General features: G+C 68.9%; 212 protein-coding genes, 4 pseudogenes and 1 riboswitch (2 of these 217 only partly in view). Of the genes and pseudogenes, 83 read left to right on the top strand and 133 right to left on the bottom strand.

The window, feature by feature from the left end; genetic code table 11:
* Positions 1-1,317: the 5' portion of an HNH endonuclease signature motif containing protein gene (locus FOH10_RS14710; RefSeq protein ID WP_143981138.1), read on the bottom strand. The gene continues 495 nt to the left of window position 1, outside the view; 1,317 of the gene's 1,812 nt are visible here — the first part of the coding sequence; its start codon is at positions 1,315-1,317; its stop codon lies beyond the left edge, outside the window.
* A gap of 931 nt (positions 1,318-2,248) precedes the next feature.
* Here FOH10_RS14710 and FOH10_RS14705 point away from each other — a divergent pair.
* Together FOH10_RS14705 and FOH10_RS14700 are read left to right on the top strand one after the other, a co-directional pair.
* Positions 2,249-2,740, top strand: coding sequence for a hypothetical protein (locus FOH10_RS14705; protein WP_143981137.1), 492 nt, complete (start codon positions 2,249-2,251; stop codon positions 2,738-2,740).
* A 75-nt stretch (positions 2,741-2,815) separates the two neighbouring features.
* Positions 2,816-3,055, top strand: a complete 240-nt coding sequence (locus FOH10_RS14700) for a hypothetical protein (protein ID WP_143981136.1) — start codon at positions 2,816-2,818, stop codon at positions 3,053-3,055.
* Positions 3,056-3,206: 151 nt separating this feature from the next.
* Here the strand turns inward: FOH10_RS14700 and FOH10_RS14695 are convergent, their stop codons facing one another.
* Positions 3,207-4,358 (bottom strand): TDT family transporter, encoded by a 1,152-nt coding sequence (locus FOH10_RS14695; RefSeq protein ID WP_143981135.1) that lies wholly within the window; start codon positions 4,356-4,358, stop codon positions 3,207-3,209.
* A 71-nt stretch (positions 4,359-4,429) separates the two neighbouring features.
* Here FOH10_RS14695 and FOH10_RS14690 point away from each other — a divergent pair, with 71 nt between their 5' ends.
* The 3 genes from FOH10_RS14690 (at position 4,430) to FOH10_RS14675 (ending at position 6,415) form a co-directional block, all read left to right on the top strand.
* Positions 4,430-5,332, top strand: a complete 903-nt coding sequence (locus tag FOH10_RS14690) for a LysR family transcriptional regulator (protein WP_143981134.1) — start codon at positions 4,430-4,432, stop codon at positions 5,330-5,332.
* A gap of 223 nt (positions 5,333-5,555) precedes the next feature.
* Entirely contained in the window at positions 5,556-5,918 is a 363-nt protein-coding gene (locus tag FOH10_RS14680) for a metalloregulator ArsR/SmtB family transcription factor (RefSeq protein WP_039814658.1), read from the top strand.
* Complete coding sequence (locus FOH10_RS14675; RefSeq protein WP_143981133.1) at positions 5,915-6,415, top strand: SRPBCC family protein; 501 nt, start codon at positions 5,915-5,917, stop codon at positions 6,413-6,415. The genes FOH10_RS14680 and FOH10_RS14675 overlap by 4 nt, the downstream gene beginning before the upstream one ends.
* 60 nt (positions 6,416-6,475) lie before the next feature.
* Here FOH10_RS14675 and FOH10_RS14670 read toward each other — a convergent pair whose 3' ends face one another.
* The 5 genes from FOH10_RS14670 to FOH10_RS14650 all read right to left on the bottom strand — a co-directional run bounded on the left by FOH10_RS14670 (position 6,476) and on the right by FOH10_RS14650 (position 10,280).
* Complete coding sequence (locus tag FOH10_RS14670) at positions 6,476-7,351, bottom strand: cyclopropane mycolic acid synthase family methyltransferase (protein ID WP_143981132.1); 876 nt, start codon at positions 7,349-7,351, stop codon at positions 6,476-6,478.
* 210 nt (positions 7,352-7,561) lie between these two features.
* Positions 7,562-8,110 carry a hypothetical protein gene (locus FOH10_RS14665; RefSeq protein WP_143981131.1) on the bottom strand — a complete coding sequence of 183 codons (549 nt, stop codon included), beginning with the start codon at positions 8,108-8,110 and terminating at the stop codon, positions 7,562-7,564.
* A 41-nt stretch (positions 8,111-8,151) separates the two neighbouring features.
* Positions 8,152-8,460: a hypothetical protein gene (locus FOH10_RS14660; protein WP_029928655.1), complete on the bottom strand. Its 309-nt coding sequence runs from the start codon at positions 8,458-8,460 to the stop codon at positions 8,152-8,154.
* Between the two features lie 34 nt (positions 8,461-8,494).
* Positions 8,495-9,307: a hypothetical protein gene (locus tag FOH10_RS14655; RefSeq protein ID WP_143981130.1), complete on the bottom strand. Its 813-nt coding sequence runs from the start codon at positions 9,305-9,307 to the stop codon at positions 8,495-8,497.
* A 160-nt stretch (positions 9,308-9,467) separates the two neighbouring features.
* Complete coding sequence (locus FOH10_RS14650) at positions 9,468-10,280, bottom strand: DUF3097 domain-containing protein (protein WP_143984095.1); 813 nt, start codon at positions 10,278-10,280, stop codon at positions 9,468-9,470.
* Positions 10,281-10,494: 214 nt separating this feature from the next.
* Between FOH10_RS14650 and FOH10_RS14645 the strand changes: the two genes are divergently transcribed.
* The 3 genes from FOH10_RS14645 (at position 10,495) to FOH10_RS14635 (ending at position 13,828) form a co-directional block, all read left to right on the top strand.
* Positions 10,495-10,926, top strand: a complete 432-nt coding sequence (locus FOH10_RS14645; protein ID WP_029928649.1) for an NfeD family protein — start codon at positions 10,495-10,497, stop codon at positions 10,924-10,926.
* Between the two features lie 3 nt (positions 10,927-10,929).
* Positions 10,930-12,189: an SPFH domain-containing protein gene (locus FOH10_RS14640; protein ID WP_228814685.1), complete on the top strand. Its 1,260-nt coding sequence runs from the start codon at positions 10,930-10,932 to the stop codon at positions 12,187-12,189.
* 241 nt (positions 12,190-12,430) lie between these two features.
* Positions 12,431-13,828: an ABC1 kinase family protein gene (locus tag FOH10_RS14635; RefSeq protein ID WP_143981129.1), complete on the top strand. Its 1,398-nt coding sequence runs from the start codon at positions 12,431-12,433 to the stop codon at positions 13,826-13,828.
* Between the two features lie 13 nt (positions 13,829-13,841).
* On the opposite strand, the gene FOH10_RS14630 is transcribed toward FOH10_RS14635, so the two are convergent.
* On the bottom strand, positions 13,842-14,528 hold the full coding sequence (locus tag FOH10_RS14630; protein ID WP_143981128.1) for a GAP family protein: 687 nt from the start codon (positions 14,526-14,528) through the stop codon (positions 13,842-13,844).
* A 59-nt stretch (positions 14,529-14,587) separates the two neighbouring features.
* Positions 14,588-15,784 carry an alpha/beta hydrolase family protein gene (locus tag FOH10_RS14625; protein WP_244961986.1) on the bottom strand — a complete coding sequence of 399 codons (1,197 nt, stop codon included), beginning with the start codon at positions 15,782-15,784 and terminating at the stop codon, positions 14,588-14,590.
* A gap of 199 nt (positions 15,785-15,983) precedes the next feature.
* Between FOH10_RS14625 and FOH10_RS14620 the strand changes: the two genes are divergently transcribed.
* Both FOH10_RS14620 and FOH10_RS14615 read left to right on the top strand, forming a co-directional pair.
* Entirely contained in the window at positions 15,984-17,783 is a 1,800-nt protein-coding gene (locus FOH10_RS14620) for a CocE/NonD family hydrolase (RefSeq protein ID WP_143981126.1), read from the top strand.
* A gap of 57 nt (positions 17,784-17,840) precedes the next feature.
* A complete protein-coding gene (locus FOH10_RS14615) occupies positions 17,841-18,584 on the top strand; it encodes a TetR/AcrR family transcriptional regulator (RefSeq protein ID WP_051037359.1) in 744 nt (247 codons plus the stop codon).
* A 10-nt stretch (positions 18,585-18,594) separates the two neighbouring features.
* Here FOH10_RS14615 and FOH10_RS14610 read toward each other — a convergent pair whose 3' ends face one another.
* From FOH10_RS14610 to FOH10_RS14590, 5 genes are read right to left on the bottom strand one after another with little or no spacing between them, the layout of a single operon-like run.
* A complete protein-coding gene (locus tag FOH10_RS14610; RefSeq protein WP_143981125.1) occupies positions 18,595-19,662 on the bottom strand; it encodes a ferredoxin--NADP reductase in 1,068 nt (355 codons plus the stop codon).
* On the bottom strand, positions 19,659-20,597 hold the full coding sequence (locus FOH10_RS14605) for an SDR family NAD(P)-dependent oxidoreductase (protein WP_143981124.1): 939 nt from the start codon (positions 20,595-20,597) through the stop codon (positions 19,659-19,661). The genes FOH10_RS14610 and FOH10_RS14605 overlap by 4 nt, the downstream gene beginning before the upstream one ends.
* Positions 20,594-22,144, bottom strand: a complete 1,551-nt coding sequence (locus tag FOH10_RS14600) for a flavin-containing monooxygenase (RefSeq protein WP_143981123.1) — start codon at positions 22,142-22,144, stop codon at positions 20,594-20,596. Before FOH10_RS14600 ends, FOH10_RS14605 begins: the two co-directional genes overlap by 4 nt.
* A gap of 27 nt (positions 22,145-22,171) precedes the next feature.
* Positions 22,172-23,053, bottom strand: coding sequence for a metal-dependent hydrolase (locus FOH10_RS14595; RefSeq protein WP_143981122.1), 882 nt, complete (start codon positions 23,051-23,053; stop codon positions 22,172-22,174).
* Positions 23,054-23,103: 50 nt separating this feature from the next.
* On the bottom strand, positions 23,104-23,949 hold the full coding sequence (locus tag FOH10_RS14590) for a metal-dependent hydrolase (protein WP_143981121.1): 846 nt from the start codon (positions 23,947-23,949) through the stop codon (positions 23,104-23,106).
* Positions 23,950-24,371: 422 nt separating this feature from the next.
* Here FOH10_RS14590 and FOH10_RS14585 point away from each other — a divergent pair, with 422 nt between their 5' ends.
* The 4 genes from FOH10_RS14585 to FOH10_RS14570 all read left to right on the top strand — a co-directional run bounded on the left by FOH10_RS14585 (position 24,372) and on the right by FOH10_RS14570 (position 28,292).
* Positions 24,372-24,704: a transglycosylase family protein gene (locus tag FOH10_RS14585; protein ID WP_029928628.1), complete on the top strand. Its 333-nt coding sequence runs from the start codon at positions 24,372-24,374 to the stop codon at positions 24,702-24,704.
* Positions 24,705-24,879: 175 nt separating this feature from the next.
* Positions 24,880-26,586, top strand: coding sequence for a dihydroxy-acid dehydratase (ilvD, locus tag FOH10_RS14580; protein WP_143981120.1), 1,707 nt, complete (start codon positions 24,880-24,882; stop codon positions 26,584-26,586).
* A 391-nt stretch (positions 26,587-26,977) separates the two neighbouring features.
* On the top strand, positions 26,978-27,433 hold the full coding sequence (locus FOH10_RS14575; protein ID WP_143981119.1) for an SDR family NAD(P)-dependent oxidoreductase: 456 nt from the start codon (positions 26,978-26,980) through the stop codon (positions 27,431-27,433).
* Between the two features lie 31 nt (positions 27,434-27,464).
* Entirely contained in the window at positions 27,465-28,292 is an 828-nt protein-coding gene (locus FOH10_RS14570; protein WP_143981118.1) for a glycerophosphodiester phosphodiesterase, read from the top strand.
* Positions 28,293-28,352: 60 nt separating this feature from the next.
* On the opposite strand, the gene FOH10_RS14565 is transcribed toward FOH10_RS14570, so the two are convergent.
* From FOH10_RS14565 to FOH10_RS14545, 5 genes are all read right to left on the bottom strand, one after another.
* The gene (locus FOH10_RS14565) at positions 28,353-29,330 is read right to left on the bottom strand and encodes an SMP-30/gluconolactonase/LRE family protein (RefSeq protein ID WP_143981117.1); all 978 of its coding nucleotides are present in this window, start codon (positions 29,328-29,330) and stop codon (positions 28,353-28,355) included.
* Positions 29,331-29,524: 194 nt separating this feature from the next.
* Entirely contained in the window at positions 29,525-30,706 is a 1,182-nt protein-coding gene (locus FOH10_RS14560; protein ID WP_186000835.1) for an FAD-dependent oxidoreductase, read from the bottom strand.
* Positions 30,707-30,824: 118 nt separating this feature from the next.
* Positions 30,825-31,379, bottom strand: a complete 555-nt coding sequence (locus FOH10_RS14555; protein ID WP_186000834.1) for a DUF4328 domain-containing protein — start codon at positions 31,377-31,379, stop codon at positions 30,825-30,827.
* A 170-nt stretch (positions 31,380-31,549) separates the two neighbouring features.
* Positions 31,550-32,011, bottom strand: coding sequence for a M23 family metallopeptidase (locus FOH10_RS14550; protein WP_143981114.1), 462 nt, complete (start codon positions 32,009-32,011; stop codon positions 31,550-31,552).
* Positions 32,012-32,095: 84 nt separating this feature from the next.
* On the bottom strand, positions 32,096-32,749 hold the full coding sequence (locus FOH10_RS14545) for a TVP38/TMEM64 family protein (RefSeq protein ID WP_143981113.1): 654 nt from the start codon (positions 32,747-32,749) through the stop codon (positions 32,096-32,098).
* A 232-nt stretch (positions 32,750-32,981) separates the two neighbouring features.
* Between FOH10_RS14545 and FOH10_RS14540 the strand changes: the two genes are divergently transcribed.
* From FOH10_RS14540 to meaB, 3 genes are read left to right on the top strand one after another with little or no spacing between them, the layout of a single operon-like run.
* Positions 32,982-34,841: a methylmalonyl-CoA mutase family protein gene (locus tag FOH10_RS14540; RefSeq protein WP_143981112.1), complete on the top strand. Its 1,860-nt coding sequence runs from the start codon at positions 32,982-32,984 to the stop codon at positions 34,839-34,841.
* A gap of 2 nt (positions 34,842-34,843) precedes the next feature.
* The gene (gene scpA, locus FOH10_RS14535) at positions 34,844-37,096 is read left to right on the top strand and encodes a methylmalonyl-CoA mutase (protein ID WP_029928610.1); all 2,253 of its coding nucleotides are present in this window, start codon (positions 34,844-34,846) and stop codon (positions 37,094-37,096) included.
* Positions 37,093-38,199: a methylmalonyl Co-A mutase-associated GTPase MeaB gene (gene meaB, locus FOH10_RS14530; protein WP_081592501.1), complete on the top strand. Its 1,107-nt coding sequence runs from the start codon at positions 37,093-37,095 to the stop codon at positions 38,197-38,199. The genes scpA and meaB overlap by 4 nt, the downstream gene beginning before the upstream one ends.
* A 19-nt stretch (positions 38,200-38,218) precedes the next feature.
* On the opposite strand, the gene FOH10_RS14525 is transcribed toward meaB, so the two are convergent.
* Positions 38,219-38,662: a pyridoxamine 5'-phosphate oxidase family protein gene (locus tag FOH10_RS14525; RefSeq protein ID WP_051037355.1), complete on the bottom strand. Its 444-nt coding sequence runs from the start codon at positions 38,660-38,662 to the stop codon at positions 38,219-38,221.
* Between the two features lie 249 nt (positions 38,663-38,911).
* Between FOH10_RS14525 and FOH10_RS14520 the strand changes: the two genes are divergently transcribed.
* From FOH10_RS14520 to FOH10_RS14510, 3 genes are all read left to right on the top strand, one after another.
* Positions 38,912-39,235 (top strand): hypothetical protein, encoded by a 324-nt coding sequence (locus FOH10_RS14520; protein ID WP_143981111.1) that lies wholly within the window; start codon positions 38,912-38,914, stop codon positions 39,233-39,235.
* A 90-nt stretch (positions 39,236-39,325) separates the two neighbouring features.
* Positions 39,326-41,044 (top strand): SulP family inorganic anion transporter, encoded by a 1,719-nt coding sequence (locus FOH10_RS14515; protein ID WP_143981110.1) that lies wholly within the window; start codon positions 39,326-39,328, stop codon positions 41,042-41,044.
* Positions 41,045-41,112: 68 nt separating this feature from the next.
* The gene (locus FOH10_RS14510; protein ID WP_143981109.1) at positions 41,113-42,009 is read left to right on the top strand and encodes a universal stress protein; all 897 of its coding nucleotides are present in this window, start codon (positions 41,113-41,115) and stop codon (positions 42,007-42,009) included.
* Positions 42,010-42,273: 264 nt separating this feature from the next.
* Here the strand turns inward: FOH10_RS14510 and FOH10_RS14505 are convergent, their stop codons facing one another.
* The 3 genes from FOH10_RS14505 to FOH10_RS14495 form a co-directional block, all read right to left on the bottom strand.
* Positions 42,274-43,989 carry a GAF domain-containing sensor histidine kinase gene (locus tag FOH10_RS14505; protein WP_143981108.1) on the bottom strand — a complete coding sequence of 572 codons (1,716 nt, stop codon included), beginning with the start codon at positions 43,987-43,989 and terminating at the stop codon, positions 42,274-42,276.
* Positions 43,982-44,638 (bottom strand): response regulator transcription factor, encoded by a 657-nt coding sequence (locus FOH10_RS14500; protein WP_039814624.1) that lies wholly within the window; start codon positions 44,636-44,638, stop codon positions 43,982-43,984. The genes FOH10_RS14505 and FOH10_RS14500 overlap by 8 nt, the downstream gene beginning before the upstream one ends.
* Before the next feature lie 128 nt (positions 44,639-44,766).
* Positions 44,767-44,985 carry a hypothetical protein gene (locus tag FOH10_RS14495; RefSeq protein WP_143981107.1) on the bottom strand — a complete coding sequence of 73 codons (219 nt, stop codon included), beginning with the start codon at positions 44,983-44,985 and terminating at the stop codon, positions 44,767-44,769.
* A 235-nt stretch (positions 44,986-45,220) separates the two neighbouring features.
* Here FOH10_RS14495 and FOH10_RS14490 point away from each other — a divergent pair, with 235 nt between their 5' ends.
* A complete protein-coding gene (locus FOH10_RS14490) occupies positions 45,221-46,147 on the top strand; it encodes a universal stress protein (RefSeq protein WP_143981106.1) in 927 nt (308 codons plus the stop codon).
* 8 nt (positions 46,148-46,155) lie between these two features.
* Complete coding sequence (locus FOH10_RS14485; RefSeq protein WP_143981105.1) at positions 46,156-48,540, top strand: phosphoketolase family protein; 2,385 nt, start codon at positions 46,156-46,158, stop codon at positions 48,538-48,540.
* Between the two features lie 241 nt (positions 48,541-48,781).
* Here FOH10_RS14485 and FOH10_RS14480 read toward each other — a convergent pair whose 3' ends face one another.
* The 6 genes from FOH10_RS14480 to FOH10_RS14455 all read right to left on the bottom strand — a co-directional run bounded on the left by FOH10_RS14480 (position 48,782) and on the right by FOH10_RS14455 (position 54,353).
* The gene (locus FOH10_RS14480) at positions 48,782-49,255 is read right to left on the bottom strand and encodes a pyridoxamine 5'-phosphate oxidase family protein (RefSeq protein ID WP_143981104.1); all 474 of its coding nucleotides are present in this window, start codon (positions 49,253-49,255) and stop codon (positions 48,782-48,784) included.
* Between the two features lie 144 nt (positions 49,256-49,399).
* A complete protein-coding gene (locus FOH10_RS14475) occupies positions 49,400-50,395 on the bottom strand; it encodes an Acg family FMN-binding oxidoreductase (protein ID WP_143981103.1) in 996 nt (331 codons plus the stop codon).
* A complete protein-coding gene (locus tag FOH10_RS14470; protein ID WP_244961985.1) occupies positions 50,392-51,099 on the bottom strand; it encodes an SRPBCC family protein in 708 nt (235 codons plus the stop codon). The genes FOH10_RS14475 and FOH10_RS14470 overlap by 4 nt, the downstream gene beginning before the upstream one ends.
* Before the next feature lie 107 nt (positions 51,100-51,206).
* Positions 51,207-52,004: an amidohydrolase family protein gene (locus tag FOH10_RS14465; protein ID WP_244962079.1), complete on the bottom strand. Its 798-nt coding sequence runs from the start codon at positions 52,002-52,004 to the stop codon at positions 51,207-51,209.
* A gap of 68 nt (positions 52,005-52,072) precedes the next feature.
* On the bottom strand, positions 52,073-53,107 hold the full coding sequence (locus tag FOH10_RS14460; RefSeq protein WP_143984094.1) for a nucleoside hydrolase: 1,035 nt from the start codon (positions 53,105-53,107) through the stop codon (positions 52,073-52,075).
* A gap of 37 nt (positions 53,108-53,144) precedes the next feature.
* Positions 53,145-54,353 carry an FAD-dependent monooxygenase gene (locus tag FOH10_RS14455; protein WP_143981101.1) on the bottom strand — a complete coding sequence of 403 codons (1,209 nt, stop codon included), beginning with the start codon at positions 54,351-54,353 and terminating at the stop codon, positions 53,145-53,147.
* 103 nt (positions 54,354-54,456) lie between these two features.
* Here FOH10_RS14455 and FOH10_RS14450 point away from each other — a divergent pair, with 103 nt between their 5' ends.
* On the top strand, positions 54,457-55,029 hold the full coding sequence (locus FOH10_RS14450; RefSeq protein ID WP_143981100.1) for a TetR/AcrR family transcriptional regulator: 573 nt from the start codon (positions 54,457-54,459) through the stop codon (positions 55,027-55,029).
* A gap of 4 nt (positions 55,030-55,033) precedes the next feature.
* On the opposite strand, the gene FOH10_RS14445 is transcribed toward FOH10_RS14450, so the two are convergent.
* Both FOH10_RS14445 and FOH10_RS14440 read right to left on the bottom strand, forming a co-directional pair.
* Positions 55,034-56,560, bottom strand: coding sequence for an MFS transporter (locus tag FOH10_RS14445; protein ID WP_303627832.1), 1,527 nt, complete (start codon positions 56,558-56,560; stop codon positions 55,034-55,036).
* A 313-nt stretch (positions 56,561-56,873) separates the two neighbouring features.
* Positions 56,874-58,247: a CoA transferase gene (locus FOH10_RS14440; protein WP_425326143.1), complete on the bottom strand. Its 1,374-nt coding sequence runs from the start codon at positions 58,245-58,247 to the stop codon at positions 56,874-56,876.
* A gap of 36 nt (positions 58,248-58,283) precedes the next feature.
* On the opposite strand from FOH10_RS14440, the gene FOH10_RS14435 reads away from it, so the two are divergent.
* Positions 58,284-59,042 carry a thioesterase II family protein gene (locus FOH10_RS14435; protein ID WP_244962078.1) on the top strand — a complete coding sequence of 253 codons (759 nt, stop codon included), beginning with the start codon at positions 58,284-58,286 and terminating at the stop codon, positions 59,040-59,042.
* A 270-nt stretch (positions 59,043-59,312) separates the two neighbouring features.
* Here FOH10_RS14435 and FOH10_RS14430 read toward each other — a convergent pair whose 3' ends face one another.
* Positions 59,313-59,501, bottom strand: coding sequence for a DUF397 domain-containing protein (locus FOH10_RS14430; protein WP_143981098.1), 189 nt, complete (start codon positions 59,499-59,501; stop codon positions 59,313-59,315).
* Entirely contained in the window at positions 59,498-60,256 is a 759-nt protein-coding gene (locus FOH10_RS14425; RefSeq protein WP_143981097.1) for a DUF5753 domain-containing protein, read from the bottom strand. Before FOH10_RS14425 ends, FOH10_RS14430 begins: the two co-directional genes overlap by 4 nt.
* Positions 60,257-60,869: 613 nt before the next feature.
* Between FOH10_RS14425 and FOH10_RS14420 the strand changes: the two genes are divergently transcribed.
* On the top strand, positions 60,870-61,112 hold the full coding sequence (locus FOH10_RS14420; protein ID WP_143981096.1) for a hypothetical protein: 243 nt from the start codon (positions 60,870-60,872) through the stop codon (positions 61,110-61,112).
* Here FOH10_RS14420 and FOH10_RS14415 read toward each other — a convergent pair.
* On the bottom strand, positions 61,109-61,777 hold the full coding sequence (locus tag FOH10_RS14415) for a TetR/AcrR family transcriptional regulator (RefSeq protein ID WP_143981095.1): 669 nt from the start codon (positions 61,775-61,777) through the stop codon (positions 61,109-61,111). The genes FOH10_RS14420 and FOH10_RS14415 overlap by 4 nt on opposite strands.
* A gap of 85 nt (positions 61,778-61,862) precedes the next feature.
* On the opposite strand from FOH10_RS14415, the gene FOH10_RS14410 reads away from it, so the two are divergent.
* Positions 61,863-62,819 (top strand): quinone oxidoreductase family protein, encoded by a 957-nt coding sequence (locus FOH10_RS14410; protein WP_143981094.1) that lies wholly within the window; start codon positions 61,863-61,865, stop codon positions 62,817-62,819.
* 359 nt (positions 62,820-63,178) lie between these two features.
* Here FOH10_RS14410 and FOH10_RS14405 read toward each other — a convergent pair whose 3' ends face one another.
* The 3 genes from FOH10_RS14405 to FOH10_RS14395 all read right to left on the bottom strand — a co-directional run bounded on the left by FOH10_RS14405 (position 63,179) and on the right by FOH10_RS14395 (position 66,055).
* Positions 63,179-64,636 (bottom strand): SDR family NAD(P)-dependent oxidoreductase, encoded by a 1,458-nt coding sequence (locus FOH10_RS14405; RefSeq protein WP_143981093.1) that lies wholly within the window; start codon positions 64,634-64,636, stop codon positions 63,179-63,181.
* A gap of 138 nt (positions 64,637-64,774) precedes the next feature.
* The gene (locus FOH10_RS14400) at positions 64,775-65,521 is read right to left on the bottom strand and encodes a DUF3658 domain-containing protein (protein WP_143981092.1); all 747 of its coding nucleotides are present in this window, start codon (positions 65,519-65,521) and stop codon (positions 64,775-64,777) included.
* 153 nt (positions 65,522-65,674) lie between these two features.
* The gene (locus tag FOH10_RS14395) at positions 65,675-66,055 is read right to left on the bottom strand and encodes a nuclear transport factor 2 family protein (RefSeq protein ID WP_143981091.1); all 381 of its coding nucleotides are present in this window, start codon (positions 66,053-66,055) and stop codon (positions 65,675-65,677) included.
* Between the two features lie 86 nt (positions 66,056-66,141).
* Here FOH10_RS14395 and FOH10_RS14390 point away from each other — a divergent pair, with 86 nt between their 5' ends.
* The gene (locus FOH10_RS14390) at positions 66,142-66,918 is read left to right on the top strand and encodes an MmyB family transcriptional regulator (RefSeq protein WP_039813571.1); all 777 of its coding nucleotides are present in this window, start codon (positions 66,142-66,144) and stop codon (positions 66,916-66,918) included.
* On the opposite strand, the gene FOH10_RS14385 is transcribed toward FOH10_RS14390, so the two are convergent.
* The 3 genes from FOH10_RS14385 to FOH10_RS14375 all read right to left on the bottom strand — a co-directional run bounded on the left by FOH10_RS14385 (position 66,891) and on the right by FOH10_RS14375 (position 68,417).
* Complete coding sequence (locus FOH10_RS14385) at positions 66,891-67,205, bottom strand: maleylpyruvate isomerase mycothiol-dependent enzyme family protein (protein WP_143981090.1); 315 nt, start codon at positions 67,203-67,205, stop codon at positions 66,891-66,893. The two genes, FOH10_RS14390 and FOH10_RS14385, sit on opposite strands and share 28 nt — an antisense overlap.
* A gap of 123 nt (positions 67,206-67,328) precedes the next feature.
* Entirely contained in the window at positions 67,329-67,682 is a 354-nt protein-coding gene (locus FOH10_RS14380; protein ID WP_143981089.1) for an Imm8 family immunity protein, read from the bottom strand.
* A gap of 189 nt (positions 67,683-67,871) precedes the next feature.
* A complete protein-coding gene (locus tag FOH10_RS14375; RefSeq protein WP_143981088.1) occupies positions 67,872-68,417 on the bottom strand; it encodes a hypothetical protein in 546 nt (181 codons plus the stop codon).
* A 120-nt stretch (positions 68,418-68,537) separates the two neighbouring features.
* Between FOH10_RS14375 and FOH10_RS14370 the strand changes: the two genes are divergently transcribed.
* Both FOH10_RS14370 and FOH10_RS14365 read left to right on the top strand, forming a co-directional pair.
* Complete coding sequence (locus FOH10_RS14370) at positions 68,538-68,945, top strand: DUF3224 domain-containing protein (RefSeq protein WP_143981087.1); 408 nt, start codon at positions 68,538-68,540, stop codon at positions 68,943-68,945.
* A gap of 72 nt (positions 68,946-69,017) precedes the next feature.
* Positions 69,018-69,308: a putative quinol monooxygenase gene (locus tag FOH10_RS14365; RefSeq protein WP_143981086.1), complete on the top strand. Its 291-nt coding sequence runs from the start codon at positions 69,018-69,020 to the stop codon at positions 69,306-69,308.
* Positions 69,309-69,311: 3 nt separating this feature from the next.
* On the opposite strand, the gene FOH10_RS14360 is transcribed toward FOH10_RS14365, so the two are convergent.
* Complete coding sequence (locus FOH10_RS14360; RefSeq protein ID WP_143981085.1) at positions 69,312-70,844, bottom strand: hypothetical protein; 1,533 nt, start codon at positions 70,842-70,844, stop codon at positions 69,312-69,314.
* Complete coding sequence (locus tag FOH10_RS14355) at positions 70,841-71,056, bottom strand: hypothetical protein (RefSeq protein ID WP_039813580.1); 216 nt, start codon at positions 71,054-71,056, stop codon at positions 70,841-70,843. The genes FOH10_RS14360 and FOH10_RS14355 overlap by 4 nt, the downstream gene beginning before the upstream one ends.
* A gap of 244 nt (positions 71,057-71,300) precedes the next feature.
* Here FOH10_RS14355 and FOH10_RS14350 point away from each other — a divergent pair, with 244 nt between their 5' ends.
* The 3 genes from FOH10_RS14350 to FOH10_RS14340 all read left to right on the top strand — a co-directional run bounded on the left by FOH10_RS14350 (position 71,301) and on the right by FOH10_RS14340 (position 73,990).
* On the top strand, positions 71,301-71,999 hold the full coding sequence (locus tag FOH10_RS14350; RefSeq protein WP_143981084.1) for a TetR/AcrR family transcriptional regulator: 699 nt from the start codon (positions 71,301-71,303) through the stop codon (positions 71,997-71,999).
* 106 nt (positions 72,000-72,105) lie between these two features.
* The gene (locus tag FOH10_RS14345) at positions 72,106-73,251 is read left to right on the top strand and encodes an acyl-CoA dehydrogenase family protein (RefSeq protein ID WP_143981083.1); all 1,146 of its coding nucleotides are present in this window, start codon (positions 72,106-72,108) and stop codon (positions 73,249-73,251) included.
* 97 nt (positions 73,252-73,348) lie between these two features.
* Positions 73,349-73,990 carry a TetR/AcrR family transcriptional regulator gene (locus FOH10_RS14340; protein ID WP_143984091.1) on the top strand — a complete coding sequence of 214 codons (642 nt, stop codon included), beginning with the start codon at positions 73,349-73,351 and terminating at the stop codon, positions 73,988-73,990.
* Positions 73,991-74,132: 142 nt separating this feature from the next.
* Here FOH10_RS14340 and FOH10_RS14335 read toward each other — a convergent pair whose 3' ends face one another.
* The 3 genes from FOH10_RS14335 to FOH10_RS14325 all read right to left on the bottom strand — a co-directional run bounded on the left by FOH10_RS14335 (position 74,133) and on the right by FOH10_RS14325 (position 79,954).
* Complete coding sequence (locus FOH10_RS14335; RefSeq protein ID WP_221937972.1) at positions 74,133-74,813, bottom strand: methyltransferase domain-containing protein; 681 nt, start codon at positions 74,811-74,813, stop codon at positions 74,133-74,135.
* An 83-nt stretch (positions 74,814-74,896) separates the two neighbouring features.
* Positions 74,897-76,312, bottom strand: a complete 1,416-nt coding sequence (locus FOH10_RS14330; RefSeq protein ID WP_221938033.1) for an FAD-dependent monooxygenase — start codon at positions 76,310-76,312, stop codon at positions 74,897-74,899.
* A 342-nt stretch (positions 76,313-76,654) separates the two neighbouring features.
* Positions 76,655-79,954, bottom strand: a complete 3,300-nt coding sequence (locus FOH10_RS14325; protein WP_143981080.1) for an ATP-binding protein — start codon at positions 79,952-79,954, stop codon at positions 76,655-76,657.
* A gap of 117 nt (positions 79,955-80,071) precedes the next feature.
* On the opposite strand from FOH10_RS14325, the gene FOH10_RS14320 reads away from it, so the two are divergent.
* A complete protein-coding gene (locus FOH10_RS14320; RefSeq protein WP_143981079.1) occupies positions 80,072-80,713 on the top strand; it encodes a hemerythrin domain-containing protein in 642 nt (213 codons plus the stop codon).
* A gap of 23 nt (positions 80,714-80,736) precedes the next feature.
* Complete coding sequence (locus tag FOH10_RS14315) at positions 80,737-81,177, top strand: DUF4267 domain-containing protein (protein WP_143981078.1); 441 nt, start codon at positions 80,737-80,739, stop codon at positions 81,175-81,177.
* A gap of 177 nt (positions 81,178-81,354) precedes the next feature.
* Here the strand turns inward: FOH10_RS14315 and FOH10_RS14310 are convergent, their stop codons facing one another.
* Entirely contained in the window at positions 81,355-83,112 is a 1,758-nt protein-coding gene (locus FOH10_RS14310) for a penicillin-binding transpeptidase domain-containing protein (protein ID WP_425326142.1), read from the bottom strand.
* Between the two features lie 179 nt (positions 83,113-83,291).
* Here FOH10_RS14310 and FOH10_RS14305 point away from each other — a divergent pair, with 179 nt between their 5' ends.
* Positions 83,292-84,194, top strand: coding sequence for a hypothetical protein (locus FOH10_RS14305; RefSeq protein WP_143981077.1), 903 nt, complete (start codon positions 83,292-83,294; stop codon positions 84,192-84,194).
* An 8-nt stretch (positions 84,195-84,202) separates the two neighbouring features.
* Here the strand turns inward: FOH10_RS14305 and FOH10_RS14300 are convergent, their stop codons facing one another.
* On the bottom strand, positions 84,203-84,973 hold the full coding sequence (locus FOH10_RS14300; RefSeq protein WP_143981076.1) for a helix-turn-helix domain-containing protein: 771 nt from the start codon (positions 84,971-84,973) through the stop codon (positions 84,203-84,205).
* A 46-nt stretch (positions 84,974-85,019) separates the two neighbouring features.
* Between FOH10_RS14300 and FOH10_RS14295 the strand changes: the two genes are divergently transcribed.
* Positions 85,020-85,388 carry a DUF4345 family protein gene (locus FOH10_RS14295; RefSeq protein WP_143981075.1) on the top strand — a complete coding sequence of 123 codons (369 nt, stop codon included), beginning with the start codon at positions 85,020-85,022 and terminating at the stop codon, positions 85,386-85,388.
* A 5-nt stretch (positions 85,389-85,393) separates the two neighbouring features.
* Here FOH10_RS14295 and FOH10_RS14290 read toward each other — a convergent pair whose 3' ends face one another.
* The 3 genes from FOH10_RS14290 to FOH10_RS14280 all read right to left on the bottom strand — a co-directional run bounded on the left by FOH10_RS14290 (position 85,394) and on the right by FOH10_RS14280 (position 88,077).
* Positions 85,394-86,455 (bottom strand): DNA polymerase domain-containing protein, encoded by a 1,062-nt coding sequence (locus tag FOH10_RS14290; protein WP_143981074.1) that lies wholly within the window; start codon positions 86,453-86,455, stop codon positions 85,394-85,396.
* A complete protein-coding gene (locus FOH10_RS14285; protein WP_186000832.1) occupies positions 86,452-87,552 on the bottom strand; it encodes an ATP-dependent DNA ligase in 1,101 nt (366 codons plus the stop codon). Before FOH10_RS14285 ends, FOH10_RS14290 begins: the two co-directional genes overlap by 4 nt.
* 123 nt (positions 87,553-87,675) lie before the next feature.
* Positions 87,676-88,077, bottom strand: coding sequence for a cold-shock protein (locus FOH10_RS14280; RefSeq protein ID WP_029928527.1), 402 nt, complete (start codon positions 88,075-88,077; stop codon positions 87,676-87,678).
* A 381-nt stretch (positions 88,078-88,458) separates the two neighbouring features.
* Here FOH10_RS14280 and FOH10_RS14275 point away from each other — a divergent pair, with 381 nt between their 5' ends.
* The gene (locus FOH10_RS14275; RefSeq protein WP_143981073.1) at positions 88,459-89,994 is read left to right on the top strand and encodes a DHA2 family efflux MFS transporter permease subunit; all 1,536 of its coding nucleotides are present in this window, start codon (positions 88,459-88,461) and stop codon (positions 89,992-89,994) included.
* On the opposite strand, the gene FOH10_RS14270 is transcribed toward FOH10_RS14275, so the two are convergent.
* Positions 89,981-90,685, bottom strand: coding sequence for an MgtC/SapB family protein (locus tag FOH10_RS14270; protein WP_143981072.1), 705 nt, complete (start codon positions 90,683-90,685; stop codon positions 89,981-89,983). The genes FOH10_RS14275 and FOH10_RS14270 overlap by 14 nt on opposite strands.
* Positions 90,686-90,828: 143 nt before the next feature.
* A riboswitch (M-box (ykoK) riboswitch) is annotated at positions 90,829-90,997 on the bottom strand.
* An 88-nt stretch (positions 90,998-91,085) separates the two neighbouring features.
* Here FOH10_RS14270 and FOH10_RS14265 point away from each other — a divergent pair.
* Positions 91,086-91,442 carry an SRPBCC family protein gene (locus FOH10_RS14265; protein WP_143981071.1) on the top strand — a complete coding sequence of 119 codons (357 nt, stop codon included), beginning with the start codon at positions 91,086-91,088 and terminating at the stop codon, positions 91,440-91,442.
* A 13-nt stretch (positions 91,443-91,455) separates the two neighbouring features.
* Here FOH10_RS14265 and FOH10_RS14260 read toward each other — a convergent pair whose 3' ends face one another.
* The 4 genes from FOH10_RS14260 to FOH10_RS14245 form a co-directional block, all read right to left on the bottom strand.
* Complete coding sequence (locus tag FOH10_RS14260) at positions 91,456-91,884, bottom strand: excalibur calcium-binding domain-containing protein (protein WP_221937970.1); 429 nt, start codon at positions 91,882-91,884, stop codon at positions 91,456-91,458.
* Positions 91,885-92,120: 236 nt separating this feature from the next.
* Positions 92,121-92,528, bottom strand: coding sequence for a YybH family protein (locus tag FOH10_RS14255; protein WP_186000831.1), 408 nt, complete (start codon positions 92,526-92,528; stop codon positions 92,121-92,123).
* Between the two features lie 41 nt (positions 92,529-92,569).
* Complete coding sequence (locus FOH10_RS14250; protein WP_143981069.1) at positions 92,570-93,196, bottom strand: TetR/AcrR family transcriptional regulator; 627 nt, start codon at positions 93,194-93,196, stop codon at positions 92,570-92,572.
* Positions 93,197-93,275: 79 nt separating this feature from the next.
* Positions 93,276-95,144, bottom strand: a complete 1,869-nt coding sequence (locus tag FOH10_RS14245) for a Na+/H+ antiporter (protein WP_244961983.1) — start codon at positions 95,142-95,144, stop codon at positions 93,276-93,278.
* A gap of 275 nt (positions 95,145-95,419) precedes the next feature.
* Here FOH10_RS14245 and FOH10_RS14240 point away from each other — a divergent pair, with 275 nt between their 5' ends.
* Together FOH10_RS14240 and FOH10_RS14235 are read left to right on the top strand one after the other, a co-directional pair.
* Complete coding sequence (locus FOH10_RS14240) at positions 95,420-96,574, top strand: alpha/beta hydrolase (RefSeq protein ID WP_143981067.1); 1,155 nt, start codon at positions 95,420-95,422, stop codon at positions 96,572-96,574.
* Positions 96,575-96,629: 55 nt separating this feature from the next.
* Positions 96,630-97,793 carry a DUF6777 domain-containing protein gene (locus FOH10_RS14235; RefSeq protein WP_143981066.1) on the top strand — a complete coding sequence of 388 codons (1,164 nt, stop codon included), beginning with the start codon at positions 96,630-96,632 and terminating at the stop codon, positions 97,791-97,793.
* Between the two features lie 23 nt (positions 97,794-97,816).
* Here FOH10_RS14235 and FOH10_RS14230 read toward each other — a convergent pair whose 3' ends face one another.
* The 5 genes from FOH10_RS14230 to FOH10_RS14210 all read right to left on the bottom strand — a co-directional run bounded on the left by FOH10_RS14230 (position 97,817) and on the right by FOH10_RS14210 (position 103,814).
* Positions 97,817-99,148, bottom strand: coding sequence for a pyridoxal-phosphate dependent enzyme (locus FOH10_RS14230; RefSeq protein ID WP_143981065.1), 1,332 nt, complete (start codon positions 99,146-99,148; stop codon positions 97,817-97,819).
* Entirely contained in the window at positions 99,148-100,596 is a 1,449-nt protein-coding gene (locus FOH10_RS14225) for a type III PLP-dependent enzyme domain-containing protein (RefSeq protein ID WP_143981064.1), read from the bottom strand. The genes FOH10_RS14230 and FOH10_RS14225 overlap by 1 nt, the downstream gene beginning before the upstream one ends.
* On the bottom strand, positions 100,593-101,855 hold the full coding sequence (locus FOH10_RS14220; protein WP_143981063.1) for a heavy-metal-associated domain-containing protein: 1,263 nt from the start codon (positions 101,853-101,855) through the stop codon (positions 100,593-100,595). The genes FOH10_RS14225 and FOH10_RS14220 overlap by 4 nt, the downstream gene beginning before the upstream one ends.
* Positions 101,852-103,156 (bottom strand): aminotransferase class V-fold PLP-dependent enzyme, encoded by a 1,305-nt coding sequence (locus tag FOH10_RS14215; protein ID WP_244961982.1) that lies wholly within the window; start codon positions 103,154-103,156, stop codon positions 101,852-101,854. Before FOH10_RS14215 ends, FOH10_RS14220 begins: the two co-directional genes overlap by 4 nt.
* 130 nt (positions 103,157-103,286) lie before the next feature.
* On the bottom strand, positions 103,287-103,814 hold the full coding sequence (locus FOH10_RS14210; protein ID WP_143981062.1) for a DUF2599 domain-containing protein: 528 nt from the start codon (positions 103,812-103,814) through the stop codon (positions 103,287-103,289).
* A 251-nt stretch (positions 103,815-104,065) separates the two neighbouring features.
* On the opposite strand from FOH10_RS14210, the gene FOH10_RS14205 reads away from it, so the two are divergent.
* Positions 104,066-104,509, top strand: coding sequence for an HAD family hydrolase (locus FOH10_RS14205; protein ID WP_081592426.1), 444 nt, complete (start codon positions 104,066-104,068; stop codon positions 104,507-104,509).
* Between the two features lie 142 nt (positions 104,510-104,651).
* Here the strand turns inward: FOH10_RS14205 and FOH10_RS14200 are convergent, their stop codons facing one another.
* Positions 104,652-106,385 carry a GMC oxidoreductase gene (locus tag FOH10_RS14200; RefSeq protein ID WP_143981061.1) on the bottom strand — a complete coding sequence of 578 codons (1,734 nt, stop codon included), beginning with the start codon at positions 106,383-106,385 and terminating at the stop codon, positions 104,652-104,654.
* A gap of 93 nt (positions 106,386-106,478) precedes the next feature.
* Between FOH10_RS14200 and FOH10_RS14195 the strand changes: the two genes are divergently transcribed.
* The gene (locus tag FOH10_RS14195) at positions 106,479-107,165 is read left to right on the top strand and encodes a MerR family transcriptional regulator (protein ID WP_039813629.1); all 687 of its coding nucleotides are present in this window, start codon (positions 106,479-106,481) and stop codon (positions 107,163-107,165) included.
* Positions 107,166-107,201: 36 nt separating this feature from the next.
* Here FOH10_RS14195 and FOH10_RS14190 read toward each other — a convergent pair whose 3' ends face one another.
* A complete protein-coding gene (locus FOH10_RS14190; protein WP_143981060.1) occupies positions 107,202-108,041 on the bottom strand; it encodes a class I SAM-dependent methyltransferase in 840 nt (279 codons plus the stop codon).
* Between the two features lie 132 nt (positions 108,042-108,173).
* Here FOH10_RS14190 and FOH10_RS14185 point away from each other — a divergent pair, with 132 nt between their 5' ends.
* Entirely contained in the window at positions 108,174-109,400 is a 1,227-nt protein-coding gene (locus tag FOH10_RS14185) for a cytochrome P450 (protein ID WP_143981059.1), read from the top strand.
* A gap of 492 nt (positions 109,401-109,892) precedes the next feature.
* Here the strand turns inward: FOH10_RS14185 and FOH10_RS14180 are convergent, their stop codons facing one another.
* Complete coding sequence (locus tag FOH10_RS14180) at positions 109,893-110,642, bottom strand: IclR family transcriptional regulator (protein ID WP_143981058.1); 750 nt, start codon at positions 110,640-110,642, stop codon at positions 109,893-109,895.
* Between the two features lie 102 nt (positions 110,643-110,744).
* Here FOH10_RS14180 and FOH10_RS14175 point away from each other — a divergent pair, with 102 nt between their 5' ends.
* The 5 genes from FOH10_RS14175 to FOH10_RS14155 all read left to right on the top strand — a co-directional run bounded on the left by FOH10_RS14175 (position 110,745) and on the right by FOH10_RS14155 (position 117,211).
* Positions 110,745-111,497 (top strand): MIP/aquaporin family protein, encoded by a 753-nt coding sequence (locus FOH10_RS14175; protein ID WP_143981057.1) that lies wholly within the window; start codon positions 110,745-110,747, stop codon positions 111,495-111,497.
* A gap of 8 nt (positions 111,498-111,505) precedes the next feature.
* Positions 111,506-112,507 carry a dihydroxyacetone kinase subunit DhaK gene (dhaK, locus tag FOH10_RS14170; protein WP_039813647.1) on the top strand — a complete coding sequence of 334 codons (1,002 nt, stop codon included), beginning with the start codon at positions 111,506-111,508 and terminating at the stop codon, positions 112,505-112,507.
* Between the two features lie 31 nt (positions 112,508-112,538).
* Positions 112,539-113,129, top strand: a complete 591-nt coding sequence (gene dhaL, locus FOH10_RS14165; RefSeq protein WP_143984087.1) for a dihydroxyacetone kinase subunit DhaL — start codon at positions 112,539-112,541, stop codon at positions 113,127-113,129.
* Positions 113,126-115,807, top strand: a complete 2,682-nt coding sequence (ptsP, locus tag FOH10_RS14160) for a phosphoenolpyruvate--protein phosphotransferase (protein ID WP_143981056.1) — start codon at positions 113,126-113,128, stop codon at positions 115,805-115,807. Before dhaL ends, ptsP begins: the two co-directional genes overlap by 4 nt.
* A gap of 108 nt (positions 115,808-115,915) precedes the next feature.
* Positions 115,916-117,211 carry an LCP family protein gene (locus FOH10_RS14155; RefSeq protein ID WP_143981055.1) on the top strand — a complete coding sequence of 432 codons (1,296 nt, stop codon included), beginning with the start codon at positions 115,916-115,918 and terminating at the stop codon, positions 117,209-117,211.
* A 6-nt stretch (positions 117,212-117,217) separates the two neighbouring features.
* On the opposite strand, the gene FOH10_RS14150 is transcribed toward FOH10_RS14155, so the two are convergent.
* Both FOH10_RS14150 and FOH10_RS14145 read right to left on the bottom strand, forming a co-directional pair.
* Positions 117,218-117,700 carry a hypothetical protein gene (locus FOH10_RS14150; protein WP_143981054.1) on the bottom strand — a complete coding sequence of 161 codons (483 nt, stop codon included), beginning with the start codon at positions 117,698-117,700 and terminating at the stop codon, positions 117,218-117,220.
* Between the two features lie 69 nt (positions 117,701-117,769).
* Positions 117,770-120,511, bottom strand: coding sequence for a cation-transporting P-type ATPase (locus FOH10_RS14145; RefSeq protein ID WP_425326155.1), 2,742 nt, complete (start codon positions 120,509-120,511; stop codon positions 117,770-117,772).
* 223 nt (positions 120,512-120,734) lie between these two features.
* Between FOH10_RS14145 and FOH10_RS14140 the strand changes: the two genes are divergently transcribed.
* From FOH10_RS14140 to FOH10_RS14125, 3 genes and pseudogenes are all read left to right on the top strand, one after another.
* On the top strand, positions 120,735-121,448 hold the full coding sequence (locus FOH10_RS14140) for a dienelactone hydrolase family protein (protein WP_143981052.1): 714 nt from the start codon (positions 120,735-120,737) through the stop codon (positions 121,446-121,448).
* 32 nt (positions 121,449-121,480) lie between these two features.
* A pseudogene (locus FOH10_RS14130) lies at positions 121,481-121,908 on the top strand (lipocalin-like domain-containing protein).
* A gap of 221 nt (positions 121,909-122,129) precedes the next feature.
* Positions 122,130-122,726, top strand: coding sequence for a dihydrofolate reductase family protein (locus FOH10_RS14125; RefSeq protein WP_143981049.1), 597 nt, complete (start codon positions 122,130-122,132; stop codon positions 122,724-122,726).
* Here FOH10_RS14125 and FOH10_RS14120 read toward each other — a convergent pair.
* Together FOH10_RS14120 and FOH10_RS14115 are read right to left on the bottom strand one after the other, a co-directional pair.
* The gene (locus FOH10_RS14120; protein ID WP_244961979.1) at positions 122,708-123,310 is read right to left on the bottom strand and encodes a TetR/AcrR family transcriptional regulator; all 603 of its coding nucleotides are present in this window, start codon (positions 123,308-123,310) and stop codon (positions 122,708-122,710) included. The genes FOH10_RS14125 and FOH10_RS14120 overlap by 19 nt on opposite strands.
* Positions 123,307-123,780, bottom strand: a complete 474-nt coding sequence (locus FOH10_RS14115; protein ID WP_308212878.1) for an SRPBCC family protein — start codon at positions 123,778-123,780, stop codon at positions 123,307-123,309. Before FOH10_RS14115 ends, FOH10_RS14120 begins: the two co-directional genes overlap by 4 nt.
* Before the next feature lie 83 nt (positions 123,781-123,863).
* Between FOH10_RS14115 and FOH10_RS14110 the strand changes: the two genes are divergently transcribed.
* Positions 123,864-124,940 (top strand): LLM class flavin-dependent oxidoreductase, encoded by a 1,077-nt coding sequence (locus FOH10_RS14110; RefSeq protein ID WP_143981047.1) that lies wholly within the window; start codon positions 123,864-123,866, stop codon positions 124,938-124,940.
* A gap of 110 nt (positions 124,941-125,050) precedes the next feature.
* Positions 125,051-125,902 carry an NAD(P)H-binding protein gene (locus tag FOH10_RS14105; RefSeq protein ID WP_143981046.1) on the top strand — a complete coding sequence of 284 codons (852 nt, stop codon included), beginning with the start codon at positions 125,051-125,053 and terminating at the stop codon, positions 125,900-125,902.
* 22 nt (positions 125,903-125,924) lie between these two features.
* On the opposite strand, the pseudogene FOH10_RS35655 reads toward FOH10_RS14105, so the two are convergent.
* The 9 genes and pseudogenes from FOH10_RS35655 to FOH10_RS14065 form a co-directional block, all read right to left on the bottom strand.
* Positions 125,925-126,971 (bottom strand): annotated as a pseudogene (locus tag FOH10_RS35655) (Mrp/NBP35 family ATP-binding protein); the annotation flags it as partial.
* Positions 126,972-127,061: 90 nt separating this feature from the next.
* Positions 127,062-128,438 (bottom strand): annotated as a pseudogene (locus tag FOH10_RS35645) (FAD-dependent oxidoreductase); the annotation flags it as partial.
* Positions 128,435-128,770, bottom strand: a complete 336-nt coding sequence (gene fdxA, locus FOH10_RS14095) for a ferredoxin (RefSeq protein WP_039813710.1) — start codon at positions 128,768-128,770, stop codon at positions 128,435-128,437. The gene fdxA and the pseudogene FOH10_RS35645, both read right to left, overlap by 4 nt.
* Entirely contained in the window at positions 128,767-129,561 is a 795-nt protein-coding gene (locus FOH10_RS14090; protein ID WP_143981044.1) for an ABC transporter ATP-binding protein, read from the bottom strand. Before FOH10_RS14090 ends, fdxA begins: the two co-directional genes overlap by 4 nt.
* Positions 129,558-130,418, bottom strand: coding sequence for an ABC transporter permease (locus tag FOH10_RS14085; protein WP_143981043.1), 861 nt, complete (start codon positions 130,416-130,418; stop codon positions 129,558-129,560). The genes FOH10_RS14090 and FOH10_RS14085 overlap by 4 nt, the downstream gene beginning before the upstream one ends.
* A gap of 11 nt (positions 130,419-130,429) precedes the next feature.
* Positions 130,430-131,857: an ABC transporter substrate-binding protein gene (locus FOH10_RS14080; protein WP_143981042.1), complete on the bottom strand. Its 1,428-nt coding sequence runs from the start codon at positions 131,855-131,857 to the stop codon at positions 130,430-130,432.
* 19 nt (positions 131,858-131,876) lie between these two features.
* The gene (locus tag FOH10_RS14075) at positions 131,877-132,104 is read right to left on the bottom strand and encodes a 4Fe-4S dicluster domain-containing protein (protein ID WP_029927417.1); all 228 of its coding nucleotides are present in this window, start codon (positions 132,102-132,104) and stop codon (positions 131,877-131,879) included.
* Positions 132,104-134,778, bottom strand: a pseudogene (locus tag FOH10_RS14070) (fumarate reductase/succinate dehydrogenase flavoprotein subunit). Before FOH10_RS14070 ends, FOH10_RS14075 begins: the two are co-directional and overlap by 1 nt.
* Position 134,779: 1 nt before the next feature.
* Positions 134,780-135,598 (bottom strand): GntR family transcriptional regulator, encoded by an 819-nt coding sequence (locus tag FOH10_RS14065; protein ID WP_081592431.1) that lies wholly within the window; start codon positions 135,596-135,598, stop codon positions 134,780-134,782.
* A gap of 260 nt (positions 135,599-135,858) precedes the next feature.
* Between FOH10_RS14065 and FOH10_RS14060 the strand changes: the two genes are divergently transcribed.
* Complete coding sequence (locus FOH10_RS14060; protein WP_143981041.1) at positions 135,859-136,851, top strand: YeiH family protein; 993 nt, start codon at positions 135,859-135,861, stop codon at positions 136,849-136,851.
* A gap of 25 nt (positions 136,852-136,876) precedes the next feature.
* On the top strand, positions 136,877-137,578 hold the full coding sequence (locus tag FOH10_RS14055; RefSeq protein ID WP_143981040.1) for a cupin domain-containing protein: 702 nt from the start codon (positions 136,877-136,879) through the stop codon (positions 137,576-137,578).
* A gap of 115 nt (positions 137,579-137,693) precedes the next feature.
* Here FOH10_RS14055 and pdxR read toward each other — a convergent pair whose 3' ends face one another.
* The gene (gene pdxR, locus FOH10_RS14050; RefSeq protein ID WP_244961978.1) at positions 137,694-139,097 is read right to left on the bottom strand and encodes a MocR-like pyridoxine biosynthesis transcription factor PdxR; all 1,404 of its coding nucleotides are present in this window, start codon (positions 139,095-139,097) and stop codon (positions 137,694-137,696) included.
* Positions 139,098-139,193: 96 nt separating this feature from the next.
* Between pdxR and FOH10_RS14045 the strand changes: the two genes are divergently transcribed.
* The gene (locus FOH10_RS14045; RefSeq protein ID WP_143981039.1) at positions 139,194-140,399 is read left to right on the top strand and encodes an MFS transporter; all 1,206 of its coding nucleotides are present in this window, start codon (positions 139,194-139,196) and stop codon (positions 140,397-140,399) included.
* On the opposite strand, the gene FOH10_RS14040 is transcribed toward FOH10_RS14045, so the two are convergent.
* The 5 genes from FOH10_RS14040 to FOH10_RS14020 all read right to left on the bottom strand — a co-directional run bounded on the left by FOH10_RS14040 (position 140,381) and on the right by FOH10_RS14020 (position 145,885).
* Positions 140,381-141,205, bottom strand: a complete 825-nt coding sequence (locus FOH10_RS14040) for a ParA family protein (protein WP_143981038.1) — start codon at positions 141,203-141,205, stop codon at positions 140,381-140,383. The two genes, FOH10_RS14045 and FOH10_RS14040, sit on opposite strands and share 19 nt — an antisense overlap.
* A 142-nt stretch (positions 141,206-141,347) precedes the next feature.
* Positions 141,348-142,262 carry an oxidoreductase gene (locus FOH10_RS14035; protein ID WP_143981037.1) on the bottom strand — a complete coding sequence of 305 codons (915 nt, stop codon included), beginning with the start codon at positions 142,260-142,262 and terminating at the stop codon, positions 141,348-141,350.
* 202 nt (positions 142,263-142,464) lie between these two features.
* Positions 142,465-143,802: a family 1 glycosylhydrolase gene (locus tag FOH10_RS14030; RefSeq protein WP_143981036.1), complete on the bottom strand. Its 1,338-nt coding sequence runs from the start codon at positions 143,800-143,802 to the stop codon at positions 142,465-142,467.
* A gap of 60 nt (positions 143,803-143,862) precedes the next feature.
* Positions 143,863-145,182: a family 1 glycosylhydrolase gene (locus tag FOH10_RS14025; protein ID WP_143981035.1), complete on the bottom strand. Its 1,320-nt coding sequence runs from the start codon at positions 145,180-145,182 to the stop codon at positions 143,863-143,865.
* 58 nt (positions 145,183-145,240) lie between these two features.
* The gene (locus FOH10_RS14020) at positions 145,241-145,885 is read right to left on the bottom strand and encodes a TetR/AcrR family transcriptional regulator (protein ID WP_143981034.1); all 645 of its coding nucleotides are present in this window, start codon (positions 145,883-145,885) and stop codon (positions 145,241-145,243) included.
* Between the two features lie 79 nt (positions 145,886-145,964).
* Between FOH10_RS14020 and FOH10_RS14015 the strand changes: the two genes are divergently transcribed.
* Positions 145,965-147,353 carry an MFS transporter gene (locus tag FOH10_RS14015; protein ID WP_143981033.1) on the top strand — a complete coding sequence of 463 codons (1,389 nt, stop codon included), beginning with the start codon at positions 145,965-145,967 and terminating at the stop codon, positions 147,351-147,353.
* Between the two features lie 15 nt (positions 147,354-147,368).
* Here the strand turns inward: FOH10_RS14015 and FOH10_RS14010 are convergent, their stop codons facing one another.
* The 3 genes from FOH10_RS14010 to FOH10_RS14000 are packed head-to-tail and all read right to left on the bottom strand — an operon-like array spanning position 147,369 to position 149,066.
* Positions 147,369-147,755 (bottom strand): VOC family protein, encoded by a 387-nt coding sequence (locus tag FOH10_RS14010; protein WP_143981032.1) that lies wholly within the window; start codon positions 147,753-147,755, stop codon positions 147,369-147,371.
* A 10-nt stretch (positions 147,756-147,765) separates the two neighbouring features.
* Positions 147,766-148,566, bottom strand: a complete 801-nt coding sequence (locus FOH10_RS14005) for a helix-turn-helix domain-containing protein (protein WP_143981031.1) — start codon at positions 148,564-148,566, stop codon at positions 147,766-147,768.
* Positions 148,567-148,607: 41 nt separating this feature from the next.
* Positions 148,608-149,066, bottom strand: coding sequence for a hypothetical protein (locus FOH10_RS14000; RefSeq protein ID WP_143981030.1), 459 nt, complete (start codon positions 149,064-149,066; stop codon positions 148,608-148,610).
* A 96-nt stretch (positions 149,067-149,162) separates the two neighbouring features.
* On the opposite strand from FOH10_RS14000, the gene FOH10_RS13995 reads away from it, so the two are divergent.
* Positions 149,163-149,843, top strand: a complete 681-nt coding sequence (locus FOH10_RS13995; protein ID WP_244961977.1) for a PAS and ANTAR domain-containing protein — start codon at positions 149,163-149,165, stop codon at positions 149,841-149,843.
* 3 nt (positions 149,844-149,846) lie between these two features.
* Here the strand turns inward: FOH10_RS13995 and FOH10_RS13990 are convergent, their stop codons facing one another.
* The 3 genes from FOH10_RS13990 to FOH10_RS13980 form a co-directional block, all read right to left on the bottom strand.
* Entirely contained in the window at positions 149,847-151,106 is a 1,260-nt protein-coding gene (locus tag FOH10_RS13990; protein WP_244961976.1) for a site-specific integrase, read from the bottom strand.
* A 97-nt stretch (positions 151,107-151,203) separates the two neighbouring features.
* Complete coding sequence (locus FOH10_RS13985) at positions 151,204-152,658, bottom strand: aminotransferase class I/II-fold pyridoxal phosphate-dependent enzyme (protein WP_143981027.1); 1,455 nt, start codon at positions 152,656-152,658, stop codon at positions 151,204-151,206.
* A 53-nt stretch (positions 152,659-152,711) separates the two neighbouring features.
* Positions 152,712-152,987, bottom strand: coding sequence for a hypothetical protein (locus FOH10_RS13980; protein ID WP_143981026.1), 276 nt, complete (start codon positions 152,985-152,987; stop codon positions 152,712-152,714).
* A gap of 148 nt (positions 152,988-153,135) precedes the next feature.
* Here FOH10_RS13980 and FOH10_RS13975 point away from each other — a divergent pair, with 148 nt between their 5' ends.
* Entirely contained in the window at positions 153,136-154,029 is an 894-nt protein-coding gene (locus FOH10_RS13975; protein WP_143981025.1) for a hypothetical protein, read from the top strand.
* Positions 154,030-154,048: 19 nt separating this feature from the next.
* Complete coding sequence (locus FOH10_RS13970) at positions 154,049-155,269, top strand: serine hydrolase (RefSeq protein ID WP_143981024.1); 1,221 nt, start codon at positions 154,049-154,051, stop codon at positions 155,267-155,269.
* Here the strand turns inward: FOH10_RS13970 and FOH10_RS13965 are convergent, their stop codons facing one another.
* On the bottom strand, positions 155,270-156,112 hold the full coding sequence (locus tag FOH10_RS13965) for a CPBP family intramembrane glutamic endopeptidase (RefSeq protein WP_143981023.1): 843 nt from the start codon (positions 156,110-156,112) through the stop codon (positions 155,270-155,272).
* Positions 156,113-156,229: 117 nt separating this feature from the next.
* On the opposite strand from FOH10_RS13965, the gene FOH10_RS13960 reads away from it, so the two are divergent.
* On the top strand, positions 156,230-157,129 hold the full coding sequence (locus FOH10_RS13960) for an SDR family NAD(P)-dependent oxidoreductase (protein WP_143981022.1): 900 nt from the start codon (positions 156,230-156,232) through the stop codon (positions 157,127-157,129).
* Here the strand turns inward: FOH10_RS13960 and FOH10_RS13955 are convergent.
* Both FOH10_RS13955 and dinB read right to left on the bottom strand, forming a co-directional pair.
* Entirely contained in the window at positions 157,118-158,365 is a 1,248-nt protein-coding gene (locus FOH10_RS13955) for a lipase family protein (protein WP_143981021.1), read from the bottom strand. The two genes, FOH10_RS13960 and FOH10_RS13955, sit on opposite strands and share 12 nt — an antisense overlap.
* Positions 158,366-158,443: 78 nt before the next feature.
* Positions 158,444-159,667: a DNA polymerase IV gene (dinB, locus tag FOH10_RS13950; protein WP_143981020.1), complete on the bottom strand. Its 1,224-nt coding sequence runs from the start codon at positions 159,665-159,667 to the stop codon at positions 158,444-158,446.
* A gap of 160 nt (positions 159,668-159,827) precedes the next feature.
* Between dinB and FOH10_RS13945 the strand changes: the two genes are divergently transcribed.
* Positions 159,828-160,220: a DoxX family protein gene (locus FOH10_RS13945; RefSeq protein ID WP_143981019.1), complete on the top strand. Its 393-nt coding sequence runs from the start codon at positions 159,828-159,830 to the stop codon at positions 160,218-160,220.
* A 66-nt stretch (positions 160,221-160,286) separates the two neighbouring features.
* Positions 160,287-161,285, top strand: a complete 999-nt coding sequence (locus FOH10_RS13940; RefSeq protein WP_143981018.1) for a DUF1353 domain-containing protein — start codon at positions 160,287-160,289, stop codon at positions 161,283-161,285.
* A gap of 6 nt (positions 161,286-161,291) precedes the next feature.
* Here FOH10_RS13940 and FOH10_RS13935 read toward each other — a convergent pair whose 3' ends face one another.
* The gene (locus tag FOH10_RS13935; protein ID WP_244961975.1) at positions 161,292-161,924 is read right to left on the bottom strand and encodes a class I SAM-dependent methyltransferase; all 633 of its coding nucleotides are present in this window, start codon (positions 161,922-161,924) and stop codon (positions 161,292-161,294) included.
* Positions 161,925-162,361: 437 nt separating this feature from the next.
* Here FOH10_RS13935 and FOH10_RS13930 point away from each other — a divergent pair, with 437 nt between their 5' ends.
* Positions 162,362-163,492 (top strand): coiled-coil domain-containing protein, encoded by a 1,131-nt coding sequence (locus tag FOH10_RS13930; RefSeq protein ID WP_244961974.1) that lies wholly within the window; start codon positions 162,362-162,364, stop codon positions 163,490-163,492.
* A 126-nt stretch (positions 163,493-163,618) separates the two neighbouring features.
* Here the strand turns inward: FOH10_RS13930 and FOH10_RS13925 are convergent, their stop codons facing one another.
* Positions 163,619-164,032 carry an SMI1/KNR4 family protein gene (locus tag FOH10_RS13925; protein WP_143981016.1) on the bottom strand — a complete coding sequence of 138 codons (414 nt, stop codon included), beginning with the start codon at positions 164,030-164,032 and terminating at the stop codon, positions 163,619-163,621.
* The gene (locus FOH10_RS13920; RefSeq protein ID WP_143981015.1) at positions 164,029-164,691 is read right to left on the bottom strand and encodes a hypothetical protein; all 663 of its coding nucleotides are present in this window, start codon (positions 164,689-164,691) and stop codon (positions 164,029-164,031) included. Before FOH10_RS13920 ends, FOH10_RS13925 begins: the two co-directional genes overlap by 4 nt.
* 336 nt (positions 164,692-165,027) lie before the next feature.
* Here FOH10_RS13920 and FOH10_RS34805 point away from each other — a divergent pair, with 336 nt between their 5' ends.
* Positions 165,028-165,204 (top strand): hypothetical protein, encoded by a 177-nt coding sequence (locus tag FOH10_RS34805; protein ID WP_186000830.1) that lies wholly within the window; start codon positions 165,028-165,030, stop codon positions 165,202-165,204.
* A gap of 8 nt (positions 165,205-165,212) precedes the next feature.
* Here FOH10_RS34805 and FOH10_RS13915 read toward each other — a convergent pair whose 3' ends face one another.
* On the bottom strand, positions 165,213-166,394 hold the full coding sequence (locus FOH10_RS13915) for a hypothetical protein (RefSeq protein ID WP_143981014.1): 1,182 nt from the start codon (positions 166,392-166,394) through the stop codon (positions 165,213-165,215).
* Positions 166,395-166,928: 534 nt separating this feature from the next.
* Between FOH10_RS13915 and FOH10_RS13910 the strand changes: the two genes are divergently transcribed.
* Complete coding sequence (locus tag FOH10_RS13910; protein ID WP_228813914.1) at positions 166,929-167,750, top strand: SAM-dependent methyltransferase; 822 nt, start codon at positions 166,929-166,931, stop codon at positions 167,748-167,750.
* 5 nt (positions 167,751-167,755) lie between these two features.
* On the opposite strand, the gene FOH10_RS13905 is transcribed toward FOH10_RS13910, so the two are convergent.
* The 4 genes from FOH10_RS13905 to FOH10_RS13890 form a co-directional block, all read right to left on the bottom strand.
* Positions 167,756-168,124: a DUF4913 domain-containing protein gene (locus tag FOH10_RS13905; protein WP_029927470.1), complete on the bottom strand. Its 369-nt coding sequence runs from the start codon at positions 168,122-168,124 to the stop codon at positions 167,756-167,758.
* 68 nt (positions 168,125-168,192) lie between these two features.
* On the bottom strand, positions 168,193-168,813 hold the full coding sequence (locus tag FOH10_RS13900) for a GNAT family N-acetyltransferase (protein ID WP_143981013.1): 621 nt from the start codon (positions 168,811-168,813) through the stop codon (positions 168,193-168,195).
* Between the two features lie 84 nt (positions 168,814-168,897).
* On the bottom strand, positions 168,898-170,184 hold the full coding sequence (locus FOH10_RS13895; RefSeq protein ID WP_244961973.1) for a cytochrome P450: 1,287 nt from the start codon (positions 170,182-170,184) through the stop codon (positions 168,898-168,900).
* Between the two features lie 130 nt (positions 170,185-170,314).
* Positions 170,315-171,265 (bottom strand): helix-turn-helix transcriptional regulator, encoded by a 951-nt coding sequence (locus FOH10_RS13890; protein ID WP_143981011.1) that lies wholly within the window; start codon positions 171,263-171,265, stop codon positions 170,315-170,317.
* Positions 171,266-171,328: 63 nt separating this feature from the next.
* Here FOH10_RS13890 and FOH10_RS13885 point away from each other — a divergent pair, with 63 nt between their 5' ends.
* Positions 171,329-172,477: an epoxide hydrolase family protein gene (locus tag FOH10_RS13885; RefSeq protein WP_143981010.1), complete on the top strand. Its 1,149-nt coding sequence runs from the start codon at positions 171,329-171,331 to the stop codon at positions 172,475-172,477.
* Here FOH10_RS13885 and FOH10_RS13880 read toward each other — a convergent pair.
* On the bottom strand, positions 172,474-175,653 hold the full coding sequence (locus tag FOH10_RS13880) for an acetyl-CoA carboxylase family protein (protein WP_143981009.1): 3,180 nt from the start codon (positions 175,651-175,653) through the stop codon (positions 172,474-172,476). The two genes, FOH10_RS13885 and FOH10_RS13880, sit on opposite strands and share 4 nt — an antisense overlap.
* Before the next feature lie 144 nt (positions 175,654-175,797).
* Here FOH10_RS13880 and FOH10_RS13875 point away from each other — a divergent pair, with 144 nt between their 5' ends.
* Both FOH10_RS13875 and FOH10_RS13870 read left to right on the top strand, forming a co-directional pair.
* Positions 175,798-176,373 carry a DUF308 domain-containing protein gene (locus FOH10_RS13875; protein WP_143981008.1) on the top strand — a complete coding sequence of 192 codons (576 nt, stop codon included), beginning with the start codon at positions 175,798-175,800 and terminating at the stop codon, positions 176,371-176,373.
* Positions 176,374-176,486: 113 nt separating this feature from the next.
* Positions 176,487-177,266, top strand: a complete 780-nt coding sequence (locus FOH10_RS13870; RefSeq protein ID WP_244961972.1) for an acyl-[acyl-carrier-protein] thioesterase — start codon at positions 176,487-176,489, stop codon at positions 177,264-177,266.
* A gap of 55 nt (positions 177,267-177,321) precedes the next feature.
* Here FOH10_RS13870 and FOH10_RS13865 read toward each other — a convergent pair whose 3' ends face one another.
* Positions 177,322-178,041 carry a TetR/AcrR family transcriptional regulator C-terminal domain-containing protein gene (locus tag FOH10_RS13865; RefSeq protein WP_143981007.1) on the bottom strand — a complete coding sequence of 240 codons (720 nt, stop codon included), beginning with the start codon at positions 178,039-178,041 and terminating at the stop codon, positions 177,322-177,324.
* A gap of 92 nt (positions 178,042-178,133) precedes the next feature.
* Between FOH10_RS13865 and FOH10_RS13860 the strand changes: the two genes are divergently transcribed.
* Positions 178,134-179,717 carry an FAD-dependent monooxygenase gene (locus FOH10_RS13860; protein ID WP_186000829.1) on the top strand — a complete coding sequence of 528 codons (1,584 nt, stop codon included), beginning with the start codon at positions 178,134-178,136 and terminating at the stop codon, positions 179,715-179,717.
* 10 nt (positions 179,718-179,727) lie between these two features.
* Here the strand turns inward: FOH10_RS13860 and FOH10_RS13855 are convergent, their stop codons facing one another.
* Together FOH10_RS13855 and FOH10_RS13850 are read right to left on the bottom strand one after the other, a co-directional pair.
* Positions 179,728-180,570, bottom strand: coding sequence for an alpha/beta fold hydrolase (locus FOH10_RS13855; RefSeq protein WP_143981005.1), 843 nt, complete (start codon positions 180,568-180,570; stop codon positions 179,728-179,730).
* A gap of 2 nt (positions 180,571-180,572) precedes the next feature.
* The gene (locus FOH10_RS13850) at positions 180,573-181,157 is read right to left on the bottom strand and encodes a TetR/AcrR family transcriptional regulator (RefSeq protein ID WP_143981004.1); all 585 of its coding nucleotides are present in this window, start codon (positions 181,155-181,157) and stop codon (positions 180,573-180,575) included.
* Positions 181,158-181,324: 167 nt separating this feature from the next.
* Between FOH10_RS13850 and FOH10_RS13845 the strand changes: the two genes are divergently transcribed.
* Positions 181,325-182,476 carry an epoxide hydrolase family protein gene (locus tag FOH10_RS13845; RefSeq protein WP_143981003.1) on the top strand — a complete coding sequence of 384 codons (1,152 nt, stop codon included), beginning with the start codon at positions 181,325-181,327 and terminating at the stop codon, positions 182,474-182,476.
* Between the two features lie 20 nt (positions 182,477-182,496).
* Here the strand turns inward: FOH10_RS13845 and FOH10_RS13840 are convergent, their stop codons facing one another.
* Complete coding sequence (locus FOH10_RS13840) at positions 182,497-183,855, bottom strand: FAD-dependent oxidoreductase (RefSeq protein ID WP_143981002.1); 1,359 nt, start codon at positions 183,853-183,855, stop codon at positions 182,497-182,499.
* Between the two features lie 378 nt (positions 183,856-184,233).
* On the opposite strand from FOH10_RS13840, the gene FOH10_RS13835 reads away from it, so the two are divergent.
* From FOH10_RS13835 to FOH10_RS13830, 3 genes are all read left to right on the top strand, one after another.
* Positions 184,234-185,409: a DUF418 domain-containing protein gene (locus FOH10_RS13835; protein ID WP_143981001.1), complete on the top strand. Its 1,176-nt coding sequence runs from the start codon at positions 184,234-184,236 to the stop codon at positions 185,407-185,409.
* Positions 185,410-185,685: 276 nt separating this feature from the next.
* Positions 185,686-185,817, top strand: coding sequence for a hypothetical protein (locus tag FOH10_RS36050; protein WP_255056020.1), 132 nt, complete (start codon positions 185,686-185,688; stop codon positions 185,815-185,817).
* A 38-nt stretch (positions 185,818-185,855) separates the two neighbouring features.
* Complete coding sequence (locus FOH10_RS13830; protein ID WP_143981000.1) at positions 185,856-186,497, top strand: class I SAM-dependent methyltransferase; 642 nt, start codon at positions 185,856-185,858, stop codon at positions 186,495-186,497.
* Positions 186,498-186,689: 192 nt separating this feature from the next.
* On the opposite strand, the gene FOH10_RS13825 is transcribed toward FOH10_RS13830, so the two are convergent.
* The 6 genes from FOH10_RS13825 to FOH10_RS13800 form a co-directional block, all read right to left on the bottom strand.
* The gene (locus tag FOH10_RS13825) at positions 186,690-187,241 is read right to left on the bottom strand and encodes a dihydrofolate reductase family protein (RefSeq protein WP_143980999.1); all 552 of its coding nucleotides are present in this window, start codon (positions 187,239-187,241) and stop codon (positions 186,690-186,692) included.
* 60 nt (positions 187,242-187,301) lie between these two features.
* Complete coding sequence (locus FOH10_RS13820) at positions 187,302-188,132, bottom strand: RNA polymerase sigma-70 factor (RefSeq protein ID WP_244962077.1); 831 nt, start codon at positions 188,130-188,132, stop codon at positions 187,302-187,304.
* Positions 188,133-188,274: 142 nt separating this feature from the next.
* The gene (locus FOH10_RS13815; RefSeq protein ID WP_143980997.1) at positions 188,275-189,462 is read right to left on the bottom strand and encodes an NAD(P)/FAD-dependent oxidoreductase; all 1,188 of its coding nucleotides are present in this window, start codon (positions 189,460-189,462) and stop codon (positions 188,275-188,277) included.
* Positions 189,463-189,560: 98 nt separating this feature from the next.
* On the bottom strand, positions 189,561-189,866 hold the full coding sequence (locus FOH10_RS13810) for a hypothetical protein (protein WP_143980996.1): 306 nt from the start codon (positions 189,864-189,866) through the stop codon (positions 189,561-189,563).
* Positions 189,863-190,504 (bottom strand): hypothetical protein, encoded by a 642-nt coding sequence (locus FOH10_RS13805; protein WP_221937969.1) that lies wholly within the window; start codon positions 190,502-190,504, stop codon positions 189,863-189,865. Before FOH10_RS13805 ends, FOH10_RS13810 begins: the two co-directional genes overlap by 4 nt.
* Positions 190,505-190,645: 141 nt before the next feature.
* Entirely contained in the window at positions 190,646-191,377 is a 732-nt protein-coding gene (locus FOH10_RS13800) for a hypothetical protein (RefSeq protein ID WP_143980994.1), read from the bottom strand.
* Positions 191,378-192,242: 865 nt separating this feature from the next.
* Here FOH10_RS13800 and FOH10_RS13795 point away from each other — a divergent pair.
* The gene (locus FOH10_RS13795; RefSeq protein ID WP_143980993.1) at positions 192,243-192,494 is read left to right on the top strand and encodes a hypothetical protein; all 252 of its coding nucleotides are present in this window, start codon (positions 192,243-192,245) and stop codon (positions 192,492-192,494) included.
* A 76-nt stretch (positions 192,495-192,570) separates the two neighbouring features.
* Here FOH10_RS13795 and nuoN read toward each other — a convergent pair whose 3' ends face one another.
* The 14 genes from nuoN to FOH10_RS13725 all read right to left on the bottom strand — a co-directional run bounded on the left by nuoN (position 192,571) and on the right by FOH10_RS13725 (position 209,036).
* Positions 192,571-194,109, bottom strand: coding sequence for an NADH-quinone oxidoreductase subunit NuoN (nuoN, locus tag FOH10_RS13790; RefSeq protein ID WP_143984081.1), 1,539 nt, complete (start codon positions 194,107-194,109; stop codon positions 192,571-192,573).
* Positions 194,110-194,198: 89 nt separating this feature from the next.
* Positions 194,199-195,818, bottom strand: coding sequence for an NADH-quinone oxidoreductase subunit M (locus tag FOH10_RS13785; protein WP_029927506.1), 1,620 nt, complete (start codon positions 195,816-195,818; stop codon positions 194,199-194,201).
* Positions 195,815-197,704: an NADH-quinone oxidoreductase subunit L gene (gene nuoL / locus FOH10_RS13780; protein ID WP_425326141.1), complete on the bottom strand. Its 1,890-nt coding sequence runs from the start codon at positions 197,702-197,704 to the stop codon at positions 195,815-195,817. The genes FOH10_RS13785 and nuoL overlap by 4 nt, the downstream gene beginning before the upstream one ends.
* A gap of 1 nt (position 197,705) precedes the next feature.
* On the bottom strand, positions 197,706-198,005 hold the full coding sequence (gene nuoK / locus FOH10_RS13775; RefSeq protein WP_029927508.1) for an NADH-quinone oxidoreductase subunit NuoK: 300 nt from the start codon (positions 198,003-198,005) through the stop codon (positions 197,706-197,708).
* Complete coding sequence (locus tag FOH10_RS13770) at positions 198,002-198,835, bottom strand: NADH-quinone oxidoreductase subunit J (protein WP_039813840.1); 834 nt, start codon at positions 198,833-198,835, stop codon at positions 198,002-198,004. Before FOH10_RS13770 ends, nuoK begins: the two co-directional genes overlap by 4 nt.
* Positions 198,832-200,619, bottom strand: coding sequence for an NADH-quinone oxidoreductase subunit NuoH (gene nuoH, locus FOH10_RS36265; protein ID WP_143984079.1), 1,788 nt, complete (start codon positions 200,617-200,619; stop codon positions 198,832-198,834). The genes FOH10_RS13770 and nuoH overlap by 4 nt, the downstream gene beginning before the upstream one ends.
* Position 200,620: 1 nt before the next feature.
* Complete coding sequence (locus FOH10_RS13760; protein ID WP_143980992.1) at positions 200,621-203,083, bottom strand: NADH-quinone oxidoreductase subunit G; 2,463 nt, start codon at positions 203,081-203,083, stop codon at positions 200,621-200,623.
* Positions 203,080-204,405 (bottom strand): NADH-quinone oxidoreductase subunit NuoF, encoded by a 1,326-nt coding sequence (gene nuoF / locus FOH10_RS13755; RefSeq protein ID WP_143980991.1) that lies wholly within the window; start codon positions 204,403-204,405, stop codon positions 203,080-203,082. The genes FOH10_RS13760 and nuoF overlap by 4 nt, the downstream gene beginning before the upstream one ends.
* Positions 204,402-205,097 (bottom strand): NADH-quinone oxidoreductase subunit NuoE, encoded by a 696-nt coding sequence (gene nuoE / locus FOH10_RS13750; protein ID WP_029927518.1) that lies wholly within the window; start codon positions 205,095-205,097, stop codon positions 204,402-204,404. Before nuoE ends, nuoF begins: the two co-directional genes overlap by 4 nt.
* Positions 205,094-206,452, bottom strand: coding sequence for an NADH dehydrogenase (quinone) subunit D (gene nuoD, locus FOH10_RS13745; protein ID WP_143980990.1), 1,359 nt, complete (start codon positions 206,450-206,452; stop codon positions 205,094-205,096). The genes nuoE and nuoD overlap by 4 nt, the downstream gene beginning before the upstream one ends.
* The gene (locus FOH10_RS13740) at positions 206,452-207,168 is read right to left on the bottom strand and encodes an NADH-quinone oxidoreductase subunit C (RefSeq protein WP_051037225.1); all 717 of its coding nucleotides are present in this window, start codon (positions 207,166-207,168) and stop codon (positions 206,452-206,454) included. The genes nuoD and FOH10_RS13740 overlap by 1 nt, the downstream gene beginning before the upstream one ends.
* A 95-nt stretch (positions 207,169-207,263) precedes the next feature.
* Positions 207,264-207,818: a NuoB/complex I 20 kDa subunit family protein gene (locus FOH10_RS13735; protein WP_029927522.1), complete on the bottom strand. Its 555-nt coding sequence runs from the start codon at positions 207,816-207,818 to the stop codon at positions 207,264-207,266.
* A 107-nt stretch (positions 207,819-207,925) separates the two neighbouring features.
* A complete protein-coding gene (locus FOH10_RS13730) occupies positions 207,926-208,306 on the bottom strand; it encodes an NADH-quinone oxidoreductase subunit A (RefSeq protein ID WP_029927524.1) in 381 nt (126 codons plus the stop codon).
* A 310-nt stretch (positions 208,307-208,616) separates the two neighbouring features.
* On the bottom strand, positions 208,617-209,036 hold the full coding sequence (locus FOH10_RS13725; protein WP_039813852.1) for an Rv3143 family two-component system response regulator: 420 nt from the start codon (positions 209,034-209,036) through the stop codon (positions 208,617-208,619).
* Between the two features lie 207 nt (positions 209,037-209,243).
* Here FOH10_RS13725 and FOH10_RS13720 point away from each other — a divergent pair, with 207 nt between their 5' ends.
* A complete protein-coding gene (locus tag FOH10_RS13720; protein WP_143984078.1) occupies positions 209,244-209,672 on the top strand; it encodes a CBS domain-containing protein in 429 nt (142 codons plus the stop codon).
* Positions 209,673-210,079: 407 nt separating this feature from the next.
* On the opposite strand, the gene FOH10_RS13715 is transcribed toward FOH10_RS13720, so the two are convergent.
* Entirely contained in the window at positions 210,080-210,601 is a 522-nt protein-coding gene (locus FOH10_RS13715; RefSeq protein ID WP_143980989.1) for a DUF1772 domain-containing protein, read from the bottom strand.
* Positions 210,602-210,679: 78 nt separating this feature from the next.
* On the opposite strand from FOH10_RS13715, the gene FOH10_RS13710 reads away from it, so the two are divergent.
* A complete protein-coding gene (locus FOH10_RS13710; protein WP_143980988.1) occupies positions 210,680-211,156 on the top strand; it encodes a MarR family winged helix-turn-helix transcriptional regulator in 477 nt (158 codons plus the stop codon).
* Between the two features lie 31 nt (positions 211,157-211,187).
* Here FOH10_RS13710 and FOH10_RS13705 read toward each other — a convergent pair whose 3' ends face one another.
* Entirely contained in the window at positions 211,188-212,120 is a 933-nt protein-coding gene (locus FOH10_RS13705; RefSeq protein WP_143980987.1) for a phosphotriesterase family protein, read from the bottom strand.
* Positions 212,117-212,542, bottom strand: a complete 426-nt coding sequence (locus tag FOH10_RS13700; RefSeq protein WP_143980986.1) for a carboxymuconolactone decarboxylase family protein — start codon at positions 212,540-212,542, stop codon at positions 212,117-212,119. Before FOH10_RS13700 ends, FOH10_RS13705 begins: the two co-directional genes overlap by 4 nt.
* Positions 212,543-212,624: 82 nt before the next feature.
* Here FOH10_RS13700 and FOH10_RS13695 point away from each other — a divergent pair, with 82 nt between their 5' ends.
* On the top strand, positions 212,625-213,188 hold the full coding sequence (locus FOH10_RS13695; RefSeq protein WP_221937968.1) for a CGNR zinc finger domain-containing protein: 564 nt from the start codon (positions 212,625-212,627) through the stop codon (positions 213,186-213,188).
* 19 nt (positions 213,189-213,207) lie between these two features.
* Here the strand turns inward: FOH10_RS13695 and FOH10_RS13690 are convergent, their stop codons facing one another.
* The 4 genes from FOH10_RS13690 to FOH10_RS13675 form a co-directional block, all read right to left on the bottom strand.
* Positions 213,208-214,677: a hypothetical protein gene (locus FOH10_RS13690; RefSeq protein WP_143980985.1), complete on the bottom strand. Its 1,470-nt coding sequence runs from the start codon at positions 214,675-214,677 to the stop codon at positions 213,208-213,210.
* On the bottom strand, positions 214,653-215,564 hold the full coding sequence (locus FOH10_RS13685; RefSeq protein ID WP_143980984.1) for a protein phosphatase 2C domain-containing protein: 912 nt from the start codon (positions 215,562-215,564) through the stop codon (positions 214,653-214,655). Before FOH10_RS13685 ends, FOH10_RS13690 begins: the two co-directional genes overlap by 25 nt.
* Entirely contained in the window at positions 215,557-216,243 is a 687-nt protein-coding gene (locus FOH10_RS13680) for a vWA domain-containing protein (RefSeq protein ID WP_052372987.1), read from the bottom strand. The genes FOH10_RS13685 and FOH10_RS13680 overlap by 8 nt, the downstream gene beginning before the upstream one ends.
* 92 nt (positions 216,244-216,335) lie before the next feature.
* On the bottom strand, positions 216,336-217,112 hold the full coding sequence (locus FOH10_RS13675; RefSeq protein WP_143980983.1) for an NAD(P)H-dependent oxidoreductase: 777 nt from the start codon (positions 217,110-217,112) through the stop codon (positions 216,336-216,338).
* Between the two features lie 140 nt (positions 217,113-217,252).
* On the opposite strand from FOH10_RS13675, the gene FOH10_RS13670 reads away from it, so the two are divergent.
* The gene (locus FOH10_RS13670; protein ID WP_143980982.1) at positions 217,253-218,107 is read left to right on the top strand and encodes a helix-turn-helix transcriptional regulator; all 855 of its coding nucleotides are present in this window, start codon (positions 217,253-217,255) and stop codon (positions 218,105-218,107) included.
* 47 nt (positions 218,108-218,154) lie between these two features.
* Here the strand turns inward: FOH10_RS13670 and FOH10_RS13665 are convergent, their stop codons facing one another.
* Both FOH10_RS13665 and FOH10_RS13660 read right to left on the bottom strand, forming a co-directional pair.
* A complete protein-coding gene (locus FOH10_RS13665; protein ID WP_143980981.1) occupies positions 218,155-219,084 on the bottom strand; it encodes a serine hydrolase in 930 nt (309 codons plus the stop codon).
* A gap of 14 nt (positions 219,085-219,098) precedes the next feature.
* A complete protein-coding gene (locus tag FOH10_RS13660; protein ID WP_143980980.1) occupies positions 219,099-219,971 on the bottom strand; it encodes a LysR family transcriptional regulator in 873 nt (290 codons plus the stop codon).
* A 257-nt stretch (positions 219,972-220,228) separates the two neighbouring features.
* Here FOH10_RS13660 and bla point away from each other — a divergent pair, with 257 nt between their 5' ends.
* From bla to FOH10_RS13640, 4 genes are all read left to right on the top strand, one after another.
* A complete protein-coding gene (gene bla, locus FOH10_RS13655; RefSeq protein ID WP_143984076.1) occupies positions 220,229-221,086 on the top strand; it encodes a class A beta-lactamase in 858 nt (285 codons plus the stop codon).
* A gap of 95 nt (positions 221,087-221,181) precedes the next feature.
* Positions 221,182-223,356, top strand: coding sequence for a choline BCCT transporter BetT (betT, locus tag FOH10_RS13650; protein ID WP_143980979.1), 2,175 nt, complete (start codon positions 221,182-221,184; stop codon positions 223,354-223,356).
* Positions 223,353-224,867: an aldehyde dehydrogenase family protein gene (locus FOH10_RS13645; RefSeq protein WP_143980978.1), complete on the top strand. Its 1,515-nt coding sequence runs from the start codon at positions 223,353-223,355 to the stop codon at positions 224,865-224,867. Before betT ends, FOH10_RS13645 begins: the two co-directional genes overlap by 4 nt.
* Positions 224,864-225,916: the 5' portion of a GMC family oxidoreductase gene (locus FOH10_RS13640; RefSeq protein WP_143980977.1), read on the top strand. The gene runs 495 nt beyond the window's last position; the window shows 1,053 of its 1,548 coding nt (coding positions 1-1,053); its start codon is at positions 224,864-224,866; its stop codon lies beyond the right edge, outside the window. The genes FOH10_RS13645 and FOH10_RS13640 overlap by 4 nt, the downstream gene beginning before the upstream one ends.

Raw genomic sequence — 225,916 nt, 5'->3', positions numbered from 1 at the left:
CGCGCCACCGGGCGGGAGGCGGTGGGTGGCCCACCCGCCCGGATCCTCGGGGTCGGCGGTGATCTGCGCGTGATGGGCATCGCAGACCAGGGTGAGGTTGTCGATATCGGTCGGACCGTGCGCGGCCCACGGGATGAGGTGGTGCATCGCGCACATGGTGGCTGGTGCGGAGCAGTCGGGGTGGGTGCAGCCCCGGTCGCGGGCGATGGCGGCCAACCGCTGCCATGGCGACGCGATCCTTGCACCCTCCCCCAAATACAGGGGCTTGCCCGCGGTTTCGTCGAAGAGCAGCAACAGTGGGATCGAGCCCTGCGCCATCCGCCACGCCTCCCGCACCGGGATCGTCGTCCCCGACGCAGCCCGCGCCACCCCCGCACCCCGGGCCAGGTCGGTGACCGACATCGTGAGCACGATCGACACCGGCAGGCCGCGATGCCCACCCAGGCTGGCCGGGCCACTGGCGGACAGGAACGCTTTCAACGCGTCGTGCCGCCGCTGCGCCGCAGACCGCACATCACGCCCGACCGCGGCCGCCAACCGGTTCGGATCGAACCCGTCAGGATCGTGCGTCCCGAGTTGGGGGCTGTCGGGGTCGTCGGGCATGCACATGCCCGGCCGCGCCCACTTCGCGAACACGGTATCGACCATCGCCCGCAACTCCGGATCGAAACACCCCTGGAACGGGCTCATCCCATCCACACGCTGCTCTCCGAAGGTGGCCGCCCGCACCCGGGCTCGGTCCTTCGCGGTGGTGAGTGTCCCGTCGGGGTCGAGGTAGCCCAGGATGCGGTCACCGACCTTGCCCACCATCTCCGGCGTCCCGGCCCGGGCGGCGTCGGCGAGGTGTTCCTCGGCGACCGCGCGGTGTTCTGTGTCGACCGCGTCGGGGATGCGGTCCATCACCCGCATCACCGCCCGCGCATGATCCCCCGAGATCACCCCCTCGGCCTGCGCGGCCGCCGTAGCGGGCAAACGGGGTTCGCACTTCTCGCCGTAGGCACTGGTCATCACCCCCAACTGCGCGGCACCCTTCACCCGGGCGACGGCGTCGGCCTTGGCCAGGCGCAGGGTTTGCACCAGGTACCGGTACAACCCCACCGACCCGGTGGTGGTCCACAACTGTCGGTCGTTGATCTCGATCACGTGCCGATGCCCCACCGTTTCGAGGCGACGGCGACACGCTTCCAATCCCTGGATGCGGGCGGCGAATTCGGTGTCGGTGAATCCGGTCAGGTCCTCGGCCGACAGCGTGTCGATCGCGGTCGCCAACATGGCGAGCGCGGGATCACGCTGCTGGATTTCCCCCTCCGAATTCATGCCCTTATTCTACCGCGAAATTGGTTGCGGCAGAATCGGAAAGAGAATGTGAATCAAACAGCTTCACATGAGAATCCAATTCTTCCGTGTGCTTTCGGCCTGCTCGCCGCAATTCGATTCGTGCCCTGGCGAACAAGAATCAGGGCATTCACTCTCGCTTCCTTCGATATCGGAACCCGGCACTTCGAGATAGGTTGCCACCTTGTACCGGAATATCGATCCTGATCGATGCCTTGCGCGCGACATCGCTGTTGGAGAGGGTGCGTTCGCTCTGGTGTTGAACGGGCTGCGTCGGACGCCGTGCCGAGTGCCGGATGGCTAAGGCTGGCTGCCCGTGGGGCGTTGTGCGGGGGCGGGGCGGCGGTAGCGTTCGGCTTCGTCCGATATTTCGGGCAGTTCCGTGCCGGGGCTGCGATGGGCGGGCCATTGGCCGGTGTTGAGGGGCTTGGACACGACCGGCGGTAGTGGGTACATCGGTGATGGGGGGCGATCGTGATCGATGGTGGGGGCGAGGATAGCGAACGCGCCGGTGACCAGGGCCGCGGCGGCCGCCGCTCCCAGTAGCGGTCTTACCCACCGCAGCCAGCGCGGCCAGCGGCGCGGCTTGTTCATCGCACGGTCCCGTCGTTGTCCTGTGGTTGCTGAATCGGGCTGGCGGTCAACGTGTTACGGGTGGAGGAGCGGCGTGGGTCGCCGGTCGGTGGCGGCGGTTACGATGTCGCCACTGTCGACCGGAGGGGAGCCCCGCATGTCCGCACCCGAGCATGAGCAACGGATTCCGCAACCGCCGCAACCGAATCCGGGGGCAACGCAGTGGATGGGGCACGATGGCGGTCGGTCGCCCGTAGGGGCGCCGCCGGGGCAGTACCCGCCGCCGAGTACAGCGGCGCGGCGTTCCGTGGGAGCGATCGTCACGGCGATGGTCTGCGCGATGGTCGCGGTCGCGGGGATCGGCGCGGCCGGTCTGGCCTACACGCGGTACGCCGACGAGCGGGACAGCGCGACCACCTTGCGTCAGGAAGTACTCGAGGCTCAGTACGTCGATGACAGGGAACAGGCGGCGGTCGAGGCGACCCGCGCCTTCGTGACATTGGTGAGCACCTACGACCACGCCGATCTCGACTCGTACTTCGACAGCGTGCTGGCCGCGACCACGGGATCGTGGCACGAGTCGTTCGCCGGAAGCAGAGGGTCGCTGCGCGACGCGATGATGAATGTTCAGGTCAGCAGCCGTCTCGACGAGGTGCACTGCGGCTTCGTGTCGATGGCGGGCACGACCGCCCGGACGATCGCCATCGCCAAGCAGACGCGCGGTAATGCGACGGTCGAGTCGGAGAGCCTCACCCTGCCGATGGTCGTGACGCTGGAGGAGCAGGCGGACGGTCGGTGGCTGGTGAGCGAACTGGATTCCCCAGCGCTGTGAATCCGCCGCAGCACCGATAGCATCTCGGGACGATCGGCGGCGCGCCGCCACGAGCCGGATTGTGGGTGAGAATCAATGCAGGGTCGGGCCTTCGGGACGCCGGACTTCTTCGTGTGGGCCCCGGTGCTGGGGCTGTTGGAAGCGGCCGCCATCTGTGTGGTCATCTTGCAGTCGACGGCGGTGGCGCTGGCCTTGATCGCGGCGGCCGTGGCGCTGGTCGTCTTCGAGTCCTGGGCGAACCGTCCGACGGTGGCGGCGCGACCGCAGCCGCGCCCGCGGCCGAACAGCCACAACCGCCCGACACGCCGCGCCTGAGCGGGGAGATCGCCGGACGCATCGGCCTGAAAGGCATGCGCCGCAATGATGCAGTGAGTGCAAGGCGGCAGGGTGTGCGGACATGCGTGGTGCGCCGGAACGATTGGGTTCCGGCGCGATCGGCACTTTCCGAATCACCGTGTGCCGCAGGTCAGGCGGCTACCGGAGCGGGCGGGCGGAGCAGTGTGCCCGCGCCGATTCCGGCGAGGGTGCGTCCGGCGACCATGACCCACGCGCCCACCAGCAACACGTACAGTCCCACCGCGGCGACGGCGAAGAGGTCGGCCCCGGTATGGGCATACAGTGCACTGCTGCCGGTGACGCAGGTACCGACCGGGAAGGTGAAGCCCCACCAGGTGAGGTTGAAGGGCATGACCGTGCGGTGCCGGAGGGTGACCGCGAGCGCCAGACCCAGCCACAGCATGGCGAAACCCCAGACGGCGACGCCGAATACCACCGAGAAGACGAGCAGGCCCCGAGCGTACGGATCAGGCAACGCGACCGGAGCGGCATTGGCGAGCATCCCGGCGGCGGTCACCGACTGGCCCAGCGGGCCGAGCACGATCCACACTGTGGCCACCGATTCCCTGGCGGGCGGACCGTGGTGCAGCAGCCGCGACCAGATCAGGGTGATGGTGATGACGGCGGCGATGAGGCTCAGCCCGAACATGGCCAGGCAGGCGAACATCATGGTCAACCGCGGTTGGCCCGCGGGGAGGTGCGGGATCAGCAGCGCGCCGGTGGCGGCGGAGACCATGGGCGGCACGACCGGCATGAGCCAGCCGCCGAACGCGGCCTCGGGGCGGCTGGGCTGCCCGGTGATCATTCGATAGGGGATGACCAGCGCGGTCAGCAGCCCGAGTACGGTCCCCGCCGACCACAGCACCCAGTCGACGGCGACCGCGGCCCGCATACCGATCACGTCCGAACCCAGCAGCAGGGTGCCCGCGCCGACGGTCAGCAGCGCCATGGGCGGTGCGCCATAGAAGTGCGCCATGACCGGATGCCGACCGTGCGCCCGCGCCGCCTCGGGATGCCGCATCCAGTGCACGGCGAAAGCACCGGCGACCACGACGAGCAACACGGCGGCCAGCGCCCAGACGGCGGTGGCCGCCCCGCGCAGCCCGTGCGGCTGCCAGGGCAGGGTCACCGCGGCGGTGGCGACGATGCCGGTGCCCATGACGGCGGCGAACCAGTTCGGCCCGATATGCCGGAAGGCGTCGGAGCGCTCGACCCGCGTCCATCGCACCGGCCGGGTGCTGTGCCGGCGGAACACTGCGGGGCGGGGGAGTGTGCTGGTCATGGCTCCAGCGTGCGCCCGGCGCAGCGCCCCCCGGTAGCGGTCGCGCGCCGATGGTTCCATAGACTCGTTCTATGCCCCTGTCGCCGCGAGTGCCCGATGTGGCCGCCCTCGACCTGCTGCTGTCGGTGATCGAACTGGGCAGTCTCGGGCGTGCGGCGCAGGCGCACGGCATCAGCCAGCCCTCGGCGAGTTCCCGCATCCGCTACCTCGAGCGACTGGTCGGTGTGCCGGTGCTGGAGCGCACCTCCCTGGGGTCGCGTCCGACCGCCGCGGGAGCCCTCATCGCCACCTGGGCCCGCGAGGTGGTGGACGCGGCCGCACGCCTGGACGCCGGCATCGACTCCCTGCGCGCCGAGCGGGATTCCAGGCTCCGGGTGGCGGCCAGCCAGACCGTGGCCGAGTACCTGTTTCCGAAGTGGCTGATGTCGCTGCGCGCGCGGCAGCCCGCGACCACCATCGCCCTGGAATCCGGGAACTCCGCCGAGGTGGTGCGCGCGGTGCTGGACGGGCGGGTCGATATCGGCTTCGTCGAGAGTCCGACGGTGCCGCGCGATCTGGAGGGGCATATCGTGTGCCGTGACCGCCTCGTGGTGGTGATCCCGCCCGGACACCGGTGGGCTCGGCGCACCGCACTGACCGTCGACGATCTCGCGGCAACCCCGCTGATCTATCGCGAGTCCGGGTCCGGTACCCGTATCTCCTTCGAGCGCGCCATGCGGCGCGTCATCCCCGACTGGCAGCCCGACGTCCTGCTGGAACTGTCCTCGACCACCGCCATCAAGACGGCCGTGGCGACCGGGCTGGGTCCGGCCGTGCTCAGCTCGCTCGCCGTGGCGAGTGAACTGGCTGAGGGAATCCTGTTGTCGCCCACCGTGTCCGGGCTCGAGCTGGAACGGCCGCTGCGTGCGGTCTGGCCGCGCGGGCAGCGCCCGACCGGTCCGGCCCGGGACCTCTACGCCATCGCCCGCGCGTAACGCGCTCCGAGCGGATCCTTCGCCGCGAACGGCGCGAACGGCGCGAACGGCGCGAACGGCGCGAACGCCGGGCTCGCCGCGACCGCCGCGACCGCCGGGATCGCCGGGATCGGCGGGATCGCCGGGATCGGCGGGATCGCCTCGACCGCCGGGATCGGCGTGTCTCCGGTCGTATGACGCCGAGGTCTGGTCAAACGCGTAACTGATCGGTTACGCTTTGGCGGTGGACGAGGTAGCCGCCGCGATAGCCGACCCGGTACGCCGGGAGATCCTGCACCTGCTGCGCGCCGAGCGGCGCACGGCCGGTGCGATCGCGTCGCACTTCCCGATCAGTCGCCCGGCCATCAGCCGTCACCTGCGCGTGCTGCGGGAAAGCGGACTGGTGCACGACGAACTCGTGGGCCGGGAGCGCTACTACAGCCTCGATCCCGCACCGCTCCGCGAGATCGCGGACTGGATCGCGGAATTCGCCACCGTCGACACCTGGGAACGGCGTCTCGACGCACTCGAGACCGAAGTCTTCCGCACCCGGCGCGACCGGCGCACCCGCCCGGCCGAGCCCGACACCGAGGAGAACACCGCATGACACCCCAACCGAACGGTCGCCTGCTCCGCACCGCAGCGGGCCGCGACCTGGTCCTGACCCGGAACTTCCGCGCGCCCATCGAGGACGTGTGGGCCAGCGTCACCGAATCCGAACGCACCGCCCGCTGGTACGGCTCCTGGGAGGGTGACGCCGGGCCGGGCCGAACCATCAAGGTGCGCATGCTCTTCGAGGAGAATCAGCCCATCTTCGACATGCACATCGACACCTGCGAACCACCCCGCCACCTGATCCTGCGCACGACCGACGACCTCGGCGAATGGGTGCTCGAAGCGGTGCTCACCGAACGGTCCGACGGTACCGAACTCACCTTCACCCAGCACCTCGCACCGGGAGTCGCCGCCGCGGACGTCGGCCCCGGCTGGGAATACTACCTGGATGCGTGGGTGGCCGCCGAACACGGTGCGGCGCAGCCGAGCTTCGACGACTACTACCCGTCCATGAAGCCCTATTACGAGCAGCAGGAGCAGCGAGTGTGACGCCTGGGACCCCGGCGGGCCGGTGGCTCGGGACGGTTCCGACCCACCGGTCGCCGTCCGCTATTTGACGCAGGTGAACTGCATGACATCGATGAGCCCGGAGCGGAATCGGGCCGCGCAACCGGTCAGATACCGAATGTAGGTGTCATAGGTTTCCTCGCCGCACAGCGCGATGGCCTCCGCACGGCGTTGCCGCAGCGCCTCGGCCCAGTGGTCCAGGGTCTTGGCGTAATGCGGTTGCAGCGGGTGAATCCGTTCCACCGTGAAATCGGCGGCCTCGGCGAATTCCTTGACGCCGCCGAATGCCGAGCTGGCCGGAAACGGGAGGCACCCGCCCGGGAAGATCTCCTTCCGAATGAACTTCAGGAAATCGACATCGTCGCGAGTGTAGGTGATGCCGTGATCGTGCAGATGTCCCTGTGTGTACATGACGATGGTGTGCAACAGCATTCGACCGTCGTCGGGCAGCGCGGCATAGGCGAAGTCGAAGAAGTCCGCGTAGCGCTCGCGCCGGAAATGCTCGAACGCGCCGATGCTGACGATCCGGTCGACCTGCTCGTCGAACTCCTCCCACCCCTGCACCCTGACCTCGGCGCGGCGACCCGAGGGCCGCTGGTCGAGCAGCGATTCGACATATGTGTGCTGGTTGCGACTCAGGGTGAGACCGATGACGTTCACGTCGTACCGCTCCAACGCCCGCAGCATGGTCGATCCCCAACCACAGCCGATATCGAGCAGTGTCATTCCCGGCCGCAGGTCGAGCTTTCCGAGCGCGAGGTCGATCTTGGCCAGTTGCGCCTGTTCGAGGGAATAGTCCGGGCGCTCGAAATATCCGCAGCTGTAGGTGCGGGTCGGATCGAGGAACAGGAAGAAGAATTCATCCGAGAGGTCGTAGTGCGATTGGACATCGGCGAAATAGGGCGTGTGTCGACTCATGCGGTACCTCCGAGATTCGTCCACGGGCGTGCGGGATTCGATCAGACATGCGGGGACCGAGCGATATGAGCCGCCGCGGACTGCCGGACGGTAGTGCGGCGGTGCGATTCGGTGCAGGAGTATAGGCACGTCCGGTGGCCGAAACCGCTCGCCGCGCGGGCCCGCGGACGGTGAATCCCGCCCGCGTCCCGTGCGCGTCATCGGAGGTGTCTACGGTGTCGTCGGCTCCGGATGCGGCCAGGTGAAGCCGATCGCATCGCCGACGCGGAGCGCCCGCCAGCGCGGAGCCAGCACATCGAGGCGGTCGACGATCCGTTCGAGGGCGGCGCGGTGCGATTCGTCCAGTTCCGCCTCGGCGGCGGCCCAGGAGGGTCGCCGCGCCGTGGGGTCGTGCCGCCGCGCCCAGTACACCAGGCACAGCCCGGCGAGGCGCTCGGACAGGTTCATCTCGTTGTCGCCGTCGTGATCGGTGAGGCGCAGCCGGTCCTCGCGCTGGCGCTGTTTGCGGGAATGACGGCGGGCGGCGCGGGCATCCTGCGCGCCCGTGGACACCGGGCGGAACGCGCCGCCGCCGCGGGCGGCGCGACCGAACACCCCACCGGTCAGGCCGAGCTCGCATTCCACCAGGTAGTGCGCCAGATCGTGCGGGACGTCATCGTGATATCCGGGAGCCGGATCGAGTTCGCGGGCACCGTGCGCGGCATCGGTCACCACCGTCGCGTAGCGGCGCTGGCCGGTGCGTTTGAACATGACCTCCACCCGACCCACGGTAGGACGGCGTCGTGGGCTCGCGCATCCGATTATTCGGCGCGGTCGCGCGCCAGCTCGTCGGCGATCTCCCAATCGTTCGGATGGCCCTGCACGGACGGGTCGTAGAGCACGACGAACCAGAACCGCTGCGGGGCCGAGAGCGGGAACGGGCCGACGCTCAGCTCCTCGGAGGTGTAGCGGTCGTCGCTCATCATGCGAACCCAGGTGGGTCCGCCCTCCTGGCGGTCGATCCACTTCTGGAAGACCGAGCGGGACGGTTTGGCGGCCATGATGACCGAGAGCAGCGGGAGCGCGTCGAGCTCGTCGACGGTGGAAACGAACCGTAGGGCGTCGTTCATGGCTCGATCTTCCCGCACGGCGGGCGCGTCCGGGTCAGGACCCGGCAGCATGGACCGCCGCCAGCCGGGCACCGCGGATCGCGTTCCAGAGCGGGCGCAGCAGGGTCTCCTGCGCGGCGGCCGCACTGGCGGAGGTGGGTGCGGAGGCGGGCTCGCGTTCGGCCACGGTCAGAATGGCGGCCACCTGGTCGGCGGTGTCGAGAATGCGCCGGGCCCGCAGCGGCATGGAATCCGGGTAGCGGTGTTTGGAATGACTCGCCAATTCCGCCTCCACCAGTTCGCGCGGTCCCGCCGTACCGGTGCCGAGGCGGGTGGTCTGTAGTCGCTGCAGCGCGTCGGCGGCGTCGCGCACCGCCTGCCGCATGGTGAATTCCGCCTCGCCCAGGGGCATATCGGGTTCGGAGGTCGGCGGTACGGGGGTCGCGTAGACGGTCCACCGCAGGGTGTCGTCGTCGGACCACGTCGGTACCAGGCCGGTGCCGTGGCCGCCCGGTGCGCCCAAGAGCAGCCCCTCGCCGACCTCCATTGCGGCGGAGGCGAATTCGGTGCCGCCCGGCAGGCCGCGCACATCGCCGGGGACCGGCAGTACCAGCCGCGCCCGAGCGCCCGGCCCGGCCACGGCTTCCCGAATCAACTTGAGCAGCACCATGATTCCGGCGCCGTGAGCGTCGAGCGAGTCGTCGGACGCCCAGGGTAACCCGGTGTGACCGCCCGTGACGGGATCCCCGGCGGCCACGGTCTGCCGGGGCGCCCAGGCGCGCAGCGCGTCCAGCACGTCGTCGGGGGCGCTGTGCCCGGCCAGCCAGGAGCCTGCCCAGACCGTCAGCGTGGCGCTCGGGGTACTCATTCTTCGAGGATAACTGGAGGGCTGCGGACCGGGCGCGCGGAGCGGGAAGCCCGGTGGATGGGCCGGGCATCCGGAGGTCCACCACCGCTGCTCCTGCCGTGCCGGTCGGTGCGCACAACACGATCGAGGTGCGCGCGACGTGCGGCGGTCGCACGCGGTCCTAGGCGGGTTCGGTGACGAAGTCGATGAGTCGTTCGACCGCGCCGATGAGCGGACTCTCCAGATCGCGAAAACTGTTGACCGCGTTGTACACTCGCCGCCATCCGTCCTGCGGTGTGCCCCAGCCGAGCCGGGTGCAGACGCCCGTCTTCCAATCCTCGCCCCGCGGCACCCGCGGCCATTCGCGAATGCCCAGCGCGGCGGGCCGCACCGCCTCCCACACGTCCACGTACGGGTGGCCGGTGACGAGGACGTGCTCGCCGAGTCCGGTGGTGAGGCCGGTCTCCTTGGAACCGGTCACCAGGTGGTCGACCAGGACACCGACCCGGCGACCCGGCCCCGGGCCGAACTCGCCCAGCCGCTGCGCGAGGTTGTCCAGCCCCTCCAGATGCTCGACCACCACGCCCTCGACCCGCAGGTCGTGCCCCCATACCCGTTCCACCAGGGCGGCGTCGTGCACGCCCTCCACCCAGATCCGGCTGGCCCGCGCCACCCGGGCGCGCAGCCCGTCCACCCGGGTGGAACCGGAGGCGGACCGCGTGGGCTGCCGGGGCGCGGTGGCCGTGGGTTTCACCAGGGTCACCGGCCGTCCGTCGATGAGGAAGGCCGCCTCGCGCAGCGCGAACAGCCGTACCCGACCGGCGCGGTCCTCCAGCTTCACGAACTCGCCGTCGTAGCTGCGGTCGAAACCCACTACGGCACCGCAGAATCCGGTGGCGGCGTCCTCGGCGACGAGATCGCGTTCGGCCACCACCTTCGGCACCTCGCGCCGCTGTTTCCGGGTATGGCCCGAGTAGATGTCACCGCCGTACATGTCACGCCCGCTCACCGCATAGAAGGTACCGGTCCGAGCGTGCCGTGCGGGGCAGCGACCCGCGTGCCACGGGGGTGAACCGCGACACCGGCCGCGCCGCGAGACCAGTTGGGCGTGCGGGTCGTCGACGCCGGTGGGGGATCACGCACCGGTATCAGGTCACGTTCGGATTCGATCTCCGCCGACGTAGCGGTAAAAGCACTAGGGTGGAGGCGTGGCCGCAATCATTTGGCTGGTCGCGGGATTGCTTCTCGCGGCGGCGGAGGTACTGGTCGGGGATCTGACCCTGCTCATGTTGGGAAGTGCCGCGCTGGTGACGGCCGGCGTGAGCGGGCTGACGGACACCTCCCTGATCGTCGACGCGGTGGTGTTCGGCATCTCCGCCGTCGCGCTCATGCTGGTGGTCCGTCCGGTTCTGTTGCGCCGCTACGCGGTTCGCCCCGCCAAGCCCATGGGTATGGAGGCGCTGCCGGGCAAGACGGCGCGGGTGCTGGAGCCCGTCGACGAGCACGGCGGGCGGGTCAAACTGGAGGGCGAGGTGTGGAGCGCCCGGCCGCTCGACCCGTCCGATCGTTACGAGGAAGGCGCGACCGTCTACGTCGCGGAGATCGACGGCGCGACCGCCGTCGTGTGGAAGGGGCCGTAAATTATGGCTGTACTCATCGTTGCCGCCGTACTCGTCCTGCTGGTCGTGGTGGTGGTGTTCAAATCGGTGGCGTTGGTGCCGCAGGCGGAGGCGGCCGTCATCGAACGCCTCGGCCGCTACTCCCGCACCGTGTCCGGTCAGCTGACCTTCCTGGTGCCGTTCGCCGATCGCATTCGCGCCAAGGTGGATCTGCGCGAGCGGGTGGTGTCCTTCCCGCCGCAGCCGGTGATCACGCAGGACAACCTGACCGTGCAGATCGACTCGGTGGTGTACTTCCAGGTCACCACCCCACAGGCCGCTGTCTACGAGATCTCCAATTACATTGCCGCCGTTGAACAGTTGACGGTGACGACGCTGCGCAACGTGGTCGGTGGCATGACCCTGGAGGAGACGCTCACCTCCCGTGACTTCATCAACAGCCAGCTGCGCGGCGTGCTCGACGAGGCCACCGGCCGCTGGGGGCTGCGGGTCTCGCGCGTCGAACTGAAGGCCATCGATCCGCCGCCGTCGATTCAGGAGTCGATGGAGAAGCAGATGAAGGCCGACCGCGAGAAGCGCGCCATGATCCTCACCGCGGAAGGTCAGCGGGAGGCGTCCATCAAGACCGCCGAAGGTCAGAAGCAGGCGCAGATCCTGTCCGCCGAAGGCTCCAAGCAGTCGGCGATCCTGTCCGCCGAGGGTGAGCGGCAGGGCCGCATCCTGCGTGCCCAGGGTGAGCGCGCCGCCGCCTATCTGCAGGCGCAGGGCCAGGCCAAGGCCATCGAGAAGGTGTTCGCGGCCATCAAGTCCGGCAAGCCGACGCCGGAGCTGCTGGCCTACCAGTACATGCAGACCCTGCCCCTGGTCGCGCGTGGGGACGCCAACAAGGTGTGGATGGTGCCCAGCGACTTCGGCAAGGCCCTGGAGGGCTTCGCCCGCAACTTCGCCACCCAGGGCGAGGACGGCGTCTTCCGCTACGAACCGGCCCCCGACGGAGACACCGGCGAACGCCCCGAGGACGATTCCGACGAGGTCGCCGACTGGTTCGATATGGCCACCGACCCGGCCGCCGAACGCGCGGTCCGCGCCGCCGAGGCCGATGCCCGGCAGCCGGTGGAGGATCCCACCGCCGCCGCACTGGGCCGCCAGCGCGATATGGGTCAGCGTGACTCCGGTCAGCGCGGCCTCCCCGACCCGTCGCACCAGGTGTCCTACCCGCAGCAGCCGACCTACTACGACCCGCAGCGCCCGGGCCCCCAACAGCCCGGCCCGCAACAACACTGAGCACCGGCTCGAGGAGCGGCGACCACCCCACGTGGCCGCTCCGCTCGCATCCGCGGTGACCGACTTCGCGGTCGGGGCCGAAGGGGCATCTCGCGCGCGGAACGCGCGGCGTCGCGCGCTGTACTTGCCGTGTGTGACTCGGCGTGCGTTCGCGTCGGGTGCCCTTTCGGTCGGTGTTCCGGGACAGCGGGGTGCGAGCCGACCTTTGACAGTGCGCCGCACCGGTGGTGACGATGGTGGGGTGGCCGATCGCATCCCGACCAGCCGGATCGCTCGCGCCCACCGACTCGGTCGGGCGGTGGCGCGAGAGGTGCTGCGCGACACCGGGGTTCGGCTGTCCATGGTGGGGCGGTCGGAGGAGTTGCGGGCGCGGCTGGCGGAGAAGCAGACGCTGCGGGCCGCCGATCAGCTGTTCACGATTCTCGGCGGGATGAAGGGCGCGGCCATGAAGGTCGGGCAGACCATGTCGCTGCTCGACCTGGACATGTTCCCGGAATCGCACCGGGAGCGTTTCCGGGAACGCCTCGCCGACCTGTGCGATCAAGCGCCGCGCATGCCCTTCCCGCAGCTGCGTTCGGTACTGGAGGCCGACCTCGGGCCGATGCGGGAGGTGTTCGCCGAGTTCGACACCGAGCCGCTGGCGGCCGCGTCCATCGGCCAGGTCTATCGCGCGAGGATGCGGGACGGCCGCGCGGTGGCGGTGAAGGTGCAGTACCCGGGGATCGAGGAGGCCGTGCGCGCCGACCTGGAGAATCTACGGCTGTTCGCCGCCTTCTGGCGGCCCATGCTGCCCGCCCTCGCCGATTCCCGAGTACTCGAGGAAGTCTCGCTCGCCATCACCGGCGAGCTGGACTACCTGGCCGAGGCGCGGGCACAGCGGCATATGGCCCACCGCTACCGCGATCACACCCTCGTGCACGTGCCCGATGTCGTCGCACCCCTGTGCACCCGCCGGGTGCTGGTCAGCGACCTCGTCGACGGACGGCCCTTCGTGACGGGCGCGGAACTGCCCGCGCCGCACCGCAAACGCATCGCCGAGATCGTCTACCGCTTCTATGTCGGCTCCCTCTACCGCGACAACGAGTACTGCGGCGACCCGCACCCGGGCAATGTCCTGCTCGGCGCGGACGGGCGCGTGGCATTCGTCGACTTCGGGCTGTTCCACCGCATGCGTCCCGAATACGTGCGCTTCGAAATCGACTGCGTCCGCGCCGCCGTCGAAGGGCGGGCGGAGGATCTGCGCACCCTGCTGGTGCGCCGCGGCGTCATCGACCCGACCACGCCCGTCCCCGCCGAGGAATGCCTGGAGTACATCGCCGCGACCGCGTGGTGGAGTCTGGTCGACGAAGAGGTCACGGTGACCGGCGATATCGCCACCACCGCCTTCGCCCGCGCCGTCGACCCCCGCGCCGACGCCGTCGTACAGCGCGTCGACAACCTGCCCGCCGAACACCTGTTCTCCCGCCGCGCCGAACTCATGACCTTCGGCACCATCGGCAGCCTGACCGCCACCAACAACTGGCACCGCATCGCCCGCGAATGGATCTACGGCGACTCGCCGATCACCGCCGTCGGCCGTGAATTCGCCCGGCACCGTGCCGAATCCCCCACGGATCCGCCGCCGGGTAGTGGTGCGTGAGCTGCGCCGGATCTCACCACAGCACCGCGTGGTGGCGTAGCGCGTCGATCACGAGGACGGCCCCGAAGATCAGGAACAGCACCCGCACCGACGCTGGGCCGAACCGGCGCATACCCCGGACGAGGCTTCGGTGGAACCGCCGCGCCCGGGCGGTCTCGCGGGTGGCGGTGAGCAGGACCAGGGCCGGTGGCAGCAGCGCGATGGCGCAGTATCCGATGATGATCAGCGGCCACAGCGCGGGTCTGGGGTCGCGTGCCGAGAGCATGGCCAGGGCCGCGAGATAGGGCACCGCCGTGGGGGCCTGCCCGAGACCGATGGCGATCCCCGCCAGCCCGAGCAGCCACGGCCGTCGCCGCGCCTCCAGCGCCCACGTCGGCACCGCCGCCGTCGTACTCCCGGAGATGCGGACGGCCCCGAGCGCCAACAGTACGATTCCCGCGATCAGCTCACCCCAGTACCGCAGCGTCGGCGTCACCGTGAAATCCACCAGGTCGGTGACGAAACTCAACCCCAGTACCGTGCAGATGCCGAAAGTCGTTGTGACGGCGAAGACTCCGGCGAGGAAGCTGAGCACTCCGGGCACCGGTGAGCGGCGACCGAGCCGACTGTCGTAGATCACCGCCGTGGTGACGCCGACCATCAGCACGTCGAGCGAGTCCAGGAACGCGAAGCCCGCGAGGACCAGTAGGAAGATCAACATGTCCACATCGACGATACGGACGATCCGCGCCCAGCCCGCCGCGGCGAACCCGGCACGGTTCAGGTGTGCTGGAAGCGCACCTCCGGGCAGGCCGGGTGCGGGCCGTCCAGCAGTGGCTGTGCGACACCGAGCAGATGCCGATCGAAGAAAGCGCGGACGTAAGCACGGGTGAGCTCCACCGCACGCGGCCCGGAGAGGGTGCTCGTCGTCGGCAGGCCGAGCAGATCGGCTCCGCCGCCCAACTGCTCGACCAGCACGGGGCTGTCACTGAAGGTGAAGTGATCGGAACCGGTGACGGTCAGCCACCGCTTCCAGCCGTGCAGTGCCGCCCACATGGCGTCCCAGGTGGTGTCGGCACCGCCGGGCCGGTGCGTCTCGTCATCGGTGCCGAGCATCAGGAAGGCGCGGTCGCCGAACCCGTCCGCGGGCGCAGCACCGAAGAACGCGCCGTCCATATTCGCTCCGGCGCGCACCCGTGGATCCCGCGCCATGGCCGCGGCGGCCGCGGCACCGCCGATGGAATGGCCCGCCATACCGATCCGGCTCGCGTCCACGTACCGGGCCGGGGGCCACGACGGCGCGGTCGCGGCCAACCGATCGAGCAGGAAGGACACATCGGCCGCCCGTGCCGCGGTGAGGGTGTCGAGCGTGCCCGGGGTGTCCACCGTCTCGCAGACCAGGCAGGTGGCGATCCGTCCGTCCGGGAGTTCGGTTCCGGACGCCTCGTTGACGTGGTCGACCGCCGCGACCACATAGCCGTGCGAGGCGAGGTCCTCCGCGAGGGTGGTGAGGGTGTAGCGGGGTGCGCCGAATCCGGGCGACAGCACGACCAGCGGGTGGGAACCGTCGACCGGTGTGGCATCGGCGGCGCTGTTGGTGCGGGTGGCGCCGAGCAGCCGGGCGGCCTCCGGGTCCGCGGGCGCGCCCTCGCGGCGCAGCAGCAACTCGGCTTCCCCAGGGGTCGCGTACGGTGCGGGCGTGCCGGTTCCGGGCTGCGCCGGGTAATACACGCTGACCATCAGCTCACGGTCGCGCTCCGGCGTCCAAGGGGCGCGGCGGGATGCGTCGACGAGGTGGTGCACGGTACGCCCGACGGTGAAATGACCTGTCGGAGCGGGCAATCGCGGCGCGGACTCGGTGTCGGAGGTCGGCTGTTCGACGGTGGGAGCCGAACCGCAGGCGGCCAGCGCGACCAGCGCGACCAGTATGGCGACGGTGCGACGCGAAGTCTCGAGCACCGATTCTGTCTTGATCACCGATTCGAGGCTAGGCAGAGGGCCGGCGCCGCACATCGACCCGCGGTGGTAGTGGGTGACGGGGTACTCCTCAGGGGGGTGTCGGGGTGATGTCCACCCGCGGTGCCGGTGCGGATCATCCGCTGGTGCGACGACAGTCCAGGATCGGATTCGTACTGTCGCAGCTGTCGATCGGACGTGACGGTGAGGAGATACGACCATGGTGGGTAGGCGCAGGCGGGCGGCGGCGGTCGCGGCGGCCATGGCGATCCTCTGCGCGGGATGCGCTCGGTCCGAACCGGATTCGTCCGATCCGGCCGCATCCCGACTGTGGGGATATCTCGCCCTCGACGGCGGTGAACGTATCCGATACTCGGTGCTGCTGCCCGGCGGCGGCGGGCCGCATCCGGTGTTGGTGGAGTACGACGGCTACAGCGCCGGTTCCGATCCCGATATCGGAAGGGATTGGCTCGCCGAGGGTTACGCGATCGTCGGGGTGAACGTTCCCGGCACCGGCTGTTCGACCGGCGTGAACCACATCTTCGACGAGACCGTCGGCGCGGCGGGTGCCGCCGCCGTGGAATGGGCGGCGCGACAGCCGTGGTCGAACGGCCGCGTCGGCATGATCGGCTACTCCTACTCCGGCTACAACCAGCTGTGGACCGCCGCGCAGCGCCCCGAGGGGCTGCGGGCGATCACGCCGAGCAAGAACGTCGCCGATCCCTACCGCGATGTCGGCTATCCGGGCGGCATCCAGAACGTCGGTTTCCCGGCCGACTGGTGGAACGGTTTCGCGGGCACCTGGCAGCACGCCGCCCGGCAGGCCGAACTGCTCGACGGCGACACCGAATGCGCGGCCGTCGCCGCCGCGAACACCGCCAACGCGCGGCGACCCGATATCGATATCACCGAATGGCTCGACAACGACCAGTACTTCGGCGACCGCTACGCGAGCAAGAGCGCGTATCTGCACACCGGCCGCATCGAGGTACCGGCGCTGGGCACCCAGTCCTGGCAGGACGAGCAGGTCGGGCCGCGGGCCGGATACTACGAGGAGACAATGGATCCGGAGCGGATGTGGCTGATCAGCTCCAACGGCGACCATCACACCGACCTCACCGCACCGGACATCCACGCCGTGCTGAAACGATTCCTGGCCCACTTCGTCAAGGGCGAGGACAACGGATTCGATCGCGAGCCGCATGTGCGCCTGCTGCAGGAGATGCAGGTCGCCGCCGACGGTGAGAAGCCCCGGCTGACACCGACTTCGGTCGCCGAGTTCGACCGCCTGCCGGTCCCGGTGACACCGATGCGGCTGTGGCTCCAGCCGGACGGGCGGCTCGACGCCACGCCACCGGCCCTGCCCGGCGCGTCCGCGCGCTACCGCTATCCGGACGCCGGGGCCGCCGTGAACGTTCCCGGCGACGGTGGCTGGAATCCGCCCGCCACCGGCGACGGGCAGCTCACCTTCACCACCGGAGCGCTGCCCGAGGACCTGAGCCTCTACGGCCCCGGATCGGCGGACCTGTGGCTGAGTTCGTCCGCACCCGATACCGACGTGCAGATCACCGTGTCCGAGGTGCGGCCCGACGGGCAGGAGATGTACGTCCAACGTGGCTGGCTGCGGGCCTCGCAGCGCGCCCTCGACCCGTCTCGGTCCACCGAGTTGCGCCCCTCGGGCGACTTCACCGCCGCCGCGGCCACCCCGCTGGTGCCGGGGGAGCCGACCCCGCTGCGGGTCGAGATCCAGAAGTTCGCGCATGTCTTCCGTGCCGGTTCCAGCATTCGCGTCACCATCGACACCCCCGCGCCCACCGGCTACTGGGTCTTCGGCACCCTCCCCACGCCCGCGGACAACACCGTCTGGTTCGAGCCGGGACGACCGTCGAGCATCGTCCTCGGCCACACCCCGTATCCGCACGCCGAGCGGTTGCCCGACTGCGCGACCACGGCCCAGCAACCCTGCCGTGCGAATACCGTCCCGGTGCCGGAGGGGCCGGGACCGGCCGCGCCGTCCTGACCCGATCACCCACCGCACCGGCCTTCGCGTACCGGCGGTATCGCATATCATGACGTCATGTCGGCCGCCGAGAAGAGGCTCACCCGTGGGGCGAAACGCACCGCGGCGGCCGGATCCCGTCCGGACGCGCGCACCGAGCGGTGGCGCGAACATCGCGAACAGGTGCGCGCCGACTTCGTGGACGCCGCGCTGCGGGCGCTGACCGAACATGGTCCCGACGTGAGCATGGACGATATCGCGCGCGCCGCGGGCTGCGCGAAACCCAAGCTGTACCGCCACTTCGAGGACAAGACCGACCTGTACCTGGCCATCCTGGACCGGGTGCAGAGCATGCTGTGGGATCGCTTCCTGGAGCGGGTGAACCTCATGGCCGACTCGGTCGCCGACCTGCTGCGGATCGGGATCACCGAATACGTCGCCGTGGTCGAGGAGAGTCCGGAGGTCTTCCGCTTCCTGGTGCACGGGCGCATGGCCCAGCAGGCCGAGCAGCCCGAGCGCGCGCTCGATGTGGCGCAACGCTCGGCCCTGCGGGTGGCCCGGCTGGTGGAGGAACGGCTCTCGGGTCAGCAGGTGGACACCGGCAGCCTGGAACTGACCACCTACGCCATCTTCGGGGCGGTGGGTTCGGCCACCGAGTGGTACCTGGGCGTCAACCGCTCGCGCGCTCGGATCATGACCGCCGAGCAGTTCGCCGAACATGTCAGCACCATCGCGGCGGCGGTGCTGGACGCGGTGGCCCGGCTCAACGAGGTGGCGGTGGACGTGCGCAAACCCCCGCATCTCGCCTTCGCCGCGAACTGACACACGGGCGCTACAGGTCGAAGCTGACGTGAACGTCGGCCGAGTCCGGCAGCGTCTGGCAGGCCAGTGTCAATCCCTGGGCGAGTTCCTCGTCGATGAGCGCCTCGTTGCGCACCATGCGGGTGCGCCCGCGCCGCACCGCGCAGACACAGGTGCCGCACGCCGATTCCCGGCACACATAGGGCGCGTCGATGCCGTTGTCCAGCAGCACATCCAGCAGCCGGGCGGTGCGCGGCCAGCCGAGGTGATGGGTGCGCCCGTCGATGTCGACCTCCAGGGCGGCGCTGCCGTCGTCCGCCCCGGCGGCGGTCGAGGGCAGCGCGGCGACGGTGAGATGCGTTGGGGGAGTGAGTTCCTCGAACGGATTCGCGGTGAGCGAGCGGTACTCCTCCAGATGGACCTGGGCCGCAGGTACCCGCACGGCGGCCGCCGCCGACCGCAGCACCGTGGTGAAGCCTTGCGGCCCGCAGATGTACCACTCCCGGCGGCGATGCCGCCGCAGCAGCTCACCCACCCGCCGCGCGTTCGGCAGCCCCCGTTCGGCTTCGATCCAATGCAGCACCCGCAGCCGCCGCGGATACCGGCGCTCCAGCCGCTCCAGTTCGGCCGCGAAGATCACCGATCGCCGATCCCGGTTCGCGTAGAACAGCACGATGTTGCCGCGCCCGGCCGCCAGCACCGATTTCGCGATCGACAGCAGCGGTGTGATCCCGCTGCCCCCGGCGGCGAGCAGCAGTTCCCCGTCCAGCCCGCGCGGCCCGAAGCTGCCACCCGGTTCCAGCACGGTGATCAGGTCCCCGGCCCGGGCCGTATCGCAGAGCAGATTCGACGCGTAGCCGCCCGCCGTGCGCTTCACCGTCACGGCGAGCCGCTCGTCCACATGCGGGCTGCTGCACAGCGAATAGCAGCGCGCCACCGATCCGGTGCGTTCGCTGGGAACCCGCAGGGTGAGGAACTGCCCCGGCCGGTAGGTGAACCGACCGTGCAGCTGCGACGGCACGCTGAAGACCAGGGTGTGGGCATCGGTGGTCTCCCGCACCACCGCCGCGATCTCGAGGGTATGCGCGCGCCCGCTCACCGCCCCACCCCCGCGGGTGTCGGCGCTCTGTCGGCGGTGACCGCCTGCCGGTCGAGGCGTCGCATCGCCCAGCCCGCCAGCCGTTCCAGGCGCTCGGTCGAGAACGGTTGGGTCATGCGGCGATTGACACCGGGAGCGATCCGCATGAGGGCGTAGCCCAGCCACGCCTCCGGCCGCACCGGCACCACGGCCAGGTCGTAGCGCACCGACCGCTCCACCGCACGGGCCACCTGGTCCGGGCTCAGTGGCGAGAACGGCAGCCGCTCGGCCACCTCCTGCGCGTGCCGGGCGAGGGCCCTGCCCCGCTCGACGACGGCCGGATCGAGGCCCACAGTCACGGCGTGTGCACCGATGCCGGTATTGATGAATCCGGGGCAGATGGCACTCACACTGATGCCCTTGGGGCCCAGCTCCAGTCGCAGACATTCGGTGAGCATCTTCACTCCGGCCTTGGACACCGAATAGGCCGACATGACCGGGGTGGGGGTGAAGGCGGCCGCCGAGGCGATATTGACGATATGCCCGCGGTGCCCGCTGTCGACCCACTGCCGTCCGAACACCCGGCACCCGTGCACGACCCCGAGCAGATTGACCCCGAGCTGGGTGTCCCAGTCGGCGGGCGCCATATCCAGGAACGCCCCGCCGACCACCAAGCCCGCATTGTTGACCAGCACGTCGGCCAGCCCGTAGTCGGCCAGGACGTCGCGGGCGAACTCCTCCCACGCCCACGGGTCGGTGACGTCGAGGCGCGCGGCGCTGGCGTGCTCGCCCCGGGCGTGGATCATGGCCTCGGTGGCGCGGGCGCTGTCGAGGTCGATATCGGAGACCACCACGTGGGCTCCGCGCCGGGCGAAGCGCAGCGCCACCGCCCGGCCGATCCCGCTGCCCGCCCCGGTCACCACGACGAGTTCGGGACGGATGTCGTTGAGTTTCATGCCGACTCCTCCAGGATCCGGTGCGGCCGGGGCGTGCCGGCCGGGGTGCTGTACCGGTAGTCGTCGAGGTCGTAATGACGGTTCTGCCAGTACATCTCGCCGTGGGTGGACGGCCGGAACGGCGAATCTCCGTGACTATTGATGTAATACGTATTCGAACCGTGGCAGGCCGGGGTGAAGAGGAAATTCTTCTCCTGTCGCCGCAGACATGCGGCGAAATATTCATCGTGCGCGGATGGCCGTATTTCGCAGACGGACTCACCGCGCCGTTTCGTTTCCGCGATGGCGCGACTCAGATGGGCGGCGGTGGCTTCGATCATCCAGATATACGAGCCGAGCACGAAACCGTACGGGCCGGTTATGGCGAACATATTGGGAAAGCCGGGTACCGATACCCCGTGATACGCCTGGAATCGGTGTGTATCCCAGAAGTCGCCGAGGCTGAGCCGATCGCGACCGATCACCGGAAACGGCGGCACCGAATCCTTTTCCCACAGTTTGAATCCCGTGGCGCAGACGATGACATCCACGTCGTGGCGGATCCCGTCGGCCGTGACCACCCCATGCTCGTCGACCCGCTCGATCGCGTCGGTCACCAGGCGCACATCCGGACGATTGAAGGTGGCGAGGTAGTCGTTGGACATGGACGGCCGCTTGCAACCCAGTCCGTAGCGGGGGATCAGCTGTTCGCGCACTCGTGGATCGCGCACCTGCGACCGCATCCAGCGGCGTACCGGAATCTCGGCCAGCCGTCGTCCCGTGTCGGTGAGCCAGGCGGGGCCCACGACCATGCCGCCCATCCCGATCTCGGTGGCCAGGGTGCCGACCGCGCGAATGCCGGAGCGTAGCAATCGATTGCCCAGCACGGCCCGCCCCCACGGTCCCACGGCGGCGTCGGTCTTCGGGAACACCCAGATGGGGGTGCGCTGGAAGACGGTGAGGTGGTCCACCTCCGCGGCGATGGCGGGCACCAGTTGCAGCGCCGTCGCGCCGGTGCCGATCACGGCCACCCGCTTACCGGCCAGCGCCAGGTCGTGGTCCCACAGGGCGGTATGCACCAGCGCGCCACCGAAATCCTGCAACCCCGGGATATCGGGCATCTTCGGCCGCTCCAAGCCGCCCACCGCCATGACGACGAAACGTGCCGTGAGGGTGCGGTCACCGTCGGTGCGCAGCCGCCAGAGCCCGCCGTCCTCGTCGTACTCGGCTCCGGTGATGGTGGTGCCGAGCAGCAGCTTGCGGCGCAGTCCGTACTTGTCGACCATGCTGTCGGCATAGTCGCGCAACTCGTCGCCGGGGGCGAAGATCCGCGACCAGTCGCCGCGCTGCTCATAGGAGAAGCTGTAGATGAAGGACGGAATGTCCACGGCCACACCGGGATAGGTGTTGGCATGCCAGGTGCCGCCGACCCGGTCCCACTTGTCCACGATGACGAAGTCGTGAATGCCCTTGCGCTGCAGTGCGATACCGGCTCCGATACCGCCGAATCCGGCGCCGACCACCACGACCTCGTGGTCGGCGCGCGGAATCTCGGGATGTGCGTTCATGATGGATCCTCTCCGGCGTTCGGTGGGTCAGCGGACCCGGTCGAGCAGCAGGCCGTCGTCGCCGAACAGCTCCCGCTGCCACTGCTGGACCAGGGGTTCGGTATCGAGGTCGTCGGGATGGAAGCCGGGCTTCAGGTACTCCCGGATCTCGGCGAGCAGCCCTTTGACCAGGGGGCCGCGCAGCACGCCGACGGCTTGGCGGGTGACCGTGACCGGCCGCCAGCCCTGCGGGTCGGTGAGGATGGACAGGCCCACCGCCAGCGCCATGAAGGGGATGATCCCCACATACGGGATGGTCATGACGCCGATCCGCACCGCCTCACCGCCGCCGGTGGCGCGGTAGACGTCGAAGGCGACCGACTTGTGCTCGAGTTCCTCCAGCGCGTGCCAGTTCAGCAGATTCCGCACCTCCGGACTCGCGGTGGCGATCTCCTGGAGTTCCGGGCTGGTCAGCACGCGCCGCGCCAGCATGCTGGTGAAGTGCTCGGCCGCCGCGGTGGCCGCCAGATGGACGTGGGCGGGCAGCAGCCGTTCGGCGCGGATCAGGGCCCGCTCCCGGCGGCTGCCCGGTGCGAAATTCGGCACCCGGACCAGTACGTAGCCCATCCGGACCAACTGGTCGTTGAGCAGCCGATGCTGCTGTCCGTGCATGGCCTCCTGTCCGATGAATCCGGCGGCGCGCTTCTTGAGCACCGGATCGTCGATCCGCCCGGACACCCGCCGCACCGAACGCACGAAGGAATCCTCACCGGGTGGGAAGGCCGCCGACAGCAGTGCCGTCAGATGGCTGAGCACGATATCGCCGTCCGCGAAATGCTTGCTCATGGGTTCGGGCTCGCCGAACCGGAATCGCATGCGGCGCACCGGGGGCGCACCGGTGGTGCGGGTGGGAAGCGTGGATCTGTTCATGATGAATCTCCGTTGATTCGCGGCGGTGTCCGAGCGGTCCGCCGAGCCCGCTAACGCAGGTGATCGCTGAGAATGCCGGTGTCGCCGAACAATTCGGCCCGCCAGCGATCCAGCAGCGCGGTGGTGTCGTTGTCGTCGGGATGGAAGCCCGGACGCAGATACTGGGCGAGTTCGCGGCCCAGACCGCGGAACAGCGGCCCGGTGAACAGCGTGTACGCCTCGCGGGCCAGCCGGGCCGGATGCGCTCGCGCGTAGTCGTCGCGGCGCAGCGACAGGATCAGGCTCACCGTGGTGAGCGGCAGGGTGAGCGCCAGCACGGTGGCCATGGTGGCGATGCGCATCCGTTCGCTGCCGCCCACGGCCCGGTACACGTCGAAGGCGACCGACTTGTGCTCGATCTCCTCGACCGCGTGCCAGTTCAACAGGTTGCGCACCTCGGGGTCGCCCGCGAGCTCCTGGACTTCGGGCCGGGTCAGCACCCGGGTGGCGAGCACGGTCGTGTAGTGCTCGGCCGCCGCGGTGCTCGCCAGATGCACCAGGTCGGGCAGCCGCTGCTCGATGCGGCGCAGGCGCTCGACGGCGGCGGGGGAGTCGTACCACTCGACGGGATAGCCCAGCTCGGCGAGTTTGCCGTTGAGCCGCCGGTGTTCTTGCCCGTGCATGGCCTCCTGGCCGATGAACCCGGCCACCCGCTTCTTCAGGGCCGGATCGGTGATGTGGTCGGCGAACTTGCGGACCGAGCGGATGAACGACTCCTCGCCGGGCGGGAAGCCCGCCGAGAGACCCGCGATGAAGTGGCTGAACACGATGTCGCCGCCCGCGTAGTACTTCGACATCGGCTCCGGATCGCCGAAGCGGAACCTGATCCGCCTGGCCTGGGGATATGTGGTGGTCATGGCGCACCTCGTTGAGCGGGTACCGCCGGTATGCGGTACTGCCAGTACGATAGCGTCTGAGACGGCTGTTGGGAACCCCTCCGCGGGTTGACCTCGAGATCGTTATCACCGAATTTCGGTGACCTCGGACACATTTTGGTTTAGTAACTACGGGAATGTAATTAAGTACGACCCGCGCGATTATCTGCATAAACGGAGATCAGGTTCGAGCGTCACGCAAGTCAAATGCGAGTTATCGGTCCGTGATCCATCGTGATTGTTCCGTTATGGTCGTCGACGGCTCGGGCGAAGGCTGAGTCGGACTCGAACCGCCGTACACCGGTAACCCCGTCCCGCGGTCGAGATTCACCAAGACATTCCCTGGGGACGGGGACCCGGCAGTGCGAATTCACCGGGCGGTTGGGCGCAGGCAGGAATATCACATGCTTCGGAACCGCAAGTTCACCCGTATCGCTGGTACCACCGCCGTGCTGGGCGCGCTCGCCGCTGTCCCGTTCGGTGTTTCCACTGCTACCGCCTCCGCCTACAGCGGCAACTGGGACGCCGTCGCGCAGTGCGAGAGCGGCGGCAACTGGTCGATCAACACCGGCAACGGCTACTACGGCGGCCTGCAGTTCAGCCAGAGCACCTGGCTCGCCAACGGTGGCACCGGCTACGCCCACAACGCCAGCCGCGAGGAGCAGATCCGCGTGGCCGAGAACGTGCTCGCCACCCAGGGCGTCGGCGCCTGGCCGGTCTGCGGCGCCTACCTCTGATCGGTCGGCTTCCGACCGATCGGCTGGTAACGCCGACAGGCACCGTGGCCCCGTTGGGCGCGGCACATCGACAGAGGTCCCGTTCGCGCGGTGTGGCGCGGCGGGACCTTCGTCGTCGGCGCACCGGGGCGTGGTGGCGGTGACTTTCCGGCAACACGGGGGATGATGGGGAACCGTGGCCGATCAGCAGAGCACCCCGGACATCAAACCCCGCAGCCGCGACGTCACCGACGGGCTGGAGAAGACCGGCGCCCGCGGCATGCTGCGCGCGGTGGGCATGGGCGACGAGGACTGGGACAAACCCCAGATCGGCGTGGCGTCGTCCTGGAACGAGATCACGCCCTGCAACCTCTCCCTGGACCGCCTCGCCCGCGGCTGCAAGGACGGCGTCTTCGCGGGCGGCGGCTTCCCCATGCAGTTCGGCACCATCTCGGTCTCCGACGGCATCTCCATGGGCCATGAGGGCATGCACTTCTCCCTGGTATCGCGCGAGGTCATCGCCGACAGCGTGGAAACCGTGATGCAGGCCGAACGGCTGGACGGGTCTGTCCTGCTGGCCGGCTGCGACAAATCGCTGCCCGGCATGCTCATGGCCGCCGCGCGGCTGGACCTGGCCAGCGTCTTCCTCTACGCCGGGTCGATCCTGCCCGGTATCGCCAAACTCTCCGACGGCAGCGAGCGCGAGGTCACCATCATCGACGCCTTCGAGGCGGTGGGCGCCTGCTCGCGCGGACTCATGAGCCGAGCCGACGTGGACGCCATCGAACGCGCCATCTGCCCCGGAGAGGGCGCGTGCGGCGGCATGTACACCGCCAACACCATGGCCAGCGCCGCCGAGGCGCTCGGCATGTCGCTGCCCGGCAGTGCCGCGCCGCCCGCGACCGACCGCCGCCGCGACGGCTACGCGCGGCGCAGCGGCGAGGCGGTGGTGGAACTGATCCGGCGGGGGATCACCGCCCGCGACATCCTGACCCGGGAGGCGTTCGAGAACGCCATCGCGGTGGTGATGGCATTCGGCGGCTCCACCAATGCCGTGCTGCACCTGCTGGCCATCGCGCACGAGGCGAACGTGGCCCTCACCCTGGACGATTTCGCCCGGATCGGGCGGCGGGTGCCGCATCTGGCCGATGTGAAGCCGTTCGGTCGGCACGTGATGACGGACGTGGACCGCATCGGCGGGGTGCCGGTCATGATGAAGGCGCTGCTGGACGCCGGGCTGCTACACGGAGACTGCCTCACCGTCACCGGCAGGACGGTGGCCGAGAATCTGGCGGCCATCGCCCCGCCCGACCCGGACGGGAAGGTGGTGCGCGCCATGGAATCGCCGATCCACCCCACCGGGGGCATCACGATTCTGCACGGATCGCTGGCCCCCGGCGGTGCGGTGGTCAAGTCGGCCGGGTTCGACTCCTCCGTCTTCGAAGGCACCGCACGGGTTTTCGACCGGGAGCGAGCCGCCATGGACGCACTCGAGGACGGCACCATCGCGGCGGGGGACGTGGTGGTGATCCGCTACGAGGGGCCCAAGGGCGGTCCGGGCATGCGGGAGATGCTCGCCATCACCGCGGCCATCAAGGGCGCGGGACTGGGCAAGGACGTGCTGCTGCTGACCGACGGCCGTTTCTCCGGTGGCACCACCGGCCTGTGCGTGGGCCACGTGGCGCCCGAGGCGGTGGACGGCGGGCCGATCGCCTTCGTGCGCGACGGAGACCGCATCCAGCTCGATGTGGCGGACGGCAGCCTCGATCTGCTCGTGGACGATGCCGAACTGCGACAGCGGGCGCAGGGCTGGGAACCGTTGCCGCCGCGCTACACCCGCGGAGTGCTCGCGAAATACGCGAAGCTGGTGGGATCCGCGTCCACCGGGGCGGTGTGCGACTGACACCCCGAGGGAGTGATTCGGTGGTGCCTGTCGCCGCGTTCGCCGACCACCCCGATGCGGGATGTGCGTGCGTCTCGGCGCGACTCGAATCCGGGAGGATTGCCGCGTTCGCGGGAGCGGTCGCATGACCTGTCAGTGTGCCGGTAGGTCGCGGGATCGGCTGCCGCCGCATCGAGGGCACTGCGGCTAGGCGGATGCGCCCCACCTCGGTCTCGGCCGTACCTGGTCGTGGGATGCCCAGGATCGGGGGTCCTCGCCAGTTCGCGCCCTGCCGTAGGGGTTCGGGGCGGCCACACCATGGGGTGGCCGTCGCCGGAGCCGGCGGCGGGAACGAGCTGGAGGTTGACAGAGTGCGGACGAGCAGCAAGGGCCGGGAGTGAGCAGGAGGTCGATGCTGAACGGGTTGGCGGCCGCGGGCACCGGGGTGGCGGGTGTCGCCGGAGGCTGGGCCGCGGCCGATGCGCGTGGCGGCGGCGTCATCATCACCGGATCGCTGCACGAGGTGGCCACCCGACCGGGCGGATCGGCCTACGCCGCCACCAAACGCGCGGTGCTGGCGCTGGCCCAGGCCGCGAGTATGGACTATGCGGCACAGGGGATTCGGATCAATGTGCTGGCACCCGGGGCGGTGGACACCCGGCTGTGGCGGGCGGTGCAGCCGACCGATCCGCAGCGGGACTGGGCCGCGTACAAGCGGGACTGGGCGCAGCGGAACCTGCCGGCGATCAAGCGCATCGGCGAGCCGGAGGATCTCGCGCAGGCGGCCCTCGCCCTGGCCTCCGACGACCTCGCCTACATGACCGGCACCTCGGTGCTGGTCGACGGCGGACTGACCACCTCCCTGTAGCCCCGGAAGGCCCACCGTGTACCGATATCTCATGGCGCTGGTCACCGGCCTGACGCTCGCCGCGACCGGAGCACCGGCGGTCGCGCAGGACGCGTCCCCGGCCACCGTCGCCCATCGTGGCGCGTCCGCCTACGCACCCGAGAACACCGTGGCGGCAACGCGATTGGCCGCCGAACAGGGCGCGACCATGGTCGAACTCGACGTCCGCCGCACCGCCGACGACCGGCTCGTGGTCATTCGCGACGAAACCCTGGAGCGCACCACCGACGCCGCCGCCCGCTACCCGGACCGCGCGCCGTGGCGGGTGGCGGAGTTCTCGCTCGGCGAGATCCGCACCCTGGACGCGGGCTCCTGGTTCGCGCCCGCCTACGCGGGTGAACCCGTTCCGGAACTCGGCGACGTGCTGCGCACCCTCGGCGACGGTCCCAGTGGACTGCTGCTCGAAGTCAAGCTCACCGACGCGAAAGACGGTGTGGCCGAACTCGTCTCACGAGAATTGCGCGCGGTGCCGGGCTGGGCGGACACCGGCCCGGATCGGCGGCGCCTCATGGTGCAGAGCCTGGACTGGGAGTTCCTGCGCGAGTTCCACGCGCTGGAGCCGGACATCCCACTCGGCGGACTGAGTCAGAGTCGGCCCGCGGCGGACGAACTGGATGCCCTCGCCATACACAGCGGCATGGTGCACATTTCCGCCGACGACGTGGACGCCGACTATATGGCGCTGGCCCGCGCCCGCGGGCTGGAGGTCTTCGCCTACGTGGTGAACGATACGCGGAACATGCGGCGTCTCATCGAGGTCGGGGTCGGCGGCATCATGACCGATGTGCCCGACGTGCTGGGGTGTGTCGTTCGCACATGAGCGCGGCGGCGGTGGCCGACGGAGAGTTCGGTCACCGCCGCATCCCGCGCCCCCCGGCCGTCAGTCTGTGCCCGGCAGGTCCAGGCTGGTGATCGTGAACGGCAGCGCGGTGGGCGGCAGGCCCGCGGCGAAGCGGTCGTACTGGCTGTTGACCACCAGCAGGTGGCCCTCTGCGGTGAGCGCGGCCTGGCTGGGGTGCAGGAAGCCGCCCGGTGGGACCAGGCTGTCGACGATCCGGCCGGTGGTCAGGTCGGGACTCATCTCCAGCACCGCGACCCGCGGCTGGGCAGCGGTGTCGGCGTAGAGATTTCCCTGCGTGACGTAGATCCGGCGGCCGTCGTCGGAGACCACCGCATCCCCGCTGGGCAGGGTTTGCCCGCCGAGATCCACCTCGACGGTCCGTCCGCTGTGCCGGTCGATGCGCCACAGCTGCCCGGTGGAACTCTGCACCGCGAGCAGGTGATCGCCGATCGCGAGAATGCCGTTGAGATTGTGCCGTTCGGCGATCCAGTCGACGGGGGTGGTCGTGACATCCAGCCAGGGCTCCATCCGCCAGGTCCCGCCGGTCTCGGTGATCCGGTACACGACCGGCAGCAGCGAGTCGGTGGCGTACGCGGTGCCGTCGGCGGCTACGGTCACTTCGTTGACGAAACCGCCGTCGAGCCCACGCAATTCGGCCAGCAGACGGCCGTCGGCGGCATCGTAGACCCGGGCGGTGCCGGTGCCGCCGCCATTGACGAACAGACGACCGGCCGGGTCGAGGGTCATTCCGGCGGTGGCGCTGCGGCCGTCGGCGCCGTCGGGCGACCACACCTCGACCCGCGGCTCGTGCACATGGCCCCGGTAGATCGCGCCGTCGGCGGCACTGCCCACGAAGAAATGCCCGGACGCGCGGTCGTAGGCCAGTCCCGAGGGGAACGCCCGGTCACCCGGAATGATGTACCGGTCGAACACCTCTCGCTCCGCCGTCTGCGCGGAGCAGGATATGGTCAGGGCCGCCGTCGCGGCGATCAGAGTGTGTCGCAGGGGAATCCGCATGGGTGCCGACCTTTCCGCCGTGTCTCGGTTCCCCGAATACTGACCTCCCCGGCGCGGCGGTCCCAGGGCGCGCACCGCCGGGGACCACCGATCCTGGGCATGCCGCGCCTATGCGGCGCGACGGGTCGCTGTCGTCCCCCGGCCCGGTCGTTCGCGGGGTCTCGTCGTTCGCGCGGCCTAGTTGTTCGCGGGGCCTAGTTGTTCGCGCGGCGAACGGCGTTGCGCGCCAGGCCGCGCAGACCCGGCAGCTGTATGGCCCGCATCATCACCTCGCTCAGCCACACATGGGCGCGGGTGGGCGGAACGAAGCGGGCCATGCCCCGGCGGGCCAGTGCCTGCCGTTTGGCGACCTCGGGCCGCAGCTCGGCTTCCCAGGCCGCCAGCGCGGCCGGAATGTCGGTGCCGGTCGCGGAGAGGGCCGCACCCAACCGGTCGGCCCCGTCCAGGGCCAGTGCCGCCCCGTAGCCCGCGAAGACGGTGACACACCAGGCCGCGTCGCCGAGCAGGACCACGCGCCCGCGGCTCCATGCCGCGAGGGTGACCTGGCTGACGGCGTCGAAATAAGCGCTGTCGGGATCGTGGTCGAGCTGGGCGAGCGCCTCGGCGATTCCGCTGCCCAGATCGCCGAAGGCTCCGGTGAGCGCGGCGACGGGCCCGCGTGCGACCTCGGTATCCGGATCGGCGCTGCGGTAGGTGAAGAAGGCCGACGACCGACCCGGTCCGAGATTCATGACCGCCGCGGTACGCCCCGGCCCGATGAAGGTGGTGCCCACACCCACCGGGATATGGTCGGGCACCGTATCGAGCGGGAAGGCCGCGACCACGGTGCGCATATCCACCAGATGGTCTGTCCCCGAGCCGAATACGAGCTCACGGATACCGGAATGCAGCCCGTCCGCGCCGATCAGCAGCTCCGCGTCGACCCGGGTGCCGTCGGTGAGTTCGGCGCTGACCCCGTCGGCGCGCTCGTCGACGGCCCGCACGGTGGTGCCGAACCGGATCTCCACCTGGTCGGCCACCGCCTCGTAGAGCACCGACTCCACGTCGCCGCGCAGCACACTCACCGCCCGTGCGCCGACCGCGGCCTCGGTGACCTCGGCGGGCACCGTCAGCTTCTCCCGCCCGTCCGCGTGCACGAGCACGGTGGTGAAGAATCCGGCATCGCGCCGCCGCAACGCGGGCACCAGCCCCAACCGTTCTGCCGCGTCGTATCCCGGGCCGTGCAGATTCACCAGATATCCGCCGCTGCGCCGTGCCGGTGCCCGCTCGACGACGAGTACCTGCCACCCGTCTCGATGGAACCGCAACGCCGCGGCCAACCCGGCGATCCCCGCACCCACGACCAGCACCCGCCGCGCCGCCGTCGTTCCCGTCATGAACCCTCCTGAATCCGCGCTGCATGGCATCGGAAGACTGCAACACCATTCGTCAACTACTAGTTGACGAATGGTTGATAGTCAACTGATGGTTGACGACGCGGTGGTGAGGGTCGTGCTAGCGCCCGTCCTGTGAGCGGGCCACGGTCACCATGATCGACCGCAGGGTGAAGGCGGCCACGGCGAACAGCGCCAGGGTGAGCAGCAGGGACTGGCCCAGCGCGGACGCGCCCCGGGGGTATTCGACGTTGTTCACGGCCACGAAGCCGATGACGAGGGTGAGGTGGGCGGTCAGCCAGGTGGTCCACCAAGTGGCGACCACGCGCGAGCTCGTTCGGCCCGCGCTCGAGGCCCGCAGCACGTCGGCGACCATGAGCGGTGGAACGAACAGGTTCGCAACGGGGACGATCCAGCCAGCGATCACCCAGCCGCGGGCGAAACGATGCCGGTAATCCGGGTTCAGTGTCTCGGTGTTGATCCGCGCCCGCCGCAGCCAGAGCATGACCGCGATCCCGGCGATCGGCCAAGCGAGCATCAGGTACACCACGCCGCCGCCGAGCAGGGCCCTGCCCGCCTGTCCCTCCGTCGAATTGCGGCTGGCACCGAAGGTCAGGGTGGCCAGGGCCAGGCACACCGGGCCGATCAGGGCGATGAACACCGCGATCGATGCCATCCGTGCCCGTCCGCGAAGCCGGGGGAGGTCTGGAGGTGCGGATGGGTGCATGGTTGCTCCTCTGTCGCGATGTCGGCGCGGCCGTTGAAGCCGGAGTCTGCCCGTCGCGCAACGGATTCGGCCAGTGGATTTGTCCGAGGCCGAATCTTCGGTGCGGCACGCTGCCCGGTTCAGGGCGTCAATACGTGTTGCCAGTCGGCGAGGGGATGGGCCGCGCCGACCAGGAGGGGGAGTGGGTCGAGGCGGTCGGAACCGGGGGGTGCCCAGAGCGCGCGGTGCCATTCGATGTGCAGGTGTGGGGGCACGTTGCCGTTGGTGCGGCGGTCGGGGTCGACGAGGCCGATGCGCTGGCCCGCCTCGATGCGGCGGCCGACACGAACCTCGGGGATGATGTGCCCGTACACGGTGGTGCCCGACCCGTCGGCGGTCGGATGGTCGATCACCACCCAGCGCCCGAAGCCGGAGGCCGGTCCGGACCGGGTGACATAGCCGCCCTGCATGGCGAAGACCGGGCGGTTGGCCGAGCCGCCGGGAAAGCCGAAGTCGACGCCCCAGTGGAAGCCGCCGCCGCGGGGGCCGAAGGGCGAGGTGACGATGTGGCCGCGCTCGAGCGGCCAGACTCTCGGTGCCATGTGCATCTCCCTGCGCTGTCTCCCTTATTCGAATATCGTGCCGCGCCAAGGAAATCGGCGCAGACGAACGGGGTGGGAGAGCGCTCAGCGGGGAGTTGTCGCGGCCACCGGCTCCGGCCGCTCCTCGGGCGTGGCCAGCAGGGTGTCGACGGCGAGTCCGATGATGCCCACGGCGATGCAGACACCCGACACGATGAGCTGGGCGGGGTGGGTGTGCTCGGTGAGCGCGTCCGCGAGCAGAACCGTGCCGACGGTTCCGGGAACGATGCCGACGAAGCTCGCCACGACATACGGCGTCAGCCGTACCGACGACAGTGCGGCGCAATAGTTCACCACCGAGAACGGTGCGAAGGCGATGAGCCGCAGCGACCCCACCGCCAGCCAGCCGCGGCGGGCCAGCCGGGCGTCGACGGCGCGTACCGTCGGATGGGTGAGCCGGGCGCGCAACCGCTCCTTGTCCAGGGCACGCACCAGCAGCAGAGCCAGCACGGCGCTCACGGTCGTCGCCGACAGGGCGAGGCCGAGGCCGAGTACCGGCCCGAACAACATGCCCGCGCTGACGGTGAACAGGGTGCGCGGGAACGGAGCCACGCAGATCAACGCGTGCGCGACGAAGAACACCAGCGGCAGCAGCGGCCCGCAGGAATCGGCCCAGGTCCGAATCTGCGCGGCGGTCGGCAGCGGGATGAGCGCGACCACCGCGAAGAGCGCGACGACGGCCACGAGAAACGTGACCATTCGGTATCCACCGAGTCGGCTGACGTGGGTCCGCGGGCTTGTTGGCACCGCGCCAGGTTACCGGCTGGTAGTGAATGCCCGGCGACGGGAATCACAACCCTGCCGCTAGCATCAGAAGGCAAGACGAGGAATGCTCGTTAACCGAAACGCTGTCTGAGCAGGGCGAACGAGACGTTCGGCGCTGCTGGGGCGGTCCCTTTCGGGGCATGTGTGGGAGAAGGAAACAGCAGCTATGCCGATTGCTTCAGACTCGGACACCGGACCGGTGCCCGGGTATGCCGCCTGGCGCAAGGGTGTCGCCGGCGTGCTGGCCAAGGCCCGCAGGGTGGACGTCTCGGAACTGCCGGACGAGCCGGAGAAGCTGCTCGCGGTCACCACGTACGACGGTCTGACCGTCAACCCCCTCTACACGCGCCGCGACGAACTGCCCGAGCAGTCGCTGCCGGGCGAGTTCCCGTTCGTGCGCGGCGGTGACGGCACCCGCGACGTGCATCGCGGCTGGTACGTCGGTGCGCGTTTCGGCGGCGCCGACGCGGCCGAGACCAATCGCGAGATCCTCTTCGGACTGGAGAACGGCGTCAGCGCCGTCTGGCTCCGCGTGGGGGAGGGCGGCGTGCCCGTGGCACAGCTGCCCGCCGCGCTGTCGGGTCTGCTGTTCGAATTGGCCCCGCTCACCCTGGACGCCGGTCCGGTGCTGGCCGAGGCCGCAGCGCGGGTCTACGCGACGCTCGACGCCTACCAGGTCGAGGAGCGCGCGGACATTCAGGTCCGGTTGGGTGCTGCTCCCCTGACGAGCCTGTTCGCCGGAACCCCCGCCCTCGATCTGGACGGCGCGATCGCACTGGCCCAGGACGCGGTGGCACGGCCCGAGAACGTGCGCGCGATCACGGTGTGCGGCTTGGCCTTTCATGAAGCCGGGGCCTCCGACGCGCAGGAACTCGGTGCGGCGGTGGCGGCGGGTCTGGAGTATCTGCGCGCCCTCACCGACGCCGGCGCCGATATCGCGGATGCGCTGGGCCAGCTGGAATTCCGCTTCGCCGCCACCAACGACCAGTTCGCCACCATCGCCAAATTCCGTGCGGCCCGGCGGCTCTGGGCCCGGGTCGCCGAGGTCTGCGGCGCGCCCGCCTTCGGCAACGCCCCGCAGCAGGCGGTGACCTCGCCCGCCATGATGACCCAGCGCGACCCGTGGGTGAATATGCTGCGCACCACCCTGGCCGCCTTCGGCGCGGGCGTCGGCGGCGCGGATACCGTCACCGTGCTGCCCTTCGACCACGCGCTGCCCACTGGGGAACTCGAGGTGTCGAAGGCGTTCTCGGAGCGCATGGCCCGCAACACCCAACTGCTGCTGCTGGAGGAGTCGCACCTGGGCCACGTCCAGGATCCGGGCGCGGGCTCCTGGTACGTCGAGTCGCTCACCGACGAACTCGCCGCCAAGGCATGGGAATTCATGCGGGAGTTGGAGGCCGCGGGTGGCTACCTGGCCGCCCTGGAATCCGGTCTGCTGGCCCGGCGCGTCGGCGAGACCAAGGCGCACCGTGACGGTGATGTGGCGCACCGCAGGTCGGCCGTCACCGGCGTGAACGAATTCCCCAACCTGGCCGAGCAGCCGCTGTCCGAGGCGGCCCGCGCCATGACCTCGCAGACGAGCTACGGCGCGGCGTTCGAGGCGTTGCGCAACCGCTCCGACGCCTATCTGGCCGCGCACGGGTCGCGTCCGCGCGCCCTGCTGGTGCCGCTGGGACCGGTGGCCGAGCACAATGTGCGGGTCACCTTCGCCGCCAACCTGCTCGCCTCGGGCGGTATCGAGACGAGCAATCCGGGCGCGCTGGCCGTCGACGGCATCGCGGCCGCGGTCGCGGAATCCGGTGTCGCCCTCGCGGTGCTGTGCGGTTCCGACAACCGCTACGGCACGGAGGCCGCGGCGGCGGTGGACGCGCTGCGCGCGGCCGGTGTGACCACGGTGCTGCTGGCCGGGCCGGAGAAGGCGGTGGCCGACGCCGCCGGCGCGCAGCGGCCGGATGGATTCCTGACGGCGCGGATGGATGCGGTGACGGCACTGTCCGGCCTGCTGGAGAAGCTGGGAGCGTAAGCATGAGCGACATCAAGCATCTGATCGGCAATTTCGCCGACGTCCCCCTCGAATCGACCACCGACGCCGCCGTGACCGGCGACCAGGTGCGGGACTTCGTTCAGGCCGCGGCGACCGCGAATCGGTACGCGCCCGAACAGCTCACCTGGGCCACCCCCGAAGGTATCGACGTCCCACCGGTTTTCACCCGCGCCGACCGTGACGCGGTGGAGGCGGCGGGCTACCCGCTCGACAGCGTGCCCGGCGTCGCCCCGTTCGTGCGCGGCCCGTATCCGACCATGTACGTGAATCAGCCGTGGACGATCCGCCAGTACGCGGGCTTCTCCACCGCCGCCGATTCCAATGCCTTCTACCGCCGCAACCTGGCCGCCGGTCAGAAGGGCCTGTCGGTGGCCTTCGATCTGGCCACCCACCGCGGCTACGACTCCGATCACCCGCGCGTGACCGGTGACGTGGGTATGGCCGGTGTGGCCATCGACTCCATCCTGGACATGCGGGAGCTGTTCGATCACATTCCGCTGGACCAGGTCTCGGTCTCCATGACCATGAACGGCGCGGTGCTGCCGATTCTGGCGCTGTACGTCGTGGCCGCGGAGGAGCAGGGCGTCAAGCCCGAACAGCTGGCCGGAACCATTCAGAACGACATTCTGAAGGAGTTCATGGTCCGCAACACCTACATCTATCCGCCCAAACCCTCGATGCGGATCATCTCCGACATCTTCGCCTACACCTCGGCGAAGATGCCGAAGTTCAACTCCATCTCGATCTCCGGCTACCACATCCAGGAAGCCGGTGCGACGGCCGATCTGGAACTGGCCTACACCCTCGCCGACGGCGTGGAATACATCAAGGCGGGTATCGACGCGGGTATGGAGGTCGACAAGTTCGCCCCGCGCCTGTCGTTCTTCTGGGCCATCGGCATGAACTTCTTCATGGAGGTCGCCAAACTCCGTGCGGGCCGTCTGCTCTGGAGTGAACTGGTCGCCAAGTTCGAGCCGAAGAACTCGAAATCGCTTGCGCTGCGCACCCACTCGCAGACCTCGGGCTGGTCGCTCACCGCGCAGGACGTGTTCAACAATGTGGCGCGCACCTGCGTGGAGGCCATGGCCGCCACCCAGGGCCACACCCAGTCGCTGCACACCAACGCCCTCGACGAGGCCCTCGCCCTGCCGACCGACTTCTCGGCCCGCATCGCACGCAACACCCAGCTGCTGATCCAGCAGGAGTCCAACACCACCCGGCCGGCCGATCCGTGGGGCGGTTCGTACTACGTCGAGTGGCTGACCCACCAGCTGGCCGAGCGCGCCCGCGCCCACATCGCCGAGATCGAGGCGCACGGCGGTATGGCACAGGCGATTTCGGAGGGCATCCCGAAGCTGCGCATCGAGGAGGCCGCCGCCCGCACCCAGGCCCGCATCGACACCGGCCAGCAGCCGGTGATCGGCGTCAACAAGTACCAGGTCACCGAGGACACTCCGATCGAGGTGCTCAAGGTCGAGAACTCGCGGGTGCGCGCCGAGCAGAACGCCAAACTCCAGCGGCTGCGCGCCGAACGCGATTCCGGTGAGGTGGAACGCGCTCTGGCCGAATTGACCCGTGCCGCCGCGTCATCCGAGGGCGGCATGGAGAACAACCTGCTCGCCCTGGCCATCGACGCCGCCCGCGCCAAGGCCACCGTCGGCGAGATCTCCGATGCCCTGGAGAAGGTGTACGGTCGCCACCAGGCCGAGATCCGCACCCTGTCGGGCGTCTACCGGGAAGAGGCGGGCAAGGTGAGCAATATCAGCAATGCCATCGCACTGGTGGAGGAGTTCGCCGAGGCCGAGGGCCGCCGCCCCCGCATCCTGGTCGCCAAGATGGGCCAGGACGGCCACGACCGCGGACAGAAGGTGATCGCCACCGCCTTCGCCGACCTCGGCATGGACGTCGATGTGGGCCCGCTGTTCCAGACTCCCGAGGAGGTGGCCCGGCAGGCGGCGGACAACGACGTGCACATCGTCGGCGTCTCCTCGCTGGCGGCCGGTCACCTCACGCTGGTGCCCGCGCTGCGGCAGGCGCTGGCCGAGGTCGGCCGCCCCGACATCATGGTCATCGTGGGCGGTGTCATCCCGCCCGGTGACTTCGACGAACTCTACGAGGCCGGTGCCGCCGCCATCTTCCCGCCGGGCACCGTCATCGCCGATGCGGCCATCGGCCTGATCAAGAAGCTGGGTGCGTCGCTCGGCCACGAGATCGGCACCGGCGCGGCGGAATGAGCGACGCCGCACACGCGAACGAGGGTGGCGCCGACCGCCCGCGGCTCGGCACCACGGCGGGCGTCGGGCCGCGCGGCGGCGCGCCCGGGACGGCCGGAGCGGCGCGCCGGGTCATCGATGTCGACGACCTGGCCGCCCGGGTGCGCGCCGGTGAGCGCGCGGCGCTGGCGCGGGCCATCACGCTGGTGGAGTCCACCCGCACCGACCACCGGGAACTGGCGCAGCGACTGCTGCTGCGGGTCACGCCCGACAGCGACGCGGTGGTGTCGAACCGAGTCGGCATCACCGGGGTGCCGGGTGTCGGCAAGTCCACCTTCATCGACGCGCTGGGCATGCATCTCATCGGTCAGGGGCACCGGGTGGCTGTGCTGGCGGTCGACCCGTCCTCCACCCGTACCGGCGGCTCGATCCTCGGCGACAAGACCCGGATGGGCCGACTGGCGGTGGAGCGCGATGCCTACATCCGACCCTCGCCCACCGCGGGCACGCTGGGCGGGGTGGCCAAGGCGACCCGCGAGACCATCGTGCTGCTGGAGGCGGCGGGCTACGACGTGATCCTGGTGGAGACCGTCGGCGTCGGTCAGTCCGAGGTGACCGTCGCCAATATGGTCGACGTGTTCTGCTTCCTCACCCTGGCCCGCACCGGAGACCAGTTGCAGGGCATCAAGAAGGGGGTGCTGGAACTCGCCGACCTGGTCGCGGTGAACAAGGCCGACGGTAAGCACGAGGTGGAGGCCAAGGCCGCCGCCCGCGAACTGAGCGGGGCCATGCGGCTCATCCATCCGCGCGAATCGCTGTGGCACCCACCGGTCATCACCATGAGCGGACTCGAGGGCCACGGGCTCGACACCTTCTGGAACACTGTGCTCGAACACCGCCGCGTGCTCACCGAGGCGGGGGAATTCGCCGAGAAGCGCCGTCGCCAACAGGTCGACTGGACCTGGAATATGGTGCACGACCAACTGCTGCGCCGCCTCACCGACAATCCGGCCGTACGCGCCATCCGGACGCAGGTGGAAAAGCAGGTCCGCGACGGATCGCTCACTCCGGCCCTGGCCGCGGAGGAGATCCTGAACGCGTTCGACGGACCGTCCACGGCGTAGTCGGAATTCGCGGCCGAATTCAGCGGTCCTCGGTCGGCCGGGCATCTTCCGGAAGCAGAGCGGCCGGAACGTATTCCACGCCGGTGACGAAATCGGGGCGGATGCGGACGATGCGGTGCCGGGGACCCGGCAGGGTGGTGGGCAGCAGGCGGCGATAGCGGGCGAGGTCGCCGGAATCGGTGACCTCCTCGGCCGTGCCGGTGACGATGACGCACCAGCCGTACTGGGTGGCCTGGTCGATGGTGTCCGCCTCGTAGGCCACGACCTGGCGGTCCGCGCTGAGGGTGGTGCCGGGATTGGCGTGGATGACGATCATGCCGCCGTCCACGACATGGTTGACCGGGCGGATGGTGGGCAGTGCGTACCGGGAGAAGACCACCCGGCCGAAGCGGATACCGCTCAACAGTCGCAGCGAATCCGATGTGGACAGCTCCCGCGGCTGGAGTTCCTCGTGCACGGCCATACCCCACAAACTCTGTCGGCCATCGAACTGCGAACGCATTCTTGCTGGGACACGAAGTATTCCACGTTTCCCGGGACTGTGGCGTACCCGATCCGGAAATTGGCGAAACGCATGATTTTCATTGCGCGCGAAAGAAATTGCGTTTCGAGACTCCATCTGTCCGAGACGGTGACAGCGTACGATACTCGTGACGTTTTCCCGAGTCCCGCGGCGCGGCTGGGGGATCCCGCTCGCGACCCAGGAGTCGAGATGGCCGATGCCGCCCTCCCGATCCCACCGCCACTGTCCGGGGAGTTCGATCCGGCGCGGTTGGCCGACAGTCAGGCCGCGTATGCGGACGCCAACGACCGACTCGTGCGGCGGATGTTCGACATCGGACTGCGCCTGCACGCGGTGCGATCCGAACTGGGCCGTCCCGACGTCACCGCCGAGCGGCTGGAGGCGGCCGGGCGGACCGTGGCCGACATTCTCGACGAGCTCGACACCGTGATCCGGGAGGCCGGGCTGGCCATGGTGGGTCTGGCCCGCGACCACACCGCCCCGGCCGACGGGGACGGTCGGGATCGGCGCTGAGCCCGTCGATCGCGCCCGAACCGGCGACGCGGAAACACCTTCCGCGCACACGGGACGGGTGGGCGCGCCGCGCGGTACTGTCGGACCCTGATGATCAACGGTCCGGCGCGTTTCCTCCCGGGGCTCGAGCAGTTCCGCGGATACCAGCGCGCCTGGCTGCGCCCCGACGTGGTGGCCGGGGTGACCGTGGCGGCCTATCTGGTCCCGCAGGTCATGGCGTACGCGACGGTGGCCGGGCTGCCGCCGGTGACCGGACTGTGGGCGATACTCGGGCCGCTCGCCGTCTACGTCTTCCTCGGCACCTCGCGGCAGCTGTCGGTGGGACCGGAATCCACCACCGCACTGCTCACCGCCGTGGCGCTGGCCCCGCTGGCGGCGGGTGATGCGGGCCGGTACGCGGCGCTGGCGGCGATGCTGGCGCTGCTGGTGGGCGCGATCTGCCTGGTGGGATCGCTGGCGCGGTTCGGGGTGCTCGCTGATCTGCTGTCCAAACCGGTGCTGGTGGGCTACCTCGCGGGCACGGCGGGCATCATGATCGCCAGCCAGCTCGGCAAGGTGACGGGGGTGCGGGTCGACGGGGAGACCATTCCGGGCCAGCTGCGCTCCTTCCTCGCGAACCTCTCCGATCTGCACTGGCCGACAACGATTCTGGCCACGGTGGTGCTGTCGGCGCTGCTGCTGCTCGGCCGCTGGGCACCGCGTGCGCCCGGGCCGCTGCTGGCCGTGCTGGCGGCATCGGTGGTGGTGGCGGTGTTCTCGCTGAGCGAGCACGGCATCGGAGTGGTGGGCGCGATCCCGCCCGGTGTTCCGGTGCCCGGCGTGGCCGGGGTGGCGGCCGCGGACCTCACCCAGCTGGTGTTGCCCGCCATCGGTATCGCCCTGGTGGGTTTCTCCGACAATGCCCTCACCGCACGGGCTTTCGCCGGTCGGCACGGTCAGCGGGTCGACGCCAACCGGGAACTCGGGGCGATGGGGGCGACCAATCTGGCCGCCGGGGTGATGCACGGTTTCCCGGTCAGCTGTAGCGCGTCGCGCACCACCATCGCCGATCTCGCGGGCGCGCGGACCCAGGCGTACTCGCTGGTGGCCCTGGCCGCGGTGCTGATCGTGCTGTTCGGCGCGCGCGGAATCCTGGCCGAGTTCCCGACCGCCGCACTCGGCGCGCTCGTGGTGTTCGCGGCGCTGCGCCTGATCGACCTCCCGGAATTCCGCCGGTTCGCCCGCTTCCGGCGCAGTGAGCTGGTGCTGGCCCTGGGCACCACCGCCGCGGTGCTGATCTTCGGTGTCCTCTATGGGATCGGCATCGCCATCGCGCTGTCCATTCTGGATCTGCTGCGGCGCGTGGCCCGCGCCCACGACGCCATCCTCGGCTTCGTGCCCGGTCTGGCGGGCATGCACGACATCGACGACTATCCGGAGGCGAAACCCGTTCCCGGACTGGTGATCTACCGCTACGACGCCCCGCTGTGCTTCGCCAATGCCGAGGACTTCCGGACCCGGGCGCTGGAGTCGGTGGAGCTGCTGGGCCGGGACGCACCGGTGCGATGGTTCGTGCTGAACGCCGAGGCCAATGTGGAGGTCGACCTGACCGCACTCGACGCCGTCGACCAGTTGCGCGCCGAATTGGATTCGCGCGGCATCGTTTTCGCCATGGCGCGGGTGAAGCAGGATCTGCGTGACGCCCTGGACGCCGCGGGCCTGGTCGACCGGGTCGGCGCGGACCGGCTCTTCCCGACCCTGCCGACCGCCCTGGAGGCGTACCGGGCCGCGACCGGGGCCACGAGGCCGGACGACCCCGGACCCGAATGACCTTGTTCCCTGGGACCACCCCGGCTCGCCGGGCATGCTGGGTGTAACAACCGACCACGGGAGGAATCATGGCCGACACCGCGCACGAGGCATCACGACCCGCGCCCATCCTGGCCGCCGTCGACGGCTCGGCGATCTCCTACCAGGCGGTCGGCTGGGCGGCGGCGGAGGCGGATCTGCGCGGCTGCCCGCTGCACATCATCACCTCGTACGCCATTCCGGTCTCCAAGGTGCCCGTCACCTCGCTCGGAGCGGCGGAACTGGCCTGGGTGCGCGAGGACGGGAATCGGGTGCTCAGCGAGGCCGCCGCCATCGCGCGGCACACCGCGCCCGGCGATCTCACCGTCACCACCGAACTCATCTTCGAGCCCATCACCACCACGCTCATCGCCCGGTCGCGCGGCGCGCGGCTGGTCGTGCTGGGCAATCGCGGTCGCGGCGCGCTGCGCCGCGCGGTGCTGGGATCGGTGAGCACCTCGCTCACCCGGCACGCGCACTGCCCGGTCGTGGTCGTCCCTGCCATGCCGGAGGAGACCGATCCGACCGCCGCGCACCGCCCGATCGTGGTCGGCGTGGACGGCAGCGAGAACAGCATGCCCGCGGTGGCCATGGCCTTCGAGATGGCCTCGCGGCGCAAGGTCGGCCTGGTGGCGGTGCACGCCTGGAGCGACGACACCGGCCACGACCTGCCCGTCATCCCGTGGGAAGGCATTCAGGAGACCGAGGACGCCGTCCTCGCCGAATGCCTGGCCGGTTTCGGCGAGCGGTTCCCCGAGGTCGAGGTGCAGCGGGTGGTGGCTCGGGACACCCCGGTCCGGGCCCTGCTCGAGTACGCCGACGGCGCGCAGCTCGTCGTGGTGGGCACGCGTGGCCGCGGCGGTTTCGCGGGGATGAACCTGGGTTCGACCAGCACCGCCCTGCTGCACCTGTCCCCCTGCCCGGTACTGGTGGTTCGCGAAGGCTGAGGAGGGGAGCGCGCCGGACCGGCGCGCTGTCCGGCGGGCCGGTTTCAGCGCAGTGGCATCGTACTCAGCGCAGCGGGATCGAGCCCGGCGCAGCGGGATCGAGCTCAGCGCAGCGGGATCGAGCTCAGCGCAGCGGGATCGAGCTCGGCGCAGTGCGGTCGAGCTCGTCGTTGTGGGAGCGCGCTCGGCGTTATGGGATCGAGCTCGGCGTTGTGGGAACAGACTCGGTGCAGTGGGATCGGACTCGGTGCAGGGGGATTGGACTCAGCGCAGCGGCACCGACCAGACCAGCCGGGTTTCGTCGCCCTGCGCGGTGGCGGCGATTTCGAGACCGCCGCCCGCTCGACGTGCCCGGAGTTCGAGATCGTGCAGCTCGTCCGGCGTGCTGTCGCCCGCGATCCCGTTCCCGTCGCCGAATACCGCGATGGTGAGTTCGTCGGCGACGTCCACCCGCACGGTCACCGCGCCCACTCCGGACTGCCGCACCGCATGGCCCACCGCCCGCCGCACCACCGCCTCGGCCTGGTCGGCGAGTTCCGCGCCGACCACCGACAGCGGTCCGCTGACCCGGAGCGAGGCTCGGATGTCGGTGGATGCGGTGTGCGCTTCGACGGCCCGCGCCAGCCGTTGGCGCAGGCGCACACTGCGCGGATCGCCGCCGTGCAGATCGAAGATGGAGGTGCGGATCTCCTGCACCACGTCCTGGAGATCGCCGACCACATCCGACAGGCGCTGCCGCACCTCGTCGGTGTGCGCCCGCGCCACCGTCCCCTCCAGGGCCAGCCCGACGGCGAACAGCCGCTGGATGACGTGATCGTGCAGATCGCGGGCGATGCGGTCGCGGTCGGTGAGCACATCCAACTGCCGCACCCGCCGTTGCGCCGCGGCCAACTGGATGGCCAGGGCGGCCTGATCGGCGAAACCCGCCGTCAGTTCCAGGATTTCGTCGGAGTAGGGCGCGGATCCGCTGGCGCGCGTCGTCACCAGCACACCGAAGGTCGAGCCGTGCGCGTGCAGCGGCACGAGCAGGGCCGGTCCGGCCCCGCTGATCGGCTTGCCCAGCTCCACGCCGACGAGATCGGCGAAACGCCGGGTGCCGCGGCGATGGAAGGCGTCGCCGATCGCGGTGCCCGACAGCGCGACGATGCGGTGGCCGGGGTCGGAGCCGGTGCCGCACCACTGTGCGATGCGCAGTTCGGTGATCTCCTCCGGCGGCAGCTCCGGATCGTCGGCCAGGGCGACGAACGCCCGCTCCGATTCGGTCAGTGCGCGAAGACGTTCGACCACCTGCGCCAACACCGTGTCGGGCGCGGTGCCCGCCAGCAGTTCGGTGGAGATGTCGCGGATCGCCTCGATCCACGCCTGCCGGGCGTGCGCCGACGCGTAGAGCCGCGCATTGTCGATGGCGGTGCCCGCCGCCGCGGCCAGGGCCTGCACGATCACCTCGTCGTCCTCGGTGAAGGGCAGCCCGCCGCGCTTCTCGGCCAGATAGAGGTTGCCGAAGATCTCGTCCCGAATCCGCACGGGCACACCGAGAAAGGCGCGCATCGGCGGATGGTGCTCCGGAAAGCCCACGGAGGCGGCATGATCGGCGATGTTCATGAGGCGAATGGGCGTGGCCTCGCTCATCAGCAGGCCGAGGACGCCGTGACCCGACGGATGATCGCCGATCCGCCGCCCGGTCGCCTCGTCGACGCCCTCGAAGACGAACCGGCTCAGTCGCCGATCCGGCCCGCGCACCCCGAGCGCGCCGTACCGGGCGTCCACCAGTTCGATGGCGGTGTGCACGATGGTGTGCAGGGTGTGGTCAAGATCCAGTCCGGAGGTGACGGCCAGCATGGCCTCGACCAGGCCGTCGATCCGGTCCCGGCGGTCGATGATCTGCTCGACCCGGTCCCTGACCTCGGCCAGCAGCTCCCGCAGCCGCAGCTGCGAGAGCGCCTCGCGCACCGAGTGCGAACCGGTCTCGGGATCACCCATCCTGCTGCGTCGCGGCGGACCCGGAGCGCAGTTTGGAGGCCAGTACCGCGGCCTGGGTGCGGCGTTCCATGCCGAGCTTGGCCAGCAGTCGCGAGACGTAGTTCTTCACGGTCTTCTCGGCCAGGTACATGCGTTCGGCGATCTGCCGGTTGGTCAGGCCGTCACCGAGCAGATCGAGCAGTCGTCGTTCCTGTTCGGTGAGCCCGGCCAGCGGTCCGTCGGGCTGGGTGCTGCGGCGCAGCCGCTCCATGAGCGCGGCGGCGGCCCGGTTGTCCAGCAGGGACCGGCCCGAGCCGACCTCCTTGATGGCCTTCGCCAATTCCATACCCTTGATGTCCTTGACCACGTAGCCGCTGGCACCGGCCAGGATGGCGTCCATCATGGCCTGTTCGTCGGTGAACGAGGTGAGGATCAGGCAGCGCAGATCGTCGAGTCGCGAAAGCAGCTCGCGGCAGAGTTCGATGCCGTTGCCGTCGGGCAGGCGAACATCGAGCACGGCGACATCCGGTCGCAGCGCGGGAATCCGGGCCAGGGCCTGCGCGACGTCCCCGGCCTCGCCGACCACCGAGAGTTCCGGATCCCCCTCGAGGAGGTCGACGAGTCCCCGGCGAACGATCTCGTGGTCGTCGACGAGAAACACCTTGATCATGGCGGCATCCGATCTGTGGTGAGTAATGCGAACAAACATACGCGGGAGCGCGGGGCACAGCGATGGTCCAAAGTCCCTATTCCGACGTGGTCCATGGGCATTTCGGACCTCGCTGCGCGCTACACCGGTTACCGAGCGGCACACAGGGCGCGGCAGCCCCACCACACCGAGGCCGTCGCCGCCGCGAGGTACTCGGCCACCGCCAGCGCTACGAGTATGGTGCCGTAATCGTCGGCCCAACCCGGTAGCAGGGGCGCGGTGGCCAGGGCCACGGTCAGCATGATGATGCCCACCGCCATGGCGGGGACGGCGAGTATCGCGTCATCGGGCGACGAGTCGGTTCGCATGCCGGCAAGCTTTCGCGCCACGCGCCACCGTCGTGAGGGGCGTGCGGCCCCGGCGGACGGGACCAAGGTCACGCGGGTTCGGGACCCAGTGCCCGGAGCTGCGAGAAGTGTCCTCCGGCAGTGGCTTCGGTCCCGGCAGCCGGTGACGATCGGCAGCATCCGGTGGCGGGTGCCGATTTCTACCGTGAGGGTGGGTGCCCGGCCGGGCACCGTCAACCCCGTACGGGAGGTCGCCATGACACAGCAGCGCTTCGAGGATCCGCACCATCTGGTCTCCGCACCGGTGGTCGTGGGCGTGGACGGATCGGCGGGTTCGGACGCGGCCCTGCGCTGGGCGGCCGAACTTGCCGCCGAGCGGGAGCGCCCGCTGCACATCCTGCACGGCATGGACCTGGTCGGCCTCACCCATGTGCTCGGCGTCTACGAGGTCTCGGTACCGGCGGTGGTCGACACGGTGCGCGACAACGGCAAGGCGGTCATCGCTCGCGCCGAAGAGGTGGCGAAGACGGTGGCCCCCGACGTCCCGATCACCGTGAACCTGTCGGCCGATTCCGCCGCCCAACTGCTCATCGCGCACAGCGCCGACGCGTACGCGGTGGTGCTGGGCGCGACCGGCACCGTCGGCACCTTCGGTCATCTCGGGTCGACGCTGCTCGCGGTGACCGCGCACGCCGAAGGATCGGTGATCGTGGTGCGCACCGATCCGGAGGCGGGCAACCGCATCCACACCTCCGGTCCGGTGGTGCTGGGCGTGGACGGCAGCCCGGCGGGGGAGGCCGCCATCGGCGCGGCCTTCGCCGAGGCGGCCGAGCGGGGTGCGAAGCTGGTCGCGGTCCATGTCTGGAGTGATTGGAAGGGCGGCAAATTCGCGGGCGCGGATCCGGTGTGGATGTCCACCGACGATCTCGACGTCACCGAGCACGCGATTCTCGCCGAGCGGTTGGCCGGCTGGGAGGAGAAGTACCCCGAGGTCGAGGTGGTGCGCAAGGTCTACGCCACCGATCCGGCCGGGCGGCTGCGCGAATGGTCGCGCACGGCCCAGCTGGTCGTGGTCGGCAGCCGGGGGCGCGGCGGTTTCACCAGTCTGCTGCTCGGCTCCACCTCGCACGCCCTGGTGCAGCACGCGTCCTGCCCGGTCATGGTCGTCCACCCGGCGAAGTAGGGGCGGGGATGACGACCCTGCTGGCCGGTGAGCCCGGTGCGCTCACCCCCGGCCTGCGCGATGTGGACGCCTGGTGGCGGGCCGCGAACTATCTGTCCGTGGGCCAGCTGTACCTGCTGGACAATCCGCTGCTGCGGGAGCCGTTGCGGCCCGAGCACCTCAAATCGCGGCTCATCGGCCACTGGGGGACCGTGCCCGGGATCACGCTCACCTACGCCCACCTGACCCGTGCCATCGCGCGGACCCGGCAGCGCATGCTGTTCGTGCTCGGCCCGGGACACGGCGCGGCGGCGCTGAACGCGGCGACCTGGCTGGAGGGCACCTACTCCGAACGCCGCCCCGAGGTGAGCCGGGATGCGGCCGGAATGCGGGAGCTGTTCCGGCAGTACTCCTTCCCCGGCGGTGTGCCCAGTCATGCGACGCCGCATTTGCCGGGTTCCATCCACGAGGGCGGCGAGCTCGGCTACTCGCTGGCCCATGCCACCGGTGCGGCCCTGGACAATCCGGATCTGGTGGTGGCGTGCGTGATCGGCGACGGCGAGGCCGAAACCGGGGCTCTCGCGACGAGCTGGCACGCTCCCGCCTTCCTGAATCCCGCCACCGACGGCGTGGTGTTGCCGATCCTGCACCTCAACGGGTACAAGATCGCGAACCCGACCCTGCTGGCGCGGATGACGCGCACCGAACTCGACGCGGTGCTCAGCGGCCACGGCTGGGAGCCGATGTACGTCGAGGGTGACGATCCGGTGCGGGTGCACCAGCGCTATGCGGCCGTCCTCGACGAAGCGATGGAGCGGATCGCGGAGATTCGCGACTTCGCCCGGCGCGGGCTGGGGCCGCGCAATCCGTGCCCGCCGCTGATCGTGCTGCGCACCCCCAAGGGCTGGACGGGTCCGGACACGGTGGACGGCGTCGCCATCGCGGGCACCTGCCGGGCGCATCAGATTCCGCTGACCGATGTGCGCGAGAACGACGAACACCGTGCGCGACTGGAGGACTGGCTGCGCTCCTATCGTCCGGAGGAGCTGTTCGACGGGCTGGGGCGGCCGGTGGAGCGGATCACCGCGCTGGCGCGTGCCGAACTGCGCATGGGCGCGCACCCGGCCGCACACGGGCACACCACCGTGGGGCTGCGGCTGCCACACGCCTCCGACTACACGGTCGGTTTCTCCGCTCCCGGCATCGTGCGTGCGCAGGCCACTCGCGTCCTGGGCGGCTATCTGCGCGACGCGCTGCTGGACAATCCGCGCAATCTGCTGTTCTTCTCGCCCGATGAGCACACCTCCAACGGTCTGGAGGCGATTCTCGAGGTGACCGCGCGCCGCTGGCGTGGTACGCGGTTGGACAGCGACGACGGTCTCACACCGGACGGCCGGGTCTTCGAGGTGCTGTCCGAACAGTTGTGCCAGGGCTGGCTGGAGGGCTATCTGCTCACCGGCAGACACGGTGTCTTCTCCACCTACGAGGCCTTCGCGCACATCGTCGACTCGATGGTGGTGCAGCACGCCAAGTGGCTGCACGCGGCATCGGAGATCCCGTGGCGCGCGCCGATTCCCAGCCTCAACTACCTGATCACCTCACATGTGTGGCGGCAGGACCACAATGGCGCGTCCCATCAGGACCCCGGTTTCATCGACCATGTGCTGAGCAAACGTCCCGAGGTGAGCCGGGTGTACCTGCCGCCGGACGCCAACTGCCTGCTGCACGTGTTCGAGCGCTGCCTGCGCGGGCGCGGCATGGTGAATGTGGTGGTGGCCGGAAAGCACTCCGCCCCACAGTATCTGAGCGATCACGCGGCCCGCGCACATTGTGAGCGCGGCCTGAGCGTGTGGAACTGGGCCGGCAGCGATCAGCACGGTACGACCGAGGTGGTGCTGGCCTGTGCGGGTGACGTGCCCACCCAGGAAACCCTGGCCGCGGCGGCACTGCTGCGAGAACTGGTGCCGGACCTCGCCGTTCGCGTGCTCAATGTGGTCGATCTGGCGCGGCTGTTCCCGCCGGACCGGCACGCGCACGGCATCTCCGACGACGACTACCGCCGCATGTTCACCGACGCCCCGGTGATCTTCGGCTTCCACGGCTACCCGTGGCTCATCCACCGCATCGCCTACCGCCGCCCGGGTCACGACCGCCTGCACGTGCGCGGATTCATCGACAACGGCACCACCACGACGCCGTTCGACATGTGCGTCCGCAACGGGATCGACCGTTTCCAGGTGGCACTGGCCGCCATCGAGCAGGTCCCCCGTCTGGCCGACCGCCGCGATCCACTGCGCGACGAACTGCTCGGCAGACTCGCCCGCATCCGAGCCCACATCCACCGGGTGGGCGATGATCCCCCGGAGATCACCGACTGGTGCTGGCCGCGCACCACCGCTCCGCGGCCCACGTGAGGATCGCCGCCACCGGTACGGCCACGGCCGCGCATGACCGACCCGGAGCAGCGGTATCAGATGCCAGGCGACCCAGACCGCGCCGAGGGGCGATCCGGTACCTGCGATGCCCACGCGTCGCAGCGGGGGATCGGTGGCGTAGCCGGTCCAGCCCAGCCCCTCGCAGCAGGAATGCGATCGGGTGTGGCCGGAAGGGTATGGGAGCCAGCCTGTCCCGCGGCGGGACAGGTGGTTCCGCAGGTCACTGCCGGGCCGGGTCGAGGAACTCGATGCCGGTGACGACCTCGGGACGGATGCGGAGGAGGTGTTCTCGTCCGCCGGTGAGGCGGGGACGCAGGGTCGCGCGGTAGCGGGCGAGGTCGGTGGGGTCCGTGACCGGTTCCGCCGTGCCGGTGATGATGACGCACCAGCCGCACTGGGTGTGCTGGTCGAGGGTGTCGGCCTCGTAGGCGACGACCTGCCGGTACGGCGGGACGGTTGTGGCGTCGGTGGTGGTGACGATCGCACCGTCGGCGATGATGTGGTCGACCGGGCGGATGGCGGGTAAGGCGTATCGGGAGTACACGATTCGGCCGAAGCTGACCTCGGCGAGCAGCCGCAGGCAGGCGGCCTCCGACAGGGGGCGCGCGGTGAGCGGTTCGGCATCCGCCGCGATGGGCGCGCCCTGTCGGCTGTCGGACGATCGGTGGTTGGACGCGGCCTCGGGGCTGCTCATTGTCGGGCGATCCGCCTTCCCGCACCGGATGCTTGGTCCGTTTCGCTGACGGCGGAGTTCCCCCTGGGAGCTGCGGCAAACCCGTCCGCCGGCACGATCGCGAGGCCGCTCCGATACACGACCGACCGGTCGGCCCATGTGGCCTCAGTCGCGCACCGTGGTGAAGAAGTCCGCCAGCGGCCGGCGCGGGGATGGCGCCACGTCCGGCTCGTCCTCGGGCGCGGTGCCGATGCGGATCACCAGCTGCGGCTGTCCCGGCCGCGGGCTCAGCCCGCTCAACAGGGAACGGCCGGACGGCAATTCGGTGAGATGGGTGAGCGGGCAGGTCCCCAGCCCGGCGGCGGTGCATTCCAACAACACCGCCGACAGCGCCTCCCCGGTGCGCAGCCAGTGCTCCAGCGTATCGCCGGGGGAGCTGAGCACCACCAGGCGGGCGCGGTCCTCGACCTCGGCGCGGCGCAGCCCCGGGGATCCGGCGGGAAAGGCCCGCCCGACGCGCACCCGCCCCGCCTCCGCCTGCGACAGCAGCGCCGCCGGCGGAATGCCGTCCGGACCGGAATGCCCTGCCCACCAGTTCAATTCCGATGCGTACCCGATATCGTGGCGGCGCAGCGCGGCCGCCTGCTCCGAGGCCGCCGCGAGCCGGTCCCGCATCGCCTCGCCGATTTCGTCGAGTTCGAGATAGTGAGGAGAGACCAGCATGCGCAGCCGCGGCAGCACCACATCCCAGCCGCGCGGGGCCGCCATCGGCAACCGGTCGGTCCGCCGCCGGTCGATGACCCGAGCACGGGCGCGCAGTCCGGCGGGCGGGTCCGCCCACGGCCGGAATCGGATCTCCGCCAGATGGTCCGGGCGCTCGAGTGCGGGCAGCCGCACGGTATCGGTGTGCCAGCCGTACGCGCCGAAGACGGTACGCACATGGTGCAGCATGGCCCCGCAGCTGATCACCAGCTGCCGTCCGCGCGGATCAGCCCAGTGCAGCAGCCGATCCGAATCGCTGTACAGGTGCAGCCGCGTGCCGTCGAACACCCAGCGCCACGGTTGCGTGTTGTGCACCGAGGGCGCGCGGGAAGCCAGTCGCATCGCCTCGAGGATCGTCCGGTGATCCGGCAGTACGGGAGGAAGCTCCATAGCGGTCATACATCGAGTGTTCGCTCCGCGCCCGCCACCGCATACCGCCTTTGCGCACCGTCGACAGAGCCGTTGGTCCCTTCCGCGGTGGCCAGCCGCTCGGCGCGCTCCTTGATTCCCAGGAGCATCTTCCGCTCCATGACCAGACTGCCCGGCTCCATGACCAGCCGATACGCGAACCGTCCGAGCGCGGTGGACCCCGGACGCGAGATGCGATTGCGACTGACCAGCCGGGTGCCCGCGCCGTCGGGGACGAGGGCGAAGGCCCACACCCACGATCGATCCTTCGAGGCGAAGACCAGGGCGCGCCCGATATCGACCACCTCCACACGCATCCGCGGCCCCGACAGCCCCAGGGCGATCACCTCGCCGACGGAGATCTCCTGGAACTCCGGGAGAATCCGGTCCGCGCTGTGCATATCCAGCCCGAGCAGGTTCTCGATCCAGTCGTAGGTGTACGCCCCACCCCGGCCGGGACCCATCTGCACCAGCCAGGGCCAGACCGCCGCCGGTGGCGCGGCGATCCGGATCGCCCGCGTGGCCACCACATCCGCCCGCGGCGCCAACTCGTCGCCCGGCAGGGCGCGTTCCACCTCCGCGGCGGTGGCTCCCCAGTGCAGCACCGCGTCGCGCACCACGGGTATCCGCGACCCGGCCGCCAGCGCGGCCGCGGCCGTCGCCGCGGCGATACCCGCCGCCGTCGTTGCCTTCATGATCCTGCTCCTCCCATCGATTCCCCCCCGATCGTCCGGCTCCGGGCACCCCCGAACCAGAGTCGAACGACCCCCGTGGCAGGACGTTGGTATCGGGGGCGGTGGTATCAGGGCAGGCCGAACAGGCGCGCGGCGTTGTCGTAGCAGACGGCGCGCAGCCAGTCGTCGCCGAGGTTCAGACGGTCGAGGGCGTGCAGCGCGTGGGCGTAGGGGTAGGGGATGTTGGGAAAATCGCTGCCGAACAGAATGCGGTGCGAGAAGTCGCGCAGGCGGGGGAGGGCATTGCCGGGAAAGGGGCTGTCGGCCTCGAAGAAGTCGGTGAAATTCATGGTGGTGTCCAGCAGGACGTTGTCGTACCGCTGTGCCAGGTCCAGGAATTCGACGTATTCGGGGGAGCCCAGGTGCGCGATGATCAGAGTCAGGCGGGGAAACCGGCGCAGCAGTTCGGCCATGGGCTCGGGGCCGGTGAAAGCGCCCGGGGCGGGACTGGATCCGCAGTGCACGAGCACCGGGACGGCGGCATCCTGGAGCAGCCCCCAGACCGGGGTGAGCAGCGGATCGCAGGGATGGAAGTCGCCGACCTGGAGGTGGATCTTGAAGATGCGGGCTCCGGCGGCGACGGCGGCCTCGACATAGCTGTCCACACCGTGTTCGGGGTAGAAGGTGGCGGTGTGCAGGCAGTCGGGGGTGCGGGCGGCGAAGTCGGCGGTCCATTCGTTGAGCCAGGCCGCCATATCGGGACGGTGCGCGTAGACCAGCGAGGTGAAGGCGCGAACACCGAATCCACGCAGGGTCTTCAGCCGCACCTGCTCCTCGTCCCGGTAGACGATCGGCCATTCGCGGCGGGTGAGCGGACCCGCCGAGTCGAAGTAGGCCCACACCTTGCGCATGACCTGATCGGGCATGAAATGCGTGTGGATGTCGACGAGATGCGAAAGACCCAGGCGGGCGCGGAGTTCGGTGGGGTAGTCGGTCACCGGTTCTCCTGTCCGGTCGGCGGATAGAGCGTGCGGGCGTGATCGCCGACGCGGGTGACCAGCCGGTCGAAGAACAGTTCGGGATCGGTGCCGATCACGATGTCGGCATTGGGTTCCCGGCCCCACATGCCCGCCCAGTCGGCGACCGTCGTGGCACGGGTGAGAGTGCCGGCCAGTTCGACATCCACGGTGGCGGGCCGGGTCACGGCCAGCTGTGGGTCCAACGCCACCGCCGCCGCGAACGGATCGTGCATATGCGCCAGGTACCCCTGGTCGTGCATGCGGTGGAAGTCGAAGTAGAACCGCACCGCGTCGGTGAAGTACCGGATGATCGGGTTGCTCGCCGCCGACCGGGCGTGCGGGGGGTCGCTCTCGGTCACCGTCTCCACCGGTGTGCTGCCCGCCCGCTCCGCCAGCAGCACCAGGTGTTTGGGCCGCATCTCGATGGTCTCGGTGATGTCGAGCGCGCACACCAGCGGCCGCCGATCCGCCGGTGCCGCGGCGAAGGCATCGAACACCTCCTTGGCGGCCTCCGGGTCGACGTGCACATTCCATTCGTTGGTGGGCGTGGTGTTGCCGGGATGGTTGAACGCGCCGCCCATGATCACCAACCGGCGCAGCAGGCGGGGCAGCTCCGGCTCCAGCCGCAGGGCGAGCGCGAGATTGGTGAGCGGCCCCGTGCACAGCCCGACGATCTCCCCGGGATGCTCGCGTACCAACTCCACCCACATGCGCGCCGCCGAGCGCGGTGACAACTCCCGCGCGGACACCGGCAGTTCGGCGTAGCCGACGCCGTGCGGGCCGTGGGTGTCCTCGGTGGTGCGCAGGGGAATCACCAGCGGTTCCGCCGCACCCAGCGCCACCTCGATCTCCGGCGCCCGGCACAGCTCGAGCCAGGCCAGGTTGTTGGCCGCCACCTGCTCGACACCCACATTGCCCGCGGTGGCGGCGATCCCGACGATCTCCGCCTCGGGCGAGGCGAGCAGATAGAGCAGGGCCAGCGAGTCGTCGATACCGGTGTCGACGTCCATGATGATCTTCTGCCGCACCAGTCGAGACTAACGCCGCTCAATACGAGGGCAGCGGGTAGTCCTCGGTGTCGCTCAGTATGCGCGTCATGACGGGTCGCATGATCCGGGTGGTCATGAGCTTGCCCATGGTCTGCGCCGCCTTCAGCCCGATCTCACTGCGGGGCAGCATCATGGCGAGGCCGCCGCCCGGCAGCTGCTTGGCTTTGTCGAGGAACGGCGTCACGGCCGCGTCGTAGCGCGCCAGCGCGGCCATCGGGTCGGCGGGCGTGCGCGCGATCTCCCCGGCCAGGATGTAGGCCCCGACCAGCGCCATGGCGGTCCCCATCCCGGTCAGGGGCGATCCGCAGAAGCCGGCGTCACCCAGCAGCGCGATCCGTCCCGCCGACAGGCTCGGCATGTCCACCCGGGCGAGTTCGTCGAAGTAGAAGTCCGAGGCGTCGGCCATACCCGCCACGACGGTCGGTGCGAGCCAGCCCGCCCCGGACAGCATGTCGCGAATCAGCCGCCGCTGGGCGGCGGCGTCCCGGCGCAGCGCGGGATCGGCATCGGTGCGCAGCGTGACGATGGCCTTGCAGGTCGAGGGATCGGCATCGGGGCGCAGCCCCACCGACGCCTTCGGCACCGCGTGCATGGTCATCCACCCCGGCTCGATACCCGAAGGTGTCGGCAGGGTGAAGAACGACATGTAGCCGCCCAGGTAGGTGCTGTACCGGTGCTCGGGACCGAACGCGAGCCGCCGGGTGGCCGAATGCACACCGTCGGCGCCGATCACCAGGTCGAAGCGCGCGGTGGTCCCGGAGGCGAAGGTGACAGTGACGCCGCTGTCGTCCTGTTCGAGCCGCTCGACCAGGTCGCCGTAGCGGTAGTCGAGTTCCCCTCCGGTGGAGTCGATCTCGGCCAGCAGCACGTGGTTCAGGTCGCCGCGTGTGATCTCGATATCGGCCACCGGTCCGTTCCCGTCGAACATGGCGGCGGGCATTCGATACACCTCGTCGCCGCGGCGGTCGACCAGCAGCATGCCCTCCTCGTGCAGGCGATGCTCGTGGACACCCGCCATCAGGCCCATGCGCTCGGCCACCTCGCGGCTGGGACCGCGCAGGTCCACGGCCTGCCCGCCCGGTCGGGGAGCGCTGGCCCGTTCGACCACGGTGGTGGGGATTCCGGCGCGAAGCAGTTGCAGCGCAACGGCGTTCCCGGCGATACCGCCGCCGCAGACGAGGACGCGCGGGGTCGGGGTGCTGTTCATGGATGGCTCCCAAACTGAAGAACGAATGTCTAAGACAAATGTCTAACAGTCGGATGGCACATCTGTCTAGAACAAATGTCTAAGTCGCTGCTAGGGTGGTGTGATGGGAAACCGCGAAGACCTCTTGAACGGGGCCAAGCAGGCCATCCTGGAACGCGGACTCGCCAAGGTCACCGCCCGCGATATCGCCGCCGCCGCCGGGGTGAGCCTCGCGGCGATCGGCTACCACTTCGGTTCCAAGGATCAGTTGGTCACCGAGGCGCTGCTGACCGCGATGGGCGGCGGGGTCGGTGACGAATTCGAACAGGCGATTCGGGAGGCGGGGGAGGGGCGCCCGTTGGGCGCGGCGCTCGCGCCCACCTGGACGGCCCTGCTGGAGGTGGTGCGGCGCAATCGTGAGATCTTGCTGCTGAGTCTCGAGAACGGCGTGCGCGTCGCTCGCGATCCCGACCAGCAGCGGGTCATGTCCGAGGCCGTCGCGAACGCCTGTGACGAACTCGCCGCCACGCTGCGCGACCAGCATCCCGACCTCGACGCGGCCGCGGCGCGCGCGGTCGCCCGATTCTATTTCGTGCAGTTCCAGGGCCTGGCGCTGCTGTCGCTGATCGCTCCGATGGCCGCCGTCTGCGAGGGTGACGAATTCGCCCGCGCCGTGGCCGTTCTGGGACGGAGCTAGCGCTTCAACCGGGCGGGATGTGCCGTAGTCGGGAGAGCGCCAGCGCCGACAGCACCAGGGCCGCGCCCGCCGCGATGGCGGCGGTGACGTGCATACCGGTCAGGAACGCCTGCTTGGCGGCGTCGGCGACCGTGGCCCCCAGACTGCCGGGCAGGGCATTGGCCAGGTCGATGGCGGCGCCGAGGGTGTCACGCGCGGTGGCGATATCGGGCTCACGCAATCCATAGGGCAGGGTGTCGGCCAGCTGGGTTCGATAGAGGGCGATACTGACACTGCCGAGTATCGAGATGCCGAGCGCCCCACCGAATTCCGCGCCCGTCTCGGCGAGTCCGGAGGCCGCGCCGGCCTGCTCCTGCGGTGCCGTGCCGACGATCAGTTCGGTGGTGATGCCGAATACGGGTGCCAGCCCGAACGATACGAGCAGCGAGGCGATGATGGTGAGCACCACACCGCCGGTGACGCTGATCTGGGTGAGCAGGAGCAGACCCACCGCCGCCATCGCCATGCCGCCGCCGATCATGTACGCCGGCCGCACCACCCGCCCGATCCGCGGACCCAACTGTGATCCGATCATGAATCCGAGTCCCGCCGGAATGGTGGCCAATCCGGCCCGTAGCGGTGACATCTCCAGCACCAGCTGCAAATACTGCGCCACGAACAGGAAGTACCCGAAGGCCACGAAGATGGCGAGCAGGTTGATGGTGAGGGCGGTGCGGAAGCTCCCCAACCGGAACAGGCGCAGGTTCAACATGGGCTCGGGGGAGGAGAGTTGGCGGCGCACGAAAATAAGGCCGACGCCGAGTCCGGCCAGGAGCGGCATGACGGCCTGCGGGCCCGGACCATCCTGGGCGGCCTGTTTCATGCCGAAGACGACCAGCAGCACCGCGCCCGTACACAGTACGGCGCTGATCGGATCCAGTTTGCCAGCATCGGGATCGCGGAATTCCGGCAGGATGCGCGGCGCGAGCACGATCAGCAGCACCATGACGGGCACCGCCAGCAGGAACACCGCACCCCACCAGAAGTGCTCGAGTACGAGCCCACCCGCGAGCGGGCCGATCGCGCCGCCCACCGAATAGGACCCCACCCAGACCCCGATGGCCACCGACCGCTGCGCGGGATCGCGAAACATGGTGAATATCAACGACAGTGTGGACGGTGCGAGGGTGGCTCCGGCGACGCCGAGCAGGGCCCGGCAGGCGATGAGTACCGGCGCGGTGGGGGCGAAAGCGGCGATGATCGACACCGCGGCGAAGGCCGCGGCGCCGACCATGAGTAGTCGCCGCCGCCCCACTCTGTCGCCGATGGTGCCCATGGTGAGCAGCAGCCCGGCCACGAAGAAGCCGTAGACGTCGATGATCCAGAGCAATTGCGTACTGGTGGGCCGCAATTCGGCGCTGATCTGGGGAACCGCCAGGTGCAGGACGGTGAGGTCCATGGAGTACACCAGACAGGCGAGCGCGAGCACCGCCAGTCCGGCCCACTCACGCCTACCTCCCTTGCCGGTGCTGGTTTCCGCAGCGGTGAGCAAGGGCCCAGGCGTGTCCACGATGACGTTCCTCCATACGCGTGCCGGCGCAGCTGTCGGTACTCACGATGTCGGTTTCAGCATCTCACTTATTAACGCCACAAATGCCTGGTGGGGAAAGGGAATTCAGATTTTCTGCGATGTACGAACAGGTGCACTTGCACGATCTTGATCGGGCAACGTTCCGGCAGGCGTGAAAAGCCGGGCGGCAGAACAAGACCGGGCGACCGGTCTGCTGCCGTGCCGGTGCGCGACGGATCGCCCGCGGCCGCCGTCGGGGCACGCGATCGGGTGATAGCGCAGCGTACGCCGGGAATCAGACCCCGTCCTCGGGGCGTGGCTGCCAGGCGGGAGCGTCACCGCCGTACGGGCGGGCGGGCCAGGAGTAGTCCGGGTAGTCCGCGAGCGCCGGGACCGCCGTCGTCAGCGTGTCGTGGACGGCCGTGTACGCCGCGCTCGGTGGTGTCGCCGGGCCGTGCTCCGGGGTGCGGCCGGGTGCGGCGAGCAGCCAGGACGCCGTGCGCGCCAGCGCGACCCGCACATCGCGTCCGATTCCGTCGCGATCGCGGGCAGTGAGCGCGTCCACGACCCCGGCGGCGAGCAGATACCCGGAGGCGTGATCCAACGCCTGCGCGGGCAGCGCGCCGACCGGCACGCCGCCGGGGTTCGCCTGCGCGCCTTCGATGAGCGAGATCCCCGAGGCGGCCTGCACGATGCTGTCGAAACCGCGCCGCGCACCCCACGGGCCCGACTCACCCCATGCACTGACCCGCGCGTGCACGATGCCCGGCCGGGTCCCCGCCGCATCCACCCCGGCGGCCTCCAGCGCGCCGGGCCGGTAGCCGGTGACGAGAACATCGGCGGTGGACAGCAATTCGTCGAAGACGGCGCGGTCGGTACGCAGATCCAGCAGGGTGGAGCGCTTGCCCTGGCAGAGGTCGAGATACTGCCATCCGATCTCCGGCAGCAGCGGAGGGTCCACCCGCAGCACGTCCGCGCCCAGCAGTGCCAGCGACCGGGTGCTCACCGGTCCGGCGATCACCCGGGTCAGATCCAGGACCCGCACCCCGCGCAGCGGCAGCATCTGCGTGGCCGCGCCGACGGTGTCGAACTCACCGCTGTCGGCACGCACGTCGACGGCCACCAGCGGACCGTCCGCCGCGGCCTTGCCCTGCGGGCTGTCCGCCCACTCGTGTTCGGTGCGCACCCGCACCGCGATGGCCCCGAATTCATCGGCCCGCGACTCGATCTCGGCGGCGGGCAGTGCGGCGATGCGCGCGGCGACGGTGGGGCGGTCGGCGTCGGCGGGCAGATCCAGCATGGTCAGCAGGCGCGCGCGGTGATGCGGATAGTTGGCGTGCGTGCGCACCCAGCCGTCCGCGGCCTCGAAGAAACCGGACAGTTCCGCGAACTGGTCGACGCCCGCGCCGTCGATCCGGAGCAGTTTCTCGCTCGAGAACGACGCCGCCACCCGGGCCGGTTCGAGCCGCTGCGGCAGGGCGGCGAACCCGGTGGCTTCACGCCGCCGGTCGGTCGCCGCCGCGAAGGCCGCCACCGCACCGCCCGCCAGCGACCAGACGGGCAGGGTGGCAGCCAGATTGGACTCCGGATCGGGTGGGGCGGGCATACTCGACGCGGTGACGCCTATCCCGGCCTCGTAGTCGCGGACCAGCGCTGCACACGTATCCACCCGTTCGACAGTACTGCGCGAAGGAGAACCTCGTTGGTGGCGAATCTCACCGGTACCGCTTGGCTACGACAGCTACGGCCCGACGCCGAGGCGACTACAGTGCTCGTCTGCTTTCCGCCGGGTGGGGGAGCGGCCACGGCCTATCGCGCCCTGGCACAGGAATTCGGCACCGGCACAGCCGTCTACGCGGTGCAGTATCCGGGCAGGCAGGACCGCGTGAGCGACCCCCTCGTCACCTCCCTGACCGCTCTCGCCCAACAGTCCGCCGCCGACCTGTTGCGCTGGCCCGCCACCGCCCGCCTGGCCCTGTTCGGCCACAGCATGGGCGCGACCGTCGCCTACGAGACCGCCCGCGCCCTGGAAGCGGCCGGCCGCGACCTGGCCCACCTGTTCGTCTCCGGCCGCCCGGCCCCCGCCCACGAGGAATCGGCCCGCCTCCACCTGGCCCCCGACTCCGCCCTCATCGCCGACCTGGAACGCCTCGCCAACGACCCCACCTCGGTCGCCATCCTCCGCACCGAACCCTCCCTGGCCGACCTGGTCCTCCCCGCCGTCCGTGCCGACTACCAGGCCGTCGAAACCTACCGCCACCAACCCACCACCCCCTTGCGCACCCCGATCAGCGCCCTGGTCAGCACCGACGACCCCACCACCACAGTCACCCAAGCACAGCAGTGGGCCACCTACACCACCGCCGACTTCGCCGCGGCAACCTTCCCCGGCCGCCACTTCTACCTCGACCTCCCCGAGAACCTCCGCCCCCTTGCCGAATTCGTGACCAGCCGCCTGAGGTGATGCATCCCCGCTCATTCGGGAAACGGCTCCGACAGGGCGTGTTGCCGCGTCTCGGCACGGGATACGGCTTACAGTTCCGTTCGGCCGGACACCGCACCGAGCGTGACCAGCTATTCCCGCCGGGCAGGCGGGGGAGTACTACACGACGGTGATGAAGCATTGGGCCAGCCGACTCTGGAACGTCACCGAGATCGAGCTCACCGTCCAGGCGATAGCGGCAACCGCCGACGGTGATCGAACAGCGCTGAGCTGATTCCCTCGCGCCCCCCGTCAGCGCTCCCAAATCCCGCTGTCGAGGAACCTGTCCCACGCCATCCCATCGAAGGCGAGCACGGGTCCGCTGGGATTCTTCGAGTCACGCACCGCAACCCCGCCGTCCTCGAACTTGATCTCGACGCATTGCTTCGAGGTTTCGCTTCGGGTGGATTTGAACCACTTGCTGACCGGCGGATTGCTCACTCCGCGAACTCCTTTGCCACGCGCGACACCATGTCTCGGGTGCCGTTCTGGTCCAACGCTACAGCGTCGAGGTCCGCGATCGCGGTTCGATACAAGTCGATGACGTCGGCCCGTGTGTGGTAGAGCGCCCCGAGCGCGCCTTCCAGATACACCACCGGCGGCTCGACCGGCCCCTCCGGCGCATTGGGAAATGCGAGCAGGGTGAAAGACTGAATGGTCAACCCCTTGTGCGATCCCGTGCCGAACGGGATACCGCGGATGCTGATGTTGTCACGCTGCCCCGCCATCAGTAGCCATTCGAGTTGCTCACGCATGACAGGCTTGCCGCCTGGCTGATTCCACAGAACCGCTTCCGATAGGAAGACTTCCAGCGTGAATCCGGGTTCGTTCAACTTGGCCTGTCGCCGGGTTGCCAACTCGACGCGGCGTTCGGTATCGACGCCCGGAAGATCGGGTTCCTCGATGCGGGCCAAAGCTCGGCGGTAGTTGGATGTCTGGAGTAGGCCGGGAACAAGCGCGAGTTGGTGCGTTGTCACGTGGTCGGCGTCGGCCTCGAGCTGAAGATAATGCGGAAAGTGTGGTGCGACCTGGTCGGCGTACGGTTGCCAGAACCCCTTCGAATTCCCCTGCAACCTAGCCAACTTCTCGTGTTCCCGAATATCGGCCCACAGCCGCAGCGCCCGCGTTCTGTCCCCGGAACGGGGCGCGTACAGGTCGAGCAGGTTTTCGATCTGAGGAGTCGTCAGCTTGGTCACCTCGCCCTTCTCCAGGCGCATGATGACCTGCCGCGAGACTTCGAGACGCAAGCTCGCCGATAGATGTGACATCCCCGCCCTCTTGCGAAGGTCGTTGATGAAGCTCCCGAATACCCTTCGAGAAGAGGCCAAACCAGGCATTTCGCTACCCTCGGCTGCCTATGTGATGTTGACGAAAACCGCTGTCCGCCAAGAACATGTCCACGCCGAACATGTCCGCCACGGACATCCCATTCTATTTCACGGACTGTTCACGATGGACGTATTACGAGCATCGATCCGGGTGTCTACTTGGATGCACGCCGTCGTCCGGCGGCAGGAAACGAGCGCAGTGCACAGGTAGGGGAGTGGGTCGAATGTCGTGGAACGTATGGACTGTGGGGCTGATGCTGATGGGCGTCGCCGTATTCGTTTGGGCGATGTGGGGCATTCGCGACGATCTTCGGGAGGGCCGGGAGCGGCCCCCTTTCGTGCTCCCGTACATCAGAGGCGAAGGGGCGGTGGAGGTTCCCCGCTTGACGACTCACGGACTGCATCGCGCAGGGCGTGCTCGGCATCGTCTCCCGGCGCGGATCGCGTTCGGCGACGGACGATTCGGGCTCAGGTGAGGGCCGTGAACGACCCCGACCGTGCACCCTGCCCCGCATGGGGCGAGTACCACCTCGCCCGCCACGCTCTCCAAGCGCATCAGAGCTGCCGTTTCGCCGACTGTGACCACAAGGCCCGCGCGTTCCGCGCCCTGATAGCGGCTTTCGGAGTCGAAGTCGCCGAGTTCACGACCCTGCTCGACGACGCCCTGTCCACCGAGCCCGACCCGGTCGGCCGCTTCGCCGCAACCGAGCTGTCCGCCGATTAGCGAATGTTCCGCTCGTCGCCGATCGCCGGGCGGTGTAGGAGCGGGAGCCACACCGCGTCCACGATCTCGGTGATCGCAGTGTCGGGCACCGGCTGGAGCGTCATCAGCAGGTCATGGCGGAGCAGGTCGAACGGCAGGTTCACGATGCGTGGCGGCCAGTGCCTATCGGGGAGATCGCCACGCTCGACGGCGCGCGCGAGGATGCGCTCGAACGGCGGCTGCTGGTCGGGACGCAGGGCGGCGCGCAGTTCGCCGAAGTTGGTTCCGGTGGCCAGGAAGTAGTCCGCCAGGAACGCGTTCATCAACACGATCGTGCGCGCGCGGTCGGAGTTGACGGCTCGCAGGAAACCGATCGCATCCTCGCGCAGGCTTCCGGTATCGGGTATCTCGATAAGCGGCCAGTGCGCGGCGAGGGTGGCCAGCAGTAGCTCCTCGCGTTGCGGCCAGCGTCGGTAGAGCACCGGTTTGCTGGTGCCCGCCCGGGCCGCGACCGCGTCATAGGTGAATCCGGCGTAACCGCTGTCGGTCAGCACCGACCAGGCGGCCGCGAGAATGGCTTCTTCCAGGCGGGCCCCGCGCCGACGCGTGGCGCCCTCCCGGCCACTCGGCGCGGGATTCTTGGCACGGCTGTCGTCCGCTGTGACACTACTCGCCTTTAGATCCACTTGAGTATCTTATCTTGCCGTTCTATCGTAGGGAGCATAAGACACTAATCCGTATCTAAAGCTGGCTTCGAGAAGGGAAGCACTCATGTCGACGATCAATGCCGCACTCGTGGAATCGTTCGATGAACCACCGCGCTATCGGTCGATTCCCGAGCCGCAGCCCGAGCCCGGTCGCGAGGTCGTGGACGTCCTCGCGGTCGGCCTGCACCCAGCTACGAAAGGCATTGCCGCGGGCAAGCACTACACCAGTCCGACCACATTGCCGGCCCTCGCCGGCGCCGACGCCGTGGTACGCCGGGCGGACGGGAGCCTGGCCTATGTGATGCCGATGGGCGCGGGCAGCCTCGCGCAGCGCCTTCTCATCGACCCGGCCACCGCGATCCCCGTGCCCGCCGACGCGGACCCCGCAGTCGTCGCCGCGACAATGAATCCGGCCATGTCGTCGTGGGGCGCGCTGCGCACGCGGGTGCCCTTCGAGCCCGGCAAGTCGGTCCTGGTGCTCGGGGCCACGGGCAATGCCGGATCGATGGCGGTGCAGGTCGCCCGCCATCTCGGCGCGGACAGGGTGGTGGCGGCCGGACGCAATCGTGCCCGCCTGGAGGAATTGAAGGCCCACGCCGACGAAGTCGTCGCGCTCACCGAGGATGAGGATCGAACCGCGGCTGCGCTGGCCGCGGCGGCGGCCGAGGTTGATGTGGTCCTGGACTATCTGTGGGGTCCGCCGACCCAACTCGCCATGCGGGCGGTACTCGATGCCCGCACCCAGCACACCCGGCTGTTGGACTGGGTGCAGATCGGCGGCATGGGCGGTCCGGAGATCACCCTGTCGGGCCATGCGCTGCGCTCCAACGCATTCCGCATCCTCGGCAGCGGCTTCGGCGCGGTCTCTCACGAAGCATTGCATCAGGTGCTGTGCGAGGTCGCCGAAGCGATCGCCGCCGGTGGTCTGCTCGTGCGCCCGCGCCCGGTCCCGCTGGCAGAGGTCGAAAAGGCATGGGTCCACCACGACGCACCCGGGGAGCGGACCGTCATCATGCTGTAGTGCCATACCAACATGCGGATATGCGTCTCCATGAATGGAAAATGGCGCGTCATATCCGACGGTGAGGGGGAGCGGTGCCCGCTAGCTCCATCCCTACTGCGTCATGCCGCAACAACGAGTCCGCCGTCTCGCGGCGCGGCGCAGTAGGGGAGGGGAGCCCCGCGAACCCTGGATCGACCTGGTCGGATCGGCAAGGAGTATTGCGAAACTCGGCCGACCGGTCAGGTGGCTCACGGACAAGGTGTGCAGCAAGCGATACCTATACGGCAATATGCGCATCTAATTATGAAAGATCCTAACCAGAGGAGACAACCGACGAAACCCTCCAGACCCGAAAAAAGCCAAGAGGGGAAAGACTGCTACCAGTTGGAGGGTTCGTAGTCCTTGAGGAACACGCCGAAGAGGTCGGTGCCCGCCTCACCCTGGACGATTGGGTCGTAGACGCGCGCCGCGCCGTCGACCAGGTCGAGGGGTGCGTGGAATCCTTCCTCGGCCAGGCGGATCTTCGTGTAGTGCGGCCGCTCGTCGGTGATCCAGCCGGTGTCCACGGCGGTCATGAGGATGCGGTCGGCCTCGAACATCTCGCGGGCGCTGGTGCGGGTGAGCATATTGAGCGCGGCCTTGGCCATATTGGTGTGCGGGTGCCCCGGACCCTTGTATCCCCGGTTGAAAACGCCCTCCATGGCGGAGACGTTCACGACGTACTTGCGGCGCGCGGGGGAGGCGGCCAGGGCCGGGCGCAGGCGCGAGATGAGGATGAACGGGGCCACCGAGTTGCACAGCTGCACCTCGAGCAGTTCGGTGGCGTCGACCTCCGCCACGGTCTGCACCCAGCTGTTGGTGTGGGCGAGATCGGGCACCAGCCCCCCGGCGTCGATGGCGACGCCGCGCGAAATGCGTTCCGGGGTGGCCGAACCCGCGACGAGTGCGAGTTCGGTGATATCCGCGGCGGTGAGATCGGGCGTCAGCGACGCGGTGAGCGCCGTGGGGTGCGCCTGCATGGTCTTGCCGAAGGTGATCTTCTCGGGCAGCTGTCCCGCGGGCAGCGGCCCGTTCTCGGCTTCGACGAGCGCGCTGTAGGAACCGGCGGACCGCCGCACGGTCTGGGCGGCGTTGTTGATGATGATGTCGAGCGGCCCCTGTGCGGCCACATCGTCGGCGAGCGCCACGACCTGCGCGGGGTCACGCAGGTCGATGCCGACGATGCGCAGCCGGTGCAGCCAGTCGGCGCTGTCGGGCTGGGCGCTGAAGCGGCGGATGGCGTCATTGGGAAATCGCGTGGTGATGGTGGTGTGCGCCCCGTCGCGCAGCAGCCGCAGCGCGATGTACATGCCGATCTTGGCGCGGCCGCCGGTCAGCAGGGCGCGCTTGCCGGTGAGGTCGGTACGGGCGTCGCGTTTGGCGTGGCTCTTGACGGCGCAGTCGGGGCAGAGCTGGTGGTAGAAGGCGTCCACGCGGGTGTAGCGCTGCTTGCAGATGTAGCAGGGCCGCGGTTTGAGCAGGGTTCCGGCGGAGGCTCCGGGTGCGTTGGAGCTGATGGGGATTCCGGCGGTCTCGTCGTCGATCCGATTCGGCGACGCGGTGGCGGTCGCGGCCATGACCTCACGGTCGGCATTGGCCACGGCTTCGCGGGCTTCGATGCGCCGCCGCTGCTTGAGTTTCTTGAACATGTGCCCGACGGCCCGCTGCACGGCGATGGAGTCGGGATGGTTCTTCTCGAGCTGCCCTGCCCGTTCGAGCACCCGCAGGCAGATCGCCAGTTCGTCGGGGTCGATGGCCGTGGTGTCGGCGTTGTCCGGGGTGGTGTGCGCGGCCATCGGGAGGCTGGGTGTTCCTTCGTGCGGGGGCGGTTGACGCTCCATTGTCGCAGAGCGGCGCGGCGGCCCGGCCACGGTGGTGTCCGGGCGGGTGCGACCGATGCGGCCCTGGTTATGTGTGCGAGCTCGCCGACCGAGCTAGGCGCGTTTGACCTTCGTGTGCCGCACCAGCCATGGGTTTCCGTCCGCGACCATCGCCCCGGACTCGATCAGGGTCTGCACCCGCCAGATCAGCGGTGCGTCGGCGACGCTCATGGCGGCCATGACGGGGGCGATGACTCGCGAGATCGAGGTCCAGCTCGTACCGGCCGCTTCGAGTAGGGCATGGTCGTAGTGATCCGCAGGCGCGGAGACAAGGGCACCGGCTCGCACGATACGGAAGGTCTCGTTCTCCTGTTCCAGCCGTTCCCACGTGCGGTGCATCGCTGAGCGTTCGGTCGCGGTGGCAGGACGTGCGGCTTCCCACTGGCGAGCGAGTTGCTCCGGGGCGTGGGCGCCGATCGAGCCGGGGAGTGCGATTGTGTCGAGCGGTCGGTCGCCCAGTCGATGACTCAGTGCGTGGACAAACGCCGACTCGCCGGCGTTGTCGCAGCCGTACCAGGCTACGAGGTGGTCGGCCTTGTCGACGCGGTCCCAGAATGCCGCAAGTTGCTGTAAGTAGGTCTCCGAAGGCTCCGGATCCGCGCCGAAGTAGGCGGTCGTCATCTCGCCCCACCATCGCCACCACTCGTCGCGGACTGCGGAATCGTTCGGAGCCAGCGGTCCGATGCTGAGCTCGTCGGGAAACCATGTGACTGAATCGGCCGCGCGACCAGGGCATCCGTTCAGCGCAGTGCGCAATGATTCGGCTGCCGTCGGCCCGCCCATGAGGTGCAATGAACCCATCCGGCCAGTCTGCCCAAAGATAGCTGGTGACACCTCAGGGATATCCCTACTCTTTCCCCGGGCTGGCCGACCAGTGGAGCCGGGACGTCAAGTCCGGGTTGCCGCTGACGGCGGATTGAGCGGCCTCCGGGTGGCGCAACCGGTCGCGGTGGTTCAGAACATGCCGTGCGGGGTGGTGTCCGCGCTGGGTACGGGCTGTACGACGTCCCAGTGTTCGACGATTCTGCCGTCGGCTATGCGCCAGATGTCGGCGACGGCGTACTCGGTGTGGTCGTGTGCCAGGGTCATCCGATAGTGCACGACCACGTACTCGTCGTCGGCGATGACGCGGGCGAGGGTGAGATCGGCCGATGCTACGGGCGCGTCGGTGATGTGGGCGATGAAGTCGGTTTTGCCGGAGGGATTGCCGGGGCTGTGCTCGATGAAGTCGTCGTGCAGGAGTTCGTCGAGTACGGCATGGTTTCCGGCGGCGAATTCGCTGAATCCGCGGTGTACGAGGGCTTTGTTGGCGTCTGCCCGAGTGGTAGGAGTCATGCGGTCAGCGTGTCGTGGGCGGGTGCGTGTGTCGATTACCAGGCATGTAATGGCGGTCGTTCCGGGTCGGTACCGATACTGGGGCGATGCATGATCGGCCGGTCGGTGAGCAGTTGCGGGAGTGGCGGCGGCTGCGTCGGTTGAGTCAGCTCGATCTGGCGTTGTCGGCCGATACGTCGGCTCGGCATATCAGTTTCGTCGAGACGGGTCGGACCGTGCCCAGTCGGGAGATGGTGCTGCGCCTGGCCGAGTTTCTGGATGTGCCGCTGCGGGAGCGCAATCGGTTGCTTGTCGCGGCCGGGCACGCGCCGCGCTACCGCCGTCGCGAGTGGAATGATCCGGCGTTGGCCAGTGCTCGGGAGGCGGTGTGGCGGGTGTTGCGGGCGCATGAGCCGTTTCCGGCGTTGGCGGTGGATTCTCGGTGGAATCTGTTGCGGGCCAACGAGAGTGTGCGGGTCTTCTTCGATGGGGTCGATCCGGCGTTGCTCGCGGAACCGGTCAATATGATGCGTCTTGGCCTGCATCCGCGAGGTTTCGCGGCGCGGTTGCGCAATCTCGATCAGGTGCGTGGGGTGTTGCTGCCCAGGCTCGCCCGGCAGGTCCGTGCGACCGGTGATCGTGAGCTCGCCGGTCTGCACGAGGAGCTGCTGTCGTACGGTGTCCCGGTTGCCGCCGGGGATGAGGTGGGTGAGATCGCGTTGCCGATTCGCCTGACTCACGGGGGTGTCGAGTTGTGTTTGTTCAGCACACTCACCGTATTCGGTACGGCCTTTGACATCACGCTCGCCGAGATCGCGGTCGAGGCGTATTTTCCGGCTGATGCGCGTACGGAGACCTATCTGAGGGAGCTGTCGGGCCGTTGAGTACGGAGCCGGTCGAGTCCCGCTCCGGTGAGGTGTGGGAGTGCGGCCTCGCGGCCGGTGATGAGGAGCAGGAGGGCGGCGAGGGGACCTGTGATGAGGGGGCCGTGGCCGCCGGTCCAGTCGTCGTCGGTGGCGGCGAGTCGGTATCCGGCGAATCGGCGGCGGGCGTGGAATGGGGCGTTGGTGTTCCAGATGCGTTCGACGGCGATCCGGGTGGCGGTGATCGGCATGTCGCGGGTGATGCCGAGGGGAATGGCGATGTCTTGCCCGTGGACGAGTAGGTCCATGAGCCGGTCGAGGTTGCCGCGGGCGCGGATGAGGTTGACCGCGAGTGTCGCGAGGCTGGGGCGTGCGGAGAGGACGATACCCGGCGGAATGCATCGGGTACCGGATGAGGGTGCGATGCCGGTTCAGCCGCGATCGCGATAGTCTTCGAACTCCCACATGCCGATTCGACCGAGTTTGGCAGCGAGCTCGGGCCACGACGGTTCATCAAGCCCGGCTATGTATCCCCGTAAGTACTGGGTTACCGCGTCCAGGTCTATCCGGTCGACGATGAGCTTGTGGCGGCCGACGATCCACCCCGTTCGATTCACCTGCTCAGCGATCCATCGAGGAGTGCATACCAGCAGGTCGAAAGACTCTTCACCCTCCATCCCTCGTAACCCGGCCAGGAACTGGACCGCGATTGCGTCGCGGCCCTCCAGGCTTCCCGGTTGAAGATCAGCATCTGGGCTGTTGATGGCCTTCAACTCCGCTTTCACGTCCGAGCCTCCTCGTCGCTCCCGCTGGTAATCGAGTCAGAGCGCCCCTGATAATGCGCCACACTCGACTGGCCGCCGCCCGTCGTGCTCGTCGACTTCGGGTAGCGGTCCCAAATTTGTGTTCCATTGTGTCCATGAGCCGGTACTGCTGCCGATGGCGTCGATTGGATCGACCGGCGTGGCTGATTGTCAGTCACGGAGAGGGTAATGAAGGTAGCCGACCGGTGGAGCGCCGAGTTCGAGGCGATTCTCGTCGAGGCCATTGCTGATGGTCAGCCGGTCACTTGTGAACGTGAAGCTGACAGCGATCATGCCGGTGGCGAAATCGATTCGCTGGCTTGTCCATTCGAGCAGGTCGACGGCAAGTAGCGGCTGGCCTTCGAGTGCGGTCAACGCGGTGATGGCGTCGGATCGCCATGACAGGTGGAAGGCGTCAATCTCGGGATCGTTGTCTTCGGGGTACGACCAGGGGCGCTGCTGATGGGGGGCGATGCTGTTCCAGGTGATCGACAGCTCGTCGAACTTCTGGTGAGTGATCTCGACCTGTTCACCGTCGAAGTCCAGCACCACCGGGCAGTCGGCGAACCACTCGTCGTCCGATTGGTCCCAGACCAGCCAGGATTTGGACAAAGGTCTCCCGACGAGCCTGCTCAGCCGTTGGCCGTGCGCGGACGTGATGTCGGCGAGTCCTACGAGCCAGCGTGGCCGGTATCCGGGGATGCCGTAATAGGACACCGCACGATTGTCGCCGGTGGCTCGCTGCCGGTCAGCAAGCTCACCGAGTACAGGGCGTGTCGTCATCCGGTGTCGCTTTCTTACAAGAGAAGCGGGCGCGGGGTGTGTGAGGATCTGGTCATGCGAGCTACTGGAACTTTCGAGGTCAAGTCCTTCACCCCTACCGATGTGGTTCCCGATCCGGCGATTCGGACGGCGTTGGGGGTGGGTGTCGCGCGGATGGAGAAGGTGTTCGATGGGGAGGTCGAGGGGCGGGCGGCGACGTTGTTCACGTCGGCGTTCGATGAGGAGTCCGGGGTGGGCACGTATATGGCGATGGAGTCTTTCGAGGGCAGTGTGAACGGGCGGGTGGGGACGTTCAACTTCCTGCATTCGGCGTCGACGACCGGGGCCGATCGGAGCGGGGAGTTCTTCACGATCGTGCCGGGCAGTGGCACGGGTGAGTTGGCGGGCATCAGTGGGGGTGGCGGTCTCGCCGTGGACGCGGACGGAACGCATCGGATCTGGTTCGACTACGAGGTGGGCTGACCGCTCGGGGTGCGATGAGTTCGGCGGGTCCACGTCGTCGCTATTGCGAAACCTCTGGAGAAGGAGTGACCCATGGTTATCGTGGCGGGCCGGATCATCGTCGAGGCGCGGGATCGGGATGCGTATCTGGATGCGTGCGTGTCGGTGGTCGAGCAGGCGCGGGCGGCGGCGGGGTGCCTGGATTTCGCGATCTGCGCTGATTTGACCGACCCCGGCCGGGTGAATGTGTTCGAGCGGTGGGAGTCGCAGGAGGCGGTGGAGGCGTTCCGGTGTAGCGGTCCCGAGTTCGAGCCGGGGGCGGCCATGCTGTCGGCGGCGGTGGCGGAGTACGACGTCGCGGACGTGCGTGTGCTGTCGGGGTAGCGGTCAGTCGGGGGTGGCGGGGACGATGTCGAGGGCTGCGGCGGTGTGGTGGTGGCCGAGTTCGCGGGCGCGTTCGGCGAGCAGGCGCAGCAGCGTGGCGGGGATTTCGTCGCGGACCTGAACGAGGGCGTCCCACACCACGTTCGGGGTGTCGGGGGTGAGGGCGGCGAGGAAGTCCTCGAGGTCGTCCATGCCGTCGATGATGTCGAGTACGCGGGCGCGGCCGGTCTCGTCTTGGGCGAGGGCGATGTCGACGAGGGTGTGGATGTTGTCGCTGCGGGCGGCGGCGAGCAGCCCGGCGAGCATCTGGTCGCGGGTGAGGTCGCCGACACAGGCGGCGAGGGTGGGGGTGGCGTGCTCGGGGAGCGCGTCGACCAGTGGCAGTGCCTGTGACCAGAGTTCGTGTTCGGCGGTGCTGGTGATGACGGCACGCAACAGGTCGGGTTCGTGCATGACAGGGAGGGCGGCCATGCGGCGGCGGTGTTCGTCGGTCATGGCGAGGGCGAGGGGGATCATGGCGTCCCAGAGTCCGGCGGCGTCGGCGTCGCGGATGAGTTCGGTGAGCCGTTCGTCGGATTCGGCGGCGACGCGGGCGGCTATGAAGGCGAGTTGCGGCGCGGGCAGGTGTGGTGCGAGGGGGAGCAGGTTGCGCCAGTGTCCGTGGTCGAGTGCGGTGTCCATGATGGCGGTGAGTACGGCCTGGTCGTGGACGGCGTCGCGTTCGGCGAACAGGCGCAGGCTGTCGTGGCTCATGGCGCTGGTGATGGGCAGCAGGGTGGCCCAGGCGTCGAGTCGGTGGACGGCGGTGATGAGGGCGTCGAGGACGTCGCCGCCGAGGCCGGCGGCGATATCGCCGATCCAGGCGCGGTGCTGGGGTGCGATGGAGTCGAGCAGGTCGATGCCTTCGGCCCACATGTCCTGTTCGGCGGCGGCGCGGATGACGCCGGGGACGCGGTCGGCGACCACGTGCAGCACATCGTCGATGGCGGTTTTGTCCTCGAGCAGGAAGGCGATGCGCAGCAGGTCGGCGTCGCTCATGATGGGCGCGGCGGCGCGCAGCGCGGGTTCGGGGACGACGTGCACGAACCGTCCCATGGTGATGTGGTCGCCGCGGGTGAGGAGTTCGCGGGCGACGGTGGCGACCATGGCGGGTGGTACGGCGGCGATGATGTCGCCGGTGCGGCGCGGGTCGAGTTGGACGGCGCATTCGGCGAGGAAGCGCGGCGGCAGCGTTCTGGCGATGTCGACGGCGCGGTGCGGGTCGACGGTGGAGGCGGTGGCGGCGCACAGGACGGGTCCGAAGGCGCGTTCGGCGATTCTGCCGCTGATGGTGGCGGGGACGAGTTTGCTGGCGGCGGCGACGCGGTGCAGGCGTTTGGCGTCGCGGTCGAAGAGCAGGTCGGTGACGCGTTCGCGGAATTCGCGGAGGGCCTCGGGCGGCAGGTCGACGAGGAAGTCGAGTTCGGTGGGGTCGGTGAGGCCGAGGACGCGGGCGAGTTTGGTGGTTTCGGCGACGGCGACGAGGTGGTGGCTCACAGTCCGAGTGCTTTCTTGACGGCGGGGCGCATGAGGCGCGGCACGTAGTCGAGGGAGGTGTCGATGGCGGCGTCGAGGTTGGCGGCGTGGCGGCGCAGGGCGTCGTGGAGGAGCCGGTCGAGTTCGGTGAGTTCGCTGTCGGTGAGCCGTTCGAAGGCGGCGGGGAGCGGTGCTCGGAGGGTGTCGCCGAGTTGGCGTGCTGCGTCGGACATCGGTTTCTTTCCGGTTCGGTGTCGCGGAGCGTTCCGGCGGTGGGGCCGGGTGCGACCCCTCGCGCCCCGGACCGTACCGCCGGTACGCCTTTCGATACTGGCAGTACGGTAGTGGCGAAATCAATCCCGTCTGCGACACCCAGGGTGTGGCCTCTATCACGGGTATGCCCGGTTACGAGCGGGCAAAACGGGGACGGTGGCCGTGACGCACGGCCGTACCGGTGGTACATGTACAGTTCTCACCGTGGCGCGCACCAGTTCCGGATCGGCCCCGCGCTCGATCACCCGTGACGAGATCGTGGACGCCGCGATCCGTGTGATCGATCGTGACGGCCCCCGCCCCAGCATGGACGACATCGCCCGCGAGGCCCGAATCACCAAGCCGCGGCTGTACCGCCAGTTCGCGGACAAGGCCGATCTGTACGCCGAGATCGCCGACCGCACCACGCGGCTGGCGTTCGCCTCGGCGGGCACCGATATGACCCTCGTGCTGCAACCGCCGCGGGCGGCGCTGCGGCGGGTGTTCACCGAATACGCCAACGGAATCCTGGAGCACCCCAATGTGTTCCGCTATCTCGGCCAGGCCCCCATGCTGCAGCAGGCCGACGGGGCGGTGCTCCAGGTGGATCTGGGCCGCAATGCCGCGCGCAAGCTCACCAAGATGGCGATCACGGTCGCCGAGGCGATCCCGCTGGACACCACCGGTATCGAGTATCTGTCCCGGGCGCTGATCGGCGTCGTGGTGTCGGTCAGCGATCTGTGGCTGTCCGACTCCGCTACCCCGTCCGCCGAGGACACGGCCGAATTCATCGAGCGCACAACACAACTGGTGTGGGATCTGATCGACGGTTTCCTGCGGCGGCAGGGTATTCGCGCCGATCCGGACGTGCCGATCTTCGCCACGCTGGCGGAGGTGAACCAGTCGCGCGGCGGGGAGTCGTGAGGTCGCCACCCGCGGGAATCCCGGGTTGTTGACACTTCGCCAATAACCCTGCACTCTTGTCTCGACGCGCCGGACAGGCGGCGCGCGAGAGCAGAGGAACGCGACGATGGCACGGCCCGCATGGAGCGACGACGAAGTCGAGGCGGTACGAGGACTGGCGACCACCTTCTTCGAGAAGGAAGTGATCCCGCACGAGGAGAAATTCGTCGAGCAGGGACATCCCGATCGCGAGTTGTACCGGCGCGCCGGAGAACTGGGGCTGCTGTGCGCGGCCATCCCCGCCGAGTACGGCGGCGGTGGCGGCACCTTCGCGCATGAGGCGGCCATCATCGAGGCGCAGTGCCACTCCGGCGACGGTGCCATGGGTATGCCGGTGCACTCCTCCATCATCGCGCCCTACGTGCACGAATTCGGCACCGAGGAGCTCAAGCGGCGGGTACTGCCCAAGGCGGCCAGCGGTGAGATGGTGCTGTCCATCGGCATGACCGAACCGGGCACCGGATCGGATCTGCAGAACATCAAGACCCGCGCCGTGCGCGAGGGCGACGAGTACGTCATCACCGGGTCGAAGATCTTCATCTCCAACGGCTGGCTGTGCGACGGCATCATCATCGCCGCCAAGACCGACCCCACCCAGGGCGCGGCGGGCGTCTCGCTCATCTTCGCCGAGGTGAACGACGAGACACCCGGATTCACGCGCGGCCGCATCCTGTCCAAGATCGGCGGCAAGGGCCAGGACACCGCGGAGCTGTTCTTCGACGGCCTGCGGGTGCCCGCCTCGAATCTGCTGGGTTCGGCCGAGGGCCAGGGCTTCTACCAGATGATGCAGATGCTGGCGCAGGAGCGACTGGTCACCGCCATCATGGCGGTGGCGATGATGGAGAAGGCGGTGGAACTGACCGTCGATTACACCAAGGGCCGCGAAGCGTTCGGCAAACCGCTGTTCGCCATGCAGAACACCAGGTTCGAACTCGCCGAATGCGCGACCATCACCACCGTGAGCCGGGTCTTCCTGGACGATTGCCTGGTCAAACACGTAGCGGGGGAACTCGATATTCCCACTGCTGCCATGTCGAAGTACTGGCTGACCGACCAACTGGGTATCGTGGTAGACCGCTGTCTGCAACTGTTCGGCGGCTACGGATACATGACCGAATACCCGATCTCCCAGCTCTACACCGGCGCCCGAGTGCTGCGGATCCTGGCGGGCGCCAATGAGGTGATGAAGGATCTCATTGCCCGCTCACTCTGACACCGAGTCGCGGCCCACGCCCGGCAGCGACACCGACACCGAGTCGCGGCCGACACCCGGCAGCGACACCGACACTGCGTCCGCGGTCGAGGCGACGGTGCTCGACGCCACCGCGGCCGAGGGTGCCGACACGCCGTCGCGTCGCCGTCGCCTCGAGCCCGACGAACGCCGCGCCCAGATCCTCGCCTGCGCCATCGACATGTTCGGGGAACGGCCGTACGCGGCGGTCTCCACCGCCGAACTGGCGCAGCGCGCCGGAGTGGCGCGCGGCCTGATCAATCACTACTTCGGGAACAAGCGTGACCTGTACCTGGCGGTGGTGCGCCGCATGGTCACCCTGCCGCGCCCCGAGGCCATGACCGTGCCCACCGGCACCATGCGCGACCGCGTGGACGCCAGCGTGGCGTGGCTGCTCGACACCATCGGCGAGCACGGCCACACCTGGGTGAAGGTCACCGGCCACGAGGGCATCGGCGACGATCCGGAAGTGCAGCGCATCCTCGACGAGGCCGATACCGCCGCCGCCGATCGGGTGGTGCGGATGATGGGGCTCGAGGAATCGCTGCACAGCGACGAGCTGCGCGCCCTGGTGCGCTGCTACGGCGGCCTGGTGAAGGCCGCGGGCCGCGAATGGATCGTGCGCGGCAGCCTGACCCGCGAGCAGGTGCACAACCTGCTCGCCGACATGCTGCGCACCCTCATCACCGAGACGTTCCCGAACGTGCACGGCGACAACTGAATCCGGACCGAACTCGGCAAGGCCATCGCTCAGCGGGCGGCGGACCTGGTGGGCTGGCGGTGAACCGACGTTCACGCCCGACCGTGGAAGCGGCGGGCGGGCGCGGGCCAGGTTGTCGCGCCGGTGGGCGGCGGGATTCGTATCAGCGGCGTCGTGCGCGAATCGGCCGGTGCGCCATCTGGATTCGCAGCATGTGGTGCGCGCCGCGCTGGAACCGGTAGGTCACCTCCCGCAACTCGGTGCGGTGGCCGCGGGAGTGCAGCTCCGCGCGCAGCCGGTCGAGGAAGACGACCGGCTCCCCGGTCGCCTGCACCACCAGCGGATACACCCGCACCTCACCGCGGCTGACCCGCAGCAGCTCGTGGAGCGCGCGCCGATGCCAGTCCTCACCCAACCGGTCGGCCCAGGTGAACAGCAGATGTGAGCAGAGCACCAGGTCGAAAGCGGCGGTGGCGAACGGGAGTTGGGGCAGCGCCGCCGCGACGTAGCGTCCGGGTCGTGCGCGCAGGTCCGCGAGGAAGCGCGCTCCCGCCACGTGACGCATCGACCGACGGCTCTCGATATCGCCGTACCACCCCCATTCGAAGCATTCCGCGTGCGCGTCGATCATGTCGTCACCCTCGCGCAGCCCCGCCGACACGCGCGCCTCGACCTCATCCACCCCGACCGCGTACACCGGATCGGCGGCCACCACCCGCTGTCCGGTCTCGGCGGCGAAACTGGCTCCGCCCGCGCAGCAGTCGAGCACCCACCCGTTCAGGTCCGCGTCCGACAGATCGAACATGGCGCGGTACTCGGCCGCGGAGCGTGAGGTCACCAGCATGGATTCAGTGACTATCAGGCGGGACGCCACCGAGTCCACCGGTTTCCCGTCGGCGAGTTCGGCTATCGCGCCGAACTCGATCCTCAGTGTGGGCTTCCGGTTCGTTCAGGCGCGAAATCGGTGGCGGGGTTACCGAACCATCGGGTGAGGTGGTCGTTGACGCCCTGCTGATCGTCACCGATCCACGCGACGTGGCCGTCCGGGCGGAGCAGGACGCACGGAACATCCAGTACCGCAACGGGATCGGCAAGGTAATCGACGCGGTCTGACCAACCGTCGACGGTCAGGCGTACGGTGCGATCCAGCAGCAGGCCGCGGCCGCGATGCAGCAGATCGTAGAGGTGGCCCTGTGTCAGGTCGATGTCGCGCAGGCGGCGGCCGAGAAGGTCGGGGCCGTCGCCGACGTCGTAGCGGACGTCGATCGCGGTGATCTTCTCGATCAGGTGCCGGTTCACCACGTCGAAGTCCATCAGTTCAGTGAGCAGCCTGCGCACCGCCTGCGCGCCCGGTTCAGCGGAGAGCAATTCCATCTGAGCGCGGGTGTTGTCAAGCACATCCGCGGCGACTGGTTGGCGTTCGGTCTGGTAGGTGTCCAGCAAGGCTTCCGGCGCCCAGCCGCGGATGTGGCCGGCCAGTTTCCAGCCGAGATTGAATGCGTCCTGAACGCCCAGGTTGAGTCCCTGCCCGCCGGTGGGCGGGTGGATGTGCGCCGCATCGCCCGCCAGCAGTACTCGACCGACCCGGTAACGCTCGGCCAGCCGGGTGGCATCCCCGAAGCGGGACAGCCAGCGCGGCGAGTGCACGCCGAAGTCGGTTCCAGCGATGGCGCGCAACTGTTGTCGGAAATCCTCGAGGGTGGGTGGTTCCGTGCGATCGGTGATTCCCGCAGCGGGGACTACGACGCTGTAGAGCCCTTCGCCGACAGGACGGAGAAAGAACCGCTGAGCAGTCCCACGGATCTCAGCCATCTTGGCGGCGATATGCTCGTGCGGCACACCCACCTCCATCTCGCCGTGCAGCGTGTCGTTGCGTGAGGGCTCGCCGGGAAAACCGACGCCGAGAAGTTTGCGCGTGGTGCTGCGCGCACCGTCGCATCCGACGAGATATCGCGACCGCACCTGTTCCCCGTTGGCCAGGTGGACGGTCACCCCCTCGTCGTCCTGGTCGAAACCGGCGACCGCGCAACCGCGCCGGATCTGCGCGCCCAGTTCGATCGCATGTTCTTTGAGCAAGTTGACGAGTACCTGCTGCGGGATACCGAGCAGATAGGGGTGCGCGGAATCCAGGCATTCGGGCGCGGGCTTGGCGATGGCTGCGAAGATGCCATCGACCGGACGTCGTCGTCCGCGTTCGAGAATGCGATCCAGCAGTCCGCGCATCGCCATCAGCTCGAGACTGCGCATATGGAGACTGACGATGCGGACGAACGATGCGGGCTCGGTTTCCTTCTCCAGAACCAGTACTCGCACATCGTGCAGCCGCAGTTCGGCTGCCAGCATCGCGCCGGTCGGCCCGCACCCGGCAACGATCACATCGAACCTCAGGGGCGGGTGGTCGCTGCCCGGGGCGTGCGACGCGGTGAATTCGCGCTCGGGCGCCCTGTCGTCGGCGCGGCGCTTTTCAGAAAGGGGTTGCACAGTCGTGCCTTTCGGGAGTGCTTGTGAACGGCGCTCCCGGACGACCTATCGCCCGACCGCGACCCCGGAGGGGAGCACCCATGTCGATACTGCGTTCACGGATACCACCTCCTCGTTCTCTGGCACGGCCTCCGGAAAGGTAACAGCGGTCGCCGTGGTCCGCCAACAGGTTTTCGCAGACCACGAAATCGCTCCGAACACGCGCTACGGTGAATCGGGACCGCCGTGAGCACCCTCGGCGTGGATTCGGGCGGCGGTCGACCAGTGCGGGGCGTTCCACCGGTCGGCGATGACGGCGGCCCGGGTGAAGTGGGCGGCGGCCTCGCCGGTGTGGCCGAGCAGGAGAGCGAGTTCACCGAGCGTGTGGGCGACCGGACGGACGGCCAGCGACAGGCTCGCCGCACCAGCCGGAGGGCCGTCTCGGTGGGGCAGCAGGTCCGCGTAGATCCGCGCGGCGGCGTCGCGGTCGTTCAGGGCGACCGCCGCCATCGCCCGCAGACTCGTCAGGAAGGTGTAGAAGAAGTCGGGCCGGATCGGATGCCGCGATGTGCGGAGGAGGCGGGCCTCCTCGGTGCGGCCGGCGGCGTGCAGGGCGAGCACGAGCAGGTCGGCGGCCATCGGGCCGTACGCCGCGTGCAGAGCGCGCACCTCGTCCAGATGGTCGCCGAGCGTGCCGTCGTTGAGCCGGATCACCGCCAGCGCGAGGCGAAGGAAGCCGGTGGCGTGCACCGATCCGGCGCGTTCCATGCGTTCGTTGGCCTCGGCGTAGCGGCGTTCGGCCTCGGCGGACCGGCCCTCGATGAGCACCAGTGTCGCCAGCGCGACCTCGGCCACACCGATCGCTTCCGGCATCCGGTAGGCGCGGGCGAGAGCCAAGGCCTCCTCGGTCAGGCGGCGCATGGTCGCCGGGTCGTTGGCCGCGGCGGCGCTCGCGGCCTGGTCGAGCAGCCCGGTCACGCGGTAGACCGGCAGATCGTGCTCGACACTGAGCTCCACCAGCGCACGGGAGTACTCCGGCCGCCCGGAGTCACGCGCCAGCACCAGCAGCGCCGCGGCGCGCAGCCGGGGAGTGGTGGCGAGGTCCAGGGCTTCCCGCGCGGCCGCCATGACCGTCGGATCGGCCTCGCCCACCAGCTCGTGGGAGTACGCGATGAGCAGGTGTGCCCGCACCTCGGGAGCGAGATCGGCGCGCGCGAGCAGACGATCGAGCCGGTCGACGATCGGACGGTCGACCGTGCCGTAGGGACGGGACTGCCAGGGGGTGGGCTCGGTCCAGGCCGTGAACGCGGCGATCATCAGATCGTCGCGCCCGAGCGATTCGGCGTACTCCACGGCCTGCTGTCGGGTATCCCGGGCCGCGGCGAAGGCCCCGGCCCTGACCTGCGCGCGTAGCAGCCTGCCGAGCAGGTCGACGCGCTCGTCCGGGTGGGTGGAGTTGGCGACGGCGTCGGTGAGGAGTCCGGCGGCGACATCGTGGGCATACCGGGCCTCGGCCAGTTCGGCGGCCCGCACGCAGTAGCCGACGGCCTGCGGCGATCCCGCGCGCGCGTGGTGATGGGCCAGGGCCGCGATGTCGCCGCTGCCCGCCAGGGCCGCAGCGATCCGGGCGTGCATCCTGGTGGTCCGCAGTCGGCTCACATCGGTCAGCAAGGTGTCCCTGACCAGCGCGTGCACGAACCGGACCCGCCCGGGCGCGGGTTCGTCGAGCAATCCGGCGATGACGCCCGCGTCGAGTGCGTCCAGGACGCCGTCCTCATCGGTGTCGGCGGCGCGCACGAGCACGTCCACCGAGCTTTCCCGGCCCGCCACCGCCGCCAGTCGCAGGACGGACACACCGCTCTCGGGCAGCCGCGCGAACCGGCGTCGCAGCACATCCCGGACACCCTCGGGGACCTCGGACAGCGCCATGAGCGCGCCCTCACCATTCAGCAGCCGCGCGGTCTCGCGCACATAGAACGGATTGCCGCCGGTGCGTTCGGCGATGCCGGTGACGGTCGCGTCGTCGGCGCGGCACTCGGCGCGTACCAGTTCGGCGACGGCGGCGCGATCGAGTCCGGGCAGGTCCAGCCGCAGGGGTGCGGTGCGGGCGAGGGATGCCAGCGTTGCGGTGAGCCGCTCGCTTTCGTCCGCGCGGTACGCCGCGACGACCAGGATCGGACCCCGCGCGTCGACGATTCCGCCGAGCAGTTCGAGGGTGGCGGCGTCGGCCCAGTGCAGGTCGTCCAGGACGACGGCGACCGGACGGTCGGCGGCGCACGCCGAGAACCAGGACCACACGGCCTGCCGCAGCCGGAATCGTCCGGCGGCGGCGTCACCGGCCACCGCCACGTCACCGACCACCGCCGCGGAATCGCGGAGCAGCGGCGCGAGGTCGGCGGCGAACGCTCCCGGCGCGACGCTTCCGGCCACCGACCGCAGCACCTCCACCCACGCCCACGCGGGCGGTGCGCTGTCCACGTCGGGGCAGCGTCCGGCGGCCACCAGCCACCCGTGGCGTACCAGCCGCGCGGCGAGATGCTCGAGCAGGGTCGATTTGCCGAGTCCGGCCTCCCCGGTGACGAATGCGACGCGCACCCCGCCGGTGGTGGCCGCATCGGCGGCCGCCAGCAACGCCGAAAACTCGGCGTCGCGGCCCACGAACGTGGTCGCCTCCGGATTGTCACCGGAGGGCGGTGCTGGCGTGGCCACCGGGGGTCGGGCCGCATCGGCGGCGGGTGGGTCGGAGGCGGGTGGGGAGACGGCCTGGCGCAGCACGTCGGTGCGTTGGGTGAGGATCGCTTCTTCCAGCGCCACCAGGCCCGGTCCGGGGTCGAGGCCCAGTTCGTCGGCGAGGAGGGTGCGGGCGCGGCGCAGTGCGGCCAGGGCGTCGGCTTGGCGGCCGCTGCTCCACAGGGCGAGGGCGTGCAGGCGCCAGCCCTCCTCACGCAGCGGATGGTCGCGGGTGAGGCGTTCGGTGTCGGGAACCACCGTCGCGGGACGGCCGAGCCGCAGTCCCGCCGCGATGTGCAGTTCGCGGGCGATCAGGCGCAGCTCGTCGAGGCGAGCGATTTCGGCGACGGCCCACGGCTCGTCGGCGACCTCGGCGAACGCCGGCCCCCGCCACAGCGCCAACGCCTCGTCCAGGTGACCCCGAATGTCACGGGGGTCGGTGAGCGCGCGGGCCTGGTCGAGCAGTTCCTCGAATCGCCATGCGTCCACCGCTTTTCGCGGCAGCCGCAACGCGTAGCCGGGCGATGCGCTCACCAGCGAGCGAGCCGGTGTCCGCGGCGCGCGGCCGGGTTCGAGCAGGCGGCGCAGGTTGGAGATGTAGGCCTGCAACGACGCCAGAGCGCGCGCGGGCGGTTCGCCGCGCCACAGGTCCTCGACCATCCGGTCGACCGGTACGACCTGACCGCGCGCGGCCACCAGCAGGGCGAGTACGCCGCGCTGCCGCGGCCCGCCGAGGGGAAGGGATTCGCCGTCGGTCTCGGCCGCGAACGAACCCAATACCCGGATCAAGACCATGACGGGCTCATCGTACGCGTGGCCGGGTTACGGGTTCCAAGTCGGCTGCTAGTGCCTTCCAAACCGCCGGGCGCAGTCTCGAACCCGTCGAACACAACGGTCGAAGGACAGGAACAGATGAGCGTCGACACTCAGGACATGAAGATCGTGCACCGCGCCTTCCGGCGCGAGTCACGGCTGCTGACGGAACTGGTCGCGGCGGTCGCCCCGGGAGATACGGTGCGCGCCAAGGTGATCGCCGACCATTTCCGCGACTACCGGCTGGGGCTGAAGAACCACCACGAGGGCGAGGACGAGCTGTTGTGGCCACCGCTGCTGGCCCGGGTCGATCTGGAAGCGGACGTCGTGCTGCGCATGCAGGCGCAGCACGAGCGGGTGGAAGCCACCTTGGCCGCGCTCGACACCGCGGTCCCGGCGTGGGAGGCCGGGGCGGGAGCCGACGAACGCGACACGGTCGTGGCGGTACTCGTCGATCACCGGGCGGTGTTGCTCGAACATCTCGACGACGAGGAGACGACGCTGCTTCCGCTGGCGGCCGACCACATCTCCGAGCGGGAATGGGCGTCGCTGGGCGATCACCTGGTGGCCAATACGCCCAAGCTCACCCTGCTCACGCTGTTCGGTCTCGTCCTGGAGGAGGCCGACCGCAGCGAGAGAGCCAAGCTGCTCGGTGGTCTTCCCGCACCGGTGCGCGCCATCTGGCACACCGTAGGCCGTCCCCGCTACGCCCGTCACATCCGCCGCGTCCGCGCGGCCTGATCCGAGAAACCGAGGAAACGATCATGACGAGATATCGCTGGACCACCCTGATGGCCGTGCTCTGCGCGGCCGCACCGTTGTACTTCGGGCTGAGCTTCCTGCTCGATCCCGCCGGCGCCCCACAAGGTTTCGGTATCGAGCCGTGGCCGACCGGCAACGCCGACGGCTACTTCGTCGTCAAGGGCGCGCGTGACATCGCGGTCGCCGTCGTCACGTTCCTGCTGCTCGCCCTCGGCCACCGCCGGCTGCTCGGCTGGGTGGTGCTGATCAACGCCGCGATACCGTTCGGCGACGCGCTGGCGGTCGTCACGCACGGCGGCACCGCGGCAACGGCATTGGCCGTGCACGGCTCGGCGGTGGGGCTCGTGGTGCTGACCGCGGTACTGCTGCTGACCGAACGCCCGCGAGCCGCGCTGCCCACCGCCACCGGTGACACACCCCGGACGGCCGGCGTCGCCCACTGATGCTCGCCGTGCCCGGTAGCCGCACCGCCGCCGGGCACTCGGCGGCCGCGAACCCCGGCGGTTCGCGGCCGCTCCGGTCGTGGGAGTGAGCCTGCGTCGCCGCGAGATCCGTCCCGCTGTCGGTTGCCGCCGGAGCTGGCGGACAGCGGGCGGTGTGTCGTGCGGTCCGCTGAAACCTCAGCGCTGCCGCAGCATCCGGCCCGCCGCGTCGACGGCCGGGCCGGAACTGTTGGCGTCGTAGACGAAGACCGCGAAGGCGAGGTCGCCGTCTATGCCGACGAACCAGCCGTGGGCGTGGGTGTCGTCGATGAATTCGGCGGTGCCGGTCTTGCCGAGCAGGCCGGGGATGTCGCGCAGTTGGGTGGCGGTGCCGTCGGTGATCGTTTCGCGCATCATGGTTTTCACCTGGTCGGCGATTCCGGCCGGGAGTGCGGGCGGGGTGCGGTCGGGGGTGCCGGGCTGGCCCGCGACCAGGGTGGGGGCGGGGACGGAACCGTGCGCGAGGGCGGCGGCGACCAACGCCATGCCGAACGGGGAGGCGGTGACCTTGCCTTGGCCGATGCCCTCCTCGACGCGCAGGGCGGGGGTGTCGGCGGTGGGGACCGAACCGGTGACGGTGGTCAGGCCGGGGGTGACATAGTCGATGCCCAGACCGAGTTGGGCGGCGGCGGTGGTGAGGGCATCCGGGGGCAGATCGACGGCCAGTCGGCCCATGGTGGTGTTGCAGGAGCGGGCGAAGGCGGTGTGCAGCGGGACCTCGCCGAGGTCGAAGTTGTTGTCGTTGGGAATGCGGCGGCCCTCGATATTCGCCGAACCCGGACAGGCGACAATACTGTCGGGGGTCACCGACCCGGCCTGCAGCGCCGCGGACACCGTCACCGTTTTGAAGGTCGAGCCGGGCGGGTACAGGCCGGTCAGCGCGATGGGTCCTTCTGCGTCGGCGGCCGAATTCTGTGCCACGGCAACCACATTCCCGGTCGAGGGCTGCAAGGCCACGATGGCGGCCGGTTGCGTGATGGGTGTGAGCGCCGCTTCCGCCGCGCGTTGCAGAACCAGGTCGAGGGTGGTGCGGATATCGGTGGTGGGCCGCGGGTCCTGGCCCGCGACCCGCTCGGTGCCCTGCGGGGTGCGGGCGCGCACCGCCCAGCCCGCCGCGGCGTCGGCTTGCTGCTGCCACAGCTCCGACAGCCCGGACAGGGTGGGGGAGGCCAGGTCCCGGTCGGTGGTCAGCAGGCGGGTCTGCGGTGCCAGGGTGACATTCGGCAGAGCCGTCAGCGCATCCCGGATCGGGGCGAGGTCGGATTCCCGCAGCGTGATCGCCGTGACCGGGTTACCTTGTGCCGCATCGATTTCCGATTGCAGCGACGTCGCGGTGATGCCGGGGGCGATGGGGGACAGCAGATTCGCCACCGCGGCGGTGTCCACTCCGGGCGAGAGATTCACCAGGGTCACCACCTGCTGCGTCATCAGCTCGCCGCCGGTGCTGTCGAGCACCCGCGCGGGATCCGGATAGACCGGGCTGTAGCTCAGCGGTCCGGTGTCCAGTCCCGGTGCCACGGCGGCCGGATCCCAGGCGACCTTGAACCCGTCACCGGTATCGGCGGCCTTGCCGGTGGTGGTGTAGCTCCACTCGTTCGCACCGAGCTTCCAGGTCGCGGCGAGCGTGAACGTCCCGGCGTCGGTGTCGACCCCGCGCACCTCGAACCGCGCATCGGTGCCGAGTCCGTCGTAGAGCCCGGTCAGCGTGGCGGCGGCCGACGCCGGATCGGTGGTCACGGCTGCCGCCGCGCTCGGATCGTCATTGGTGAGCGCGTCGGCGAAGCTGGTCGCGACGGAGGTCATCCGTTCGGTGGTGTCGTCGTCGAAGAGCCCGCATCCGGTCAACGTCAGGGTGGGGACGGCGAACAGCGCGAATAGTCGTGTCCTGGTCAGCACTGAGCCGACCCTACCCGCCGAGGCCGGTCGAACCGGGCAGGCCGCGTCCGGAATCCGCTGTCCCGCGGACGATGGGGCGGACGGTGGGATGGAATGCCGGTGGGAATGCTTCGGCGGAGATATTCTCAGTGGCGGGAGCCCGCTAGGCTGCGGAGTATGCGCTTCGGGTGGGGTTTCACGTGTTCATCAGCAGCGCCTTGATCGATTTGTGCAAGGGAATTCGCGATCGTGTGTTGAAGCTCCGCGAGGCCGGTGAGGCCTTTTCGGACACCTCTCGACAGATCGGTGGCGATGGACCACACGACGCGGTCGACGCGATCGTGCACGAAGACCGCGAAATCGGACCGATGGTCGCGGCGACCGTGAAAGCGGACCACGAGCCGTCCACGGCATCGCCGGGACCATCGGACGACAGCGAATCCGCGCTCGGATATTCGATACCCGGGAACATTACCCGGGGGCGCGACCTCATCGACGATCTCGACTATCGCGCGCTCGACGGCGCGGGATACGGCACCAACCACGGCGGGCGCGCGTTGGGTGAGGTGAACCGACGCCAGAGGTTCGACGGCCCGCCCACCCTGGTGTCCCGCGAGGAGTTGGACCAGATCGTCGCGGCGGGCGGTGTCGAGTTGTTCCGCGGCGTATCGGACCCACGTTTCGTCGCGGAGTTCAAATCGGGCTCGTACTTTCCCGGCACCGGACAATACGGGGAGGGTACTTATGCGACGCCGGACGTGGGAATGGCGCTGCGATATGCGGACCACCGGTCGGAAACATTGTTGAGGATGGCGCTGAAGCCCGACGCGAAGGTCGTGGACTACCTCGACCTGTACCACGAGCAGCAAGCGGAATTGCGGTCGATCAGCGAGAAGATGGAGGAGCTTCGGAGGGGGGAACGGCCGCACGACGCGTCGGAAAGAGAAGAGGAACTGGAATCACGGTATTGGCAGGTGTATGACCGCGGGAAGTTCGCCGCCATCAAAGGCTACGATGCGTTTTCCGTCGGCGGCACCGAAGAGGCGGGCGTCCGCCAGGAATGGATTATCCTGAATCGCACCGCACTGGCGGTCGAGCGATAGGTCCGTCGCTACGGTTGTCCGACGATCAGACGGGTCCCGTTGGCCAGCAGTGTCGTCGCGGTGAGACCGAACATGGTGTGGAAGCTATCGCTGAAGTGACTCGGCGACGCGAATCCGGCGTCACTGGCCGCGGTGGTGAGGTCGTGTCCCCGTTCGACGGCGGCCGCGACCCGCATCATGCGTGACCACAGCCGGTAGCGGCGCAGGCTGGTGCCGGTCTGGGCGGAGAACAGGTGCAGGAACCGTGAGGTGGACAGGCCGACCTCGGTGGCGAGGGCGGTCGCGCCGAGCGTTGCGGCCGGATCGGCGCGGAGCGTCCGCACCGTAGCGCGGATGCGGGCGTCGGTGACAGCCGGTGTGTCCGTGTCGGCGATGCGGCGCAGCAGCGCGGCGGGGTCGAGCGGATTCGCCTGCCGCATCTGGTCGATGAGCGCCGATTCGTGACGGTGGGTGAGCCCGATCGCGCCCAGTGTCTCGGTCGTGCACCGTTCGACGCCGCTCAGGAGCGTCGGTTCGAGGTAGCAGAACAGCATCCGCCCCGACTCCGCCACCACCTGATGCCGCGTGCGGGCCGGAATGAACGCGCTGCGCACTGTGCGCTGGTCGGCGGCGACCCGCACCGTGAACGGCGCGTCGATCCCGACCGCGACGCAGTGCACCGACCCCGAATGCGGATCCAATCGCAGCGACGGCCCCAGATACGCGGCGTACCCGGATCGGATCCAGATCGTCGCCACTTCGCCCGGACAGCACGTTTCCGGAAGTGCGACCCTGTCCATGCCCGTGATCATCGCATGTGACATTCCACGCGAAAGGGTCCCGCCCGTGCACACAGCCGTTGTTCTGGTCATCGCCGCCGCGTTTCTCGCCATGGGCGGTTACGCGCTGGTGGCTCCCGCCGCCATCGCTCGTCCCTTCGGCACCCGCGTCGACACTCCCGACGGCCGTTCCGAGATCCGGGCCGTCTACGGCGGTTTCGGTCTCGCCGTGGCGGTCATGCTGGCTCTCGCGGCCTTCGGTCCCGGCGGCGTGCGCGATGGTGTCATCGCCACCACCGCCGCGGCCCTGGCCGGCATGGCGGCGGGTCGGCTCATCTCCCGCCTGGTGGACCAGCCGGTGCCGTTCTATCCGGTCTGGCTGTTCTTCTGGATCGAAACGATCGCTGCCGCAGTGCTTTTCGCCATTCTCCCGTGAGGCGGCTACTCGCTGTTCCGACGGGCCTTGCTCGGCTGCACCCGCGGGGGTTCGTTGGGCATCTTCGGATACACCGGGGGCCAGGGTGCGTCCATGAGGCCGTCGGCCATATCGCGCTCGGACATCTCGAGCAGCGGGGCGATTGATTGCGGGGTGCGGTCGGCCCAGGGGTCGCCGTGGCGGGCGACGCGGTCGGGGACGGTGGCGATGGTGAGGTCGTCGGGGACGACGGTGTCCAGGTCGGACCAGGAGATGGGGGTGGAGACCTGGGCGCCGACCTTGGGGCGCACGCACCAGGCGCCGAAAACCGTTTTGTGCGGGGCGTTCTGGTTGAAGTCGACGAAGACGCGGCTGCCGCGCTGCTCTTTCCACCACTGGGCGGTGATGCGGTCGGGGTGGCGGCGTTCCAGTTCGCGGGCCAGGGCGACGGCGGCGGCGCGCACCTGGTAGCCGTCCCAGCGCGGTTCCAGCAGCGCGTACAGGTGCAGGCCGCGCGAGCCGGAGGTCTTGACGCGCACGTCGATGCCGAGTTCCTCGCACAGGTCACGGGTGGCCAGCGCGGCCGCGCGCAGGTCGTCGAAACCGATACCGGGAGAGGGATCGAGGTCGATGCGCAGTTCGTCGGTGATGCCGGTGGGCGGCAGTTCGTTGCCGTCGGCGTCGAAGACCGGCGGCGCGGTGCCGGTCTCCTCCGCGCCCGCGTGGGTGGGCCACACGTGGAAGCCCAGGCAGCCCAGATTGACCGCCCACAGGATGTGCGCGATGTCGGCGGCCACCAGGGCGTCGCTGGTGGTGCCGTTGGGGGTGGACACGACGGTGGTCTGCAACCAGTCGGGCACCGAGGCGGGCACCCGCTTCTGAAACCAGGATTTGCCGCTCGCCCCGTCCGGATACCGCTCCAGCAGTACCGGCCGGTCCTTGATGGTGTTCATGATCGGGTCGGCGACGGCCTGGTAGTAGCGCACCAGGTCGAGTTTGGTGTCGCCGCGTTTGCTGAAGTAGATCTTGTCCGGATTGGAGATGGTGACGGTGTGCCCGTTCGCCTCGATCTCGACGGAACCGCTCACGACCGTGCTCCCTCGCCGGCTTTCGCCTCGGTGAAGATATCGGCCAGTTCGGCGGGCGCGACCTCGTCGAGCTGGGCGTAGGTACAGGATTCGGGGGTGCGGTCGGTGCGGAAGCGCACCAGCCGCCCGCCGTGGCGCAAGCGCCCGGACATGACGTGCTCGTAGCGCACCTCGCCGACCAGTTCCGGGCGCAGCGGCTCCCAGGACAGGTCCTTGCCGCCGGTCCAGCGGCTGACCCCGCCGGGCATCTTGCCCTCGGCCTTGGCCTGTGCGGCCGCGTCGGCCCACTCCCGCCACGGGTGGTTCTCCAGGGCGTTCGTGCGCAGCGGCTCCAGTTCGGTCACCAGTTCCTTGCGGCGGGCGGCGGTGAAACTGCTGGCCACGCCGACATGGTGCAGGTGGCCGTCGTCGTCGAACAGGCCCAGCAGCAGTGAGCCGACGCCTTCGCCGTCCTTGTGCCAGCGGAATCCGGCGATCACGCAGTCGGCGGTGCGTTCGTGCTTGACCTTCAGCATGACCCGCTTGTCCTGCAGGTACGGCAGATCCTTGGCCTTGACCATGACCCCGTCGAAGCCCGCGCCCTCGAACCGGGTGAACCAGTCGCGCGCCTGCTGCGGATCGTCGCTGATGGGGGTGAGGTGGGTGCGGGAGAAGCCGCCGTCGAGCACCGTCTCCAGCAGTCGCCGCCGCTGTTCGAACGGTTCCTCGGTGAGATCTCGGTCCCCGAGCGCCAGCAGGTCGAAGCCCACGAAACTGGCCGGGGTCTCCACCGCCAGCTTGTTCACCCGCGACGCCGCCGGATGCAGCCGCTGCTGCAGGGTGTCGAAATCCAGGCCGTGTTCGGTGACCACCACGATCTCGCCGTCGACCACGCATTTCTCGGGCAGTGCGGCGGCCAGCAGTTCCACCAGTTCGGGGAAGTACCGGGTGAGCGGACGGTCGTTGCGGGAGCCGAGTTCGATCTCGGGTCCGTCGCGGAAGACGATGCAGCGGAAACCGTCCCATTTGGGCTCGAACAGCAGTCCGGGCTCCTCCGGAATGGCGGACACCGATTTCGCCAGCATCGGTTTGACCGGCGGCATGACGGGCAGATCCACGCGACCTCCTCGGGGTTACCTACCCAGGTAGACGCCGCGCCCGATCGAAACTCATCGGTCGGATACGGCGGCTCCCCAAGATCGTAAGGCCGTACCGGTCAGTTTTTCGAGACCGGCATACCCTCAGCCGTCGATCCACCCGTGCTGATCGGCGAAGGCGGTGAGGCGCTCGCGGATGGTCAGTATCTCCCCGGCGGTCAGGGCCGGGCTGGCGTCGAGCAGCAGTTCGGTGATGAGCCGCCGGTGCTCCTCGGCGCTGAGCTGTCCGGCCGTCCGCTCGCCGCGTTCCTTGTTCTTGTGCCGCACCGGCCCCGTCCCCCCGACCAGCGCCAGGTTGATCGCCTTCGGCCCCCGGTCACCTTCGGTCACATCGAATTCGAACACCCGCCCCTGGCGCAGCTCGTCCTCGTCCAGGCCGATGTCGTTGACATGGACGAAAACGTCCGGGCCACCGTCTTCGGGCCGAATGAATCCGAACCCCCGTGAACTGTCGAACGACACCAATTTCCCGATGGACACCAACACCTGCTCCTCGTCGCCGCGTCCCTCTGCGGGTCACTGTAACCCGCGAACTGCGCGATGTCGGATGAAAGGGATTAATTTTCGATTGCCGCGCACGGCTGAACGGTGCTGCCGCCGCGCATTTCGCGCGCCGGGTGGCGACTGCCCGAGAGGCTCTCAGTCCGATTGGGGCGCAGTGGGTTTCGAGTAGCGGTGCGGGCGACGGAGGCCGGTTGCGCTGTGCGCGAGCGGATTGCGTATCGGGGCGGGTCCGGCGTCGTCTCGATGCCTCGGGATAGACCTTCCCACCCGTGGCGATATCGCATACCGCGATGCGCCGCCGGATCGCCGACACCACCGAAGTCGCTGCTGGTTCTCCGGCCCGCGACCTGGCAGGCTGAAGCGGTGACATCACCTCCGGATAATTCGTCGGCCGGTTCCGCCGCCGACACCCTCGATGCCCGGGTCCTGAAGATCGCGGGCGTGGTCGTGCTGGGCGCGGTCATGTCGATTCTCGACGTCACCGTCGTGACCGTCGCCATCCCGAAATTCCAGGTCGAGTTCGACACCAGCTACGCCATCGCCGCGTGGACGATGACCGGCTACACCCTCGCGCTGGCCACCGTCATCCCGCTCACCGGGTGGGCCGCCGACCGGTTCGGCACCAAACGGCTCTACATGACGGCGCTGGTGCTGTTCGTCCTCGGTTCGGTGCTGTGCTCCACCGCGTGGAGCATCGAATCGCTCATCGCCTTCCGCGTCCTGCAGGGTCTCGGTGGCGGCATGCTCATGCCGCTGGGTATGACGATCATGACCCACGCCGCCGGACCGCAGCGGATCGGCAGGGTCATGGCCGTCCTCGGCGTGCCCATGCTGCTGGGCCCCATCTGCGGGCCCATCCTCGGCGGCTGGCTGATCGACGATTTCAGCTGGCACTGGATCTTCCTCATCAATGTGCCGATCGGCATCGTCGGGCTGATCCTGGCGTGGATCGTCTTCCCGTCCGACAGTCCCGAGCCGTCGCAGAGCTTCGACTGGGTCGGCATGCTGCTGGCCTCGCCCGGTCTGGCGCTGTTCCTCTACGGCGTGTCCTCCATTCCGGAGGCGGGCACGGTGGCGTCGGCGAAGGTGCTGATTCCGGGCGTCATCGGCCTGGTCCTGGTGGCGGGGTTCGTCTTCCACGCGCTGCGTGCCCGGTATCCGCTCATCGACCTGCATCTGTTCCAGAACAAGTCGCTGCGCTACGCCGTACTCACCATGACCCTGTTCGCCATGGCGTTCTTCGGGTCGAGCCTGCTGCTGCCCGCCTATCTGCAACAGGTGCGCGGGGAGTCGACGCTCATGGCGGGTCTGCTCATCGCACCGCAGGGCCTGGGTGCGATGGTGACCATGCCGATCGCGGGGCGACTGGTCGACAAGATCGGCCCCGGCAAGATCGTGCTGACCGGTATCGCGGTCATCTCGCTCGGGATGGCCTACCTCACCCAGGTCACCGCCGACACCCCGTACCCGCTGCTGCTCGCGGCGCTGTTCGTCACCGGTCTGGGTATGGGCTGCACCATGATGCCGACCATGACGGCCGCCATTCAGACCCTGAGCCACGCGCAGGTGGCGCGCGGTTCGACGCTGATGAACATCATCAATCAGACGGCCGGTTCCATCGGTACCGCGACCATCTCGGTGGTGCTCACGAATCTGCTGAAGGGGCAGGAACTCGCCGGTCCCGCCATCGCCGCCACCACCGATCCGAAGGTCGCCGAGCAGCTGCGACTACCACCGGAGGCGATCGCGACCGGTCTGGAGCAGGCCGCGGATTCCTTCGGGCACACCTTCGTGGTGGCGCTGGTGCTGCTGCTGTGCACGCTGATCCCGGCATCGTTCCTACCGCGACGCAAACCCGCCGCGCCGGATGCCGCGGACGCGCCGATCATGGCGCACTGAGCTGGTCCAGGGTGCGCCAGCCGACGCTGGTCACATGCGGTTCCAGGCTCAGACGGCTGACCGCGGACTCCATCTGCCGGTCGTCGCGGCGATCGGAGACCAGCTCGGCGCGCACCTCCACCTTGCCGGAGCCGATATCGGAACTGGCGACCGACACCAGCTGAAAATCGGTGCGGGTCAACGACTGCACCAGCAACGCGCGGGTGTGCGCCTCGTGCGCGTCATCGGTGCAGGCGACGAACGCGTACCGGGTGTGCTGTTCGTCGCCTGCCTCCGGACGCCGGTCCACCCGGCGACCCGCGGCCCGCAGCGCGGTATTGACCACGACCACCACGACCGTGCCCGCCAGCGCCGTGGGCAGCATCCCCGCACCGGCCAGCGCGCCGATCGCGGCCGAACACCACAGTGTGGCGGCGGTGTTGAGGCCGCGCACGGTGAACCCGTCGCGCAGGATGACGCCCGCGCCGAGGAATCCGATACCCGAAACGATCTGTGCCGCAACGCGGGTCGGGTCGGCGGTACCGCCGCTGAAGCCGTGTGCGGACAGCAGCACGAACAGCGTCGCGCCCGCGGCGACCAGCGCGTTGGTCCGCAGTCCGGCCATCCGCGCCCGATACTGCCGCTCGAACCCGATCACCGCACCCAGGCCCACCCCGGCCGACAGCCGAATGAGCATTTCCACCATGGTCATGACGCACTCCCGAGAAAAGGTCGGCGCACCGCGCGCTACCGGGAGGGCGGAATCCTCCGAACGAGCGCGCGTGGGGCACCGAAACACTGTGTGGCCACCTGATATCGACTCCGATATCGATCACGTCCACCAGGCACACTCACCACCTCCTTCCTCGTAAGACCTTTGGCACTTCGCGGCGTAACCCGTCCGACGGGAGCTGGTCGGGATCACCCCTTGATTCGGGGAGACCTGTCCTGATCGGTGGCGTCTCTCGACGTTTACGATCGCCAGCCTGTATCCGCGAAGGAGCCTCAGCGAACGACGGCACCTCGCCCCAGCGAGTTAACACCCGGCATCCCGGTTTCGCCACCGGATGTGCGCGGCGCAACACCGGGCAACGACGAACTAGGCTGCCCGGGTGATCGAGATCGGCTCACGCGCGAAGACGCTTCCCGCGCCCCCGGTGGTCGTCTGGGATTCGCTCGCCCGGCCCCGCCAGCCGGGGGCGCGACCGTGGCTGGCGTTGCTGGCGGACGAGGTCGAGCCGCGGATCCTCGACGCGGAGAAACCGCATCGCCTCGTCTGGTCCTCGCTGTGGCCGAGCAGGCCGGACGCCCGGATCGAGTTCGCGCTGACCGCGGTCGGCGGCGCGACCTTGCTCAGGTTCACGGTGCTCACTGCGGCGCCGGCTCCCGACGCCAGCAAGGCCGGGCATCTGCGGCAGCGGCTCAACCGGCTGCTGTTCGCCGACCTCCGCTACTCCTACGGCCAGTAGCCGTCAGCGAGCATCACTTCTCGCAGGCGACACCGTCACCGTCGCGGTCGAGGCCGGAGCGGTATCCGGGATCGCCGCGGTGCAGCGGGGCGGCACCGGCCGCTCTGGCTTCGGCGCAGCTGCGGTAGTAGGCCGAGGGAGTCTCGGGCGTGGGAGCATCGGGTGTGGGGACGGCCGGGGCGCGCACGGTGGGAATGTCGGGCGCGGGGGCCGGTGGTGGTGGAGCTGGGGTCGCCGTAGTGGTGTCTGCGGTCGGGGGCGGCGGTGCGGCGGCCGTAGTGGACGGCGTGGTTGTCGCGCTCGTTGGGGTTGCGGTCGATTGTGCGACTGTCGTAGTCGATTGTGTCGCAGCGGGTGTCGTATCCGGTGCGGTGCTGGAGCCGCAGCCCGACAGCAGGGCGGTGATGAGGGCGGCGGGCAGCACGAGAAGCCGTGTGGTCAAGGCGGGGATCCCTGGACGTGCGGGAGAAAAGTTTGGGCGCGACTAGGAGGCGGCGGAGTCTCGCCTCCTGGTCGCGTGATCCGAGACGCTTCCAGGAAATGAGGGTGGGCACAATGGGCGGGGGTGGGATTGGCGCGCGAGGTCATAGCGGTTGTGGGCGTGGCGCGGGGGAAACACGCGCTACCAGCGGTATCGGGTTGGGTCCGAAATGCCCGAATTCGCACAATTGGTCATGATCATTTCGGCGTCGAGGGGGGTGCCGAATGATCTTGCCCGTCCGGCTGATCCGGGGCGAAGGGCCATTCTTCGAAGCGAACACACCGACCGGTGTGGTCGAAGCGCAGGACCCACAGGTCGCGCCACGAGGCCGGGGTGTCGCGCAGGTACTCGACGCCGACGCGTGCCACGGCGGTGTCGCCGTCCACCGCGATCAGCTCGGCGGTCATGGTGAAGGGTTCGTCGGGTCCGTCCCGCCCCGCCTCCCAGAAGGCGGCGATCGCCGCGCGGCCGGTGATCGGCGCCGCCCACGGGGACACGTAGTACTCGGCCGCGTCCGCGAACAATTCGCCCACGGCCGCGGTTCCCGGTGTGCGCCAAGCCGATTCGTAGCCCTCGAGCCACTGCTGCACTGCCGCGCGATCCATGTCCGCGACGCTACGCCCTCGACGCGCCGTTCGGGCCGGATCTAGTCGCGGTACATGTGCCGGTAGGCGCCGATGGTCGCCACCAGATGGTCGACGATCTGCTCGCGGCTGGCGCGCAGCGTGCCGTTCAACCACGCCGAGAACATGCCCGCATTGCCGCTGGCCATGGTCACCGCGGCCAGCCGACGGCGCACCGGATCCTCGATATGGCTGAACAGATGGTCCTGGATGAGCCGGGTGAAGGCGGGCATGACCGAGATGGTGGTCGCGCCCAGCCCGGTACTCGAATACGGCTCTACCAGGAACAGCCGGGACTTGCGCGGATCCTGGAGCACCTTGTCCACCAGCACCTCCGACAGCGCTCGGTCGCGGGCCGGATCGTCGGCCACCGCGTAGGCGGTCATGGGCTCGAGGAATTCGTCGGCGATCTGGCGGTAGAGCACGTCGAGCAGTTCGTCTCGGCTGCTGAAGGATTCGTAGAAATAGCGGTCGGTGAGATTGGCCTTGCGGCATACGGCGCGCATGGTCACCGCGCCCGCCCCGGATTCGCCGATCAGATCGAGTGCGGCGTCCAGGAGCGCGGCGCGGCGCGCCTCACGGCGTTCGGTGAGGGTCGTGCCACCCCAGAGGCGGGGCTCGGCGTCGGAGGGCTGCTGACCTGTCTGCACCGGGAACAGCGTAGTGCCCGGCCGGGACGGGCCGCGTCCGCCCGGTGCGCGGGCACGGTCGTCCCCGCTCAGCGCACCGCTACCCGAGCAGTTCGTCCACGTAGCACCAGCGCCAGCTCTCACCCGGTTCCACGCTGCGGATCACCGGATGCCCGGTGGCGTCGAAATGCCTGGTGGCGTGATTGCCCGGCGAGGACTCGCAGCAGGCGATATGCCCGCAGGCCAGGCACATGCGCAGATGCACCCACACCAGTCCCTCGGCGACGCATTCGGCACAGCTGTCGGGAGTGTCGGGCCGGGCGGTCTCCGGGGCGTCGCGCAGGTGCTCGCAGTCGCCGCCGCCCACCCCGGCCACCATGGTGTCCGGACCGTCGTCCTCGGCCTCGGTGACGCGGGCCAGCGTGGACTCCTCCATATCCAGCAGTGCCATCACATGCTGGAGCACCTCGTGATCGAGGGTGCCGGTATCGCGCACTCGCAGCACCACGTCGCGTTCGGCGGCCAGCATGGCCAGCCGCAGCCGCCGATACTCCCCGCCGGGGGTGATGCGGTCGGATTCGGAGCGGCCCAACAGTTCCCACGCGGCCTGGGCCCGCTGGGCGGCCTGCCCGCGCAGCCCCTCGACGATCTGCGCCGGTGTGGCGTCGGTGACGTGCGCGTCGAGGGCCGTGAGCCCGGCCGAGGTGGCCTGTTGCAGCAGCGCCGCCTCCTGGAGTCGGTCCTCGGCGCGGCTGGGTCCGCGCAGTCGCAGCGCGCGCACCACCCAGGGCAGCGAAACCCCTTGCAGCAGCAGCGTTCCACCCACCACCACCAGCGCGAGCAGGCGCAGTGTCGCCAGTTCCGGGGTGTCGGCGGGCAACAGCATGGCGGCGGCCAGTGTCACCACGCCGCGCATTCCCGCCCACGACACCACGGCCGCGCCGGTCGGCTGCGGCTTGGGTTTGCCGCGCCGTCTGCCCTCCATCCACCAGGCGACGTAGGTGGCCGGGAAGACCCAGACCGGCCGGGCGAGGATCACCGTCGCCAGTACCCCGGCGCATGCGATGAGCAGGGTGTCGTGTGCGAGCCCGCTTTTCCAGGCGTCCTCCACGATATGGCGTACCTGCAATCCGATCAGCAGGAACACCCCGCTCTCCAGAATGAACTGGATGGTGCGCCAGTTGGTGCGCTCGGCGATCCGCGAGGCCGCGCTCTGCCACACCGGCGCACCGTGTCCGAGTATCAGGCCGCAGGTCACCACGGCGATCACCCCGGAGGAATGCACCGCCTCGGCGGGCAGGTACGCCGCGAAGGGCGCCAGCAGCGACAGACTGGTGTCGAGCACCGGATCGGTGATGCGCCGCCGCAGAAAGGCCAGCACCGCCGCCGCGACCAGGCCGATCACCGCACCCCCGACCGCGGCCAGCAGGAAGTCGGCCCCCGCCTCCCACAGGCTCACCGCCCCCGCCATGGCCGCGATGGCGGTGCGCAGCGTCACCAGGGCCGTGGCGTCGTTGAACAGCGATTCGCCCTCGAGCAGGGTGACGATGCGCCGCGGCATCCCCACCCGCCGTGCGATGGCGATGGCCGCGACCGCGTCCGGCGGCGCCACCACCGCTCCGATGGCCACCGCCGCCGCGAACGGCACCGGCAGCAGCGCCATCACCACCGCCGCCACCGCGAAGGTCGTGAACAGCACCAACCCGACCGACAGCAGCGTGATCGACACCTTCTTGGGCCGAAAGTCGAGGAGCGAGGTGCTGATCGCGGTCGTGTACAGCAGCGGCGGCAGCAACCCGAGCAACACCAGCTCCGGATCCAACCCCACCTCGGGAATGAACGGCAGATACGACGCCACCACCCCGGCCACCGTCAACACCAGCGGCTCGGCCACCCCGATCCGCCGCGCGAACGCGGCCAGCGCCACCGCCACCGCAATCAACCCGACCAGTCCGAACGCCAACTCCACGCGAACATCCTGCCAGCCGCGTCGCCCCCACCCGAGTAGCGCGTCCCCGCCGTCCCGGCGCGTCAGCACTTCCCACATCAGGCGTTCGCCCCACAGGACGATGGCCGACCAGCCGGCTCAACCCGCACCGGTCGTCCGTGGTGGTGTCCGTGAATTCGCCCGGCATCGTGGCGGGTCGCGCGTTCCGTGGTCGCGGCGGCACGCGGGCTCGTAGGATTGCGGATGCTCGATCAGGTTCGAGTTCGGAATCAGGGGTGAACACGGTGCCCACACAGGTGGCTCTCGTTGTGGTACACGGCATCCTGTCCGACAGCGGTGCGTGGGATCCGTTGTGCGAGCTCATCGAGCGCGATGCCGATCTCGCCGGGCGCATCCGTGTCGTGCGTGTCGATTACCCCAGCAAAATCGTCGAGTTGGCGCCGCGGAGAACGCTGCCCGATCTGGATACGGTCGCGGCGTTCTTGGGCACCGAACTCGCCGAACGGTTGGCTCCTGAGGAGCCGGTGGTGTTCGCCGCGCACAGTCAGGGCGGTCTGATCGTGCAGCGCTATCTGATACAGGAGCTGACCGCGGGTCGCGGTTCGGCACTGCGCCGCGTGCGCCGCCTGTTGATGTTCGCGACGCCCAACTCGGGTTCGGAGTATCTGCTGCCGCTGCGCAGGCGCTGGCAGCGGAATCCACAGGAGCGTGAACTGCGGCCGCTCAACGAGAAGATCATCCAGACGCAGCGAATGATGCTCGAGCGCGTCGTCCATGCCACCGATGCGACCATGCACAGCGTGCCGATTCCGGTGGAGGCGTATGCCGGACTGGCCGATCCGATCGTGCTCCCGCAGTCGGCGAACTCGGTGTTCCCCGCGGGCGGTGTGCTGCCCGGAGATCATTCGACCATCATCCGGCCGACCTCGGCAGATGATCTGGTGTACCGGATCGTGAAAACACGTCTGCTGCACGAGGTGCAACGTGACGATCACGTTGCACCCGAATCACCGGAGGCCGCGCGCGTGGATCGGCTCGACCGGGCCATCGCCAGTGAACTCCGCACCCAGCGAATCCAGCGGCCCGTCGAGAAGAAGCTGCCCAAAGAGGCTGTCCGGCGCATCGCCTCCGCGCTGGCACAGATCGCCGACCTGACCGATCCCACGGCCCGGCAGCAGTATGTGATGAGCATGCCGCTCTACATTCGACAGCGCATGCACCACGGCGGCGGCAACCCGCGACTGGAACTGGCCGCGCTGGTGGAAATCTGCGCCGCCTTCGGCGAGACCGGCCGCGAGGCGCTGATCGTCTCGGTGGAATGGGCCTTCGCCGCAGAGGATCCAGCGGTCGGCGTCGCACTGGCCGTGATCGAGGAGCAGTGGCCGCCCGGTGCGACGGAGCCACCACCGGAGGAGGTCGACAGCTCACACACCGGCACGGCGCGACGGTGACCGGGGCCGGTCCGTCGCGCCGCTCCTCATCGGCCTGGGAGTTCTCGCCGTCGTCGTGGTCACCGCATTCGTGTTGACGACCGCCGGAGTTGATTTCCGCGCGGCGCAGCAGGTTCCGATCTCGCCGGGATCCGGCCTGACCGAGATCTATCGCCACGGCGGCGATACGGTCGGCGACGATCCGTTCATTCCCCGACCACCGGCCGGTACCGCCGCCGTGGCGATGCCGAATACCACCCCCGGCGGTCCTACGTCGGGCAGGAGCTTCCAAGGCAGGGAACCCGGGTTCTATGGAGGCGTGCCGAACGAACCCGTAGGCGGACGCGCGGCCACGATAGCGCACTTCGACGCCGATCGTACGGCGGCGGAAGCGGCGGTGGAGGCGCTGAACTCCGACGACCGACTGCGTTGGCGCGACGGCGAGCGATTGTCCGTCGACACCCTGGGGACCTACCTGGCGGAGCTGACACCGGTGGTCCTTCGCGTGGACGTGCGGGTGACCAACCATCTGCTGCGGGCGGGGCGCGCCGTGTCGCAACAGGCTGTTCTGGAGTCGGGAACCGTTGTGCTGGTGGATGTTTTCGGCGTCCCGCGGCTGCGCGGTATCAGCGGGACGCCGCTGACGCGGCCACAGGTGGTGGCCGATCGGCAAGTGGGCTTCACCGGCGACGAATGGGCGGGATTCGATCCGGGCCGGGTCTTCGAGGTCCGGCCCGCGGACGAGGCGCTGACCGTATTGGTCCTGTTCGACTTCACCACCGACAGCACTTTCCAGCGTCCCTGCGGCACGACAGGCGACCGGGACGTCGTCGGCAACGAACCGGAACCATCCGTCCTGCCGAACTCGACCATTACTTCCGCCGCTCCGATCCCACCTCCCACCGCAGAACCCAGTCGGGAGGTGGATGTGTCCGGGGTGTGGATCCTGGCTTCCGAGCACAGCGGTGTCGAGGGAACGCTGACTCGTGAGGGTGACGGGTTCCGGTACTACACGCCGGATACGAGCGACCACATCGGCTGGAACTGCTACCTCGGCGGTCTACCGGGACAGACGGCCACCATGGACTGCACCTCATCGGTGGGTGGCGACACCTACCCCTGGAGTGCGACCGGTCCGATCACCGAAATCCAATGGAACGGCCGTACCAAGCTCAGATTCGACGGAACGACGACCAGTCCCCCCACCGGTGCCACGCGGATGACCCTGACACCCCAGTAGCCGATTCGGGTGACGGAGAGTGATCACACATCGAGTCTCGGTGCCGATTCCATCGGCTTGCCGCTGTCACGCCACGCGGTGACACCGCCGCCCAGACTGGCCGCGTCGTAGCCCGCGCGGCGGGCGAGGGCGGCGTAGTGGCGGGAGACCTCGCCGATGGGGCATAGGAAGACCAGGGGGCGGGAGCGGGGGAAGGGGACGGTGTGGGTGAGCATGTCGTCGAGTTGGTCGTCGCGGATATTGATGGCGCCGGGGACGTGGGCGATGCGGTAGGCCATGGCGCCGCGGGTGTCGACCAGGGTGGGGCGGGCGGTGCTGTCCAGTTCTTCCAGTTCGTCGGGGGTGAGGGTGGGGGTGGCGGCCAGTTCCTCCGGGCTGGGCGGGGTGCGGTGGCGGGCGGGTGCGCCGAACAGGTCGGGGCGGCGTTTGCGGATGTAGGACAGGTACGGTTCGAGGCGGTCGCAGACGATGAAGACGGCCACGGTGGGACGCGAGTCGTCGGGGGAGTCGCGCAGTGCGTCCAGGGCCGCCGTGTAGGCGGCACCGCTGGTGGGTCCGGCCAGGACGCCGTATCCGGTGGCCAGAGCGAGGGTTCCGGTGATGGCGCGGGCGGAGTCGACGGGCACGATGCGGGCGTAGAATTCGGGCTGGAACAGGCCCACATCCCACATCTCGGTCTCGGAGCGGATACCGGGGATGAAATCGCCGCGTTCGGAGACCACCGCGATGGTGCGCAGTTCCGGATTGTGTTTGCGTAGATAGCTGGCCGCGCCCCGGGTGGAGCCGGTGGTGCCGAGCCCGCCGATCAGATAGTCCACCCTCGTGATGCCGTCCCGGGTGAGGTCGTCGTGGATCTCGCGCCCGGTGCCCTGATAGTGCGCCTCGATATTCTTCTCATTCGTGTACTGCGACGGATGATGGTACGCGCCAGGGGCTTTCGCCATCGTCGCCTCGATCACCGAGTACACGTCATTGGGTGCGGTCGGATCGGGGCACTCCGACAGTCCGGGTAGCTCCTCGATCTCGGTGCCGAACAGCCGCAGCAGCTCCCGCACCTCGTCGACCTTGATCCGATTGGTGACCGCCCGCAGCCCCACCCCGTGCACGGCCCCGATAATCCGCAGCGCCTTGGCGGTATTGCCGCTGGACGCCTCGATGAGACTCTGTCCGCGCGCCACGATCTCGTCGAGTTCGTCGCGGATCATGCCCCACGCCACCCGGTCCTTCACCGACCCGAACGGATTGCAGGATTCGAGTTTCGCGTACAACTCGACATGCTCGAGCCCGTGTACGGCGGGGTCGAGCCGCAGCAGCGGCGTATCGCCGATGAGTTCGGTGATGTGGTCGTAGCGCATCACGCCTCCCTCGATCCGACAATCGCCACGGGCTCGTACTCCTCGTCCCGGCACACCCGGAAGCCGTCACCCCGCTGTGCGACAGCGAGTTTCGGCGGCCTCGGATGCATGGACGCGTTCGCCGACGAGAGATCCATGTGATAGGCCCCGGTATTGGGGAAGACGATCACATCGCCCGGCCGCGGCCGCCGCGGCAGCCACACCTTGTGATTGGTGATGAGATCGCGCTCCAGGCACAGCCGTCCGGCCAGGAACACCCCGGCCGGTGCGTCGCCGTGGTCGGTGTCCGGCACGTCGCCGCCGGGCAGCAGCACCGGATCCACCATCACCTCCTGATCGGCGGGTGTGACGGTGTCCCGGCTGACATCGAGATTCACCAGGGTCGTGTCCGCGGCCACATCCTTGACGAACTCCACCCGGGCCGCGGTGATTCCGGCATGATCGACCAGCGCCTTGCCCGGCTCCAGCCAGATGTCGAGCAGATTCTCCGCCGCCAGTCGCGCCATCGCGCGTCCACCGTGCTGTTCGAGTTCCGCGCCGAGCAGATCGGTGAGCATCCGGGTCGCGGGCACGGTATTGGCGTATTTGTGGAACACCGGCGTCCCGTGCACGGCACCGCCGTCGAGATGGAAGCCGAAGGTGTTGCCGCCCCAGGTCAACGCCTCACCACGGCCGAGCAGACCGGCTCGCAGCGCCACCACATAGCGGTCGAAGGCGTCGGCGTCGGAGGTGAACACCTGCCGGAAGCCGCCGCCGATATTCAGCACCGTCGGCACGAGGCCGCATGCGTAGGCGCGTTCGGTGAGTGCGAGGCAGGCCTCCACCGCCCGCACCCGTTCGGCGGGTTCCCCGGAGTCGATATGAAAGGCGAAGCCGCGGAACGCGATCCGGTCCCGATGCGCCGCCAGCAGCGCGAGCGCCTCCTCGGCCTGCCACAGCGGCACCCCGAACCGGCTGACCGGCGTCGCCGGGAAGCCGGACATGCGCAGCAGCAGCGGCACCGGCGCATCCGCCAGCTCCGCCAGCCGCCGCACCTCCCACAGATTATCGGCGTTGACCGTCACCCCGGTGCCCGCCAGAGCACGCAGGAATGCTTCCCCCTTCGGCCCGGTCACCTCGATGCGATCCGTCGCGAAGCCGGCGTCCACCGCGCTCGCCAGCTCGGCCGCCGAGGCGACGTCGATGCCGATGCCCGCCCGTTCGGCGGTGCGGACGAACGCCCGTGACTGATTCACCTTGTGCGCGTAGCAGATTCGATACCCGGTTCCATGCTCGTCGAGCACGTCCCGGAAGTGCCCGAGGTTCTCGGCGAACACCTGCGGGAACACCAGATGCGCGGGCGAACCGAACCGCGCCAACGCGTCGGCCACCGCCCCGGGCGCGTCGATGAACGCGCGGACCAGCGGATGGATCTTCGGCGGCAGGGTCGGCGGTGTGGAAACCGTCATACGGCCGTTTCCGTCGTGGCCGGTGCCGGTGTTTCGACGGTGGGGTTGTAGCCGCTGTCGCGCAGGGCCTCGAAGGCCCGGTGTCGATTGCGCGGGCTGCGGAAGTCGGCGAGCACCCGCTTGGACGCCAGGTCGATGTCGTGCACGGTGATATCCATCGACTCCAGCGTGCCGGTGATGGTGCGCACGCAATGCTGGCAGTTCATGTCCGGCACCCAGAACACGCGGTCCTCGGCGGACAGTTCCGCATCGCCGGTCTCGGCGGCCGCGGTCGTCTCCGCGATGGTGAGCCGCGAGACGATGGCGCAGAACAGTTCCGTGAACCGGTCCACGACCGTCGGCAGGATGCTGTAGTGCTCGCCCTCGATCTGATGCGGCATGGCGGCCAGGCAGGCCGGACGGGTGCCGGGCGGCAGCAGCGCGTACTGGCGTGAGATGAGGTCGAGTTCGTCGTGGTACTTCTCGATGGCGGCCGCGACGCTCAACCCCTCGACCGCGGTGGCGCGGCGCATGATCCGGTGGGCGTCGGCGATGGTGGCGTCCTTCATGGCGCGCAGCGTGGCCACCGTGTCGGCGGAGTAGCGCACGGTGCCGTCGGGTTGCGCGGCCAGCGTCACCGCGATCATGCCGCGCCGATAGGTCGACGCCTGCTGCTCCCAGTACCACCGCGTCGCGACCGCCCCGTAGATGCCGGAATCGCGCATGCCGACCGCGAACTCCACGGGGGTCCGGTAGGGCGTCCACCGTGCCAGCAGCGCATGCTGCGCCAGCGCCCGCCCGGTGGCTTCGATGCCTACCCGGAAGATGTCGATGGGGTCGTGATCGGTGGTGGTGCCGTCGAGCACCGCCCGGTCCCGCTCCGACAGCCGCGAGATCCGCTGCGCCAGAGCCTCGTCGGCGGCCAGGGCATGCCACAGCGTCAGCACGGTCTCGCGCATGGCGATGGGCACGATCGGCCCCAGTCCCCCGGAGTGGTAGTGCCCGGTGTTGGGGATTCCGTCGCTGTCGGTCCACGCGATGCGATGCGTCGCCGAGGTGACCTGATCGGGACGGCACGGCTTCATGAACCGCCCCAGATACAGTCGCTGTGACAGCGTCAGATGCGAGCCGGGCTCGGAACGCATCGGCGCGCAGGTGTATTCGAGCCGCAGCCGCGGCGGCAACTCGGCCGTCGCGAACAGTCCGGGGCGGGCCAGTGTCGCCAGCACGCGGGATGCCGCGCGGCGGTCGTAGCGGGGGTCGTGCCCGTTCATCGTCATCGGACCTCCGTGGCTATGGTGGCGACGCACTCGGTGAAGCGGTCGATGTCATCGACGGTGGTGTAGACGTGCGCGCTGACGCGTACCGAATCCTCGTCCCGCCCGACGGTGTCGGCGGGGACGCAGTGCGCGCCGGTGCGGACCAGGAAACCGTACTCGCTCAACACGAATCCCAGATCGGTGGCGGAGATGCCGGGCAGTGTGAACGACACTGTGCCGTAACCGGTTTCGCACGGGGCGTGGGCGGGGCCGGGAAGGAACTCCAGATCGGGAATGGTGCGCAGGCCCGCGATCAGGCGCTGGGTGAGCGCCCGGTTGTGGGCGGCGATGGCGTCGAGCCCGAACCCCTCGAGCACGTCCAGAGCCGCGCCGAGCGCGAGGATGCCCGGAATATTGTGGGTGCCGCCCTCCAGTAGCCGCGGCATCGCCCCCGTACGCAGCACGGTGTCACCGCGCGGTTCGGCGTCGCCGAGGGACGGCGGAAGGTCCAGCGCGACAGCGGAATTGCCGCCCGGCAGGAACGGGGTGAGTTCCGGATGGCGGCGGCGTCGGCAGTACAGCACCCCGGTACCCGGTGTGCCGAACATCTTGTGGGCGGAGAACACCGCGAAGTCGGCGTTCAGCTCGGTGACGTCGACCGGCAGATGCCCGCCGCTCTGGCTGCAGTCGAAGCACAGCGCGATACCCGGGTCGATCCGCCCCCGCAGTTCCTCGAGCGTGGTCAAAGCCCCGAAGACGTGATGCAGATGCGCGACCGTGATCAGCCGGGTGCGCGGGGTGATCGCGGCGGCGAGATGGTCGATATCGGCCTCCCCGAGCGCGGTCACCCGATAGGGCACCAGCCGGATCTCCCGCCCGAAGGCGCGCAGCAGCTGCCGAAGATGGTGCCACGGATACACATTCGAGCCGTGATCGCGCGGGCTGTACAGGATCTCGTCACCGTCGCGCAGGTTGGTCAGCGCCCAGGACAGCGCCACCGCGTTGAGTCCGGCCGTCGCCCCGCCGGTGAACACCACCTCGTCGGGTTGGGCGCCCAGGAATCCGGCCATCCGTGCTCGCACCCGCTCCAACTCCCGGGTGAGCGTCGTGGCCCACGGGTAGGTGCCGCGCCCGGCGTTGGCGGTCTGCCGGGAGTGATACCGGTCGACGGCCTCGATGACCGGTCGCGGTTTCTGCGTGGTGGAGGCGCTGTCGAGGTAGACGGCGGTATCGTCGAGGGCGGGGAACAGCTCCCGCGCACCCGCCAGCGCGGTCTCCCGGGCGAGGTTCGGCCCGGCGGACGGAGTCGCTGATGACCGCACCGTGCCGCTCCCTCCGAGGAGTATGCGCTTCGACGACACCCACGATACGCAACTTTCAGGTTGGACTCGAAGGTTCTCGCGGGCAACCGCTTTCGCCGCGACCGTCTCGTTATGGCCGCCGCGGCGCTGTTCAGCGCTCCGGGCCGCCCGGATTGCACAGCGCGTTCACCGTCTCCTGGTAGCCGACGGCCGGTCGCCACGGCTCCAGGTTCCAGCTCGGCTTGTCGGGGTTCACCAGTCGCGCCCACTCCCAGTGACACCGGAACTGGTCCCACATGCCGGGTGTGTCGGCGTCGGGGGACAGGGTGAGGATCTCCCGCCAGGCCCGGTCGGCGGCGGTCGGGAACCGGTCGGCGCGGCCCGCGTCGGTCGGATAGACGAGCAGCCGACGGCCGTCGACGGCGTCGGTCCATTCGGTGCGGTCGATGAGCGGCATCCCGGCGTACACATCGGGCGGCAGCGTGGTCGGAGCGGCGATATCGGCGGGCGTGGGTGCGGCCAGCGCTTGGATGGGCGGGGCGGGCGGCTCGGAATGTGCTGCCGGTTCCAGCGAACCGATCACCACCGGCGCGGATTCCTGGGAAGCACCGCAGCCCGAGAGGGCGAGCGCCGTCGCACCCGCGAGCACTACCCCCGAGAATCTTGTGCGGTGCCGCATGGGCTCCTCCACTTCCTACACTGTTCCGCTGCGGAAACCGACGCTACCAGCGATGAATCCACCATCACTTTTGCGTCAACGCACCCCGCCCCGATTCGGTTCCACTGGTGCTCTGGCCCAGACGGACCATACGATGTCACGCGCAGGGTGCCCTTCGCCACGAGCGCGGACCCCGCATCGAGGTATCCGGATGATTGCTCGACGTGTGAAGGCAGGAGATGTCACCGACTGTGAAATGTCTTGTCTGGGAAGTGGACAAGACACTGTGGGACGGGGTGGTGAGCGATTCCACCAGCGGAGCGCTGCGCCCCGACGCGGTACGGGCCCTGCGCATACTGGGGGAGCGTGGCATCCTGCACGCGGTCGCCAGCCGCGGTGAATGGTCGTGGACCGACGCGGAACTGCGCCGCCACGGACTGCACGACCGCTTCGCGGTCATCGAGGTGGGGTGGGGCCGCAAGTCCGCCGCCATCGGCCGTATCGCCCAGACCCTCGGACTGCACCTGGACAATATCGGCTATATCGACGCCGAACCGCTCGAACGCAGCGAGGTCGCCCACGCCCTGCCGCAGGTCCGCTGCTACGCGGCGCGGCATGTGGACGTGCTGTCGGCTCTGCAGGAGTTCCGCGCCCCGGCCGGCACCGCGCCGCCGCCCACCTCCCCGATGGGGTTCGCGCACGTCTTCGGCAGCTGACCGGGCCGCCGCCGAAGCGGCGACCGGCGCTGACTCGGAGTGAGTGTCCGGCATGAGCGGCCAGTCATCTCCAGCGCGGACCGAGTCGTGTCCGGCGGGAGTGCCGGGCGGCATCGGGCGCGAGCGTGCACGGCGTGCACGTTCAGGCGGGCGTCGATTCGGCCTGCCCGCCGCCGCGGATCTCCACGATCGGCAGCACCAGCGCCGCCGGAGCCGACGCCGGGACCACCGGCTGCTTCGGCGCCACGGGTGCGATGCGCCGGTAACCCCGCCCCTGCTCCGGGCGGGTATCGGCCTCGCCCTTGTTGGGCCACATGGCCGCCGCGCGTTCGGCCTGCGCGGTGATGGTGAGCGACGGGTTCACGCCCAGGTTCGCCGACACCGCCGCACCATCCACCACGCTCAGCGTCGGATAGCCGTACACCCGGTGGTAGGGGTCGATGACGCCGTGGTCGGGATCCGCGCCGATGGCCGCACCGCCCAGGAAGTGCGCGGTGAGCGGGATGTTGAACACCTCGCCCCAGGAGCCGCCCGCCACGCCGCCGATCTTGTCGGCCACCCGCCGCGTCACCTCGTTGCCGACCGGGATCCAGGTCGGATTGGGTTCCCCATGGCCCTGTTTCGAGGTCAGCTTGCGGCCGAACAGGCCGCGCTTGGTGTAGGTGGTGATGGAATTGTCGAGGTGCTGCATCACCAGCGAGATGATGGTGCGCTCGCTCCAGTTCTTCACGCTCAGGAACTGCACCAGCATGAGCGGATGCAACAGCACCGTCCACAGGAAGCGCAGCCAGCGCGGCACCCGGCCGCCACCGTCCACCATGAGGGTCTGCAGCAGGCCCATGGCGTTGGAGCCCTTGCCGTAGCGCACCGGTTCGATATGGGTGTCGAGCGTGGGGTGGATGGATGAGGTGATGGCGACGCCGCGGGTGAAGTCGCGGTCGGGATTCACTTTCCGGGTGGCCGCGCCGACGATGGACTCGGAGTTGGTGCGGGTGAGCACGCCCAGCCGATCGGACAGGCCCGGCAGCACACCCTTGTCGCGCATGGCGAACAGCAGCTTCTGGGTGCCGCGCGTCCCCGCCGCCAGCACCACGTTGGCGGCGGTGTAGGTCTTGGGCTGCTTGCGCAGCAGCGCGCCCGTGCGGGTGGTGTCGACGTCCCAGGTGCCGTCCGGCAGCGGGCGCAGCGCCTTGACCGTGGTCATCGGGACGATCTGTGCCCCGGCCCGCTCCGCGAGGTACAGGTAGTTCTTGACCAGGGTGTTCTTGGCGTTGTGGCGGCAGCCGGTCATGCACTCGCCGCATTCGATGCAGCCGGTGCGGTCCGGGCCGACGCCGCCGAAGAACGGGTCGGCGACGGTTGTGCCCGGCTCGCCGAAGAAGACGCCCACCGGGGTCTGGACGAAGGTGTCGCCCACGCCCATATCGTCGGCGACCTGCTTGAACACCTCGTCGGCTGGGGTCAGGTGCGGGTTCTGCACCACGCCGAGCATCTTGCGCGCCTGCTCGTAGTAGGGCATGAGTTCGTCGCGCCAGTCGGTGATATCGCGCCACTGGGCGTCGGTGAAGAACGGCTCCGGCGGCACGTACAGGGTGTTGGCGTAGTTGAGCGATCCGCCGCCCACGCCCGCGCCGGCCAGGATCAGCACATTGCGCAGCGGATGGATGCGCTGGATCCCGTAGCAGCCCAGGGCCGGTGCCCACAGGAACTTCCGGAGATCCCAACTGGTGTCGGGCAGTTCGTCGTCGGCGTAGCGTTGCCCGGCCTCCAGGATGCCGACCCGGTATCCCTTCTCGACCAGGCGCAGCGCGGTGACGCTGCCACCGAATCCGGATCCGACGATGAGCACGTCGAAATCGGTTTCGCGCTGGGACATGCGGAACTCCTCGGTGTCGGCGGTGACGCGCGTTACGCTAACGCGGACAGTTGCCACTGTCAACGAAGGCCGTCCCGACTCTATGCTGGGCCGGTGCCTCGCTTCAGCCGTACTCAACTCGCCGATCTGAGCGGTATCCCGGCGCGCACCATCCGCTACTACCACTCGCTCGGCCTGCTGCCGAAACCCGGCCGGGCCGGGAAAGAGGTCGTCTACGGCGACGACCACCTGGAACGGCTGCGCGACATCGCCGCCATGCGGGCGCGCGGCCTGCGACTCGACGCCATTCGCGAGGTGCTCGCCACCGATACCGTGGCGGCGGACTGGCGGACCCTGTTCGACCCGCGCCACTCGGTCTCCGCCGATCAGGTCGTGGACATCTCCGACGAGGCGCTGTCGGATCTACTCGGCGACCGCCGCACCGAGATCCTCGACGACCTGATCGCCGCCAATTATCTGGAACGGCGCGCGGACGGCTGGCGGGTGCCGGATCTGCCCATGCTCAAGGGCGCGCTGATCCTCTACGACATCGGCACCGACATCACCCTCAGCGGCGCACTGCGCAAACTCATCCGCGCGCACATCGCCGACCTGGCCGACGAGATGGCGCGCACCTTCCGCGACGCGGCCGCCACCAGCTACGGCGGCGAGGGCCTCGGCACCGATCTGATGCGCTTCCGCGACCGCTTCCGTGCGGCGGCGTGGGAGGTCGGCGGGGCGACCCTCGCCGACGAGATCGAGCGTGCCGTCAGGGAACTCGACGCGGACGCGGAGCGCTGACCGGTCACGTGCCTCCAGACGAGCCTCCGTCGTCGGTCAGGGGCGGGCGAAGATGACGGGTTTGTCGTCGGCCTCGATCCTGTCGGTCGCTGGGAATTCCACGGTGATGCTCGGGTGGACGGCGGCGAGCGCTTCGAGAGCGGCCCGGCTGTAGTGCCGCAGACAGGTGATGAAGGAGTCGTGGACGGTCGGCAGGATCGCCGACCACCGTGAGCCCAGACGGAACAGCATCACCGCGCCCACCACCGGCGGGAGGATCAGGTAGCGCAGCAGCAGCTTGCTCGGTTCCTCGGGGCGAATCCCGTCGATCACAAGGAATTTCGCGCCCACGCGCGTGGCTTCGCTGATTGCTCGCGCGGCCGCGCCGGGGGGCAGGTGATGGAATCCGGCGGCGAGCACCACCATATCCACGCTGTTGTCGGGCGCGTCGATGGCGGTAGCGTCGATACACCGCACGGTGGCGCGGGGATGAGAGCCGAGCGGCCCGGCCGCTATCGCGGCGACCAAGGCGGGGTCGATGTCGGAGACGGTGACCAGTGCGCCGGGATGCAGGTCGAGGACTCGCTGGGAGAGCAGGCCGTGACCTGCACCGAGTTCCAGAATGCGGGGCTGTGCGATATCGGCCACCATGTCCGCCACCAGGCGAGCGTTGGCTTCGTGCGTGCCGTAGTGGGTGCCGATTTGCACGAGTGCGCCGATCACGGCCTGTTTGATCGAATCGGGGACGTCGGAGCGGTCGGTGTACTCCAGGTGCGCGGTTTGCAGCCAGCGGTCCGCCAAACGCGCATTCGGCCCACCTCGAGGCATGGAGTCGATATCGGTTGAGATGCGCTGCGTGGCCACCAATTTCCCTTCAAGGCCGAAGTAGTCCCCCATGATCTACCACACGGCAAGCGGGGACAGAACGCCGCAGCGCTCCATTCCGGGAGGGCGTTCTCGCCTCGCCCCGGGTGCCGCGGTGCGCCAGAATGGCTGTGCCCCAACACGCTAACCTGAGCAAGGACTGCAATGCCCGAAACCTCGACCGCCGCTGATCTGCCCCGCTACCCGGGGCGCAGGTCGCCGCGCTGCCCGTTCGATCCTGCCGCCGAGATCAGCGACCTCGCCGCGGCCGCACCGATATCCACGGTGCGGATCTGGGACGGGAAGACGCCGCATCTGGTCACCGGGCATGCCGAGGTCCGCGCGCTGCTCACCGACGAGCGTGTCAGCTGCGACAACCACCGGCCGGAGTACCCGCACATCACCGAAGGCATGGCGGCGGTGATGCAGGCCAGCCCGTACACGATGTTCAACACCGACGGCACCGAGCACGCGCGCTTTCGGCGGATGTGGGCCAAGCCGTTCACGCCCAAACGGCTCGATGCGATCCGCCCGCTGATCCAGAAGCATGTGGACGCCACGGTGGACGCGATGCTGGCGCAGGGCAATTCGGCTGATCTGGTTACCGCGCTCGCGCTGCCGGTGCCGTCGCTGCTGATCTGTGAGCTGCTCGGCGTCCCCTACGCCGATCACGACTTCTTCCAGCACCACACCACGGTCGGGTTCTCCGGCCACGCGTCCGCTGAGGACCAGCAGGCGAGCACGGTGCAGATGCTGACGTTCCTCACCGGGCTGATCGAAACCTATACGCGTGAGCCGGGTGACGGGCTGCTGTCGGACCTGGCCGGGTATGTGCGCGACGGCGAACTCCAGACGTGGGAGGCCGCGTTCCAGGCGGTCGGGTTCCTCGCGGCCGGACACGAGACGACCGCGAACATGATCGGGCTCAGCGTCATCGCCCTGCTGGAACGTCCTGACGACTTGGCGGTCATCCGGGACACCGACGACCCGGCAGTGCTCGAACGGGCCGTGGACGAGCTGATCCGCTACATGAGCGTCGTGGACACCGGGTTGCGCCGAATCGCGGTGGAGGACATCGAGATCGGCGGCCGGACCATCCGTGCGGGCGACCCGATCGTGTTCGACCTGGCCACCGCGAACCGGGATACGCGGGTCTTCACCGACCCCGACCGACTCGATATCCGGCGCGCGAACGCGGGCGCGCATGTCGCGTTCGGGGCGGGCCGTCACCAGTGCATCGGGTTGCAGCTGACCCGCATCGAACTGGGGATCACATTGCAGACGCTGTTCCGGCGGCTGCCGGGATTGCGGTTGACGACACCGGTCTCGGACATCGCCTTCAAATACGACGCGCTGGTCTACGGCGTCGCAGCGCTGCCTGTGGAGTGGTGAACGCGCCACCGGCCGGGGTGCGCGGCAGCTGACGCCGGACAACGGTCGACGCACAGGCCCCGGTCGGGCGTCAGTCCTCGGACCGCACGAACACAGTCATCTTCCAGCCCTGTGCCGGGAAGTCCTGCCCGCAGGAGATGATCTCGTGCTCCTGGGCACCATGCCCGCCGCCATCGTCCGGAAGGCCAGGGCCAGCCCGCCCGCGACGGTAGCCCACGAATCCCCGAAGACCTCCTTGGCGGCGGGGTTGGTCACCACGTCTTCCAGCAGGTTGACCGGGCGCCGCCGGATGCGGGGGACGCAGGAACGGCGCGTATTCCAACATCCTGGCAGGCGAGGATATCCACGAAGGTGTTGCGGGCCGACGGTTCTGGGTCGTGGCCGGTCGCGAGGTCCGGGCCGACGAGTTGAGCTTCGGTGACGTCCTCGACCGGCAGGGTTCCCGAGGCGTGGGTGGAGACGGCCGTGGAGCGGGTCGAGTGAGCGGCTGAGTTATCCGCTGCCGTGCGGTACCGGCCAGCGGCCCGAGCCCAGTTCGCGCGAGATGGTGCGGGCGGCGGTGCGCACCGCGTCCACGACGGTCTCGGGGGCGGGCCAGTCGGCGGTGGGCAGTACCACGCCGACCGCGCCGACGACCGCGCCGGTGTTGTCGAAAATCGCTCCGGCGATACAGGATTCGCCGAGCACGGCCTCGTCGCGCTCGAGGGCGATACCGGAGTGGGCCACCGGGCGCAGATGTTCGGCGAGGTCGTCGGCGGAGGTGATGGTGTCGCCGGTCATGCTGCGCAGGGTGCCGGTTTCGGTGCGGGGCAGGAAGGCCAGGATGGCCTTGCCCAGGGCGCTGGCGTGGGCGGGGATCTCGATGCCGAGTTCGGGCATCTGACGGCTGCCGTCCGGGCTGGGTTCGTGGTGGATGATCACCACGTCGTCGCCGAAGAGCACGCCGACGCGGACCGCGCGGCCGGTGCGGTGGGCGAGGTCGTGCGCCCAGGTGAGGGCGCGGGCGCGCAGATCGAGGGTGTCGAGGTAGACATTGCCCAGGCGCAGCACCGCGGGGCCGAGTTGGTAGCGGCCGCCGCCGTGCTCCTGCACGACCACGCCGTGCGCGGTCAGGGTGCGCACGATGCCGTGCACGGTGGTCGCGGCCAATCCCAGCTCGGCGGCCAACTCGGACAGCGTCATCCGCCGCGCGCCCTGGAGGGCGAACAGGATGCGGACGGCGCGGTCGACGGACTGGATCATGCGATCACCTTTCGGGGGCCCTTGTGACCCGAGCCACAACACCGTACTCTACGAACTCTATTCGACATTATCGAATGGTGTTCGACATATCTGGAGTACCTCATGGATGGACTGCGGACACCGCAGCGTCTCGCGGCGGAAGTGCTCGGCACGGCATTCCTCGTCTTCATCGGCGTCGGGTCGGTCCCGGCGACGCTCATCGTCAACGGCGACGCGCCGTTCACCATGGCAGACCTGGGCATGATCTCGTTGGCGTTCGGCACGGTCGTGGTCGCGACCGTCTACGCCTTCGGACATGTGTCAGGTAATCACATCAACCCGGCGGTCACCCTCGCCCTCGCGGTGTCCGGGCAGTTCCCGTGGCGGCAGGTCCCCGCCTACCTCGCCGCGCAGCTGGTCGGAGCGGTACTCGGCGCGCTGGCCATCCTCGGCACCCTCGGCGACCGCGCCAGCGAGGTGGGGCTCGGCATCGCCGCCTACGGCACGGATGTGGGTGCGGGACAGGCGTTCATCGCCGAATTCGTCGGCACCTTCATCCTGGTGCTGACCGTCCTGCTGGTCGTACACCGCGCCGCCGCACCGGGATTCGCGGGCGTGGCGATCGGGCTCGTGGTCTTCGCCGCCATCATCCCGGTGGCCCCGGCCACGGGAGCGTCCATCAATCCCGCCCGCACCCTCGGGCCGATGCTGGTGCAGCAGGTGTGGGGCGGCGACGTGCACTGGGGTCAGGCCCCGGTCTACCTGGCCGCCGAATTCCTCGCCGGGGTGGCCGCGGCCGCCACCGCGTACGCCCTCACCCGCACCTCGCACCGCCTCGGCGCGACCGCCGAACCGGTCGAATCGACCGTCCGATAGGAGATCTCGTGAAGAAGCTCATCAACGATCCCGCCGATGTGGTCGACGATGCCCTGGCCGGTATGGCGGCCGCGCATCCGGAGCTGCGCATCGACGAGAAGAACCGCGTGATCCTGCGCGCCGACGCCCCGACCCCCGGCAAGGTCGGCCTGGTGTCGGGCGGCGGCTCCGGTCACGAACCGCTGCACGGCGGCTTCGTCGGCCGCGGCATGCTCGACGCCGCGTGCGCCGGTGAGGTTTTCACCTCCCCGGTGCCCGACCGCATCCTGGCCGCCACCACCGCCGTGGACGCGGGTGCGGGCGTGCTGCACATCGTGAAGAACTACACCGGCGACGTCATGAACTTCGAGATGGCCGCCGAACTGGCGGCGGCCGAATCCGGTACCGAGGTGGTGTCGGTGGTCGTCGACGACGATGTGGCCGTGCGCGACAGCCTCTACACCGCCGGGCGGCGCGGCGTCGGCGGCACCCTGGTGGTGGAGAAGCTGGCGGGCGCGGCCGCCGAGGCGGGCCGGCCGCTGCCCGAGGTGGCAGCCGTGGCTCGCCGCGCCAATGCCGAAACCCGCAGCATGGGTGTGGCATTGACCTCGTGCACGGTGCCCGCCGCCGGTCGGCCCACCTTCGAACTGGGCGAGGCGGAGATGGAACTGGGCATCGGCATCCACGGCGAACCCGGACGGCGACGCCTGCCGCTGGCCTCCGCCCGGGAGATCGCCGAGCTGCTGGTCGAACCCCTGCTGTCGGATCTGCCGTATCGGTCCGGCGACCGGGTCATCTGTTTCGTCAACGGGATGGGCGGCACGCCGCTGCTCGAGCTGTACGTGATGTACAACGAGGTCGCGCGGGTGCTGCGGGCACACGGCGTCGAGGTGGTCCGGTCACTGGTCGGCCCGTATGTCACCAGTCTGGACATGGCGGGATGCTCGGTGACGGTGACCCGGGTCGACGACGAACTGTTGGAACTATGGGATGCGCCGGTGCGGACACCGGCCCTGAACTGGGGAGTGTGACACCGTGACAAGTATCGACGTGCGGCGCTGGATGCGTGAATTCGCCACGCTGATCGATGAGCATGCCGATGAGCTCACCGCCCTCGACGCCGCCATCGGCGACGCCGACCACGGCAGCAACATGCAACGCGGCGCGCGGGCGATCGCGGCCGAATTCGATTCCGCGGCTCCTGATTCCGCCGCCGCAGCGATCAAACAGGCGGGTATGGTGCTGGTCCGCTCGGTCGGCGGGGCCAGCGGGCCGCTGTACGGCACCTTCCTGCTGCGGATGGCCGCGACCACCACCGGCGAACTCGACGCCGACACCTTCGGCAAGGCCGTGCGCGCCGGTATCGACGGTGTGGTGGCGCGCGGCAAGGCCCAGACCGGGGACAAGACCATGTACGACGCCCTGGCTCCGGCCGCCGACGCCTTCGATTGCAGCATGGCCGCCGGAGCGGATTTCGCGGCCGCCCTGGACGCCATGGTGACGGCCGCCGCCGCGGGCCGCGACGCGACGGTACCGATGCAGGCCCGCAAGGGCCGCGCCTCCTATCTGGGGGAACGCAGTGTCGGACATCAGGATCCGGGTGCCACCAGCGCGGTGCTGCTGCTGCGCGCGGCCCGGCGGGCGGTGCGATGACCGGCATCGTCGTCGTCTCCCACAGCCGTGCGCTCGCCCGGTCCGCGGCGGCCTTGGCCGCCGAGATGCTGCACGACAGTTCGGTGCGCATCGAGATCGCGGCCGGACTGGACGAGCACACCCTCGGCACCGACGCCACGGCGGTCGCGGCCGCCATCACGGCCGCCGACAGCGGTGCCGGTGTCCTGATCCTCATGGACCTCGGCAGCGCGATCCTGTCCGCCGAACTCGCCTTGGACCTGCTCGACGGTCCGCACCGGGTACGGCTGTGCGCGGCACCGCTGGTCGAGGGCCTGGTGGCCGCGGCCGTATCCGCCGCCGGGGGAGCCGATCTCGACCAGGTGGCCGACGAGGCGGAACACGCACTCGACGCCAAGCGAACACAGCTGGCGACATCCGGACCGGCGGCGCTCGATCCGGTGGCGACCGATGCGGGGCGGCCAACGGGCAGCACTGCCGACGGAGATCGTACGGACGCGTCCTCGGCGCCTGCCGGAGGCTCGGGGGAGGATCCGGTGCGCGCAGTCGTCGTGGTGGCCAACGAGCACGGCCTGCATGCCCGTCCCGCCGCGCGGCTGGTGGCGGCGGTGAGCGGTCGCGACGCCCAGGTGCAGGTCAGGAATCTGAGCACCGGATCGCCGTCGGTGTCGGGCCGCAGCCTGAGCCGGATCGCGGCGCTCGGTGTGCGCGCCGGGCACGAGGTGGAGATCACGGCCAGCGGCCCGGACGCACAGGCGGCGGTCGATGCCGTCGTGGATCTGGCGGCGCGCCACTTCGACGAGCGGCCCACGGGTGTCGCGGCGAGCCCTTCGGCCGAAAGAGCCGCGACCGGAAGAGCTGTATTCGGCAACACTGCGGCCGACAACGCCGCGGCCGAACGCTCTGGGGCCGACAGTGCTGCGGCCGAAAGCTCTGGGGCCGACAGTGTTCCGGCCGACAGTGCTCCGGCCATGAGCCCGCTCCCCGAAAGCGCTCTGTCCGAAGGCACTCCACTGTCGGCCGGGCGGCGTCACCACGAGTCCGAGCGGACCGGTCCGCTGGCGGCGGCCTCGGGTATCGGGATCGGACCGGCATGGCGGCTCGATACCGCCGACTTCGACCTGGACGACAGCCGCGCCGAGGCCCCCACCGCGGAAACCGAACACTTCGACGGCGCGCTCACGACCGTGCGCGGTCGCATCGACGCCGATATCGCGCGCGCCCGGACGGACGACACCGCCAGGGAGATCTTCGCGGCGCACCGACTGCTGTTGGACGATGACGACCTCACCGCATCGGTACGCGCGCGCATCGCCCAGGGCCGGTCGGCCGCCGTCGCGGTGGCAGCCGTCTTCGACAGCGCCGCCGATGAGTTGGCGGCGCTGCCCGACGAGTATCAGCGGGCACGCGCCGCCGATGTGCGCGCGGTGCGTGATCAACTGCTCTCGGCTCTGCTGGGGCACACCACCGAGATCACCAGCCGCGCGGGCATCCTGGTGGCCGCTGATCTCACGCCCGCACAGGTCGCCGGGCTCGACCGCGACCTGGTCACCGGCATCGTGCTGGCGCAGGGCAGCCCCACCGCGCACAGCGCGATTCTGGCCCGCACCAGGGGAATTCCCGCCGTCGTCGCGGCCGGTCCGCAGGTGTTGACCGTGCCCGAGCAGACGCTGCTGGCGCTCGACGGCGATACCGGCGAACTCGTCATCGCCCCGGATGCCGACACCCTCGCCGCATTCACCGCGCGAGCCGACGCACAGCGGGCCCGGCGGAGCGCCGCCGATGCGGCCGCACAGGAGCCCGCGGTGACCCGCGACGGAGTCGAGATCCAGGTCGCCGCGAACGTCGGCAGTGTGGCGGACGCGGCGGACGCGGTGCGCGGCGGTGCGGACGGCGCGGGACTGGTCCGCACCGAATTCCTCTTCCTCGATCGGGCCGACGCCCCGTCCGCCGCGGAGCAGGAGCAGGTGTACCGGGACCTGGCGACTACCTTCGACGGACGCCCGATGGTGCTGCGCACCCTCGATGTGGGCGGTGACAAACCACTGCCGTACCTCGCTCAGCCGGTGGAGGCGAATCCTTTTCTCGGACAGCGCGGTATCCGTCTCGCCCTGGCGCATCCGCACCTGCTGCGCGAGCAGCTGAGCGCCGTCGTGCGGGTGGCCGCGGACCATCCGATCGGGGTGATGTTCCCGATGGTGACCGACGTACGAGAGATCGACGCGGGCCGGAGGATGCTGGAAGAGGTGGCCCCCGAGGGGCTTTCGCTCGAGGTCGGCATCATGGTGGAGGTGCCCGCCACGGCGGCGAAAACGGCGGAGCTGGCCGAGCACGTGGACTTCTTCAGCATCGGCACCAATGACCTCACCCAGTACGCGCTGGCGGTCGAGCGGGGCAACGAGGCCGTGGCCGCGCTGGCGGACGCCCTCGATCCCGGAGTGCTGCGGTTGATCGACATGGTCTGCCGGGGTGCGGGCGGGGCGCGGGTGGCGGTCTGCGGCGAGTTGGCCTCCGACCCGGTGGCGGTGCCGATCCTGCTGGGTCTCGGCGTCACCGAGCTCAGTGTCGCACCCGCCGCCGTCCCGCTGATCAAGGCCGCCGTGCGGACGCTGGACCACGCGGCCTGCGTGGACCTGGCCGCGCGGGCACTGCGCTGTGCCACCGCCACCGCGGTGCGCGGGCTGCCGCGTCCGGCCTGATCGCGGTGGGCCGGGCGGATTGCCGAGGAGTCGCCGTGTCCGGCATCACCAACCGGTTGGTCTGCTCATTCAGGCTGTTCACAGCATTGCGTCACACACTCGAAGGTGATGCCCGACAAACCTCGCAACCCGTCCGCCCACTACGGACCGCGTCACGCCCGCGGGCCGCGGCACCGTGCGGTGCCGGTGCGGTCGGTGCGCGCCCGTCGCGCCCGCGGGCTGGTGCGACTGCTCACCGCGACGGTGGCGGCGGTGGTGGTCGGGGTGACCGGCGTCGGTTGGTACGCCTCAGCCGGACTCGATGACGGTTTCGCGCGCTCGGACGTGCTCAGCGACGAGGATGTCGCCGCCCTCGACGGCGACCTCAACATCCTGTTGATCGGACTGGATACGCGCAAGGACTTCGACGGCAGGGACCTGCCGCGCGAGATCCTCGACGCCCTGCACGCCGGGGACAGCGACGTCGGCGGTTACAACGCGAATTCGCTTATCCTGGTGCACATTCCGAAGGATCTGAGCAAGATCGTGGCCTTCTCCATCCCACGCGACGACTATGTCGACGTCTCCGGTATCCCCGGCTACAGCAAGGTCAAGATCAAAGAAGCGTACGGCCTGAAAAAGGCCGCGGTGGAACAGGATCTGATGGAGCAGGGCGTGACCGACCCGGTCGAGCTCGAGCATCGCGGGCGGGAGGCGGGGCGCGCCTCCATCGTGCAGACCGTGCGCTCGCTCACCGGTGTCCCGATCAACCGCTTCGCCGAGATCTCCCTCGCCGGGTTCTACGACTTGGCCAATGCCGTCGGCGGCGTGGAGGTCTGCCTCGTCGACGCCGTCGACGACAGCTACTACTCCGGCGCGGTCTTCCCGGCCGGTCGCCAGCATCTCGACGGCGCGCAGGCGCTGGCCTTCGTGCGCCAGCGCCACGGCCTGCCCAACGGCGATCTCGACCGCACCCACCGTCAGCAGGCATTCCTCATGTCGGTCGCCAAGTCGCTGCAGGATTCCGGCACCTTCACCGATCTGGGCAAGCTGAAGCGACTCGTGGACGTCGCCCATGCGGACATGATGCTGTCCAAGGGCTGGAACCTGCTCGAGTTCGCCCACACCCTCGGCCGGGCGGGTTCGATTCCGGTAGAGTTCCGCACGCTGCCGGTGCTGCGCTATGCCACCGTCAACGGCCAGGACGTGAACATCATCGACCCGGACGCCATCAAACGGGAAGTCCGCACCGCCTTCGGGCTTCCGGCACCCCCGCCGACCACCACGCCCAGCGCCGATGCGGACGAGGCGGCCGAAACCTCGACTACCACAACGTCTTCGGCCACCACCACGACTGCCTCGACCCCCACCGCGGGCAAGCCGGTGACGGGGTCGATCGGCGACGGTATTCCGTGCGTGAACTGAGCGGGTTCAGGCGACCGCGAGGGTGGTGAAGCCGGGTGGCGGGGTGCCGCGCCGTGTGCGTCGCTGATCCAGCACCGCGAAGACGACGGTGAGCGCGGCCGCCGCCACATAGGCGAGAACCGCGCAGCCGGCGACCGTGCCGAACGTGTCCGCCGCGGCCCGCGAGACCTCCCCGTCACCGGTGGCCAGGGTCGCCACCGGCACCGGATAGCGATCCGGGACATCGGTGAAGTCCGGCAGGGTGAGCGCGAAGGCCAGCAGGGACAGATCGGCGGCCGTGAGGGCCAGCAGACTGCGCGGGCGTAGGGTCGGCGCGAGCGCGGCGGCGACCGAGACCGCCACCAACAGCGGGGCCAACACGATCACGGCGACCACGCCGAGTGACATGAACACGATGACCAGCCACCAGCCGGGTGCCAGCACGCGCACCCCGAGCGCGAGCAGCACGACGAGCAGCTGACCGATGAGCAGTGCCGAGCGGTTCATCATCGACCTCCGTCCAGGAACCACGATGCTGTCGATCCTGACGCCGACCACCCACCCGGCGCCTGCGCGCGACTACCCGATCGACTGCGTAGTTCCACTCGAGCGGCTCGGCCGCCGCAGCCGCTTGTCGACGGCGACCACGGCGCTGGCGACGGCAGCGATGGCCGCGATCCGCAGCCAGGAGTCGACCGCGATCGGGGCGGTGTCGAAGACGGAGTTCATAGCCGGCAGATAGGTGATCGCGAGCTGACCGACGGCTTGCAGCGCGACACCCCCGGTGATCCACGGATTGGAGAACAGCCCGATCCGCCACGCGGAGTGGGTGAGCGAGCGGCAGCTGAACAGATAGAACGCCTCCACCACCACGAACAGGTTCACCGCGGCGGTGCGGGCTTCGGCCAGGCTCGCACCGTGGGCGAGTTCCCATTCGAACAGCCACCAGGTGCCCGCGACCAGCAGGGTCGACACCAGCAGGGTCCGCAGCACGAGTGAGCCGGTCATCAGGGGCTGGCCGGGATCGCGTGGCGGGCGGGTCATGATGGCGGGTTCCTTCGGTTCGAAGGCCAGCATGAGTCCGAGGGCGACGGCGGTGGTCATATTGATCCAGAGGATCTGTGTGGGCAGGATCGGCAGCGCCGCACCGGCCGCGATCGCGACCAGCAGCACCAACCCCTCACCGATATTCGTCGGCAGCGTCCAGGTGATGAATTTGACCAGGTTGTCGAAGACGCCGCGGCCCTCCTCGACGGCCGCCTCGATGGTGGCGAAATCGTCGTCGATGAGGACCATGTCGGCGGCGTCCTTGGCCACCTCGGTCCCGCCCGCGCCCATGGCCACGCCGATATCGGCTTGGCGCAGCGCCGGGGCGTCGTTGACGCCGTCACCGGTCATGGCGACCACGTGCCCGCGGGCCTGGAGCGCTTCGACCAAGCGCAGTTTCTGCTCGGGTGAGACGCGGGCGAAGACATGCGTGCGGTCCACCGTCTCGGCGAACCGCTCCGGGGGCAGGGCGTCCAATTCGCCTCCGGTGAGCGCGGATTCGTCGTCCCGGGGGTCGACCAGGCCGATTCGGGTGGCTATCGCGGCGGCGGTGGCGGCATGGTCGCCGGTGATCATCTTGACCGCGATGCCCGCGCTGCGGCAGGACTCGACGGCGGTGGGCACCGCGGAACGGGCGGGGTCGAGCATGGCCTGCAAACCGGTGAAGATCAGTCCTGCGGCGAGGGAGTCGACGGTGAAATCCGCGGGTGCGGCGGTCGGTCGCACGGCCGTGGCCAGCACGCGCAGACCGCGTGCGGCCAGCTCGTCGGCGGCGGTGAGGACGGCGTCCCGGTCCAGCGGCGTGGTCGTGCCGTCGGCGCGCAGCGCGGTGGGGCACAGGTCGAGGATCTGTTCGACCGCGCCCTTGACCAGCGCCACCCGATCGGTGGCGGCCGCGGAGCCGGAATCGCGGTGCAGGGTGGCCATATAGCGGCGGTGCGAGCTGAACGGGATGGTCGCCACCCGGGGCAGCAGCCGCGCGATGCGCTCGCGGTCGAGACCGGCCTTGGCGGCGGCCACCAGCAGCGCGCCCTCGGTGGGATCGCCGACGATCGTCCACCGGCCGTCGTCGCGGTGCAGGGTGGCGTCATTGCAGGCGGCACCGGCCAGCAGCGTCCAGCGCAGGGCCTGATGCTGTTCCGAATCGGCTGTCGCGCCGCTGGATTCGCCGATGGTGCCGGTCGGGGCATAGCCGGTTCCGCTGACCTCGAACCGGCCGTCCGGTGTCCAGATGGTGCTGACGGTCATCTGGTTCTCGGTGAGCGTACCGGTCTTGTCCGAGCAGATGACCGTGGTGCTGCCCAGGGTTTCCACCGCCGGGAGCTGCCGGATCACGGCGCGCCGCTTGGCCATCCGTGAAACGCCGATGGCCAAGGTGATGGTGACCGCGGCCGGTAGGCCCTCCGGGATCGCGCCCACGGCGAGTGCGATGGCGGCGGTGAACATCTCGGCCGCGTCCTGGCCGCGCAGATAACCCACGGCGAAGGTCGCCGCCGCCAGCACGAGAATGCCGACGGTCAGAATCCTGCTGAACCTGGAGAGTTTTCGGGTCAGCGGCGTGGCCAGGTCCTCGGCCGCACCCACCAGCCGGTGGATCGCCCCGACCTCGGTTTCCGCGCCCGTGGCCACCACGATGCCCGCACCGCTGCCGGCGGTGACCAGGGTCGCCGAATAGGCCATATTGCGGCGGTCGGACACCGGGGTACCCTCCGGCAGCACCACCTCGTCCTTGGCGACCGGCGCGGACTCACCGGTCAGCGCCGACTCGTTCACGCGCAGTTCGGCCACCTGGATCAACCGCAGATCGGCGGGTACCTTGTCACCCGCGTCGAGCAGGACGAGATCGCCGGGAACCAGCTCGTCGGACGGTACGGTCCGCTCGCCGCCGTCGCGCACCACCCTGGCCTGGGTGCGCACCATGGACCGCAGCCCCTGGAGCGCGGCCTCGGCCTTCGACTCCTGAACGAATCCGACCAGCGCGTTGATCACCACGACGCCGAAAATCACCGCGGAGTCCACGTATTCGGCCAGCACGGCGGTCACCACACCGGCGACCAGCAGCACATAGATCAGCGGATTGTGCAGCTGACGCAGCAGACGCATCGGCCACCCGGCACGCGGTGCGTCCGGCAAGGTGTTCGGGCCGAACCGTGCCATCCGCTCGGCGGCCTCGGGTCGGCTCAGTCCGCGATGCCGATCGGTCTCGAGCAGCAGCACCACCTCACGGGCGGACAGCCCGTGATGGGCGTTGGTGACCACGTCCGGAACGTCGATCTCCGCGGCCGCCCGCGGCACGACTCGGTCATACGAACGTTCGGCTGGGCGCATACCCCCATTCCATATCGGGTGCGCGGCGACCTACCAGGGCATTTCGTCCCCCGGCCCGGGTGCCGGGCAACCCGTGTGAACAGAGGCCCTTCGCCCCTGGTGCCGGACCGGCCGACCGCGGGACAGTGCGATCAGGGAGCCGACAGCACGCACCGACGGCGAGGGCGATATGACGATGGTGGACATCCGGGCCGAGGACCGGACCGTGCCGGGCTACCTGGCCGTGCCGGAGGGCAGCGGTCCCTGGCCGGGCGTGGTGGTCGTGCACGACGCGCTCGGTATGACCACCGACCTGCGGCGGCAGGCCGATTGGCTGGCCGGGGCCGGCTTCGTCGCCCTGGCCCCCGACCTGCTGCACTGGGGTTGGCGACCGCGCTGTGTGGTGAGCGCCATGCGGGCCCTCACCCGACGGGCGGGGCGTGCCTTCGACGACCTGGAGACCGCCCGGCGGTGGCTGGCGCGGCGACCGGAGACCACCGACCGGATCGGAGTGATCGGATTCTGCCTCGGCGGCGGTTTCGCCCTGGTCCTCGCCGGAAGCGGGCGCTTCCGGGCGTCCAGCGTCAACTACGGGGCGGTGCCCGCCGACGCGGAAACCCTGCTCGCCCAAGCATGTCCGGTGATCGGTTCCTACGGCGGGCTGGACCGGACCCTCGGCGAGGACCCGGTACGGCTCGAACGCGCGCTCACGGCCAACCGGATACCGCACAGCGTGCGCACCTACGACGACGCGGGCCACGGATTCCTCAACGACCACCCACGCGAGGAGATGCCGGTATGGGCGGCCGTCGCGGGAACATTCGCCCACAACGGCTACCATGAACCCTCCGCGACGGACGCGCGCCGCCGCATCATCGACTTCTTCACCCGCCATCTGACCTAGCGTGCTTCGCGTCCCGGACTAGCATCGACCCCATGGACTCCGGTGCCCTGGTTGGTCGGTGGCGGTTGACGGCGTGGACCGCCACCGACCACACCGGCACGGTCACCCGGCCGTTCGGCGACCACCCCGACGGCTCCGTGATCTACACCCCGGCGGCTGGATGAGCGGCCACCTGTCCCGCCCCGACCGCCCGCACCTGTCGACCCCGAATGCCCTCGGCGGCCCCGAACCCGAACGCGCCGAAGCCTATTCGACCTACATCGCCTACTGCGGCGAATACCGCCTCGAGGGCGACACCGTCGTCCACACCCTGCGCATGAGCCTGTTCCCGAACTGGGTCGACACCGAGCAGCGACGCATAGTCGACCTGTCCGACGACCGATTGGTGCTCAGCACCCCACCCACCCCGGTCGGCGACCAGGTCCTTGTCAATCGCCTGCACTGGATCCGCGGCGAATAGGGGAAGTGCCGTCTGTATCGGCCCAAATACACGCGTCGGTGAAGGTGAAGATGCCGGAGATGCGGATCGACCTCCATCGCGAAGTTCATCGATGGCCTCCGATGCGCCAACCATTGGTGTGATCTACGTCACTTGCAGTGGAATCATGTCGAAGTTCGCGGCATGGCACCGACCAGGGGGGAACCGCTCCCGATCCGGGGCGGACGATGGAGGAGGAGATCATGGGACAGGTCATAGCGAACATGTCGATGTCGCTCGATGGTTTCATCGAAGATGCCGACGGCCGAGTGGACGAACTGTTCGAGTGGTACACGGCGGGTCCGGTCGAATCCGAGTCCGCAAACACGGATCTGACGTGGCGGCAGTCGGAGGAAGACACCGAGCATGTGCAGGCGGCCATCCCCGAGTTGGGCGGGCTCATCACCGGACGCCGCCTGTTCGACACCATGGACGGCTGGAACGGTATGCACCCGACCGGTCTCCCCGTCTTCGTCGTCACCCATCGCGTCCCGGCGCCCCAGGAATGGGACCACCCGGGTGCGCCCTTCACCTTCGTCACCGACGGCGTCGCGAGCGCGATCGAGCAGGCCAAGAAGTCCGCCGGGAACAAGGACGTCGTCATCGCGAGCCCGAACATCGCCCAGCAGGCGCTCGACGCGGGACTCCTGGACGTGATCACCGTGGACCTCGTGCCCTATCTGCTCGGGTCCGGGAAACCCTACTTCGAAAAACTGTCTTCCGCCCCGGTCCGCCTGGACGATCCGGTGATCCGCCCCGGCCGCCGGGTGACCCACCTCCGCTATCGCGTACTGCGCTGACCGCTCGACTCCCGCGAAGGCGGCTCTGCCAGTAGGGGTTCCAGTTCGGTGGCCACGTCGTCGAGGGGTTGGAGGGTGCGGGAGGTGCGGCAGAGGATGATGGCGCCCTCGAGGGCGGAGAGGGTCAGGGTGGCGAGGCGGGTCGCGCGGGGGGCGGGGTGGCCGGCGGTGGTGAGGGAGGTGGTGAGGACGGTGTGCCAGCGGGTGGTGATGGCGGCGACCTCGGGGTGGAGGGCGCGATCGTCCTCGGTGCCGCCGACGGCCACCGCCATGGCGGGGCAGACCGCGTGGAAGTCGGAGGTGAGCAGCAGGTGACGCCAGAATTCGACGAAGCGGTGCATGGCCGCGGCGGGGCCGGTGGCGGCGGCGCTCTCGATCATGTCGGCGATGGTGTCGGCCGCGAGCTGCAGGGTCTCGCTGAGCAATTGGCGTCGTCCGCCGGGGAAGTGGTGGTAGACCGATCCGCGCGGGGTGCCGGTGCGGGTGAGCACCGCGTCGATGGTGACGCCCGCCGAGCCGCGCTCGCGCAGCAGTTCCACCGCGCCCAGCAGCATCTTCTGCTTGGTTCTGCCGCGCGCGGTCACTCGGGCTCCCGCGGTTCGAAGGTCGCCTTGACGGCGGCCAGATTGGCGCGCATATTGCGTTCCCACTCGGCCAGCCGGTTGGCGATGATGCGGGCTTCCTTGTCCGGCATGGCGTCGATGGCGTAGCTCAACCCGGACGGGCCCGGCCCGAGCCGCCCCCACTGGCGCACGATCACACCCGACCGCGCCGGATCCACCTCGAATCCCCAGGTGGAGCTGACACCCTCGGGTCCGTGCACCTGCCAGACCCAGCGCCGTTCCGGCTCCACCTCGACCACCTCGCACTCGGTGGACCAGGTGCCCATGGCGCTGTGCTGGTTGGTGCCCCGGAACCGCGCGCCCACCGCGACCCGATCCGCGCCATCGAGCCATTCCGCCGACTCGAGTTCATCCGATACCCGAGGCGGCAGCGTGATATCGGTGACCAGGCCCCACGCCTGCGCCGGGGTGCACGAAACACGTTCGGACACTTCGATGGTCGGTTGATCGCGGTAGCGCACGGCATGGCCTCTCGGGTTTCCGACAACAGTGACTATGATCTATAACATAGAACATGGTCGCGACGCACTCCCTGAGCAAGCAGCTCCCGAGGAAACCGCTACGGATCGGCGTAGTCATCGAACCCCGCCTCCCCGGAGCCGCCGACTTCGCGCGGGAGGCCGAACGGCTCGGCGTCGATTCGCTGTGGGTGCCCGAGGTGTGGGGGTACGACGCCCTCACCGGCCTGGCCTATCTCGCCGCCGAGACGACCTCGATCGGCTTGGGCACCTTCGTCGTTCAGCTCGGCTCCCGCTCCCCGGCGCTGCTCGCCACGTCTGCGCTGAGCCTGCAGGAACTGTCCGGTGGCCGCTTCCGCCTCGGCATCGGTGTCTCCGGCCCGCGAGTCATGGAGGGCTGGCACGGCGTGCGCTTCCGCAAACCCGTGCGCACCACCCGCGAGACCATCGACATCCTGCGCCTGATCAGCCGCGGCGAACCACTGCGCTACGACGGCGAGGTCTACACCCTGCCGCTGCCCGACAGTGCGGGCCGCGCGCTACGCCCCCTGGTCGCACCCCGCGAGGTGCCCGTGTACGTCGCCGCCATGGGTCCCGCCAACCTCCGGCTCACCGGCGCGGCCGCCGACGGCTGGCTCGGCAACGCCTTCATCCCCGAGACCGCCGAGGTCTTCCTCGACCCGCTGCGCGAGGGTGCCGAATCGGCGGGCCGCACCCTCGCCGACCTCGACCTGGTGGCGCCGGTCGCCGTCGAGTTCGCCGACGACGAAGCCGATGCGGCACAACGTATTCGACGCCACGCCGAGGGTTATGCCTTCACCATCGGGGCCATGGGCGCGGCGGGCCGCAATTTCTACAACGAAGCGTTCACCCGCCTGGGTTTCGGTGCCGCCGTCGAGCGCATCGCCGACCTGTGGCAGTCCGGCAACCGTGACGAAGCCCGCCGCGCGGTACCGCTGGAGCTGGGCAGCCACACCAATCTGGTCGGCACCGAGCAGACCATCGCCGATCGTATCGAACGCTATCGGGCGGCTGGCATCTCGACACTGCTGGCGAAGCTGGAGACCCCGTTCGAGGACCAGTTGGTGACCCTGCGGCGACTCGTCGACCTGGCGGACGTCTCGCCCGCCTGACACGCACAGGCGGGGCGGACCGGAGCGGGTGGCCGCTCGCGAGACGGTCACGTATGGGGGCGAGCTTCTCGACGATGGTTGCGCGGCGCTCGGGCGGCTTGAGTAGAGGTATGACTTCGAACAACGAACAGGCAGCAGCGCAGACCATTCTCGTCACCGCGGGAACCGGGAAGGTAGGGCGGCGGGTGGCCGAGCGGTTGAGCGCCGCCGGGTACCCGGTCCGCATCGGATCCCGGTCGGCGGCGGTGCCGTTCGACTGGGCCGACCGGGATGGCTGGGACGCGGTGCTGGACGGCGTGTCGGCGGCCTTCCTGATGTACACCCCGGATATCGGGGATCCGCGTGCGGGAGAGACGATCCGGGCCTTCAGTGAGCTGGCGGTCGCGAAAGGCGTGCGACGGCTGGTGCTGTTGTCGGCTCGCGGCGAGGACCAGGCCGCCGCGGCCGAGCGGGCGGTGCGGGAGAGCGGTGCGGAATGGACTGTGCTGCAGGCGGCGTGGTTCGACCAGAATTTCGACGAGGGCGTGTTCACGGACATGATCCTCGGCGGCGCACTCGCCTTCCCGGCCGGTCAGGTCCTGGAGCCCTTCATCGATTCCGGCGATCTCGCCGATGTGGCGGTCGCCGCGCTCACCGAGGCCGGGCATGCGGGGCGGGATTACGACCTGACCGGCCCGCGGCTGCTGAGCTTCGGTGACGCGGTGGCCGCGATCGGCGCGGCGACCGGTCGCGATATCCAGTACATCCCGGTCAGCGGTGCGGAGTTCGGGGCGGTGCTGACATCGGAGTTCGGCATGCCGGACGAGGAGGTGGCCGTGATGCTGGACATCTTCGCGACCCTGCTGGACGGCCGCAATGCCACGGTGACCGACACCGTGCGAGAACTGCTGGGACGCGAGCCGAAGGACTTCGACGACTACGTGCGCGACGCGATCGCGGCGGGTGCGTGGAAGCAGAGCTGAGCGGTCGCGCACCGAGCCCGTCTCAGACCGGCGCGACCGCGAGGCGCTGACCGGCGAGACGGGTTCGACGTGCGTCCAGACGATCGGCCAGTACGGAGATCGCCTGGGCAGCAGCTGATTCCGGGTGCGTGAGCACCATCGGAATGCCTTCGTCGCCTGCGGCGCACACGTCGGGGTCGAGGGGGATGCGCGCGAGGACGGGGCAGTCGGCGCCGAGGATGTCGGTGAGCCGAGCGCTGACGTCCTCGGCGCCACCGGAGCCGAACAGCAGGTGGCGGGTGCCGTCGGGGCCTTCGTACCAGGACATGTTCTCGATGACTCCCGCGACTCGTTGTCCGGTCTGCGTGGCGACCGCTCCGGCGCGTTCGGCGATGCGGGCGGCGGTGTGCTGAGGGGTGGTGACGACGATCATCTCCGCCGTGGGCAGCAGTTGGGCGAGCGAGATGGCGATATCGCCGGTTCCGGGCGGTAGGTCGATGAGCAGGACATCGAGGTCGGACCAGTAGACGTCGGCGAGGAACTGGTTCAGTACGCGGTGCAACATGGGTCCGCGCCAGACGACCGGTTCGTTGTCGCTGACGAACATGGCGATGGAAATGAGCCGGACACCGTGTGCGGTCGGGGGCATGAGCATGCGGTCGACCTGGGTGGGTGTGGCGGTACTGCCCATCATCGACGGTATGGAGTGACCGTGGATATCGGCGTCGAGGATGCCGACGCGCAGCCCGCGCCGCGCCAGTATTGTGGCGAGATTGACGGTGACACTGGACTTTCCGACGCCGCCCTTACCGGAGGCGAGCGCGTACACGCGGGTGCAGTTGCCGGGCTGGGCGAACGGGATGACGGGGGTGTCGCCGCCGCGCAGCCGCTGTCGGAGAGTCGTACGCTGGGTATCCGTCATGACTCCGAAATCGACAGTGACGGAGGCGGTTCCCGGGACCGAGAGCACCGCTGCTTCGATATCGCGGGTGAGCCTGGCCCGCATCGGGCATCCGGCCACCGTCAGCAGCACCCGTACGGTGACCCGGTTGCCGGGCGCGATGTCGACCCCCGCGACCATATCCAGTTCGGTGATCGGGCGGTTGATCTCCGGGTCGTGCACCCCGGCCAGGGCACGCCGGATCGCCGCCGCCTCGACCGCTGGCGCGACGGCAACCCCGCTGGCGCGGAGCATGTCTTCGCGTTCGACGACCTTGACGCGTTCGCGGCCTTCGGGTTCGCCCAGGGCGCGTTCGTGGGCGTCGAGGCGGTACCAGCCGGCCCAGGTGGTGAAGGGGATGCCCTTGGCCTCGAGGAACGCGGTCACGGCCTCGGGGTCGGGGTTCGCGGCGGGGGTGAAGTCCTTGGCGTCGTCGAGCAGGCAGGCGATGGTTTCGTTGGCGTCGCCCTTGGTGTGGCCGATGAGCCCGACCGGACCGCGTTTGATCCACCCGGTCACATAGGTTTGCGGCAGGTAGCGGGCCGGGCCGTCGGCGTCCTCGTCGACGAGCACGCGTCCGGCCTCGTTGGGCACGGTCCCGGCCTGGTCGTCGAAGGGCAGCGCGGGAATGTTCTGCGACAGATACCCCACCGCCCGGTACACCGCCTGGATGTCCCAGTCCTTGTATTCGCCGGTGCCCTTGCAGTTACCGGTGCCGTCGAGCTGGGTGCGTTCGGTGCGCAACCCGACGACCGTGCCGTCGGAGCCGAGGATCTCGGCGGGGGACTCGAAGAAGTGCAGGAACAGTTTGTGCGGGCGGTCACCGACATCGCGGATGGCCCACTGCTCGAGGGTGTTGCAGATCATGTCGACCTGCTTGGAATGCCGGCGCGCGGCCTCGGAGCCCTCGTCGTAGTCGATGTCGGAGGGGTCGACGATGACCTCGATGGTCGGGGAATGATCCAGCTCGCGCAGCTCGAGGGGGGTGAACTTGGCCTGGGCGGGTCCGCGGCGACCGAACACGTGCACCTCGAGGGCCTGGTTGGCCTTCAACCCTTCGTAGACGTTCGGCGGGATCTCGGTCGGCAGCAGTTCGTCGCCGGTCTTGGCCAGTACCCGGGCCACGTCCAGGGCGACGTTGCCGACCCCGAGCACGGCGACCTTCTGCGCGTGCAGGGGCCAGGTGCGGGGGACGTCGGGGTGGCCGTCGTACCAGGACACGAAGTCCGCGGCGCCGTAGGAGCCGTCGAGGTCGATGCCGGGGATGTCGAGGGCGCGGTCGGCGTTGGCGCCGGTGGAGAAGATGACCGCGTCGTAGAAGCCGCGCAGGTCGTCGAGGGTGATGTCGACGCCGTAGTCGATATTGCCCAGCAGCCGGACCTGGGGTTTGTCGAGGACCTTGTGCAGGGCGGTGATGATGCCCTTGATCCGCGGGTGGTCGGGCGCGACACCGTAGCGGATCAGGCCGAAGGGGGCGGGCATGCGCTCGTAGAGATCGATGCTCACCCCGTCGAACCCGGCGGGGGCATCGGATTTCATCAGCGCGTCGGCCGCATAGATACCAGCCGGACCCGCGCCGACAATCCCCACGCGCAGTGGACGATTCGCCGCGTTCATGGCTGGAACTCCAGGACGAAGGGCGTATCCACGCCGAGCTCCCCGAGTCCGGCCGCCCCACCGGGCGATCCGAGCGCCGTCTCCCGGCCCGGCAGCGGCTCGTCGAAGAACCGCGCGTTGGCCGCGACGAACGGCCGCTGCGCCGCGGGCAGATCGTCCTCGGCATAGATCGCCTCCACCGGGCACACCGGTTCGCACGCACCGCAATCCACGCATTCGGTGGGATGGATGTAGGCCATCCGACCGCCGGTGTAGATGCAGTCCACCGGGCATTCCTCCACGCACGCCCGGTCCATGATGTCGACGCACGCCGCGCCGATGACGAAGGTCATGATGCACTCCTGGTCTCGAGTTCGCCCGCGCCCGGCTCCCCGGTTTCGCCCAGCGCGGCGAGAATTTCGTAACGGCGGCGCGCGAATTCCGGCTGGAACTGCGCGCCGGGGGCGCGGGGTTCGTCGAGTTCGACGATCCGCAGAATGGTGGCCGGACGCGGGCTGAGCAGGACGATCCGGTCGGCCAGCAACAGCGCCTCGTCCACATCGTGAGTGACGAACAGAACGGTCGTATGGTGGCGTTCCCACACCTCCACCAGCAGTCGCTGCATCTCGGCGCGGGTCTGCGCGTCCAACGCCCCGAACGGCTCGTCCATCAGCAGCACACTCGGCTGCGCGGCCAGGGTGCGGGCCAACTGCACGCGCTGGCGCATACCGCCCGACAACCGACCCGGCAGATGGTCGGTGAAGTCCTGCAACCCAACCTGATTCAGCAGCTCCAGGGCCCGGGCCCGCCGCTGCCCGCGCGGCACCCCGCGCAGCGCCAGCGCGAATTCCACATTGCGGCGCGCGCTGCGCCAGGGCAACAGCGCGTCCTCCTGGAACACCATGGCGCAGCGCCCGCCGTCACCGATCGGCGAGCCGTCGACCTCCGCACTGCCCGCCGCCACCGGCAGCAGTCCGGCCAACGCCCGCAGAATGGTGGATTTGCCGCACCCGGAGGGCCCGAGCAACATGACGATCTCGCCCGCGGCGATATCCAGATCCACCTGTGCGGCAGGCCCGTCGGCGTAATCGATGCGCAGCTCGCGCAGCCGGACCGGAGCTCCGGCACGAACAGCCGTGGTCATCGCGCCTCCCCGGGCAGCCAGTGGTTCACCCGTCGCCCCACCCGTTCGATCACCCAGGCGGTGCCGTAACCGAGCGCGCCGATGGTCAGCATCCCGGTCACCACCCCCGCGTAGTCGAGCAGCGAGTACGACATCCACGTCCAGTACCCGACCCCGAACTGTCCGGAGATCATCTCGGCGCTGATGACGCAGATCCACGCCACCCCCATGCCCACCGACAGTCCGGAGAAGATGGCGGGCATGGCACCGGGCAGCACCACATGGAACAGCACCTGCCACCGATTCGCACCGAGGGTGCGGGCGGCATCGGTCCACACCTGCGGCAGCGCCTTCATGGCGTGGATGGTGGAGACGGTCACCGGGAAGAACGCCGCGAAACAGGTGATGAAGACGATGCCCTGCTCACTGGTCGGGAACAGCAGAATCGCGATGGGCACCAGGGCGATCGCCGGAATGGGCCGGGCCACCTCGAGCAGTGGCCGCAGCAGTGCGGCGGCGATCCGGGAGCGCCCGATGGCCATGCCCGCGGCCACTCCCAGCACGGCGGCGATGGCGAAGCCGCTGAGGATGCGGCGCAGGCTGGCCACCATGTGCTCGTAGAACACCCCGCTCTCCAGTTGCAGCCGCAGCGAGGCGGCCACATCCAGCGGGCCGGGCAGTTTGTCGAAGCGCAGCCAGGCGACCAGGTCCATCTCGGTCACCACATGCCAGGCCAGCACCGCGCCCAGGACGGGCAGCACCGGCAGCAGGTGCCGGGCGGGGCGCAGCCGCTGTCCGACGGCCCGCTCACGTGCGGGGGCGGCCGGTTCGGTGGTGGTGTCGGTCGCTGCCCGAACCCGGGCATCGGTGGTGGTCATAGCAACTCCCGTCAATCGGAGGCGGTCGCGGCCAGCGCGGCCTGGTAGTCGAGCACCGTGGTGCCGGGGTGTGCGGCGGCGTAGGCGCGGGCGTCGCCGATCGCGCCGAACGGCAGCAGCCGCTGTTCGGGCGCGGCCGCTGGATCGAGCACCCAGCTGGCGTACTGCCCGAAGATGCGGGTGCCGGACCCGGCGTCGGGCACGTACAGGGCCCGGAATTCGCCACCGGCCGCGACCAGGCGCAGCAGACAGGTCGGGGTGGCGGCCACGCTGGTGCGGTCGGCATCGGCGGGCCACGCCTCCGAGGCGGTCGCCGGATCGTCCACCGGCAGCCCGCACACCGCGTCGGTGCCGGTGATGGCGGCGGGATTGGTGAGCGAGGCGGTGGCGCTCTCGTATTCACCGCCATAGAGCTGCTCGAGCGCACCGGTGTCGACGAACGACGCCAGGTCGAGGTCCTCGAGCGCGCCGAGTTCCTTCAGGAACGGCAGCCCGGTCTCGACCGCGGCGATCAGCTCCGGTTTGATGGTGAGATCGAAGGTGACCACGCCGTTGGGTCCGTTGTAGAGGTAGACGACCTCCGGCGGCAGCCCGGTGGCGTCGGCGACCCGGACGGCGGCCTCCAGCGGATTGTCGTAGAGGTACTCGGTGGCCTCCCGCTGCGCCTCCAGAAACGCGGTCAGCACTTCGGGATTCGCGCTGGTGTAGCGCTCGTTGGCGACCACCCCGTGAAAGGTGGGCACCCCGGTGTTCCCGTCGTGCAGCAGCCGTCCCTGTCCGGCGAAGATCACCCGCTGCGGGAACGGCACGAACTGGGCCAGCGCGGCGACCTGCGCGGTCTCCAACGCGGTCACACCCACCGGCGGATCCTGGCCGAGCAGCCGCACATCTTCCGTGGACATGCCCGCCGCGGCGAGGGCGCTCACGAAATTGCCGTGCGCGGTGGATCCGAGGCTGGTGGACACCACCTGCCCGCGCAGATCCTCGATGTCCTCGGCGGTCGACGACAGCGGCACCACCACCTGATTGAGCGAGCCGCGCAGGTTGTAGCCGGTGGTGCTGACCCACCGGGTCGCCACATCGGGCAGCTTGGCGGTCTTCGCGCCATTGACCGACAGCGGATAGTCACCCATCGACCCGATGTGGACCTTGCCCGCGATCATCTCGGCCGTCAGCGGCGGACCGGAGGCGAAGTCGTGCCAGCTGACCTCGTAGGTCTTGCCGTTGGTCGCCCCGATCTCGGCGAGTTTGCTTTCCAGCAACCCCAATTCGCGCAGCAGGGTACCGGCGGTGACGGTGTTGATGGTCTTGGACTGATAGCCGATGTTCACGGCGACGGTATCGGGATCCGCGTCGGATCCGCAGGCGGCGAGCGCGGTCGCCAGGCTGACCGCCCCGAGCAGCAGGGCGGCGAAACGGGTGCGTGGTGTCCTCATCATCGTTGTGCTCCCGCCGGACTCAGCGCAACAGGTACGGGATGTCGACGGTCACCGCGTCCACCGGACAGCGGGCCGCGCAGGGACCGCAGTACCAGCATTCGTCGACGTGCATGTACGCCTTGCCGGTGTCGGGGTGGATGGCGAGCGAATCGAGCGGACACATGTCGACGCAGAGGGTGCAGCCGTCGATGCATTTCGCCTCGTCGATCGAGACGGGGACGTCGAGGCGGGTGGATGCCTGGGCCATCAGAGTTCCTTTCCGGAGTTGGCGATGCCGATGCGGGCGAAGGCGCGGACATCGGCGTCCGGGTCCTCCAGGGCGGTGCGGAGGGCGGCGACGACCTCCGGGTGGGCGGCGATGCGTTCGGCGAGACCGCGCACGGCCGCCTTGCGCACGTCGAGATTGGGATCGGTCACCGCGGCCACCAGTGCGGGCGCGGCGATATCGGGGTCGGCCACCGCCAGCGCGACGGCCGCGCCCTGGCGGACCTGCCAGGCCGGATCGGTGAGCGCGGCGACCGCGAGTGCCGCCGCCTCGTCACCGCAGCCGGTGTGGGCCAGGCCGGTCAGCGCGGCGGCCCGCACCAGCGGATCGGGATCGGCGGCCAGGGTGACCAGGGTGGCCGAACCACGCGGATCACTGACCGCCGCAATACCTTTGGCGACGCCGATGCGCACCAGCGCGACCGCGTCGGCGGCGGCCGTGTGCAGGTGTTCCAGCGCGTCCACCGAGGTGAGCCCGCCGATCACGGCCAGCCGTACCGTCGGATCGGCGTCGGTGAACCATCCGAACAGTTCGTGAGCATCGGTGCGCCGATGCCGCCACAGCGCCTCGATGGCGGCGGCGCGCACCTCCGCGTCGGCGGCCGTGACGGCGGCCTCCCGCAGCGCCGCGTCGAATTCCGTTCCGGGAACCAGCACTTCGACGAGTTCGGTGAGCAGCCCGATGGCGGTGCGCCGCACGGAACCGTCCGGATCGGTGAGGCCGCGCGCGATGATCGGCGCGGAGTCTGCCCACTCCTCGGTGGTCTCGCTCAGCACCGACAGCGCGGTCCGCCGCACCTCGGGATCCGAATCGTCCAGGTAGGGGCGCAGTTCGGACAGCTCCGGACACTCCTCGGCCAGCTCCACGAGTGCCAGCAGCCGCGCGCTCATCGGCAGCTCCAGGCACCGGCGAGCACAGGGGCCGCCACATCGGCGACGCCGTCGGGGCGGACGAAGCCGGGCACCGGCACGATGTAGGGAGCCACCGGCCGGGTGCGGAAGGCCATCGCGCCGGTGTCGTCCCGGAAGAGGTTCAGGTGGCAGAACCATGCGGCGTCATCGCGTTCCGGAGTATCGGCGCGCTGGTGGTACAGACCCCAGCGGCTCTCGGTCCGGCGCAACGATGCCCGCGCCGCCATCTCGGCGCAGTCCCGGATGAAGGTCACCTCCGCGCAGCGCATCAGTTCGTGCGGGGTGCGCGCGCCCATCCGGTCGATATCGGTGCGCATGCGCTCGAACGCCTCGAGCCCGAGAGTCAGGTAGCGCTGGGACTTCGGCGGTTGCAGATAGTCGTTGACGAAGCGGCGCAGCTTGTATTCGACCTGCTGCTGCGGCGGCCCGTCCGGATTGCTCAGCGGACGGTAGATGAGGGCGTGCGCCGCCTCGATCTGATCCTCCGGCAGCGCCGGATGCGCGGCCCCGGCCGCGTAGTCGCTGGCGCTCTCACCGGCGATATCGCCGTAGACGAAGGCCCCGATCATGTAGTTGTGCGGCACCAGTGCCATGTCCCCGGCGGCGTAGAGGCCGGGCACCGTGGTGGCCGCGTACTCGTCCACCCAGACTCCGGACGCGGAATGCCCACTGCACAAACCGATCTCGGAGATGTGCATCTCGATGTCGCGGGTGCGGTAGTCGGTGCCGCGGCCGGCGTGGAAGGTGCCGCGGGTGGGCCGTTCGGTGGTGTGCAGTATGCCCTCGATCTGGCGGATGGTGGCATCGGGCAGATGGCTGAGCTTCAGGTAGATCGGCCCCCGCGCGCTGTCGAGTTCGCGTTTGACCTCGGCCATCATCTGCCCGGACCAGTAGTCGCAGTCCACGAAGCGATTGCCCTCGGCATTGACCTGGTAGCCGCCGAACGGATTGGCGACGTACGCGCAGGCCGGGCCGTTGTAGTCCTTGATGAGCGGATTGATCTGGAAACACTCGATGCCGGAGAGTTCCGCGCCCGCGTGGTAGGCCATGGCGTAGCCGTCGCCCGCATTGGTGGGGTTCTCGTAGGTGCCGTACAGGTAACCGCTCGCGGGCAGCCCCAGCCGCCCACAGGCCCCGGCCGCCAGGATCACCGCGCCCGCCGACACCGTGACGAATTCCCCTGTCCTGGTATCGAACCCGACCGCGCCCACCGCGCGCCCGCCCACGGTGAGCACCCGCACCGGCATCACCCGGTTGCTGATGGTGACCTTGGCGCGCACGTCGCGGGCGCGCAGCGTGCGGTAGAGCACCTTCTTGACATCGCGCCCCTCCGGCATCGGCAGCACGTAGCTGCCGGAGCGGTGCACCTTGCGCACCGCGTACTCGCCGTGCTCGTCCTTCTCGAATTTGACGCCGTAGCCCTCCAGCCGCTGCACCATCTCGAAACCGCGGGTGGCGGTCCGATACACGGTGCGCTGGTTGACGATGCCGTCATTGGCGATGGTGATGTCGGCGACGTAGTCCTCCGGACTGGCCTTGCCCGGCACCACGGCGTTGTTGACGCCGTCCATCCCCATGGCCAGCGCGCCGGAGTGGCGGACGTGCGCCTTCTCCAGCAGCAGCACGTTCGCGCCGCGGCGGGCGGCGGTGAGTGCGGCCATGGTGCCCGCCGTGCCGCCGCCGATCACCAGTACGTCGCAGGTCAGTTCCTGCCGGTGGGTCACCGGCGGGATATTCGCGGCCATCTCAGATCCTTTCCAGCGGTTCGGTCACACCGCGATTCGGTGTGACGGGTGCGCGATGCAGACGGCCCGACAGCGAGAATCGGTCGCCGCGGTAGCGGACGTATTCGAGGTCGATGGGTCGGCCGGAATCGGTGTAGGTGAGCCGCTCCATCAACAGAAGCGGCGATCCGGGCCGCACCGCCAGCAGTCCGGCCACGGTCGGATCGGCCGCGACGGCTTCGATGGAGATGGCGGCCGAGCCCAGCGGCAGCCCGAGTTCGGCCTCCAGCAGCCGGAAGACATCGCAGCCGGTGAGATCGAGCTCCAGCAGCGGAGCACCGACGTCGGCGGTGAGATAGCTGGCATCCAGGGACAGCGGCACGCCGTCGAGGCAGCGCAGCCGTTCCAGCGCGACCACCGGTGTCTCCGGCTCCAGTTCGAGGCGTTCGGCCACCATCGGGGTCGCGGGCACCACCTCGGCCAGCAGCACCGTGTTGAGCACCCGGTCACTGCCGGTGTCGAAGGTCTCCGCCAGCCCGCGCAGCCGGTCCAGCCCCTGGACGGCCTTGTCGGCCACCACGAAGGTGCCCGCACCCGGCACCCGATCGACCATCCCCTCGTCACGCAGCAGTGCGAGGGCGTCGCGCACGATATTGCGACTGGTGGCGAAATCCGCCGCCAGTTGAGTTTCCGACGGCAGTGGGCGATTTCCGTACACGCCACTGCGAATACGGGCCCGCAGGATATCTCGAATGCGGCGTGCGGGAGCCGAACGGCGGCCGGTCGCGGAATTCACCACACCGCCGCGATCCGGCTGTCCGGAATACGTCTTGCCTGTCATGCAGCACATGGTGGAAACGGCTGGTTACATTCGACGTTTCGAGTAATTACCGGCTCGTTACGCCAGTTACGGTTCCCGAGAAAACACCCTCACCTGCGAAAACTCTTGCGCGCCGGTGAGTATTACCAGTTGACTACACGGCAGCGGACCGTATCGACGGGATTCGGTGGGCGAAGTACCGGCAGCTCATGAGTCCCGCTTATGAGCTTGTCGAATTTCAGTGGCTACCGCCCTATTTCGGGTCGCGTCAGGGTGATCGCGTGCTCACCATTCGCAAATCCCTGCCCGGTCTCGCGTTGGCGCTGGCGCTGGCCACCATCGCCACCATGCTCGGTCACGCACTGCCCGCCGTCGGCGCACCGGTTCTCGCTCTCGGCGCGGGAGCGCTGTTCGGGGCGGTGCGGCGACGTTCCGTCGCGGAGGCGGGAGCCCTCGCCCCCGGCCTGCGCATCGCCCGACAGCGCCTGCTGGCCCTCGCCATCGTCCTGCTCGGCCTCGGCCTGCCGCTGCCGGCCTTGCTCGCCGTCGGCCACCGCACCTCGGCGGTGCTGCTCGGCACCGTGCTGGTGTGTGCGGTCACCGCCGTCCTGGTCGGGCGGATGCTCGCACTGGAGCGGGACTCGGCCATTCTGGTGGCGGCGGGCACCGCCATCTGCGGCGCGTCCGCCATCGCCGCCGTGGCCGCGGTGCTGCGTCCGGAGCGGGAGCGACTGGCCTACGCCCTCGGCACCATCTTCGTCTTCAATATCGCCGCGGTGCTGGTCTTTCCGCCGCTGGGCAGCGCGCTCGGGCTGTCGGAGCAGTCCTTCGGGCTCTGGGCGGGCACCGCCATCAACGACACCTCCTCGGTGGTGGCGGCGGGGGTGATCTTCGGCCCGGCCGCCGCGCAGTTCGCGATCACCGTGAAGATGGTGCGCAGTCTGCTCATCGTGCCGCTGTGCCTCGGTGTGCACCTGACCGTCCGGCGGTCGGAGCGGGCCGCCACGCCCTGGCGGGCGGTGCCGATGTTCGTGGTGCTGTTCGTCGCGGCCTCGGCGCTCGCGAGCACCGGCCTGATTCCGCCCGGATGGGCGGCGGCCCTCGGGTCGGTCAGCGCCTGGCTCATCGCCGCGGCGCTGGCCGCGATCGGAACATCGTTGAGCTGGAGTCACATTCGCGCTGGTGGCGGCAGGCCACTGCTCTTCGGCGGCATCCTCGCCGTGGTGCTGTCGGTCAGTTGTCTGATATTGCAGTGGGCAACCGGCTGGTTATGAGCGCCGCGGCTGCCACAATGGAAGCGTGGTTGACTCGACCGGTCGCGGCGTGATCGATGTGAGGACCTCGGCGGGGGTATCCGCGGCGCAGGCGTTCGAGGCGTGGGAAGGGGCGGTCAGCGCCGCCTATGTGCCCATGTCCGTCTCGCCGGTGCACCTGGGGGATTTCCACGGGCGCGTGGACGCGGCCCAGTTCGGGGATCTCACCCTGTCCCGTGTCCGGGCCAGTGCCCAGGTGGCTCGTCGCACCCGTCGGCTGGTGGCGCTGTCCGATGAGCCGATGCTGTTCGCCGTCATCCAGTGCGGCGGTGCGCCGGGCTGGCTCGAGCAGGGGGAGCGGGTACCCGGACCGCATCCGGGCGAGATGTACCTGCTCGATACCGGACGGCCCTATACCGTCTGCGTGGACGACTGCTGGGACCGCATTGTCGCGCAGGTGCCCCTCGAGCCGATCCTCGAGCGGACGGGTTTGCGCCCCAATGAGATTCGAACCGGTGTGCCGCTGCCCGGCACCGGGGCGGTGGGCGTCGTCGGGCGCTTCTTCCGGGATCTGATCGACCTGCGATCCGAGGATTCGGCCGGAATGGAACTGCTGGCCGCGCACGGGATGGACCTGCTGGCCGCGGCGGTGCGCTTGGCCGCGAGCGAGCCGCGCTGTGGCCGTTTCGCCGAGGTGCTCGATCTGACCGACTACCGATCGCGCTGCGCCGGAACGACCACGGAGTAGCCCGCGCGGCTCGGTGTAGCGCAAACGGCTCGGTGTAGCGCAAACGGCTCGGTGTCACGCAGACGGCTTCGTGTAGCTCATGGGGCTTCGTGTAGCTCATGCGGCGCTGGGCAGCTCACGTCGGCAGGGCCCGGCACAGCGCGTCGAGCGCGGCGGCATAGGCGTGCTCGGGCGGGGTGCCGTAGCCGATCACGAGGCCGTCGCGTGGTGGCATGGTGCTGTCCGGGTGACGGTAGGACCGGAACCCGTCGAGTGCCAGGCCGAGGCGGTGGGCCGCGCGCAGGGTGGACTCCTCGGTGCCGTCCGGCAGTTCGAGGACGGCGTGCATACCCGCCGCGATGCCGCCGACCCGAATATGCGGGAAGCGCTCGGCGAGGATGCGGGTCAACAGGTCCCGGCGACGACGGTAGACGGCACGCATGCGGCGCAGGTGGCTGTCGTAGCGGCCGGAGGTCAGGAAATCGGCGAGGGTGAGCTGATCGATGACACCGGTGGACAGCTCCCGCGGCCCCTTGGCGGCGAGCACGGCGTCGACCAGCCGGGCGGGCACGACCAGCCAGCCCAGGCGCAATGCGGGGGAGAGGCTCTTGCTGGTGGACCCGAAATACACCACCCGGTCGGGGTCGAGGCCCTGGACCGCGCCGACCGGTTCCCGGTCGTAGCGGAATTCGCCGTCGTAGTCGTCCTCGAGCAGTAGCGCCCCGCGGGCGCGAGCCCAATCGACCGCGGCCGCACGACGTTCCGGATGGAGCGGGCCGCCGGTCGGAAACTGGTGCGCGGGGGTGAGCAGTGCCGCGGTGGCCTCGGTGTCGGGAAGTCCGGCGATCCGGGCACCGTGGGCGTCGACCGGCAGCGGAATCGTGCGCAATCCGCACTCGTGCAGGATCTCCCGGTGGAATCCCAGACCGTAGGACTCCACGGCCACCGGTCCGGGCAGGATCGCACCGAGCAGCCGCAGCCCCTCCGCGAAGCCCGAACAGACGATCACCCGGTCGCTGTCGGCCCGCACTCCGCGCGCCCGCGCGAGATATTCCACCAGCGCCGCCCGTAGTTCGGGGCGGCCTCGCGGATCACCCACGCCGAAGGCGTCGTTCGGCGCGGCCGCCAGCGCGCGCCGGGCGGAGGCGAGCCAAGCCGTGCGCGGGAACGCCGCCGCATCGGGCGAACTCGGCAGCAGGTCGTGACCGAGGCGGCGCCGCGGTGGCGAGATCCGGTGCGGCTGCTCGGGTTCGCGAGGTACGGCGCGCTCGGCCACCCGGGTGCCCGACCCCACCCGCGCCGTGAGCCAGCCCTCCGCCACCAGTTCGGCATACGCGTCGGCCACGGTATTGCGGGCGATTCCGAGATCGAGGGCGAGGCCGCGGTAGGGCGGCAGCCGGGTGCCCGGGGCCAGACGTCCCGAGCGAACGGCCTCCCGCAGCGCCTCCATCACCTGGGCGCGGCGACTACCCCGGCCGCTGAGCTCCAGATGCAGATCGGTGCCCGCACCCCCTTCACGATTGACCCATGAATCCGGCACAGGATTGCACCCTACTCCGGGTCATTGTCACTTCTACCGTGAATGCCACGGCCGTCCGTCCCGCACCATGCTCATCCCGAAAGGAACTGTGCCGCCATGTCTCTCATCGCGACTTCCGACACCGCCGACACTCCGTCGGCGGTGCGCGGATGGTCGGCCGTCGCGGCCGTCACCCTGGGCATCTTCGCCCTCATGACCTCCGAACTCCTACCGGTCGGCCTGCTCACTCCGGTCGCCGCCGACCTGCGGGTCTCGGCGGGCGTCGCGGGACTGATGGTCACTGTCCCCGGCTTGGTCGCCGCGGTCTCCGCACCGCTGGTCACCCTCGCGACGGGCCGGATCGACCGGCGCGTCGTGCTCGCCGTTCTGGTCGGCATGGTCGGTGCGGCGAATCTGGCGTCCGCGTTCGCCACCGACTTCACCCTGATCCTGCTCGCGCGGGTGCTCATCGGCGTCAGCGTCGGCGGCTTCTGGGCCCTGGCGGGTGGCATCGCACTGCGCCTGGTGCCGCCGCGTCATGTCACGCGGGCCACGGCGGTCATCTTCGGCGGTGTCGAGACCGCCTCGGTCCTGGGCGTTCCCACCGGCACACTGCTCGGCGACCTGAGCGGCTGGCGAGTCGCCTTCGCCGCCGTCGGCGTACTCGGCCTGACCTCCCTGGTCTGCATCGTGCTGCTCATGCCGAACGTGCCCGCACAGCGCACCCTCGTCCTCGGCGATCTGCCGCGGGTGCTCACCACCAACGCGGGCGTCCGAGCCGGAATCGCGCTGACCTTCCTGGTCGTTACCGGGCACTTCCTGGCCTATACCTTCGTCCGCCCCGTGCTGCTGTCGCACGGCGTTGACGACGGCGTGATCGGCGCGCTACTGCTGGCCTTCGGCATCGCGGGCATCTGCGGCAACTTCATCGCCGGAGCGCTCATCGCGAAGTACCTGCGGCACACCGTCGGCGGTCTGGCGGTGCTGCTGGCCGTGGGCATGCTGACCCTGCTGACCGTCGACCACACCGCCGCGACGGCGGCGGTCACCCTCGTCGTCTGGGGTCTGGGCTACGGTGCGGTGCCCGTCACCTTCCAGACCTGGATTCTCGACACCGCGCCGCGGGATCCGGAGGCCGCGTCGTCGATGTACGTCTCGGCCTTCAACCTGTCCATCGCATTCGGCGCGCTGTTCGGCGGTCTGGCCGTGAACGGGCTCGGGGTGGGCAGCGTGCTGTGGCTCGGCGCGGCGCTGGCGCTGGGCGCACTGCTGGTGGTGCGCCCGCGCCGGGCCCGCCGCGCGAGTCAGCGGTTCGTACGTTGAATCACCTCGCGGGCCAGCGCCCGATACTGATCGGCCCCCGACGAGCGGGGTGCCCAGGTGGTGATGGGTTCCCCGGCGATGGTGGCGTCGGGGAACCGGACCGTGCGGGAGATGACGGTGTCGTAGACGCGGTCGCCGAAGACCTCGCCCACCCGGGCCATGACCTGTCGCGAGTGCAGCAGGCGTCCGTCGAACATGGTGACCACGATGCCCGAGAGACTGAGTTTCGGATTCAGCCGCTCGCGCACCTTCTCCATGGTGTCGGTCAGCAGGGCCAGGCCGCGCAGCGAGAAGAACTCGCACTCCATCGGGATGATCACCCCGTCGGCGCAGGCCAGCGCGTTGACGGTGAGCAGGCTCAGGGAGGGCTGGCAGTCGACGAGGATGTAGTCGTAGCGGTCCCGGATCGGGTCCAGCACCCGCCCCAGCGACTGTTCCCGACCGACCTCGTTGACCAACTGGATCTCCGCCGCGGACAGATCGATATTGCTGGGCAGCAGGTGCATATTGTCGACCCGGGTCGGCATCACCACCTCGTCGACCGGCGGTCCCGACTTGCCGAGCAGGTCGTAGATCGTCACATTCAGGTCGTGCGGTGGCACCCCCAACCCGGCGGACAGCGCCCCCTGCGGATCGAGGTCCACCAGCAGGACGCGTAAACCGGTTTCGGCGAGTGCGGCACCGAGATTGATGGTGGAGGTGGTCTTGCCGACGCCGCCCTTCTGATTGCACAGGGCGATGACGTGGGCGTCGGTGCGCGGTAGCCCGTTCTTCACCGAAGGTTCGAATGCGCTGACCGTGGTCATGATCCGCACCCACCCTTACCCGAGGTCGCGCCGGATTTGCATCGACTGCAAGGCGGATCACTGAGATACCGGGTGTTTGCTGGCATGTCGCCAGGCTAGCGGGTGACCCGCCCGAAGGCCGACACCTCCGCTGAGTGATTCCTCACCGAGGTCCGAAATGGGCGAAATCGAACCGCACATCGGTGAGCTTCTCGGACCGCTCCCAGAGTCGTTGGGCGAGTTCACGATCGTAGGAGGCGTGACTCGACGAGGTTCGCATCGGATATCCACGCAAACCGAATAGTCTGTTCGGGCCGTAGTATCCACCCGGCTCGACCTCGGCGGTCGCCGCGAACAGCAGTGGCAGCGCGCCCATTTCGGGGCTCTGCCCCGGGTTCAGCCAGGGCAGCGCGGTGGTCAGATGGTGCAGCGATGTGGTGACGAATCGCAGCAGTGTCCCGCTGCGGGTGACGATATCGGTCTCGGCATATCCGGGATGCGCGGCGACCGACAGCACCGGCGCACCCGCCGCGTCGAGTCGCCGCTGCAATTCGTAGGCGAACAGCAGATTGGCCAGTTTGGATTGCGCGTACGCGCCGTAGCGCCGGTAGCCGCGCCGCTGCCAATCCAGATCGTCGACATCCAGCCCGGCGATGAGATGGGTGTGACTGCTCATCGAGACCACCCGATCGCGCACCCGGTCCAGTAATAGCCCGGTGAGGGCGAAATGTCCGAGATAGTTGGTTCCGAGCTGTTTTTCGAAGCCGTCGACGGTGCGCTCGAACGGGATCGCCATCACGCCCGCGTTGTTGACCAGTACATCGACGTGGTCGACGGTCTCGGCGAAGGCGCGCACCGAGGCGAGATCGGCCAGGTCCAGCGGGCGGGCCTCGGCGCGCGTGCCGAGTTCGCGGGCGACCCGCTCGGCCTTGGTCATATTGCGGCAGGCCAGGATCACCCGGGCTCCGGCATCGTGCAGGGCCCGGGCGATGGCGGCGCCGAGACCGCCGTTGCCGCCGGTCACGATGTGCACCCGGCCGTGCTGATCGGGGATGTCGGCGGTGGTCCACTTGGGCATGGCGGCTCCCGGTGTGGATCGGGGAGTCCCGCGGAACGCGTCGTTGCTATTCGGCGAAGGGCTCGAAACAGTACTGGACGTTCGCCAACCCTAGCAATGCGGCGCGGATTCGACTGGCACTCAGCTGTTCCGGCGCGGTGGCGCTCCGGAACTTCAGCTACTCCGGAACCTCATCCGACCGGGAACCCGGGTACTCCCCGGGCTAGGAGGCGGTCTGCCCCGCGAACTCCACCTCCGGCACCGTGACCGGGTGCTCGCAGCTGGCGGGCGGATCGACCAGTGCGCAGTCCGACAGCGGCCGCACCGGGCGGTATTCGGCGGGCACGCCGTCGGCGGCGATGATGTCGCGGTAGGTGTCGACGGCGTCGGTGGGGGTGCGGGTGAGGTTCGGGTCGGTGCGGACGTCGACGGTGTAGAGCCCGAAACGGGGTGCGTAGGAACCCCATTCGTAGTTGTCGGTGATACTCCAGTAGTTGTATCCGATCACGTTCATACCGTCGGCCCGGGCGCGCTGGATCCAGTACACGGTGTCGCGCAGGTGGTCGGATCGGGTGTAGCCGTCAGCGCGGGGTGCGCCGTCCTCGGTGGGCATTCCGTTCTCGACGATGTAGAGCGGCTTGTCCGGAAAGCGCTCCGCGTAATGGCGCAACGCGTAGTAGATGCCCTCCGGGCGCACCGGCAGCTCCCACATGCCCGCCGGGGGCGGCACCGAACCGTCGGTGGACGCCTCGGGAGCCTGGAGGCCGAAATAGTAGTCGACGCCGATGATGTCGAGTTTCGCGCCGATGCGGTCCAGCAGCGGGCCGTTCACCTCGGCCTCGGCTCCGGCGACATAGCCGACGTTGCTGGTGACCCGCGCGTCCGGCTGCACCCGGTGGATGTAGTCGTAGATATCGTTGTGCGCCCGCGCGACCAGGTCCAGCATCCGCCCGGCGTCGGTGCCGTTGTGGCGCACCTCGTGCATGATGTAGGCGACGGGCTCGTTCACCGTGACCCAGACCGGATTCCAGTCCGCGTACCGGTCCACCACCCGCCGCGCGTTGCGCAGCCAGTCCTCGACGATGGCGGGATCGTTCCAGCCGCCGCGATCGGCCACCCAGCCCGGATACACCCAGTGATCCAGGGTGAGCATGGGCCGCATGCCGTGGTCGAGAATCTCGGCGACCACCGCGTCGTAGAAGCGGAACGCCTCCTCGTCCCACTGGCCCGGTTGCGGCTGCACCCGCGCCCATTCGATGCCGATCCGGAAGACCCGCGCGCCGAGATGGGCGGCGAGTGCGATGTCGGAGGCGTAGCGGTGATAGAAGTCCACCGACTGTTCGTACGGCTCGTAGCCCTTTGCCTCGATGTAGCGGGTCCAGTTGTTATCGGGCGTCGCGCCCTCGGACTGAAATCCCGACGCGGCCACGCCCCAGAGGAAATCGTCGCCGAGCCCACCGCGCACGGACGGCGGTACGGCCGCCGCATGCGGGGCCACCAGTAGGCATGCCGCCGCGGTTGTCAGTCCGGTGATCACGCAGCGACGCAGCCTGGAGCGCATGCGAAAAGCGTAGCTGTCAGATAGCTGTTATCCGGGTCAGGCGCGCCGATGGCGCCGCTCTCAGCGGGGGAGCGTCACCGGATCGGTACAGCTGGACGGTACGTCGACCAGTGAGCAGGTGGCCGGTGCGCGGGTGGGCAGGTAGCCGCCCGGGACGCCGCCGTCGCCGACGATGGCGCGGTAGGCGTCCACCGCGTCGGTGGGGCGGCGCGTCAGGCTCGGATCGGAGCGAACGTCGACGGTGTACAGGCCGAAACGCGGCGTGTAGGAACCCCATTCGTAGTTGTCGGTGAGGCTCCAGTAGTTGTACCCGATCACGTTCATACCGTCGGCCTTGGCGCGCTGGATCCAGTAGATGGTGTCGCGCAGATTGTCGCCCCGGGTGTACCCGTCGGCGCGGGGCAGGCCGTTCTCGGTCGGCATGCCGTTCTCCACGATGTAGAGCGGCTTGCCGGGGAACATGCGGTCGAAATGCCGCAGCGTGTAATAGATCCCGTCGGCTTGCAACGGCATCCTCCACAGTTCGGACAGTGCGTCCGGGGAGATCGCGGGCAGCACCTCCGGGGAGACGCCGTAGTAGTAGTCGATGCCCACGTAGTCGAGCCGGTCCGCGATCCCGGCCAGCATCGCGCCGTTGACCGCCTGGTCGACGGCCGGAATGTAGGCGACATTGCTGGTCACCATCGCATCCGGGCGCACCTGGTGGATGTAGTCGTAGATGCCGTTGTGGGCGGCGATGAGGCGGCTCTGCATGAGCGGCAGCTCGGCCGCCGACAGGCCGCCGTTGCGGACCTCGTTCATCATGTAGATGGCCGGTTCGTTGATGGTGACCCACAGCGGATCGCGAGCGGCGTAGCGGTCCACCACTTTTCGCATATTCGTCAGCCAGTCGTCGAGCATGGCGGGATTGCGCCAGCCGCCGCGGTCGACCTGCCAGCCGGGGTACACCCAGTGGTCCAGTGTCAGCATGGGCCGCATGCCCGCGGCCATGATGGCGTCGATGACCGCGTCGTAGAAGCGGAAGGCGTTCTCGTCCCAGACGCCGGGCTCCGGTTGTAGCCGCGCCCATTCGATTCCGATGCGGTAGGTGTTCACGCCGAGCCGCCGCGCGAGCGCGATATCGGAGGTGTAGCGCGAGTAGAAGTCGACGCTGTTCAGATATGGGTCGTACTCCGGATTCCCGGCGATATAGCGGGTCCAGTTGCTGTCGGGTGCGTGACCCTCCGACTGAAAACCGGAAGCGGCTACGCCCCAATGGAATCCAGGCCCCATGGGCGGCAACGGCGCGGGCGTGGGCGTCGCCGCCGCCGGAGCCGTCACGGCGAGTAGCGCGGCTCCGGTGAGGGCGGCGAGGACCTGGCGACGGGTGCGGGGGCGCATGGAACTCCTCATCCGGGTGGTGGAATCCGATGGGGCAATGCTGGTCGGTCGACCAGCATTATGCACGGATCGTGGATTCGTGTGGGAGCAATTGAGTTCTCAGCGCGTCGACGGCCCAGTCCTGCCAGGCGGATTCGGACCACCCGCGTTCACCGACCAATAGGTGGTAGGTCTCGGGAGCGAGTACGACCATGGCGATATCGGCGGCCCTGGCGGCATCGAGACCCCCGCGCAGTGGCGTCTTCGCGGCGAGCGCCTCGGCCAAGCGCGCCTGGACCGTATGGCGCTGGGCCAGATTGGCCTGCCACAGCTCCGCGATCTCCACATCGTCGGCGGCCGCCGATCGGACTACCTCGAGCAGTGGAGTGACGCGCCCCAGGATCTGTCCGGCGGCGACCACCTGGAGGCGCAGCTGTTCCTCGGGTGCGGCCGCCACCGCCTCGGCGAACCACGGCCGATCGAGGGTGGCCACGGGTTCGGCATCACCCGCGATCTCCACATCCAGGAGCTCGGTGAGGATGGCGCGTTTGGTGGCGAAGGTGAAGTACAGCGTCTGCACGGCCATTCCGGCCTGTTCCGCAATGGCTTTCATGGTGGTCGCGGTGTAGCCGCGGGTGGTGAACAGCTCCCGCGCGGCGTTGAGCATACGGGTGCGATTGGCCGAGGCGCGGGCCGCGCGAACGCCGGTGGTCTTCGCAGTCATGGCTCAATCCTACTTGACTAGAGCGAAACTCTAGTCAATTCTTTCACTAGATCGACGCTCTAGTGAAAGGAAGTCGACAATGCGCGGTACGGGGCGTCTGCAACTACTGCTGATCACCGTTGTGGAACTGGTGATCTTCTTGGATACGACGGTGCTCAACGTGGCCCTGCCCGCGATCGGGCAGCGATTCGGGCTGGGTGAGGCCGGGCTCGGCTGGGTCACCAACGCCTATCTGCTGGCCTTCGGCGGGTTCATGCTGCTCGGTGGGCGGGCCGCGGACCTGTACGGCCCGCGGCGCATGTTCGGCGTGGGCCTGGCGGTCTTCACCGCTGCGTCGGCACTGGCCGGATTCGCCGCAAGCCCAACGGTATTGATCGCCGCCCGGGCACTGCAGGGGATCGGCGCGGCGGTGGTGATTCCGGCGCAGCTGGCGCTGCTGACCGCCACCTTCACCGATCCGGCCGCGCGGCGGCGGGCCTTCGGCGTATGGAGCGCCATGGGTGCGGCGGGCGCGGCCATCGGCACGGCCGTGGGCGGTCCGCTCACCGATGCGTTCGGCTGGCCGTCGATCTTCCTCATCAATCTGCCCGTGGGCGTGGCGGCACTGGCGGGGCTCGTACTGCTGCCCAGGGATTCGGCGCGGACGGGCGGACGCCTCGACATACCCGGCGCGGTCACCGGAACGGTGGCACTGCTGATCCTCGGCTACGGCATCGGCGCGTGGGGCGATCCGGACGCCCGATCGCTCGCCGCCCCGCTGACCATCGCCGGACTGCTCGGCATGGCGGCCTTCCTGCTGATCGAGGCCCGCAGCCCGCACCCGCTGCTACCGCTGCGACTGTTCCGCATCCGCCGGGTGAGCGGTTCGGCCGCGGTCAACACCCTTGTCGGCGCGGCGCACGTGCCCGCTTTCGCGCTGCTGGCGCTGTATCTCCAGAACACCCAGGGCTACAGCCCGACCCTGTCCGGGCTCGCGGTGCTGCCGGTGGCCGTGGTCAATATCGTGGTCTCCCGCACCGTGATTCCCTACGCCCTCGAACGTCTCGGCGCGACCGGGGTGCTCGCGGGCGGCCTGGCCCTGCAGGCGCTCGCACTCGGCTGGCTGGCCCGCCTGCCCGAACACGGCGACTACCTGGTGGACGTGCTGCCCGCCGCCGTCATCTTCGGCATCGGCCTACCCGCCGCCTTCGTCGGCGTCACCGCACCCGCCGTCGAAGCGGTGGCCGAAACCGACCGCGGCATCGCGGCCGGCACCGTGAACACCGCCCAGCGCGTCGGCTCCGGACTCGGCGTCACCGCCGTACTCCTGCTCGCCCAATCCGTCACCGACGCCACCCACGACCACGTCCAGGGCCTCCGCGCGGGCTTCGCCGCCTCGGCGGCCCTGGCACTGCTCGGCTGCCTGCTCACCCTGGCGATCCTGCGGACGCCGCGCCCCGCCGTGGAAGCGCAGCCGTCGCGGGTGTGATTCGCCGGGCAGCACCTATCGAATGTCGGCGCTGACCACCCAGAGATGGCCGAACGGATCGCGCACCCGGCCTTGGCGTTTGCCGTAGGGGCGGTCGTCGACCGGGATCTCGAGCCGGGCCCCGTGCCGCACCATGTTCTTCGCGGTGGCGTCGGGGTCCGGCACGGTGAGCGTGAGCAGGACGGGGGAGCCGCCCACCGATTCGGGATCGCGCCATCCCCACTCCGGCACGCTCTGGGCCAGCGCGAAGACGACATCGCCCAACCTCAGTTCGGCGTGGTTGACCACACCGTCGTCATCGGCCACGCGCAGGCCCAGTTCGGCGCCGAGGGCTCGGGTGTAGAAGTCGATCGCGGAGTCGGCGTCGGAGACCAGCAGTTTGGGGTGCAGTTCGGAGTTCATGCAGCCATGATCACGAGGAGGCGCGCCGCCAGCCTTGTAGATTTCGGCCCTCTTCCAGCAGCCACCCGGACGGCGTGATGTTCATGAGGTCGCGAAAGTCGTGCACCAGGTGACTTTGATCGTGGTATCCGGATTCGGCCGCGACCTGCGCCCAGGAATCCGCGCCCGCGGCGGCGCGGTGTACGGCGGTGGACAACCGTGCGATCCGGGAGGCGAATTTGGGCGTGATGCCCAGCGACTGCCGCATGACCTCACGCAGCCGCCGGGGGCTCAGGTGTGCGGTGCGCGCCAGGTCCGCCACCGAGGCGCTGCCTCCGCTGGTTCCGATCCGCGCCAGGGTGTGGAGCGCGTCCTCGGCTCCCCGGACGGAATCGGCCCGGGACAGTTGCTCGAGCAGCCGGAGGCGGGTGACGGCGGCGCGGCGCTCGGGCGGCTGCGCGGCCAGTTCCCTGCCGAGCGAGCGCGCCCACGGGAGCACGGCATCGGCATCCACCCCACCGGCGTTCACCTCGCTGAGCGGCACTCCGGTGAGCCGCTGGAACGCGGCGGGTGACAGTTCGGCGTACACGGTCGGCTGCGCCGACCGCAGCGTCAGGGCCGGAGTCGCGACACCGGGGCGCAGGAATCCGGCCGCGACGGCCTGAGCGGTCTCGACGCGCCCGCCGTAGCGCACCTCGATCGGAGCGCCCAGGCTCATCACCAGCCGCGCCGACAGGGCTGGGACGGCCCGATGCGGTCGCGGTGGTCCGTGGTGGTCGCTGACGGCCACCACGCCGATACCCGCGGCCCGGCACGCCTGACGCAGATCCACCCCCGCATTGTCACACGAGCGGCATCGCGGCCTTCGACGCGTTATGCGGGCGGCGTCCGGCGAGTGTGATCGTGATGCTCCGGGTGCGGGGCGGGCACGCTCGAAAAGTGCGGCACGGGTGGCATTTTCGGTGGCATCGGCATATTCGGCACGGGCGGCATCGCCGGGATCGGCGGCATCGGCGGGGGCGGTGGGACGGGCGGGAAGGCCGCGTCCGGACCGCCGAACCGCTGGAACGCCGCCTGTCGCGAGGTGCCGAACAGCTCACCTATCTCCGCCCAGGTGTGCCCCTCCACACGCGCCTGCTGCACGAGCATGCGCAGCACGCTGTCCACCACGCTGTCGAGACTGCGGGCGGCCTGTAGAGCGGCGATCACCGACGCGGCGGGCTTGCCGTCGGCGGGGTGCAGCACCTCGGCGACGAGTTCGGCATTGGCGGACAGCAGTTTCGCGAACACGGCCCGCTCATCGGCGGGGTCTCGCTGCGAGGATTCATCCATGTGTAAATGCTGCCTTGACAACGTCGCACGTGTCAAGGTTGCATTTACATGCTGGCTGGCCTACCGCACCGAGACCGCTGCCTGAATACTGGCGAGGTGACGGACGTATCCGAAGACATCGGTGGTGACAGCCTGCGGGCGGTCGAGAAGGTCGTGGGGGCCGGCGACGCGGTGCGGGTGGGGTGGTTCCGGATGGAGTTCGCCGACCAGCGCTGGGAATGGTCGGACGAGATGGCGCGCCTGCACGGGTACGAGCCCGGTGATGTCGAGCCGAGCACGGAACTGCTGCTGTCGCACAAACATCCCGACGACCGCGACCGCGTCGAAGCCGAACTGGTCACCTCGGTGCGCGACCACGCGCCGTTCTCCAGCCGCCACCGCATCATCGACACCGACGGTGACGAGCACCAGGTGGTCGTGGTGTCCGAACCGATCACCGACGACGACGGCATCGTCATCGGCACCGGCGGCTACTGTGTCGACCTCACCGACAGCCTCCCCGAACCGGTCGACCTACTCGGCGAGGTCCTGCCCGAGATCGTGGAACAGCGCGCCGCGATCGAACAGGCCAAGGGCATCCTCATGGCGATCTACGCCCTGTCACCCGACCAGGCGTTCCAGGTCCTGCGCTGGCGCTCCCAGGTCACCAACACCAAACTCCGCGACCTGTCCGCGGCCCTGGTCGCCGCGACAACCGCCACCCCACCCATGGACGTCCGCGCCCGCACCCGCTTCGACCACATCCTGCTCACCGTGCACGAGCGGATCACCGACTGACCGCTACAGGCCGAGCTTGGTGACGGCGTTGTCCTCCAAGGGATTCGCGGTGCGGATGTAGCCGTGCACGGTGCGCGGGTTGGACCAGCGGCCCTGGCGCATGATCTCGCGGTCGCTGGCCCCGCCGAGGGCCGCCTGGGTGGCGAAACCGGCGCGCAGGGAGTGACCCGAGAACAGGTCGGGGTCCAGGCCTGCGCGGGCGGCGTAGCGCTTCACCAGTTCGGCGACGGCTCGGCCGGACATGGGCTGATCGCCGATTCCGCCGTGGCGGTTGATGGTCGGGAAGAGCGGGAGGTCGGGGGAGTCGGCGAGGGTGGTGCCGGTGAAGCCGTGACAGCGGTGGATGGCGCTGTCGGGGAGGCGCTCGGCGAGGGCCGAGCGGACCGCGAGAGTGCCTCCGGCCGTGTGAATTTCGAGGAGACGGACCCAGTCGGCGAAGGCGCACACCGGGCAGGTGTGCGGGCGCTGTCCGCGCGGGAGCGCCACCCGCTGCTCGGCGACACCGGTCGGGTCGGTCTTGGTGGTGGGCAGGTGAACGAGCAGGACCGGTTCGCCGGTGGTGTGATCCTGCTGCACCCGCACGTCCGCGATCCGGAGTCCGGCGAGTTCGCTGCGGCGCAGCGCGCCCGCGAAACCGATGAGCAGGGCCAGGCAGTCGCGTCGCCGCGCCGGTTCGGTCGGCCACCCGGCGTCGGGCAGCTGGGCCAGCAGCTGGTCGAGGGTGTGCAGCAGTACCGGGCGTTTGCGGGTCGGGGGTGTGCGGCGGGTGCGGCGAATACCGCGCAGCGTCAACCGAACCACGTCCGACCGGGTGGGCGAGGGCAGCCCGTTGGCCGCGTGCACCGCCGCGACGGCCGCCGCCTTGCGCTCCAGAGTCGCCGGACTGAACGCCCATTCGCCGGTGTCACGCCGAGCATCCGCCGCCGCGGCCAGATAGACGGCCACATCCAGCGCGTCCGCGGGCAGCGCCTGCCGCCCCTCGGCCGCACACCAGGCCGCCCACCCGATCCAGTCGGACCGATACGCCCGCACCGTATTTCCCGACTGCGACGCCTCCAGGTACCGCCGCAGCGCCCCCGCCTGCTCACCGTCGAACCGTTCCCGCACCAACCGCAATGCCGCCGCATCGACCAGCACGCTCCCGACACCCCGCCGCAACTCGCCACGCACCGCATCCGGTACCGCGACAACCGCATTCGGCGCGCTGTCCGAAGTATCGGAGAGTGCCACCGTGCCCGCGTCGCTCGCCCCGGAATCGCTCACAGCTGACAAGCCTAGGCGGTGCACGCCTCGCAGCGGCGCTTCGCGCTGGCGCATGTGTCCCGAGATGCGAACGTATCTCGGCGACCGGGTCCGGCGATTACCGACGCACCACGCGTAGGGTGCGCAGCTGCGGATCAGCCGGGTCCGGGACGTTCATCCCCGCCGCCACACCGGATCGGAGGTACTCGACGACGGCGGTGTCGATCAGCTCGCCGGGCACGATCACGGGGATGCCGGGTGGATACGGGGTGACCTGCTCGGCGGCGATGCGGCCGGGCGCGGCATCGAGAGCCACGGATTCACAGGGACCGAAGAACGCGTCGCGGGGCAACATGACCGACCGCAACTCCAGTTCGCGCGGCGCGGGCAGCCGAATATCGTGTGGCGTCGGCTCATTCCGCTGGAGACGCCACGCGATGAGCGCGTCCACCAGGGTGTCCACGGTCGTCTTGTCGTCGGCCATGGACAGGGTCGCCAGAATGCGGCGGTGATCCGACATGCCCAGATCGATGCGGCGGTTCTCGCGCAACCAGTCCGCGATTTCGTACCCCGTGGCGCCGGTGGCCGACACATCCATCAGCACCTGGAGCCGATCCAGGTCATGCGAGGCTTCCACGCCCAGCAGTTCCCGCTCCATGACCGCGATGCCGGGAATGGTCGAGAGTTGGTCGCGGGCATGCCGGGCGGTGCGCAGGGCGGCGTCGAGCAACTCCTGTCCATGCTCGGCCATCTGCCGTCGCCAGCCGTCCATGGCGGCATAGAGAAGAACGTTCGGGCTGGTTGTCATGAGCAGATCGGCGCACAGTTTCAACCTGCCCCGATCCACCAGGTCGCCCTGCACGTGGAAGACCGAGCCCTGCTCGAACCCGGCACCCATCTTGTGGACACTCACCACGCAGATATCCGCGCCCGCGTCCATCGCCCAGGTCGGCAGTTCGGGATGAAAGGGTAGATGTGCGCCCCACGCCTCGTCCACGATGAGCGGCTTCCCACGCTCATGGCAGATCTCGGCGATTCCGGCGATATCCGCGCAGGTGCCGTAGGGGCTCGGACTCACGATGATCGCCCCCGCCGCCTCCGGATGCTCATCCCAGGCCCGCCGCACCTGTTCCGGTGACGGCGGATGCGAGAAGTGCCGCTCCGCATCCCATCGCGGCGTGATCCAGTACGGCTGTACGCCGGAGAACACCAGCCCCGCCACGATCGACTTATGGCTGTCGCGCCCGACGATCAGACCGCCCCGGCCGCCCGCGACCGCCATCATCGCCGCCTTGACCGACAGTGAGCTGCCGCAGGTGGAGAAGAAGGCCATATCCGCGCCGACCGCATCAGCCATCAGCGCCTCGGCATCGGCGAGAAACCCGCCGCGCGAGAGCCGGTCGTCCAGCCCCGGCGTGGCGAGTACATCCGCCCGTAGCGCGCCGCCCAACACGTCGAGTACGCGCGGATCGGCGCCCAGTCCCTGCCGGTGGCCGGGCGGGGTGAATCCATAACGTCCCAGGCGCTGGTATTCCCGCAACGCCGTCACGATCGGTGTCTGTGAGTGATCCATCGGCAACCGGATACCCGCCCCCGGCCGCCGCACACCCGGCACACGCCGGGCAACTAGGAATCGCCCAGCACGCCGAACGGAGACTGCACCGGACCGCCGTTCAGCGGCATGGTCCAGCCGGGGGTGGTGTACAGCGGGACATCGCACCCGCACGGTACGGGCACCTCCCAGGTAGCGGCGGGCGGCTGCGATTCGCACAGCATCACGCACCCACCCGGCAACCCCGACCCAGGCTGCGGATAGTGCGGATTCTGGTACCCCCCGAACGCCACGGCGGGAACCGCGACAGCCGACACCACCCCGACCCCGATACCGAGCACAACCGCCATCGGTCGCTCCCTTCGATCACGCTCCTTACCCCTCGACCCGGACACTCCGGGCATCGACCGCCATAACCTCGCCCCTCGCCCGTAAACCCGCCCGGCGAGTCCACTCACCGACACGCCAATTCACCTGAGCGCCTGGCAAATTCCCACTATGTTCCTTCGTGTGCCCTCCTACCTGCACGAAGGCTTGGTGGAACTGTTCCGCAACCGCCCCGAGCTGGCGGCCGGTTACCTCGCCGAGGTTTTCGGCATTCGTCTACCGCCATTTCGCGACATCCGCTCCGAACCGTGCGACTTCACCGATATCGGTCCGAAGGAATTCCGTGGCGACACCGCCTTCTCCCTGGTCAACGGCGCGGGCGAGGCCGTAGCGGGCATCGTGGTGGAGGTCCAGCTCTGCCGGGACGAGAGTCGCCGGTGGGCCTGGCCCGTCTACGCGGCCACCCTGCGCTCCCGACTCCGCTGTCCGGTCTTCCTCCTGGTTGTCTCGCCGATTCCGGAGATAGCCGAATGGAGCCGTCTCGGGATCCCCATGGGCCACCCGGGCTGGGTACTACGGCCGCTGGTGCTCGGACCGGACGGCATCCCACCCGTCACGGAGGCCGATTCCGCGATCGAGGTGCCCGAGCGCGCCGTGCTCTCGGCCATTGCGCACGCTGAGGGTCCACAGGCCGATCGGGTGCTGTTCGCGCTGCTCGAGGGATTGCGGCGAGCCGATGACGAGCGCGCCAAAATGTACTATGACGTCGTACACGCCGCTCTGTCGGCCGCGGCGCGGACCCACTTGGAGGTACTGATGAGCACGGCCTACGAGTATCAGAGTGATTTCGCTCGGAAGTACATCGCCGAGGGAAAGATCGAGGGAAGAACTGAGGGAAGGGCCGAAGGGGAGGCGATGGCCGTATTGACCGTGCTGGAAGCGCGGGGAATTCCGGTCAGCGTCGAGGTGCGGGATCGGGTGCTGGCGTGTGCGGATACCGCGCGGCTCGAGGAATGGTTGCGGCGGGCTGTGACGGTGACGACGGCCGAGGAACTGTTCGGCTGATCTTCTCTATCCTGGTCGGATGGGTGCGGTCGCGAGTTCGTTGGTGCTGGTGGGGACGGATCTGGATGCCGTGACGACGGTGGGGTGGGAGGACGAGCCGGGTGCGGCGGGGCTGACCAGAGCCGGTGTGGACGGCGTGTGGGAGACCGTGCGGGAGTGGTATCGGATGGGGACCACGCCCGCCATTCAAGTGTGCGTGCGCAGGCACGGGAAGGTCGTACTGAATCGGGCGATCGGGCATGGGTGGGGGAACGCGCCGGGGGACGAGGACGCGGCGGAGAAGGTGGTGGTGACCACCGACATGCCGTTCTGCGGCTTCTCGACCGCCAAGGGGGTATCGGCGGCGGTCATGTTCATGCTCATCGAGCAGGGCGCGTTCGCACCGGAAGATCCGGTGAGCCGCTACATTCCGGAGTTCGCCGCGCACGGCAAGGAACGCATCACCATCGGCGACGTACTCTCGCATGCCGCTGGCGTCCCGTTCATCACCCCGCCGTACAGCGGCTCGGAACTGGTTCTCGACGAGGACTTGGCGGTACGGGCGCTGCGCGATCTCGAACCGAGCTGGCGGCCCGGCCGCCTGCGCGTGTACCACGCTCTGACCAGCGGGTTGATTCAACGCCTGCTGGTGCAGCGGGCCACGGGCAAGCGGATGCGAGACCACCTGCGCGAGCAGGTGCTCGACCCGCTCGGCTTCCGATGGACCAATTTCGGGGTACGTCCCGAAGACGTCGATCGGGTGGTGCCGAGTGTGCGAGTCGGGCCGGGCCCGTCGCGGGTGTGGCGCTATCTGGCCGGGCGGGCACTCGGCGGTGGCCTGTCCGGGCGGACCGACGCGGCGGCGGAGCGAGCCTTCCTCACCGCGGAACTGCCCTCCGGCAATCTGGTGACCACGGCGTACGAGCTGTCCCGGTTCTACGAGATCCTCGCGTGCGGTGGCGAATTGGATGGCGTGCGCATCATGCGCCCGGAAACCGTGCGGGCCGCCGTCCGTCCGGCCAGGTGGATTCCCAGTATCGCCGGCCGTGTCTCGGTGGCCGGTTACGAGCTCGGTGGGCGACGCTCGAAGTTCGGCCGCCACACCGAATCCCATTTCGGCCGCAGCGGACTGACCACCCAGTATGGTTGGGCGGACCCGGCGCGCGGGCTCGCGGGCGCGATTCTCACCAGCGGCAAAGCCGTCGCCGACACCGAGCGCCCGTGGCGACTCGTCGCCCGCATCTCCGACACGGTCGGCTGATCAACGCACGGCCAGCAGCATGACGATCGGCGCGTTGATCAGCCCGTGCATCAGCAGCAGCACCCACGGATTGCGGTGCCGCGACCACAGGTAGCCCAGGAACAGCCCGTCCACCCCGAGTTTCGCCACGGCCGCCGCCAGATCCACGCCCACCCCGGCGATACTCAACAGCGCGGAATGCCAGGACGCCCACAGCACGCTGACGACCAGAATCGCGGGCCACCGTCCGTATCGCGATTCGAGACGTGTCTGTAGCCAGAACCGGTAGAACACCTCTTCGATCACGGCATTGAACAGGAACACGAGCGCGATGGTCACCGCATCCGGCACCACACCATCCGAATCCGGCCCGGTCAGAGACCGAACCAACTCGAAGGCCACCACCGCGGTCAGCGGGCGCAACCACCGGCCGCGCGTGCCCAGCGCGGCCCATTCCCGCCAGCTCACCATCCGCGACGCCCACGGAATCGCCACCAGCAGCACGAGTTTGAGCCCGACGAACCACAAATCGGTGCGCGGCGCGAGATGCAGTCCGACCGTGAACGCCACCCCCAGCCCCGCGAGCACTCCCGCCTGCCGTGTCACCCGCCGTGGATCCACCCCCGCGAAGGGGTCCGGCGCGGGCGAGCACGGCGGAATCGCCCACGCCACAGCCAGTCCGGCGAGCGCGGGCAACCACAGCAGCCACAGCGATACGGTTTCGGCGTCGTCTGCGGAGTAGCGCACCCCGGTATGGCCGGTGCCGATCAGGACGGCCAACGCCGCCACGTACGCGGCGATCCCGCCGACCAACAGGGCCGTACTCGTTCGGGACATGGTGGACACCACGCCCACGGTAGCCACCTATGATCATCGACAGCCATCTCGCCCAACCCGACCGCCCGGGCGGCGGAACCTCGTAGAATCGCCGATGTCTACGGCAGCCATGTGTTCCACAGGACCCGATCGAAGGGTGCCATCATGACGACGATCGTGATGACAGGCGGCAGTTCAGGTTTCGGCGCGATCGCGGCGCAACGCCTCGCACATTCGTCGGAGACACGGCTGATCACGGGAGAACGCTCCCCGTCCGCCGATGCCATCGCCCTCGATCTCGCCAGCCTGGAGTCGGTGCGGGCTTTCGCCGTAGCGGTGCAGGAACTGCTGGGGGAGAATTCCATCGCCGTGCTGGGCCTCAACGCGGGCACGATCCTGCCCGACACCGCGGGGCGCACGGTGGACGGCTACGAAACCGGTTTCGCCGTCAATCACCTCGCCCACTATCTGCTGCTGCGGCTGCTGCTGCCGTCGCTGGCGGAGAAGGGGCGAATCGTGCTGACCACGAGCGGAACACACGATCCCGCGACCGGCGCGGGCCTGGCGCTGCCCCGGCACGCCGACGCCGAACTGCTCGCGCACCCGGACCGGGATCCCGGCGTTCACCCGAATGCTCGCACCGCAGGTCAGCACGCGTACACGGCATCCAAACTGTGCACCGTACTCACCGTCCGCGCCCTGAATGCCAATCCGGATATCCGTTCGCGACACATCACCGCCCTCGCCTACGACCCCGGCCAGGTCTTCGGCACCGGATTGGCTCGCGATCTGGCGCTGCCGTTGCGGATCGCCTGGTCGGTCCTCGGGACGCCGGTCGGTGCGCCGCTGCGCCGGTTCAACCGCAATGTGAACACCCGTGAGGCTGCCGCGAACGCCCTGGCGGATTTGGCGCTCGGCACGGTGACGCCGCCGCCGGGACGTACCTACGCCGCGCTGCGACACGGCGAGATCACCTGGCCCGACCCTTCCGAACTGGCTCGACGCGACGATCTGGCGGCGGCGCTGTGGGACGACAGCGCCCGCCTCGTCGGGCTAGCCGACTGAACGTGAGCATCCGTCGGGTACGAGCCTCCCGGCGATCAGGTCGTCGGCCCACCGCGCGAGCGCGGGAACCGCGAACGCGCCGACCGTGAAGTGCTCGCCGGGCATGAGTTCCAGCCGTACCCGTGCACCGGCCCGGCACCAGTCCTCGTACACCTTCCGCGCACCAGCGAGCGGAATCCAGAACTCGTCGACGCCGTGGTAGAGGAGGACCGGAATTTGCGGGGCGAGTGTGCCCAAGGTGTTGTCCGCCACGATCTTTCGCACCATGGGCAGGGCGAGCGGGTCGGGATGGTCGGTCAGCGCGTCCAGGGTGATGGGGGCGATGAACCCGAGCGCCGCCTCGACGGCGACGCACGCGTCCCGCAGGGCGTGTGCCAGCCGCCAGCCGTTGTCGTTGAGCAGTGTCAGCAGTTGAGGGTATTCGCGTGCCAGACCCAGTGTCGCGGCGAGGAAGACGCCCGTGGCGGCATTGCCGCTCATGGTGCGCACGAGTTGTCCGTAGTCGGCGGGGAGACCGCCGATGAGGGCACCGGCGAGCGTGAGCTCGGGGGCGTAGGCGGGGGCCAGCTCCGCCGCCCATCCGGTGGCGATGGCGCCGCCGGAGTAGCCGGACAGTACGACCGGGCTCTCCGGGGTGAGGTCGGGCAGTCCGAGCCGGAGGGCGGTGCGCACCGCGTCGAGTACGGCGTGTCCGCCCATATGTCCGGCGGCGTATGCCTGTCGCGGACCCTGGTGATCCGGCACGAGCACGGCGTAGTTCGCGGTGAGCAGCAGGTGGAGCGACCACAGATCCGCCTGTATGCCCTGCTTGAGCTGATGCGAAGGGGCGCAGGTGTTTCCGAGCGAGCTGGTCGGGATGTTGTAGGAGATGAGGGGGCGAGGGCCAGGTCGTTCCCACATCGCGGTCGGCGTGTACAGCGTCGCGACCACGGGTGCGGGCCTGCCGCGCGCGTCCGTGGAGCTGAGCAGCATTTCGACCGCGCGTACCGGGCTCGGGAACCAGTGCGGCGCCGACCGTGCCGCCAGCAGTGTGCCCGGTGCGCGATCTTCCCACCCGGGCGGCGGCGTATAGAACGGATCATCGAGGGGAGTCGGCAGCACCGACGCGAGCTGGCGCGGCGGATCGACGAATTCGCGGACGGGATCGGCGGATGCGGGCACCGCCGGAACCAGCACGGCGGCCACGGCGGCGAATGTGGTCCACACGCGGGCGTACACCCGCTGACGACCTTGCATGCCGGCATCCTGACACAAATACTGTTCGGTCTTCTTGTTCTGCACCGGCGTGCCGCGCGCTAGTTACACGCGGTCTTTTCAGTCGGGCAGCAGCGGGACGGACAACCCCTCACCACGCCGCAACAGGGCCGCCCGCGTCACCGCGCCCGCACCGAAGCGGTCGTGCAGCGCGTCCAACGTCGAGTCGAGAGTGGACTCCGCACGCGGTTCGAACGGCAGGGACAGCTGCATACTCTCAGCGGAGTCGAGATTCGTCAGTGACAGTCCGATGAGGGTGACGCCACGCTCGTGAATCATCGGCAGCGCGGCCGCGAGCAGGCTCCGGGCGGCCCGCAGCACCACCGCGCCGCTGTCGGTCGCCTCCGCCAGGGTGTGCGAGCGCGTGGCCCGGCTGAAGTCGTCGAACCGCAAGCGCAGCACCACGGTTCGGCACACCCGGTGGGCGGCACGCAGGCGGCGGCCGAGCCGGTCGGCCAACCCGTGCAGATACGCCTCCAACTCCTCGTCACCGCGCGAGCGCCGCCCGAGGGCGCGCTGCGCGCCGATGGATCGCCGCCGTCTACCGGTTTCGACGCGGCGCGGATCGCGCGCCCAGGACAGCGCGTACAGGTGCCGTCCGGCCGCGGGGCCGAGCGCCGCCGCGAGGGCGCTCTCACCCATCTCCGCCAACTGCCCGACCCGGGTGATTCCGCGCTCGCGCAGCTCCCGGGCCGTCACCTCACCCACGCCCCACAGTCGCTCGACAGGCAGCGGATGCAGGAACTCCAGTTCCCTGTCCGGCGGAACCTCCAGCAGCCCATCGGGTTTGGACACGGCGCTGGCCACCTTGGCGAGGAATTTGGTTCGCGCCACCCCCACCGAAATCGGCAGCCCCACCTCATCGCGCACCCGGGCCCGCAGTCGCCGCGCGATCTCCACCGGATCACCGGCGATCCGCCGGAGCCCGCCCACATCCAGGAACGCCTCGTCGATCGAGATCCCCTCCACCTCAGGAGTGGTGTCCCGGAAGATCTCGAACACATCCTTGCTGGCCCGGGCGTATGCGCTCATCCGTGGCGGCACCACCAGCGCGTGCGGGCACAGCCGCCGAGCCTGCCGCCCGTTCATGGGCGTCCGCACCCCGAACGCCTTCGCCTCATAGCTCGCCGCCAGCACCACGCCCGCACCGACGATCACGGGTTTCCCGCGTAGCAAGGGGTTGTCCCGCTGCTCGACCGAGGCATAGAACGAGTCGAGATCCGCGTGCAGAATCGACGCCCGCGCGGGGCGTGGACCTGCGGCTCCGAATTGCGACACGAACATATGTTCGCATACCAGTCCGTCTGTTTTCTACCGGGTGCGACACCGACCCATGACACAGGTCACGTCCGGAGGGTGTCACGGAAATGGAGTGAGCGGAGTCTGATGCTCAACCGGCTGCACCACCGACACGCCGGTAGGCATTCACCGAAGGAGAAAGCTCATGAACCTCGCCCTCTGGATCGTCGCCGGGCTGCTCGCCGTCCTCGCGCTGGTCGGCGGCCTCACCAAGGCGTTCATGAACAAGGCCAAGCTGGACGAGCTGGGGGAGAAGTCCGGCGGGGGCTGGACGATGCACGCGAGCACCGGATTCGTCAGGACACTCGGGGGGCTGGAGTTGTTGGCGGCGGCCGGATTCGTCCTGCCCGCCGCGCTCGATATCGCACCGGTACTGGTGCCGGTGACCGCCGTGTGCTGGATCCTGCTGATGATCGGCGCGATGATCACCCATGGACGCTACGGGCAGTACAAGTTCGTCGTGGTGAACTTCGTCTACCTGGCCATGGCGGCCTTCGTCGCGTGGGGGCGCTTCGGCCCCGAGTCCTTCACCGGCTGATCCGGTAGGCCGCAACGTTACCGGGACGATCCGGTAACTGGACCGTTCGCACGTACCCTGATCAGTATGAAGCTCCAGGTGGAGCAGGACGACGGACCCTTCTACGACGGCGGTGAGGCGCCCGCCGAGGAGGCGGCGGACGCCATCGACTCCGAGGCGGTCGTCGTCAACGTCCCGTCGGCGGAGGCACCGGAACCGAGGATCGAATCCGAGGAATCGGTCGGGGGATTCGCCGCGCCGCCCGATCTCGCCATCGTGTTGGACCGCCGGTTCAACCACACCACTCGGCGTGAGGAGTTCCGGCTGACGCGGCGGATCGGCTACTACGACGACGCCCCGGAAGTGGGCGTCGGTCGCATACTGGTACCCGCCGACCTGGAGAACTGGACCACCGATCTCACCTCGGTTCCGGCCTTTCTGACCTGGCTGGTACCCAAGACCGGCGCGCATCTGCCCGCGGCCATCCTGCACGACGGTCTGGTGCTGTCCAAGGACGAGCCCGCGAGCTATATCGCCGAACGCGAGATACACCGCGACGAGGCCGACCGCATCTTCCGCGACGCCATGGGCAAGACGGGAACCGGGCTGATCCGCCGCTGGATGGTCTGGTCGGCCGTCACCGCCGCGACCATCTACCACGCCCGCCAGGTCGACTGGTCGCGAATGCAGAAGTGGCACTACCGCGGTGCCCTCTGGGGCAGCCTGCTCGCGATTGTCCTGCTGGGCATCTGGTCCACCCTCGACCTCCTGAACGTCGACGGCATCCCCGGCGTACCGTGGATCGGCGAACGCCCGATCCCAGCCCTGATCGGCGGCTTCGTCGGCGCGATCCTGATCCCGCTACTCCTCGGCACCGCCTGGGGCAAGTTCCGAACGGCCGGATGGATCATCGGTCCGCTGGTCGCCTTGATCGTCCCCGCGATCGTTCCCATTCTGCTGATCGGTGTGCTCTACATCGGCGTCGAGCGGCTACAGGAATTCAGCCCACCCCTGGCCAGAGCCCTGGCTGTCGTCTTCGTCGCGGCGCTCGTGGTCGTCTTCGCGCTGTCGTGGTGGTACGCCTGAGGCCGTTCACCTCAGGACCACGCGAATCACCTTCGTACGCAGCGGGAAATCGAACTCGCCGCCAGCGGTTTCCGGGTGCCCGCCGAGATAGGCCGCAATCCTGTCCAGCACCTCGGCGCGCTCGGCTCGGGGGAGGACCAGTGTATGTGAATGCGTCCCGATCGTGGTGGTGAGACTTTCGGCCGTACGTCGCTGCATATGGGGGAACTCCGCCCGGTTCGGAGTATGGAACAGCGGATGGCCGACCAGGCTGTCATCCATGCCCCGGGCAGTCGACACCGACGAGCGCGCGATGCGATTCAATTCGGCGATCCACTCGATCGACGTATCAGGGGAATTCCAGAAGGCCGCCACCACGCCACCGGGGCGCAGCACACGGGCGAACTCTGGGAATGCCCGAGCTTGGTCGAACCAGTGGAACGCCTGACCGGCCAGCACGGCATCGACCGAGGCATCGTGTAGCGGAATCGATTCCGCCGCACCCGCCATCGTCGGCACCTCGGGGTAACGGCGTGCCAGCACCGCCCGCATCTCCGCATCCGGTTCGACCGCGGTCACCTGCGCGCCCGCACCGAGGAGCACGCCGGTGAGCTTCCCTGTGCCCGCGCCGATATCGAGGACCCGGTTCCGCTCGCCCACCGGTTCGAGTGCCCACCGCACCGCGTCGATCGGATAGTCGGGCCGGTGGGCATCGTAGGACTCCGCCGCCGCGCCGAACGAATTCGCTCGCCTCGCCAGTAGTTCCGGCGGCTGGGATCTCCATTCGTTCGCCTGAGTCATCTGATCATGCTACGGCGACTCCGCCGATGTCCGGTTTGTGCCGATGCTGCTCGGGTCTGGCACGGGGGTACCACCGAGCACAGTTTTCGTAGAGTTTCGTTGGCCTTTCGTATCGTTTGTGCAAACCAAACGTAAACGTATTGTTTGCGTGGTGGACCAGGGGAGTGAGTAGGGTCTAACCCCCGATAAGGTTCACTTATCGGGGGTCAGAACGTCGTGAGTTGATTTGCGGCGCTGAGGGATTCGTTTCGTGTTGTTCCGTTGCAAATGACGAAACAAACGCTACGATTCTGCTCGTGTCGAGCATCTGCAACTATCCCGGCTGCACCCGCCCCATCCATCGCGGCGGCGGGCCGGGACGGCCTTCCGAGTACTGTGACCACCCCGAGCACACGCGCTGGCGGGCGTGGCGGGAGCGGCAGCGGTTGCAGCAGGCGGAGGAAGAGACCCCAGCCGCTAATGTCACTGTGACGCAACAGGGGCCGGTGACAGTGGCGCGGATGCGGGCCGATGAATTGCTTGTGCAGTTCCGTGGGCTCGCGGAGCAGTTGGGGACGACACTGTCGGCGGCGGTGGCGGAGATGTCCACGCTGGCCGATCCATCCGTCGCGGAGGCTCAGGTTAAGGCGGTGCAGGCGGATGCCGCGCGCCGAATCGCGGAGGCCGAGATGGCGGCCGCCGCGGCCGAGCAGGCGCGGCGAGACAGCGAGGAGGCGCGGGCGGCGGCGGAATCGGCGGCCGAGGACGCGGCGGCCGCCGCCGAAGCGGCGGAGGCCAGGATCGCGGAGGCGGTCGCGGCCCGTGATGACGCCCTGCGCGAGGTCGAACGGATCACTACCCAGGCCGCCGACGACGTATTCGCCGCCCGCGCCGCCGCCGAGACCGAGATTCGGGAGGTGCGCCGCGAAACCGCCGCGGAGATCGAGCGGATACGCGAGCAGGCCACCGAGGACATCGACCTGGCCCGCACCAAGGCCGCCGCCGAAATCGAACAGGTGCGCCGCGACGCCGCACAACGCGTCACCGCCGCGGGTGCCGAACGTGATCTCGCGGTGCAGCGGGCCGCCGATGCCGACCGCGCCATCGAGCGCGCCGAAAACGCTGTCGCCGAACGCAATCAGGCCCTCACCGAAACCCGCGACGAACTCCGGCAGGTCCGCGCTGAACTGGAACGCACCCGCACCGAGTTCACCGAATCCCGCCGCACCGCCGCCGCCGATATCGCCGCCGTCCGCACCGAGGCCGCGGCCGCCCTCGACAAGGCCCAACACGACGCCGCCACCAAACTCGCCGCCCTGGACGACGCCCGCGCCCAAACCCTGGCCCGAGCCGAACGCGCCGAACGACAACTCGACGAACTACTGGCCACTCGCCGCGACGGCCCGGCTCTGTCCACTCGGTCACCGAAAGCAGATCGGGTCGGATGAAACCCATCTCGCGTGGGCTCCCGATCTCCGCACAGACCTCGGTCGGCACGGTGAATTCGCCGTGCGTATGGCGCAAGTACGGTCACAAACGCCTACGGCAGGCCGCCTGCGCCGCAAGGTCTTCTCTCAGAGTCCTAATTGGCGCAAGAGATGCTCGATCTGCGGCGCTACAGTAATCCAACGTCCGGATTGCAGTGACGCGTAGATTACCCGTGGTTCCACCCTCGAGGTACGGAAGTCCAATGCGAACGGCTGGTCGTAGCCGAGATCTCCGATCAGTACCGACAGGGCGGGATCGATATCGCCGGGTGGGGTCGACTCGTCCGGGTGGCCGCACAGGGCCGGTGCCTGAGCAGCAACATCGATCCAGTGTCGGTTCTCGGTCCGCATGTACTCGAGCGAGTAGAAGTTCGGCTGCTGCGGCTCCTCACCAAAAACCTGTTTCAGGAGCCGCGTGTCCGGCGCCTTCCATCGGCCTTCCCCGATCGCCCCCACCAGGGTCTCCGGCAACGGCAGACCATTGATCTCTGTCACCGTCATACGTCAGACTCCACCTTTCTACCAGTGATTTCACGTAGAGTTCTCATGATTTCCGGACGCAAGTCCTCCGGGACAAACGGACCGTCGAAGCTACGGTTTTCACCATTCACCGACCTGGATGTCCACCTACAGCCAAGAGAGCCATCCTCCCGCAACACCGCACTGAACCCGACACTCTCGCCGTAATCACGATTTATCGCTTCCAGAAGTTTGTCCTCAACGTCCACATGACCTCCGTACCGGGGTACCAGGTTCGTTGGCTCTCCTGGGATATCGAGCCTTGTCGTATCACCACTCGGGTAGGCGAGCATTTTCCGGGTTCCAGGGTGGTAGACGCCGCTGAAACCCGACCCGGGACCAAAGGCGCGGAGCCGGTCGGCACTGAACATGGCAAGGTTTGTCAAGGAGTTCTCGACATCGTGGGGCGACAGCAACGGTGCCGGTGGAACGGCCTGGCCTGTGCCCTCGATAGGATGCTTCACCTGTTCGGCAGCCAACGCGTCGGCGTCACCTGCCCCACGGCTGACAGTCCGAAGGCCGTTCGCACCGAGCGGGCCGCCGTAGCTCCTTTCGATGTACTCGGCGATGCGTGGTATCTGCTGGCTGCGCAGTCCATCGGCTACGCCCTTGAAGAACTCCGGCAGCCTCGACCCTGTCAACGGTCCTCACATGCTGCTGCTCCGCACCAGCCACGCCGAAATCCGCCTCGGCGTAACGGTTTCGGCAGCATCCACTCGGATCAGGCCGCTGCTGTCGGCGACGCCGGTCGGCACCCGACCCCGCGATCGCCTGCGCCTGATCCCACTTTCATGCTCGCCATGGTGAAACCGTACCGGAAGTTGTTTCCGCACGCCGGTCTTGACAAGGACGAGTAGTCGCGCCGGGACAGCATGACCGCAGCGCATCAGCTTGCTAGCACGGAGCGCGCCGTGAGCATGCGCCTGAGCATGACTTACCCGTGCGACTAGCTCTCCGGTCCGGATACCCTCGTCCGCATGGACGACTACCGCGAACGGCTCATGCGGGATCCGGAGCTGGAAACCCACGACATGCTCGAGGACGGGCCGCTCTATCGGGGGCCGTCCACGCGGATGCGGTTGATGGCGGCGATTGTCGCGGCGTCGCTCTTCCTGGGGGCGGCGGCGACCGTCACGCTGTTGGTGCTGTCCTGAGCGGGGTGTCAGTCCGCGAGCGTGGACGGTAGGGAGATGGACCAGGAGCCATCCGCGTCGATCTGGAGCGTGTGCGATCCGGCGGGGAGAGCCACGGTGCCGCGGTATGGGCCGACGCCGTCCACGAGCAGTGTGGGCCACGGGGTGTGGGCGACGACTCGGAAGCGGGCGGATCCGGTGTGACGGACGCGGAGTTCGGCGAATCCCATGCGAAGCCGGGTCGGGACCCGCAGGACCGCTGATCCCGCGCCCGACGCCCGCCCGTTCCATCTGGGGGCGTTGCTCAGCCGGTCGATCGTCACGCGCCACCGCATATCTGCGGAGGTGTCGATGTGCAGCGTCGCCGGGACCACGCCGAGATCCAGCGGAAGCACACCGCGATAGCCGCCGACCGCCTGCGCCAGCACCGCTACTTCGGTGCCGTGCTCGCTCCGGGTGGATACGCGAAAGGGGCTGTCGCCGTCCATGATCAGGCTCACGGTGTGGCTGACGCCCGGGGTGAGCCGCAGCCCCAACACGGCGGATCCGCGACCGACGCTGGCGTCGGGCAGTTCTCTCGACCCCAGCGGCAGACCCGGACCGAGGGCGAGCCGAGGTTCGTGCGGCGGTCGGGCGGGGACGGGTTGCGGCCGTGGTGGCGCGGCGGGCGGGCCGGCGGGACGCGACGCGCGGGCGGCATGTGCCGACCGGGTCCGTCGCGACAACAGCGCGGGCATGGCCGCCGTCTGCCCGATGGTCACCCACAGATCCAGCGTGTTGCGCACGCGCTCATCGATGAGGTGGTGCAAATCCTCGTTGTCCAGTGCCGGATGCAGCCCGACGAGATAGTCCGACTGCACGGCCGCCTGCCCGGCCAGGGACCGAATGCGGTTCAACTTCGGTTCGTACTCCGCGGGCGTGTCGGTTTCGAGGGCGTACACCGCCGCTTCGGCCAGCTGTCGAGCGGTGGACACCGCGGCGGTCAGGGCATGACGATGTGGCCGTGGGGTATTGGTCGCGACCGGACCCACCTGGAGCGAGGTCGGCACCGGCAGGACGGTGGTGATCTCGAACCGCGGATCGAGGGTGGCGGCGCGGGCGAATTTCAGCCACTGCTCCACCATGTTCAGCCATCGCCACACCAGGTCATAGGTCACCGGCGGCACGTACCCGGCGGTACGGGGATCGACGGCGTACACCGTATCCAGCACGGATTCGCTGAGCGTCTGCCATGCGGTCGCCGACCAGGCGGCGAGCAGCCGCGACTGGGTCGCCGGCGACGCCTGCCAGACGCTGTGCCCGCGAGCGTCAGCTCCGCGCGCGCCTGGTCGGCCAGCAACTGTTCCTGATGCGCCGCCCGTCCGGCCGCGCGCAGGGCCTCCAGCACCCCCGCATCCCGTTCACCCTGCCGTAGTGCGCGCAGGCGGGTCCGCAGGTTCGGCCGTGGGCCCTCCGTCACTTCCCCTCCTTCGATCACCCATACCGTAGCCGATCTTGTTCTGCGACCTCCTCATTCGGACCATTCGGTCATTCAACCGCAGGTCAGAGCGTACGTGCGGACTGCGCGATGAATCTTCACCCCGAAGATTTCAATGCTGATGGAATCCCGGGCTTACACCTGTATCGTCAGATGCGAACGACTGCTCCACACGGACGCGATCTGGAATGATCTTCTGTCGTGGTTCCGCCTACCGGCGAGCTGCCCGTGCGATCATCGACCGCTGGTGCACGGAAGGGTAAAGGGGTTGCGAGACTTGAATATCAACGCCATGCGGGCACGGCAATCACGGCCGAGTGTGGCGCGCGTGTACAGCTACGTGCTCGGTGGGCGCGACAACTACGGGGTGGACAAGGACGTCGGGGATTTCTTCATGGGCGATCTCCCCGGGTCGGAGATGCTGGCCATTACGAATCGTCAAGCCATCCTCCGCGCGGCCCGCGATATGGCCTCGGACGGCATCCGGCAAGTCATCGATATGGGTTGTGGACTGCCGACCGACGAGAATGTGCACGATGTGTTGCGGCGCAAGGTCCCCGATGCGCGTGTGGTGTACGTCGACAACGATCCGTTCGTGGTGGCGCACGGGCGGGCGCTGCTGGCCATCGACGAGAACATCGCGGTGGTGGAGGCCGATGTCGGTGACCCGTCGGCGATTCGGGAGCATCCCGATGTGCAGCGGCTCATCGATTTCGACGAGCCGGTCGGCATCATCTTCGGCGTGGTGCTCAGCTTCCTCGATGACGAGGCCGATCCGGCCGCGGTGGTGCGGGACTGGTCGCAGCGCCTCGCGCCCGAAAGTCGCGTCTACATCTCGCATTTCCGCACCGGGCGTACTCGGGAGGCGGTCGCCACCGAGCGCAAGATCCGGGACGCCTTCGGGGTCGGAACCTGGCGCGACGAGGAGAAGATCAAGAGCTTCTTCGGCGATCTCGAACTGCTCGAGCCGGGAATGGCACCGTGCGCCCGCTGGCGGCCGGAGCCGCCCGCACCGGGAACCGATCCGGTGCAGAAGGATCTGAGCATCTGGGAGGACCTCATCGTGGCGGGGATGGCCCGCAAGCGCTGAAGCTCCTATGCGGTCGGATCGGTGAACAGTCCCTTCCGGGGTGAGACCAGCGGCAGCGGGCCGAGCATGCTCTGATGCCCGTTGGTCACCGAGCAGAACCGGAAGGGTCCGTTCGCCGCGAGTAGCCGGGCCATCTGCGGGTCGGCGTGATCGAGGAACCACACGCTCAGTCCCGTGCGCGAATCCAGGCGGTAGTGCTCCCAGGCCCGCCACAGCACATCCAGCCGCGCCACCGCCTCCGCGTGCTTCCACCATTCGACGCACCACGCCTGGTTGGGGTCGTTGATCACGTCGCGCCGGTACACCACGCTGAGGTAGTTCTCGACGAACTCGATCACGGACGGGTAGACGTACGGTGAACTCCAGTCACTCATGCCGTCCATTCAACATCAGAATCGGCCAACGTCACTGTGACGCAAGAAAGTTCGCCATAACGCCGACGTCAATCCGCCTGATCAGCGGGTTCCCGCCACATCGACCAGACCAGCGGCCCGCCGTCGGTGAAATCGTGCTCGGCGGTCTGAACGAACCCGAAACGCTCGTAATAGGGGACGTTCTCGGCCTTGCTGGATTCGAGGTAGGTAGGCACGCCCTCGGCGTCGCAGCGGTCCAGGCGCGAGTTCAGCAGCGCCTGACCGTATCCGCGCCCGCGCGCCGTGGGCAGGGTGCCGATGAAGGCCAGATACCAGTGCGGTTCGCGAGGGTGTACGTCCGCCATGCGTTCGGCCATCCGCCCGGCCAGGCGGATGCGGCCGCGGAAGGCGCGGATCATGTTCGGTGCGGCCCGCAGGGTGGCCGCGGTCGAGGCGTGCCAGTGTCCCGGCGGAGCCCAGACCGCCGCGCCGACAATGGTTCCCGCATCGTCCTCGACCACGTCCACACCGCCGTAGCGCAGGAAATGGGTGCGCGTCAGCGTGGCGTACATGAGCGCCATGCGGTCCGCCCGCACGCCGGCATCGGGCACGAAGTAGGTGGCGACGGGGTCGTCCAGGAAGGCGATGCCGAGGACGCGGGCGAGTTCGGGGATATCCGAATCGGTTGCCGGGCGAACAGTGACCTGCATCAGCTCAAACTACAACCACGATCGCTCTCCGGCCATGGCCGGGACCACCGTCACCGACAGCGGAAGCGCACCGAGGCCCGCACGTCACGACGGTGCGGCCGCGGCGCGCACGGTGATGCGCGCCCCGCCCGCGGGCACATGGGTGATATTGCGAATGCGCGTCCGCTCCACGGACCCGTCCTCGGGCAGTTCGAGGGCGAAGCGGCCGAGAACCTCCCGCAGCACGACGGCGCCCTCCATGAGCGAGAAGCCCGCGCCGATGCAGCGGCGCACCCCGCCGCCGAACGGCAGCCAGGTATTCGGTGCGACGCTGCCGTCCAGGAACCGGTCGGGCCGGAAACGGGCGGCGTCCGGATAGGCGTCGAACCGCTGATGCGCCAACAGGATCGAGGTCGACACGACGGTGCCCCGCGGCAGCTCGATACCGCCGATGGTCATATCGCGGGTGATTCTGCGCCCGGTGGCGGCGATGACGGTACGCCGCCGCAGCGACTCCTTGAGCACCGCCTCCAGGTACTTGTCGTCACCGTCGTGGGCGGCTCGCCGGGCGGTGTCCTGGACCTCCGGATTCGCGGCCAGCTCCTGGAACGCCCAAGCCAGCGCGGACGCGGTGGTCTCGTGCCCGGCCAGCAGCAGGGTGATGAGCTGATCGCGCAGTTCCGCGTCGGAGAGCGGCTGATCGGCCGGATGGTCGCCGGACCCCACCGCCAGCAGTCGGGACAGCACATCGGCGCGCTGGTCGGTATCGGGGTGCGCACGGCGGCGGGTGATCTCGTCGAACAGCAGGGCGTCGATGGCGAGCTGGTTCTCGCGGAAACGCCGCCATACCCCGAAGCGCGCCAGGCGCGGATACTTCCAGCCGAAGAACACGATCGGGTTGATGTTGACGATGCGCCGCAGTCGCGGTGCGAGTTCGCCCCGCCGGCGCTCGTCGGTCATGCCGAAGACCACCTGCATGATCACATCGAGGGTGAGCTCGTTCATGCGATCCAGGGCGGGCAGGGTGGCCCCGGACGTCCACCGGTCGATATGCGTTTTGGCGATCGCCTCCACCATGGCCCGGTACCCGTGCAGCGCCGATCCGGTGAAGGCGGGCATGAGCAGTCGCCGTGCGCGGGCGTGCTCCTGTTCGTCGGTGAGTAGCACCGAACGCTCGCCCATGATGTGCACGAGCAGCCGATTGCCTTCGCCCGCATGCAGATCGGTCGGGTCGGCGGCGAAGATCTCCCGAATGTGCTCCGGCCGCGAGAAGATCACCACATGTTCCGCGTAGGGCGGCACCAGGCGCAGGCTGAACACGTCGCCGTAGCGGCGGGCCGCGCGCTCGAGCAGGAAGCCGCGCCATTTCGCGTACAGCACGGTCTGAACCATCCTCGGCAGCCGAGGACCCGGGGGATGGGCGGTGGGCACGGAAAATCCTTTCGGGCCGCGGGCGGCGGCGACCGCCTCTCGTCCACGGTAGGGCGCGAACGGCCGCCGAGTGCAGATATGTTCGGCCAATTCAGCGCACTGCCGCGGTGCAGCGGCGGGCGAGCTTCTCGATCTCGGCGACCAGTTCCGGCGGTTCGGTGACGGTGAAGTCGGTGTCGAGCGAGGTCAGCATCCACGACAGCGCCCAGGGCGAATCCGCGCCGAGGTGCAGCAGACAGCTGGTGTCGTCGACCGCCTCCAGGACGCCCATGCCCGGCCAGATCTCGTCGGCGAGTTCGGCCGCCCCGCGGTGCAGGGTGACCGTGGCCTGATATGGCCAAGACGACTGGGACAGCCGTTGGGACAGGTATGCGACCACGTCGCCGTCGGGTGGTTCGCGGGGTGTGAACCGGGGGCCGGTGGGGATGCGCGGGCGCAGCCGGTCCACGCGATAGGACCGCCAGTCGTCGCGCGCCACATCCCAGGCGACCAGGTACCAGTGCCGGTTGAAGTTCACCACCGCCTGCGGTTCCGCCTCGCGGATCGTCTGTCGCCCAGCGTGATCGGTGTAGTCGAAACGCAGTCGCTCGTGCCGGTCGCAGGCGTCGGAGAGGGCGATGAGGACGTCGGGATCGACGCGCGGCGCGGCGGCCTCCACGCGCACCAGCGACCGCCCCAACCCCGCCAGCCGGTGACGCAGCCGCGACGGCAGCACCTGTTCCAGCTTGGCCAGCGCCCGCAGCGACGCCTCCTCGATACCGGAGACGGTGCCGCCGGTCGTGGTGCGCAACCCGACGGCCACCGCCACGGCCTCCTCGTCGTCGAGCAGCAGTGGCGGCAGGGACGAGCCCGCGCCGAGCCGGTATCCGGCCGTGCCCTGGACCGCGTCGACCGGGTAGCCGAGTTCCCGCAGCCGGTCCACATCGCGGCGCACGGTACGGGCGCTGACGCCGAGTCGATCGGCCAGCTCGGGACCGGACCACTCGCGATGGGTTTGCAGCAGCGACAGCAGTCGCAGCAGTCGTGCCGAGGTTTCCAGCATGGCCTCCAGATTGCCACATGCTTAGGCCAGGATCTGACCTAAGTGACTTCTAGTGTGGGAACCATGACGACCATCGAGCCCTTCCGCATCGACATTCCGCAGCGCGAGATCGACGACCTGAACGCCCGCCTAGCCCATACCCGCTGGCCGGATGAACTGCCGGGGGTGGACTGGAGCTACGGCATCCCGACCTCGTATGTGCGCGAACTCGCCGACTACTGGCGTACGGAGTACGACTGGCGGGCCGCGGAGGCCGCTCGCAACGAGATTCCGCAGTTCGTCACCGAGATCGACGGGCAGCGTCTGCATTTCATGCACATTCGCTCCCAGGAGGCGGACGCGCTGCCGCTGGTGCTGATCCACGGCTGGCCGTTCGCGGATTTCACCGACATGATCGGCCCGCTCACCGATCCGCGTGCGCACGGCGGCGCGGCGAGCGACGCCTTCCACCTGGTGATCCCGAGCCTGCCCGGGTGCGGGCTGTCGGGTCCGACGCGGCGGCCCGGTGACGCCGCCACCGAGCGCGCGGCCGAACTCATCGCGAAACTCATGGCGCTGCTGGGATATTCGCGCTACGCCGCGCAGGGCGGGGATGCCGGTTCCTTCATCGCCCCGCAGGTGGGTCGCATCGATACCGAGCATGTGGTCGGCGTACACCTCAATGACCCGATCACCATCCCGTCCTGGGACGACGACGGCTCCGACTACGGTCCGGAGGATCAGGAGAAGTTGGCCGCGCTCCAGGGCTGGTCGAATCAGGATCATTCCGCGTACGCCATGGTGCACTCCACGCGGCCGCAGACCCTCGCGCCCGCGGTCTCGGATTCCCCGGCGGGCATGATGGCCTGGGTTCTGGACGTCGTCCAGACCTACACCAATCCGGCGAAGTCCCGGCCGGATGAGGCCATGGACCGTGACCAACTGCTGACCAACCTGTCGCTGCTGTGGTTCACCAACACCGCCGCGTCCTCCATGCGGCTGTACCGGGAATCGCAGCAGTGGGGCGGGGAGGCGACGAACTCCGGGGTGCCGACCGGTGTCGCGATCTTCCCGGGCGGGAACAGCATTCGCGGGCTCGCCGAGAAGCAGAACACCGTCGTGCACTGGTCGGAGTTCGACCGCGGTGGGCATTTCGCCGCCATGGAGGCGCCCGACCTGCTCACGGCGGATCTGCGGGAGTTCTTCCGCACGGTGCGCGGACCGGTGGCCTAGCGCAGGGTGTCGATCCACCGCCGGGTGTCCGCCGGGTCGATGACGTCGTCGAGTTCCAGCACGGTCGCGGCGGTGAGCGCCTTGCCGTTGGCGTAGGCGAGTCGCACCAGGTTGTCGAAGGCGGCGGCGCGCTCGGCCGGATCCTCGATGGCGGCGAGTTCCTTGGCGAAGCCGAGTCGCACCGCGCCCTCCAGACCCATACCGCCGATCTCCCCGGTCGGCCAGGCGACGATGAAGCGCGGGGCGCGGAAGGAGCCCGCCGCCATGGCCTGTGCGCCCAGGCCGTAGCCCTTGCGCAGGATGACGGTGCCCCAGGGCACCGTCAGCGCCGCCGCGTCGATGAACAGCCGGCTGAACCTGGTGACCGTGGCGTGCGTCTCGGCCTCCGGTCCGACCATGAATCCCGGTGTGTCGCAGAGGGAGACGATCGGCAGCCGGTGCGCGTCGCAGAGTCGCAGGAAGGCGCTCAACTTGTCGGCGGCGGGGGCGTCGATGGCACCGCCGAGATGGTGGCAGTCGTTGGCGATGAGCCCGAAGGGGCGGCCCTGCACCCGCACCAGCGCGGTCACCATGCCGACACCCCAGTCGCGGCGCAGCTCCAGCACCGAGCCGATATCGGCGACGGCGTCGATGGCGGCGCGAATGTCGAAGGCGCGCAATCGATTCTCCGGCACCACATGCCGGGACAGGCGCGGGTCGGGCGCCGTCCACTCGGTGTCCGCGCCCTGGAAGTAGGCCAGGTACCGGCGGGCGACGGCGACCGCCTCGGCCTCGTCGGCGGCCACCACGTGCACCACGCCGTTGCGGCGCTGCACCTCGACCGGGCCGATATCCTCGGGCGCGTACACGCCCAGCCCGCCGCCCTCGATCATGGCCGGGCCACCCATGCCGATAGTCGCGTCCGGGGTGGCGATCACGACATCGCACATGCCGAGCAGGGCGGCGTTCCCGGCGAAGCAGCGACCGGACACGATGCCGATGAGGGGGACCGTGCCGGAGAGCGCGCCCATGGCGCGGAAAGTGGTGACGTCCAGGCCGGAGATACCCGAGTAGTCGGTGTCGCCGGGGCGCCCACCGCCGCCCTCGGTCCAGAACACCACCGGAAGTCGTTGTTCCCGAGCCAGTTCCAGCATGCGGTCGGTCTTGGCGTGATTGCGCATGCCCTGGGTGCCCGCCAGCACGGTGTAGTCGTAGGACATGACCACCGCGCGGGCCGCCTCGGTGCCGAAGCGGTCGGCGTTGACGGTGGCGACCCCGGCGACGAGCCCATCGGCGGGAGTGTTGGCGATGAGGTCCTCGGGGCTGCGGCGCAGCCGCTGGGCCGCGACCGCGAGGGCTCCGTACTCGATGAAACTGCCCGCGTCGACCAGATCGGCGATGTTCTCCCGCGCCGTGCGCCGACCGAGACGGTGCCGTTTCGCCACGGCCTCGGGGCGCGCCTCGTCGCGGGTGCGGCGGTGGCGTTCGTGGACCTCGGCGAGGTCCTCGCGCACCGCGTCGAGGTCCGCTGCCTCGAGATCGGCGATCGCGCCGTCGTGGTCGGCCGCGGTCCAGATCAGCAGCGGCGTATGGGGATCCACCACGCTGCCGGGTGCGACCAGGGCGCGGCGCACCCGCAAGGGTTGTTCGGCGCGCACCACGTGCTGCATCTTCATCGCCTCCAGCACCGCCACCTCGGCACCGGCCGCGACCAGCGTGCCCGCCTCGGCCACGGTGACGACCGTGCCGCCCAGCGGGGAGCGCAGCGCCTGCTCGTCATCGGCCAGCTCCGGTTCCACGGCCACCGGTCCCGCCGTCGCCGCGGCGACGGCGGCGGGCGCGATATCGACCGCCCGGGACAGGAGTTCGCCGACCTGCCGCTCGAACCACGCCGTCGACACCACCGCACCGTCGGCCAGCACCTCGAGCACCGCTCGCTGTAGCGCGATGGTGGTGTCGACGCCGTCGATGACGGTCTCGGCCAGTGCGTCGGCGCAGCGGCGCAGCGCGGCCGGATACGACGGTCCCCGGGCTATGACCTTCGCCAGCAGTGAATCGAATCGCGCGCCCTGTCGCATACCCGGATAGGCGGCGGTATCGACGCGCACCCCGATGCCGATCGGCGGTGTGAACCGGTGCAGCTGTCCGGTGCTGGGCAGCACCTCGCCCCCGGCGGTGACGATCTCGGCGTTGAGTCGCGCCTGCACCGCGTACCCGCGCGGCGGGGTCGCCTCGATACCGAGGTCGTCGAGCGTGTGCCCCTGGGCCAGATCCAGCTGGAGGGCCACTAGGTCCAGGCCGGTGACCTCCTCGGTCACGGTGTGTTCGACCTGGAGTCGCGGATTCACCTCGAGGAACCACGCGTCGCCGCCCGAGACCAGGAACTCGACGGTGATCACGCCCCGGCAGGCCACCGATTCCGCCAATCGCACCGCGTAGTCGTGCAGTGCGGTCCGCAGTGGCGCATCCAGATTCGGGGCGGGCGCGATCTCGAGGAGTTTCTGCTGCCGCCGCTGCACACTGCAATCCCGGTCGCCGACCGCGACCGCGCGCCGCCCGTCCGCGACGATCTGCACCTCGATATGGCGGGCCTCGTCCATCAGCGCTTCGGCGTAGACGGTGTCGTCCCCGAATCCGGAGCGGGCTTCGGCCCGGCAGCGCTCGTACGCCTCGGCCAGCTGGGCCGGGTCGCGCACCACGCGCATACCGCGGCCGCCGCCGCCCGCGGCGGCCTTGACCATGATTCCACCGGGATGGTCGGTGAGCAATGCGCCGATCTCGGCGAGGGTGGCATGTGCGGCGGTGGCGGGCAGGACCGGCACGCCCGCCCGCGCCGCGGCGGCGCGGGCGGCGACCTTGTCGCCGAAGACACGCAGCACGTCGGGGGAGGGGCCGACGAACACCAGGTCCGCCGCCGCGCAGGATTCGGCGAATGCGGCGCTCTCGCTGAGGAATCCGTAGCCCGGGTGGACGAGGGCTCCGGGCCCGGCCGTGCGGGCCGCTTTCACGACGGCATCGATGTCGAGATAGGCCGCGGCCCCGTCGCCGGGCAATTCCAGGGCATCGTCGGCCAGCCGCACCCACAGGCCGTCCGGGTCGTCCGCGCTGTACAGGGCGAGGGTCGCGGCACGGCGTTCCCGCGCAGTCCGCATCACCCGAACGGCCACTTCTCCCCGGTTCGCCACCACGATGTGCATTCCGACAGTCTCATCGACGCTGCCGTCCGCGTCACGCCGAGCGGCGGCCAGCTACCGACTGGACGGCCGTTTCCGCAGCGCGTGCCGACATGCCATCGATGCAAATGTCCAGGTAATCCGACTTTCCGGTCATATCATTGCTCTATGCCCACCAATCGGATCGAGGGGCGTACCGCGGTGTTCGCCGAGTGGGCTTGGCAGACACTGCTGGTGATCGGCGTGTGCTCCGCCGTGCTCGGGCTGGCGACAGCGGTCTGGCCGAACAAGTCCACCACCGTGGCGGGCACCCTGTTCGGGTTGGTCCTCCTCGCCACCGCGGCGGTGCAGGCGATCGTTGCATTCGGTGCGAACATACCGACCGCGCTGCGGTTCCTGGAGTTCTTCAGCGCCCTGCTGGCGGCCGCCCTGGCGTACTGGTGCTTCGGCAGCGGCGAATGGGTTCCGCTGCTGGGCATGTGGGTGGGCATGGGCTGGATGGCGCGCGGTGTGGTGCTGGCGCTGGTGGCGGCCTGGTCGGACGAACTCGCGGGCGCGGGACGGCAGGAGGCGGTCGGACTGACCACGACGGTCGTCGGCATCGCGGTGGCCGTGGTGCCGTTCCAGTCCATCGCCACCCTGTCGGTGGTGGTCGGTCTGTTCACCCTCACGCTGGGCGTCTCCGAGGTGCTGACGGCCGTGCGGCTGGAGCGCGCCGCCGATCAGATCGTCGGTACGTACTGATCCGTCCCAGCGGGGCCTTCGGAGATCCTTGGGCTGCCCAATGGTTGCGGGTAGCGTTCCGGGCGAGATCGCGATCCGGTGACCGACCACCATCCATCAGACGGAGGAACCTCTTGCCGACCGACACGGCGTACCGCACCGAACAACCGGTGATCGACTTCCCGCTGCCGCCGCGCCCGGACGGCGAGGCGTACGAGGCGAGTTGGGCGGTCCGCCTGGCCGACACCGATACTCGGGAGCGGCTGCGTCTCGACGGCATCGCGCGCTACGCCATGGATATCGGCTACGACCAGTTGCGCGCCGCCGAGGACGGGCATCTGCACCCGGCCTGGCTGGTGCGGCGCACGGTGATCGACGTGCTGCGGCCCATTCGGTTCGGCGACCGGGTGCGGTTGCGGCGCTGGCCGTCGGCGCTGTCCAACCGCTGGTTCAACGCGCGCATCCAGATCCACAGCGATCAGGGCGGCGTCGTCGAGGTCGAGCAGTTCCTGATCAATGTGGATCCGCAGGCGGGACGTCCGGCCCGCATGACCGACCGTTTCATGTCGCCGATGCTGGCGGTGACCACCGAACACCGGCTGCGCTGGAAGGCCGCGCTGCACGAGCAGACCACCCCCGCCACCGACGCCCGCCCCTTCCCCCTGCGCGCCACCGATTTCGACCGCCACGACCACGTGAACAACGCCGTGCACTGGCAGGCCGTGGAGGAATTACTGACCGCCCATCCGGACCTGCACGCACGACCGCACCGCGCCATCGTCGAACACGTCGGACCGGTCATGGCCGGCAATGACGTGACGCTGCGCAGTTGGCGCGGCGCGAACGACCTGCACCTGCAGCTGGAAATCGACGGCACCGCACGGACTCTCGCCAGCGTCACCGCCCTCCCCTGAGGAGCTGCCGCAGCAGCGTCGCAGTCACGTGGCCGGACCGCGGGTCGTGGGGGCGCTATCGCGGCCGGGCCGTTTGGGCCGCTATACCGTCGAGGACACAGTCCAGCCCGAAGGCGAAGCGCTCAGCGGCCGAGCTGTCGCGGGCGTCGATCACCCTGCGCGCGAAGTGCGGGTAGGCGCCCTCGGCGATCACTCCGCGCAGGTACGGTCCGACGGCCTCGCGCCATTGCTGCTCGCTGAGTCCGGATCGCCGCTGGGCCTGCATTTCGGCCAGCTCCTGGCCGGCGGCGCCCAGGACGTACGCGGTCACGGCATCGACGATATTCGCCGCGAGCGTGATGTCGGAGGTCAATTCGCTCGCGGCGGCCAGCGCGATGTCGTGGCGCCGTAGCGAGTTCGGTCCCAGGGCGGGCCGACCCGCGAGCTCCGGTCCTAGCCACGGGTGGCGCAGCAGCGTGTCGCGCAGATGCCCGGCGATGGCGGCGAGATCGGCGCGTCCGTCACCGCTGGGCCGTGGCGGCTCCGTCTCGCCGTGCACGGTGTCGATCATGAGGTCGAGCAGGTCGTCGCGGCTGGCCACATAGCGGTACAGGGAGGCGGTACCGGAGCCGAGATCGGTCGCGACACGACGCATCGAGACGGCCGCGAGGCCGTCGGCGTCGGCGATGCCGATAGCCGTACGCACGATCCGATCGACACTCGGCGCACGTCGCGCGGGCGTGCGCTGGTCCTTGTTCCACACCAGGTGGGCGGCGGGGTCCGCCGGTTCTGCCATGGTCGTCCTCCTCACGGTCCCGTTGCGGGCAGCCTAGCACTATGGCTACGGTGTATCCGGAGTGGGAACACTGTAGCCATAAGGATGTGATCATGTGTGAGACCACGGTGCCCGTACTCATCGCCGGCGGGGACTCGGTCGGCCTGGCGGCCGCGCTCTTCCTGGCCCACCGCGGCGTCCGCGCCCTCGTCGTCGAGGAGCAGGCAGGGCCGTCCATTCATCCCAGGGCCACCGGTCTGGGTCCGCGGACGATGGAGTTCTTCCGACAACTGGGCCTGGAAGCCGCCATCGACGCGGCGTGCGTCGACCTGCCGGGCGGCAGTCTGGGCAAGATCGCGGTGGAAACCCTGGCCGGGGCGGAGCTGACGGCCTTCCCCGCGCTGCCGACCCCCAGCGGCTTCTCGGCCGAGGACATCGCCAGCCCGGCGCAGGTCCGCGGGCTCTGTCCGCAGCATCGACTCGACGCTGTGCTGCTGCCCGCCGCTCGCGAACGCGGAGCGACCGTGCGCTACGGGCGACGCGTAACCGCCGTGACGCAGGACGGTACGGGCGTGGTGGCGACCCTCGACAACGGCGATACGGTGCGCGCGGTGTATCTGCTCGTCGCCGACGGGGCACACAGCGGAATTCGCACCGCCCTCGGCGTCGGCACCTCCGGGCCCGGCGCGGTGGGCAGCGCCAAGGTGAACATCCTCTTCCGCGCGGACCTCGAACCCTATGTTCGGGGAACCAGATTCGTGACCTGCAATATCGCCAATTCCGCGATCACCGGGATGCTGGCCACCATCGACGGCGAACAGGAGTGGACCCTGCATGTCGACATCGCCGAGGAGAACGGGGAATCGGCGGCCGACTTCACCGAGACGCGCTGCCGTGACCTGATTCGCGCGGCCGTCGGTGACGCCACACTCGACGCTCAGGTGCGCAGCGTGCTTCCGTGGCGGCCGCGGGCACAGCTCGCCGACCGCTTCCGCGTCGGCCGGGCATTCCTGGTCGGTGATGCCGCCCATACGGTGCCGCCCCTCGGGGCGTTCGGACTGAACACCGGTATCGCGGATGCGCACAACCTGGCCTGGAAGCTGGCGGCGGTACTCGACGGATGGTGCGGCCCAGCCCTGTTGGACACCTACGAGCAGGAACGCCGCCCGATCGCGGCGCTCACGCTCGACCAGGCGCTGCTGCGACTGCCCGACCCCCGCCTGCACTGGGATACCGGGGCGGACGCGGCCGCCGCCCGGGCGGCAGTCGGTGCGTGGAACGCCCCGGTCGTCCAGCTCGGGTACCGCTACGATTCGGCGGCCGTCATCGATGCGGTGCCGGAACCGCCGTCCCACGAGGACATCTCGCTCGCATTGGACGGTGCGCCGGGTTCCCGCCTACCGCATCGATGGTTGCAGCGCGACGGACACCGAGTGTCGACACTCGACCTCGTGGGGCCCGGCTACACCCTGCTGTCGCCGGCCGCGGAGTGGACGGCGGCGGCGCGAGAACTCGCCGACCGCCTCGACGCGGAGTTGACCGCGGTGGGTGTCGACGTCGACGACGTACCGGGCATCGGGGCCACCGGAGCGGTGTTGGTGCGCCCGGATCAGTACATTGCCTGGCGGACAACGGCGTTGGCCGAGGAACCGGCCGCCGCCCTCGCTACCGCGTGCGCTCGTATCGCAGGGCGGTAGTGCCGCACGCTCACCTGACCGCCGTGAACGCGCCGATGAGCCGCCCGGCGAATTCGGGCGCGTCGGTCCGGGTCCCGTTGTGCGCCCCCGGGAATTCGACCAACTCGCGGCCGAGGCGGTCGGCGATCACCTCGGCCGGACGATACGGCAGGCAGCCCCGGGTCTCCCGCCCCGCCGCCACCACCAGTCGATGCGCCACGCCCGCCAGAGCGGCGTAATCCGGGACATAAGAGGTGAATTCGCGCAACTCGTGCTCGATCATGCGCGGAGCGTTGGCCGCCAGGCGCTCCCAGAGGGCCGCAGCGCGCGGACTCAGCTCCGAGACCTCGGGTGCGGGCTTCATGGCCGGACCGATTCCGGCCATGAAGCGCGCACCGGCGGCGGCGACACCTTCGGTCCACAGCAGGGCGTACACCTCGTCGACCATGGCGCGATGCACCTCGGCATCGGGCAGCACGGCGAAGCAGGGTGGTTCGTGCGCGATAAGAGCCCGCACCTGCTCGGGATGGCGGGCCAGCAGGTCCAAACCGACGATGGCACCGTTGCTGGTGCCGAAAACGAAGGCGGGCTCATCGCTCAGGTGCGCGAGCAGGCGGTGGGCGTCATCGCTCTGCACGGCCACGACCTGCCGCTCCGGGTGACCGCTGTCCAGGGTGCTGCGGGAGTAGCCGCGCGGGTCGAGTGCGGCGACGGTGAAATGCCGCTCGAGGACCTCGGCCATGGCATCGAAGACGCCCGCGTCTCCACCGCCGCCGGGGATCATGAGCAGCAGCGGTCCGCTGCCGCGCACCTCGTGGTAGATGGTCGCGCCGGGGGTTTTCAGGGTGCCGGATCGAACCGTCCCGGATCTCATTGTCAGTGCTCCTTATCGGTGTGCCGCCACTGCTCGAGTGTGCGGTGCAGGGCGTCGAGGATGTGTGCCCACGATGTGTCGGTGGGGCGGGGGTGGGCGAAGCCGCCGGCCGCCTCCAGGGTGGCGAAGCCGTGGAAGGTGCTGCGGAGCAGGCGAACCGCGTCGGTGGCCGCGGGCTCGTCGAGTCCGTACCCGCGCAGCAGGGCGGTGGTGAGTTCGATCGTGCGCAGCAAGGCGGGGTGGTCGCCCACCTCGGCCGGGTCCAAGCGCATCTGGGTGGCGGCGTAGCGGCCCGGATGGTCGAGCACATAGCCGCGATAAGCCCCGGCGAACCCGAACAGCACGTCCCGCCCCGACCGTCCCGCCACCGCCGCCGCGATGCGATCGGCCATCTCACCCGATGCCAGCAGCGCGATACGCACCCGCAGGTCGTGCAGATTGCGCACATGCGCGTACAGGCTCGGATCCTTGACGCCGAAGCCCCGCGCGACGGCGGACAGGGTGACCTTGTCGAAGCCGATCTCGTCGGCGAGTTCGGCCGCCGCGCTGGTGATTCGCTCGGCGCTGAGCCCTGCGCGCGGGGACATGCGGCTCCCTTCTTCCTATGACTATTAGGTTTTAACCTAACACAATTAGGTTTGGGAAGACGCGCGGGCCCTTCCGGATGCCGAGGGTGCGGCAGTGCCGCACGACACACCTGTTGGGTTGCTGATCTAGGACAGTTTCTGACCTGCGGCGACTCTAGGTTGAGGTCATGAACGCTGACATCATTCCCTTCCGGATTCAGATTCCGCAGGCTGAGCTCGATGATCTGCGTGTCCGTTTGGCCCGCACCCGTTCGCCGTATCCCGTGCCCGGCGCGGGCTCGCGGTGGGACCACGGCATCGCCCCGGACTACCTGCACGAGCTGGCCTCGTACTGGGCCGACGGATTCGACTGGCGCGCACACGAAGCCGAGCTGAACACGCTGCCGCATTTCGTGACCGAGATCGACGGGCAGACCATCCACTTCCTGCACCTGCGCTCACCCGAACCCGACGCCACCCCGCTGCTGCTCAACCACAGCTATCCGACCTCGTTCGTGGAGTTCCTCGCCGCGAGCGGGCCGCTGACCGATCCCCGCGCCCACGGCGGCGACCCGGCGGATGCCTTCCATCTGGTGATTCCGTCGCTGCCCGGATTCGTGTTCTCGAGCCCGCTCTCGGCAGGCGGCTGGAACCTCGACCGGACGGCGTCGGCATTCGGGGAGCTGATGACACGGCTGGGCTACGACCGCTTCGGTGTCGAGGGCGGCGATATCGGCGCGGGGGTCACCGGCCGAGTCGCCGCACTGCTGCCCGAGCGGGTCATCGGCGCCCACACGCACGGCGACCGGCTCCAGGTCGGGATGGTCGGCGAAGACCTCCCCGTACCCGCGGGACTCGATGCCGATGAGCGCAAGCAACTCGAAGCGGCGCAACGGAGTTGGGCACAGATGAAGGGTTATCGGGTACTGCATTCGACCGAACCCAACGCGCTGTCGGCCGGGCTGGCCGATTCCCCGATCCTGCAGTTGGCGTGGATCGCGGAGAAGTTCGTGGAGTGGGCCAATCCCGCGACCCCGATCAGCCGGGAGAACGTCCTGATCACCGCCAGCCTGTACTGGTTCACCCGGACCGGGCCCGCGGCCGCCGATTTCTACTGGGAGATGGCGCATGCCGAGAACACCGGTTGGGGCGGGTCGTCACCGGTGCCCCAAGGCCAGTCCCTGTTCTACAGCGATCCGTTCGTACGCAAGGTTCTCGGAGCCGGTGACGCCGTCGCCTTCTTCCGCGAACACACCGAGGGCGGGCACTTCCCCGCCTTCGAGGTTCCCGAGCTGTTCGTCGACGACATCCGCACCTTCTTCCGGCTACTGCGCCAGTGAATCCCGGAAGAGGCGGGTGCTCAGGCTGCCGGGCGCATCGCGCGCCGGTATCGGCGGGACCACGGCGTGCGCGGGTGGCGGGCCAGCAGCTGGATGCTGAACGCGAGGAACTCGGCGCTGGCCTGCGCGTTGCGCGACAGTTCGGTCGGCGCGAGCCCGACATGGGAACGCACCACCCCGGGCGCGACCCGTGCCAGCCGCGGCGGCGCGGCCGCGGCCCGCAGGGGAGTGACCTTCTTGTTGAAGATGCGAGCGAAGTCCATGGCCAGCGCGTCATCGCGGGCGGCGAGCTCGAACAGGGCATCGGCCAAACCGTCGGGCAGATGCGGTTCCCCGAGAAGTGAGTTGGCCCAATACATCTGCCAGGCGTCGCGGTCGCGCCAACGCCACCACGCCGCGAGTTCCTCGTCGAGGTCACCGCCGGGCGACAGGCCGTCGATCAGCCGCTGGGCCAGGTGTTCGGCTTGGCGGAACGCATCGGACTGTCCCTGCCCCAGGGAGTAGTCCTTGAAATGACCGGCGTCGCCGACCAACGCCCAGCCGGGCCCCGCTGACACACGGAAATAGCTGTGCCACTTCTGCAATACCCGGATCGGGCCGACGCGCGTCGCGCCCTCGACCGCGGCGGCCAGCCCGGGAAACAACCGTAGCCGCGTATCGAAACCGGCGTAGCGGTCGGCGAGATACTCGCGTGCCTGCCCAGCCGGCGGGGCCACGGTGACAAGGAACTGCCCGTCCAGCGGCAGTCCGAGGAACGCCGTCGACCCCGCCCCGGCTTGCCCGACCGCTCCGAAGAAGAAATCGTGCTCGGGCGCCACCCCCTCGTAGAACGACCAGGTCGGCACCCGGCCACCGCGCCGTGTGAGGTACTCCTCGGCCCCGACCGACCGCGCCACCGTCGAGGAGCGGCCGTCCGCGCCGATCACCACCGCCGCCCGGATTTCCCCTGACCTGGTCCGCACGCCCCGGGCCCGCCCGTTCTCGACGATCACCGCCTCCACCGGGCAGCCGGTGCGGACCTCCGCGCCGGCGCGCGCGGCGTAGTCGATGAGGATCGCGTCCATGGTCGTGCGGCGCATACCCAGCACCTGACCGTAGGCATCCGGGTCGAGGTCCACCGTGAATCTCTGGTGCGTGCTGGTGATGGTGGCTCGCCGTACCACGTGCGCGCCCGCGGCCAGCACCTCCTCTAGTACCCCGAGCCTGCGCAGCACCTCCACCCCGTTGGATTGGAACGCGCATGTCGAGAGCGTCTCGCTGGGAAAACTCGCCTTGTCCAGCACGCACACCCGTAATCCACCACGCGCGAGCATCGCGCCCAGCGTGGCTCCGGCACAGCGCCCGCCGACGATCACGACATCGAACTGCGTCTCCGACATTTCCGTTGACTCCTCCGTGACCGGGCGCGCACCCACGAAGAAGCGACATCACGCTCCGTGGTCCACACCGACCAACAAATGTGTTACAGACAGTTACACATAAAGGTTCGGTGGGCAACCCCCAGTTGCCACGAAACCCGACCTCCACCACGCCGACCAACCGCATCGGCAGCCAAGCCGAGCTCATACCGCACCAGCTGGCAACCCGAACCGATCACAAAGCAATCGCTGCTGGTCCAGCCATATGCGTTGTCTTCCGCGCGACTGCTACCGGAACCCCTTCATACGCGGTTCGTAGTCCCGAGGTATCAGATGGCGCTGTCGCGGTTGACCCGCGCGGTGGATGTGAGAGTGGGTGGTGGGACATAGCGTTGCCCTATGTCCGGTTCGCCTGCCGCATCGTCCCGTGTCCGCCGCATCGGAGAGATCGACATTCTGCGGGGATTCGCGTTGTTCGGGATCCTGATCACCAACGTCGCGGTCCTCACGACGGTGCTGTCGTTCACCGGCACGGAGGACGACCCGCGTCACCTCTACGACGGGACGATCGACCGGTTCGTCTACGCGATCGTCGACGGGCTGTTCATCGGCCGGTTCTACCTGCTGTTCGCCTTCTTGTTCGGTTACTCGTTCACGCTGCAGATCACGGCGGCCGAGCGGGCGGGAGCGCGGCCGGTGCCACGGCTGCTACGGCGGTGCCTGGCCCTGTTCCTGATCGGTCTCGCGTACGTGATGTTGCTCTGGTTCGGCGATATCCTCACCCTCTACGCGGCGCTGGGGCTGATCCTGGTGCTGCTGCGCAAGATCCGGCCCCGGACGGCGTTCATCGCGGGTGTGGTGCTGTACCTGGCGTTCGTGGCGTTCTCCTTTCTGCCCGGCAGCGGCGAAATCGAAGGCCTGCGTGCCGTCTTCGACCTCCAGGCCATGCGGGCCGGATATACCGGCAGTCCCGCCGACACCTTCCACGCCCAACTCGACACCGCGCCGGTGTTCATGTTCCTCATCTGGCTCACGCAGGGCGTTCCGAGCCTGGGCATGTTCCTCATCGGCATGGCGGCCGGGAAGCGGCGGATCTTCGAGAACGCCGACCTGCTGCGCCGCTGGACGCGTATCGGGCTCGTCGCGGGCGGGCTCGTCGGGCTGCCGGTATCGCTCGCGACCCTCTTCTTCGCGTCCACGGACGGCAGTCTGCCCCCGCACTGGTACGGCGTGCAGGAGTTGGTGAATCCGGTGGTGACGCTCGGCTACATGGCAGCCGTCCTCTGGTTGGCGCGCGGCCGCTGGGCGGGCGGAATCGCGTGGCTGGCGCCGGCCGGTCGCATGGCGGCGAGCAACTACATCCTGCAATCGGTGGTGATGATGCTGGTGTTCACCGGGTACGGGCTGGCCTTGGCGGATCGGGTCGCCCCCGCCGTCGCGGTGGGTATCGCGCTGTCGACCTACCTGATGCAGCTGTGGTTCAGCGCGTGGTGGTTGCGCGGTCACGGCTACGGTCCGGTCGAGTGGCTGCTGCGCGCGGCCACCTACCGGGAGTGGCCGCGCTGGCGGCGATAGGTTACGCGTGCCGGCGCACGACCTCAGCGGGGGATCATATAGCCGCGCCGACCTCCCACCTGGCCGACACGTGGAATCCTCAATCCGCTGCGGGTATGTTGAACAGGCACAGGTAGTTCGAGCCGCCGTTCCGTATCGCGGCGGTGGCTGCGGACTGATCGCACAGCGGAGGGATAGGGGCGTGTGATGGGGCGCGCCGACGAACCGGGCCCACATATCACCAAGTGCAACGGCCACGAAGCTCGGTGGTGCCGGATCGACGGTGAGGTGCACGTATTGAGCGTGCATCTGCAGAATCAGCCGGAACAGGTGTTCCCGGAGCCGGTAATCCTGGGCACCGCTTACGATTTCATGCCGCTCGCGCTCTGGAAGCAGGTGCAGCGGGACCGGGGTGCGGACCTGTCCTGACGAGCATCGGCCGGGAGCGGTGGCCGGATGGGAGCACCGTGAACGAACCGCTGGCGGATCGGCAGCCAACCAGTCACGAACGCAGGTCGGGTCTGTCCTGGGACGAGTCGTATCGGGACGAACCCGCCCCGTGGGACACCGGCCGCCCGCAACCGGCGATCGTACGGCTGGCGGCGGCGGGGGCGTTCGGTCGCACCGTCCTCGACGCGGGCTGCGGAACCGGTGAGAACACACTCCACATCGCTGCCGCCGGGGGCGCGGTCCTGGGCGTGGACGTGGCCGAGACCGCCATCGCCATGGCCCGGCGCAAGGCGACCGCCCGTGGACTCGACGCCGAATTCGCCGTGGCCGATGCCTTCCGGCTGCACCTGCTGCACCGCACCTTCGACACCGTCGTCGACAGCGGCCTCTTCCACACCTTCGACGCCGACGAGCGAACGGCCTACGCGCACAGCCTCACATCGGTGACCATACCCGGCTCCCGACTGTTCATCCTCTGCTTCGGCGACAACGGTCCCGACCCGGGTCCACACCCTGTGAGCCGCGAGGCGCTGACAGCCCCCTTCGACGACGACCCCGACTGGCAGGTCGCCGACATCGCACCGGAGATCATCGAAACCCGATTCACGCCGGACGGCGCACCCGCCTGGCTCGCGACGATCGAACGGCTCGCGGGATAGGCCACGCCGCCGAAACACCGACACTCAGTGGCACTTCCGTCCGGGGTGGCGCAATCGCCGCCCGATGGCGAGCTGATGCAGCCGCAGCAGGCCACCCCCCCCGACATCGGATTCGGCGTATCCGGCACCGAGAACGGGCCATGCGGGGTTCAGGACACGGCTCCTGTCCCAAATTCCGGTCTGAACGAGGGCTCAGTCGGCGAGGTAGCGCAGCAATACCGCGGTGCTGAAGTGTCGCGTTTCGGCCAAGCGCAGCGGGATGTGCTTGTCCAGGGGCGGGAACATCGGCGTGCCGCCGCCGAGCAGGATCGGCGAGACGAACAGTTGATACTCGTCGATGAGGCCGTGGGGGAGCAGTGTGGCGGCCAGGTTTGCGCCGCCGACCTCCATGACGCCGTCGCCTCCGGCCTTGAGCGCGCGCACCTCCTCGACCGCGTTCTCTCGGACCAGGGTGCTGTTCCAGTGGACTTCGGTGAGGGTCCGGGAGAAGACGACCTTCGGTTTGCTGGTCCAGAGCTCGGCGAAATCGCGTTCGATGGGTGGGGCGTCCTCGGGGACGTGCGGCCAGTGATCGGCCATCAGCTCGTACATGCGACGGCCGTGCAGCGAGATCTCGAGCTCGCGGAAGCGGTCGTTGTGGAACTGATGCAGTTCGTCGTCCGGGGTGGTCCAGCCGATGCCGCCGTCGCGGTCGTTCATGTAGCCATCCAGGGATACACCGTAGGTGTAGACAAGTTTCCGCATAACTCGTTGGACCGCTCGCGGACTCGAGATTCATCGGTGCTCGTCCAATTTCCGGGTAAATCATCGAAGCGTGAGGTGGGTTTCGGAGTCGACGTGGGTGAGTTTGCGCGGATTGCGGACATAGAAGAGGCCGGTGATGCGCGCATCCTCGACGTGTACGGCGATGACGCCGTCGAGTTCGCCGTCCGCGTACAGGGCGAGTGCGGGACCGCCGTTGACCGTGGCCAGCTCGACGGTGATCGTGATATCGGTGGTGGTGAGCGTCTTGGTGAGCCCGCCGACGATGAAGCGGGAGACCTTGTCGGCGCCGTGGATCGGCCGCGGGGATGCCTGTTTGATGCCGCCGCCGTCGCTGATCGCCACCACGTCGGGGGCGAGCACCGCGAGCAGTCCGCTCAGGTCCCGCGTTTCCAGGGCGTGCCGGAACGCCTCGACGGCGGCCTCGGCCTGGTCGGCCGTGACCGTGCGGCGCGGACGCCGGGCCTCGACGTGGCGGCGGGCGCGATGGGCGATCTGATGCACGGCCGCGGGGGTCTTGTCCACCGCGGCCGCGATCTCGTCGTAGCCGATCCCGAAGGCCTCGCGCAGCACGAACACGGCCCGCTCGGTCGGGGTCAGCGTCTCGAGTACCAGCATGAGCGCCATCGAAACGCTTTCGGCCAGTTCCACATCCGCCGCCACATCCGGGGTGGTGAGCAGCGGCTCCGGCAGCCAGGACCCCACGTACGATTCGCGGCGGCGTTTCAACGACCGCAGTCGATTCAGCGCCTGCCGGGTGGTGATCCGCACCAGGTAGGCACGCGGTTCGGCGACCTCCGCCGCGTCCACCTTCACCCAGCGCATCCACGTCTCCTGGAGCACGTCCTCGGCGTCGGCGGCCGAGCCGAGCATTTCGTAGGCGACGGTGAACAGCAGATTACGGTGGGCGAGAAAGGTTTCCGTCGCGGCGACGGCGGCGCGGGGGTCGGCGGGCACACCGGACCGCCGGGGTCGGCCGGGTTCGCGCGTGGAGTCCATCGGGTTCGCTCCCGCCCTATGCGACGGGTGCCGTGGCGTCGCCGCGCTGCGCCAGCAGGGCCGGTCGATGCTTGCCGTCCTTGGGCCAGTGGTGCGAACCGGGCTTGCCCGCCTCCGTCACCAGATGGTCGACGCTGGCGGCGCAGGAGAACTCCTTCAATTTGCGGCCCGCGAATCCGGTGAAGTACAGCGGCAGTGCGGTGTCGTCCTTGCGACCGAGCTGGAAGATGCCGGTGCGGCGGCCGAAACTGATGCACATGGCGGGGAAGGACAGGTCGATCGGCGTCGGCCGCTCACCCGCGATCCGGTGCAATACAGTGTCCGCGGCATGTGCGCCCAGGCAGCCTGCCGCGTAGGCGCTCATCCGGAACGGCAGATCCGAGGGTGCCGACGCGTCACCCGCCGCGACGATCCGCTCATCGTCTACGCTGGTCAGGGTTTCGTCGGTGAGCAGTCGCCCCGCGGCATCGGTGCGCAGACCGCTGCGCGCGGCCAGCTCCGGCACCCCGAATCCCGCGGTCCAGATGGTGACCCGGCTCGCCAGGGTGCGACCGTCCCGCAGTTCCACGGCGTCCGACGTCACCGCGGCGACCGCGGTATCCGGACCCTCCAGCAGGCCGACGCCGAGCTTGGTGAGGTATTTGCGCGCGGTGCGGCGCGCCCGCGGGTGCAGGTACGGCCCGAGGCCACCACCGCAGATGAGGGTGACGCTGCGCCCCTGCTCCGCCAGTTCCGCGGCGGTCTCGATCCCGGTCGGCCCGCCCCCGACCACCGTCACCGCCGCCGACATCGGCGTGTCGTACAGCACCGAGCGCAAGCGCCGCGCCGCCTCCAATGTGGCTATCGGATAGGCGAACTCGGCCGCGCCCGGTACCCGCGGCCCCGCGCTGCCGCTGCCCACCGCGTAGACGAGGTAGTCGTAGCCGATCCGGCCGCCCTCGGCCAGCGTCACGCCGCGTCCGGCCGCGTCGATGCCGGTGACGTTGTCGACGACCAACCGGACGCCCTCGGCGAGCACGTCCCGGTATTCGACGACCGCGTCGTGGGTACCGCCCACCAGCTGGTGCAGTCGCAGCCGCGGAACGAAGACCGGCCGTGGGTTGATCACGGTCACCGTCACGTCGTCGCGCTGGGTCAGGCGATTGGCCGCCATGATCCCGGCGTACCCGCCGCCGACCACGACCACATCGATGTTCTCGCCCATGATGTCTCCTTCACTCCGAGGGGTTCATGCACCAGACACCGCAGTTCCAAATTTCCTGACACACTGTGACTTAGATCACTCGCGCTACCGGCACATGTTCACGGGGTTCCGGACCGGTAATGCCTGGAAATTTCTTCGACCAAGAAGGCATCGAGATCGGTATCGGAAAGTTCACCAGTCCCATCCGCCCACCAGCCTCCGATGCACTGAACCGCTGGGTAGGGTAGGGAGAATGCGCTCCGCATCACATCCATCAGCTCGGGTGTCGATACGTTCGGATAAAGCCTGATGATCTCTCGCAGAATTCGAGAGGGTGTAAGTCCCCACTGGTGCATCTGGATTACCAGTGCAATTGTCCGCTCGCCGATTTCCTGTTTGCCGGGCATCGGATCACGATCGTTCATCGGGTGAACTCTACCTCCACGGTTGTGTACGCTCCAGGATCGCCCTGAGCGTTCAGAAGTCGTACTGCTCGGTAGCCTGCGCTGGCTGCCTGCTTCCCCGTCCATGTCTGCGCCGCCGCGACCTCTGATGACAATCCGCGAGCGGTGAGTTCGTTGAAGCGGGCGAGGTTCGAACCCCACTGCCAGTTCCCCAGTATCGAGGTGAATTCACCTTCAAAGAATTTCATGATGGCCCGGAACTGCTCTGCGCCCTTCAGCAGTTCCGAACGCTGCCCATTTTCCAGTTGGGTTCGAATGGTCATGTAGAGCTCGCCGCCCGGGCCGACTGTGCCTTCGGAATATAGCCGCGGACTCGTCGGATCCTGTTTATAGTACCGCTGACCTGGAATGGACCGGTCGATCAGAAGCGGCGGTGCCGGGACACTGTCTTCGAGTGGATTCGGTCCCGCGCCATCGGGGCTCAGCCCCTCACTGGCTTTCTCGATCTCATGCCCGCCCCGCTCGGCGGCATCGGCGATTCTGCTGCGTGCCGCGCGGACCTCCTCGGCGAGTTCACCCAGTGTGCCGTGCAGGTGAGGACCGGTCTGGCGGCTGAGTAGTATGACCATGTCGGCCGCTATCCGCCTCAACTGCTGCAATACCTGTTCCCCAGGCGCACCCGTCATCACCGACCGCCGTCACCGTGGACGACGGGTCCGGGCGCGGTCTCATCTGCCGACGAATGTGTCGCGACGGAGGTTCGCTGTTCCAGAGGTGGTCGTCCATGTTCCAGCGGTCACCTAATTTCCGAAGTAGTCGTCAGACAGTTTCTGATAGAAGGGATAGTATTCCTGATACCAAAACGAATGCGGGTGGTTGATGCTGTCGGCGATTATGAGACGCGCCTCTTGGCGGGATATCGTGCCGCTGGCATAGCTAACACTGTAAAAAGGTCGGATATCCGGACCGCCGTTCTCCGAGATTTCTCTCCGCACCTGCGCGGACGTTAGTTCAGCCTCGGCTTCATCGACGAATGAATTGTGCAGATGCTCATTAATCCACTGCTCGCGTGTCATGCTCTTTGTGGGCGGTCTTATTGAAAGGGGTACATCGCTCTTCCTGGCGTACCCGGCCTCATGAGCCATGATATCTGTCAAAAGCAGATTGTCTCCCTTCGCGGCGATGTCGATGTTGATCAATTTTTGCTCTCGGACGGCGTAATACCCACTGCCTTTCGGCCCCATAGAATAATCCACCCATCCGCTTCCAAATCCCGCAAAGTCTTCGCCAGTGTGGGAGACAATTCGACGAGCGCGTCCACTTCCTGAACCGTTCGTCCATGCGATCCTCGAAGCGCGATCCCATGTGAACTTCGGAGTATTGCGTTGATCAGCGCCGGTCAGCCCGGTAGCCGTGGTGCGCAATCCGCCGCTGCCGGCCCGGTAGCGGGTGACGAAGCCCTCGCCGGCCCGCCGCAGCAGGTTGCTGGTACGGGCGGCGATCTCTTCGACGAGTTGCGAGACCCGGCTCATGGCGTCTCGTGCACGCTGAGTGCGCTAAGTGTCCTGGCTCCTGCGGTGAGCTGTAGGTACAGCGTTCGGAGACCGCGCCTTTCCTGGAACGAGATGACTCCCTCTGGTGGTATCCGAGGGTTGGCGCTGACATGCTCGGAGGAATGGTGAAAGCGAGTCGTGAGATCGGCCTGGGTGATTCGGCATCCCGCTGAAACGTCCATTATCACCAAGCCCTTCGGAGGACCGGACAACGTACGAGATCCACGGAAGGTGATTGTTGATAACGGACCCGTCTCGGGGTGTGCCTCGAACTCGCGCACGTGAGGATTGGTGCAGGGCACCTCGAACAGCGCGACCGAGCACGTCTCGGAGACGGACTCCGGCGTGAAAGGACCCGGTACGGCCAGAATCCGGTCGACAATCCTGCGGATCTCGCCTGCGCCTCCGGGCGTCACGATGCGCCTCCGCGAGTGTGCGGCAAAACTGGATCACTCGATTCCGACAGTGAGATCAACGTCGATACCGCGGCCCGGCAGCCGATCCCGAAATGATCCACAGCAACCCCATCCCTACCGGCACAACCCGAACGAGACCGAATCCTGTTCTCGAGGAGGCCGTGCCAAGCACCTGATCTTCCCGCAGAAGGGGCGATCTCAATTCATCAGGGCTTCCCAGAATTGGGAAACTCTGGAATGTCCACCATCTGAAGGATCAGCAATCGAATAGCCGTGGACCTCGGTGGTCCGGACTTTCGGCTTCGGAACGAGTGTGGTCGCTGTCGGTATCCCCGGCTCGCGCCATTTCCAGCGCACACCCCACGGTCCGGCGGCGGCTGTGTGAGGATGGGCGGCGTTCGTTCAGCTCGGTACGTGAGGAGCAGTTGGTGAGAGTTCGATACCTCGTGGGATTGCCGGTGGCGGTCATGGCCATGGTGCCGGTGTTCGGGTTCGCCGCCTCGGGCACCGCCCAGGCTCGGGTGCAGACCTACAGCTGCACCGCCGAGTCGTGGGGCGGCGAGCAGCTCGGGCCGCTGACCGTCGAGTCGAAGTACGGTGTGCGCGCGGCCAAGGGGCTGGCCAAGACGGAATGGCGCGGGGAGGCCAAGTACTCCAGCATCGAATGCACGCCCGTCTAGTGCACCCGGCACCGCCGTCGAACACATCGGGCCCGCCGCGACGATCGCGGCGGGCCCGATGTGTGTGCGAGAGAGGCTAACCGGTGAACACCGCCGCCTGCTCGGCGAGGTCCAGCAGCGGCTGCGGGAAGATGCCGAGCACCAGGGTGGCCGCCGCGGTGACGGCGATGACGGTGGTGGTGAGGGTCGGGTAGACCAGCGTCGGCGGGTCCTCCGGCGGGTCGGTGAAGAACATGAGCACGATGACGCGGACGTAGAAGAACGCCGCCACCGCACTGGTGACCACGCCGACGATGACCAGCGGGGTGGCCCCGCCCGACGCCGCCGCCTCGAAGACCGCGAACTTGCTGATGAAGCCGCTGGTGAGCGGGATGCCCGCGAAGGAGAGCAGGAACAGCGCGAAGATCGAGGCCAGCCAGGGGGAGCGGCGGCCGAGCCCGGCCCAGGCCGACAGCGTGGTCGCCTCGTCGCCGTTGCGGTCGCGGATCAGGGTCACCACGGCGAAGGCTCCGATGGTGCCCAGCCCGTAGGCGACCAGGTAGAACAGCACCGAGGAGATGCCCGCGGTGTTCGTCGCCACCAGCGCCGTGAGGATGAAGCCCGCGTGCGCGACCGACGAGTAGGCGAGCATGCGCTTCATATCGGTCTGGGTGATCGCCAATACCGCGCCCACGATCATGGTCGCGATGGCGACGGCCGCGAGGATCGGCCGCCAATCGTCCCGCAGCCCGGGCACCCCGACGTACAGCACGCGCAGCAGCGCGCCCACCGCGGCGATCTTGGTGACCGCGGCCATGAAGCCGGTGACCGGAGTAGGCGCGCCCTGGTAGACATCCGGCACCCAGGACTGGAACGGCACCGCGCCGATCTTGAACAGCAGGCCGACCGCCAGCATGGCCACACCGAGAATGGCGAGCGTGCGCTCACCGCCGTCGCGCGAGATCGCCTCGGCGATGCCGGACAGACGCACACTGCCCGCGTAGCCGTACAGCAGTGCCATTCCGTACAGGAAGAACGCCGACGAGAACGCCCCCAGCAGGAAGTACTTCAGCGCCGCTTCCTGGGAGAGCAGTCGTCGCCGCCGGGCCAGCCCGCACAGCAGGTACAGCGGCAGTGACAGCACCTCGAGCGCCACGAACATGGTGAGCAGGTCGTTGGAGGCCGGGAAGAGCATGAGCCCGCCCACCGCGAACATGGCCAGCGGGAACACCTCGGTGGTGGCGACACCGGCCCGCGCGGCCGCCAGTTCGTCGCTGCTGCCGGGGGTGGCGGCGGCCTGCGGGGTGAAGGCGTCCACGCCCTTGGACGCGGTCAGGCTCCAGGTGCCGGGGCCTTCCCGCCGCACCGGATTCCGGTCCGCGCGCCGCTCGGCGAGGAACAGCAGGCCGAGGATGGACACCACCAGGATCGTGCCCTGCAGGAACAGGGTCACCCCGTCGATGGCGACCGCGCCGACCACGGCGGTGGCCTCGGTGCCGCGCAGTCCGATGACCGCGCCGAGCGCCACCGCCAGACCGCCCAGGCCGAGCACCAGATGTGAGCCATAGCGGAAACGCCTGGGCAGGAACGCTTCCACCAGCACCATCACCACGGCCACACCGAACACGATGAGCATGGGGGACAGGTCCCGGTACTCGATGCTGGGCGCGGGGACGGTCGCGGCGAGCAGTGAATCGGATACCGCGGCGAGAAGGGGAGTACCGCTCACTTGTGTGTACCTCCGCTGTGCGTGGATTCGGTCGCGGCCTCGGGCTGCACGGTCGGTGCCGGATCCTGCTTACCTATGGTGGTGAGCGTGCGCGCCACCGCCGGATCGATGGCGTCCAGCGCCGGTTTCGGGTACGCGCCCAGGAAGATCAACGCCCCGATCAGCGGCACCACCACCGCGAGTTCGCGTGGCAGCAGGTCGTAGATCTTGTCGCTGCCCTCCTTCACCGGCCCGGTCATCATGCGCTGGTACATCCACAGCACGTACAGCGCCGCGAGTACCAGGGCGCTGGCGGCGAAGACGGCCGCCACCGGGTACCGGGTGAAGGTGCCGACGAGAACCAGGAATTCGCTGACGAACGGCGCCAGTCCGGGCAGTGACAGGGTGGCCAGTCCGGCGATGAAGAACGTTCCGGCCATGATCGGCGCGACCTTCTGCACCCCGCCGTAGTCGGCGATGACGCGGGTGCCCCGGCGCGACACCAGGAATCCGGCGATGAGGAACAGCGCCGCCGTCGAGATGCCGTGGTTGACCATGTACAGCGTCGCCCCGGAGCCGCCCTGGCTGGTCATCGCGAAGATGCCCAGGATGATGAAGCCGAAGTGCGAGATCGAGGTGTAGGCGATGAGCCGCATGACATCGGTCTGCCCGATGGCCAGCAGGGCCCCGTAGATGATGCCGATGACCGCGAGCACGCTGATGATCGGCGCGTAATCCGATGCGGCGGTGGGGAACAGCAGCAGGCAGTAGCGCAGCATGCCGAAGGTGCCGACCTTGTCGACGATCGCCATCATGAGCACCGCGCTGGCCGGGGTGGCGGCCACCGCGGCGTCCGGCAGCCAGGTGTGCAGCGGCCACAGCGGGGCCTTCACCGCGAAGGCGAACATGAAGCCGAGGAAGATGGCATTGAGCACCGCCGGTCCGGCCCCGAGCTGTCCGGTGTTGGCGGCCTCCATGACGGCCCGGAAATCGAAGGTGCCGTTCTCGCCGCCGATGCCCTCGCGCACGGTGAGCACGTACAGCCCGATCACCGCCGCCAGCATGATCAGCCCGCCGAACAGGTTGTACAGCAGGAATTTCACCGCCGCCCGGGAGCGCTGCTGCCGCAGCGCCACATCGGTGATGCGCGGCCCGAATCCGCCGATGAGGAAGTACATCGGGATGAGCATCACTTCGAAGAACACGTAGAACAGCAGGATGTCCAGGGCGGTGAAGGAGACCAGCACCATGGCCTCGACCACCAGGGTGAGCGCCATGTAGTAGTGCGTCACCCGGGGCCCGCTGCCCACCGCGCGTTCGTCGTTCCATCCGGCGAGGATGAGCAGCGGCACCAATCCGGCGGTGAGCAGCACCAGCACCAGGGCGATGCCGTCCATGCCGACGGTGTATCCGGCCCCGAAAGCCGGTATCCACTCGTGTGATTCGACGAATTGGAAATGCTCACCACCGGGCACGAACCGGGTGGCGAGCCAGATCCCGATGCCGAGGGTGCCGAGCGAGACGAGCAGCGCCCAGGCACGGGCGGCCGTCCGCCATGCTCCCGGAATCAGCAGGGTGAGCGCGGCACCGGCGAGCGGTGTCACCCACAGCGTTGTCAGCCAAGGAAACTCGCTCACAGGTACCTCACCGCCAGCAGGGCGGCGGCCACCAGGGCCGCGCCGGTGAACATGGACAGGGCGTAGGACCGCACGAATCCGGTTTGCGCGCGCCGGATTCGAGCCGACAGGCCACCGATGACGGCGGCGGTGGTGTTGACCAGACCGTCGATCCCGCGATTGTCGACGAACACCAGCGAACGGGTCAGATGCTGGCCCGGCCGCATGAACGCGGCCTCGTTGACGGCGTCGTGGTAGAGATCGCGGCGCGCGGCCACGGTGAGCGCGTTGCCCGCGGGTGCGAGCACCGGGATCTCCCGTTTGGCGTACTGGTCGTAGGCCACCCACACACCCGCCGCGACCACCGCGAGGGCGAAGAAGGTGATCATCCAGATCGGCAGCACGGGTTCACCGTGATGCGATCCGACCACCGGCGCGAGCCAATTCTGCAGTGACGAACCGAAAGCCAGCATCGCGCCCGAGGCGATCGAGCCCAGCGCCAGCAGGATCATCGGCCCGGTCATGCTCACCGGCGCTTCGTGCGGGTGCGCGTCGGAGTGCCAGCGCTTCTCACCGAAGAAGGTGAGCAGCATGACGCGGGTCATGTAGAAGGCGGTGACGCCCGCGCCGACCAGCGCCGCGATACCGGTCACCCAGCCGCCCCAGCCGCCGTAGGCGAAGGCCGATTCGATGATGCGGTCCTTGGAGAAGAAGCCCGCGAACGGCGGCACCCCGATGATCGCCAGATACCCGAGTCCGAAGGTGATGTAGGTGATCGGGAGGATCTTGCGCAGTCCGCCGTAGCGGCGCATATCGGTTTCGTCGTTCATGGCGTGCATGACCGATCCGGCTCCGAGGAACAGTCCGGCCTTGAAGAAGCCGTGCGTCAGCAGGTGCATGATGGCCGCGGCGTAGCCGACCGGCCCCAATCCCGCCGCCAGCACCATGTAGCCGATCTGGCTCATGGTGGAGGCGGCGAGGGCCTTCTTGATGTCGTCCTTGGCGCAGCCGATGATCGCGCCGTAGAGCAGGGTCACCGCGCCGACCGCCATGACCGCGGCCTGCGCGCCCGGCGCCAGATCGAAGATGGCGTTGGAGCGGGCGATCAGGTACACACCGGCGGTGACCATGGTGGCCGCGTGGATGAGCGCGGACACCGGGGTCGGGCCCTCCATGGCGTCCCCGAGCCAGGATTGCAGCGGCACTTGCGCGGATTTGCCGCACGCGCCGAGCAGGAGCAGCAGGCCGATGGCGGTGAGGGTGCCCTCGCCCGCCGCCGACGCGGCCCCGAACACGGTCTGGAAGTCCACGCTGCCGAAGGTCGCGAACATGATCATGAGCGCGATGGCCAGCCCGATATCGCCGACCCGGTTGACCACGAACGCCTTCTTGGCGGCGGTCGCGGCCGACGGCTTGTGGTACCAGAAGCCGATCAGCAGGTAGGAGGCCAGGCCGACGCCCTCCCAGCCCAGGTACAGCACCAGGTAGTTGTCGGCGAGCACCAGCACCAGCATGGCGGCGAGGAAGAGGTTCAGGTAGGCGAAGAACCGCCGCCGCCCCGGATCGCCGTTCATGTAGCCGACCGAGTAGATGTGGATGAGCGATCCGACTCCGGTGATGAGGAGTGCGAAGCACATCGACAGCTGATCGAGTTGCAGGGCGAAGTCGACATTCAGCCCGGTGACCGGCACCCAGCTGAAGAAGGCGTGGTGCACGGCCCGGTCGCCGTCGGCGCGGCCGAGCATTTCCACGAACGCCCACACGGCGACGCCGAACGAACCCAGCGCCATGAGGGTGCCGACCCAGTGGCCCCACCTATCGCTGAATCGTCCGACCAACAGCAGGAATACGGCACCGGCCAGCGGCAGTGCGGGCAGCAGCCACAGCGTCATCGTCTGCGTATCCATATCAGTACCGCAGCAGATTCGCGTCGTCGACCGAGGTCGAGCGGCGGGCACGGAAGATGGTCATGATGATGGCCAAGCCCACCACGACCTCGGCGGCGGCAACCACCATGGTGAAGAAGGCGAAGACCTGCCCGTCGAGATTGCCGTGCTGGCGGGCGAAGGTGACGAAGGCCAGATTCACCGCGTTGAGCATCAACTCGATGCACATGAACACCACGATGGCGTTGCGCCGCACCAGCACACCGGCCGCGCCGATGGTGAACAGTAGTGCGGACAGATACAGGTAGTTGTCCGGATTCACCGCGTGCCTTCCTCGTCCGAACTGTCGGAGTGGTTGTGGCCGTTGCCGTTCCCGTTGCTGACCGAGAGCGCGGCGGCTTCGTTGTGGGCGCGCCGTCGGCGGTGCCGCAGGATGGTGCTGACCGACTGCTCCTCGAAGGAGCCGTCGGGCAGCCGGGCCGGGGTGTCGACGGCGTTGTGGCGGGCGTACACGCCGGGCGTGGGCAGCGGCGTGACCCGGGTGCCGTCCCGGAACCGCTGCTTGGACAGTTCCCGCTGATCGGTGCGCGGCCCGAACTTCTCCCGGTGCGCCAGCACCATCGCACCGATGGTGGCGGTGATCAGCAGTGCGCCGGTGAGTTCGAAGGCCCACACGTACCGCACGAAGATCAGTTCCGCGAGCTGGGCGACCGTGTAGTCCCCGCCCAGTCCCGGTCCGGTGGCGGCCACGCTGGTCTCGTTCATCCCGCGCGAGATGGCGGCCATGAGCAGCAGCCCGAACCCGAGGCCGACCACGATCACGGCGATCCGGTGGCCGCGCAGGGTCTCCCGCAGCGACTCGGCCGAATCCACGCCGACCAGCATGAGCACGAACAGGAACAGCATCATGACCGCGCCGGTGTAGACGACGATCTGCACCACGCCCAGGAACAGCGCGTCCTGGGCGATGTAGAACACCGACAGGGTGATCATGGTGGCGGCCAGGCACAGTGCCGAGTGCACGGCCTTGCGGGCGCACACCATGCCGAGCGCCCCGGCCACCGCGACGACGGCGAGAATCCAGAACATCACGGCCTCACCGGTGGTGGTGCGGGTGATGATCGGTTCCGCCTGGGCGAGCAGAGCACTCATCGCGCCTCTCCTTCCGCGCCGACCGCCGCGGGCGTGCGGGGCTCGGATTCGGTTGTCGCGCCGGGCACTTCACCCCGGTAGTAGGAGCCCTCGTCCGCGCCCGGGTACATGGCGTGCGGCGGGGCGAGCATGCCCTGTCGCAGCGGGGCGAGCAGATCCTGCTTCTCGAAGATGAGGTCGGCGCGATTGTCGTCGGCGAGCTCGTAATCGTTGGTCATGGTGAGCGCCCGGGTGGGGCAGGCCTCCACGCACAGACCGCAGCCGATGCAGCGCAGATAGTTGATCTGGTACACGCGGCCGTAGCGTTCGCCGGGGGAGAAGCGCTCGTCGTCGGTGTTGTCCGCGCCCTCCACGAAGATGGCGTCGGCCGGGCAGGCCCAGGCGCACAGTTCGCAGCCGATGCACTTCTCCAGGCCGTCCGGATGCCGGTTGAGCTGGTGGCGTCCGTGGTAGCGGGGCGCGGTGGGCACCTTCACTTCCGGGTACAGCTCGGTATTCGGCTTCTTGAACATGGTGGAGAAGGTGACCCAGAATCCGGCGAGTGGTTCGAGCAGACCGGGTTTGGCGGCGCGCTCACCGGTATCGGTCGGCATGGGCGGCACCGGGAAGTCCGAGTACATGCGGGTGGCGTCGGGATCGGGTGCGGCGGCGGCGCGGTCGTCGCCCGCGTGCCCGGCCCGCAGCACCAGTCCGATGAGCACGATGGCGACCACGATGCCGCCGATCACCATGCCCGGGGTCTGCACGTTCATGCCCTCGAGCTGAAGCACCCGCAGCGTGGCCACGAACATGACCCAGGCCAGCGACACCGGGATGAGCAGCTTCCAGCCCAGATTCATGAACTGGTCGTAGCGCAGTCGCGGCAGGGTGCCGCGCAGCCAGATGAACACGAACAGGAACGTCCACACCTTGGCGGTGAACCACAGCATGGGCCACCAGCCGGAGTTCGCGCCCTCCCACAGGCTGATCGGGAACGGTGCGTGCCAGCCGCCGAAGAACAGCGTGGTGGCCAGCGCCGACACCGTCGCCATATTGATGTACTCGGCCATCATGAACATGGCGAACTTGAGCGAGGAGTACTCGGTGTGGAAGCCGCCCACCAGCTCGCCCTCGGCCTCGGGGAGGTCGAAGGGCGCGCGGTTGGTCTCGCCGACCATGGAGACCGCGTAGATGAGGAAGGACGGCAGCAGCAGGAAGACGTACCAGGTGCCGTACTGGGCGTCCACGATGCCGGAGGTGGACATGGTGCCCGCGAGCAGGAACACCGCCGCGAAGCACAGCGCCATGGCGATCTCGTAGGAGATCACCTGGGCGGTGGAGCGCAGCCCGCCCAGCAGCGGGTAGGTGGAACCGGATGCCCACCCCGCCAACACGATTCCGTACACCCCGACCGAGGCCATGGCCAGCACGTAGAGCACCGCCACCGGCATATCGGTGAGCTGCAACTGTGTGGTCTCCCCGAAGATGCTGACCTCGGGCCCGAACGGGATCACGGCGAACGCCATGACCGCCGGGATCAGTGAGATGACCGGTGCCAGCACGAAGATCGGCTTGTCCACGATGGCCGGGATGATGTCCTCCTTGAGGAGCATCTTCACGCCGTCGGCGATGGACTGGAGCGTGCCGCGCGGGCCGACCCGGTTGGGGCCGACGCGCATCTGCATGAACGCCACGATCTTTCGTTCCGCGTACACCGCCAGCATGGGGGTGAGCAGCAGGAAGACGAAGATGCCGAGGGATTTGACCAGCACCAGCCACCAGGGGTCGTGGCCGAAGACACTCATGTCACTCACGGTGGTCCTCCCGTCGGATGCGCACCAGGTGGCCGGGTGTCGTGCCGAGTTGCACGAGCACATCGGACCCGGGCGAGTTCATGGGCAGCCACACCACGCGATCCGGCATTTCGGTGATCACCAGCGGGAGGGTGATGTGGCCGTGGTCGGTGCCGACGGTGACCGGATCGCCGGTGGTGGCACCGATCTCGGCGGCGGTGTGCGGGGACAGGCGCACCACGGGGGTGCGGGCGGTCCCGGCCAGATTGGGTTCGCCGTCCTGGAGGCGACCCCGGTCGACGAGCATGCGCCAGCCCGCCAGGACGGCGGTGCCGGAGGAGGGCTGCGGTATCGGATGCGGCCGGTGTACGGGGGCCGCGGCGGCCGGTCCGGACCAGACGCCGAGATCGGCGAGTTCGGCGCGGGCGTGGGCGGTATCGGGTACGCCGAGATCGATACCCAGTTCCGCCGCAATGGCATTCAGCACCCGGTGCTCGGGCAGCGGGGCCGCCTCGCGGCGCACGGTGGCGTCGCGCAGTGCGGCCTCGAACGGCCGGTGGCGGCCCTCCCAGGTGAGGAAGGTACCGGCCTTCTCCATGGCGGAGGCCACGGGGAACACCACGTCGGCGCGGCCGGTGATATCGCTGTGCCGCAGTTCCAGGCTGATCACGAAGCGGGCGGAGTCGATGGCGGCCAGCGCGGCGTGCGGATCGGGCAGGTCGCCGACCTCCACCCCGCCGACCACCAGCGCGCCGAGTGTCGGTGCGGCGGCGAGGATTCCGGCGGTGTCGCGGCCGGGGGCGGCCGGGAGGTCGTCGATGTTCCAGGCGTCGCGCACCTCGTGTCGGGCCTGCGGATCGGCGACCGGTCGGCCGCCGGGCAGCAGTACCGGCAGGGCTCCGGCCTCGATCGCGCCGCGCTCGCCCGCGCGGCGCGGCACCCAGGCCAGGGCCGCCCCGGTCTCCTCGGCCAGCCGGGTGGCGGCGGAGAGTCCGCCGGAGGCTCCGGCCAGTCGCTCACCCACCATGATCACCGCGCCCGGCCGCCGCAGCAGGTCCGTGATGCGCTGTGCGACAGCGGGATCGACGAGTCCGACGGTGTCGCCGCCGCGCAGCGCCTCCAGGATGTGCGGTTCGGCGCCGGGGGACGCGGGCACCAGCGTGCCGGACATCTTCTCCAGCCCCGGGGTCAGGAAGGGAGCGAGGCCGAAGACCGCCGTGCCGTTCTTGCGGGCCGCCTTGCGCAGCCGCAGGTACACGATCGGCGATTCCTCTTCCGGCTCGAATCCGACCAGCAGCACCGCCGGAGCCTGCTCCAGCGCACCGTAGTCGACGCTGATGCCCTGTCCGGCGACGCGGGCCGCCAGGAAGTCGGCCTCCTCGGCGGAGTGGTCGCGGGAGCGGAAGTCGATGTCATTGGTGCCCAGCACGACGCGCGCGAACTTCGAGTACGCGTAGGCGTCCTCGAGGGTGACGCGTCCGCCCACCAGCACCGCGGCATTGCCGTGCGCCCCGGCCATGCCGGCGGCCGCGGCGGCCAGCGCCTCCGACCAGGAGGCGGGGGCGAGCCGACCGTCCCAGCCGCGCACCATCGGGGTGGTGAGCCGGTCCCGTTCGGTGGCGTACTGGAAGGCGAAACGGCCCTTGTCGCAGTTCCATTCCTCGTTCACCTGCGGATCGTCACCGGCCAGGCGACGCATGACCTTGCCGCGCCGATGGTCGGTGCGCTGGGCGCAGCCGGAGGCGCAGTGCTCGCACACCGCCGGACTCGAGACCAGGTCGAAGGGTCGCGCGCGGAACCGGTAGGTGCTGCCGGTGAGCGCGCCCACCGGGCAGATCTGCACGGTGTTACCGGAGAAGTAGGAGTCGAAGCTCTCGCCCTGGGCGATGCCGACCTGTTCCACCGCACCGCGTTCCATGAGTTCGATGAACGGATCACCGGCCACCTGCTGCGCGAAGCGGGTGCAGCGGGCGCACAGCACACACCGCTCCCGGTCCAGCAGAATGGCCGAGGACAGCGGAATCGGCTTGGGGTAGGTGCGCTTCTCGCCCTCGAAGCGGGACTCCGCGCGGCCGTTGGACATGGCCTGGTTCTGCAACGGGCATTCACCGCCCTTGTCGCAGACCGGGCAGTCCAGCGGATGGTTGATGAGCAGCAGCTCCATCACGCCCTCCTGTGCCTTGGCGGCCACCGGCGAGGAGAGCTGCGTGTGCACCACCATGCCGTCGGCGACCGCCATGGTGCAGGAGGCGACGGGTTTGCGCTGTCCCTCGACCTCGACGATGCACTGGCGGCACGCGCCCACCGGCTCGAGCAGCGGGTGGTCGCAGAAGCGCGGGATCTGAATGCCGATCAGCTCGGCCGCCCGGATCACCAGGGTGCCCGCGGGCACGCTGACAGTGGTGCCGTCGATGGTGACGCTCACCAGATCGGCGGGTGCGGTGTCGCTGTCGTTGCTGCTGACTGTCGCGGTCATCGCGCTCCTTCAGCCGTATCCGCCCAGACGGTGGTCCGGGACGGGTCGAAAGGACATGCGCCGTACCGGATGTGGTCGGCGTATTCGTCGCGGAAGTACTTCAGCGAGGAGAAGATGGGGCTGGCGGCGCCGTCGCCGAGGGCACAGAAGGATTTGCCGTTGATGTTGTCGGCGATATCGGCCAGCTTGTCGAGATCGGTGCTGTGCCCCTGACCGCTTTCCAGGCGTTGCAGCAGCTGCACCAGCCAGTACGTGCCCTCGCGGCACGGTGTGCACTTGCCGCAGGATTCGTGGGCGTAGAACTCGGTCCAGCGCAGCACCGCCCGCACCACACAGGTGGTGTCGTCGAAGATTTGCAGCGCCTTGGTGCCGAGCATGGAGCCCGCGGCGGCGACACCCTCGTAATCCAGTGCGACGTCGAGATGTTCGGCGGTGAACAGGGGAGTGGAGGAGCCGCCGGGTGTCCAGAATTTCAGCGTGTGGCCCGCACGGACGCCGCCCGCGTAGGACAGCAACTCCCGCAGGGTGATTCCCAGGGGCGCTTCATACTGCCCCGGTCGCGTCACGTGACCGGAGAGCGAGTAGATGGTGGTGCCCGGCGACTTCTCGGTGCCGAAGGACCGGAACCACTCGACGCCACGGGCGAGGATACTGGGCACCGACGCGATGGACTCGACGTTGTTGACCACCGTCGGGCAGGCGTAGAGCCCGGCCACCGCGGGGAACGGCGGGCGCAGGCGCGGCTGCCCGCGCCGACCCTCCAGGGAGTCCAGCAGTGCGGTCTCCTCACCGCAGATGTACGCGCCCGCTCCGGCGTGAACGACGATCTCCAGGTCGTACCCCGAGCCGAGGATATTGCGGCCGATATAGCCCGCCGCGTACGCCTCGTCCACGGCGGTCTGCAAGCGCCGCAGCACCGGCAGCACTTCACCGCGCAGATAGATGAAGGCGTGCGAGGCGCGAATCGCGTAGGCGGCGATGATGACGCCTTCGACCAGCAGGTGCGGGCTGGCCATCATGAGCGGAATGTCCTTGCAGGTGCCCGGTTCCGACTCGTCGGCGTTGACGACCAGGTAGTGCGGCTTCTCGATGCCGTCCGGGCCGGGGCCCTGCGGGATGAAGCCCCACTTCATGCCGGTGGGGAAGCCCGCGCCGCCGCGGCCGCGCAGCCCCGCGTCCTTGACGGTGGCGATCACCTCGTCCGGATGCATCTTCAGCGCCTTGGGCAGGGCCCGGTAGCCCTCCTGGCGGCGATAGGACTTCAGGGTCCACGACTCGGGCTCGGCCCAGTGCCGGGTGAGCACCGGCGTCAATGTCGTCACTGAGCGCCTCCGTCGGTCGGATTTTCTTGCACCGCATGCAAACCCGCGAGGGTTGCCGGTCCGGGAGCGCCGTCGTTGGCTCCGGGGCGCTGATCCGGATAGCCGGCGAGGATGCGGGCGGTTTCGCGGAAGGTGCACAGCGGTGCGCCGCTGCGGGTGCCGGTGACCTGGTCGCCGCGCCGCAGCGCGTCGACCAGCGCCCGTGCCGATTCCGGCGTCTGGTTGTCGAAGAACTCCCAGTTCACCATCATGACGGGCGCGTAGTCGCAGGCCGCGTTGCACTCGATGTGTTCGAGCGTCACCGCGCCGTCGGCGGTGGTCTCGCCGTGCCGGATTCCCAGATGCTCCTTCAGCGTCGCGAGGATCTCGTCGCCGCCCATGACCGCGCACAGCGTATTGGTGCACACGCCCACGTGGTAGTCGCCGGTGGGTGTGCGCCGGTACATGGAGTAGAAGGTGGCGACCGCGGTCACCTCGGCATCGGTCAATCCCAGCTGCCCGGCGCAGAATTCGATGCCGGTGCCGGAGACGTAGCCCTCCACCGACTGCACCAGGTGCAGCAGCGGCAGCAGCGCGGATCGCGGATGCGGGTAGCGCGCGATGATCTCCCGGGCCTCCACCTCCAGGCGGTCGTGCACCTGCTGCGGGTAGGGAATCGGCCTGGTGGTCAGGTTGAGCAGTATCTCGGTCATCGGTCCACGCCTCCCATCACCGGGTCGATACTCGCCACCGCGGCGATGACGTCGGCGACCATGCCGCCCTCGCACATCGCCGCCACCGCTTGCAGATTCGTGAACGAGGGATCGCGGTAGTGCACCCGGTACGGGCGGGTGCCGCCGTCGCTGACCATGTGCACGCCGAGTTCACCGCGCGGGGATTCCACCGCCGTGTAGACCTGACCGGCCGGCACCCGGATACCCTCGGTCACGATCTTGAAGTGGTGGATCAGCGCCTCCATGGAGGTGCCCATGATCTTGCCGATGTGCTGCGGCGAGTTGCCGAGTCCGTCCGGACCCAGCGCCAGGTCCGCGGGCCAGGCCACCTTCTTGTCGCTCACCATCACCGGGCCGGGCCGCAGCTTGTCGAGGCACTGCTCGACGATCTTGAGCGATTCCTTCATCTCGTTGACGCGAATCAGGTAGCGCCCGTAGCAGTCACAGCCGGTATCGGTCATGACATCGAATTCGTAGTCCTCGTAGCCGCAGTACGGCTGGGACTTGCGCAGATCGTGCGGCAGGCCGGTCGAGCGCAGCACCGGACCGGTGATGCCCAGCGCCATGCAGCCGGTGAGATCCAGGTACCCGACATTGCGGGTGCGGGCCTTCCAGATCGGGTTCTCGTTGAGCAGCAGTTCCAGATCCCGCAGGCGTTTCGGCATGATGGCCAGCAGTTCGCGCACCTTGGTGACGCCGTCTTCCGGCAGATCCTGCGCCAGGCCGCCGGGGCGGATGTAGGCGTGGTTCATCCGCAGACCGGTGATGGTCTCGAACACGTCGAGGATGAGTTCACGCTCCCGGAAGCCGAACAGCATCGGGGTGAGCGCTCCCAGCTCCATGCCGCCGGTGGCCAGCGCCACCAGATGTGAGGAGATGCGGTTGAGCTCCATGAGCATGACCCGCACCACGCTGGCGCGCTCGGGAATGTCGTCGGTGATGTCGAGCAGCTTCTCCAGCGCCAGGCAGTACGCCGTCTCGTTGAAGAACGGCGACAGATAGTCCATGCGGGTGACGAAGGTGACGCCCTGCACCCACGGCCGGTACTCGAGATTCTTCTCGATGCCGGTGTGCAGGTAGCCGATTCCGCACCGGGCCTCGGTGACGGTCTCGCCCTCGATCTCCAGGATGAGCCGCAGCACCCCGTGTGTGGAGGGGTGCTGGGGACCCATATTGACGACGATGCGCTCCTCGGCGACACCGTCGAGCGCGGCGGAGATCTCGTCCCAGTCGTTGCCGACCACCGTCACGGCGCGTTCCGGCTTCGGATCGTGCGGTGAGACGGGTGTTTCCGGCGCACCTGAACCTGTGCGCCGGGTGTCGATGTCGTTCATCAGGAGTAAGCCCTCCGCTCGTCGGGCGGCGGGATGCGCGCGCCCTTGTACTCGACCGGAATTCCGCCGAGCGGGTAGTCCTTGCGCTGCGGATGCCCGCGCCAGTCGTCGGGCATGGAGATGCGGGTCAGCGAGGGATGACCGTCGAACAGGATGCCGAAGAAGTCGTAGGTCTCCCGCTCGTGCCAGTCCGTGGTGGGGTAGACGGCATAGAGCGAGGGGATGTGCGGGTCGGCGTCGGGCGCCGAAACCTCCACCCGCAGACGGCGATTGTGGGTGATGGAGTTGAGCTGGTAGACCGCGTGCAGCTCGCGATCCTGGTCGTCGGGATAGTGCACGCCGCTCACGCCCAGGCACAGCTCGAACCGCAGCGCCGGATCGTCGCGCAGGGTGCGGGCGACCGCGACCAGATGTTCGCGGCGTACGTGCAGGGTGAGTTCGCCGCGGAAGACCACGATCTTCTCCACGGCTGCCTCGAACTCCGCTCCGAGCGCGGCGCGCAGGGTGGCGACGAGTCCGTCGAAGTAGCCGCCGTAGGGCGGTTCGGTGCCGCCGGGCAGCGTGACGGTGCGCACCAGGCGGCCGTAGCCGGAGGTGTCGCCGGTGCCGGAGACCCCGAACATGCCGCGCCGCACGCCGATGATCTCATCGGGTGCGGGTCCGGATTCCGCTGTGCCGTTGTCGTTCTCGGTTTCGTCCTGGATCGGACCCGCCATGCTCGGTGGTTCGATCGGTTCGTTCGATTCGCCGTGCTTGCGTTCGTCCACGGCCGCCTCCGGGGGACTCTCGGTCCTACTGGGTGAATCGAAGGTCATCGCAGTAGACCCCTCATCTGAATGGTCGGGGTGGAGGCCAGGGCGGCGGCCTCGGCGGCCTTGATCGCTTCCTCGCGATTAACGCCGAGCGGAGCCTCCTGAATCTTCTCGTGCAGTTTCAGGATGGCGTTCAACAGCATCTCCGGCCGCGGGGGGCAGCCGGGCAGGTAGATGTCGACCGGCACCACGTGGTCGACGCCCTGCACGATGGCGTAGTTGTTGAACATGCCGCCGGACGAGGCGCAAACGCCCATGGCCAGCACCCATTTCGGTTCGGTCATCTGGTCGTAGACCTGACGCAGGACGGGGGCCATCTTCTGGCTCACCCGTCCCGCCACGATCATGAGATCGGCCTGGCGCGGCGAGGCGCGGAACGCCTCCATGCCGAAGCGGGCGATGTCGAATCGCCCGCCGCCGGTGGCCATCATCTCGATCGCACAGCACGCCAGGCCGAAGGTGGCGGGCCACAGTGAGCCCTTGCGCAGGTAGCCCGCCATATCCTCGACCGTGCTCAGCAGAAACCCGCTGGGCAGCTTCTCCTCGAGACCCATTTCGGATTCTTCTCCAGACTTCTCGCGCCGGACCCCGCGTGCGGGCGCACCGGCGCTGATCGGAATTCCCGTCAGCCGTCGTTCGATTCAGCCCTGTCGCACGCGAATCAGTCCCAACTGAGTCCGCCGCGTCGCCACTCGTAGGCGTAGGCCACCGAGACGTTGAAGATGAACAGCGCCATCGCCGCCAGCCCGAACAGGCCCAGCGAGTCGAAGTGCACCGCCCACGGGTACAGGAACACGATCTCGATGTCGAAGATGATGAACAGCATCGCGGTGAGGTAGTACTTCACCGGAAAGCGTTGTCCAGCAGCGTTTCCCGGACCACCGGCGATGGCGTGCGGCGTCGGTTCGATACCGCACTCGTAGGGTTCGAGCTTGGCCCGGTTGTAGCGCTTGGGGCCGATGAGGGCCGCGAGAGCTAGCGAGAACAGTGCGAACGCCGCGGCGATCGCACCGAGAACAAGAGTCGGCACCTCGATATTCACAACCGCACTACCCCTCCTTGCGAGCTGGACGCATTCGGACGGCATGCTGCCGAGGCGGGCTGACTTCGTCGTCATGCCGGGCCAGTCTCGCCCCTCAGGCACTCGCCGGGGATGCGGGCGGTCGGGACCTGGCACGGCGGATTAATACCGAATCGGACTGATACCTCGGCTCGCACCCATGTGAGCTACGGCACAGCCTACAACTCGGACGTCGGGATGCAGCAATTTTCGGCGCGGCGTTTGATCGAATTCAGAACGCCCATTCATGACCAATCGGACGCAATGGGCGAACGTCACGTGACGGGGTGGGCTACGCGGCCGTCCGGTTGCGCAGTACCCCGACGACGGCGTCGGTCAGCCGGATCGGATCGATCGGATGCGACACCGCCGCGTCCGCGCGGGACCAGTTCGCCAGCCAGACATCGTCGGGGCGACCGGTGATCACGACCAGCGGTGGGCAGTCGGCGATTTCGTCCTTGAGCTGCTTCGCCAACCCGAGTCCGCCGGCGGGCTGGGCCTCGCCGTCCAGGATGGCGATATCGACCGCACCGGCGTCCAGGCGCTCGATCACCACCGGCGCGGTCGCCACCTCGAGGTAGTCGAACTGCTCCAGGTCGGGACGCGGCTTTCGACCCAGGGCCAGCATGATCTGGCTCCGGGTGTCGGCGTCGTTGCTGTACACGAGCACCCGCAGCGCGGCGGGACGTTTCGCTTCGGCCACGTTCGGCATGGTACGTGCCGCGGGTCGCTCCGCGCGGCAGCTTGACGCTTTCGGTCCGCGCGTCGCCGGAAAATCTTCGCAACACGGACACCTTGAGTCCCGCCCGGTTCGTTCAACATCCGCATTAACGGTCGAATCGCAATCGTTGCTGGTCACGGGCGGTGAATCGCGAGATCCTGGAGGCATCGACGTCGAATTCACTGGGTGGTGGACAGTATGCGAATTTCCGAGATCCTGCGCAGGAAAGGTTCCGATGTAGTCACGATCGCACCCGATGCCACGGTGCACGCACTGCTTGAAATCCTCGCCACCAACAATGTTGGCGCAGTGGTGGTTTCGCCGGATGCGTCCTATATGGTCGGTATTGTCTCCGAGCGCGACGTGGTACGTGCCCTGCACCGGCACGGCGCCGTCGTCCTCGGGCGGCCGGTCTCGGAAATCATGACCGACGTCGTCCACACCTGCTGTCCGGAAGACCGCGTCGAAACCCTCAATGCCCGGATGACCGAGCACCGCATCCGCCATCTACCCGTGGTGCGCGACGGCCGCATGATCGGCATCGTCAGCATCGGCGATGTGGTGAAGAGTCAGATCGCCGAACTGGAGACCGAGCGCGAACATCTGGTGCAGTACCTGCACGGATGAGGCAGCGCGTGCATGTCTGCACTCAATGCCATTGCGCATTCGGGATATCCGCAATGGGCCTGCGGGCACAAACAACGCCCCCGGATTTTTCCGGGGGCGTTTCGGTATTCGATTATGCGATTGCAAACGGACGTTACAGGCGGTTGACCCGCATAAACGATTCCTGCCCGTCGTCGTCGGCATTCATGGCTTCATTCCAGTTGTCGTGCGCCTGCCCATTGGGCCCAGGATCCAACACCAATTCTCGCACCGTGTCCTCCTTCTACGGACGCTCGAGTACGCATCGCCCGTCACGTGACACGAATGCCTCGATGAACGCGCCGCCCCGCGATCAGTGATGCGATAGTTCATAGGTTCCATCGAAACGTGTCTGCGAAACCTGCGAATCTCGAGTTGGCGATATTGCGTCATGCGGCGGTGGCCGAGAGTGGCCGCCGGTCCCCGGCTCCCGCGACACCCGACAGCGACAGCGCGCGCAGCAGGCAGAGCCAACCGACGGCGGCGAGCACCATGCGCGGATAGTTCAGCGTCGTCCACAGTCCGACGAACGATTCGACGCGGTCGGCGTCCCAGTCGTCGCCGCCGTTCTGGAACACCAGCATCTGGGTGGCGAAGTAGGCGTAGGTCGAGATCGACGACAGCGTCATGATCGCGGCTCCCGCCAGCCACCAGTTCCGCAGCGGGGTCGCGGCGCGGCGCGCGACGAACAGGCAGATCAGCGACAGCAGTGCCACCACCGGGGAGACGAACGGCCAGAAGGCGCGCCCCGCCTTGTGGAATCCGGAGGTTTGCATGGTGGCGAGTACCTGTTCGGGCGGAGCCTCCGCCCACAGCGGTATGACCGCGAGCTTCTCGTACAGCCCGCCGCCGAACTGGATGCTCACGAAGATCACCAGCACCCACAGCCAGATGGTGCGTTTGAACGTCATGATCGTACTTCCCTTCACCCGGTACTCTCGGTATCAGAGTCTCTCTGCAATAGAGAGATTAGGAAGGAGCAGCACGCTATGGGATCCGGGAACACCCGGAGTTCGGCCCTGAACTCGCTACAGGCCGAGTTCCGCATTCAGGCCGTCCGCACGGTCACCTTCCACACCGCGGTCGCCGCCCGCCTCGGCATCACCGCCGCCGACCTGAGCTGCCTGAACGTACTCAGCCTCGAAGGCCCGCGCACCCCCGGCGAACTGGCCGCCCGCATCGGCATCACCCGTGGCGGAGCGGTGACCGCCATGCTCGACCGCCTGGAGACCGCGGGCTATGTCCACCGCCGCCGCGACACCGCCGACCGCCGCCGCGTCCTGGTGGAACTGGACGCCGCCCGCGCGACCGAGCTGGTCTCACCACTGTTCCAGGGCATGGGCGCGGCGGTCGGGGCTCGACTGGCCGAGTACGGCGACGCCGAACTGCGTCTGCTGCGCGACATGCTGGCCTCGGTGAACGAGGCAGCGGCGGAAGCGATCGCGGAGCTGCGCGACGGGCGGTGAGTAACCAGCGGAGTCGCTGTCGTGGCCACCGCTATCGCACGTGGTCTCGCTGTTCGCGGACGTGTGATCTCCAGTGCGTGCTGAACGCGTTGGCGGGGTTGGTGACGAAAGCGGCGGTGGCGATGTCGGACCCGAGTTCGTTCTCGACGCGGGACCGCAGGGTATCGAGCAGGAAGGCCATCCCGGGGCCGTCGGCGTTGGAGCGCGCCGAGGCGGTGACGGTGTCTCCGCCGAGCAGGATCCGGTCGGCATGCCCGCTGTCGACCAGGGCTGCGATGTTGTCGAGAAGGTGCCAGTCGACGGCGTGGTGCGCCCGGGAAGGTCCTTCGAACCCGACGAATGCGCCGGCGGCGGCGATCTGCCGGTGAATCGCGCGGTCCGGGAACCGGTGCAGATGGCCGAGGATGACGCGCTGCGGCGCCACATCGTGGGTTCCGGCGAGTTCATCGAGCACGGCCAGAGCTGCGGTGCCGCCCTCGAGGTGGACACCGATCGGCGCCCCGGTCGCGTGGTGGGCGGTCGCCGCGGCGGCAAAGACGTGTCGGGCGTGTTCGTCGATGTGGTGAAAGGCTCCGGCCACCTTGATGAGTCCCGCACGTACCGGTGCCGCGGTGAGCTCGTGTACGAACAGCTCGGCGAGATCGTCGTGGACGGCCGCCAATGCGGCGGGATCGTAGTGTTTGGCCTGATGCAGCCCGGTGGCGGCGACCAGATGCACACCGGATCGCCGGGACAGCTCAGGGAGGTCGGCCAGGCGAGGCCCCATGCCCCACGGTGTCCACTGCACCACCGCCTGCCCGCCCAGCGCCGCGAACGAATTCAATTCGGCCAGTGCGGCATCGGCGTCGTCGAGTTCTTGGCCGTGCAGCTGGGGTGAACGAATGAACAGGTGATCGTGTGCGTTGCAGACACCCAGGTGCTCGGGCTCGATATCGCCGAGCACGGTGCGGATCGTGCCGGTCACCGGGTGGACTCCTCGGCCTCGGTGAGCGCTGCGGTGGCCACCCGCAGACCGGCCAGCGCCTTGGGCACTCCGATATAGGGAGCCAGATGCGCGAAGACCTCGAGGATCTCCTCGCGGGACAGTCCCACCCGCAGAGAGGTTTTCACATGTCCGTTCAATTGCGGGTCCACACCGCCGAGCGCGGTCAGTGCGGCCAGGTTGACCAGCTGACGATCCCGCAGCGACAGATTCCCGCGCTGATAGGTGCCACCGAACAGTGCGGTGACGATCCAGTCGGCGAAGCCGGGCACCCAGCTCTCCAAACCGGGCAGTGCAGCGTGCTGGGTGTCTTCGTCCTGTAGCAGGTCCAGCACCCGGTAGCCCTCCTCGCGGTCGAACCGGGCCGGAGTCAGCTGCTGGGACAGGTCAGCGGTGTTCGTCATGGTCGGGCAACCTCACATATTCGTAACGGGTTAAGCGTTACAACGCTACCACGTGTAACGCTTGAAGCGTTACGCTGTTCTGGTGACGGAAGACAAGCACGCGTTTCGGTTCGACTGCGGGTCCACGTGGCTGAATCTGCTCGCCACGAAGGGCCGCAGTTTCAGTGCGGACCCGGTGGAGCGGCTGGACACGCCTGCGCGGTTCGCCGAGTGGCTGGACCGCAGTGAGCTACTGCCTGCTCGACCGCCCACCGCCGACGACCTCGCCCGGGCGATCCGGCTGCGGGAGACACTGCGCGTCCTGGTGCTGGCCACCATCGACGGCACGGCACCACCACACGACGCGGTCACCGAACTGAGCGCGTTCCTTGCCGGGCACGATGACTCGGTGCACCTCGTCGTGGCCGATCGGTTGCGGCGCGAGCCCCCCGCGACCGCACTCGACGCGCTCGCTCGCATCGCACGCCAAGCCGTCGACTACCTGACCGGTATCGAACGTGCCGCGCTGAAGGTCTGCCCGGAACATGATTGCCGGGGCGTGTTCATCGACAGCGCAGGTCGCCGCCGCTGGTGCCCGTCCCCGGCGTGCGCGAGCCGGGGACGGGTCCGGGCGATGCGTGCCCGCCGCGCCACCGATCAGGTCTGATCAACGACCGCACCCCGCGTTACCGCGGTGGCTGCCAGGTGCCGTCGCGGCAGAGGAGGATCTGGGCGTCCGGGCCCCTGGCCATCGGTGCCGCTTCGGAGTCGCACAGGGTGCCGGGGGTGGCGCGCAGGAGGAGCACCGACGGTCGCCATGCCGGGGGTGCGGTTCCGTCCGACTGGCAGACCAGCCAGAAGCCGGACAGCAGTTCCCTGGGATTGTCCGCCGCCGGGTCGCACGGGGTGTTGTCGGTGCGGATGCGCGTCTCGCCACGGTCCGTCTTCTCCACGTGCACACCGGGGAAGGGAGTCCACTCGGAGGTGGTCTCGGTCGCGCGGGGCCGGTTGGACGGGCGGGACGGCTCGGAGATGGCGACGTTGGCGAGTGCGAAGACGGTCAGGATCATCGCGACGGCGATCGCCAGCTTCGCCGTGAGCCAGGGGTCGCGGGATGGCGTCGTCGCGGACGTCGACGCTGCCGCCGGGGCCGGGCGTTGTCGGACAGTGGGTTTCGCACGGACCGGTGGGGGACGGAATCGATCGGCGTAACGGTCCACCGCCCGCAGTGCCGGATAGCGGAAGGCGCTCCCGTCGCCGGTCAGGAAGACCGCCTTCAGCGCGTCCTGCCATTCGACCGCCGTCGGTCGGCCCGTGGTCGCGAAGGGGTCGTGGAACGCGCGGTCGAACAGTGATCGCAGCCGTGCGGGGAGGTCGTCCGGAATACCGGAGGGTGGGGCCCAGTCGCCGTCGACGAGTTCCGGCGCACCGGGATTGAGCAGCAGCGCACGATAGACCATGACGGCGAGGGCGAAACGGTCGCTGTAGCGGTCGTGCGCGGGGATGCGTCCGGCCACCCATCGCGGATCGCGCCAACCCGCGGTGCCGACGCCGCGCTCGCGGACCTCCGCCGCCGGATGCACACCGTCGCAGTCGATGAGGTAGGCATGCGGAGAGCGCCTGTCCCACACCAGATTCTTCATCGAGATATCGCCGTGGACCAGGCCCAGCTCATCCAGACAGGCGAGGATGTCGCAGGCGCGCAGCAGGACGCCGACCCGCACCGCCGCGCGGGGTGGACGGGCGGCGGCCACGTACAGGAAATCCAGGGTGAGCGGTTTGCCGTGCTCGCTGAGAAACCGCGGTGGAATGAGCGGCAGGATCACCCCGGTGACGGCATCGGATTCGGCGATGATGTCGATGGGCCAGTTCACCGAGGATTCGGCGGTGGCGGCGACGGTCTCGGCGCTTTCGGCGTCGGCCGTGATCCGGGCTCCCCGCGCGGCGATCTCACCCAGCGTGTCGATATCCCGCCGTTCGGTGAGCGGCGTGCGGTACCGCTTGAAGACCCTGAGGTGGCTCGCCTCGTCGCGGCAGGTGTACAGAATCGACTGCCCGCCGGAGGAATTGAGCGGTTCCGCATCGACCCGGTAGCGTCCGTACCGGCCCGCGACGGAGCTGTCCGGGTCGCTCATGCCGACAGCGGTTCCAGCCACACCACCACCGCGGTGCGATCGTCGTGCGAACCCTGCCGCCGGTACCGCAGCGAGTCCACCATCCACGCCGGACCGCAGGGCCGGGACCAGCGGTGTGCCAACCAGTCTCGGACATCCGGGGAGTCGAAGAGGTCCCCGGCGAGCCCGTCGGTGGCCAGGATCAGCAGCCCGGTGCCGGGCAGCGGCCAGCGCGCCGGTTCGAGCAGCGGATGCGGATCGTCGCAGGGCAGCGTGTGCCGAACGATATTCAGCGGCCCGTCATCGGCATCCGGGTAGACGACCTGATAGCCCGCCGGGTCGGACCACGTGAACGCCTCGCAGTCGCCCACCCGCAGCAGCAGCATGTCCCGGCCGCCGCCCGGATGCAGCGGGAGCCAGCACAGCAGCATGGTGCTGGCCAGCTCGCGCGCGGTGAGGCCGAGGGTGGTGTCCCGCAACCGTTCGAGCGTGGCGACCGCCTGCCCGATGGCCCCCGTCAGCGCCGCGTGACCGCGCTCGACCACCTCCGCACCGGAGAGCGCGGCAACCTCCGACACGCACAGCCGGGCCAGGAGTTCCGCGCCGATCTGCGCGGTGTCCGCCTGCTGCCCGAGGCCGTCGCACACCGCCAGGACCAGGGCGCTGCCGTCCCGGGCGACGGTGAAGCCGTAGGAATCCTGTGCGGAACCGCCCCGGGCGGTATGTGATTGCCCGGCCAGGCTCACGGCGGCCACCCACCGCCCGGCGAGCATGCCCGCATCGGCCCGTACCCCCGCCAGGCCGGTCGCGGTGGCGGCGAGGCGGGGAGGGGGCAGCGGCCCGAGGTCACCGATCCGCGGTGCGTGCGAATCCAGTTCGGCGTAGCGGACGCGGTCCGGTCCCACCAGCCCGATCGGCCGCTCAGACAATGTTCTCCGGCAGCCGGGTGAGATTCGGTGACGGCGCGATGATGAGCGCGCCACCGGACGGGCTGCCGAACGAACTGGAGGTGGAGCGGATACTGCCGATCACACTGTGCAGAATCTCGCGCACCGCCGCGACCGGATCGGGATCGTCGGCGAAATACGCGTGCCCGGTCGACACCCGGCCGATGGCCTCCCGATCGGCAGCGCCCATCCCGAACGCGACCACTTCCGCCCCGAACTTGTCTGCGCGATCGGTGAGTTCGCGCCAGGCCGGCAGCCAGTCACGGCCGTTGTGCTGACCGTCGCTGAGGAAGAAGACCACCGGGCGATAGAACCGGGTGCCTCGACCCAATCCGCGAATTCCCTGTTCGATCGCGGTCCGGGCGGTCCGCAGCCCTGCCGCGAAATCGGTCGAATCCCGGGTATCGAGCCGGGGCAGTTCGGTTTCCCAGAGGTTGGCCAGCGGCAGTTCGATGCGCGCGGAGGAGGAGAAGGTCACCAGCGCGATCCGAGCGATCTCACCGGTCGCCGGATCCTCCAGAATGGCCTGCCGCAGCTCGGGCAGGGCCTGGTTGACCGCCTCGATGGGCGCGCCGCGCATGGATGCGGACACGTCCACCACCAGACAGACCGGAAAGACCGGTGGACGTTCGATATTCGAGAACCGCGACGGCTGGCCCACGGTGAAACCCCCTCCTGCACAACACGTACCGGTGAGTGTGCCACAGCCCCGGCCGGTTATCCCGGCATTTCCGGCGGACGGCGATCGCCCGGCTATCCCAGATGGAGCCCGAATCCGCTGCGCCCCGGCACCTCCCGGCCCGCGTGCAGTCGCAGCGAAGGCAGTTCGTAGTCGCCGCCGTTCTGCGGACGGTAGGGGATCGGGGTGGTGTCGGCGAGGGTGAGCAGGCGCTGGCGATACTGCTTGGCGGCCACCGCGAAGTCCTCCTCGGTGCAGCGATCCGCGCCGTAGAGGACGAACGGCGGGACGACCCGCATACCGGCGTAGTAGAGGATGCCGTGCTGGATGGGGAAGAGCAGATCGTCGATGGGGCCGTTGACGCCACGGTCGGAGTAGTGGGTTTCGCGACCGCCGATGGTGACCGACAGCATGGCGCGCTTGCCCGCGAGGGTGCCCTCACCGTACCGATCACCCCATCTGGTCTCGTTGTGCTCGCCGACGCCGTAACCGAATCCGTAGCTGAACACCCGGTCGACCCAGCCCTTGAGGATGGCGGGCATGGAGTACCACCAGAGCGGGAATTGCAGGATCACCGTATCGGCCCAGCGCAGTTTGTCCTGTTCCGCGGTGACGTCGGGGGTGAGGTTGCCGGTGTCGTAGGCACGCCCGGAGTCGGCGACGACGCGCAGCGGCTCGCTGGCGGCCGGGCCGAAGTCGGCGGCGTCCACCAGCGGCTTCCAGTTCATGGCGTAGAGGTCGCTCACCCGTACGTCGTGGCCCGCCTCGGTCAGCGTGGACACCGCGACGTCGGCCAGCGCGCTGTTCAGCGACCGCGGCTCCGGGTGGGCGTGGACGATGAGTGTGTTCATTTCCGCTCCTTCGTGATCGGTCGTCTCCGATCCTGGCGGCGGACGAGTGCGCCGTTCAGGGGCGCTTCTTCCGTCGGACGGGACTTCCTGGTATCGGCAGGGCCACCCTCGATCGCGGTGGGTGTGGTGATACTGGAGCGATGGACGATCTCGCCGACTTCCTGCGCACCCGCCGCTCCCGCGTCGACCCCGCCGCGGTCGGCATCGCCACCGACGCACGCCGCCGGGTGGCGGGGCTGCGCCGGGAGGAGGTCGCGCATCTGTCCGGTGTCAGCGTCGACTACTACGTGCGCCTGGAGCAGGGCCGCGCCCGGCAGCCGTCGGCGCAGGTGCTCGACGCGCTGGCGGGGGTGCTCGGCCTGGCGGAGGTGGAGCGCGAGCACCTGCACCGTCTCGCCCGCAACCCTCGCAGACCGGTCCGCACCGCACCGGCCACCGCGCGTCCCCGTCCGGAACTGCTGCGCATGTTGGATCTGGTCGGCGACACCCCAGCTTTCCTGCTCGACCACCGCATGGACGTGCTGGCCGGAAACCATTTGGCCGAACTGCTGTTCGGCCGCCCGCTGCGCGAGTTCAATATCGCCCGCCACATCTTCCTGGAGCCCGACGGCCTCGCCCTCTACGCCGCCTGGGAGAAATGCACCCTCGATACCGTCGGGCATCTACGCCTGGCCGCGGGTAAGTATCCCGACGACCCGAAGCTGGCTTCCTTGATCGGCGAACTCGCCATGGGCAGCGACCGCTTCCGCCGCCTGTGGGCCCGCGCCGAGGTCCGTGGTCGCACCCACGGCCTCAAGCCCTACACCCACCCGCTGGTCGGCCGCCTCGACCTGCACCAGGAGAACTTCACCCTCCCCGACGACTCCGGGCTGGAACTGATCGTCCTCTCCGCGCCCCGCGGCAGCGAAGCCCACGACAAGCTCAGCATTCTGGCCAGCCTCGGTGCCGAACAACGCGGCGACCCCAGGCACTCCGTCCGCGCCGAGCGCGACTGATCGCTGGCGGTACCCGCGCGAACCGACCGTTGCCGGGAGCCTTCGGATCAATCGCCGGGCAGCGGACGACGGAGTTCGGTGACGGCGATGCGGGCGACCTCGGCGATCGCGGCGTCGACCGCGGGCAGTACCGGGTCGGCGCGCGCCGCGCGGGTGAAAACCGCTACGGCGACCGGGTATTCACCGGGGAACTCCACCACGGCGACCTCGTTGCGGATGACGCCGATGGTGCCGGTCTTACCCGCGACCGACACGCTGCGAAACGGGAAACCGGCGGCGATACGATGCTGCCACACCTGGGCGCGCATGACGGCGCGGGCGTAGTCGGTGCGCTCGGGGGAGAGGATGTCACCGCGCCACAGCGCGTGCAGGAAACGCGTCATCTCCTCCGGTGTCGTCGCGCTGGTGTAGGACGGGTCGTAGGCCGAGACCGACCACGCTTCGTCATTGCGCTCCAGCGCCGCGAACGCCTCCGCGGTGGTGTGGGTGTCGGTGTCGCGCACCAGGCTGCGGTGCAGGTCGGCGGTGCCGCCGACAATCCGTGTCCGGGTCAGGCCGACATCGTCGAGCAGCTCTTCGACGGCGGCCAGCCCGATTTCGCCGAGCAGCACGTCGGCGGCGGCATTGTCGGAGACCGTCATCATGGAGGCGGCCAGATCGCGCAGGCTCATGGTCACCGGGTCCCGCAGGGCGGCGATACCGGTGGGGCCGGGCGTGCAGTCCGAGGGTGTCACCGTGATCCGGGCGGTGGGGTCGATGCGGCCCTCGTCGATCTGGCGGCAGAAGGCGACGAACAGCGGGAGTTTGTACACCGAGGCGACGACGACCCGTTCGTCACCGCCGAGTGAGATCTCGGTGCCGGAGTCGTCGCAGCGGCGGGCATGCAGCCAGCCGGTACAGCCCGCGTCGGCGAACACGGCCCGGATGCGGGTTTCCGCGTCACCGGTGATCGATTGGCTCCGTACGATATTCGTCATCGGGGTATTGGTCATCACAGCCGCTCCCGGTACAGCACCCGGTCCACGGCGTCGGCGAGGGCGGCGGCCTCCGGTCGGTGCACGACACGGAGCCGCAGCGCCACTGCCTGCGGGGCCAGCCGCAGCCACGCCACGCCGGGTGTGGCGGCCGGGGCGGTGGTGGTGAGCCCGAAGCTGGTTCCGGCGGCGGCCGCGGCGAAGACGGCGCGACCATCCGGTGCGGGCACGGTGGGCGCGTCCAGTCCGCGTTCACGCAACAGGTCCAGCATGGTGTCGAAGGCGGGCGGATTGTCCGAGCGCGGCGGACAGGCGAAACTCAATCCCGCCAGCATCGGGAAGGTGGGCCGCTCGGCGCCGGCGCTGCGATGCTCCGACGGCACTACCAGCCAGCGCGGAAGCTTCACCACCGGCCGCGCCTCCACCCCGTCCACGAGTGCGGGATGCTCGATGACGGCGACGTCGCACAGCCCCGCCCGCACGGCCCCGACGAGGTCGACGGTCGGAGCGACCGTCGTGGACACGGCCGCGTCCGCCACGACCGCAGTGCGCAACGCCCGCACGCCCGCGGTGATCAACGCATCGGGCAGTGCGGAGGTCGCACCCCAGTGCACCGCACCGTGCGCCTGCGCGATGCGCTGCGACTCGGCCAACAGCCGGTCGGCATCGTCGACGAGCAGCCGGGCACGGGGGAGCAGTTGGAGTCCGGCGGCGGTGAGCACGGCTCCCTGCCGGGTGCGATGCAGGAGATCGACGCCCAGATGCTGTTCCAGCCGCCGCAGGCCCTGTGACAGCGGCGGCTGGGTCATCTCCAGCGCGGCCGCCGCCCGGCCGAAATGCCCCTCGTCCGCGACCGAGACGAAGAAGCGGAGGTGGCGGATCAGATCCATGCGGTCATTGAACCAGCGACGCCGCGGCAATCCGCGCGGAGACGGGCCCCCGAGGCGTTCGAACGCGACTTTCCCGCCCCGGTGACCTGCGGCGATATCGAACCCGACTCGCCCGCGCGGGGGGCGGATATTGGCCGGGTGCACCGCGGCGGTGATGTAGTCCGGCGGTGACCTTCTCGACGACACACCGCCGCATTCCACACCACCCCTTCCCACTCCGCCGATTCGTCGCTGTCGCGGCCGTCGCCGCGCTCTCGATGGTCGGCGCGGCCTGCGGCTCCGATCCCGGCTCCGAGGCCGCCGCCTCCACGAGCGCATCGGCCACGATCGCCGGTACCGATTCCTTCGCCGCGATGGAGTCCGAGCGGGCCGCCCGGCTCGGCGTGTACGCGGTCGACACCGGTTCCGGCCGGACCGTGGCCTACCGGGAGGGGGAGCGGTTCCCGATGGCCTCCACCTTCAAGGGGCTGGCCTGCGGGGCGCTGCTGCGCGACCATCCCCTGTCCACGGGGTTCTTCGATCAGGTGATCCACTTCTCCCGCGACGAGCTCGTCGAGTACTCGCCGATGACCGAGCAGCGCGTGGACACCGGTATGACGGTGGCCGAGCTGTGCGAGGCGACGATCACCCTCTCCGACAACACCGCCGGTAACAAGGTGCTCGAATTGCTGGGCGGCCCAGCCGGTTTCACCGCGTTCCTGCGGTCGATCGGTGACGAGGTGACCCGGCTGGACCGGTGGGAGACCGAACTCAACTCCGCCGTACCCGGCGACGAGCGCGACACCACCACCCCGGCCGCGCTGGCCGCCGACTACCGCGCGCTGGTGCTGGGCGATGTGCTCGGCGAACCCGAACGCGCGCAACTGAAGTCGTGGCTGGTCGCCAACACCACCGGTGACCAGCGCATCCGCGCCGGGGTACCCGCCGACTGGACCGTCGGCGACAAGACCGGCAGCCCCGCCTACGGTGGCGCGCTGGATGTGGCCATCGCCTGGCCGCCGGGGCTCGCCCCGATCGTGATCGCGGTATTGACGACCAAATCCGAACCGGACGCCGAGCCCGACAATGCGCTGGTGGTGGACGCGACCCGGGCGGCGGTGGCGGGACTGCGCTGACGCGGGGGAGTTCGAACATCCTAGTGTCGGCGCGCCACACGCCGGACACCGGGCGGTCTGATTCAGTCGGCGTCCTACCAGTTATCGTTCGGTAAATGACTGAGCAGACCGGAGCCACCCCATCGGGAACCGAGTCCGCTGATCGCGGAGGAACAACCGAAGCCGAGGGCCCGCCTCATCCCGAGGCGGGCCGCGGGTCGGTCAACCGGCCGGTGTTCTTCACCGCGGCGGGGATCGTTCTCGCGTTCGCGATCTGGGCGCTCGCCTCACCCTCGAGCGCCGAGACCGTGGTCGGTGAGGTCAAGACGTTCATATCCACGTGGTTCGGCTGGTGGTACATCATCCTCGCCACCGTCATCGTCGGACTCGTCGTCTTCATCGGCGCCAGCAAGTACGGCCGCTACCGGCTGGGACCGGAGGAGTCCCGTCCCGAGTACAGCCTGTTCACTTGGACGGCAATGCTTTTCGCGGCCGGCATCGGCATCGACCTGATGTTCTTCTCGGTCGCCGAACCCGTCTACAACTATCTACACCCGCCCACCGGCCCCGCCGGAACCAACGAGGCCGCCCGCGAGGCCGCCACCTGGACCATCTTCCACTACGGCATCACCGGCTGGGCCATGTACGCGCTCATGGGCGGTGCGCTCGCCTACTTCGCCTTCCGGCACAATCTGCCGCTGACCATCCGGGCGGCGCTGTACCCGATCTTCGGCAAGCGAGTGGAGGGCCGCTGGGGCGACGCCATCGACGTGGCGGCGGTGCTGGGCACCATCTTCGGTATCGCGACCTCGCTGGGCATCGGCATCGTCCAGCTCAACTACGGCCTGCACGAGATGTTCGGCGTCGCCCAGGGCAAGGCGGCCCAGATCGGCCTCATCGCCCTGTCGGTCGTCATCGCGACCATCTCGGCGACCTCGGGCGTGGACAAGGGCATCCGGCGGCTGTCGGAGTTCAACGTCATCCTGTCCATCGTGCTGCTGGTCTACATCCTGGTGGCGGGCCGGACGGATTTCCTGCTCAACGGGCTCACCCAGAATGTCGGCGACTATCTGTCGACCTTCCTCGACCGCACCCTCGACACCTTCGCCTGGGATCGCAATCCGGAAACGGTGAACGAGCCGACCGCCTGGATCGACGCCTGGACGCTGTTCTTCTGGGCGTGGTGGGTGGCGTGGGCGCCGTTCGTCGGACTGTTCCTGGCGCGCATCTCGCGCGGACGCACCCTGCGCCAGTTCATCTTCGGCGTCCTGGTCGTACCGTTCAGCTTCATCCTGCTGTGGATCTCGATCTTCGGTAACAGCGCGCTGGAACTCGCCCGCGACGACGAGGACTTCGCGCTGACCACGGCGAACCGGGCCGAGGCCGGGTTCTACTCGCTGCTCGAGCAGTACCCGGGCGCGCCGCTGCTGCTCGGCATCGCGACCATCACCGGGCTGCTGTTCTACGTGACCAGCGCCGACTCCGGTTCGCTGGTGATGGGCAACTTCACCTCGAAACTGCCCGATCCGATGGCGGACTGCGCCCGCAGCACCCGCATCTTCTGGTCGCTGGCGATCGGCCTGCTCACCTTGTCGATGCTGTTCGCCGGTGCGGGCGGTTCCATCACCACCCTGCAGAACGCCACCATCATCATGGGCTTGCCGTTCTCGTTCGTGCTCGCCCTCATCGGTGTGGCGCTGCTGCGTACGGTGCGCAACGAATCGCTCAAGCTGGACAGCTACCGGACGACCCTGCCGAAGGCCATCGCGGCCGGACGCGGACCGTCCGAGCACGGCAGCTGGCGTCGCCGCCTGCTGGCCACCATCCAGTACCCGGGGCCGGGGGCCACCCGGAAGTTCGTCGCCAACACCGTCGTTCCGGCCATGCGGGAGGTGGCGGCCGAGTTCGACCGGGCGGGCATCGCCGCCACGGTCACCGAATCGGGTCAGCACGAAGGGATCTTGTCGCCGCGGCTGGTGGTCGACCAGGCCAACGAGCCCGGATTCGAATACTGCGTTTGCCCGGTGTCCGCGCCGACACCCAGCTACGCGGTGCTCTCACAGCGCTCCGACGACCGCTACTTCCGCTGCGAGGTGTACCTCGCGGAGGGATCGCAGGGCTACTCGCTCAACGGCTACACCCGCGAGCAGGTTATCGGCGACATTCTCGACCAGTACGAACGCCATCTCGGCTATCTGCATCTGCGCCGCTCGGCCACCGACACCCACGAGCCGACTCCGAGCGACACCGACGTCACCGTCAGCGATCCTGAAGGGACACCCACCACATGAGTCACACCCTGTACATCAACGGCTCCTGGTGCGCCGCACAATCCGGCAAGACCCGCCAGATCCGTTGTCCCGCCGACAATTCCGTGGTCGGCGTGGTCTCCGAGGCGGATGCCGCCGATACCGAGGCGGCGATCGCGGCGGCCCGGCGCGCCTTCGACCGCGGGCCCTGGCGCGACACCTCGGCCGCCGAGCGCGGCGATCTGCTGCTGGCGGTGGCCGCCGCCATCGACGCCCAGCGCGCGGATTTCGTGCGCGCCGAAACACTCGACACCGGCAAGCGGCCGTACGAGTCGGATATTGACATGTCCGATATCGCGAACTGCTTCCGCTACTTCGGCAAGCTCGCGGCCGAGGACGCGGGCCGGGTGGTGGACGCGGGTTCCCCCGATGTCGACTCCCGCATCGTGTACGAACCGGTCGGTGTGTGCGGGCTCATCACACCCTGGAACTACCCCCTGCTCCAGGCGGCGTGGAAGATCGCCCCGGCGCTGGCCGCGGGCAACACCTTCGTCCTGAAGCCGTCCGAGCTGACGCCGCACACCTCCATCCTGCTCATGCGGGTGCTGGACGAGCTGGACCTGCCCGCGGGCGTGGCCAATCTGGTCCTCGGCGCGGGCACAACCGCCGGTGCACCGCTCTCGGCACATCCGGACGTCGACATGGTCTCCTTCACCGGCGGCCTGGCCACCGGCCGGATCATCGCCCGCGAGGCCGCGGCGACGGTCAAGAAGGTGGCGCTCGAACTGGGCGGCAAGAACCCGAACGTCATCTTCGCCGATGCCTGCGACACGCGTGAGCGACTGGCCGCCGCCGTCGACAACGCCCTCAACGCCGCCTTCCTGCACTCCGGTCAGGTGTGCTCGGCGGGTGCGCGGCTGGTCATCGAGGAGTCGGCACACGACCGGTTCGTGGACGAGCTGGTACGGCGGGCCGAGGAGATCCGGCTCGGTCTCCCGTTCGCCGAGGGCACCGAGACCGGGCCGCTCATCTCGGCCGCGCACCGCAACAAGGTGCACGCCTATGTCGAGCAAGCCCGCGCCGAGGGGGCGGTCATTCGCACCGGCGGCGCGTTCGCCACCGGCGACCAGGGGTCGGGCAGCCTCGACGACGGCTGGTTCTATCGGCCGACCGTCATCGACCGGGCCACCCGGGAGATGGCCTGCGTGCACGACGAGGCGTTCGGGCCGACCGTCACCGTGGAGACCTTCACCACCGAGGACGAGGCGGTCGCCATCGCCAACGACACCGAATACGGCCTGGCCGGTGCGGTGTGGTCGTCCGACACCGCCCGGGCCCGCCGGATCGCGGCCCGGTTGCGGCACGGAACCGTGTGGGTCAACGATTTCGGCCCCTACCTGCCGCAGGCCGAATGGGGTGGCTTCGGGCACTCCGGCGTCGGCCGCGAGCTGGGACCGTCCGGCCTGCACGAGTACCGCGAGGCCAAACACGTCTACGAGAATCTCCGGCCGGGTGTCACCGGCTGGTTCGCCGACCGAGGGGAGCGGAAGTGACCGAGTACGACTATGTGATCGTCGGCGGCGGCTCGGCGGGCGCGGCCGTCGCCTCGCGACTGTCGGAGGATCCGGCGGTGACGGTGTGTCTGCTCGAGGCCGGACCGTCGGATGTGGGCGACGACGCCATCCTGCGGCTGGACCGCTGGATGGAACTGCTGGAATCCGGGTACGACTGGGACTATCCCATCGAACCGCAGGAGAACGGCAATTCGTTCATGCGGCACGCCCGCGCCAAGGTGCTGGGCGGCTGCTCCTCGCACAACAGCTGTATCGCGTTCTGGGCTCCGCGCGAGGATCTGGACGCCTGGGAGCGTGAGCACGGCTGCACCGGGTGGGGTTCGGATTCGGTGTACCGGCTGTACCCGCGGATCGAGACCAATGACGCGCCGGGCGACCATCACGGGCGCAGCGGGCCGGTGCACATCATGACGGTGCCGCCGAACGATCCGTGCGGTGTGGCGCTGCTGGACGCCTGCGAGGCCGTCGGCATACCGCGCGCCGAGTTCAATTCGGGCCGCACGGTGGTCAACGGGGCCAATTTCTTCCAGATCAACCGCCGCCCCGACGGGGTGCGCGCCTCGTCCTCGGTGAGTTATCTGCATCCGCACCTGGATCGCCCGAATCTGACCGTCCGGACCGGGGCCTGGGCCAAGAAGGTCGTCGTCGAGGGCGGCCGGGCCGTGGGCGTCGACATCACCGACAACGCCTTCGGTCGCACCACCCGCATCACCGCCACCCGCGAGGTGATCCTGTCGGCGGGGGCGATCGACACCCCGAAGCTGCTCATGCTGTCGGGTATCGGACCGGCGGATCACCTGCGCGAGAACGGCATCGACGTGCTGGTGGACTCGCCCGGTGTGGGCGCGCATCTGCAGGACCATCCGGAGGGCGTCATCGGTTTCGAGACGACGCGGCCGATGGTGGACCGGTCGACGCAGTGGTGGGAGGCCGGAATCTTCACCACCACCGTCGACGGGCTCGACCGTCCCGACCTCATGATGCATTACGGCAGTGTGCCTTTCGACATGCACACGCTGCGGCAGGGC

Origin of the sequence: Nocardia otitidiscaviarum (assembly GCF_007362295.1) — a bacterium.
GTDB lineage: Bacteria > Actinomycetota > Actinomycetes > Mycobacteriales > Mycobacteriaceae > Nocardia > Nocardia otitidiscaviarum.
This window is presented reverse-complemented; position numbering and strand designations above follow the sequence as displayed.

Excerpts from the sequence above, each read along its gene's own strand:
- FOH10_RS14505 (WP_143981108.1), bottom strand. The coding sequence starts at position 43,989 with ATGGGTGATCCCGAGACCGGTTCGCACTCGGTGCGCGAGGCGCTCTCG.
- dhaL (WP_143984087.1), top strand. The coding sequence starts at position 112,539 with ATGCGTGAATTCGCCACGCTGATCGATGAGCATGCCGATGAGCTCACC.
- FOH10_RS13825 (WP_143980999.1), bottom strand. The coding sequence starts at position 187,241 with ATGCGGAAACTTGTCTACACCTACGGTGTATCCCTGGATGGCTACATG.
- FOH10_RS14355 (WP_039813580.1), bottom strand. The coding sequence starts at position 71,056 with ATGTCCGACGCAGCACGCCAACTCGGCGACACCCTCCGAGCACCGCTC.
- FOH10_RS14075 (WP_029927417.1), bottom strand. The coding sequence starts at position 132,104 with ATGGCCCAGGCATCCACCCGCCTCGACGTCCCCGTCTCGATCGACGAG.
- FOH10_RS14565 (WP_143981117.1), bottom strand. The coding sequence starts at position 29,330 with ATGCGGATTCCCCTGCGACACACTCTGATCGCCGCGACGGCGGCCCTG.
- FOH10_RS13760 (WP_143980992.1), bottom strand. The coding sequence starts at position 203,083 with ATGACCGCGACAGTCAGCAGCAACGACAGCGACACCGCACCCGCCGAT.
- FOH10_RS13980 (WP_143981026.1), bottom strand. The coding sequence starts at position 152,987 with ATGGCGGTTGTGCTCGGTATCGGGGTCGGGGTGGTGTCGGCTGTCGCG.
- FOH10_RS14320 (WP_143981079.1), top strand. The coding sequence starts at position 80,072 with ATGAGCGTCGACACTCAGGACATGAAGATCGTGCACCGCGCCTTCCGG.
- FOH10_RS14345 (WP_143981083.1), top strand. The coding sequence starts at position 72,106 with ATGGCACGGCCCGCATGGAGCGACGACGAAGTCGAGGCGGTACGAGGA.
- FOH10_RS14225 (WP_143981064.1), bottom strand. The coding sequence starts at position 100,596 with ATGACGGTTTCCACACCGCCGACCCTGCCGCCGAAGATCCATCCGCTG.
- FOH10_RS13960 (WP_143981022.1), top strand. The coding sequence starts at position 156,230 with ATGACGACGATCGTGATGACAGGCGGCAGTTCAGGTTTCGGCGCGATC.
- FOH10_RS14575 (WP_143981119.1), top strand. The coding sequence starts at position 26,978 with ATGCTGAACGGGTTGGCGGCCGCGGGCACCGGGGTGGCGGGTGTCGCC.
- FOH10_RS14065 (WP_081592431.1), bottom strand. The coding sequence starts at position 135,598 with ATGACAGGCAAGACGTATTCCGGACAGCCGGATCGCGGCGGTGTGGTG.
- FOH10_RS14270 (WP_143981072.1), bottom strand. The coding sequence starts at position 90,685 with ATGACCATGGTGGAAATGCTCATTCGGCTGTCGGCCGGGGTGGGCCTG.
- FOH10_RS13900 (WP_143981013.1), bottom strand. The coding sequence starts at position 168,813 with ATGCAGGTCACTGTTCGCCCGGCAACCGATTCGGATATCCCCGAACTC.
- FOH10_RS13840 (WP_143981002.1), bottom strand. The coding sequence starts at position 183,855 with ATGTCGGAGACGCAGTTCGATGTCGTGATCGTCGGCGGGCGCTGTGCC.
- fdxA (WP_039813710.1), bottom strand. The coding sequence starts at position 128,770 with ATGACCTTCGTCATCGGCGCGGCGTGCGTCGACATCATGGACCGGGCG.
- FOH10_RS14590 (WP_143981121.1), bottom strand. The coding sequence starts at position 23,949 with ATGACCACCACATATCCCCAGGCCAGGCGGATCAGGTTCCGCTTCGGC.
- bla (WP_143984076.1), top strand. The coding sequence starts at position 220,229 with ATGGTCGGCGCGGCCTGCGGCTCCGATCCCGGCTCCGAGGCCGCCGCC.
- FOH10_RS34805 (WP_186000830.1), top strand. The coding sequence starts at position 165,028 with ATGGACGACTACCGCGAACGGCTCATGCGGGATCCGGAGCTGGAAACC.
- FOH10_RS13715 (WP_143980989.1), bottom strand. The coding sequence starts at position 210,601 with ATGACGTTCAAACGCACCATCTGGCTGTGGGTGCTGGTGATCTTCGTG.
- FOH10_RS14220 (WP_143981063.1), bottom strand. The coding sequence starts at position 101,855 with ATGACGATGAACGGGCACGACCCCCGCTACGACCGCCGCGCGGCATCC.
- FOH10_RS14085 (WP_143981043.1), bottom strand. The coding sequence starts at position 130,418 with ATGACCACCACCGATGCCCGGGTTCGGGCAGCGACCGACACCACCACC.
- FOH10_RS14000 (WP_143981030.1), bottom strand. The coding sequence starts at position 149,066 with ATGGATGAATCCTCGCAGCGAGACCCCGCCGATGAGCGGGCCGTGTTC.
- FOH10_RS13885 (WP_143981010.1), top strand. The coding sequence starts at position 171,329 with ATGACGACCATCGAGCCCTTCCGCATCGACATTCCGCAGCGCGAGATC.
- FOH10_RS13670 (WP_143980982.1), top strand. The coding sequence starts at position 217,253 with ATGGACGATCTCGCCGACTTCCTGCGCACCCGCCGCTCCCGCGTCGAC.
- FOH10_RS14315 (WP_143981078.1), top strand. The coding sequence starts at position 80,737 with ATGACGAGATATCGCTGGACCACCCTGATGGCCGTGCTCTGCGCGGCC.
- FOH10_RS14615 (WP_051037359.1), top strand. The coding sequence starts at position 17,841 with ATGTCGGCCGCCGAGAAGAGGCTCACCCGTGGGGCGAAACGCACCGCG.
- FOH10_RS14475 (WP_143981103.1), bottom strand. The coding sequence starts at position 50,395 with ATGACCGCTATGGAGCTTCCTCCCGTACTGCCGGATCACCGGACGATC.
- ptsP (WP_143981056.1), top strand. The coding sequence starts at position 113,126 with ATGACCGGCATCGTCGTCGTCTCCCACAGCCGTGCGCTCGCCCGGTCC.
- FOH10_RS14030 (WP_143981036.1), bottom strand. The coding sequence starts at position 143,802 with ATGCGCTCCAGGCTGCGTCGCTGCGTGATCACCGGACTGACAACCGCG.
- nuoN (WP_143984081.1), bottom strand. The coding sequence starts at position 194,109 with ATGCTCATCGTGTTCGGTGTGGCCGTGGTGATGGTGCTGGTGGAAGCG.
- FOH10_RS14550 (WP_143981114.1), bottom strand. The coding sequence starts at position 32,011 with ATGGCACCGAGAGTCTGGCCGCTCGAGCGCGGCCACATCGTCACCTCG.
- FOH10_RS14650 (WP_143984095.1), bottom strand. The coding sequence starts at position 10,280 with ATGTACGGCGGTGACATCTACTCGGGCCATACCCGGAAACAGCGGCGC.
- FOH10_RS14325 (WP_143981080.1), bottom strand. The coding sequence starts at position 79,954 with ATGGTCTTGATCCGGGTATTGGGTTCGTTCGCGGCCGAGACCGACGGC.
- FOH10_RS13820 (WP_244962077.1), bottom strand. The coding sequence starts at position 188,132 with ATGCTCGGCTCGGCCGCCGACGCCGAGGACGTGCTCCAGGAGACGTGG.
- FOH10_RS14335 (WP_221937972.1), bottom strand. The coding sequence starts at position 74,813 with ATGCTGGTGACCTCACGCTCCGCGGCCGAGTACCGCGCCATGTTCGAT.
- FOH10_RS13945 (WP_143981019.1), top strand. The coding sequence starts at position 159,828 with ATGAACCTCGCCCTCTGGATCGTCGCCGGGCTGCTCGCCGTCCTCGCG.
- FOH10_RS13720 (WP_143984078.1), top strand. The coding sequence starts at position 209,244 with ATGCGAATTTCCGAGATCCTGCGCAGGAAAGGTTCCGATGTAGTCACG.
- FOH10_RS14525 (WP_051037355.1), bottom strand. The coding sequence starts at position 38,662 with ATGGCCGTGCACGAGGAACTCCAGCCGCGGGAGCTGTCCACATCGGAT.
- FOH10_RS13810 (WP_143980996.1), bottom strand. The coding sequence starts at position 189,866 with ATGAACGATCGTGATCCGATGCCCGGCAAACAGGAAATCGGCGAGCGG.
- FOH10_RS14255 (WP_186000831.1), bottom strand. The coding sequence starts at position 92,528 with ATGGATCGCGCGGCAGTGCAGCAGTGGCTCGAGGGCTACGAATCGGCT.
- FOH10_RS14140 (WP_143981052.1), top strand. The coding sequence starts at position 120,735 with ATGACGATGGTGGACATCCGGGCCGAGGACCGGACCGTGCCGGGCTAC.
- FOH10_RS13845 (WP_143981003.1), top strand. The coding sequence starts at position 181,325 with ATGAACGCTGACATCATTCCCTTCCGGATTCAGATTCCGCAGGCTGAG.
- FOH10_RS14500 (WP_039814624.1), bottom strand. The coding sequence starts at position 44,638 with ATGATCAAGGTGTTTCTCGTCGACGACCACGAGATCGTTCGCCGGGGA.
- FOH10_RS14470 (WP_244961985.1), bottom strand. The coding sequence starts at position 51,099 with ATGAAGGCAACGACGGCGGCGGGTATCGCCGCGGCGACGGCCGCGGCC.
- FOH10_RS14605 (WP_143981124.1), bottom strand. The coding sequence starts at position 20,597 with ATGAAACTCAACGACATCCGTCCCGAACTCGTCGTGGTGACCGGGGCG.
- FOH10_RS14655 (WP_143981130.1), bottom strand. The coding sequence starts at position 9,307 with ATGAGTACCCCGAGCGCCACGCTGACGGTCTGGGCAGGCTCCTGGCTG.
- FOH10_RS14495 (WP_143981107.1), bottom strand. The coding sequence starts at position 44,985 with ATGCGAACCGACTCGTCGCCCGATGACGCGATACTCGCCGTCCCCGCC.
- FOH10_RS13895 (WP_244961973.1), bottom strand. The coding sequence starts at position 170,184 with ATGGTTCAGACCGTGCTGTACGCGAAATGGCGCGGCTTCCTGCTCGAG.
- FOH10_RS14370 (WP_143981087.1), top strand. The coding sequence starts at position 68,538 with ATGCGAGCTACTGGAACTTTCGAGGTCAAGTCCTTCACCCCTACCGAT.
- FOH10_RS14480 (WP_143981104.1), bottom strand. The coding sequence starts at position 49,255 with ATGAGCAGCCCCGAGGCCGCGTCCAACCACCGATCGTCCGACAGCCGA.
- FOH10_RS14090 (WP_143981044.1), bottom strand. The coding sequence starts at position 129,561 with ATGACCACGGCTGTTCGTGCCGGAGCTCCGGTCCGGCTGCGCGAGCTG.
- FOH10_RS13815 (WP_143980997.1), bottom strand. The coding sequence starts at position 189,462 with ATGGGCGAGAACATCGATGTGGTCGTGGTCGGCGGCGGGTACGCCGGG.
- FOH10_RS14450 (WP_143981100.1), top strand. The coding sequence starts at position 54,457 with ATGGGAAACCGCGAAGACCTCTTGAACGGGGCCAAGCAGGCCATCCTG.
- FOH10_RS14455 (WP_143981101.1), bottom strand. The coding sequence starts at position 54,353 with ATGAACAGCACCCCGACCCCGCGCGTCCTCGTCTGCGGCGGCGGTATC.
- FOH10_RS14705 (WP_143981137.1), top strand. The coding sequence starts at position 2,249 with ATGGTCGCGGTCGCGGGGATCGGCGCGGCCGGTCTGGCCTACACGCGG.
- FOH10_RS14410 (WP_143981094.1), top strand. The coding sequence starts at position 61,863 with ATGTCGACGATCAATGCCGCACTCGTGGAATCGTTCGATGAACCACCG.
- FOH10_RS13905 (WP_029927470.1), bottom strand. The coding sequence starts at position 168,124 with ATGAGTGACTGGAGTTCACCGTACGTCTACCCGTCCGTGATCGAGTTC.
- FOH10_RS14040 (WP_143981038.1), bottom strand. The coding sequence starts at position 141,205 with ATGACCACGGTCAGCGCATTCGAACCTTCGGTGAAGAACGGGCTACCG.
- FOH10_RS13865 (WP_143981007.1), bottom strand. The coding sequence starts at position 178,041 with ATGGCAGAACCGGCGGACCCCGCCGCCCACCTGGTGTGGAACAAGGAC.
- FOH10_RS13880 (WP_143981009.1), bottom strand. The coding sequence starts at position 175,653 with ATGCACATCGTGGTGGCGAACCGGGGAGAAGTGGCCGTTCGGGTGATG.
- FOH10_RS14465 (WP_244962079.1), bottom strand. The coding sequence starts at position 52,004 with ATGCCCGATCAGGTCATGCGCAAGGTGTGGGCCTACTTCGACTCGGCG.
- FOH10_RS13850 (WP_143981004.1), bottom strand. The coding sequence starts at position 181,157 with ATGTCCCCGCGCGCAGGGCTCAGCGCCGAGCGAATCACCAGCGCGGCG.
- FOH10_RS14200 (WP_143981061.1), bottom strand. The coding sequence starts at position 106,385 with ATGTCCCAGCGCGAAACCGATTTCGACGTGCTCATCGTCGGATCCGGA.
- FOH10_RS14585 (WP_029928628.1), top strand. The coding sequence starts at position 24,372 with ATGCTTCGGAACCGCAAGTTCACCCGTATCGCTGGTACCACCGCCGTG.
- FOH10_RS14660 (WP_029928655.1), bottom strand. The coding sequence starts at position 8,460 with ATGAACGACGCCCTACGGTTCGTTTCCACCGTCGACGAGCTCGACGCG.
- FOH10_RS14010 (WP_143981032.1), bottom strand. The coding sequence starts at position 147,755 with ATGAACTCCGAACTGCACCCCAAACTGCTGGTCTCCGACGCCGACTCC.
- FOH10_RS13800 (WP_143980994.1), bottom strand. The coding sequence starts at position 191,377 with ATGAGCCGGGTCTCGCAACTCGTCGAAGAGATCGCCGCCCGTACCAGC.
- nuoD (WP_143980990.1), bottom strand. The coding sequence starts at position 206,452 with ATGAACGACATCGACACCCGGCGCACAGGTTCAGGTGCGCCGGAAACA.
- FOH10_RS14395 (WP_143981091.1), bottom strand. The coding sequence starts at position 66,055 with ATGACTCCTACCACTCGGGCAGACGCCAACAAAGCCCTCGTACACCGC.
- FOH10_RS14630 (WP_143981128.1), bottom strand. The coding sequence starts at position 14,528 with ATGTTGATCTTCCTACTGGTCCTCGCGGGCTTCGCGTTCCTGGACTCG.
- FOH10_RS13665 (WP_143980981.1), bottom strand. The coding sequence starts at position 219,084 with ATGACGAATATCGTACGGAGCCAATCGATCACCGGTGACGCGGAAACC.
- FOH10_RS13890 (WP_143981011.1), bottom strand. The coding sequence starts at position 171,265 with ATGCTGGAAACCTCGGCACGACTGCTGCGACTGCTGTCGCTGCTGCAA.
- FOH10_RS14545 (WP_143981113.1), bottom strand. The coding sequence starts at position 32,749 with ATGGTCACGTTTCTCGTGGCCGTCGTCGCGCTCTTCGCGGTGGTCGCG.
- FOH10_RS14025 (WP_143981035.1), bottom strand. The coding sequence starts at position 145,182 with ATGCGCCCCCGCACCCGTCGCCAGGTCCTCGCCGCCCTCACCGGAGCC.
- FOH10_RS14385 (WP_143981090.1), bottom strand. The coding sequence starts at position 67,205 with ATGGACCTACTCGTCCACGGGCAAGACATCGCCATTCCCCTCGGCATC.
- FOH10_RS13725 (WP_039813852.1), bottom strand. The coding sequence starts at position 209,036 with ATGCCGAACGTGGCCGAAGCGAAACGTCCCGCCGCGCTGCGGGTGCTC.
- FOH10_RS13710 (WP_143980988.1), top strand. The coding sequence starts at position 210,680 with ATGGGATCCGGGAACACCCGGAGTTCGGCCCTGAACTCGCTACAGGCC.
- scpA (WP_029928610.1), top strand. The coding sequence starts at position 34,844 with ATGAGCGACATCAAGCATCTGATCGGCAATTTCGCCGACGTCCCCCTC.
- FOH10_RS14695 (WP_143981135.1), bottom strand. The coding sequence starts at position 4,358 with ATGACCAGCACACTCCCCCGCCCCGCAGTGTTCCGCCGGCACAGCACC.
- FOH10_RS14210 (WP_143981062.1), bottom strand. The coding sequence starts at position 103,814 with ATGCGGCACCGCACAAGATTCTCGGGGGTAGTGCTCGCGGGTGCGACG.
- FOH10_RS13660 (WP_143980980.1), bottom strand. The coding sequence starts at position 219,971 with ATGGATCTGATCCGCCACCTCCGCTTCTTCGTCTCGGTCGCGGACGAG.
- FOH10_RS14555 (WP_186000834.1), bottom strand. The coding sequence starts at position 31,379 with ATGGCATCGATCGCGGTGTTCATCGCCCTGATCGGCCCGGTGTGCCTG.
- FOH10_RS14125 (WP_143981049.1), top strand. The coding sequence starts at position 122,130 with ATGGGACAGGTCATAGCGAACATGTCGATGTCGCTCGATGGTTTCATC.
- FOH10_RS14700 (WP_143981136.1), top strand. The coding sequence starts at position 2,816 with ATGCAGGGTCGGGCCTTCGGGACGCCGGACTTCTTCGTGTGGGCCCCG.
- FOH10_RS14690 (WP_143981134.1), top strand. The coding sequence starts at position 4,430 with ATGCCCCTGTCGCCGCGAGTGCCCGATGTGGCCGCCCTCGACCTGCTG.
- dinB (WP_143981020.1), bottom strand. The coding sequence starts at position 159,667 with ATGTTCGTGTCGCAATTCGGAGCCGCAGGTCCACGCCCCGCGCGGGCG.
- FOH10_RS14330 (WP_221938033.1), bottom strand. The coding sequence starts at position 76,312 with ATGCTGGCAGCCGAACTGCGGCTGCACGATGTGCGAGTACTGGTTCTG.
- FOH10_RS13940 (WP_143981018.1), top strand. The coding sequence starts at position 160,287 with ATGAAGCTCCAGGTGGAGCAGGACGACGGACCCTTCTACGACGGCGGT.
- FOH10_RS14570 (WP_143981118.1), top strand. The coding sequence starts at position 27,465 with ATGGCGCTGGTCACCGGCCTGACGCTCGCCGCGACCGGAGCACCGGCG.
- FOH10_RS13700 (WP_143980986.1), bottom strand. The coding sequence starts at position 212,542 with ATGACGAACACCGCTGACCTGTCCCAGCAGCTGACTCCGGCCCGGTTC.
- FOH10_RS14180 (WP_143981058.1), bottom strand. The coding sequence starts at position 110,642 with ATGATCCAGTCCGTCGACCGCGCCGTCCGCATCCTGTTCGCCCTCCAG.
- FOH10_RS13835 (WP_143981001.1), top strand. The coding sequence starts at position 184,234 with ATGTCCGGTTCGCCTGCCGCATCGTCCCGTGTCCGCCGCATCGGAGAG.
- FOH10_RS14640 (WP_228814685.1), top strand. The coding sequence starts at position 10,930 with ATGGCTGTACTCATCGTTGCCGCCGTACTCGTCCTGCTGGTCGTGGTG.
- FOH10_RS13675 (WP_143980983.1), bottom strand. The coding sequence starts at position 217,112 with ATGAACACACTCATCGTCCACGCCCACCCGGAGCCGCGGTCGCTGAAC.
- FOH10_RS14460 (WP_143984094.1), bottom strand. The coding sequence starts at position 53,107 with ATGGACGTCGACACCGGTATCGACGACTCGCTGGCCCTGCTCTATCTG.
- FOH10_RS14110 (WP_143981047.1), top strand. The coding sequence starts at position 123,864 with ATGGTCGCGACGCACTCCCTGAGCAAGCAGCTCCCGAGGAAACCGCTA.
- FOH10_RS14600 (WP_143981123.1), bottom strand. The coding sequence starts at position 22,144 with ATGAACGCACATCCCGAGATTCCGCGCGCCGACCACGAGGTCGTGGTG.
- FOH10_RS14035 (WP_143981037.1), bottom strand. The coding sequence starts at position 142,262 with ATGCCCAAGTGGACCACCGCCGACATCCCCGATCAGCACGGCCGGGTG.
- FOH10_RS14675 (WP_143981133.1), top strand. The coding sequence starts at position 5,915 with ATGACACCCCAACCGAACGGTCGCCTGCTCCGCACCGCAGCGGGCCGC.
- FOH10_RS13925 (WP_143981016.1), bottom strand. The coding sequence starts at position 164,032 with ATGACGGTGACAGAGATCAATGGTCTGCCGTTGCCGGAGACCCTGGTG.
- FOH10_RS14595 (WP_143981122.1), bottom strand. The coding sequence starts at position 23,053 with ATGAACAGATCCACGCTTCCCACCCGCACCACCGGTGCGCCCCCGGTG.
- FOH10_RS14190 (WP_143981060.1), bottom strand. The coding sequence starts at position 108,041 with ATGGGGGACTACTTCGGCCTTGAAGGGAAATTGGTGGCCACGCAGCGC.
- FOH10_RS14015 (WP_143981033.1), top strand. The coding sequence starts at position 145,965 with ATGCGCGGTACGGGGCGTCTGCAACTACTGCTGATCACCGTTGTGGAA.
- FOH10_RS14300 (WP_143981076.1), bottom strand. The coding sequence starts at position 84,973 with ATGGACAGGGTCGCACTTCCGGAAACGTGCTGTCCGGGCGAAGTGGCG.
- FOH10_RS14490 (WP_143981106.1), top strand. The coding sequence starts at position 45,221 with ATGACACAGCAGCGCTTCGAGGATCCGCACCATCTGGTCTCCGCACCG.
- FOH10_RS14620 (WP_143981126.1), top strand. The coding sequence starts at position 15,984 with ATGGTGGGTAGGCGCAGGCGGGCGGCGGCGGTCGCGGCGGCCATGGCG.
- FOH10_RS13855 (WP_143981005.1), bottom strand. The coding sequence starts at position 180,570 with ATGAGATCCGGGACGGTTCGATCCGGCACCCTGAAAACCCCCGGCGCG.
- nuoH (WP_143984079.1), bottom strand. The coding sequence starts at position 200,619 with ATGAGTGTCTTCGGCCACGACCCCTGGTGGCTGGTGCTGGTCAAATCC.
- FOH10_RS14400 (WP_143981092.1), bottom strand. The coding sequence starts at position 65,521 with ATGGGTTCATTGCACCTCATGGGCGGGCCGACGGCAGCCGAATCATTG.
- FOH10_RS14560 (WP_186000835.1), bottom strand. The coding sequence starts at position 30,706 with ATGACGGGAACGACGGCGGCGCGGCGGGTGCTGGTCGTGGGTGCGGGG.
- FOH10_RS14405 (WP_143981093.1), bottom strand. The coding sequence starts at position 64,636 with ATGGCCGCGCACACCACCCCGGACAACGCCGACACCACGGCCATCGAC.
- FOH10_RS14020 (WP_143981034.1), bottom strand. The coding sequence starts at position 145,885 with ATGACTGCGAAGACCACCGGCGTTCGCGCGGCCCGCGCCTCGGCCAAT.
- FOH10_RS14185 (WP_143981059.1), top strand. The coding sequence starts at position 108,174 with ATGCCCGAAACCTCGACCGCCGCTGATCTGCCCCGCTACCCGGGGCGC.
- FOH10_RS13735 (WP_029927522.1), bottom strand. The coding sequence starts at position 207,818 with ATGGGTCTCGAGGAGAAGCTGCCCAGCGGGTTTCTGCTGAGCACGGTC.
- FOH10_RS14485 (WP_143981105.1), top strand. The coding sequence starts at position 46,156 with ATGACGACCCTGCTGGCCGGTGAGCCCGGTGCGCTCACCCCCGGCCTG.
- nuoL (WP_425326141.1), bottom strand. The coding sequence starts at position 197,704 with ATGGATACGCAGACGATGACGCTGTGGCTGCTGCCCGCACTGCCGCTG.
- nuoE (WP_029927518.1), bottom strand. The coding sequence starts at position 205,097 with ATGACCGAGATACTGCTCAACCTGACCACCAGGCCGATTCCCTACCCG.
- FOH10_RS13970 (WP_143981024.1), top strand. The coding sequence starts at position 154,049 with ATGGGTGCGGTCGCGAGTTCGTTGGTGCTGGTGGGGACGGATCTGGAT.
- FOH10_RS13860 (WP_186000829.1), top strand. The coding sequence starts at position 178,134 with ATGTGTGAGACCACGGTGCCCGTACTCATCGCCGGCGGGGACTCGGTC.
- FOH10_RS13985 (WP_143981027.1), bottom strand. The coding sequence starts at position 152,658 with ATGGATCACTCACAGACACCGATCGTGACGGCGTTGCGGGAATACCAG.
- FOH10_RS14365 (WP_143981086.1), top strand. The coding sequence starts at position 69,018 with ATGGTTATCGTGGCGGGCCGGATCATCGTCGAGGCGCGGGATCGGGAT.
- FOH10_RS14150 (WP_143981054.1), bottom strand. The coding sequence starts at position 117,700 with ATGATGAACCGCTCGGCACTGCTCATCGGTCAGCTGCTCGTCGTGCTG.
- FOH10_RS14045 (WP_143981039.1), top strand. The coding sequence starts at position 139,194 with ATGTCTCTCATCGCGACTTCCGACACCGCCGACACTCCGTCGGCGGTG.
- FOH10_RS14520 (WP_143981111.1), top strand. The coding sequence starts at position 38,912 with ATGGCCGATGCCGCCCTCCCGATCCCACCGCCACTGTCCGGGGAGTTC.
- FOH10_RS14510 (WP_143981109.1), top strand. The coding sequence starts at position 41,113 with ATGGCCGACACCGCGCACGAGGCATCACGACCCGCGCCCATCCTGGCC.
- betT (WP_143980979.1), top strand. The coding sequence starts at position 221,182 with ATGACTGAGCAGACCGGAGCCACCCCATCGGGAACCGAGTCCGCTGAT.
- FOH10_RS13770 (WP_039813840.1), bottom strand. The coding sequence starts at position 198,835 with ATGAGTGCTCTGCTCGCCCAGGCGGAACCGATCATCACCCGCACCACC.
- FOH10_RS14155 (WP_143981055.1), top strand. The coding sequence starts at position 115,916 with ATGCCCGACAAACCTCGCAACCCGTCCGCCCACTACGGACCGCGTCAC.
- FOH10_RS14515 (WP_143981110.1), top strand. The coding sequence starts at position 39,326 with ATGATCAACGGTCCGGCGCGTTTCCTCCCGGGGCTCGAGCAGTTCCGC.
- FOH10_RS13645 (WP_143980978.1), top strand. The coding sequence starts at position 223,353 with ATGAGTCACACCCTGTACATCAACGGCTCCTGGTGCGCCGCACAATCC.
- FOH10_RS14540 (WP_143981112.1), top strand. The coding sequence starts at position 32,982 with ATGCCGATTGCTTCAGACTCGGACACCGGACCGGTGCCCGGGTATGCC.
- FOH10_RS13740 (WP_051037225.1), bottom strand. The coding sequence starts at position 207,168 with ATGGCGGGTCCGATCCAGGACGAAACCGAGAACGACAACGGCACAGCG.
- FOH10_RS14105 (WP_143981046.1), top strand. The coding sequence starts at position 125,051 with ATGACTTCGAACAACGAACAGGCAGCAGCGCAGACCATTCTCGTCACC.
- FOH10_RS14080 (WP_143981042.1), bottom strand. The coding sequence starts at position 131,857 with ATGATGAGGACACCACGCACCCGTTTCGCCGCCCTGCTGCTCGGGGCG.
- FOH10_RS14175 (WP_143981057.1), top strand. The coding sequence starts at position 110,745 with ATGGATGGACTGCGGACACCGCAGCGTCTCGCGGCGGAAGTGCTCGGC.
- FOH10_RS14230 (WP_143981065.1), bottom strand. The coding sequence starts at position 99,148 with ATGCGCTACGACCACATCACCGAACTCATCGGCGATACGCCGCTGCTG.
- FOH10_RS13875 (WP_143981008.1), top strand. The coding sequence starts at position 175,798 with ATGCCCACCAATCGGATCGAGGGGCGTACCGCGGTGTTCGCCGAGTGG.
- FOH10_RS14670 (WP_143981132.1), bottom strand. The coding sequence starts at position 7,351 with ATGAGTCGACACACGCCCTATTTCGCCGATGTCCAATCGCACTACGAC.
- FOH10_RS13975 (WP_143981025.1), top strand. The coding sequence starts at position 153,136 with ATGTTCCTTCGTGTGCCCTCCTACCTGCACGAAGGCTTGGTGGAACTG.
- meaB (WP_081592501.1), top strand. The coding sequence starts at position 37,093 with ATGAGCGACGCCGCACACGCGAACGAGGGTGGCGCCGACCGCCCGCGG.
- FOH10_RS14390 (WP_039813571.1), top strand. The coding sequence starts at position 66,142 with ATGCATGATCGGCCGGTCGGTGAGCAGTTGCGGGAGTGGCGGCGGCTG.
- FOH10_RS13955 (WP_143981021.1), bottom strand. The coding sequence starts at position 158,365 with ATGCAAGGTCGTCAGCGGGTGTACGCCCGCGTGTGGACCACATTCGCC.